At 62.3% G+C, this 166,692-nt stretch carries 167 protein-coding genes and 3 tRNA genes (1 of these 170 cut by a window edge); 116 read left to right on the plus strand and 54 right to left on the minus strand.

Annotated features, from left to right (window positions below):
* Positions 1-307 carry the 5' portion of a bifunctional nicotinamidase/pyrazinamidase gene (gene pncA / locus ACODSK_RS05265; protein ID WP_489014373.1) on the minus strand. Its footprint begins 359 nt before the window's first position, so only the first 307 of its 666 coding nucleotides appear in the window; it begins with the start codon at positions 305-307; its stop codon lies off the left edge, out of view.
* Between the two features lie 212 nt (positions 308-519).
* On the opposite strand from pncA, the gene ACODSK_RS05270 reads away from it, so the two are divergent.
* Positions 520-2,166, plus strand: a complete 1,647-nt coding sequence (locus ACODSK_RS05270) for a Na+/H+ antiporter (protein ID WP_489014375.1) — start codon at positions 520-522, stop codon at positions 2,164-2,166.
* 282 nt (positions 2,167-2,448) lie between these two features.
* On the opposite strand, the gene dapC is transcribed toward ACODSK_RS05270, so the two are convergent.
* The 3 genes from dapC to map are packed head-to-tail and all read right to left on the minus strand — an operon-like array spanning position 2,449 to position 7,171.
* A complete protein-coding gene (dapC, locus tag ACODSK_RS05275) occupies positions 2,449-3,645 on the minus strand; it encodes a succinyldiaminopimelate transaminase (RefSeq protein ID WP_489014377.1) in 1,197 nt (398 codons plus the stop codon).
* 23 nt (positions 3,646-3,668) lie between these two features.
* On the minus strand, positions 3,669-6,371 hold the full coding sequence (locus ACODSK_RS05280) for a [protein-PII] uridylyltransferase (RefSeq protein WP_489014379.1): 2,703 nt from the start codon (positions 6,369-6,371) through the stop codon (positions 3,669-3,671).
* 17 nt (positions 6,372-6,388) lie between these two features.
* Positions 6,389-7,171 carry a type I methionyl aminopeptidase gene (map, locus tag ACODSK_RS05285; protein WP_489014381.1) on the minus strand — a complete coding sequence of 261 codons (783 nt, stop codon included), beginning with the start codon at positions 7,169-7,171 and terminating at the stop codon, positions 6,389-6,391.
* A gap of 345 nt (positions 7,172-7,516) precedes the next feature.
* Between map and rpsB the strand changes: the two genes are divergently transcribed.
* From rpsB to ispD, 23 genes are all read left to right on the plus strand, one after another.
* Positions 7,517-8,248, plus strand: coding sequence for a 30S ribosomal protein S2 (gene rpsB / locus ACODSK_RS05290; protein WP_009395267.1), 732 nt, complete (start codon positions 7,517-7,519; stop codon positions 8,246-8,248).
* A gap of 189 nt (positions 8,249-8,437) precedes the next feature.
* Positions 8,438-9,304 (plus strand): translation elongation factor Ts, encoded by an 867-nt coding sequence (tsf, locus tag ACODSK_RS05295; RefSeq protein WP_489014383.1) that lies wholly within the window; start codon positions 8,438-8,440, stop codon positions 9,302-9,304.
* Positions 9,305-9,499: 195 nt separating this feature from the next.
* Positions 9,500-10,243, plus strand: coding sequence for a UMP kinase (gene pyrH, locus ACODSK_RS05300; protein ID WP_330076239.1), 744 nt, complete (start codon positions 9,500-9,502; stop codon positions 10,241-10,243).
* Entirely contained in the window at positions 10,240-10,797 is a 558-nt protein-coding gene (frr, locus tag ACODSK_RS05305; protein ID WP_489014385.1) for a ribosome recycling factor, read from the plus strand. Before pyrH ends, frr begins: the two co-directional genes overlap by 4 nt.
* A 16-nt stretch (positions 10,798-10,813) precedes the next feature.
* Positions 10,814-11,569 (plus strand): polyprenyl diphosphate synthase, encoded by a 756-nt coding sequence (gene uppS / locus ACODSK_RS05310; RefSeq protein WP_489014386.1) that lies wholly within the window; start codon positions 10,814-10,816, stop codon positions 11,567-11,569.
* A complete protein-coding gene (locus ACODSK_RS05315) occupies positions 11,569-12,384 on the plus strand; it encodes a phosphatidate cytidylyltransferase (protein WP_489014388.1) in 816 nt (271 codons plus the stop codon). The genes uppS and ACODSK_RS05315 overlap by 1 nt, the downstream gene beginning before the upstream one ends.
* Complete coding sequence (ispC, locus tag ACODSK_RS05320) at positions 12,381-13,571, plus strand: 1-deoxy-D-xylulose-5-phosphate reductoisomerase (RefSeq protein WP_489014389.1); 1,191 nt, start codon at positions 12,381-12,383, stop codon at positions 13,569-13,571. Before ACODSK_RS05315 ends, ispC begins: the two co-directional genes overlap by 4 nt.
* A 42-nt stretch (positions 13,572-13,613) precedes the next feature.
* Positions 13,614-14,966 (plus strand): RIP metalloprotease RseP, encoded by a 1,353-nt coding sequence (gene rseP / locus ACODSK_RS05325; RefSeq protein WP_489014390.1) that lies wholly within the window; start codon positions 13,614-13,616, stop codon positions 14,964-14,966.
* A 75-nt stretch (positions 14,967-15,041) separates the two neighbouring features.
* Positions 15,042-17,396, plus strand: a complete 2,355-nt coding sequence (bamA, locus tag ACODSK_RS05330) for an outer membrane protein assembly factor BamA (RefSeq protein WP_489014392.1) — start codon at positions 15,042-15,044, stop codon at positions 17,394-17,396.
* Between the two features lie 45 nt (positions 17,397-17,441).
* A complete protein-coding gene (locus tag ACODSK_RS05335) occupies positions 17,442-17,945 on the plus strand; it encodes an OmpH/Skp family outer membrane protein (RefSeq protein ID WP_489014394.1) in 504 nt (167 codons plus the stop codon).
* 1 nt (position 17,946) lies between these two features.
* Entirely contained in the window at positions 17,947-19,002 is a 1,056-nt protein-coding gene (gene lpxD / locus ACODSK_RS05340; RefSeq protein WP_489014396.1) for a UDP-3-O-(3-hydroxymyristoyl)glucosamine N-acyltransferase, read from the plus strand.
* 111 nt (positions 19,003-19,113) lie between these two features.
* Positions 19,114-19,554, plus strand: a complete 441-nt coding sequence (fabZ, locus tag ACODSK_RS05345) for a 3-hydroxyacyl-ACP dehydratase FabZ (RefSeq protein WP_009395253.1) — start codon at positions 19,114-19,116, stop codon at positions 19,552-19,554.
* The gene (gene lpxA, locus ACODSK_RS05350) at positions 19,551-20,327 is read left to right on the plus strand and encodes an acyl-ACP--UDP-N-acetylglucosamine O-acyltransferase (RefSeq protein WP_489014398.1); all 777 of its coding nucleotides are present in this window, start codon (positions 19,551-19,553) and stop codon (positions 20,325-20,327) included. Before fabZ ends, lpxA begins: the two co-directional genes overlap by 4 nt.
* 1 nt (position 20,328) lies before the next feature.
* Positions 20,329-21,456, plus strand: coding sequence for a lipid-A-disaccharide synthase (gene lpxB, locus ACODSK_RS05355; RefSeq protein ID WP_489014400.1), 1,128 nt, complete (start codon positions 20,329-20,331; stop codon positions 21,454-21,456).
* Entirely contained in the window at positions 21,457-22,086 is a 630-nt protein-coding gene (rnhB, locus tag ACODSK_RS05360; RefSeq protein WP_489014401.1) for a ribonuclease HII, read from the plus strand.
* 105 nt (positions 22,087-22,191) lie between these two features.
* The gene (dnaE, locus tag ACODSK_RS05365) at positions 22,192-25,716 is read left to right on the plus strand and encodes a DNA polymerase III subunit alpha (RefSeq protein WP_489014403.1); all 3,525 of its coding nucleotides are present in this window, start codon (positions 22,192-22,194) and stop codon (positions 25,714-25,716) included.
* 98 nt (positions 25,717-25,814) lie between these two features.
* Complete coding sequence (locus tag ACODSK_RS05370) at positions 25,815-26,762, plus strand: acetyl-CoA carboxylase carboxyltransferase subunit alpha (protein ID WP_489014404.1); 948 nt, start codon at positions 25,815-25,817, stop codon at positions 26,760-26,762.
* Positions 26,763-26,917: 155 nt separating this feature from the next.
* A complete protein-coding gene (tilS, locus tag ACODSK_RS05375; protein WP_489014406.1) occupies positions 26,918-28,216 on the plus strand; it encodes a tRNA lysidine(34) synthetase TilS in 1,299 nt (432 codons plus the stop codon).
* A 272-nt stretch (positions 28,217-28,488) separates the two neighbouring features.
* Positions 28,489-30,117, plus strand: coding sequence for a CTP synthase (gene pyrG, locus ACODSK_RS05380; RefSeq protein WP_489014407.1), 1,629 nt, complete (start codon positions 28,489-28,491; stop codon positions 30,115-30,117).
* Positions 30,118-30,120: 3 nt separating this feature from the next.
* On the plus strand, positions 30,121-30,966 hold the full coding sequence (kdsA, locus tag ACODSK_RS05385; RefSeq protein WP_489014408.1) for a 3-deoxy-8-phosphooctulonate synthase: 846 nt from the start codon (positions 30,121-30,123) through the stop codon (positions 30,964-30,966).
* Positions 30,967-31,116: 150 nt separating this feature from the next.
* On the plus strand, positions 31,117-32,406 hold the full coding sequence (eno, locus tag ACODSK_RS05390) for a phosphopyruvate hydratase (RefSeq protein WP_489014410.1): 1,290 nt from the start codon (positions 31,117-31,119) through the stop codon (positions 32,404-32,406).
* Positions 32,407-32,562: 156 nt separating this feature from the next.
* A complete protein-coding gene (gene ftsB, locus ACODSK_RS05395) occupies positions 32,563-32,841 on the plus strand; it encodes a cell division protein FtsB (protein WP_009395237.1) in 279 nt (92 codons plus the stop codon).
* Complete coding sequence (ispD, locus tag ACODSK_RS05400) at positions 32,838-33,542, plus strand: 2-C-methyl-D-erythritol 4-phosphate cytidylyltransferase (protein WP_489014411.1); 705 nt, start codon at positions 32,838-32,840, stop codon at positions 33,540-33,542. Before ftsB ends, ispD begins: the two co-directional genes overlap by 4 nt.
* Before the next feature lie 4 nt (positions 33,543-33,546).
* Here ispD and ACODSK_RS05405 read toward each other — a convergent pair whose 3' ends face one another.
* Positions 33,547-34,443 carry a LysR substrate-binding domain-containing protein gene (locus tag ACODSK_RS05405; protein ID WP_489014412.1) on the minus strand — a complete coding sequence of 299 codons (897 nt, stop codon included), beginning with the start codon at positions 34,441-34,443 and terminating at the stop codon, positions 33,547-33,549.
* Between the two features lie 106 nt (positions 34,444-34,549).
* On the opposite strand from ACODSK_RS05405, the gene ACODSK_RS05410 reads away from it, so the two are divergent.
* The 8 genes from ACODSK_RS05410 to rpoS all read left to right on the plus strand — a co-directional run bounded on the left by ACODSK_RS05410 (position 34,550) and on the right by rpoS (position 41,701).
* Entirely contained in the window at positions 34,550-35,662 is a 1,113-nt protein-coding gene (locus ACODSK_RS05410) for an S-(hydroxymethyl)glutathione dehydrogenase/class III alcohol dehydrogenase (protein ID WP_489014414.1), read from the plus strand.
* An 8-nt stretch (positions 35,663-35,670) separates the two neighbouring features.
* Positions 35,671-36,525 carry an S-formylglutathione hydrolase gene (gene fghA, locus ACODSK_RS05415; RefSeq protein WP_489014416.1) on the plus strand — a complete coding sequence of 285 codons (855 nt, stop codon included), beginning with the start codon at positions 35,671-35,673 and terminating at the stop codon, positions 36,523-36,525.
* Between the two features lie 71 nt (positions 36,526-36,596).
* The gene (gene ispF / locus ACODSK_RS05420; RefSeq protein ID WP_075806195.1) at positions 36,597-37,070 is read left to right on the plus strand and encodes a 2-C-methyl-D-erythritol 2,4-cyclodiphosphate synthase; all 474 of its coding nucleotides are present in this window, start codon (positions 36,597-36,599) and stop codon (positions 37,068-37,070) included.
* Positions 37,067-38,125 carry a tRNA pseudouridine(13) synthase TruD gene (truD, locus tag ACODSK_RS05425; protein ID WP_489014418.1) on the plus strand — a complete coding sequence of 353 codons (1,059 nt, stop codon included), beginning with the start codon at positions 37,067-37,069 and terminating at the stop codon, positions 38,123-38,125. Before ispF ends, truD begins: the two co-directional genes overlap by 4 nt.
* A complete protein-coding gene (surE, locus tag ACODSK_RS05430; RefSeq protein ID WP_489014419.1) occupies positions 38,113-38,862 on the plus strand; it encodes a 5'/3'-nucleotidase SurE in 750 nt (249 codons plus the stop codon). Before truD ends, surE begins: the two co-directional genes overlap by 13 nt.
* Positions 38,863-38,900: 38 nt before the next feature.
* On the plus strand, positions 38,901-39,539 hold the full coding sequence (locus ACODSK_RS05435) for a protein-L-isoaspartate(D-aspartate) O-methyltransferase (RefSeq protein ID WP_009395221.1): 639 nt from the start codon (positions 38,901-38,903) through the stop codon (positions 39,537-39,539).
* A 188-nt stretch (positions 39,540-39,727) separates the two neighbouring features.
* Complete coding sequence (locus tag ACODSK_RS05440; protein ID WP_489014421.1) at positions 39,728-40,588, plus strand: peptidoglycan DD-metalloendopeptidase family protein; 861 nt, start codon at positions 39,728-39,730, stop codon at positions 40,586-40,588.
* A 105-nt stretch (positions 40,589-40,693) separates the two neighbouring features.
* The gene (gene rpoS, locus ACODSK_RS05445) at positions 40,694-41,701 is read left to right on the plus strand and encodes an RNA polymerase sigma factor RpoS (RefSeq protein WP_489014423.1); all 1,008 of its coding nucleotides are present in this window, start codon (positions 40,694-40,696) and stop codon (positions 41,699-41,701) included.
* Between the two features lie 489 nt (positions 41,702-42,190).
* Here the strand turns inward: rpoS and fdxA are convergent, their stop codons facing one another.
* From fdxA to ACODSK_RS05465, 4 genes are all read right to left on the minus strand, one after another.
* The gene (gene fdxA / locus ACODSK_RS05450) at positions 42,191-42,514 is read right to left on the minus strand and encodes a ferredoxin FdxA (RefSeq protein ID WP_095154054.1); all 324 of its coding nucleotides are present in this window, start codon (positions 42,512-42,514) and stop codon (positions 42,191-42,193) included.
* Between the two features lie 140 nt (positions 42,515-42,654).
* Positions 42,655-45,231: a DNA mismatch repair protein MutS gene (mutS, locus tag ACODSK_RS05455; protein ID WP_489014424.1), complete on the minus strand. Its 2,577-nt coding sequence runs from the start codon at positions 45,229-45,231 to the stop codon at positions 42,655-42,657.
* A 197-nt stretch (positions 45,232-45,428) separates the two neighbouring features.
* The gene (locus tag ACODSK_RS05460) at positions 45,429-46,199 is read right to left on the minus strand and encodes an acyltransferase (RefSeq protein ID WP_489014426.1); all 771 of its coding nucleotides are present in this window, start codon (positions 46,197-46,199) and stop codon (positions 45,429-45,431) included.
* A gap of 41 nt (positions 46,200-46,240) precedes the next feature.
* Complete coding sequence (locus ACODSK_RS05465) at positions 46,241-47,107, minus strand: 3-hydroxyacyl-CoA dehydrogenase family protein (protein WP_489014428.1); 867 nt, start codon at positions 47,105-47,107, stop codon at positions 46,241-46,243.
* 173 nt (positions 47,108-47,280) lie between these two features.
* Here ACODSK_RS05465 and ACODSK_RS05470 point away from each other — a divergent pair, with 173 nt between their 5' ends.
* The 22 genes from ACODSK_RS05470 (at position 47,281) to recX (ending at position 66,386) form a co-directional block, all read left to right on the plus strand.
* On the plus strand, positions 47,281-48,009 hold the full coding sequence (locus ACODSK_RS05470; protein WP_489014632.1) for a LexA family transcriptional regulator: 729 nt from the start codon (positions 47,281-47,283) through the stop codon (positions 48,007-48,009).
* 475 nt (positions 48,010-48,484) lie between these two features.
* Positions 48,485-48,820 carry a phage holin family protein gene (locus tag ACODSK_RS05475; RefSeq protein ID WP_489014429.1) on the plus strand — a complete coding sequence of 112 codons (336 nt, stop codon included), beginning with the start codon at positions 48,485-48,487 and terminating at the stop codon, positions 48,818-48,820.
* Entirely contained in the window at positions 48,817-49,323 is a 507-nt protein-coding gene (locus tag ACODSK_RS05480; protein ID WP_489014430.1) for a hypothetical protein, read from the plus strand. Before ACODSK_RS05475 ends, ACODSK_RS05480 begins: the two co-directional genes overlap by 4 nt.
* Complete coding sequence (locus ACODSK_RS05485; protein WP_489014432.1) at positions 49,320-49,880, plus strand: phage baseplate assembly protein V; 561 nt, start codon at positions 49,320-49,322, stop codon at positions 49,878-49,880. Before ACODSK_RS05480 ends, ACODSK_RS05485 begins: the two co-directional genes overlap by 4 nt.
* Positions 49,881-49,977: 97 nt before the next feature.
* Positions 49,978-50,304 (plus strand): GPW/gp25 family protein, encoded by a 327-nt coding sequence (locus tag ACODSK_RS05490; RefSeq protein ID WP_489014434.1) that lies wholly within the window; start codon positions 49,978-49,980, stop codon positions 50,302-50,304.
* Positions 50,301-51,182, plus strand: coding sequence for a baseplate assembly protein (locus ACODSK_RS05495; protein ID WP_489014435.1), 882 nt, complete (start codon positions 50,301-50,303; stop codon positions 51,180-51,182). The genes ACODSK_RS05490 and ACODSK_RS05495 overlap by 4 nt, the downstream gene beginning before the upstream one ends.
* A 1-nt stretch (position 51,183) precedes the next feature.
* Positions 51,184-51,789, plus strand: coding sequence for a phage tail protein I (locus tag ACODSK_RS05500; protein ID WP_489014436.1), 606 nt, complete (start codon positions 51,184-51,186; stop codon positions 51,787-51,789).
* On the plus strand, positions 51,786-53,987 hold the full coding sequence (locus ACODSK_RS05505; RefSeq protein ID WP_489014438.1) for a phage tail protein: 2,202 nt from the start codon (positions 51,786-51,788) through the stop codon (positions 53,985-53,987). Before ACODSK_RS05500 ends, ACODSK_RS05505 begins: the two co-directional genes overlap by 4 nt.
* The gene (locus ACODSK_RS05510; RefSeq protein ID WP_489014439.1) at positions 53,987-54,451 is read left to right on the plus strand and encodes a tail fiber assembly protein; all 465 of its coding nucleotides are present in this window, start codon (positions 53,987-53,989) and stop codon (positions 54,449-54,451) included. The genes ACODSK_RS05505 and ACODSK_RS05510 overlap by 1 nt, the downstream gene beginning before the upstream one ends.
* An 84-nt stretch (positions 54,452-54,535) precedes the next feature.
* Positions 54,536-56,002, plus strand: a complete 1,467-nt coding sequence (locus tag ACODSK_RS05515) for a hypothetical protein (RefSeq protein ID WP_489014441.1) — start codon at positions 54,536-54,538, stop codon at positions 56,000-56,002.
* A gap of 124 nt (positions 56,003-56,126) precedes the next feature.
* Positions 56,127-57,293 carry a phage tail sheath subtilisin-like domain-containing protein gene (locus ACODSK_RS05520; RefSeq protein WP_489014443.1) on the plus strand — a complete coding sequence of 389 codons (1,167 nt, stop codon included), beginning with the start codon at positions 56,127-56,129 and terminating at the stop codon, positions 57,291-57,293.
* Positions 57,294-57,305: 12 nt separating this feature from the next.
* Positions 57,306-57,815: a phage major tail tube protein gene (locus ACODSK_RS05525; protein WP_489014445.1), complete on the plus strand. Its 510-nt coding sequence runs from the start codon at positions 57,306-57,308 to the stop codon at positions 57,813-57,815.
* A 17-nt stretch (positions 57,816-57,832) separates the two neighbouring features.
* Positions 57,833-58,132: a phage tail assembly protein gene (locus ACODSK_RS05530; protein ID WP_489014447.1), complete on the plus strand. Its 300-nt coding sequence runs from the start codon at positions 57,833-57,835 to the stop codon at positions 58,130-58,132.
* 139 nt (positions 58,133-58,271) lie between these two features.
* A complete protein-coding gene (locus ACODSK_RS05535) occupies positions 58,272-61,028 on the plus strand; it encodes a phage tail tape measure protein (protein WP_489014449.1) in 2,757 nt (918 codons plus the stop codon).
* A gap of 9 nt (positions 61,029-61,037) precedes the next feature.
* Positions 61,038-61,883, plus strand: coding sequence for a phage tail protein (locus ACODSK_RS05540; RefSeq protein WP_489014451.1), 846 nt, complete (start codon positions 61,038-61,040; stop codon positions 61,881-61,883).
* The gene (locus tag ACODSK_RS05545) at positions 61,858-62,064 is read left to right on the plus strand and encodes a tail protein X (RefSeq protein WP_489014453.1); all 207 of its coding nucleotides are present in this window, start codon (positions 61,858-61,860) and stop codon (positions 62,062-62,064) included. The genes ACODSK_RS05540 and ACODSK_RS05545 overlap by 26 nt, the downstream gene beginning before the upstream one ends.
* Before the next feature lie 58 nt (positions 62,065-62,122).
* Entirely contained in the window at positions 62,123-63,178 is a 1,056-nt protein-coding gene (locus tag ACODSK_RS05550) for a phage late control D family protein (RefSeq protein ID WP_489014455.1), read from the plus strand.
* Positions 63,175-63,726: a glycoside hydrolase family 19 protein gene (locus ACODSK_RS05555; protein WP_489014457.1), complete on the plus strand. Its 552-nt coding sequence runs from the start codon at positions 63,175-63,177 to the stop codon at positions 63,724-63,726. Before ACODSK_RS05550 ends, ACODSK_RS05555 begins: the two co-directional genes overlap by 4 nt.
* Positions 63,723-64,220 carry a lysis system i-spanin subunit Rz gene (locus ACODSK_RS05560; protein WP_489014459.1) on the plus strand — a complete coding sequence of 166 codons (498 nt, stop codon included), beginning with the start codon at positions 63,723-63,725 and terminating at the stop codon, positions 64,218-64,220. The genes ACODSK_RS05555 and ACODSK_RS05560 overlap by 4 nt, the downstream gene beginning before the upstream one ends.
* Positions 64,221-64,258: 38 nt before the next feature.
* Positions 64,259-64,741 carry a CinA family protein gene (locus ACODSK_RS05565; protein WP_489014461.1) on the plus strand — a complete coding sequence of 161 codons (483 nt, stop codon included), beginning with the start codon at positions 64,259-64,261 and terminating at the stop codon, positions 64,739-64,741.
* Between the two features lie 104 nt (positions 64,742-64,845).
* A complete protein-coding gene (recA, locus tag ACODSK_RS05570) occupies positions 64,846-65,913 on the plus strand; it encodes a recombinase RecA (protein WP_489014463.1) in 1,068 nt (355 codons plus the stop codon).
* A 5-nt stretch (positions 65,914-65,918) separates the two neighbouring features.
* Entirely contained in the window at positions 65,919-66,386 is a 468-nt protein-coding gene (recX, locus tag ACODSK_RS05575) for a recombination regulator RecX (protein ID WP_489014465.1), read from the plus strand.
* A 6-nt stretch (positions 66,387-66,392) separates the two neighbouring features.
* Here recX and ACODSK_RS05580 read toward each other — a convergent pair whose 3' ends face one another.
* On the minus strand, positions 66,393-67,514 hold the full coding sequence (locus ACODSK_RS05580) for an LOG family protein (protein WP_489014467.1): 1,122 nt from the start codon (positions 67,512-67,514) through the stop codon (positions 66,393-66,395).
* Positions 67,515-67,817: 303 nt separating this feature from the next.
* Between ACODSK_RS05580 and ACODSK_RS05585 the strand changes: the two genes are divergently transcribed.
* On the plus strand, positions 67,818-68,018 hold the full coding sequence (locus ACODSK_RS05585) for a hypothetical protein (protein ID WP_489014470.1): 201 nt from the start codon (positions 67,818-67,820) through the stop codon (positions 68,016-68,018).
* A gap of 9 nt (positions 68,019-68,027) precedes the next feature.
* Here ACODSK_RS05585 and ACODSK_RS05590 read toward each other — a convergent pair whose 3' ends face one another.
* Positions 68,028-68,447 carry a quorum-sensing-regulated virulence factor family protein gene (locus ACODSK_RS05590; protein ID WP_489014472.1) on the minus strand — a complete coding sequence of 140 codons (420 nt, stop codon included), beginning with the start codon at positions 68,445-68,447 and terminating at the stop codon, positions 68,028-68,030.
* Between the two features lie 215 nt (positions 68,448-68,662).
* Between ACODSK_RS05590 and ACODSK_RS05595 the strand changes: the two genes are divergently transcribed.
* The 3 genes from ACODSK_RS05595 (at position 68,663) to ACODSK_RS05605 (ending at position 70,539) form a co-directional block, all read left to right on the plus strand.
* Entirely contained in the window at positions 68,663-69,373 is a 711-nt protein-coding gene (locus tag ACODSK_RS05595) for a tRNA-uridine aminocarboxypropyltransferase (protein ID WP_489014474.1), read from the plus strand.
* A 77-nt stretch (positions 69,374-69,450) separates the two neighbouring features.
* The gene (gene erdR / locus ACODSK_RS05600; RefSeq protein WP_489014475.1) at positions 69,451-70,101 is read left to right on the plus strand and encodes a response regulator transcription factor ErdR; all 651 of its coding nucleotides are present in this window, start codon (positions 69,451-69,453) and stop codon (positions 70,099-70,101) included.
* Between the two features lie 75 nt (positions 70,102-70,176).
* Complete coding sequence (locus tag ACODSK_RS05605) at positions 70,177-70,539, plus strand: diacylglycerol kinase (RefSeq protein ID WP_489014476.1); 363 nt, start codon at positions 70,177-70,179, stop codon at positions 70,537-70,539.
* Here the strand turns inward: ACODSK_RS05605 and ACODSK_RS05610 are convergent.
* Positions 70,536-71,462, minus strand: a complete 927-nt coding sequence (locus ACODSK_RS05610; RefSeq protein WP_489014478.1) for a LysR family transcriptional regulator — start codon at positions 71,460-71,462, stop codon at positions 70,536-70,538. The two genes, ACODSK_RS05605 and ACODSK_RS05610, sit on opposite strands and share 4 nt — an antisense overlap.
* Positions 71,463-71,584: 122 nt before the next feature.
* On the opposite strand from ACODSK_RS05610, the gene fpr reads away from it, so the two are divergent.
* Entirely contained in the window at positions 71,585-72,364 is a 780-nt protein-coding gene (gene fpr, locus ACODSK_RS05615) for a ferredoxin-NADP reductase (protein WP_330076184.1), read from the plus strand.
* Positions 72,365-72,528: 164 nt separating this feature from the next.
* On the opposite strand, the gene tsaA is transcribed toward fpr, so the two are convergent.
* The 4 genes from tsaA to rimO form a co-directional block, all read right to left on the minus strand.
* Positions 72,529-73,227: a tRNA (N6-threonylcarbamoyladenosine(37)-N6)-methyltransferase TrmO gene (gene tsaA, locus ACODSK_RS05620; RefSeq protein ID WP_489014634.1), complete on the minus strand. Its 699-nt coding sequence runs from the start codon at positions 73,225-73,227 to the stop codon at positions 72,529-72,531.
* 7 nt (positions 73,228-73,234) lie between these two features.
* Entirely contained in the window at positions 73,235-73,696 is a 462-nt protein-coding gene (locus ACODSK_RS05625; RefSeq protein WP_489014480.1) for a YehS family protein, read from the minus strand.
* A 41-nt stretch (positions 73,697-73,737) separates the two neighbouring features.
* Complete coding sequence (locus tag ACODSK_RS05630) at positions 73,738-74,448, minus strand: rRNA pseudouridine synthase (protein WP_489014482.1); 711 nt, start codon at positions 74,446-74,448, stop codon at positions 73,738-73,740.
* A 113-nt stretch (positions 74,449-74,561) separates the two neighbouring features.
* The gene (gene rimO / locus ACODSK_RS05635; RefSeq protein WP_489014484.1) at positions 74,562-75,899 is read right to left on the minus strand and encodes a 30S ribosomal protein S12 methylthiotransferase RimO; all 1,338 of its coding nucleotides are present in this window, start codon (positions 75,897-75,899) and stop codon (positions 74,562-74,564) included.
* A 267-nt stretch (positions 75,900-76,166) separates the two neighbouring features.
* Here rimO and ACODSK_RS05640 point away from each other — a divergent pair, with 267 nt between their 5' ends.
* Entirely contained in the window at positions 76,167-78,065 is a 1,899-nt protein-coding gene (locus ACODSK_RS05640; RefSeq protein WP_489014486.1) for a potassium transporter Kup, read from the plus strand.
* Positions 78,066-78,184: 119 nt separating this feature from the next.
* Here the strand turns inward: ACODSK_RS05640 and ACODSK_RS05645 are convergent, their stop codons facing one another.
* The 3 genes from ACODSK_RS05645 to ACODSK_RS05655 all read right to left on the minus strand — a co-directional run bounded on the left by ACODSK_RS05645 (position 78,185) and on the right by ACODSK_RS05655 (position 82,416).
* Complete coding sequence (locus tag ACODSK_RS05645) at positions 78,185-79,480, minus strand: virulence factor family protein (RefSeq protein WP_489014488.1); 1,296 nt, start codon at positions 79,478-79,480, stop codon at positions 78,185-78,187.
* The gene (mprF, locus tag ACODSK_RS05650) at positions 79,480-82,119 is read right to left on the minus strand and encodes a bifunctional lysylphosphatidylglycerol flippase/synthetase MprF (protein WP_489014489.1); all 2,640 of its coding nucleotides are present in this window, start codon (positions 82,117-82,119) and stop codon (positions 79,480-79,482) included. Before mprF ends, ACODSK_RS05645 begins: the two co-directional genes overlap by 1 nt.
* 220 nt (positions 82,120-82,339) lie before the next feature.
* A tRNA-Met gene (locus ACODSK_RS05655) sits at positions 82,340-82,416 on the minus strand.
* 206 nt (positions 82,417-82,622) lie between these two features.
* Between ACODSK_RS05655 and dinB the strand changes: the two genes are divergently transcribed.
* Positions 82,623-83,687: a DNA polymerase IV gene (gene dinB, locus ACODSK_RS05660; protein ID WP_489014491.1), complete on the plus strand. Its 1,065-nt coding sequence runs from the start codon at positions 82,623-82,625 to the stop codon at positions 83,685-83,687.
* A 48-nt stretch (positions 83,688-83,735) separates the two neighbouring features.
* Here dinB and ACODSK_RS05665 read toward each other — a convergent pair whose 3' ends face one another.
* The 3 genes from ACODSK_RS05665 to ACODSK_RS05675 form a co-directional block, all read right to left on the minus strand.
* On the minus strand, positions 83,736-84,689 hold the full coding sequence (locus tag ACODSK_RS05665; protein ID WP_489014492.1) for a hypothetical protein: 954 nt from the start codon (positions 84,687-84,689) through the stop codon (positions 83,736-83,738).
* Between the two features lie 20 nt (positions 84,690-84,709).
* Positions 84,710-86,425, minus strand: coding sequence for a proline--tRNA ligase (locus tag ACODSK_RS05670; RefSeq protein WP_489014494.1), 1,716 nt, complete (start codon positions 86,423-86,425; stop codon positions 84,710-84,712).
* A gap of 166 nt (positions 86,426-86,591) precedes the next feature.
* On the minus strand, positions 86,592-87,893 hold the full coding sequence (locus tag ACODSK_RS05675; protein ID WP_489014496.1) for an OprD family porin: 1,302 nt from the start codon (positions 87,891-87,893) through the stop codon (positions 86,592-86,594).
* Positions 87,894-88,674: 781 nt separating this feature from the next.
* On the opposite strand from ACODSK_RS05675, the gene ACODSK_RS05680 reads away from it, so the two are divergent.
* Positions 88,675-89,100 (plus strand): HIT family protein, encoded by a 426-nt coding sequence (locus ACODSK_RS05680; protein ID WP_489014498.1) that lies wholly within the window; start codon positions 88,675-88,677, stop codon positions 89,098-89,100.
* Positions 89,101-89,103: 3 nt separating this feature from the next.
* Complete coding sequence (locus tag ACODSK_RS05685) at positions 89,104-89,310, plus strand: SlyX family protein (RefSeq protein ID WP_489014500.1); 207 nt, start codon at positions 89,104-89,106, stop codon at positions 89,308-89,310.
* A gap of 63 nt (positions 89,311-89,373) precedes the next feature.
* Here ACODSK_RS05685 and ACODSK_RS05690 read toward each other — a convergent pair whose 3' ends face one another.
* Positions 89,374-89,964: a cold-shock protein gene (locus ACODSK_RS05690; protein WP_489014502.1), complete on the minus strand. Its 591-nt coding sequence runs from the start codon at positions 89,962-89,964 to the stop codon at positions 89,374-89,376.
* A gap of 300 nt (positions 89,965-90,264) precedes the next feature.
* Between ACODSK_RS05690 and ACODSK_RS05695 the strand changes: the two genes are divergently transcribed.
* From ACODSK_RS05695 to ACODSK_RS05780, 18 genes are all read left to right on the plus strand, one after another.
* A complete protein-coding gene (locus ACODSK_RS05695; RefSeq protein WP_489014503.1) occupies positions 90,265-90,738 on the plus strand; it encodes a Dps family protein in 474 nt (157 codons plus the stop codon).
* Positions 90,739-90,998: 260 nt separating this feature from the next.
* Positions 90,999-91,355, plus strand: a complete 357-nt coding sequence (locus tag ACODSK_RS05700) for a ribbon-helix-helix domain-containing protein (protein WP_489014504.1) — start codon at positions 90,999-91,001, stop codon at positions 91,353-91,355.
* A gap of 110 nt (positions 91,356-91,465) precedes the next feature.
* Positions 91,466-91,681 (plus strand): FmdB family zinc ribbon protein, encoded by a 216-nt coding sequence (locus ACODSK_RS05705; RefSeq protein ID WP_330076403.1) that lies wholly within the window; start codon positions 91,466-91,468, stop codon positions 91,679-91,681.
* Between the two features lie 96 nt (positions 91,682-91,777).
* Positions 91,778-93,553: an aspartate--tRNA ligase gene (gene aspS / locus ACODSK_RS05710; RefSeq protein WP_489014636.1), complete on the plus strand. Its 1,776-nt coding sequence runs from the start codon at positions 91,778-91,780 to the stop codon at positions 93,551-93,553.
* Between the two features lie 123 nt (positions 93,554-93,676).
* On the plus strand, positions 93,677-94,423 hold the full coding sequence (locus ACODSK_RS05715; protein ID WP_489014505.1) for a YebC/PmpR family DNA-binding transcriptional regulator: 747 nt from the start codon (positions 93,677-93,679) through the stop codon (positions 94,421-94,423).
* Between the two features lie 100 nt (positions 94,424-94,523).
* On the plus strand, positions 94,524-95,048 hold the full coding sequence (gene ruvC / locus ACODSK_RS05720) for a crossover junction endodeoxyribonuclease RuvC (protein WP_489014507.1): 525 nt from the start codon (positions 94,524-94,526) through the stop codon (positions 95,046-95,048).
* A 68-nt stretch (positions 95,049-95,116) separates the two neighbouring features.
* Positions 95,117-95,725 carry a Holliday junction branch migration protein RuvA gene (gene ruvA, locus ACODSK_RS05725; RefSeq protein ID WP_489014509.1) on the plus strand — a complete coding sequence of 203 codons (609 nt, stop codon included), beginning with the start codon at positions 95,117-95,119 and terminating at the stop codon, positions 95,723-95,725.
* Positions 95,726-96,778, plus strand: a complete 1,053-nt coding sequence (gene ruvB / locus ACODSK_RS05730) for a Holliday junction branch migration DNA helicase RuvB (protein WP_489014511.1) — start codon at positions 95,726-95,728, stop codon at positions 96,776-96,778.
* Between the two features lie 124 nt (positions 96,779-96,902).
* Positions 96,903-97,358 carry a tol-pal system-associated acyl-CoA thioesterase gene (gene ybgC / locus ACODSK_RS05735; protein ID WP_489014513.1) on the plus strand — a complete coding sequence of 152 codons (456 nt, stop codon included), beginning with the start codon at positions 96,903-96,905 and terminating at the stop codon, positions 97,356-97,358.
* 2 nt (positions 97,359-97,360) lie between these two features.
* Positions 97,361-98,056 carry a protein TolQ gene (gene tolQ, locus ACODSK_RS05740; RefSeq protein ID WP_316920789.1) on the plus strand — a complete coding sequence of 232 codons (696 nt, stop codon included), beginning with the start codon at positions 97,361-97,363 and terminating at the stop codon, positions 98,054-98,056.
* A 14-nt stretch (positions 98,057-98,070) separates the two neighbouring features.
* Entirely contained in the window at positions 98,071-98,523 is a 453-nt protein-coding gene (gene tolR, locus ACODSK_RS05745; RefSeq protein WP_489014515.1) for a protein TolR, read from the plus strand.
* A complete protein-coding gene (gene tolA / locus ACODSK_RS05750) occupies positions 98,523-99,611 on the plus strand; it encodes a cell envelope integrity protein TolA (protein WP_489014517.1) in 1,089 nt (362 codons plus the stop codon). The genes tolR and tolA overlap by 1 nt, the downstream gene beginning before the upstream one ends.
* A gap of 47 nt (positions 99,612-99,658) precedes the next feature.
* Positions 99,659-100,909, plus strand: a complete 1,251-nt coding sequence (gene tolB / locus ACODSK_RS05755) for a Tol-Pal system beta propeller repeat protein TolB (RefSeq protein WP_489014518.1) — start codon at positions 99,659-99,661, stop codon at positions 100,907-100,909.
* Between the two features lie 52 nt (positions 100,910-100,961).
* Positions 100,962-101,459: a peptidoglycan-associated lipoprotein Pal gene (gene pal / locus ACODSK_RS05760; RefSeq protein ID WP_042121796.1), complete on the plus strand. Its 498-nt coding sequence runs from the start codon at positions 100,962-100,964 to the stop codon at positions 101,457-101,459.
* Positions 101,460-101,465: 6 nt separating this feature from the next.
* The gene (ybgF, locus tag ACODSK_RS05765) at positions 101,466-102,293 is read left to right on the plus strand and encodes a tol-pal system protein YbgF (RefSeq protein ID WP_489014519.1); all 828 of its coding nucleotides are present in this window, start codon (positions 101,466-101,468) and stop codon (positions 102,291-102,293) included.
* A 157-nt stretch (positions 102,294-102,450) separates the two neighbouring features.
* The gene (gene queE, locus ACODSK_RS05770) at positions 102,451-103,098 is read left to right on the plus strand and encodes a 7-carboxy-7-deazaguanine synthase QueE (RefSeq protein ID WP_489014520.1); all 648 of its coding nucleotides are present in this window, start codon (positions 102,451-102,453) and stop codon (positions 103,096-103,098) included.
* A 14-nt stretch (positions 103,099-103,112) separates the two neighbouring features.
* On the plus strand, positions 103,113-103,787 hold the full coding sequence (gene queC, locus ACODSK_RS05775; RefSeq protein ID WP_489014521.1) for a 7-cyano-7-deazaguanine synthase QueC: 675 nt from the start codon (positions 103,113-103,115) through the stop codon (positions 103,785-103,787).
* A gap of 61 nt (positions 103,788-103,848) precedes the next feature.
* Positions 103,849-103,924 (plus strand) — tRNA-Lys (locus ACODSK_RS05780).
* A 107-nt stretch (positions 103,925-104,031) separates the two neighbouring features.
* Here the strand turns inward: ACODSK_RS05780 and ACODSK_RS05785 are convergent.
* The 5 genes from ACODSK_RS05785 to ACODSK_RS05805 all read right to left on the minus strand — a co-directional run bounded on the left by ACODSK_RS05785 (position 104,032) and on the right by ACODSK_RS05805 (position 109,981).
* Positions 104,032-106,425, minus strand: coding sequence for a TonB-dependent siderophore receptor (locus ACODSK_RS05785; RefSeq protein ID WP_489014522.1), 2,394 nt, complete (start codon positions 106,423-106,425; stop codon positions 104,032-104,034).
* A gap of 85 nt (positions 106,426-106,510) precedes the next feature.
* On the minus strand, positions 106,511-107,434 hold the full coding sequence (locus tag ACODSK_RS05790; protein WP_489014524.1) for a FecR family protein: 924 nt from the start codon (positions 107,432-107,434) through the stop codon (positions 106,511-106,513).
* 5 nt (positions 107,435-107,439) lie between these two features.
* Positions 107,440-107,946: an RNA polymerase sigma factor gene (locus ACODSK_RS05795; RefSeq protein WP_489014525.1), complete on the minus strand. Its 507-nt coding sequence runs from the start codon at positions 107,944-107,946 to the stop codon at positions 107,440-107,442.
* 79 nt (positions 107,947-108,025) lie between these two features.
* Positions 108,026-108,979 carry a GGDEF domain-containing protein gene (locus ACODSK_RS05800; RefSeq protein ID WP_489014527.1) on the minus strand — a complete coding sequence of 318 codons (954 nt, stop codon included), beginning with the start codon at positions 108,977-108,979 and terminating at the stop codon, positions 108,026-108,028.
* 3 nt (positions 108,980-108,982) lie between these two features.
* Positions 108,983-109,981 carry a response regulator gene (locus tag ACODSK_RS05805; protein ID WP_489014528.1) on the minus strand — a complete coding sequence of 333 codons (999 nt, stop codon included), beginning with the start codon at positions 109,979-109,981 and terminating at the stop codon, positions 108,983-108,985.
* A gap of 420 nt (positions 109,982-110,401) precedes the next feature.
* Here ACODSK_RS05805 and ACODSK_RS05810 point away from each other — a divergent pair, with 420 nt between their 5' ends.
* Positions 110,402-111,271 carry an isocitrate lyase/PEP mutase family protein gene (locus ACODSK_RS05810; protein ID WP_489014530.1) on the plus strand — a complete coding sequence of 290 codons (870 nt, stop codon included), beginning with the start codon at positions 110,402-110,404 and terminating at the stop codon, positions 111,269-111,271.
* Positions 111,272-111,280: 9 nt separating this feature from the next.
* Here the strand turns inward: ACODSK_RS05810 and ACODSK_RS05815 are convergent, their stop codons facing one another.
* Positions 111,281-112,636 carry a UDP-glucose dehydrogenase family protein gene (locus ACODSK_RS05815; protein WP_489014532.1) on the minus strand — a complete coding sequence of 452 codons (1,356 nt, stop codon included), beginning with the start codon at positions 112,634-112,636 and terminating at the stop codon, positions 111,281-111,283.
* A gap of 304 nt (positions 112,637-112,940) precedes the next feature.
* Between ACODSK_RS05815 and ACODSK_RS05820 the strand changes: the two genes are divergently transcribed.
* From ACODSK_RS05820 to nadA, 3 genes are all read left to right on the plus strand, one after another.
* Entirely contained in the window at positions 112,941-114,314 is a 1,374-nt protein-coding gene (locus tag ACODSK_RS05820; RefSeq protein ID WP_489014534.1) for a YdgA family protein, read from the plus strand.
* Between the two features lie 115 nt (positions 114,315-114,429).
* A complete protein-coding gene (locus ACODSK_RS05825; protein ID WP_489014535.1) occupies positions 114,430-115,893 on the plus strand; it encodes a YdgA family protein in 1,464 nt (487 codons plus the stop codon).
* Between the two features lie 233 nt (positions 115,894-116,126).
* Positions 116,127-117,185: a quinolinate synthase NadA gene (gene nadA / locus ACODSK_RS05830; protein ID WP_489014537.1), complete on the plus strand. Its 1,059-nt coding sequence runs from the start codon at positions 116,127-116,129 to the stop codon at positions 117,183-117,185.
* Between the two features lie 37 nt (positions 117,186-117,222).
* On the opposite strand, the gene ACODSK_RS05835 is transcribed toward nadA, so the two are convergent.
* Positions 117,223-118,656: a M48 family metalloprotease gene (locus ACODSK_RS05835; RefSeq protein WP_489014539.1), complete on the minus strand. Its 1,434-nt coding sequence runs from the start codon at positions 118,654-118,656 to the stop codon at positions 117,223-117,225.
* Positions 118,657-118,791: 135 nt separating this feature from the next.
* On the opposite strand from ACODSK_RS05835, the gene ACODSK_RS05840 reads away from it, so the two are divergent.
* Positions 118,792-119,031, plus strand: a complete 240-nt coding sequence (locus tag ACODSK_RS05840; RefSeq protein WP_489014540.1) for a sulfurtransferase TusA family protein — start codon at positions 118,792-118,794, stop codon at positions 119,029-119,031.
* Between the two features lie 25 nt (positions 119,032-119,056).
* A complete protein-coding gene (locus ACODSK_RS05845; RefSeq protein WP_489014541.1) occupies positions 119,057-120,127 on the plus strand; it encodes an AI-2E family transporter in 1,071 nt (356 codons plus the stop codon).
* 38 nt (positions 120,128-120,165) lie between these two features.
* Here ACODSK_RS05845 and ACODSK_RS05850 read toward each other — a convergent pair whose 3' ends face one another.
* Both ACODSK_RS05850 and ACODSK_RS05855 read right to left on the minus strand, forming a co-directional pair.
* Positions 120,166-120,639: a peroxiredoxin gene (locus ACODSK_RS05850; RefSeq protein WP_489014542.1), complete on the minus strand. Its 474-nt coding sequence runs from the start codon at positions 120,637-120,639 to the stop codon at positions 120,166-120,168.
* Between the two features lie 16 nt (positions 120,640-120,655).
* Positions 120,656-121,216 (minus strand): glycine cleavage system transcriptional repressor, encoded by a 561-nt coding sequence (locus ACODSK_RS05855; RefSeq protein WP_489014543.1) that lies wholly within the window; start codon positions 121,214-121,216, stop codon positions 120,656-120,658.
* A 256-nt stretch (positions 121,217-121,472) separates the two neighbouring features.
* Here ACODSK_RS05855 and dapA point away from each other — a divergent pair, with 256 nt between their 5' ends.
* The 8 genes from dapA (at position 121,473) to ACODSK_RS05895 (ending at position 129,251) form a co-directional block, all read left to right on the plus strand.
* Positions 121,473-122,351 (plus strand): 4-hydroxy-tetrahydrodipicolinate synthase, encoded by an 879-nt coding sequence (dapA, locus tag ACODSK_RS05860; protein WP_489014544.1) that lies wholly within the window; start codon positions 121,473-121,475, stop codon positions 122,349-122,351.
* A gap of 17 nt (positions 122,352-122,368) precedes the next feature.
* A complete protein-coding gene (gene bamC / locus ACODSK_RS05865; RefSeq protein WP_489014546.1) occupies positions 122,369-123,481 on the plus strand; it encodes an NlpB/DapX family lipoprotein in 1,113 nt (370 codons plus the stop codon).
* Entirely contained in the window at positions 123,482-124,240 is a 759-nt protein-coding gene (locus ACODSK_RS05870) for an MBL fold metallo-hydrolase (protein ID WP_489014547.1), read from the plus strand.
* Positions 124,241-124,269: 29 nt separating this feature from the next.
* Positions 124,270-124,980, plus strand: a complete 711-nt coding sequence (purC, locus tag ACODSK_RS05875) for a phosphoribosylaminoimidazolesuccinocarboxamide synthase (RefSeq protein ID WP_458978575.1) — start codon at positions 124,270-124,272, stop codon at positions 124,978-124,980.
* Positions 124,981-125,073: 93 nt separating this feature from the next.
* Positions 125,074-125,163 (plus strand) — tRNA-Ser (locus tag ACODSK_RS05880).
* Between the two features lie 138 nt (positions 125,164-125,301).
* Positions 125,302-125,808, plus strand: coding sequence for a sigma-70 family RNA polymerase sigma factor (locus tag ACODSK_RS05885; protein WP_489014548.1), 507 nt, complete (start codon positions 125,302-125,304; stop codon positions 125,806-125,808).
* On the plus strand, positions 125,805-126,752 hold the full coding sequence (locus ACODSK_RS05890; RefSeq protein ID WP_489014550.1) for a FecR domain-containing protein: 948 nt from the start codon (positions 125,805-125,807) through the stop codon (positions 126,750-126,752). Before ACODSK_RS05885 ends, ACODSK_RS05890 begins: the two co-directional genes overlap by 4 nt.
* A gap of 96 nt (positions 126,753-126,848) precedes the next feature.
* On the plus strand, positions 126,849-129,251 hold the full coding sequence (locus ACODSK_RS05895; protein ID WP_489014551.1) for a TonB-dependent siderophore receptor: 2,403 nt from the start codon (positions 126,849-126,851) through the stop codon (positions 129,249-129,251).
* Positions 129,252-129,416: 165 nt separating this feature from the next.
* Here the strand turns inward: ACODSK_RS05895 and ACODSK_RS05900 are convergent, their stop codons facing one another.
* The 7 genes from ACODSK_RS05900 to ACODSK_RS05930 all read right to left on the minus strand — a co-directional run bounded on the left by ACODSK_RS05900 (position 129,417) and on the right by ACODSK_RS05930 (position 135,380).
* Positions 129,417-129,887 carry a GNAT family N-acetyltransferase gene (locus ACODSK_RS05900; protein ID WP_489014552.1) on the minus strand — a complete coding sequence of 157 codons (471 nt, stop codon included), beginning with the start codon at positions 129,885-129,887 and terminating at the stop codon, positions 129,417-129,419.
* 101 nt (positions 129,888-129,988) lie between these two features.
* Entirely contained in the window at positions 129,989-131,467 is a 1,479-nt protein-coding gene (gene pdxR / locus ACODSK_RS05905) for a MocR-like pyridoxine biosynthesis transcription factor PdxR (RefSeq protein ID WP_489014554.1), read from the minus strand.
* 66 nt (positions 131,468-131,533) lie between these two features.
* Complete coding sequence (locus tag ACODSK_RS05910; protein ID WP_489014556.1) at positions 131,534-131,869, minus strand: cupin domain-containing protein; 336 nt, start codon at positions 131,867-131,869, stop codon at positions 131,534-131,536.
* Positions 131,870-131,887: 18 nt separating this feature from the next.
* Complete coding sequence (locus ACODSK_RS05915; RefSeq protein WP_489014558.1) at positions 131,888-133,165, minus strand: NAD(P)/FAD-dependent oxidoreductase; 1,278 nt, start codon at positions 133,163-133,165, stop codon at positions 131,888-131,890.
* Positions 133,162-133,905: an amino acid ABC transporter ATP-binding protein gene (locus ACODSK_RS05920; protein WP_489014559.1), complete on the minus strand. Its 744-nt coding sequence runs from the start codon at positions 133,903-133,905 to the stop codon at positions 133,162-133,164. The genes ACODSK_RS05915 and ACODSK_RS05920 overlap by 4 nt, the downstream gene beginning before the upstream one ends.
* Positions 133,902-134,558: an amino acid ABC transporter permease gene (locus ACODSK_RS05925; protein ID WP_489014560.1), complete on the minus strand. Its 657-nt coding sequence runs from the start codon at positions 134,556-134,558 to the stop codon at positions 133,902-133,904. The genes ACODSK_RS05920 and ACODSK_RS05925 overlap by 4 nt, the downstream gene beginning before the upstream one ends.
* A gap of 63 nt (positions 134,559-134,621) precedes the next feature.
* The gene (locus ACODSK_RS05930; protein ID WP_489014562.1) at positions 134,622-135,380 is read right to left on the minus strand and encodes an ABC transporter substrate-binding protein; all 759 of its coding nucleotides are present in this window, start codon (positions 135,378-135,380) and stop codon (positions 134,622-134,624) included.
* Positions 135,381-135,549: 169 nt separating this feature from the next.
* Between ACODSK_RS05930 and ACODSK_RS05935 the strand changes: the two genes are divergently transcribed.
* Positions 135,550-136,326, plus strand: coding sequence for an IclR family transcriptional regulator (locus ACODSK_RS05935; protein WP_489014564.1), 777 nt, complete (start codon positions 135,550-135,552; stop codon positions 136,324-136,326).
* On the opposite strand, the gene ACODSK_RS05940 is transcribed toward ACODSK_RS05935, so the two are convergent.
* Entirely contained in the window at positions 136,313-137,164 is an 852-nt protein-coding gene (locus ACODSK_RS05940; protein WP_489014566.1) for a hypothetical protein, read from the minus strand. The two genes, ACODSK_RS05935 and ACODSK_RS05940, sit on opposite strands and share 14 nt — an antisense overlap.
* Positions 137,161-138,009 carry a phytanoyl-CoA dioxygenase family protein gene (locus ACODSK_RS05945; protein ID WP_489014568.1) on the minus strand — a complete coding sequence of 283 codons (849 nt, stop codon included), beginning with the start codon at positions 138,007-138,009 and terminating at the stop codon, positions 137,161-137,163. Before ACODSK_RS05945 ends, ACODSK_RS05940 begins: the two co-directional genes overlap by 4 nt.
* Before the next feature lie 117 nt (positions 138,010-138,126).
* Between ACODSK_RS05945 and ACODSK_RS05950 the strand changes: the two genes are divergently transcribed.
* Genes ACODSK_RS05950 through ACODSK_RS05970 form a run of 5 tightly spaced genes read left to right on the plus strand, consistent with a single transcriptional unit; the run spans position 138,127 to position 142,005 of the window.
* Positions 138,127-138,783: an acetyltransferase gene (locus ACODSK_RS05950; RefSeq protein ID WP_489014569.1), complete on the plus strand. Its 657-nt coding sequence runs from the start codon at positions 138,127-138,129 to the stop codon at positions 138,781-138,783.
* Between the two features lie 7 nt (positions 138,784-138,790).
* On the plus strand, positions 138,791-139,714 hold the full coding sequence (locus ACODSK_RS05955) for a glycoside hydrolase family protein (protein ID WP_489014571.1): 924 nt from the start codon (positions 138,791-138,793) through the stop codon (positions 139,712-139,714).
* Positions 139,707-140,486 (plus strand): class I SAM-dependent methyltransferase, encoded by a 780-nt coding sequence (locus ACODSK_RS05960; RefSeq protein ID WP_489014573.1) that lies wholly within the window; start codon positions 139,707-139,709, stop codon positions 140,484-140,486. Before ACODSK_RS05955 ends, ACODSK_RS05960 begins: the two co-directional genes overlap by 8 nt.
* 8 nt (positions 140,487-140,494) lie before the next feature.
* Positions 140,495-141,274 carry a phytanoyl-CoA dioxygenase family protein gene (locus tag ACODSK_RS05965; protein WP_489014575.1) on the plus strand — a complete coding sequence of 260 codons (780 nt, stop codon included), beginning with the start codon at positions 140,495-140,497 and terminating at the stop codon, positions 141,272-141,274.
* A 2-nt stretch (positions 141,275-141,276) separates the two neighbouring features.
* A complete protein-coding gene (locus tag ACODSK_RS05970; RefSeq protein ID WP_489014577.1) occupies positions 141,277-142,005 on the plus strand; it encodes a class I SAM-dependent methyltransferase in 729 nt (242 codons plus the stop codon).
* A 3-nt stretch (positions 142,006-142,008) separates the two neighbouring features.
* Here the strand turns inward: ACODSK_RS05970 and ACODSK_RS05975 are convergent, their stop codons facing one another.
* From ACODSK_RS05975 to ACODSK_RS05985, 3 genes are read right to left on the minus strand one after another with little or no spacing between them, the layout of a single operon-like run.
* Positions 142,009-142,710 carry a WbqC family protein gene (locus ACODSK_RS05975; protein ID WP_489014579.1) on the minus strand — a complete coding sequence of 234 codons (702 nt, stop codon included), beginning with the start codon at positions 142,708-142,710 and terminating at the stop codon, positions 142,009-142,011.
* Positions 142,707-143,828, minus strand: coding sequence for a DegT/DnrJ/EryC1/StrS family aminotransferase (locus tag ACODSK_RS05980; RefSeq protein ID WP_489014580.1), 1,122 nt, complete (start codon positions 143,826-143,828; stop codon positions 142,707-142,709). Before ACODSK_RS05980 ends, ACODSK_RS05975 begins: the two co-directional genes overlap by 4 nt.
* A 57-nt stretch (positions 143,829-143,885) precedes the next feature.
* Positions 143,886-145,199, minus strand: coding sequence for a glycosyltransferase (locus ACODSK_RS05985; RefSeq protein WP_489014582.1), 1,314 nt, complete (start codon positions 145,197-145,199; stop codon positions 143,886-143,888).
* 229 nt (positions 145,200-145,428) lie between these two features.
* Between ACODSK_RS05985 and ACODSK_RS05990 the strand changes: the two genes are divergently transcribed.
* On the plus strand, positions 145,429-146,217 hold the full coding sequence (locus tag ACODSK_RS05990) for an aspartyl/asparaginyl beta-hydroxylase domain-containing protein (protein ID WP_489014584.1): 789 nt from the start codon (positions 145,429-145,431) through the stop codon (positions 146,215-146,217).
* Between the two features lie 27 nt (positions 146,218-146,244).
* Here the strand turns inward: ACODSK_RS05990 and ACODSK_RS05995 are convergent, their stop codons facing one another.
* Positions 146,245-146,475, minus strand: a complete 231-nt coding sequence (locus tag ACODSK_RS05995; RefSeq protein WP_489014586.1) for a DUF465 domain-containing protein — start codon at positions 146,473-146,475, stop codon at positions 146,245-146,247.
* 113 nt (positions 146,476-146,588) lie between these two features.
* On the opposite strand from ACODSK_RS05995, the gene ACODSK_RS06000 reads away from it, so the two are divergent.
* From ACODSK_RS06000 to ACODSK_RS06020, 5 genes are all read left to right on the plus strand, one after another.
* Positions 146,589-146,954 carry a 5-carboxymethyl-2-hydroxymuconate Delta-isomerase gene (locus tag ACODSK_RS06000; protein WP_489014588.1) on the plus strand — a complete coding sequence of 122 codons (366 nt, stop codon included), beginning with the start codon at positions 146,589-146,591 and terminating at the stop codon, positions 146,952-146,954.
* Positions 146,955-147,148: 194 nt separating this feature from the next.
* Positions 147,149-148,771, plus strand: coding sequence for a phosphoethanolamine transferase (locus tag ACODSK_RS06005; protein ID WP_489014590.1), 1,623 nt, complete (start codon positions 147,149-147,151; stop codon positions 148,769-148,771).
* 112 nt (positions 148,772-148,883) lie between these two features.
* Positions 148,884-150,017 carry a ribonuclease D gene (gene rnd / locus ACODSK_RS06010; RefSeq protein WP_489014591.1) on the plus strand — a complete coding sequence of 378 codons (1,134 nt, stop codon included), beginning with the start codon at positions 148,884-148,886 and terminating at the stop codon, positions 150,015-150,017.
* A complete protein-coding gene (locus ACODSK_RS06015) occupies positions 150,014-150,307 on the plus strand; it encodes a YcgL domain-containing protein (RefSeq protein ID WP_489014593.1) in 294 nt (97 codons plus the stop codon). The genes rnd and ACODSK_RS06015 overlap by 4 nt, the downstream gene beginning before the upstream one ends.
* Before the next feature lie 62 nt (positions 150,308-150,369).
* Positions 150,370-151,302 (plus strand): D-2-hydroxyacid dehydrogenase, encoded by a 933-nt coding sequence (locus ACODSK_RS06020; protein WP_489014595.1) that lies wholly within the window; start codon positions 150,370-150,372, stop codon positions 151,300-151,302.
* Between the two features lie 94 nt (positions 151,303-151,396).
* On the opposite strand, the gene ACODSK_RS06025 is transcribed toward ACODSK_RS06020, so the two are convergent.
* On the minus strand, positions 151,397-151,990 hold the full coding sequence (locus ACODSK_RS06025) for a nitroreductase family protein (RefSeq protein ID WP_075806099.1): 594 nt from the start codon (positions 151,988-151,990) through the stop codon (positions 151,397-151,399).
* A 156-nt stretch (positions 151,991-152,146) separates the two neighbouring features.
* On the opposite strand from ACODSK_RS06025, the gene ACODSK_RS06030 reads away from it, so the two are divergent.
* Both ACODSK_RS06030 and ACODSK_RS06035 read left to right on the plus strand, forming a co-directional pair.
* Positions 152,147-152,596, plus strand: a complete 450-nt coding sequence (locus tag ACODSK_RS06030) for a YcgN family cysteine cluster protein (RefSeq protein WP_489014597.1) — start codon at positions 152,147-152,149, stop codon at positions 152,594-152,596.
* A gap of 36 nt (positions 152,597-152,632) precedes the next feature.
* Positions 152,633-153,853 (plus strand): hypothetical protein, encoded by a 1,221-nt coding sequence (locus ACODSK_RS06035; protein ID WP_489014599.1) that lies wholly within the window; start codon positions 152,633-152,635, stop codon positions 153,851-153,853.
* Between the two features lie 103 nt (positions 153,854-153,956).
* Here the strand turns inward: ACODSK_RS06035 and ACODSK_RS06040 are convergent, their stop codons facing one another.
* The 3 genes from ACODSK_RS06040 to ACODSK_RS06050 all read right to left on the minus strand — a co-directional run bounded on the left by ACODSK_RS06040 (position 153,957) and on the right by ACODSK_RS06050 (position 155,293).
* A complete protein-coding gene (locus ACODSK_RS06040; RefSeq protein WP_489014601.1) occupies positions 153,957-154,319 on the minus strand; it encodes a YgaP family membrane protein in 363 nt (120 codons plus the stop codon).
* 67 nt (positions 154,320-154,386) lie between these two features.
* The gene (locus ACODSK_RS06045) at positions 154,387-154,857 is read right to left on the minus strand and encodes an RNA methyltransferase (RefSeq protein ID WP_009399572.1); all 471 of its coding nucleotides are present in this window, start codon (positions 154,855-154,857) and stop codon (positions 154,387-154,389) included.
* A 64-nt stretch (positions 154,858-154,921) separates the two neighbouring features.
* Positions 154,922-155,293 carry a YajD family HNH nuclease gene (locus tag ACODSK_RS06050; RefSeq protein WP_489014603.1) on the minus strand — a complete coding sequence of 124 codons (372 nt, stop codon included), beginning with the start codon at positions 155,291-155,293 and terminating at the stop codon, positions 154,922-154,924.
* A gap of 123 nt (positions 155,294-155,416) precedes the next feature.
* On the opposite strand from ACODSK_RS06050, the gene ACODSK_RS06055 reads away from it, so the two are divergent.
* Positions 155,417-155,689 carry a hypothetical protein gene (locus ACODSK_RS06055; protein WP_489014605.1) on the plus strand — a complete coding sequence of 91 codons (273 nt, stop codon included), beginning with the start codon at positions 155,417-155,419 and terminating at the stop codon, positions 155,687-155,689.
* Here the strand turns inward: ACODSK_RS06055 and ACODSK_RS06060 are convergent.
* Together ACODSK_RS06060 and ACODSK_RS06065 are read right to left on the minus strand one after the other, a co-directional pair.
* Positions 155,686-156,159 carry a Crp/Fnr family transcriptional regulator gene (locus ACODSK_RS06060; protein ID WP_489014607.1) on the minus strand — a complete coding sequence of 158 codons (474 nt, stop codon included), beginning with the start codon at positions 156,157-156,159 and terminating at the stop codon, positions 155,686-155,688. The genes ACODSK_RS06055 and ACODSK_RS06060 overlap by 4 nt on opposite strands.
* Positions 156,160-156,245: 86 nt before the next feature.
* Entirely contained in the window at positions 156,246-158,297 is a 2,052-nt protein-coding gene (locus ACODSK_RS06065; RefSeq protein WP_489014608.1) for a S9 family peptidase, read from the minus strand.
* Between the two features lie 82 nt (positions 158,298-158,379).
* Here ACODSK_RS06065 and ACODSK_RS06070 point away from each other — a divergent pair, with 82 nt between their 5' ends.
* Genes ACODSK_RS06070 through ACODSK_RS06085 form a run of 4 tightly spaced genes read left to right on the plus strand, consistent with a single transcriptional unit; the run spans position 158,380 to position 160,968 of the window.
* Complete coding sequence (locus ACODSK_RS06070) at positions 158,380-158,871, plus strand: MFS transporter (RefSeq protein ID WP_489014610.1); 492 nt, start codon at positions 158,380-158,382, stop codon at positions 158,869-158,871.
* Between the two features lie 15 nt (positions 158,872-158,886).
* On the plus strand, positions 158,887-159,666 hold the full coding sequence (locus ACODSK_RS06075; protein ID WP_489014611.1) for a class II glutamine amidotransferase: 780 nt from the start codon (positions 158,887-158,889) through the stop codon (positions 159,664-159,666).
* A gap of 11 nt (positions 159,667-159,677) precedes the next feature.
* Positions 159,678-160,199, plus strand: coding sequence for a DUF2937 family protein (locus ACODSK_RS06080; RefSeq protein WP_489014612.1), 522 nt, complete (start codon positions 159,678-159,680; stop codon positions 160,197-160,199).
* A 19-nt stretch (positions 160,200-160,218) separates the two neighbouring features.
* Positions 160,219-160,968, plus strand: coding sequence for a 5-oxoprolinase subunit PxpA (locus ACODSK_RS06085; RefSeq protein WP_489014614.1), 750 nt, complete (start codon positions 160,219-160,221; stop codon positions 160,966-160,968).
* 106 nt (positions 160,969-161,074) lie between these two features.
* Here the strand turns inward: ACODSK_RS06085 and ACODSK_RS06090 are convergent, their stop codons facing one another.
* The 3 genes from ACODSK_RS06090 to ACODSK_RS06100 all read right to left on the minus strand — a co-directional run bounded on the left by ACODSK_RS06090 (position 161,075) and on the right by ACODSK_RS06100 (position 164,329).
* Positions 161,075-162,253: a vWA domain-containing protein gene (locus tag ACODSK_RS06090; protein WP_489014616.1), complete on the minus strand. Its 1,179-nt coding sequence runs from the start codon at positions 162,251-162,253 to the stop codon at positions 161,075-161,077.
* Between the two features lie 19 nt (positions 162,254-162,272).
* Positions 162,273-163,118, minus strand: coding sequence for an AAA family ATPase (locus ACODSK_RS06095; RefSeq protein ID WP_489014618.1), 846 nt, complete (start codon positions 163,116-163,118; stop codon positions 162,273-162,275).
* Between the two features lie 125 nt (positions 163,119-163,243).
* On the minus strand, positions 163,244-164,329 hold the full coding sequence (locus ACODSK_RS06100; RefSeq protein ID WP_489014620.1) for a DUF748 domain-containing protein: 1,086 nt from the start codon (positions 164,327-164,329) through the stop codon (positions 163,244-163,246).
* A 127-nt stretch (positions 164,330-164,456) separates the two neighbouring features.
* Here ACODSK_RS06100 and cysK point away from each other — a divergent pair, with 127 nt between their 5' ends.
* A complete protein-coding gene (gene cysK, locus ACODSK_RS06105) occupies positions 164,457-165,431 on the plus strand; it encodes a cysteine synthase A (protein ID WP_489014622.1) in 975 nt (324 codons plus the stop codon).
* A 252-nt stretch (positions 165,432-165,683) separates the two neighbouring features.
* Positions 165,684-166,619, plus strand: coding sequence for an aspartyl/asparaginyl beta-hydroxylase domain-containing protein (locus ACODSK_RS06110; protein ID WP_489014624.1), 936 nt, complete (start codon positions 165,684-165,686; stop codon positions 166,617-166,619).
* The last annotated feature ends 73 nt before the right edge of the window (positions 166,620-166,692 follow it).

Genomic DNA, 166,692 nt, shown 5'->3' on the forward strand with positions numbered 1-166,692 from the left:
CGTGGCTGCCCTGGATGCAGTGGTCCGGCCACATTACCTGGGGGCCGTAGGGCAATTCGATGACGTCGAAGGGTTTCTCGCCCGGATGGCTGGAGGCGAAGGAAATATGCCCGGCGGGGTGCCAGTCCTGGGACATGACCACGTTGCCGAAACCCTCGGCGATCCGGTTGACCAGCGGCACGATCGTATCCCCCTGGGGCACGGCCAGGGCGCCGCCGGGGGTGAAGTCGTTCTGGATATCGATCACCAGCAGGGCGCGATCGGGGCTATCGGTCTTTACTGCTTCGTTGCCAGGTACGGTGCTCATCGAAGGGCCTTCCTTGTATTCACGGTGGCGGAGTTATAACAGCGCTTCTTGAATAATCTTCTTGTGTAGCATGGTGTTACATATTGCCCGGCGACCTGCGACTTAGGTGCAGCGGTCTGCCGGGGGGACAGATCGTTACTATATGTATCCAATGACCGGCCTATGTCCATCCGTCCGGTCATGCTTTTGAATCGAACAGGGAAACACGCCGTATGCAATCAGCCTATACCGTCCTCATCCTGCTGATGCTGGTGAGTGTCTCCAAGCTGGTCGGGCGCATGATCCCGCTGCCCCTGCCGCTGGTGCAGATCGCCGCCGGGGCGCTGCTGGCCTGGCCGACCCTTGGTCTGCACGTGGCTCTCGATCCGGAGCTTTTCCTCTTTCTGTTCCTGCCGCCGCTGCTGTTTTCCGATGGCTGGCGCATGCCCAAGCGTGAGCTGTGGCGTTTGCGCGGGCCGATCCTGACCCTGGCCGTGGGGCTGGTGCTGTTCACCGTGGTCGGCGCCGGCTATTTCATCCACTGGATCATTCCGAGCATTCCGTTGCCCGTAGCCTTCGCCTTGGCTGCCGTGCTGTCGCCCACCGATGCGGTGGCGGTCTCGGCCATCACCCAGGACCGCCTGCCGACTCCGCTGATGCATATGCTCCAGGGCGAGGCGCTGATGAACGACGCCTCGGGCCTGGTGACCTTCAAGTTCGCCCTGGCTGCGGCGATCACCGGGGTGTTCTCCCTGACCGAGGCGAGCCTGACCTTCGTCCTCGTGGCCATCGGCGGCCTGGCCATCGGCGTCGCCCTGAGCTGGCTGGTGGGGCGTCTGCGCGCCTGGATGATCGCCCGCGGTTGGGACGATCCGGCTACCCATGTGGTGTTCATGCTGCTGTTGCCGTTCGCCGCCTACGTGCTGGCCGAGCGCCTGGGTGCCTCGGGCATTCTCTCGGCGGTGGCGGCGGGGATGATGCAGAGCTGGCTCGACCTGCTGCCGCGGCAGACCAGCACGCGCCTGCTCAACCGCAGCGTCTGGTCGCTGCTGGAGTTCGCCTTCAACGGCCTGATCTTCCTGCTGCTGGGCCTGCAACTGCCGGACATCATCAAGGCCGTCACCAGCCACGAAGCGTCGCTCTGGCCGACCCTGGCCTGGCGCTGCCTGGATGTGGTGGCGATCTTCGCCGTGCTGGTGATCCTGCGTTTCGTCTGGGTGCAGAGCATCTGGCGCCTGATCGGCCTGTTGCGGCGCTGGCGCGGCAAGTCGGAGCTGGTGTTGCTGCCGGACGCACGCTCCTGCTGGTTGCTGACCATCGGTGGGGTGCGCGGGGCGGTGACCCTGGCGGGTGTGATGTCGGTGCCGCTGCTGATCAGTGCCGGCAAGGGCTTTCCCGAGCGGGACCTGCTGATCTTCATCGCTGCCGGGGTAATCCTGCTGTCGCTGGTCTGCGCTTGCGTCGCCTTGCCGCTGTTGCTGCGCGGGGTGACGAAGAGCCCGGACGACACCTTGCAACAGGAGGCCGACGAAGCCTGGCGGCGCACTGCCGAGGCGGCGATTCATGCTCTGGAAGCGGAGGAAACCGCCGAGCCGGGTGCTGCGCCGGATGCCTCGCAGGCGGCGCTTTCCGCTGAACTCAAGGCGCGCCTGATGGCCGAGTACCGCCAGCAACTCGATGCCTACAACGACAGCGCCGAGGCCCGTGCCCTGGCCGAGCAGATGGACCAGCTCGAACGCCGCCTGCGTCTCCGTGCGCTGCGCGCCCAGCGCCTGGAGCTGTACCGCATGCATCGCCATCATGAAGTCGGCGACGACGTGGTGCGCAAGGTGCTGGGCGAGCTGGACATGAGCGAGGCCAACCTGGGGGCGGTGAAGTGAGACCGTCGCTGCTGCTGATGGCTTCATCGCTGGCAAGCCAGCTCCCACAGAGGGCGCGTCGAGCACCAATACCGTGACTGGCCCAAAACCCTGTGGGAGCGGCCGGGCGGCGATCCGATTGCCGACGATGAGGCCACCTGTCTCGACATTGATCTTGCTGATCTGTGTTGTTCTGGAGGGCCTCATCGCTGGCAATGCCAGCTCCCACAGGGTTCTGCGACAGCCACGAAATTCGTGTTCGACGCGGTCGTTGTGGGGCTGGCTTGCCAGTGATTGGAGGTATCAGCCTTCGATGAACGCCCGAATCCGCTTGGCCGCCTCGACGCACTCGGCCAGCGGTGCGACCAGCGCCATGCGCACACGGCCGGCACCCGGGTTGACGCCATCGACGTCACGGGACAGATACGAGCCTGGCACCACGGTCACATGCTGCTGCTCGAACAGGCCACGGCAGAACGCCGCATCATCGTTGCCCGGCACCTTGGCCCACAGGTAGAAGCCGCCGTCGGGCTTTTGCACGTCCAGCACCGGTGCAAGGATCTCCAGCACCGCGTCGAACTTCTCGCGGTACAGGTCGCGGTTGTCGCGCACATGGGCTTCGTCGTTCCACGCGGCGATGCTCGCCAGTTGGGTTTGCACCGGCATCGCGCAGCCGTGGTAGGTGCGGTACAGCAGGAAGGCCTTGAGGATCTCGGCATCGCCAGCGACGAAACCGGAACGCAGGCCCGGCAGGTTGGAGCGCTTGGACAGGCTGTGGAACACCACGCAGCGCTTGAAATCGCTGCGGCCCAGTTCGGCGCAGGCGCTGAGCAGGCCCGGTGGCGGGCTTTGTTCGTCGAAGTACAGCTCGCTGTAGCACTCGTCGGCGGCGATGACGAAGTCATGCTGGTCGGCAAGGGCGATGAGTTTCTTCAGGGTTTCCAGCGGCACCAGGGCGCCGGTGGGGTTGCCTGGCGAGCACAGGAAGAGGATCTGGCAGCGCTGCCAGACCTCCGCCGGCACCGCATCGAAGTCCGGGTTGAAGCCGTTGCTGTCGAGGCAGGCCAGGTAGTGCGGCTTGGCTCCGGCCAGCAGGGCCGCGCCTTCGTAGATCTGGTAGAAGGGGTTCGGGCTGATGATCAGGCCGTCATCGCTGCGCTCGACCACCGCCTGGGTGAAGGAGAACAGTGCCTCGCGAGTGCCGTTGACCGGCAGCACATGGCGTGCGGCATCCAGCCAGCCGGCCGGTACGCCGAAGCGCCGTTCGCACCAGTGGGCGATGGACTCGCGCAGGGCCGGCAAGCCGAGGGTGGTCGGGTAGACCGCCATCTGGTCGAGGTTGTCGGCCAGGGCCTTGGCCACGAAAGCGGGCGAGGTGTGCTTCGGCTCACCGATCGACAGGGCGATGGCGCGCTTGTCCGCCGCGGGGGTAACGCCGCCCAGCAGGGCGCGGAGTTTCTCGAACGGGTAGGGCTGAAGCTGGTTCAAAGCGGTGTTCATCGGCGCGAGGTCTCGTCAAGGCATTAAATGGTCAGGCGAAAGGATTCGGTTCCGCTGGCCTGGTCGACCCGCAACTGCTCGACGATGGCGTCCTGCAGGCGGCTGCACAGTTGCGGATCGGAAAGTGGCTGGTTGTCGGCGTCGGTGATGAAGAACACGTCTTCCACGCGCTCGCCGAGGGTGGCGATCTTGGCGTTCTGCAGCGACAGGTCGAAATCCAGGAAGATCTTGCCGATCCGCGCCAGCAGGCCGGGGCGGTCGGGGGCGATCAGTTCGAGGATGGTCACCGGGCGCTGGGCGTCGTTGAGGATGGTTACCTGCGGGGCGAAGTTGAAGTGTTTCAACTGTCGCGGTACCCGGCGGTGGATGATGTTCGGGTAGTCGTCCGGGTTGCGCAGGGCGTCGCTGAGTCCGTCACGGATCTGCTTGACCCGCTGCGGATTGTCGCCGATCGAGCCGCCGTCGTTGTCGAGCACGATGTAGGTGTCGAGGGTGAACTGGCTGCTCGATGTGATGATCCGCGCGTCATGGATGTTCAGGTTGAGCTGGTCCATGGCCGCCACGGTCACGGCGAAAAAGTCGTGCTGGTCGGGGGCATAGATGAAGATCTGCGTGCCGCCCTCGAATTCGCGCTGGGTGGTTTCCTTGATCAGCACCAGCGGGCCGCTGTCGGCCGGTTGCTGGAGGATCGCATCGGAGTGCCAGGCCACGTCGGCGGCGGTGTGACGGAGGAAATAGTCGTCGCCCAGTTGCGACCAGAGCTGCTCGACGTCGTCCTGGTCGTTGCCCTCGCGGACCAGGATGTCCAGTGCCGCGCTCTGGGTCTGGCGAATCTGTTCCTCGCGGTCCAGCGGGTTTTCCAGGCCGCGGCGCAGGGCGCGCTTGGTCTCGGTGTAGAGCTGGCGCAGCAGGCTGGCACGCCAGGAGTTCCACAGACTGGGGTTGGTGGCGTTGATGTCGGCCACGGTCAGCACGTAGAGATAGTCCAGGTACACCTGGTTGCCGACATGCTGGGCGAAGTCGTGGATCACCTGCGGGTCGGACAGGTCCTTGCGCTGCGCGGTGGTGGACATCACCAGGTGGTTCTGCACCAGCCAGACGATCAGGCGGCTGTCCCACGCCGGCAACTGGTGCCGTTCGCAGAAGATCTGCGCATCCACCGCACCCAGCTCCGAGTGGTCGCCCTGGCGACCCTTGCCGATGTCGTGGTAGAGCCCGGCCATGTAGATCAGTTCCGGCTTGGGCAGGCGGCCCATGAGCTTGCTGGCCAGCGGGAATTTCTCGGACACCGGCGTGTACTGCAGTTTGCGCAGGTGCTTGATCAGGTTCAGGGTGTGGGCGTCCACGGTGTAGATGTGGAACAGGTCGTGCTGCATCTGCCCGACGATCAGGCCGAACTCCGGCAGGTAGCGGCCGAGGATGCCGTAGCGGTTCATCCGCCGCAGGTTGCGGTGGATGCCGATCTCGCACTTGAACAGTTCGATGAACAGGCTGGTATTGCGGATGTCGTTGCGGAACTTGTCGTCGATCAGGTGGCGGTTTTCCCGCAGCAGGCGGATGGTATCCGCGCGTACGCCCTTGATTTCCGGGTGCTGGGCCATCAGCACGAAGATTTCCAGCATGGCGAACGGGGTGCGTTTGAACACGTTCGGGCGTACTGCCTCGATGTAGCCATCGTGCAACTGGAAGCGCGCGTTCAGCGGCTGGGTGCTGGAACTGGTGTCATCGGCGAGGATGACTTCCTCGAAGTGCTGGATGATCAGGTCGCTGAGCTCGGCGATGCTCATGACCACCCGGTAGTACTGCTGCATGAACTGTTCGATGGCGCGCTTGGGATTGTCATCGACGAAGCCGAGCAGGGCGGCGATGCTGCGCTGGTGGTCGAACAGCAGGCGGTCCTCGGCGCGTCCGGCGAGCATGTGCAGGGCGTAGCGCACTTTCCAGAGGAACTCCTGGGACGCCGCCAGCAGCTTGTTTTCGTCTTCCAGCAGGAAGCCTTCGCCAGCCAGGGCGTGCAGGTTCAGGGTGCCGTACTGGCGGCGGGCGACCCAGAGCACCGTCTGGATATCGCGCAGGCCACCGGGGGAGCCCTTGACGTTGGGTTCGAGGTTGTACTCGGTGTCGTTGTACTTGTGGTGGCGGGCCTTCTGCTCGGCGCGCTTGGCCAGGAAGAACTCCTTGCTCGGCCACATGTGCGCGGTGCTGGTGACGTCGAGCATGCGCTGGCGCAGACGCTCGGGGCCAGCGATGGTGCGGCTTTCCATCAGGTTGGTGATCACCGTCAGGTCGGCGCGGGCCTGTTCGGCGCATTCGTCCACCGAGCGAACGCTCTGGCCCACTTCCAGGCCGATATCCCACAGCAGTGTCAGGAAACGCTCGATCGGATCGCGGAAAATCTCGTGGTCGGCGCTGTCCAGCAGGATCAGCAGGTCGATGTCGGAGTGCGGGTGCAGTTCGCCGCGGCCGTAGCCACCCACCGCGACCAGGGCGATATCGGCTTCGTCGCTCCAGTCGAAGTGATTCCAGGCCTGTTGCAGGACATTGTCGACGAACCAGGCGCGATCCTCGATCAGGCGGCGGATGTCGCGGCCGTCGCGAAAACGCTGGTCAAGCACCTCGCCGGCGCGGCGTATGGCCTTCTTGAACGCCGCGATGGGGCTTGACTTGAGGGCCAGTTCCGCCTGGAACTGGCCACGATCGAACAGCTCGGGATCCACCTGGGGCATCGAATCGTCCTGTCTGGTCAGGCTGAGGTACGGGGAATGGTGTCGTCTTTGCGCAGGGTGAAGATTTCGTAGCCCGTGGCGGTCACCACCAGGGTGTGTTCCCACTGGGCGGACAGCTTGCGGTCCTTGGTGATGGCGGTCCAGCCGTCGCCGAGGACCTTGGTGTCGGCTTTGCCCTGGTTGATCATCGGCTCGATGGTGAAGGTCATGCCTTCCTTGAGTTCCATGCCGGTGCCGGCGCGGCCGTAGTGAAGGATCTGCGGCTCTTCATGGAACACCTTGCCGATGCCGTGGCCGCAGAATTCGCGGACCACCGAGAAACCGTTCTTTTCCGCGTGTTTCTGGATCACTTCGCCGATATCGCCCAGGCGGGTGCCGGGCTTGATGATCTCGATCGCCTTGTACAGGCATTCCTGGGTGACCTTGGACAGGCGCTCGGCCCAGACCGGCACGGTGCCGACGTGGAACATGCGGCTGGTGTCGCCGTGGTAGCCGTCCTTGATCACGGTGACGTCGATGTTCAGGGTATCGCCGGCCTTCAGTGGCTTTTCATTGGGAATGCCGTGGCATACCACATGGTTGATCGAGGTGCAGATCGACTTGGGGAAGCCCTTGTAGTTGAGGGGCGCGGGGATGGCCTGCTGGACGTTGACGATGTAGTCGTGGCAGATGCGGTCCAGTTCCTCGGTGGTCACGCCGGGCTTGACGTGTTCTTCGATCATTTCCAGGACTTCGGCGGCAAGGCGGCCGGCGATGCGCATCTTTTCGATGTCTTCGGCGGTTTTGATGGTGACGGTCATTGCAGGCTCTCTACGGCGCCATGGCGGCGCGGGCGAACAGGAAAGGCGCGATTCTAGCAGAGCGCGGCGTGCTTCAGGACCTCACACAGCGCGTGGTTGCCTTTATATGGATGATGGCATTCTGGCGTGATTGGGGGCCGGGCGCAAAAGGCCGGGGGTGATTGGCAATTCGGGTTTCGTTGGTCATTCGAGTGTGGTATAAAGTGCGCCGCTTTGCGGGGATGGCCCCCAAAGCTCAAACCCACACACGTATCGACACGGTGACCTGGGTGCCCCGATCCACTGGATCTGCGGGTTGGTCATTGGGATGCGTGGAGGCCCAACCCGACTTATCAAGGAACTATCATGTCCCAAGTCAACATGCGCGATATGCTGAAGGCCGGTGTGCACTTCGGCCACCAGACCCGTTACTGGAACCCGAAAATGGGCAAGTTCATTTTCGGCGCGCGCAACAAGATTCACATCATCAACCTGGAAAAAACCCTGCCAATGTTCAACGAAGCTCTGACCTTCGTAGAGCGTCTGGCTCAGGGCAAGAACAAGATCCTGTTCGTCGGCACCAAGCGTTCCGCTGGCAAGATCGTTGCTGAAGAAGCAGCACGTTGCGGCTCGCCGTACGTCGACCACCGCTGGTTGGGCGGCATGCTGACCAACTACAAGACCATCCGTGCTTCGATCAAGCGTCTGCGCGAGCTGGAAACCCAGGCTGAAGACGGTACCTTCGCCAAGCTGACCAAGAAAGAAGCCCTGATGCGCTCCCGTGATCTGGAAAAACTGGATCGCAGCCTGGGCGGTATCAAGGACATGGGCGGCCTGCCGGACGCACTGTTCGTGATCGACGTCGAGCACGAGCGCATTGCTATCACCGAAGCCAACAAGCTGGGCATCCCGGTCATCGGCGTTGTCGATACCAACAGCAGCCCAGAAGGCGTTGACTACGTTATCCCAGGTAACGACGACGCCATCCGCGCTATCCAGCTGTACATGGGTTCGATGGCTGACGCCGTCATCCGTGGTCGCAACAACGTTGCCGGCGGCACCGAAGTTTACGCTGAAGAAGCGCCAGCTGCCGAGTAAGTGACGCTCGCGTCGACTTGGCACGCAAAAAGGGGGCTTGGCCCCCTTTTTGCCACCTTGAAATCCTCCTGTCGCCTAGTGTCCGCATCATCGACGCGCCGCCTATGAGACAGGCTGTTGATTTCCAGAATTGAAGCCCCCGTGAACAGCGGGTGGAATGGTTGAAAACCTATCCAAGAGGATTTTGAAATGGCAGAAATTACTGCAGCGCTGGTAAAAGAACTGCGCGAGCGTACTGGCGAAGGCATGATGGATTGCAAGAAAGCCCTCACCAAGGCTGGCGGCGATATCGAGAAAGCCATTGACGACATGCGCGCTTCCGGCGCCATCAAGGCTGCCAAGAAGGCTGGCAACATTGCCGCCGAAGGCGCCATCGCCATCAAGGATGACGGCAAGTCCGCCACCCTGATCGAAGTCAACTCGCAGACCGACTTCCTGGCTCTGCAGGACGACTTCAAGGCATTCGTCGCTGCCAGCGTCGAAAAAGCCTTCAACGACAAACTGACCGACGTTGCTCCGCTGATCGCCGCTCAGGAAGAAGCTCGTCTGGCCCTGGTTGCCAAGACTGGCGAAAACGTCAACATCCGTCGTCTGGCGCGTGTTGAAGGTGACGTACTGGGTTCCTACCTGCACGGCAACAAGATCGGCGTCGTGGTCTCCCTGAAGGGCGGCACCGTCGAGCTGGCCAAGGACATCGCCATGCACGTGGCTGCCAGCAACCCTGAGTTCCTGCTGCCGTCGGAAGTTTCCGCCGAAGCGATCGAGCGCGAGAAGGGCGTCTTCCTGCAACTGAACGAAGACAAGATGAAAGGCAAGCCAGCTGAAATCGTCGAGAAGATGATCAGCGGCCGTATCACCAAGTTCCTGGCTGAAGCCAGCCTGGTCGAGCAAGCCTTCGTCAAGGACCCGGAAATCACCGTTGGTGCCCTGGCCAAGAAAGGCGGCGCTGAAATCGTTTCCTTCACCCGCTTTGCGGTAGGTGAGGGCATCGAGAAGCCAGTCGACAACTTCGCTGATGAAGTTGCCGCTCAAGTGGCTGCTGCCCAGAAGCAATAAGACGGATTTACCTCTGTCGCCCCAAAGAGGCTGCCCGCTCACGCGCGCAGCCTCTTTGTCAAAGCGCGAACGCTTTTTGTGTCAAAAGCCGAGATTCGTTTGCGCACTGGCACCCTGTGGGTGCCAAGCTACAGTTGGCGCAGGCTGAAAACAGCCCGCCCGGAATTTATACAAACGCCGCAGGAGAGATTCGCAATGGCTCAGCAGGTTAGTGGTCGTCAACCTCGCTATAAACGCATTTTGCTCAAACTTAGCGGCGAGGCCCTGATGGGCTCGGAAGACTTCGGGATCGACCCGAAGGTGCTGGATCGCATGGCCCTGGAAGTGGGCCAACTGGTCGGTATCGGTGTCCAGGTCGGCCTGGTGATCGGTGGCGGCAACCTGTTCCGTGGTGCGGCCCTGAGCGCGGCCGGCATGGACCGCGTCACCGGTGACCACATGGGTATGCTGGCGACCGTGATGAATGCCCTGGCCATGCGCGACGCCCTGGAACGCTCGAACATCCCCGCGATCGTCATGTCGGCCATTTCCATGGTTGGCGTTACCGATCACTATGACCGCCGCAAGGGTATCCGCCATCTCAACTCCGGCGACGTGGTGATTTTCTCCGCAGGTACCGGTAACCCGTTCTTCACTACCGACTCGGCCGCCTGCCTGCGCGCCATTGAAATCGATGCTGACGTTGTATTGAAGGCAACCAAGGTCGACGGCGTGTACACTGCCGATCCATTCAAGGATCCGCATGCCGAGAAATTCGATCGTCTGACGTACGACGAAGTGCTCGACCGCAAGCTCGGCGTGATGGACCTCACCGCAATCTGCCTGTGCCGTGACCACAAGATGCCGTTGCGGGTATTCAACATGAACAAGCCTGGCGCCTTGCTGAACATCGTAGTGGGCGGCGCTGAAGGAACTCTGATCGAGGAAGGCGAAGAATGATCAACGATATCAAGAAAGACGCTCAGGACCGCATGGGCAAGTCCATTGAGGCACTGGGCCGCAACCTGGCGGCGATCCGTACCGGTCGCGCCCACCCGAGCATCCTGGACAGCGTCAAGGTCCCGGCCTGGGGTAGCGAGATGCCGCTGAATCAGGTGGCCGCGGTCAGCGTCGAAGACGCCCGTACCCTGAAAATCGTTGCTCACGACAAAAACCTGAGCGCTGCGATCGAGAAGGCCATCCTGACTTCGGACCTGGGCCTGAACCCGAGCAGCGCCGGCACCACCATTCGCGTACCGATGCCGGCCCTGACCGAAGAGACCCGCAAGGGCTACACCAAGCAGGCTCGTGGCGTCGCCGAAGATGCCAAGGTTGCCGTGCGCAACGTGCGTCGTGATGCCCTGGCCGACCTGAAGAAGCTGGCCAAGGACAAGGAAATCAGCGAAGACGAAGAGCGTCGTGCCTCCGACGAGCTGCAAAAGCTCACCGACAAGTTCGTCGCTGAAGTCGACAAGGCTCTGGAAGCAAAAGAAAAGGACCTGATGGCCGTTTAAGGTCGGGGCTTTTTTAATGGAAAAGAGCAAGCAGGGTGTGCCGTCCTCGGTGCCGCGCCACGTGGCGATCATCATGGACGGAAATAATCGCTGGGCGAAGAAACGCCTGTTGCCCGGCGTCGCCGGGCACAAGGCTGGTGTGGATGCAGTACGGGCCGTTATCGAGGTCTGCGCGGAAGCCAAGGTCGAAGTGCTGACCCTGTTCGCCTTCTCCAGCGAAAACTGGCAGCGCCCGGCCGATGAGGTCGGGGCGTTGATGGAGCTGTTCTTCTCGGCCCTGCGCCGGGAAGCCAAGCGCCTCAACGAAAACAACATCAGCCTGCGCATCATCGGAGACCGCTCGCGGTTCCATCCGGAGCTGCAGGCCGCCATGCGCGAAGCCGAAGCGCTGACCGCTGGCAACAATCGCTTCATCCTGCAGATCGCCGCCAACTACGGCGGTCAGTGGGATATCGCCCAGGCCGCCCAGCGCCTGGCACGCGAGGTCCAGGCCGGTCATCTGCGGCCGGAGGACATCACTCCCGAGCTGTTGCAGACCTGCCTGGCCACTGGTGACCTGCCGTTGCCGGACCTGTGCATCCGCACCGGCGGCGAGCACCGCATCAGCAACTTCCTGTTGTGGCAGCTGGCCTACGCTGAGCTGTACTTCTCCGACCTCTTCTGGCCGGACTTCAAACACGAGGCCATGCGCAATGCGCTGGCCGATTTCGCTTCGCGCCAGCGCCGTTTCGGTAAAACCAGCGAGCAGGTCGAAGCTGGAGCCCGTGCTTAATGCTCAAACAACGCATCATTACCGCGCTGATCCTGTTGCCGATCGCCCTGGGGGGCTTCTTCCTGCTCGACGGCGGGGATTTTGCCCTGTTCATCGGCCTGGTGGTCACCCTTGGGGCCTGGGAGTGGGCCCGGCTCGCCGGCCTGATGGCCCAGGTGCTGCGCGTGGCATACGCCGCGGTTATCGCCGGATTGCTGATGCTGCTTCATCTGATGCCGGACCTCGCGCCCTGGGTGCTTGGAGCGTCGGTGTTGTGGTGGGGCCTGGCGACCTGGCTGGTGATGACCTATCCGCGCAGCAGCGAGCTGTGGGCCAGCGCCGCCTGTCGCCTGCTGATCGGTGCCCTGATCCTGTTGCCGGCCTGGCAGGGGCTGGTGCTGCTGAAGCACTGGGCCATGGGCAACTGGCTGATTCTCGCGGTCATGGTGCTGGTCTGGGGGGCGGACATCGGTGCGTACTTCTCCGGTCGAGCCTTCGGCAAGCGCAAGCTGGCTCCGCAGGTCAGTCCCGGGAAAAGCTGGGAAGGGGTCTACGGTGGCCTGGCGCTGAGCCTGGTCATTACCCTGGGCGTCGGCCTGGTGCGCGGCTGGAGTGTCGGCGAGCTGCTGCTTGGTGTGCTCGGGGCTGCCCTGATCGTCATGGGCTCGGTGGTGGGCGACCTGACCGAGAGCATGTTCAAGCGGCGCTCCGGGATCAAGGACAGCAGCAACCTGCTGCCGGGGCATGGTGGCATTCTTGATCGTATCGACAGCCTGACTGCGGCCATTCCCCTGTTTGCCGTGTTGCTCTGGGCTGCCGATTGGGGCGTGATGTGAGCCGCGTTCAACGTATTACCGTGCTCGGTGCCACCGGCTCCATCGGCCTGAGCACCCTGGATGTCATTGCTCGTCATCCTGATCGCTACGAAACCTTCGCCCTGAGTGGCTATTCGCGCCTGGACGAGCTGCTCGCGCTGTGCCTGAAGCATGCGCCGGTGTTCGCCGTGGTGCCGGACGAGGCGTCCGCCGCGACCTTGCGCGCCGGGCTCAATGCCGCCGGTTCTCGTACCGAGGTGCTGGTGGGTGAGCGGGGGCTGTGCGCCGTGGCTGCCGACCCGCAGGTCGATGCGGTGATGGCGGCGATCGTCGGTGCGGCGGGCCTGCGTCCGACCCTGGCGGCCGTGGAGGCGGGCAAGAAGGTCCTTCTGGCCAACAAGGAAGCGCTGGTGATGTCCGGTGCGTTGTTCATGGATGCCGTGCGGCGCAACAACGCGGTACTGCTGCCCATCGACAGCGAGCACAATGCCATCTTCCAGTGCCTGCCGGTCGACTATGCCCGTGGTCTGGACCAGGTTGGCGTTCGCCGTATCCTGCTGACCGCTTCCGGCGGACCGTTCCGCCAGACTCCATCCGTCGAGCTGGAGCGGGTGACCCCCGAGCAGGCTTGCGCCCATCCAAACTGGTCCATGGGTCGGAAGATCTCGGTCGACTCCGCGAGCATGATGAACAAAGGGCTCGAACTGATCGAGGCCTGCTGGCTGTTCGACGCACCACCGTCCCGGGTCGAGGTGGTGGTGCATCCGCAAAGTGTGATTCACTCCCTCGTCGATTACGTGGACGGATCTGTCCTGGCCCAGTTGGGCAACCCGGACATGCGTACGCCGATCGCCAATGCCCTGGCCTGGCCCGAGCGGATCGATTCTGGTGTACCGGCCCTTGACCTGTTCGCCATCGCCCGTCTCGACTTCGAAGCGCCGGATGAGCAGCGCTTCCCCTGCCTGCGCCTGGCCCGTGAAGCGGCCGAGGCTGGTAACAGTGCCCCGGCGGTGCTCAACGCGGCCAATGAAATCGCCGTGGAAGCCTTTCTTCGGCGGCGCATCCGCTTCCCGGAGATCGCGAGTATGATCGAGCAGGTACTCGAGCGGGAGCCGGTGGTTGCCGTGGACTCGCTCGATGCGGTATTCGCCGCTGACCAGCGTGCCCGGGAACTGGCGGGGGAATGGTTGTCCCGTCACGGGCGTTGAGGTGTCGAGGCCGGCCCGGCTGAACGTTATTCGGAGAAAGACATGAGCGCGTTCTACATGATCATCGGCACCCTGGTTGCCTTGGGTGTACTGGTTACCTTTCACGAATTCGGGCACTTCTGGGTGGCTCGTCGTTGCGGCGTCAAGGTCCTGCGCTTCTCCGTGGGCTTTGGTGCGCCGCTGGTACGCTGGCACGATCGCCATGGCACCGAGTTCGTGATCGCCTGGATCCCCCTGGGCGGCTACGTGAAGATGCTCGACGAGCGCGAGGGCAATGTGCCTCCAGCGTTGCTGGAGCAGTCCTTCATGCGCAAGACCGTTGGTCAGCGTATTGCAATCACCGCCGCGGGGCCGATTGCCAACTTCCTACTTGCCATTCTGTTCTTCTGGATCCTGGCCATGCTCGGCAGCCAGCAGGTGCGCCCGGTCATCGGCAATGTCGAGCCGGGTAGTCTGGCTGCGGTCGCGGGGTTGAGCGCGGGTCAGGAAATCGTTTCGATCGATGGCAAGCCGACCAGCGGTTGGGCTGCAGTCAATCTGCAACTGGTGCGCCGCCTTGGCGAGACCGGTCCGCTGCGGGTCGATGTGCGCAGCGAAGGTGCCAGCGTCGATAGCACGTACACCCTGAATCTCGACAAATGGCTGCAGGGCGCCGAGGAGCCGGATCCGATCAACTCCCTGGGCATTCGCCCCTGGCGTCCGCTGCTGGCGCCGGTGCTGGCGGAGCTGGATCCGAAAGGCCCGGCCCAGGCCGCGGGTCTCAAGCTCGGCGACCGTCTGCTGACTCTGGATGGCCAGGCGCTGAATGACTGGCAGCAGGTTGTCGATAACGTGCGCAGTCGCGCCGGTAGCCGGGTGGTCCTTGGTGTCGAGCGCGATGGCGCCCGTATCGAGCTGCCGGTGACCCTGGCCAGTCGTGGTGAGGGCAAGGCCGCCGCCGGCTATCTCGGCGCTGGTGTGGCGTCGGTGGAATGGCCGCCCCAGATGCTTCGCGAGGTCAGTTACGGACCGCTCGCAGCGGTGGGCGAGGGGCTTTCCCGGACCTGGAACATGAGTGTCCTGACCCTCGATTCGCTGAAGAAAATGCTCTTCGGCGAGCTCTCGGTAAAAAACTTGAGCGGACCGATAACCATTGCTAAAGTGGCGGGCGCTTCAGCCCAGTCCGGCCTCGGGGATTTCCTGAATTTCCTTGCCTATCTGAGCATTAGCCTGGGGGTTCTTAACTTGCTGCCCATTCCCGTTCTGGATGGGGGGCATTTGCTGTTTTACCTGGTCGAGTGGGTGCGTGGTCGTCCATTGTCGGACCGGGTGCAAGGTTGGGGTATCCAGATCGGTATCAGTTTGGTAGTCGGGGTGATGTTGCTCGCCCTGATCAACGATTTGGGTCGACTGTAACGCTTCGCTCAATTGCGAACCTGCCGCGTCCTTGCGGTGGGTCGTTTATTGCCAGTTGGAATAAGAAAGGACTTCATGAAACGTCTGCTGCTAACTGCGGCTCTCGCCGCACTGATGATCGCTGAAGTTCACGCCGAGTCCTTCACCATCTCCGATATTCGTGTCAACGGTCTGCAGCGGGTATCCGCGGGCAGCGTTTTCGGTGCCCTGCCATTGAACGTCGGTGACCAGGCCGACGACGGTCGCCTGGTGGAATCGACCCGTTCCCTGTTCAAGACCGGGTTCTTCCAGGACATCCAGCTCAGCCGCGATGGCAACGTCCTGATCATCAACGTTGTCGAGCGTCCGTCGGTCTCCAGTATCGAGATCGAAGGCAACAAGGCGATCAGCACCGAAGACCTGATGAAGGGCCTGAAACAGTCCGGCCTGGCCGAAGGCGAGATCTTCCAGCGCGCGACCCTCGAAGGCGTGCGCAACGAGCTGCAACGCCAGTATGTCGCCCAGGGCCGCTATTCGGCCGAGGTGGACGCCGAGGTGGTACCGCAGCCGCGCAACCGCGTTGGTCTGAAGATCAAGATCAACGAAGGTACTGTCGCTGCCATCCAGCACATCAACGTCGTGGGCAACACCGTGTTCTCCGACGAAGACCTGCAGGGCCTGTTCGAGCTCAAGACCACCAACTGGCTGTCGTTCTTCAAGAACGACGACAAGTACGCCCGCGAAAAACTCTCCGGTGACCTCGAGCGCCTGCGCTCCTACTACCTGGACCGCGGCTACATCAACATGGACATCGCTTCCACCCAGGTGTCCATCACCCCGGACAAGAAGCACGTCTACATCACCGTCAACATCAACGAAGGCGAGAAATACACCGTTCGTGATGTGAAACTGTCCGGTGACCTGAAGGTGCCGGAAGACCAGGTCAAGGCACTTCTGCTGGCGCAGCCGGGCCAGGTGTTCTCGCGCAAGGTGATGACCACCACCTCCGAACTGATCACCCGTCGCCTGGGTAACGAAGGCTACACCTTCGCCAACGTCAACGGTGTTCCGCAGCCTCACGACGAAGACCACACCGTCGACATCACCTTCGTCGTCGATCCGGGCAAGCGTGCCTACGTCAACCGCATCAACTTCCGTGGCAACACCAAGTCCGAGGACGAAGTGCTGCGCCGCGAAATGCGCCAGATGGAAGGCGGCTGGGCTTCGACCTATCTGATCGACCAGTCCAAGACCCGTCTGGAGCGCCTGGGCTTCTTCAAGGAAGCCAACGTCGAGACCCCGGCCGTTCCGGGTACCGATGACCAGGTGGACGTGAACTACACCGTGGAAGAGCAGGCCTCCGGTTCGATCACCGCCAGCGTCGGTTTCGCCCAGAGCGCGGGTCTGATCCTCGGTGGTTCGATCAGCCAGAACAACTTCCTGGGTACCGGTAACAAGGTCTCCATCGGTCTGACCCGTTCCGAATACCAGAGCCGATACAACTTCGGCTTCGTTGACCCCTACTGGACTGCCGACGGCGTCAGCCTGGGCTACAACGCGTTCTACCGCACCACCAACTACGACGATCTCGACGTCGACGTGGCGAGCTATGCGGTGGACAGCCTGGGTGCCGGTGTCAACGTCGGCTACCCGATCAGCGAGACCTCGCGCCTGACCTTCGGTCTGAGCGTCCAGCAGGACAAGATCAAGACCGGTACCTATACCGTCGACGAGATCTTTGACTTCCTGGAAAAAGAGGGCGATAGCAGCTTCCTGAACTTCAAGGCCTCGGCCGGCTGGTCCGAGTCGACCCTGAACAAGGGGGTGCTGGCAACCCGCGGTCACTCGCAAAGCCTGACCCTCGAAGCAACGACCCCGGGCAGCGACCTGTCGTTCTTCAAGCTCGACTACCGTGGCCAGCTGTTCAAGCCGATCACCAACGACTACACCCTGCGTCTGCACACCGAGCTGGGTTATGGCGACGGTTATGGTTCCACTTCGGGCCTGCCGTTCTATGAAAACTACTATGCTGGTGGCTTCAACTCGGTTCGCGGTTTCAAGGACAGCAGCCTCGGCCCACGCAGTACTCCTAGTCAGGCCAACGCCGATCGTGGTACTGCAACCGACCCGGATCAGGATCCGCTGCCGTTCGGTGGCAACGTCCTCGTGCAGGGCGGTGTGGAGTTGCTGTTCCCGCTGCCGTTCGTCAAGGACCAGCGCTCCCTGCGTACCTCGGTATTCTGGGATGTGGGTAACGTTTTCGACACCAATTGCGGCTCCAAGCCTGATTGCGAGAAGCTCGGCCTCTCTGGCCTGGCCAGCTCCGTCGGCCTGGGCGTTACCTGGATTACCGCACTGGGTCCGTTGAGCTTCAGCCTGGCGATGCCGGTGAAGAAACCGGACGATGCCGATACCCAGGTGTTCCAATTCTCTCTGGGTCAGACCTTCTAAGGGTCTGGTCCACGTAAATGACAACGGATTCTGTAGGAGTGCATCGTGCGTAAGTTGACTCAACTGGCAGTACTGGCCGCGGCCCTGGTCGCGACCCCGGCGTTCGCCGAAATGAAAGTCGCTGTTCTGAACTATCAGATGGCTCTGCTGGAGTCCGACGCTGCCAAGCAGTACGCGGTCGATGCCGAGAAGAAGTTCGGTCCGCAACTGACCAAGCTGAAGAACCTGGAAAGCAGCGCCAAGGGCATCCAGGATCGTCTGGTCAAGGGCGGTGACAAGATGCCTCAGGGCGAGCGCGAGCGTCTGGAGCTTGAATTCAAGCAGAAAGCCCGTGACTTCCAGTTCCAGTCCAAGGAGCTGAACGAAGCCAAGGCCGTGGCAGATCGTGACATGCTCAAGCAGCTCAAGCCGAAACTGGATGGCGCCGTCGAGGAAGTCATCAAGAAAGGCGGTTTCGACCTGGTTCTCGAGCGTGGCGCGGTCATCGATGTCAAACCTCAGTACGACATCACCCGCCAGGTCATCGAGCGCATGAACCAGTCCCGTTGATATGACGGCGACCATGAAACTCGGCCAGTTGGCCGAGTTCCTCGGAGCGACCTTGCAAGGTCCCGCGGAACTCGAAATCACTGGCCTGGCGACCTTGCAGGAAGCTGGCCCCGGCCAATTGAGCTTCCTGGCCAATCCCCAATACCGTAAATACCTGGTTGATACCCAGGCTGCTGCGGTATTGCTGCGTGCTGCCGATGCAGACGGTTTCTCCGGCAATGCCTTGATCGTGCCTGATCCTTACCTGGCTTACGCTCGTATCTCCCATCTGTTCGACCCCAAACCCAAGGCTGTGGCGGGAATTCATCCCAGCGCCGTGGTGGCGGTGGACGCGCAGGTCGATGCCAGCGCCAGTGTCGGTGCGTTCGTGGTCATCGAAAGCGGCGCGGTCATCGGTGCCAATGTCACGCTGGGAGCCCATTGCTTCATTGGTGCCCGCAGTGTGGTCGGCGAAGGCGGCTGGCTGGCCCCGCGGGTGACCCTGTACCACGATGTGCGCATCGGCAAGCGTGTAGTCATCCAGTCCGGCGCAGTGCTGGGCGGTGAAGGATTCGGCTTTGCCAACGAGAAGGGCGTCTGGCAGAAGATTGCCCAGATCGGTGGAGTCAGCATCGGCGACGATGTGGAAATCGGCGTGAATACCGCGATCGACCGCGGTGCCCTGGCCGATACCCGTATCGGTGATGGCGTCAAGCTCGACAACCAGATCCAGATTGCCCACAACGTCCAGGTCGGCGACCACACAGCCATGGCGGCCTGTGTCGGCATCTCCGGCAGCACGAAGATCGGCAAGCATTGCACCATCGCCGGCGGCGTCGGCATGGTGGGACACATCGATGTCTGCGACAACGTATTCGTATCCGGCATGACCATGGTCACCCGCTCGATCACCGAGCCTGGCGGTTATTCTTCCGGCACGGCGATGCAGACTCTGGGCGACTGGCGCAAGAGCGCCGCACGGATTCGCCAGCTGGACGACATGGCCAAACGACTTCAACAGGTAGAAAAGCGCGTCGACGCCGTGACCTCGGGCGGCCAGCCTTCATCTGATGGCTGACACCTTTTTCCTGATCAAGGCTGCGGGGCTGCCCAAGGGCGGTCCCGAATGGCCAAAGGTGCACGGCGCCATGCACGTGTTCCCTATCTTTACTACAGGCTTCCCCCAGAAATGATGGACATCAACGAGATTCGCGAATACCTGCCCCACCGTTATCCTTTCCTGCTCGTGGACCGGGTAGTGGAACTGGATGTCGAGGGTCAGCGCATTCGTGCCTACAAGAATGTCAGCATCAACGAGCCCTTCTTCAACGGTCATTTCCCGGCGCATCCGATCATGCCGGGCGTATTGATCATTGAAGCGATGGCCCAGGCTGCCGGCATCCTCGGCTTCAAGATGCTCGATGCCAAGCCGACGGACGGCACCCTCTACTACTTCGTCGGTTCCGACAAGCTGCGCTTCCGCCAGCCAGTACTGCCGGGCGATCAGTTGATCCTCGAAGCGAAGTTCATCAGCTGCAAGCGCCAGATCTGGAAGTTCGACTGCCAGGCTTCGGTCGACGGCAAGCCTGTCTGCTCCGCCGAGATCATCTGCGCGGAACGTAAACTATGAGTTTGATTGACCCTCGGGCAATCATCGACCCCTCGGCCAGGCTGGCCGATGGTGTCGAGGTCGGTCCTTGGTCGATCATCGGCCCGGATGTCGAGATCGGGGAGGGGACCGTCGTCGGTCCGCACGTGGTGCTCAAGGGGCCGACCCGCATCGGCCGCAACAACCGCATCTACCAGTTCTCCTCGGTCGGCGAAGATACCCCGGACCTCAAGTACAAGGGCGAGCCTACGCGCCTGGTGATCGGTGACAACAACGTCATCCGCGAAGGGGTGACCATTCACCGTGGCACCGTCCAGGACCGTTCGGAAACCACCATCGGCGATCACAACCTGATCATGGCCTATGCCCATATTGGCCACGACAGCGTGATCGGCAACCACTGCATTCTGGTCAACAACACTGCCCTGGCCGGTCATGTGCATGTGGATGACTGGGCCATCCTGTCCGGTTTCACCCTGGTTCATCAGTTCTGCCATATCGGCGCCCACAGTTTTTCCGGCATGGGCACGGCGATCGGCAAGGACGTTCCGGCCTTCGTCACGGTCTTTGGCAACCCCGCCGAAGCGCGCAGCATGAACTTCGAAGGCATGCGCCGGCGTGGTTTCAGTGAAGACGCCATCCATGCGCTGCGTCGTGCCTACAAGGTGGTCTACCGCCAGGGCCTGACTGTCGACCAGGCCATCGTCGAGCTCGATGCATCGGCCAAGCAGTTCCCTGAAGTCGAACTGTTCCGCCAGTCGATCCAGAACTCCGCCCGCGGCATCACCCGCTGATATGTCGGCACTCTGCGTAGCGCTGGTGGCCGGTGAGGCCAGCGGCGATATTCTCGGTTCGGGCCTGATGCGGGCACTCAAGGCCCGTCATCCGGACGTCCGTTTCATCGGCGTCGGCGGTCCGCTCATGGAAGCCGAAGGCCTGAGCTCGTACTTCCCGATGGAGCGCCTCGCGGTGATGGGGCTGGTCGAAGTACTGGGTCGCCTGCCGGAACTGCTCAAGCGCCGCAAGCTGCTGATCCAGACCCTGATCGATGAGAAACCGGATGTTTTCATCGGCATCGACGCCCCGGACTTCACCCTCAATATCGAATTGAAGCTGCGTCAGGCCGGGATCAAGACCGTGCACTATGTCAGTCCGTCGGTCTGGGCCTGGCGGCAGAAGCGCGTGCTGAAGATCCGCGAAGGCTGTGACCTGATGCTGACCCTGTTCCCCTTCGAGGCGAAGTTCTACGAAGAACAGGGTGTGCCGGTACGCTTTGTCGGGCATCCGTTGGCCGACACCATTCCCCTCGAAGCCGATCGTCGGGCCGCGCGCCAGGCGCTGGGTTTGCCTGATGGCCCGCTGGTGGCGCTGATGCCGGGCAGTCGAGGTGGCGAAGTCGGTCGCCTGGGCGCCTTGTTCCTGGATACCGCACAGCGCTTGCGCGAACTGGTTCCTGGTGTGCGCTTCGTTTCGCCCTGCGCCAATGCCGCCCGTCGGGAGCAGCTGGAGCAGATGCTCCAGGGGCGCGATCTGCCGCTGACCCTGCTCGACGGCCAGTCCCATCAGGCCCTGGCGGCCTGTGATGCGGTGCTGATCGCATCGGGTACCGCAACCCTCGAAGCCTTGTTGTTCAAGCGCCCGATGGTCGTGGCCTACCGTCTGGCGCCGCTGAGCTACTGGATTCTCAAACGCCTGGTGAAAAGTCCCTACGTCTCGTTGCCCAACCTGCTGGCCCAGCGCCTGCTGGTGCCGGAACTGCTGCAGGAGGCTGCTACCCGGGAGGCCCTGGCCCAGACCCTGGCTCCGCTGGTCCGCGATGGTGCGCAACAGACCGAAGGCTTCGACCAGATTCACCGCACGCTGCGCCGCGACGCCTCGAACCAGGCCGCCGAAGCTGTGCTCGCTCTGCTGGAAGATCGATAAATGCAAATGGGACTGGACTTCAACCTGGTCGAAGACCTTGTCGCCGGTGTCGACGAGGTCGGTCGTGGCCCGCTGTGTGGTGCGGTGGTGACGGCCGCGGTGATTCTCGATCCGGCCCGGCCGATTCTTGGCCTGAACGATTCGAAGAAACTCACCGAAGCTCGCCGCGAGAAGCTTTTCGACGAGATCTGCGAAAAGGCCCTGAGCTTCTGTATCGCTCGCGCCGAAGTCGAGGAAATCGACGAACTGAACATCCTGCATGCCACCATGCTGGCCATGCAGCGTGCCGTCGAAGGTCTGCACATCACCCCGAAACTGGCGCTGATCGATGGCAACCGTTGTCCGAAGCTCCAGGTTCCGGCCTCTCCGGTGGTCAAGGGTGATAGCCAGGTACCGGCCATCGCCGCCGCCTCGATTCTGGCCAAGGTTACCCGTGACCGTGAAATGGCCGCCTTCGAGCTGATCTATCCGGGTTATGGGATTGGTGGTCACAAAGGCTACCCGACGCCGACCCATCTTGAGGCCCTGGCCCGCCTGGGACCGACGCCGATCCACCGGCGCTCTTTCGCTCCGGTGCGCGCAGCGTACGAAGCGCAATTGCTCGGGAGCGGTCAACCGAGCCTGGTCTGACCCCAGGCTTTCACCTTCAGTCAGGATCGTTTTGCGCTGGCTGATGTTTTGATCGGGGCCCGGTACAATCCGGGCCTTGTCGTTTTGCGCTGCTATAGGATCATCATGTCGGCTTCCTTCGTTCATCTTCGCCTGCATACCGAATTCTCGCTGGTCGACGGCCTGGTGCGGATCAAGCCGCTCGCCAAGGCCTTGGCCGGGATGAACATGCCGGCGGTGGCGGTGACCGATCAGAGCAACATGTGCTCGCTGGTCAAGTTCTACAAGACCGCCATGGGCGCCGGGGTCAAGCCGATCTGTGGTGCCGACTTGTGGCTGGCGGGCGATGATCCGGAAGGCCCGCTGTCGCGTATCTGCTTCCTGGCAATGGATGCCCAGGGCTACCGCAATCTCACCGAACTGATCTCCCGCGGCTGGACCGACGGCCAGCGCAATGGCCTCGTGATCATCGAGCGCGAGTGGATCGCCGAAGCCGCCGAGGGCCTGATCGCCCTGTCCGCGGCCAAGGAAGGTGATATCGGCATGGCCCTGATGAGCGGCAACGAGGCGCAGGCCGAGGAACTGTTGCGGGACTGGATGTCGATGTTCCCGGATCGTTTCTACGTCGAGGTCCAGCGCACCAACCGGGCTGGCGACGAGGAGTACCTGCACGCCGCGGTGGCCCTGGCCGATCGCATGGGGGCGCCGCTGGTGGCGACCAACGATGTGCGTTTCATCAAGCAGTCGGACTTCGATGCCCATGAAACCCGGGTGTGCATCGGTGAGGGCCGGGCCCTCGACGACCCGCGCCGCTCGCGCAACTACAGTGACCAGCAGTACCTGAAGAGCCCGGAGGAAATGGCCGAGCTGTTCAGCGACCTGCCCGAGGCGCTGGAAAACACCGTCGAGATCGCCAAGCGCTGCAATATCACCGTGCAGCTCGGCAAGTACTTCCTGCCGGACTTCCCCACGCCCAACGGCATGGGCATCGACGATTACCTGCGGCATGTTTCCCATGAAGGCCTGGAAGAGCGCTTGAAGGTGCTCTGGCCGAAGGAAACCACGCCGAACTACGAAGAGAAACGCCAGGTCTATCTGGACCGGCTCAAGTTCGAGCTGGATATCATCATCCAGATGGGCTTCCCCGGTTACTTCCTCATCGTTATGGACTTCATCAAGTGGGCCAAGAACAACGATGTGCCGGTCGGTCCAGGGCGGGGCTCGGGTGCCGGGTCGCTGGTGGCCTACGTACTGAAGATCACCGACCTCGACCCGCTGGCCTATGACCTGCTGTTCGAGCGCTTCCTCAACCCCGAACGTATTTCCATGCCCGACTTCGACGTCGACTTCTGCATGGATGGCCGCGACCGGGTAATCGACTACGTGGCCGAGGCCTATGGTCGTAACGCGGTAAGCCAGATCATTACCTTCGGCACCATGGCGGCCAAGGCGGTGGTGCGTGACGTGGCCCGGGTGCAGGGCAAGTCCTACGGCCTGGCGGATCGTCTGTCGAAGATGATTCCGTTTGAAGTCGGCATGACCCTGGAAAAGGCCTACGAGCAGGAAGAGATGCTCCGCGACTTCCTCAAGACCGACGAGGATGCCAAGGAAATCTGGGACATGGCCCTCAAGCTGGAGGGTGTCACCCGGGGTACCGGCAAGCACGCCGGCGGCGTGGTGATCGCGCCGACCAAACTCACCGACTTCTCGCCAATCGCCTGTGACGAAGAGGGCGGCGGCCTGGTGACCCAGTTCGACAAGGATGACGTCGAGGCGGCGGGCCTGGTGAAGTTCGACTTCCTCGGCCTGCGGACCCTGACCATCATCAAGTGGGCGATGGAGATCATCAACCGCGAGCAGGCCAAGCAGAACCTGCCGGATGTGAACATCGACTTCATCCCGCTGGACGACCGCAAGACCTACGAACTGCTGCAACGAGCCGAGACCACTGCGGTGTTCCAGCTTGAATCCCGCGGCATGAAAGAGCTGATCAAGAAGCTCAAGCCCGACTGCCTGGAAGACCTGATCGCACTGGTGGCGTTGTTCCGTCCTGGCCCGCTGCAATCGGGCATGGTGGATGACTTCATCAACCGTAAGCACGGTCGCGCCGAACTGGCCTACCCGCACCCGGATTACCAGTACGAAGGACTACAGCCGGTTCTGGCCCCGACCTACGGCATCATCCTGTACCAGGAACAGGTGATGCAGATTGCTCAGGTCATGGCCGGCTATACCCTCGGTGGCGCGGACATGCTGCGTCGCGCCATGGGTAAGAAGAAGCCCGAGGAAATGGCCAAGCAGCGCGGCGGCTTCATCGAGGGTTGCGCCAACAACGGCATCGATGGCGACCTCGCGGGCAACATCTTCGACCTGGTGGAAAAATTCGCTGGCTACGGCTTCAACAAATCCCACTCCGCAGCCTACGGCCTGGTGTCGTACCAGACTGCGTGGCTGAAGACCCACCACCCGGCAGCCTTCATGGCTGCGGTGCTCTCGGCGGATATGCACAACACCGACAAGGTGGTGATCCTGATCGAGGAAGTGCGCAGCATGAAGCTGCGCCTCGATGCGCCGGACGTGAACTTCTCCGACTTCAAGTTCACCGTGAACAACGACGGGCGCATCGTCTATGGCCTCGGCGCGATCAAGGGCGTGGGTGAGGGGCCGGTGGAAGCGATCATGGAGGCGCGGGCAGAAGGTGGCCCGTTCAAGGACCTGTTCGATTTCTGCGCCCGGGTCGACCTCAAGCGCATCAACAAACGGACCCTCGATGCCCTGGTGCGCAGTGGTGCGCTGGATCGCCTAGGGCCGTTCTTCCATGACGAAATCAAGGCCTACCAGGCCAACGTCGACCAGAACCGCGCGGTATTGCTGTCGGCCATGGAAGAGGCGATCAAATCGGCGGAACAGACTGCCCGCACCCATGACAGCGGTCACTCGGACCTGTTCGGCGGCCTGTTCGACGAGCCGGATGCCGATGTCTACGCCAATCACCGCAAGGCGCGCGAGCTGACCCTGAAGGAACGGTTGCGTGGCGAGAAGGACACCCTTGGCCTGTACCTCACCGGCCACCCGATCGACGAGTACGAAGGCGAGATCCGCCGCTTTGCCCGGCAGCGCATCATCGACCTGAAGCCGGCGCGCGATACCCAGACCGTGGCCGGGATGATCATCGCCCTGCGGGTGATGAAGAACAAAAAGGGCGACAAGATGGGCTTCGTCACTCTCGATGACCGCTCCGGCCGCATCGAGGCTTCGCTGTTCGCCGATGCCTTCATGGCCTCGCAGTCGCTGTTGCAGAACGACGCGATGGTGGTGGTCGAAGGTGAAGTCAGCAACGACGACTTCTCCGGTGGCCTGCGCCTGCGGGTCAAGCGGGTGATGAGCATGGAAGATGCAAGGACCAACCTGGCCGACAGCCTGCGCCTGAAAATCCACGTCGATGCGCTCAAGGGCGACCGCCTGGCCTGGCTTGGCGAGCTGCTCAAGCGCCATCGTGGTGCATGCCCGGTCAGCATGGAATACACCGGCAGCGACGCCAAGGCCCAGTTGCAGTTTGGCGAAGACTGGCGGATCGACCCGGCCGACGGCTTGATTCAGGCCCTGCGTGACCAGTTCGGCCGAGAGAACGTCTTTTTGCACTATCGATGAATTTTTAATCTCGACCTGAATGCGCCTGATCCCTTAAGGTAGGGCGCCAAACGGATCAACCGGCCGGCCGCCTGGCCGTCGACCCAAGACGGATGCCTATGAACCCGAATTTTCTGGATTTCGAACAGCCGATTGCTGACCTGCAAGCCAAGATCGAAGAGCTGCGCCTGGTCGGCAATGACAACTCGTTGAACATCGGCGATGAAATCGGCCGGCTGCAGGACAAAAGCAGCGAGCTGACCAAGAGCATCTTCGGCAATCTGACCAGCTGGCAGATCGCCCGCCTGGCGCGCCACCCGCGCCGGCCATACACCCTGGACTACATCGAGCACATCTTCACCGAGTTCGACGAACTGCACGGCGATCGTCACTTCGCTGATGACGCCGCGATCGTCGGCGGCATTGCCCGCCTGGAAGATCGTCCGGTGATGGTTATCGGTCACCAGAAAGGCCGTGAAGTACGCGAGAAGGTCCGCCGCAACTTCGGCATGCCGCGTCCTGAAGGCTACCGCAAGGCTTGCCGCCTGATGGAAATGGCCGAGCGCTTCAAGATGCCGATCCTGACCTTCATCGACACCCCGGGTGCCTACCCGGGCATCGACGCTGAAGAGCGCAACCAGAGCGAAGCCATCGCCTGGAACCTGCGGGTCATGGCCCGCCTGAAGACCCCGATCATCGCCACCGTTATTGGTGAAGGTGGTTCCGGCGGTGCGCTGGCCATCGGCGTCTGCGACCAGTTGAACATGCTGCAATACTCCACCTACTCGGTGATCTCGCCGGAAGGTTGTGCTTCGATCCTGTGGAAGACCGCCGAGAAGGCTGCCGACGCCGCCGAAGCCATGGGTATCACCGCCGAGCGCCTGAAAGGCCTGGGCATCGTCGACAAGGTCATCTCCGAGCCGCTGGGCGGCGCGCACCGTGATCCGGCGGCGATGTCGGCATCGGTTCGCGGCGAACTGATCCAGCAACTGGACATGCTGAAGAAATTCGACAATGACGCGCTGCTCAAGCGCCGTTATGACCGGTTGATGAGCTACGGTCTCTGAACTGAAGCTGATCGATCATTGAATTGGGGCTGCTTTGCAGCCCTTCGCGAGCAAGCTCGCTCCCACAAGGGTTATGCCAATAATTTGTGGGTGCGGGCTTGCTCGCGAAGGGCCGCAAAGCGGCCCCAGTTGTTTCTATGCCAGGGATGCTGAACATGACTGATCTCGCCTCTCGGGTACATGACAAGCTGGCTCCCTGGTACGCTGCGCCAGGCTGGTGCGTGGCACTGTCGGGCGGACTGGACTCCACGGTCTTGTTGCATCTTCTGGCTGCCTTGGAGGGGCGGCCAGCATTGCGCGCTGTGCATGTGCATCATGGTCTGCAACAGGTCGCGGACACCTGGCCGGAACACTGTCGGCGTCTGTGTGATTCATTGGGTGTCGAGTTGCTGGTGCGGCAGGTGGCGGTGGAGCAGGGCGCCAGTCTCGAACAGGCGGCGCGCAATGCTCGCTATGCAGTGTTCGCTGACGTGCTGCAGCCCGGTGAGCTGCTTGTGACAGGGCAGCACCGTGAGGACCAGGCCGAAACCCTGCTGTTGCGTCTGTTGCGCGGCGCCGGACTTCGAGGATTGGCCGCGATGCCGATGCAGAGGCCCGTGGGAGCCGGGCTGTTGGTCCGACCGTTGCTGGAGATTCCTCGTGACGAATTGCTCGAATACGCGCAAGCGCAGGGCTTGAGCTGGGTCGAGGATCCGTCGAACGACGATACCCGTTTCAACCGCAATTACTTGCGCCACCAGGTGCTGCCGAGGCTGACCTCGCGCTGGCCCCGGGCTAGCCGCAGTCTGGCCCGTGCCGCCGGTCACCTGACCGAGGCCGGCGAGTTGCTGGACGAACTTGCGCAGGAGGACCTGTCGCAGGCGCAGGGCGTCGAGGTTTTTCCGTGGCTCGGGTTGCCGTCCTTGCACCTGCCGGCGCTTGCCCGGCTTTCCCCGGCCCGCCAGCGCAATGCCTTGCAGTTCTGGTTATCACGATTCACCCGCTTGCCGGACACCGATCACTGGGCCGGGTGGAACGACCTGCGCGATGCCCGCGTCGATGCGTCGCCGGTCTGGAAACTCACCGACGGCGAGTTGCATCGGGCGGGTGAGCGCCTCTATTGGCTTTCCGGCGCCTGGTTGGGTGCTGTGGGTACGGAATTGTCCTGGGGCGATCCGCAACGGACGTTGCTGTTGCCAGGCAATGGCAGCGTCACCTTGCGCGGTACGGTCCCGTCGGAGCCTCTGCGAATTGCCTTTCGCCAAGGTGGCGAAAGCATGACCATTTCTGGCCGCGGCCGCCGCGATCTCAAGCGCCTGCTCAACGAACGCCAGGTCCCGGCCTTCGTCCGTGGCCGCCTGCCGCTGCTGTTTGCAGGCGAGCGCCTGATTGCCGTCGGCAACCTGCCGGACCTCGTTGATGGCGATTTGCAACTTGTGTGGAATGTACCGACGAGTGAGCAAGGTTTGAGGTGATGGGCATCTTCGGGTAGACTACGCTCCCTTCTTGATACAGCTTCTGTGAGCTCGATTCGAGCCACGGCAGTTGCCGATTACCAAGCAGTTTTTTGCTGGGCGATTCTCAAAATGTGTAGCGAACTCCTTACCGGAACTACAACTTCCGGTCTGTACGAACGCGGCAGTATTTTCGGATGCACTGTGATTGACGCAGGTGATCGGGGGCTTCGGCCTTCCTTCGCTTTCCCCGGCGGCGCAGACCGCTTTAACGCAGACTTCTAGGGTTTTTCATGACGCGCTACATATTCGTCACGGGCGGTGTTGTTTCTTCATTGGGGAAAGGCATTGCCTCGGCTTCATTGGCGGCCATCCTGGAGGCGCGGGGGCTCAAGGTCACCATGCTCAAGCTGGACCCGTACATCAACGTCGACCCGGGCACCATGAGCCCGTTCCAGCACGGTGAAGTGTTCGTCACCCACGACGGCGCCGAGACCGACCTCGACCTGGGCCACTACGAGCGGTTCATCCGCACCACCATGACCCAGAACAACAACTTCACCACCGGCCGCATCTACGAGCACGTGCTGCGCAAGGAACGCCGTGGTGATTACCTGGGCGCGACCATCCAGGTCATCCCGCACATCACCGACGAGATCAAGCGTCGCATCATCAAGGGCGCCGGCGATGCCGACGTGGCCCTGGTCGAGATCGGCGGCACCGTCGGCGACATCGAGTCGCAACCGTTCCTCGAAGCCATCCGCCAGCTGCGGGTCGAAGTCGGCTCCAAGCGCGCGATGCTGATGCACCTGACCCTGGTCCCGTACATCGCCACCGCTGGCGAGACCAAGACCAAGCCGACCCAGCACTCGGTCAAGGAGCTGCGCTCCATCGGCCTGCAGCCTGACGTGCTGATCTGCCGTTCCGACCACCCGGTCGACGTGTCCTCCCGTCGCAAGATCGCCCTGTTCACCAACGTTGAAGAGCGCGCGGTCATCTCGCTGGAAGACGTCGATACCATCTACAAGATTCCTGCCGTACTGCACGCTCAGGGCCTGGACGACTTCGTTGTCGAGCGCTTCGGCCTGCAATGCAATGGCGCCGACCTGTCCGAGTGGGAAAAGGTCGTCGATGCCAAGCTCAATCCCGAGCATGAAGTCACCATCGCCATGGTCGGCAAGTACATGGAGCTGCTGGACGCGTACAAGTCGCTGATCGAAGCGATGAGCCACGCCGGCATCCAGAACCGCACCAAGGTCAACCTGCGCTACATCGATTCCGAAGACATCGAGAACCAGGGCACCGGCCTGCTCGAGGGCGTCGACGCCATCCTGGTTCCGGGTGGCTTCGGTCTGCGCGGCGTGGAAGGCAAGATCACCGCCGTTCAGTACGCTCGCGAAAACAAGGTCCCGTACCTCGGTATCTGCCTCGGCATGCAGGTAGCGGTCATCGAATTCGCCCGTAACGTCATGGGCTGGAAAGATGCCAACTCCACCGAGTTCGATCGCAACAGCGGCCACCCGGTGGTCGGCCTGATCACCGAGTGGGCCGATGCCACCGGTGCCGTCGAGACCCGTACCGAAGCTTCCGATCTGGGCGGCACCATGCGCCTGGGTGCCCAGGAGTGCCAGCTGGAGAGCGGTTCCAAGGTTCACGATTGCTACGCCAAGGACGTGATCGTCGAGCGTCACCGCCACCGCTACGAAGTGAACAACAACCTGCTGCCGCGGCTGATCGAAGCCGGTCTGAAAGTGTCCGGTCGTTCCGGTGACGGCGCGCTGGTCGAAGTGGTCGAGTCCAAGGATCACCCATGGTTCGTCGCTTGCCAGTTCCACCCAGAGTTCACCTCGACCCCGCGTGACGGCCATCCGCTGTTCAGCGGCTTCGTCAAGGCGGCCCTGGCGCAGAAGAACAAGGCCTGATCCATGACCCAGAAGATCATTCGCGTCGGTAACATCGAGATCGCCAACGACAAGCCGTTCGTCCTGTTCGGCGGCATGAACGTCCTGGAGTCCCGTGATCTGGCCCTGAAGGTCTGCGAGGAATATGTACGGGTTACCGAGAAGCTCGGTATCCCCTACGTGTTCAAGGCCAGCTTCGACAAGGCCAATCGCTCGTCGATCAACTCCTATCGTGGTCCCGGCCTGGAAGAAGGCATGCGGATCTTCGAGGAAGTGAAGAAGACCTTCGGCGTGCCGGTCATCACCGACGTGCACGAGCCGCACCAGGCCCAGCCGGTGGCCGATGTCTGCGACATCATCCAGTTGCCGGCCTTCCTGTCGCGTCAGACCGACCTGGTCGTGGCCATGGCCAGGACCGGCGCAGTGATCAACATCAAGAAGGCCCAGTTCCTCGCGCCCCAGGAAATGAAACACATCCTGACCAAGTGCGAAGAAGCGGGTAACGACCAGTTGATCCTCTGCGAGCGCGGTTCCAGCTTCGGTTACAACAACCTGGTGGTGGACATGCTCGGCTTCGGCATCATGAAGCAGTTCCAGTACCCGGTGTTCTTCGACGTGACCCACGCCCTGCAGATGCCGGGTGGTCGCGCCGATTCCGCCGGCGGTCGCCGTGCCCAGGTCACCGAGCTGGCGCGCGCCGGCCTGAGCCAGGGCCTGGCCGGTCTGTTCCTCGAGGCGCATCCGGATCCGGACAACGCCAAGTGCGACGGTCCGTGTGCACTGCGCCTGGACAAACTGGAACCTTTCCTGGCCCAGCTCAAGCAACTGGATGACCTGGTGAAGAGTTTTCCGACGGTAGAAACCGCATAACCCGCGTTTCTCCGGTAAAGTACCGCCCGTTCCACCCCTGACCTTAGGGTCAGGGGCTTCTCCGCGTCAGGCCTGCCCGTGCCCCGTGCCTGCGAAAGAGCGGATTCTTCAAGCTGCGTTGTTTTCGTCAATTCTGGAGTGCTTACAACAATGGCAAAAATCGTCGACATCAAAGGTCGTGAAGTTCTCGACTCCCGCGGCAACCCGACCGTGGAAGCGGACGTGCTGCTCGACAACGGCATCATCGGCAGCGCCTGCGCGCCGTCGGGTGCTTCCACCGGCTCCCGCGAGGCACTGGAGCTGCGTGATGGCGACAAGAGCCGTTACCTGGGCAAGGGCGTGCTGAAAGCCGTCGCCAACATCAACGGCCCGATCCGCGACCTGCTGCTGGGCAAGGACCCGGTCGACCAGAAAGCCCTGGACCGCGCCATGATCGAGCTGGACGGTACCGAGAACAAGGCCAAGCTGGGCGCCAACGCCATCCTCGCCGTGTCCCTGGCTGCCGCCAAGGCTGCTGCACAGGACCAGGACCTGCCGCTGTACGCGCACATCGCCAACCTGAACGGCACCCCTGGCCAGTACTCCATGCCGGTTCCGATGATGAACATCATCAACGGTGGCGAGCACGCCGATAACAACGTCGACATCCAGGAGTTCATGGTCCAGCCGGTTGGCGCCAAGACCTTCTCCGACGCACTGCGCATGGGCACCGAGATCTTCCATCACCTGAAAGCCGTGCTGAAGGCCCGTGGCCTGAACACCGCCGTCGGTGACGAAGGTGGTTTCGCGCCTAACCTGGCCTCCAACGAAGACGCCCTGGGCGCCATCGCCGAAGCCGTGGCCAACGCCGGCTACAAGCTGGGCACCGACGTGACCCTGGCCCTGGACTGCGCGGCCAGCGAATTCTTCGAAGACGGCAAGTACAACCTGTCCGGCGAAGGCAAGTCGTTCGATGCCGAAGGTTTCGCCGACTACCTGAAAGGCCTGACCGAGCGCTTCCCGATCATCTCGATCGAAGACGGCCTGGACGAGTCCGACTGGGCTGGCTGGAAAGTCCTGACCGACAAGATCGGCGAGAAGGTGCAACTGGTCGGTGACGACCTGTTCGTGACCAACACCAAGATCCTGAAGGAAGGCATCGACAAGAAGATCGCCAACTCCATCCTGATCAAGTTCAACCAGATCGGCTCCCTGACCGAGACCCTGGAAGCCATCCAGATGGCCAAGGCTGCCGGTTACACCGCCGTGATCTCGCACCGTTCGGGCGAAACCGAAGACTCTACCATCGCCGACCTGGCCGTGGGTACCTCGGCTGGCCAGATCAAGACCGGTTCGCTGTGCCGTTCCGACCGCGTTTCCAAGTACAACCAACTGCTGCGCATCGAAGAGCAACTGGGCGCCAAGGCGGTGTACCGTGGTCGCGACGAGTTTCGCGGCTAAGCGATAGATGGTAAAAAGACAGCACCGTGAAACGCAGGGCCTTGCCCATGTGCGTTTCACGTGCGCTGCGAATGCTTGAATCACAAAGCCTGGCTTCGGTCAGGCTTCGTGCCATCAGCCCTTCGCAAACGCGGTCTTTCGCCACTGGATGTCCTGATGCGTAGTCCCTATTGGTTGTTCCTCGTCCTTCTCGCACTGCTCGGTGGCTTGCAGTACCGGCTGTGGGTGGGCAATGGCAGCCTGGCCCAGGTGGCCGAACTCAAGCAGCAGATCGCCGACCAGCACGCCGAGAACGAGCGTCTGCTGGAGCGCAACCGCGTGCTCGATGCCGAGGTTCTGGAATTGAAAAAAGGCATGGAAACCGTTGAAGAACGGGCCCGCCACGAACTGGGAATGGTGAAGGAGGGCGAAACCCTCTACCAACTGGCTCAATGAACAAACCCCTGCCTGCCTTCTGGGCAGTGATCCCCGCCGCCGGCGTGGGTGCGCGCATGGCCGCCGACCGGCCCAAGCAGTACCTGCAACTGGGCGGACGCACGATTCTCGAACACAGCCTCAACTGTTTTCTCGACCATCCCTCGCTGAAAGGGGTGGTAGTCAGCATTGCCGCTGACGATCCTTTCTGGCCCACCCTGCCTTGCGCCAGCGACCCGCGTATCCAGCGTGCCGCCGGTGGTCGCGAGCGTGCCGATTCGGTGCTCAATGCCTTGTTGATGTTGCATGCCCAGGGTGCTGCGGACAGCGACTGGGTACTGGTGCATGATGCGGCGCGGCCCAATCTCTCGCGTGACGACCTCGATCGCCTGCTCGTGGAACTGGCAGACGACCCGGTCGGCGGCTTGCTCGCCGTGCCCGCCCGCGACACGCTGAAACGCGCCGATAGCAATGGCCGGGTCGAGGTCACTGTCGACCGCAGCACCATCTGGCAGGCCTACACCCCGCAGATGTTCCGTCTTGGCGCCCTGCATCGGGCCTTGGCCGATAGTCTGGTGGCGGACGTGGCTATCACCGACGAAGCTTCGGCCATCGAGTGGTCCGGCCAGGCGCCACGGCTGATCGAGGGGCGTAACGACAATATCAAGGTCACCCGCCCGGAAGACCTGGAGTGGCTGCGCCAGCGCTGGTCCCAGCGCTGATTTCTCAGATCCCCTGATATTCCGGTCGTTGCGCCAGGCCTTCGCGCAGATGATCGACCAGCTTGCGCACCTTCGGCGACAGATGCCGTTGCTGCGGATACAGCGCCCATACCGCGGTGTTGGGCGGCTGGTGGGCTTCCAGCAAAGACACCAGCGCGCCGCTGCCCAGGTGTTCCAGCACGTAGTAGTCCGGCAATTGACACAGGCCCATGCCTTTCAGGGCGGCGTCGAGTACCGCCTGCCCGCTGTTGCAGCGCCAGTTACCCTGGACGCGCTGGGCAATTTCCCGTCCGTCCTGCTGCATCGCCCAGATATCTGAACTCCCGACCAGGCAATTGTGTCGCGCCAGCTCCGAAAGGCTGTGCGGTCGGCCGTAACGGTTCAGGTATTCCGGCGATGCACACAGGTACATGCGTCGTGGCGCGAGCCGCGCGGCCACCAGCCGCGACTCCTGCAGGCGACCGAGGCGGATCGCCAGATCCATGCCTTCGTGGAGCAGGTCGAGGGTGTTGTTGGTCAGCTCGATATCCACCCGTAGCTGCGGGTACTGGCTCATGAAATCGGTCACCAGCGGGACGATGAAGCGCTCGCCGTAAGCCACCGCGCAGGTCATGCGCAGCAGGCCCTTGGGTTCGCTGGTCAGGTCGCCCATGGCGCGCAGGGCTTCCTCGCGCCCGTCCTGCAGGCGCTGGCAATGCTGGAGGAAAGTCTGTCCGGCTTCGCTGAGAGTGACCCGGCGGGTGCTGCGGTAGAGCAGGCGGGTTTGCAGGCGTTCTTCGAGGCGCGCCACCTGACGGCTGATATGGGAGGACGACACGCCCAGGCGATCGGCCGCCGCAGTGAACTGACCAGACTCGGCCACGGCGACGAACTCGTCGATCCCTTCCCAGCGACTGCTCATTGATTATCCCTGTATGGCAATAATGTTTTGTCTTGGTCCGGATTATTCATCAAAAGTTGTTGAATTACACTGCGTCCCTGAAATGTCCCTTCATTGGAGAAGATTGATGATCAAGTCCCGTGCCGCCGTAGCCTTCGAGGCCAAGAAACCGCTGGAAATCGTCGAAGTCGACGTGGCCATGCCCAAGGCTGGCGAGGTGCTGCTGCGCGTGGTTGCTTCGGGTGTCTGCCACACCGATGCCTACACCCTGTCCGGCGCCGATCCGGAAGGCATCTTCCCGTCGATCCTCGGTCATGAAGGCGGGGCGATCGTCGAAGCGGTAGGCGAGGGCGTGACCTCGGTGGCCGTGGGCGACCATGTGATCCCGCTGTACACCCCGGAATGTGGTCAGTGCAAATTCTGCCGCTCGGGCAAGACCAACCTCTGCCAGGCCATCCGTGCCACCCAGGGCAAGGGCCTGATGCCGGACGGCACCACCCGTTTCTCCTACAAGGGTCAGCAGCTGTTCCACTACATGGGCACCTCGACCTTCTCCGAATACACCGTGCTGCCTGAAATCTCCGTGGCCAAGATCCAGAAAGAAGCACCACTGGAAAAGGTCTGCCTGCTGGGCTGCGGCGTCACTACCGGCATCGGCGCCGTGCTCAACACCGCCAAGGTAAAACCAGGTGACACCGTGGCCATCTTCGGTCTGGGTGGCATCGGTCTCTCGGCGATCATCGGTGCGGTCAAGGCCAAGGCCTCGCGCATCATTGCTGTGGACATCAACCCGGGCAAGTTCGAGATCGCCCGCCAGCTCGGTGCTACCGACTGCGTCAATCCGAAGGACTACGACCGTCCGATCCAGGAAGTGATCGTCGACCTGACCGACGGTGGCGTGGACTTCTCCTTCGAATGCGTAGGTAACGTCCAGTTGATGCGTGCGGCCCTGGAGTGCTGCCACAAGGGCTGGGGTGAGTCGGTGATCATCGGCGTTGCCGGTGCCGGCCAGGAAATCGCTACCCGTCCGTTCCAGCTGGTCACCGGTCGCGTCTGGCGTGGTTCTGCCTTCGGTGGCGTGCGTGGTCGCAGCGAACTGCCGAGCTATGTCGACATGGCCGAGAAGGGCGAGATCCCGCTGGATACCTTCATCACCCACACCATGGGCCTGGAAGACATCAACAAGGCCTTCGACCTGATGCATGAAGGCAAGAGCATCCGCAGCGTCATCCACTTCTGAGGTTGCTCATGAGCCTGGAAAACATTTCCTGTCAGAAAAGTTTCGGTGGCTGGCACAAGCGTTACCGCCATCGTTCCGAAGTGCTGGGCTGCGACATGGTCTTCGCCGTGTACCTGCCGCCGCAGGCCGAACTCGGTGGCAAGCTGCCGGTGCTGTACTGGTTGAGCGGGCTGACCTGCACCGACGAGAACTTCATGCAGAAGGCCGGCGCACACAAGCTGGCTGCGGAACTGGGCCTGATCATCGTCGCGCCGGACACCAGTCCGCGTGGCGCCCAGGTCCCGGGTGATCCGGACGGTGCCTGGGACTTCGGCCTGGGCGCGGGCTTCTATGTCAACGCCACCCAGCAGCCATGGGCCGCCAACTACCGTATGTACGACTATGTCGTGGACGAGTTGCCGGCGTTGATCGAAGCGCATTTCCCGGCTTCGCAGCGCCGTGCCATCAGCGGGCACTCCATGGGTGGACACGGTGCGCTGGTCTGCGCCCTGCGCAACCCCGGGCGGTATGCGTCGGTATCGGCCTTTGCGCCGATCAGCAATCCGATGGATTGCCCATGGGGTCAGAAGGCGTTCAGCCGCTACCTGGGTGAAGACCGTTCGCGCTGGCGCGAGTGGGATGCCAGTGTGTTGATCGCTCAGGCCAGTGAGCACCTGCCGCTGCTGGTGGACCAGGGCGATCGCGATGATTTCCTGGAAAACCAGCTCAAGCCGCAGGTACTGCAACAGGCCGCGCAAGCTGCCGGTTATTCGTTGCAACTGCGTCTGCAGCCGGGCTACGACCACAGCTATTACTTCATCGCCAGCTTCATCGATGATCACTTGCGGCATCATGCCGCAGCGTTGGCTGCCAACCGCGCTTGAGGCGACAATTCAAGCCCAAGGCCCGGTAAAGCGGGTAGAATCACGCCCTGACTCAATCAGGGCGTTTTTCTATGCGTATTGGCCACGGCTACGATGTGCACCGCTTCGCCGAAGGCGATTTCATCACCTTGGGAGGCGTGCAGATCGCGCACAAATACGGGCTGCTGGCCCATTCCGACGGCGACGTGCTGCTGCACGCCCTGAGCGATGCCTTGCTCGGCGCTGCGGCGCTGGGTGACATCGGTCGCCATTTCCCCGATACCGATCCGCAATTCAAGGGTGCCGACAGCCGTGTGCTGTTGCGCCACGTGGTCGGCATCGTCCAGGCCAAGGGCTGGAAGGTCGGTAATGTCGACGCCACCATCGTTGCCCAGGCGCCGAAGATGGCCCCGCATATCGAGCGCATGCGCGAACTGATTGCCGCCGACCTGCAGGTCGAACTCGACCAGGTCAATGTCAAGGCCACCACTACCGAGAAACTGGGTTTCACCGGACGTGAGGAAGGTATCGCGGTACATGCCGTCGCCTTGCTGCTGCCAGCATGACCGAACTTGAACTTCTGGGTCCGCGCGCCAGCGGGCCGGCACTGGGCAGTGCGGTACTCAAGGCTGTGGCGGAAGACTTCCAGGTCGACGAAGTGCTGGATATCCCGCTGTCGGGGCAGGGCGAGCATCTGTGGTTGTGGGTCGAGAAGCGCGATCTGAATACCGAGGAAGCGGCCCGGCGTCTGGCGCGTGCTGCCGGGGTGCCGCTGAAGACCATCAGCTACGCCGGACTCAAGGATCGCCAGGCGCTGACGCGGCAGTGGTTCAGCCTGCACCTTCCTGGCAAGGCCGATCCGGATTTCGCTGCCGCTGAAAATGAAAGCCTGCGCATCCTCGAACGCACCCGCCATTCGCGCAAGCTGCAACGCGGCGCGCACTCGGCCAACGGCTTCACCCTGCGTCTCACCCAGCTGCAGGCCGATCACGCCGCGCTGGACGTCCGTCTCGAACAACTGCGCGCCCAGGGTGTGCCGAACTACTTCGGTACCCAGCGTTTCGGTCATCAGGGTGGCAACGTCGAGGAAGCCTTGCACTGGGCCGAGCGCAAGGCCCTGCCGGAACAGCGCAACCTGCGTTCGCGGGTGCTGTCCAGCGCACGCAGCTACCTGTTCAACCGCGTGCTGGCCGAGCGTGTCGGCGATGGCAGTTGGCAGCGGGCGCAGGTCGGTGACCTGTTGGCCTTTACCGATAGCCGTAGCTTCTTTCCGGCTGGTGAGTCGGAATGCAGCGATCCGCGCCTGGACATCCTCGACCTGCATCCCACAGGCCCGCTCTGGGGGGAAGGCCTTCCAGCCACCCAAGGCGCCTCCGGGGCACTCGAACAACGTGTCGGCGATGCGCATGCGGCGCTCTGCACTTGGCTCGGCAATGCCGCGCTCAAGCAGGAACGACGCATTCTGCGACTGCCCATTGGCCGGCTGACGTGGCATTATCCCGAGCCTGATATCCTGCAACTGGAATTCGTCCTTCCGGCCGGATGCTTCGCTACCGTGGTGGTGCGCGAACTCCTCGATCTGGTCCCGGCAGGGCAGACGGACAGCCCATGCGTATTCTGATTTCCAATGACGACGGCGTTATCGCGCCAGGACTCGCCGCGCTTCATGCTGCGCTGGCGGACTATGCCGAGTGCGTGGTGATCGCCCCGGACCAGGACAAGAGTGGCGCCAGCAGCTCGCTGACCCTCGACCGTCCCCTGCATCCGCAAACCCTGCCCAACGGCTTCATCAGCATCAACGGCACCCCCACCGATTGCGTGCACCTCGGTCTCAACGGCCTGCTGGAGCAAACGCCGGACATGGTGGTGTCGGGGATCAACCTGGGCGCCAACCTCGGTGATGACGTGCTCTATTCGGGCACCGTGGCCGCAGCGCTGGAAGGGCGTTTCCTGGGCAACACCTCGTTCGCCTTCTCGCTGCTTTCGCGCTTGCCCGACAACCTGCCGACGGCCGCCTACGTCGCGCGCAAGCTGGTCGAAGCGCATACGCGGCTGCAACTGCCACCGCGCACCGTGCTCAACGTCAACATCCCCAACCTGCCGCTGGATCACATTCGCGGTATCCAGCTGACCCGGCTGGGCCACCGCGCGCGGGCGGCCGCACCGATCAAGGACGTCAATCCACGGGGCAAGGAAGGCTACTGGATCGCAGTTGCCGGCGACGTCGAGGACGGCGGGCCGGGCACCGATTTCCATGCGGTCATGCAAGGCTACGTATCGATCACGCCGCTGCAACTGGACCGGACCTTCAACGACGCCTTCGAACACCTGAATGGCTGGCTGGAGGGCGTGCTCTGATGCGCGATCAGGACGATATGATGCGCCGGGGTATCGGTATGACTTCCCAGCGCACCCGCGAGCGGCTGATCCAGCGCCTGTGCGAGGAAGGTGTGTCGAATCCGCGGGTACTGGATGTACTGCGTCGCACCCCGAGGCATTTGTTCGTCGATGAAGCACTGGCCCATCGTGCCTATGAAGATACCGCCTTGCCGATCGGTCATAACCAGACCATCTCGCAGCCGTTCATGGTTGCGCACATGAGCGAAGTGCTGCTCGAGGCCGGGCCGCTGGACAAGGTCATGGAGATCGGTACCGGCTCGGGCTACCAGACCGCCGTGCTGGCGCAACTGGTGGAGCGAGTGTTTTCCGTGGAGCGGATCAAGGTGTTGCAGGACCGCGCCAAGGAGCGACTGACCGAGCTCAACCTGCGCAATGTGGTATTTCGCTGGGGGGATGGCAGCGAGGGTTGGCCGGCACTGGCTCCCTACAACGGCATCATCGTGACCGCGGTTGCGCCGGAAGTGCCCCAGGCACTGCTGGATCAGTTGGCGCCGGGTGGGCGCATGGTGATTCCGGTGGGCAACGTTGGCGAGGTTCAGCAGCTTCTGTTGATCGTCCGTGAAGAGCACGGTTTCTCCCGGCGAGTGCTGGGTACCGTACGCTTTGTACCGCTACTCAATGGCACCCTGTCCTGACCGCGGTTTATTTTCAACGTCGGCGAATTCTTGGCGTGGCATTGGGTCTATCAGGCGGGCGCCCTCTATCTGGCACGGCAGCGGTTCACGTTTTGCGTTGGTTGCGCGCGCGCAATCGACCGGCGCCTGGTTATAATTGCAACGTTATTGCATTTTCAAACTCGATCACCGGATTAAGGGAGCGGCGGGTGAGTCAAACAGTCATTCGGCAGCGTATGGGTCTATCAAGCATCAGACTACTGGTGGTTGCACTTGCCTTCGGCATGTTGGTGACGGGTTGCTCCAGCACATCTTCCTCTTCCAGCAGCGCCCGGGTGGTTGACCGCAACAACGCGGCGCCCAAGCGTCCCACAGTGACGTCAGGTCAATATGTAGTGCGTCCGGGTGACACGCTGTTCTCCATCGCCTTCCGTTATGGCTGGGACTACAAGTCCCTGGCTGCGCGCAATGGTATCGAACAGCCCTATACCATTCGCCCAGGTCAGGCGATTCGCTTCGATGAGCCTTCTTCCGGTTCTTCCCGTGTCGTGACTTCCACTTCGCCATCGAGCAAGACCACCGTTACCCGGCGTCCTGCTGGCACGCCACCGCCGCCGAAAAGTACCAGCACGGCAGTCACCACGCCCGTGGTCACTCCCTCCACGGCCCCCACCCAGGTTCCCGCCGCAGAGCGCTCCAGCGGCGGTTGGGCGTGGCCGGCGAACGGTGTGCTGATTGGAAAATTCGCTTCAAACGGTAGTTTGAATAAAGGCATTGATATCGCCGGGGATTTGGGACAGCCTGTTTTTGCTGCCGCTGATGGTTCGGTGGTGTACGCCGGTAGTGGTTTACGGGGCTACGGTGAACTCGTAATCATCAAGCACAACGAAACCTACGTGAGTGCCTACGGTCATAACCGTAGGCTTTTGGTTCGGGAGGGACAGCAAGTCAAGGTAGGGCAGACAATTGCCGAAATGGGGTCCACGGGCACCGATCGTGTGAAGCTTCACTTTGAAATTCGCCGCCTGGGTAAACCGGTAGACCCATTGCAGTTCCTGCCAAACCGTTGATTGTTGGTTCCGGCCTGTTCCTAAGCGTAATGGGGACAGGCTCTAGCGACGCCATGGACAAGGTGCGCTCGAGTCTGAGTTCGAACTCAGCAAAGGACTATAACAATGGCTCTCAGCAAAGAAGCGCCGGAGTTTGACATCGACGATGAGGTTCTTCTCATGGAGACCGGCATCGTTTTGGAAACGGATGTGGTGTCAGACGAACCTGCTGTAACATCGGTTCGGACCAGGGCCAGACAAGGCTCTTCGCTGAAACAGCACAAGTACATCGATTACACCCGAGCACTTGATGCTACTCAGCTTTATCTCAATGAAATCGGTTTCTCCCCCCTGCTGACGCCCGAAGAGGAAGTTCATTTTGCGCGCCTGTCGCAAAGTGGCGATCCCGCGGGTCGCAAGCGGATGATCGAGAGCAACCTGCGCCTGGTGGTCAAGATTGCCCGCCGCTATGTCAATCGGGGGCTTTCGCTGCTCGACCTGATCGAAGAGGGAAATCTGGGGCTGATCCGTGCGGTCGAGAAATTCGACCCCGAGCGAGGCTTCCGTTTCTCCACTTATGCGACCTGGTGGATCCGGCAGACGATTGAGCGGGCGATCATGAACCAGACCCGCACCATTCGCCTGCCTATCCATGTGGTCAAGGAACTGAACGTCTATTTGCGCGCTGCTCGCGAACTGACGCAGAAGCTCGATCACGAACCGTCCCCCGAAGAAATCGCCAATCTGCTGGAAAAGCCCGTTGCCGAAGTCAAGCGCATGCTCGGCCTCAACGAGCGGGTGTCTTCCGTAGATGTGTCCCTCGGGCCTGATTCGGACAAGACGCTGCTCGATACCCTGACGGATGACCGACCAACCGATCCCTGTGAGCTGCTGCAGGACGATGACCTGTCCCAGAGCATCGATCAATGGCTCAGCGAGCTCACCGACAAGCAACGTGAAGTGGTCATTCGCCGCTTTGGCCTGCGTGGCCATGAGAGCAGCACCCTGGAAGACGTTGGGCTGGAGATTGGCCTGACCCGGGAGCGAGTGCGGCAGATCCAGGTCGAAGGGCTCAAGCGTCTGCGCGAGATCCTGGAGAAGAACGGCTTGTCCAGCGAGTCGCTGTTCCAATAATAAAAACCTTCAGCCTTGCAACTGAAACGCCCCGACAGGTTCGGGGCGTTTTTGTTTCTGTCTTAGGACATAGGCCGCTTCTGTCAGCACTGAGTCTTTTGGTGTAAGTAATCGCTTACGCGGCCTGTAAGTGATTGCAGTAAATACGGGTAAATCTTGCCCGATTTTTCACTGGAAATTTTTATAAGCTATTGAAATTAAATGATTTTATTTTGAGCTTCACGTACCCACGTGTCTTTTTTTGAGAGCCATTGCCAGTTGCGACGAACGTCGTACGCGTTAATATTTGTCCTGTGTCTACGGACTGACACAGGTTGTCAGGATGACGACCAAGGACATCGCAGGATGCGATTCATCAGGATGATGATAGGGAATACAGGGACTACGGAAAAAATGTGGGCGGGTCAAACCGCCCCTTTTTTTTGCCCGGTGAAAATGAAAAAAGGCCCATCAGGGCCTTTTTTTGTGAACTGGGAGCGAGTCCGGGACTCAGCGCTCCAGATCCTTGATCTTGCCTTTGACGCCGTCGAACTCTTCGGCTTCCGCCAGCGCGTCTTTCTTTTCAGTGATGTTCGGCCAGATTTCCGCCAGCTCGGCGTTCAGCTCGATGAATTCCTGCATGTCATCAGGTACTTCATCTTCCGAGAAGATGGCTTGGGCAGGGCATTCAGGCTCGCACAGCGCACAGTCGATGCACTCATCCGGGTGAATGACCAGGAAGTTCGGGCCTTCGTAGAAGCAGTCCACCGGACAGACTTCTACGCAGTCGGTGTACTTGCACTTGATGCAGTTGTCGGTGACGACGAAGGTCATTTCTAATTCTCTCCTCAGGCGACGGCAGCGGTGCCCTTCCAGTCAGGGCCGCTCGGTTCGGTAGGTTCGCGGCGAGCCAGGCTAATAACTCGACGCTCCGCCAAACCGCGCGGGATTCTAACAGCTTGTGAAGCGCCGCGTTATAACAGAGTCTTCAGTTCATAGAGCATTTCGATAGCTTGACGCGGCGTCATGTTGTCGAGATCGAGCTTGCCGATCTTGTCGATGGCGGGATGCGGCAGGCTGGCGAAAAGATCGCTCTGGTGCGGGACTGCCGGCTCGCTGCGACTACGGGTCGCGGCTTTTGGCACCTCGTGGGGCAGGCTGGAGGTCTCCAGGCGACCCAGATGCTCGCGGGCGCGCTGGATCACCGGAGTGGGTACACCCGCCAGTTGCGCCACTGCCAGGCCATAGCTCTGGCTGGCAGGGCCGGGAAGGACATGATGCAGGAACACGATACGTTCGTTGTGCTCCGTGGCGTTCAAGTGCACGTTGGCCACCAGCGGCTCGCTCTCCGGCAGGACCGTCAGCTCGAAGTAGTGGGTGGCGAAAAGGGTGTAGGCGCGCAATTGAGCCAGACGTTCGGCGGCGGCCCAGGCCAGCGACAGGCCGTCGAAGGTACTGGTGCCACGGCCCACTTCGTCCATCAGCACCAGGCTGCGGTCGGTGGCGTTGTGCAGGATATTCGCGGTTTCGCTCATTTCCACCATGAAGGTGGAGCGGCCGCCAGCCAGGTCATCGCTGGAGCCGATACGGGTGAAGATGCGGTCCACCAGCGACAGTTTGCAGGCGGCTGCCGGCACATAGCTGCCGATATGGGCCAGCAGCACGATCAGTGCGGTCTGACGCATGTAGGTAGATTTACCGCCCATGTTCGGGCCGGTGATGATCAGCATGCGGGTGCTGTCATCCAGCGCCAGGTCGTTGGCCACGAACGGGCTGGTCAGGACCTGCTCGACTACCGGATGACGGCCCTGGTCGATCTGCATGCACGGCTCGTCGACGAAGGTCGGGCAGTTCAGGTCGAGGGTCAGGGCGCGCTCGGCCATGTTGCTCAGCACATCCAGTTCGGACAGCGCGGCGGCGGTGTCCTGCAGTGGCGCCAGATGGCTGATCAGGGTTTCCAGCAGTGCGTCGTAGAGCATCTTCTCCCGGGCCAGGGCGCGGCTCTTGGCCGAGAGTGCCTTGTCCTCGAAGGTTTTCAGTTCGGGAGTGATGAAGCGTTCGGCACCCTTTAGTGTCTGGCGGCGGATGTAATCGACCGGGGCCTGTTCGGCCTGCTTGCTCGGCAGCTCGATAAAGTAGCCGTGGACGCGGTTGTAGCCGACCTTGAGGTTGGCCAGGCCGGTACGGGCCTTTTCCCGGGCCTCCAGATCGATCAGGAACTGTCCTGCGTTCTCGCTGATCGACAGCAACTCGTCCAGTTCGGCGTCGTAGCCGGTCTTCAATACGCCGCCATCGCGGATCACCGCTGGCGGGTTGTCGATGATGGCCTTGTCCAGCAGGTCGGCCAGTTCCGGGTAAGTGCCCGCGATGGCGGCCAGGCGCGCCAGATGCGGCGCCTCCAGCTCGGCCATGGCGTTCTGCAGTTCTGGCAGGGCTCCCAGCGCATCACGCAGTCGCGCCAGGTCGCGGGGACGCGCATTGCGCAAGCCGATACGGGCGAGGATCCGCTCGATATCGCCGATGTCCTTCAGTTGCGGCTGAAGCCGCTCGAAACGGTAGTTGTCGAGCAGACAGCGAATCGAGCCCTGACGTGCCTGCAGGACTTTCAGGTCGCGCAGAGGGCGGTTCAGCCAGCGGGTCAGCAAGCGGCTGCCCATGGCGGTCTGGCAGCGATCGATCACCGATTGCAGGGTGTTGTCGCGGCCACCGGCCAGGTTTACGTCCAGTTCAAGGTTGCGGCGGCTGGCGCCATCGAGGATGACCGTATCGTCCAGGCGTTCGTGCTTGAGGCTGCGCAGGTGGGGCAGGGCAGTACGCTGGGTTTCCTTGGCGTAGCCCAGCAGGCAGCCCGCGGCGCCGATGGCCAGGGTCAGCTTGTCGCAGCCGAAGCCCTTAAGGTCCTGGGTCGCGAACTGCTGGCACAGGCTTTTGCGCGCCGAATCGGGATCGAAGTCCCATGGTGCACGACGGCGAGAGCCACGGCGCTTCTCGGCGGGCAGGCCCTGGGGCCAATCATCCGGAATCAGCAGCTCGACCGGATTGGTCCGCTCCAGCTCGGCCAGCAGGTTTTCCCAGCCCTTGAGTTCCTGCACGGTGAAGTTGCCGCTGGTGATATCCAGCACGGCCAGGCCGAACAGGCGCTCGTCGCCGAGTACCGCCGCGATCAGGTTGTCGCGACGCTCGTCCAGCAGCGCCTCGTCACTGATAGTGCCGGGCGTGATGATACGCACCACCTGGCGCTCGACCGGGCCTTTGCTGGTGGCCGGGTCGCCGATCTGTTCGCAGATCACCACCGATTCGCCCAGTTTCACCAGCTTGGCCAGATAGCCTTCAAGCGAGTGGAAGGGGATACCGCACATAGGAATCGACTGGCCCGCCGACTGACCGCGTGCGGTCAGGGTGATATCCAGCAGTTTCGCGGCTTTTTTCGCATCTTCGTAGAAGATTTCGTAGAAGTCGCCCATGCGGTAGAACATCAGCTGGTCCGGATGCTGGTTCTTCAGCTTCCAGTATTGCTGCATCATCGGGGTGTGTGCGGAGAGGTCGGACATTAAAGGCCTGGGAGCGGTGTCTATGGTGGTGTTAAGCGCCTAATACTACAGGGATTTTTTCAGCGCTGCTGAGGTAGGACTGGACAGATGTAAGCGGTGTTTTCCGACGAGGAGAGGATGAAGCGTGCCAGTATTCGATTGCGGCAAGTATCGCAGAGAACAACGGCCTGAAGGTCTCCAGACCGTTGAAGTCGGTATCAACGCTGCTCGGTATCGGATGCCGAGCTTTCGTTGAATTCGGCAATCCAGGAGGCGACCATCGCTTCCGGATAGTTACGATGGAAATGCCTTCTCCAAGGGTAGGCGCTCTGGCCTGAACCATCTTTGAGCTTGATCTTGCTGGTGTCACAAATGAACTTCGCGGGATTTCCCACTACCACAGTGTTGGCGGCAACATCTTTTCCAACTGAGCTGTGAGCACCGACGAGCGCGCCAGATTTGACGGTAACGCCAGGGAGTACGACAGACATTGTTGCAACCACTGCATAGTCCTCAATAGTCGCGCCAAGCATTACATTGCTAGGCGGATGAGGATCATTGGTCAGTACGACGTAAGGGAAAATCCAGACGTAGTTACCAATGGTGGAGTGCTGGCCGATATGCACGTTGCTATGAAATTTGACATGTTCGCCAATTTCGCAGTGCCCCTGAATATCGGATAGCGTTCCAATTTGAAGTCCTTCACCAGCGACAGTTTTTTCTCGGACTGTAACGCGGTGGCCTGTGGACAACTTCTTGCCAAACGTCGAGCCTTCATAAAACACACTGTGTGAACGAATCACCGCTTCCTCGCCAATGACGAGGGGCTTGCCGTTAGCGAGCGCAGATGGAACACCGATTTCGCAGTGCGAGCCGATCTGTGTGTTATCACCGATTACGACGTTGCCATGAACAATGGTGTAGGGGCCGATGCTGACACCCTTGCCGATTTTTGCGTTTTCGTCGATTAAGGCTGTTGAATGAATCATGCCTGCCTTCATTGGTTTATTGGTTACGGGGATAATCGATGTCAGTACTTGTAAAAACCTTGGCCTGTCTTTCGACCAAGCCTGTTCGATCTGACCATCTTTCTCAGCAGCGGATGAGCACGATACTTTGGGTCGCCCGTTTCATTATGGAGGGTTTCCATGATGGAGAGGTTGACATCATTACCGATCAGGTCAGCCAGTGCCAACGGGCCAATGGGATGGTTGGCACCGAACTTCATCGCCTTGTCGATTTCTTCTGCAGAAGCTACGCCCTCCGCAAGTATGCCAATCGCTTCATTGATCATCGGGATCAGCATCCGGTTGACAATGAAACCCGGCGCTTCGTTTACCAGCACAGGCTCCTTGCCGAGCGATTTGGCGAAGTCGAACGCCCAATCAATGGTTTTGCGAGAGGTTGCGAGTCCAGCAATGATTTCGGTCAATCTCATGACCGGTGCAGGATTGAAAAAATGCAATCCAAGCAGGTTTTCCGGATATGGACAGAGCGAGGCGAGTTCAGTAATGGATAGCGACGAAGTATTGGATGCGAGAATCATGTCTTGCGTCGCCACTTCAGCCAGGCCCGAGAAGATTGCTCTTTTGGCCTCCATGTTTTCAGCAATTGCCTCAATCACGAGTTGCGAATCGACAACTTGCTCATAGCGATGGATGATCTGGATTTTTTCGGCGTAATTGCTTGCCAGCGTCGAATCCAGGCGCCCCTTCCTGACCTGCTGGCTCCAGAGGTTGCGTAAAGACGACGCGGCATCCTGAACGTTGAGAGTTTCCCTTCCCATCCAGCGAATGGAGCCCACGTTGTCGGATTGTGCCAGGACCTGGACGATACCTTTGCCCATGACACCTGTACCGATCACTGTGACGCAGACGCGCCCCTCGTTACCATTCACGGTATGCAACTCCCTTTCCGACTTGAAAATGGCTGCATCATAGTCAATAAAGCGACTTTTATACAGGACGCACCTCGGCCGAATCCGACCAAGCGGAGCCTATCTGGGTGCCGAGTAGTGGCTGGTGCACGGTTCAATTGCATTTCTATATCCGCCCCTGCATTATGCATTCCATGCAAAAGCGCAATGTAGCCTCCGTTCTCAAGTCACTGCTGGATCGCCACGGGATCTCCGCCACGGAGCTGCACCGGCGCACCGGCGTCCCTCAATCAACCTTATCGCGGATTCTCGCCGAAAAAATCGTCGATCCGTCGGACAAGCACATTTCGAAGATCGCCCAATATTTCGGTGTGAGCACTGACCAGTTACGTGGCCGTGTCGAGTTGGGCGAGAACCGTGAGATCGATCCTGGTCACGACGAGTTGCGCGATATCAGCCTGTGGGACGATGAAACCCCCGTCGAGGACGACGAGGTGTCCGTTCCTTTTCTTCGTGAGGTCGAGTTGGCAGCAGGATCAGGAAGATTCGTCATCGAGGAAAGCGAGCGCGCCCGCCTGCGTTTCGGCAAGCGCAGCCTGCGCCACAACGGTGTGCAGTTCGACCAGGCCAAGTGCGTGACGGTACGTGGCAACAGCATGTTCCCGGTACTGCGCGACGGCGCCACGGTGGGCGTGAATACGGGCAAGTGCTCGATCGGCGACATCATCGACGGCGACCTCTACGCCATCAACCACAACGGCCAATTGCGCGTGAAACAACTCTATCGCCTGCCTACTGGCATTCGCCTGCGCAGCTTCAATCGCGACGAGCATCCTGACGAGGACTACAGCTTCCAGCAGATGCAGGAAGAACAGATTGCCATCCTTGGTCATGTGTTCTGGTGGGGCATGTTCGCTCGCTGATCGTCACCCCGACACCCATGAAAACCCGCCTCGGCGGGTTTTTTTTTCGCCTCTCCAAAACCGCTCCAGGCCAATGCCGGCAAGGGTTCCATGCGCTCGTGCAAATCCACTGATGCAAATATTTCCAAAAATGCATTGACTGTATATGCATCCATGCATAGAGTTCGTTCCAAGCCGGCCAGACACCGGCGGCGAGAAAGGCAGCGATGAACAGGCCTCGACTGTTCAGAGGGTTGGCAACTGACCCGGGTGTGCAGCGTAAAGCACCAAGAGCAGTTATCCGGCGGGCAGGTGGCCGCGGCCGGAGGAACAATTCGAAGCGGAAGCGTCCAGCGCACCAGTAGTGGCGGGCGTTTCAACGACGCATTACTGAAGGGCCCAGGCAAGTCCCGGGCTTTTTGGAATGCCGAGTGACAACTCGGTCCCATTCCCCGTTCGGCCCGTCGCTGTACGGGAAAACAAAGGAGGCAGGACCGTGACAAGCGAGCAACAGACGTTGCTGGAAATGCCGATCTGGCTGGTGATCGTCCTGGCGTTGCTAGGTGGGGTCTCCGGCGAGATGTGGCGAGCAGACAAGGCCGGCGCCCGGGGTGGCGCCTTGCTCAGGCGGTTGGTATTGCGCTCGGGGGCCTGCATGGTCTGCGGTGTCTCCACCGTGATGCTGCTGTATGCCAGCGGCCTTTCCATGTGGGCGGCCAGTGCCCTGGGCTGCCTGACCGCGGTGGGTGGTGCGGATATCACCATGGGCCTTTACGAGCGCTGGGCGATCAAACGCCTGGGCTTGGGCACTGAAAGCAAGGAGAGATCATGAGCGACCTCAATCAATTGCATCAGGCCATCAGTGCCACCATTGCCGCGGCAATGCCGCAACTGGCAACCGTCGGCAGCCATGCAGTGGTGCAAGAGGGCAGCGTGCTACCGGCGCTCTTTCATTCAATCGTCAGGCTGAAGCCAGGTATCGATCCTGGTGACGGGCATTCGTGCATCGACGCGACATTCGAGGCGCGCATCCATGTCGATGCAAGTCACCCGCAAGCCGCACAGAACGCGTCCACCCTGGCGACACAGTTGGTGGGCCTGCTGCGCAAGCAGTACTGGGAGATCGACTTCGTCGAAGAGGCCCGCGTTACCAAGGCGCGACCGTTGTATGGCACGCCGTCGGCCTGGCGGGTGCGCTGGAAACAGGTGTTGCATCTGGGCGAGGCGCAGTGGCCCTGGCCGAACCAGCCACCGGGGTCGTTGGTATTTGCCTTCGACCCGGACGCGGGGTCTGGTAACGAGGGTAACTACAAGTCCCCGGAGGACTTCGCATGAGCTATGCCAGTGCGATGCATGACCGCATGATCGCCGGTCTGCTGATTCCCTGCCGGGTGGTGGCGGTCGATCTGGCGGCGGCCAGGGTACGGGTTTCCGATGGTGCTGGCTGGACCAGCGCCTGGGTGCGCTGGCACAGCCAGGCTGCCGGCAAGGCCCGACACTGGCGGGTGCCGAGCCTTAACGAGCAGGGCATGCTGATCAGTCCCAGCGGCGAACCCGCCCAAGGCACTTTCGTCCCCGGCCTTTATGGCAATGCCGGCGGCCCGCCGGACAACCGCGAGCATGTCGAAGTCTGGCGTTTCGACGATGGCGGCTCGTTGATCTACGACTGGCAGGCCAGCAGCTACAGCATTGAACTGCCAGGCGGAACCATCAACCTCAAGGTCGGCGCGACCACGCTGACCGCAACCCCCGACGCGATCACCCTGACCTCTGGCAGCCTGACCTTGAATGGCCCGGTGCAGATCAACGGGACCTTGCAGGTGGCGGGGGATATCCACGGCGGCGGCGCGATCATCGATACGGCCGGGAACACGCCCAATCACAAGCACTGAAACCAGCCCGCCGATGCGGGCTTTCTTATGCCAAGGAGAACGCCATGGCATTTACGAAAAACAAGTCCGGGCCCGACGGCGCCGAAGGAGCATCGCCATGATCGGAATGGACCGCCGCTCAGGCCAACCGCTCTCGGGCCTCGCCCACCTGCGCCAGTCCATCGAGGACATCCTCACCACGCCGTTGGGCAGCCGGCGCATGCGCCCGGATTACGGCAGCAAGCTGCGCCGCTTCGTCGACCTGCCGGTCAACGAAGGCTGGAAAAGCGCGGTACAGGCCGAGGTGGCGAGGTCCCTGGTGCGCTGGGAGCCGCGTCTGAAACTGGAACGGGTCCGGGTACTGGCAGTGTTGGACGGGCAGATCAGCCTGCAACTGACCGGGCAATACCTGGGCGACAGCCAGATCCTGGAGGTGACGGCATGAGTATCGTGAGCCTTTCGGCGCTGCCCGCGCCGCAGGTACTGGAAGACCTGGATTTCGAGGAGATCTTCCAGGCGGACCTGGCGACCTTCCGGTCGCATATGGGCGATAGCTGGACTGCACAACTGGAAAGCGATCCGGTGACCAAACTGCTTGAAGTCGGCGCCTATCGCACCCTGCTCAACCGGGCGCGGGTCAACGACGCAGCCAAGGCGCTGCTGCTGGCGTATGCACAAGGCAGCGACCTCGACCAGCTGGCGGCCAATGTGCAACTGCAGCGTTTGGTGGTGCGAGCCGCCGATCCGAGCACGGTGCCGCCGACCGAGGAAGTCCTGGAAGAAGACGATGCCCTGCGTGAGCGGATCGAACTCGTCTACGAAGGGCTGACCACTGCGGGGCCGCGCAACAGCTACATCCTGCATGCCCGCAATGCCTCGGGGCAGGTGGCCGATGCCACGGCGGAAAGTCCGTCGCCAGCGGTGGTGGATGTGACGGTGCTGAGCCTCGCTGACGATGGCATTGCCAGCCCCGAGTTGCTGGCGCAGGTCGCGGCCTATCTCAATGACGACCAAGTACGCCCGGTGGCTGATCGGGTGACGGTACGTAGCGCAGAGATCCTGCCCTATCGCATCGAGGCAATCTTGCATATGGAGAGCAACGGGCCGGAAACCGAAGCGATCCTGGTCGAGTGCCGCCGCCGTCTGCAGAACTGGATCAATCCGCGTCGGCGCTTGGGGGTGGAGATCTCCCGCTCGGCGATAGACGCGCAATTGCATATCAGCGGTGTCGGTCGGGTCGAGCTGATCGACTGGCAGGACCTGCGTCCGAGCAAAGGCCAGGCCGCCTGGTGCCATGAGTTCAGCGTGAGCGCAGGAGACTGATATGGCTAGTCTCTTGCCGCACAGCAGTACTTTGCTGGAACGGGGCATCGAAACCGCATCCGCGAACATGCTCGAGATTCCGTTGCGCACGTTGTACAACCCTGACACCTGTCCCACGCACCTGCTCCATCACCTGGCGCTGGCCTGGTCGGTGGACCGTTGGAACGAGAGCTGGCCGGAAGAGGTTAAGCGCGCGGTGATCCGTAGCTCGTTCGGCGTGCACGCCCGCAAGGGGACCATCAGTGCCCTGCGGCAAGTGGTCGAGCCCTTCGGTTACCTGATCGAGGTCGCTGAGTGGTTCACCACCTCGCCGCAAGGTGTGCCCGGGACCTTCGCGCTGAAGATCGGGATTTCCGACAAAGGTATCAGCGAAGAAACCTACGAGCAGATGACGGCCCTGATCGACGATGCGAAGCCCGTCAGCCGACACCTCACCGGCATTGCCATCACCCTCGACAGCAAGGGTTACCTGCGCACTGTTTTCAGTGTCAGTGAAGGCGACTACATCGACATTCATCCGCCGACCTCACGTGTGATCGAGGTCAGCGGCAACCACGGCTTCATCGGCCGTGACCATCAAATCGAAACCCTGGACGTTTACTCATGACTGACCAGAACAGCCAGTTCTTCGCGATCCTCACTGCGGTGGGGGAGGCCAAGCAGGCCAACGCGAACGCCTTGGGCGTACCCTGGACCTTCGCCCAGATGGGTGTAGGCGACGCGAACAACACCGACCCCGTGCCGGTGAGCACCCAGACCAAACTGATCAACGAGCGCCGTCGTGCCCCGTTGAACCAGATCTCGGTAGACCCGAACAATCCCAGCATCATCGTTGCCGAGCAGGTGATTCCGCCTGACGTCGGCGGCTGGTGGATCCGCGAGATCGGCCTGTATGACGCTGCCGGTGATCTGGTGGCGGTGGCCAACTGTGCGCCTAGCTTCAAGCCGCTGCTCTCCCAGGGCACCGGCAAGACCCAGGTGGTGCGCTTGAACATCATCGTCACCAGTTCGGCGAATGTGCAGTTGAAGATCGACCCCGCCGTGGTCCTGGCCACGCGCGAGTATGCCGACTCCCTGATCCTGAACGTATTGCCGCCGAACAAGGCGGCTGGTACCTACACGCAGGTTCGCATCAACAATCGCGGTGTCGTTCAACAGGGGTACAACCCGACTACCTTGGCTGGCTACGGCATCACCGATGCGATGCCCAAGGAAGCTGGCGGGCTGATGACCGGCGCACCGCTTATCGAAGGCGCGCTCTCGGACCTGCGGAGCACGCAATTCATTGCCGTCACTCCGAATACGCCTGACAAGCCCGCCGCGTTCAACTATGGAGCAGGGTTTCATGTCCACTGGCCTCAGGGCAGTCGTTATGCTTTCGAGATGCTCTCGGCCGTGGTGGGTGAGTGGTACGGCGTGCGCAAGCTTGACGACAACGGGCAGGGAACGTGGCGCAATCTCTGGCACAGCGGCAACTTCACACCCGAGCTGAAAGCCGACCTGGCCAGTCCGACCTTCACCGGTACTGTACGGGTTCCTGATGTTGTGGCCGGCAATGCGAGCAACCAGGCTGCGAATACCAAGTTCGTGAAGGATGCCATTGCGGCGCTGGTGGGCTCATCGCCTGCTGCCCTGGACACACTCAATGAGTTGGCCGCTGCGCTTGGCAACGATCCCAACTTTGCATCGACCATGACCAACGCGTTGGCGGGGAAGGCGGCTAAGGCCACCACTCTCGAGGGATATGGAATCACCAACGGACTTCGTGTCGATCAACCGAGTAGTCAACGTCCATCGCTGTATTCGAACAGCGTGGGGGGAGACGAGAACGCTGGCACAGGCGCAGCCCTGGAAATTCGCGAAGCACAGCTGGTGGGAGCGTCCAATACGAGTTTCGCTTATGCGCCGCGGATTCTGTTCCATTGGGCGGGTGCTGCGTCAGGTTCGCTGGGAATGAATGCCACCGGGCATCCGGCGTGGAATGGCAAGAACATGCTGCTCGCTGGCGATGTGGAAATCACTGGAAAAGCGGACAAGGCGACGACACTCGCCGGGTATGGCATTACCGATGCATATACCCGGGCGCAGACCAATGCCACGATAGACAGCACCATAACGGCGTTGCGTGGAGGGGTCGGCTCAGGCCTGGATACACTGCAGAAACTGGCGCTCGCCATTGGTGGCGATGGCAATTTTGCCTATTCCGTGCAAGGCCGTATCGACGCCAAGGCCACCAAGGCGACTACCCTGGGCGGCTATGGCATCCAGGATGCCTATACCAAGGGCGAGGTAAACGCCGCCATTGCCGAGGTCAACACCAGCGTTTCGACGAAACTCGACAAAAGCGGCGGTACAGTCTCCGGACTGCTGATGATCAGTAATCCCAATCAGACCAATACCCAGTCGGGCTTCATTCTCCATAACCCGGCATCCCCCACGGGTTGGGTCACCGCAGCACTGGGTACTGACACCAGCAACGTGAAGCTCTCCTTCCAGGGTGGGCAGAACACCCTTTACCTGCGCAACCACGCCACCCAGTACGCCGCCCTTGATGCGGGCAACGTGACATCCAATGGGTACTCCTGTCATACGGAAGCAACGTTCCTCAAGCCATCGGCAGAGCGGTGGATATCGATATCTACTCCTAGTGGTGCCACTGTTCTGCCGTCAGGCGGGACCTGGGCCTATTACCTCATGAACTACAACACCTATGGGGCAGCACTTAGTGGCGCCGCAGGCATGGCCGCTGGCGGGGCTACGATAAACAACGGGCAATGCCATGGGTTTGCCTGGAGGGTCCAATGATGAGTGCAGCAATGGAACAAGAAATGGATCCCCAAAAAGCCAATCCGCCACTTGCGCTCATCAAGGATATCCAGCGCAAGGCCGACGGCACCTTTATCGTCGACTGCAACGGTTATCCGTTCCACGCCACGGCTCAAGAGACCCCGGTTATCCATGCCCAGATCCTCGACATGCTCGAGGCCGGGGAGCCGTGTTCGGAATTCGTCGAGCCGACGCTCTCCGAGGCCGACCTGCAAGCTGCAGAGCGCAGTTGGCGCGACGCAGAACTCGAACGCTGGCTCTGGCTGCGCGAACGTCATCGCGACCAGCAGGAAATCCAGCTCGATACGACGCTGAGCAACGAGCATTTCAGCGAACTGCTGACCTACTTCCAGGCTCTGCGCGACTGGCCGCAATCCAGTCTCTTCCCGGCCAGCGAGCAGCGTCCGCAACGGCCTGTCTGGCTCTCCGAACATCTCGCTTGAAACCTCGCATCACGCGTGTGGTGTCGTTTCTCTCCCTGAAGAATCGAATGGTTTCGTAGGCCGAAGCTGTTCGTTGGAGTTTTCATGACTAATACAAATGAAGTGACCACTTACATCGGTGTTTCACCGGACGACTTCGGTGCTGCCGGTGATGCCGTAACCGACGACCTGGACAAGGTTCGCCTGGCGCTCAACGAGGCGATGAGCAAGCGCATTCCGCTGATCCTGAACAAGACCTACGCAATCGATGGCGCCCTGACCATCGAGAACCAGAATGGTTTGGTGATCGAGGGTAGCGGTGGCCTGCGCAGCATCAGTTCCACGGCAACCTGCGTGCTCGAGATCAAGAACTGCACCTCCATCGTGGCCCGGCCCGGCCTGCACGTTGACGGGCAGTCTCGGGAAAACATCCAGTGCGCAATCAAGGTCTGGGCAACTGGCAGTGGTACCTGCTCGCTGCACTCGCTGGGTTTCAACGTGGTCAATGCCGTGGTCGGCTGGCAGTTCGGCGACTTCTCTGCACCGGACAATCTGCTATCGGAAATCGTCGTCCACAACGGCTACACCTACAACGTGCCGCAACCAATCGTGGCGATCGGTGCGCAGACGGTAATCGAGGTTGCCAGCTATCAGCTGGTCAGCGCCGGGGTTGGGGCACTGGCAGAAAAAGCCCATGTGCTCGCGACGGTTCATGGTGCGACGCTGGTCATCAACTCCGGGGAGTGCCCCATGCCCGCCATCAGCTCGGGGTTTGGATTCCTGTGTTGTCCGATTGCCGCGACCAGTACCTACAACCTCTACGGCGACATCGTGCTTCAGGGAGTCTCCGTAGAGAATGCCAGTGTCATGTTCCTTGCCTACAACCCGCGCTCGGTTCCATCGGTAAAACCGGGCACTGGTGGCCTGAGGATGTCTGGCTGCCGGGGCTACCACACCTACCCCGGTATCTCTTTCCAGGGCGCGGCGGACTTCAGCGGCCGGGTGGTGGTCGATGCCACGAACAACTTCTATCGGGGCAACGTGACCAACGCGAAGCTGGCGTCCTGGCAGGGGCCGGTGGAGTACTGGATCGATCCGCTGGCCTTCGACAGCAACTGGACGCGAGGGCTGGCAGGCTTTTCGGGTGGGATTGCGATCTTCCCTTACCAGCAGATCTTCGAAGCGAGCTACCTGGCCGGGGCCACCTTCCAGCCCGGCGTATCGGACCTGGTTTTCAACAGCGTGCCGGCAAGACCGGAGAACGCGCATTTCTATTCCTGCTACGACCTTTCGACTGGCGTTTTCACGGTGCCGGTGGGGGGACTCAAAGGCGTGGTCGCCACGCTCTCGTTCAACTGTGGCCAGCCGTCGCCGGCCTCGTCGCTCGAGGTTTACATCAATGGCGCGCTTTTCGACCAGGCAGGAGCCAACACCCATTACTGCAACGGCAACTTCGTGCTTGGCGATCTCTCTGCCGGAGATACCGTCTCGTTCAAGTTTGCCAATGCTGGCGCAGCATTCGCCGCAACGGGGGGCGGCAAGGACCGCATCACCCTGTCTGCCCGGCGTTGAACAGCGCAGTGCAATTACTGCTGTTCTGAACACCCGCCTCATCCTGGCGGACCCATCCCGATAACCATGATCACTCTCGAAGGCCCCGCAACGACGGGGCCTTCTCACATCTGGAGAAATACCAATGAGTGGATTCTTCCACGGCGTTACCGTCACCAACGTCGACACCGGTGCTCGCAGCATCGCGTTGCCGTCTTCGTCCATCATCGGCCTGGTCGATACCTTCACCGAAGGCCCGACCGCCACGGCCAAGGCCAACGACCTGGTGCTGATCACCAGCGAGCGTGAAGCCATCGCCGCATTCGGCGCCGATGCCGCCATCACCAAGGCCTGCCAGGCCATCTATGCCCGGGCCAAGGCGGTCATCGTCGCTTGCGGCGTGGCCAAGCTCACCGACGCCGCCGAGCAGACCTCGGCGATCATCGGTGGCGTCGAAGCCGACGGCAAGCGTACCGGCCTGCAGGCGCTGCTCGACGGCAAGAGCCGTTTCAACGCCCAGCCGCGCCTGCTGGTGACCCCGAAACACAGCGCCACCCAGGCGGTGGGCACCGCCCTGGTCGCCCTGGCCGACAAGCTGCGCGGCCTGGCCATCATCGACGGTCCGGGCACCACCGACGAGGCCGCCCTGGCCTACGCGGAAAACTTCGGTGCCAAGCGCGCGTTCATGGTCGACCCGGGCGTGAAGTACTGGGACACCAGTGCCGACGCCACCGTCGATGCGCCGGCTTCGGCCTGGGTCGCCGGTCTGTTCGCCTGGACCGACAACGAGTACGGCTTCTGGGCCTCGCCGTCGAACAAGGAGTTCGTCGGCATCACCGGCACCACCCGTGCCGTGGAGTTCCTCGATGGCGACGAGACCTGCCGCGCCAACCTGCTGAACAACGCCAACATCACCACCATCATCCGTGATGACGGCTTCCGCCTGTGGGGCAACCGCACCCTGTCCAGCGATGCGAAGTGGGCTTTCGTCACCCGCGTGCGGACCATGGACATCGTCATGGACGCGATCCTCTACGGGCACAAGTGGGCGGTGGACCGCTCGATCACCGCGACCTACGTCAAGGACGTGACCGAAGGCCTGGAAGCCTTCATGCGCGACCTGAAGGCCCAGGGCGCGATCATCAACTTCGAGGTCTATGCCGACCCGGAGCTCAACACCGCCAGCCAGCTGGAGCAGGGCAAGGTGTACTGGAACATCCGCTTCACCGACGTCCCACCTGCAGAAAACCCCAACTTCCGCGTCGAGGTCACCAACCAGTGGTTGACCGAAGTCCTCGACCAAGCCGCTTAAGGAGCAATACACATGGCAATGATTCCGCAAACCCTGGCCAACCTGAACCTGTTCGTCGATGGCGTCAGCTTCCAGGGCAATGTCAGTAGCCTGACCCTGCCCAAACTGTCGCTGAAACTCGCCGAGCAACGCTTCGGTGGCATGGACACTCCGGTCGATATCGACCAGGGCATGGAAAAGCTCTCCGCCGAGTTCGCCACTGCCGGTGTTCGCCCGGAGTCGCTGAAGTTCTTCGGCCTGGCCGACAACTCGGCGTTCAACGGCACCTTCCGCGGTGCATTCAAGGGCCTGAAAGGCGCGATCACCCCGGTCGTCGTCACCCTGCGCGGGGCACTGACCGTCGTCGAAATGGGCGAATGGAAGACCCCGAGTGAAAGCTCGGTCAAGCACACCGTTTCCCTGACCTACTACAAGCTCGAGATCGATGGCCGGCTGATGTACGAAATCGACCCGCTGGGCATGAAACGGGTCATCAACGGTGTTGACCAGCTCGCTGCCCAACGTACCGCCCTCGGTCTCTGAAACAAGGACAAGCTCGTATGACGCAAGCAACGAAAGTACCCGCCTGGTTGACCGTCAGTGCCGACCGTGTTGTGGTCAGGCTCAGCCGTGCCACCGAGGCCAACGGCGTGCAGGTCGACAGCCTGTCGCTACGCGCGCCGACCGTGCGCGACCTGCGTGCCGCGCAATCGGGTGGCGCCGACGACGAGATCCGGGAGATGAACCTGTTCGCCTCCCTCGCCGAAGTCGGTGTCAAGGATCTTGAGGGCCTCACCCTGAAGGACTATAGCCGCCTGCAGACGGGCTATTTTCGTCTGGTGCAAGACGACGAGCTTTGATCCCTCAAGGCAAAAGGCGGCAGCGAAGCGGCTCGCGAAAGAGCTGAACTTCTCTGCCGCCGAGATCATGACCATGTCGTACTGCGACATGGTCTGGTGGCTCACAGAGTGAGCCGGGTTTGCGCGCAGGGAGGACGATATGGCGAGCGAACTGGGAGGGACGGCAACAGTTGTAGTCGGCAGTGCAGTGGTCAGTACGGTGGGCACTGCCTTTGGCACGATTCTCAACACGATCGAGAACCGCCTCAAGCAATTGGAGCAGCAAGGTAATCGAACCACGGTGCTGCGCACCACCATCAAGGAGGCCACGGACCTCGAACAGCAACTCGGGGCGGTGGGGGACAAGGGCTCCGACGCCGCTGCCGATCTGCAGATACGGTTGGACAAGGTCAGGAAGAATCTCCGCGACCAGCAGGTGGATGTCTCGCGTCTGACCGAGACCTATGAATCCCTCGGTCGAGTGATCGAAGGCATCGAGCAGCAAAGGAAGGGCCTGCAATCGATTGCCGAGGGCAAGCAACTGCTCGGTAAATCCAGGACCGTGATCACCAGCATGATGAAACCGGTGCAAACGGCAGCCACGTTCGACAACAAGGTCGGAGAGGTCGTCGGCAACGCCGGTGTTCGTGGGTTGGAGGAGAGGGCTGCGGCGAAGGCGCTGGTCTCTGGCAAAGCCAGCGAGATTTCGCGCGACACGGGAATGGATGCCGCTGGCGCAGTAGGTCTGATTGGTCAGTTGGTTCAACAGGGGCTCAAGCTGGACAAGGCCCTGGAACTGGCGCCGTCGGTGGCGAAGTTCTCGGTCAGTCAGGGGGTGGATCAGAAGGAGGCGGTGCAACTGGCCGTAGCCTTGTCAAAGTCGGATGTCGACTCGGGCGCCAAGATGGAGTCGGTGCTCGGTGGCTATGCCGCGCAAGCAGCTGCGGGTGAACTGCGGATCGCCGAGATGACCCGGTCGGTCACCAAGTTGTTGCCGGAGATGACTGCAAAGGGGCTGAAAGGCGGTTATGCCGCCCAGCAGCTCGGCGCGATGACCCAGGCCCAAGCGGCCGGGGGGATCGATGCGGCAGCGGGCGTGGAGAACATCAAAGGTGCCCTTGCCACACTGAAACCAGGCACTGTGGTCGAAAACGCCAGTCAGTTTGAAAAGGCAATGGGCTCGGAACAGGCCCGCAAAGGTTATGCCACCGCCATGGAGGCCTCGGCACAGGGCAGTGGTGCGCTCGACAGCCAGATGGATCAGCGTCGAGCGGACCCTGGCTATCAGTTGCAGGCCGCTTCCAACTCCCTGGAGGAATTGAAGCGCAGCTATGGCGCGATTCTGCTGCCTTACGTTGGAAAGGCAGCAGAAGGTTTCACCACCGTCACCCAGGCAGTGACGGATCTGATGAACAAGTGCCAGCCAGTAGTGTTGGTGCTTTCCGGTCTTGCGGCGGGTGTAGCGGCGTTGGGAGCAGCCGCTGGTGCCTACAGGATCGGCAAGGGCGTCCTGGATGTAGGGCGCGGCATGTACAAGCAGTCCTCCGGGAGTGCCGGCGGGCAAGGTCGAGGTTCTGTCGCTGCTTCGCTGACCAGGGTTGCGCTCGACGCCCTTGGGCTCGGAGGTTCAAGTAATGATGGGCCCGCCGCGGCGAGCAATGCGGGTGGCAGCCTGGCCGCTCGCAGCCAGCCGGTAGACGTGCGTGTGGTGAACATGGGCGATCTGCGCTGGCGGCCTGTCGGCAATGCGGGCGATGGCTACGGCGGTAGAAAAAACACGACGGGATCCGGGGTGGAGACGAATGCAGTCCGGCCCCCTGAAAAGGCAACCGTGTCGGGCAATCAGCAGCAAGGTCGGAAAGAGAAGGCAAAGAAAAAGAAAGGCCAGCAGAACATATTTGGCAATGACATTCATGAGATCAGCGTAGGGCCGCGGGATTTTGCCTACAACTCCGGAGTTCCAGGTGATTCGCCGGCCATGGGTTTTGCGGGCTCCTCGGGCAATAAAAAACGAGCCCAGGGGAAAGTGAAAAACCGAGGCCGGCGAGGCGGGGCAGGCGACGACTCCGAAAACATGCGCTTTTCGCAGCATGACGATATCTACGGTTCTGGGGTTCTCGGCGATTTTTTAGGCTCGAGTTTCTCGGGGGGCCGCCGAGCGGTCAGTTCGCCGGGTTTCGGTTCCTCTTTATCCATGGGCGCCATGAAGGGCGCGCTAAAGCGTTTGCCGGGCGCGAGCCTGGTCGATGGCGCCATGATGGCTCTGGACGTGGTTCGCAATGCGACCACGCCCGAAGAGCGAGCCGAGGGGCTTGGAACAGCGGCGGGAACGGCGGGTGGCTCGATGGCCGGTGGTGCCATCGGCGCAGCCATAGGACAGGTTCTTATCCCCATACCTGGTGTGGGGGCAGCCATTGGCGGCATGGTCGGTGCCTCGCTTGGTGCTGACGCGGGGGCGGACTTCGGTGCCTGGCTGGGAAGACTCTGGAGCGGCAGTGGCGACAAGGAGAAACCATCCACTTCACCGCAGACGCAGATCGCGGCGACGAGCAACTCGAGTTCACCGGTCGATCGGCATGTCGGTGAAGTTTCCCGCTCGTGGCGCGAGGGGCAAGCGGCGGACATGCCAGGGTTGGAGCGGGTATCGGTTGTCCACCCACTCGATGCCGTGTCGGCCGGTGCGTCGCCGCCGCTTCCGGGCAACAGTTCGTTGCCCACGACGGCTTCCGGTCCGGTCCAGCAGAACATTGTCCTTTCCCCCAGCATCCCGATCACGGTACAGGGCAACATCACCGACCCCAACGACCTGGTGCGCATGCTGGCACCCGCTATCCAGCAAATGTTCAGTGATCTTGCCGCAAAGGCAAACCAGGGCAGTTCGCTCTGGGATAACCCGGCGACCACCTACATCGCTTGAGGAGACGGCATGGCCTACATGGAATCAATGCAATCCAGCCTGCGCTCGCTGGTAGCGGCGGGCGAAGCCGGGCGGCGCAGTGCCGATGAAATGCTGGGGCCCTTGAATGGCGCCGTCAGCGATATCACCGGTGCAGCCACCGAGCTGGAAAACCTGCCCTTCGTGGGCGAGGCAATTGGCAAAAAACTGCAACGCACCATGCGCGCCATCGAGGTGGCGCAGTCGACGGTGGGGATGGTTGCGGTAAAGTACAACCAGGCGGTCAGCGTGATCGCTGAGGTCGAGAGCCGTCTGGAAAGCTTTTCGGAACAGGCGGGCAAGGCCGCTGCCGCGATCAACCGGGTTGCGGGCAAGATCAGTCCCTCGTTAGGGACGATCCTGCCGACCGGGTCGTTCGCACCCCAGACCACCCCGGCGGAGGATGCGGTCAAACCGTTCCCGCATCTGTTGATTCTCCAGCCGCTGACTAACGGGGCAGAGGCCTTTTACTTCAACCTCGATACCGCAGCCTTCAACCAGTTCAAGCGGACCAAGGCCTTCAACTGGGCCGGCCAGGATCGTCTATCGCGCAGCAAGGCGCAGCAGGCGATCGCGATGGGCGAGGACAAGATCACCCTCGAAGGGGCTATCTTCCCCACGTTCAGGGGCGGGCTCGGTCAGTTGCAACGCCTGCGCAGCATCGGTCAGCAGTTGCAACCGCTGAGCCTCAGCACCGGCTACGGGGAGATTCTCGGTAACTGGTGCCTGGTCAGCGTCAGCGAAACCCAGGACAACCTCATGGCTGGCGGCATCCCGGGCCAGCAAGCCTTCACATTGGAGTTCGTGAGCTATGGCGACGATATGCAGAACGTCTGAGGGGGATCTGCTCGATACCTTGTGCCAGCACTACTACGGGCATCTGCGCGGATGTGTCGAAGCGGTTCTGGATGCCAACCAGGGGCTGGCCGATGAGGCCCAACCGTTTCGCGCCGGTGTCCTGATCAGGCTGCCGCAGTTGTCCGCCGCGACCGATGCCACGGTCATGCTGTGGGATTGAGTCATTCGCAGCATCAGACCCCGCCTTGTGCGGGGTTTGTTTTTTCTGGAGCCTGAACATGCAGCCTGTATTTCGCGTCATTGCCGATGGCAAGGACATCACTGCGCTGATCAACGACCGTGTGCTGTTGTTGCGTACCACCGACAAGGCGGGGATGGAGTCCGATGATTTCGAACTCAGCCTCGATGATCGCGACAGTGCATTGGCCTTGCCTGCGCGTGGTGCGCAACTGGAAGTCTATCTGGGTTATGCAGGTCAGGAGCTGACACGGCTGGGACGCTACACAGTGGACCAGATCGACCTGTCCGGCCCGCCCTCGACCATGGCGATCCGTGGCAAGTCGGCGGACATGCGCGGTACTGGAAAGACCATTCGCAGTGGAAGCTGGGAAAGCATCGCTCTGCAACAGGTCGTTCGCGATATCGCCGCGCGCAACGGCTGGCAGCCGCAGTGTCCGGTCACCACGGTCATTCCTCGGGTCGATCAGCTCAATGAATCGGATTTCAACTTTGTTACTCGCATCGCCGTGCAGTATGGCTGTACCGCCAAGATTGCCGACGGAGCGCTGCTGGTGCTGCCGCGGCAGGCCGGCAAGAGCGCCAGTGGCAAGGACCTTGGGGTGGTAAGCGTAGGGATGCACGACGTCCGGCGCTGGAAGTTTCACCTCCAGGACAGGGGCACGGTCAAGGCGGTGCAGACCCGCCATCAGGATCAGGCGACGGGACAGCAGAATACTGCAGAGGCGTCCAATGAAAACGCTCCGGAGGATATCGAGGCGGTGTTCGTCGATCGTCACATCTATCCGAACAGATCAGCCGCCGAGCAAGCAGCCAAGGCACGTCTGGAGGCTTTCAAGCGCAGCACCGCCACGGTCTACCTGGAGATGGCCGGGCGTACCGACCTGTTCGCCGAACGCATGCTGCGGGTGCAAGGTTTCAAGGATGGTCTCGATGGCGATTACCTGATCGATACCGTGACCCAGACGTTCACTGCTTCTGGCTGGGATACCACCGTGCAATGCAACGGCACTAACCAGGGCAAGTCCACGGCGAAAAGCCGGAAAACCACACAAACCAAACCGCTCAAGGCCGAGCAGAGCGAGGGGCCTAAATGAATCTGACCGAAGCCGATCTCTTCCGTATCTACCCCAACGCCCGCTCTTCAGCGGGCGTTTTCGTTCCGGCCCTGAATGCCGCCATGGCGCACTGGGGCATCGACAATCCGCGGCGGATGGCCGCCTTTCTCGCCCAGATCGGTCATGAGTCGGGGCAGCTGCGCTATGTGAAGGAGTTGGGTGGCGAGCAATACCTGGCTCGCTACGACACCGGCAACCTGGCCCTGCGTCTGGGCAATACGCCGGAGGCCGATGGCGATGGCCAGCTGTATTGCGGCCGTGGCCTGATCCAGATCACCGGGCGCAACAACTATCGCGCCTGCAGCGTTGCCCTGTTCCAGGACGAACGCCTGCTGGCCCGGCCACAGATGCTCGAAGAACCCCAGTGGGCCACCGAATCGGCGGCCTGGTTCTGGCATTCTCGCGGGTTGAATCAGCTTGCTGATCGCGGCGAGTTCAACCGCATCACCCGGCATATCAATGGCGGCCTCAACGGCCTGGAGGACCGTCTCAAGCTCTGGGCCCGGGCGCGGGAGGTGCTGTGTTGAGCCGTGTGAATGCGGTCGCCGTTGTATTGGCGGTACTGGCGGCCTGTGCGCTGACCTGGCAGGTCCAGGCGTGGCGCCATGGGCGGGAAATGGCCCTGCGCGAAAGTGAATATGACCGCGAACGCCTGCAACTGGCGCAGGGCGCTGCTGCGCAGTTGCAGGAAGAACAGCAGCGGCGCCTGGCCCTGGAGCAGCGCGTGCAGTCCGCCGACCAACTTCATTCTCGGGAGCTTAGCGATGCCCAACAGACTCAGGCTCGTCTGCGCGACCGGCTGGCTACTGCTGATCTGCGGTTGTCAGTCCTCCTCGCCAGCGACGCCGACAGCACCACTGTGCCTGCCGCCGCCGGCGCCGGCGGCGTGGTTCATGATCCCCCGCGAGCCCGACTTGACCCGGCGCATGCTCGACGAATTGTCGCCATCACCGGCGACGGTGACGAAGGACTGATCGCATTGCGCGCCTGCCAGGCCTACGTGCGCGCACTGGCGTTCTGAGTGGTGTAGGGTAGGGCAGTTTTTCCAAGGAGCCTGCCATGGACCCGATCACCGTTCTTTCCACCCGGCTGGGGGAACATCTGCGCCGTTTCAATGCCCAAGTGACCACCGCCGAGTCCTGCACCGGTGGCGGCATCGCCGAAGCGATCACGCGTATCCCCGGCAGTTCGGCCTGGTTCGAGGCCGGCTACGTTACTTATTCCAATGCGCAGAAGACCCGCCAGTTGCAGGTGCCGGAGGCATTGTTCGGCCAGGTCGGTGCGGTCAGCCAGGAGGTGGTCGAGGCCATGGTCCGTGGTGCCCGGGCTGCCAGCGGAGCGCGCTTTGCCGTGGCGGTCAGTGGCGTTGCCGGGCCGGACGGTGGTTCGCCGGCCAAGCCGGTAGGTACCGTATGGCTGGCCTGGGCCGACGGCGAGCACGTCACCAGCGAGCGCCGACACTTCGACGGTGACCGCGATGCGGTGCGCCGACAAACGGTAATCGCCGCGCTAGACGGCTTGTTACAGCTTGGTGCGGAGTAATTCACGAATCGGGGGTAGGCGGAAATAATTCCCTGTGGAATAATACTGGCTACTTATACAGTTGTTTCTGGCCGTCAGGCCCTATCGATTACGTGAGGACTTCAATGGACGACAACAAGAAGCGTGCCTTGGCTGCGGCCCTGGGTCAGATCGAACGTCAATTCGGTAAAGGCGCGGTCATGCGCATGGGCGACCACGAGCGCCAGGCGATCCCGGCCATCTCCACCGGTTCCCTGGGCCTGGACATCGCCCTCGGCATCGGCGGCCTGCCAAAAGGCCGTATCGTCGAAATCTACGGTCCTGAGTCGTCCGGTAAAACCACCATGACCCTGTCGGTGATCGCCCAGGCCCAGAAAGCCGGCGCTACCTGCGCCTTCGTCGACGCCGAGCACGCCCTGGATCCCGAGTACGCCGGCAAGCTGGGCGTGAACGTCGACGACCTGCTGGTCTCGCAGCCGGACACCGGTGAACAGGCCCTGGAAATCACTGACATGCTGGTGCGCTCCAACGCCGTCGACGTGATCATCGTCGACTCCGTAGCCGCCCTGGTACCGAAGGCCGAGATCGAAGGCGAAATGGGCGACATGCACGTGGGCCTGCAAGCCCGCCTGATGTCCCAGGCCCTGCGCAAGATCACCGGCAATATCAAGAACGCCAACTGCCTGGTCATCTTCATCAACCAGATCCGCATGAAGATCGGCGTGATGTTCGGCAGCCCGGAAACCACCACTGGTGGTAACGCCCTGAAGTTCTACGCTTCGGTTCGCCTGGACATCCGCCGTACCGGCGCGGTGAAGGAAGGCGACGAGGTGGTCGGTAGCGAAACCCGCGTCAAGATCGTCAAGAACAAGGTCGCTCCTCCGTTCCGTCAGGCCGAGTTCCAGATCCTCTACGGCAAGGGTATCTACCGCAACGGCGAGATCATCGACCTGGGCGTGCTGCATGGCCTGCTGGAAAAATCCGGCGCCTGGTACAGCTACCAGGGCAGCAAGATCGGTCAGGGCAAGGCCAACTCGGCCAAGTTCCTCGCCGAGAACCCGGAAATCGCCGAAACCCTCGAGAAGCAGATTCGCGAAAAACTGCTGAATCCAAGTGCCGTCGACGCTGCTGGCAAAGCTGCTGCCGAGAGCGAGTCTGCGGAAGACCTGGCCGACGCTGACGCCGACTTCTGACCCTCATGTCCGTTGTACTCGACACACCCGTCGCCGTAAGGCGGACAGCCATGGACCTGCTCGCACGCCGCGAGCACGGTCGAGCCGAGCTGACGCGCAAGTTGCGTCAGCGCGGCGCCTCTCCTGAAATGATCGAGCACGAACTCGACCGCCTGGCGGACGAGGGGCTGCTGAGCGAGTCCCGTTATCTGGAAAGCTACATCAGCTCCCGTGCACGCTCGGGCTATGGCCCGTCGCGTATTCGCGAAGAGTTGACCCAGCGTGGCTTGCCGCGTGCTGATGTTGAGCAGGCGCTCCGAGAGGCCGATATCGACTGGCAGGCGCAGTTGGCGGATGTCTGGCAGCGCAAGTTTTCCGGACAACTGCCAGGCGACCCGCGCGAGCGGGCCAAGCAGACCCGCTTCCTGGTCTACCGTGGTTTTTCCATGGAGAGAGTCGGCCGCTTGTTGAGCGGCCGAAGCCTGGACGATTGACGGCTCTCAAGTGACCTTGAGGGGCTGCCGAGTGCGTTGCGCTGCTGCTGGGAGTGGTTGCGCCGTTTCGCGATTTTCCGGCAGGTTGATGAAGTCCACCAGCTCCCGCAGGCGGCCCTGGTCGCGGCCATTGAAGGCAAAGACCAGACGATGCAGATGGCTGAAGCGGACCTCGTCCTGTTCCGGTCCTGAGTAGGCGTGCTGGCTGAAGTCTCCGCTCAGGCGCAGGTCGGCGAAGGATTCCTGCATATCCAGCAGCGCCGCTTCACTCAAGGGGTGTTGCATGCGGATCACGAACTGATTCTTCAGCCAGCGGCTGGAGTGGTAGTTGGCATAGAACTGGTTGATCTCCGCCACGGCCTCGTCGGCACTGTGGACCAGGCGCAGCAGCTTCAGGTCGCTGGGCAGAATGTAGCGGTTCTCTTCCAGTTGTCGCTTGATGAACGCCAGTGCGTCCTGCCAGAAGCTGCCACCCGGCGCATCCAGCAGTACCACGGGGACCAGCGGGCTCTTGCCGGTCTGGATCAGGGTCAGTACTTCGAGAGCCTCATCCAGCGTGCCGAACCCGCCAGGGCAGAGCACCAGGGCATCGGCTTCCTTGACGAAGAACAGCTTGCGGATAAAGAAAAAGTGGAACGGCAGCAGCTTGTCGGTGCCGTCCACCGTGGCGTTGGCGTGTTGTTCGAAGGGCAGGGTGATGTTGAAGCCCAGGCTGTTGTCGACCCCGGCGCCTTCGTGGGCGGCGGCCATGATGCCGCCGCCGGCACCGGTGATTACCATCAGCCCGGATTGGGCAAGGGTAGCGCCCAGTTCCCGGGCAAGGGCGTACATGGGGTGCTCGACCGGCGTACGCGCCGAGCCGAATACCGTGACTTTGCGTCGCCCCTTGTACTGCTCCATCACCCGGAAGGCGTGATCGAGTTCGCGCAGTGCCTGCAAGGTGATCTTGGCGTTCCAGCGGTTGCTGTCGTCATGGGCCATGCGCAACACGGTGAGGATCATGTCCCGGTACAGGGGCAGGTTGGGGCTGTTGGCGGCGACCAGGCTCAGTTGCCGGTCAATGTGATCGAGGTCGATTCCCTGGTTCTTGAAATGGCTGGCAAGCAGCTCGTTGGAAAGATAAGGCATTCAAACGTCTCCTTTTTACAGCAAAACCTGATCCCTTCGTTTTGTCGTTCTCGGGATGTTGTAGCGGCATGGATTGGTCGCGGACAGCCTCCTTTGTCTGTCCGGAAGATGAAAGGTATTTGTAATCAATCTAGACCCTGCCGTGCGTTTGCGCTTCGTTGGACATAGGCGCATACGGTCATGACAAATGGTCGCTTTATTCGCTTTCGGACGCTCTGGCGCGCCGCTCGTCAGATCGGATCCAATTTCCCCGATGCTCTGTTTAACTGATCCTTAACGGTACGTTGCACAGGGAGGTTGCATATGCAACTCGTCAGTCTTGAGGTCGATAGCCAGTTGTTCCGACTTCTGCAAAATGCGGCTCGGGCCAATAACCTGAGTATTGAAGAGGAATGCTTGCGTCGGCTGGAGGGCGGTGAGCGACGCTCGCGCTATCTGCAGGCGCTGGTCGCTGAGTTGCGCGCCGATGAGGAGCAACGGCGCGAAAGCAGTCAGATGATGTAGAACTCCGGGTTATTTCTTCTTGCCGTTGATCCCGCAGCTCTGGGCGTTGAAGTTTTCTACGGCGACCGGGCGGTTGGTCTTGTACTCGGTGAACTGGTAGGTCATCACTGCGCCGCGTGCCATCAACTGGCGATAGCCATTGTTGCTGCAAACGCTGGCACCCAGTTGGTCACGCACCTTGTCCGGGTTGGCGCGCATCTGCTGGGCGTGGCTGGCGCGAACGCTGAGGTGGTTGATCAGTTGAGGGCCCTTGACGGTGTAGCCCTGGTCAAGGATGTCTTCGTTGATCGCACGCGGGGTGCCGACGCTGCTGTCCCGGGCAACTTTCTCCAGCATCTGGGTCAGTTCGTATTCCTGTTTGGACGCGGCATTGGCGGCGAGCGGCAGGACCAGCAGCAGGCTCAGGGTAGGGGCGATGAAACGCAGCATTTACTTCTCCAGATTCGGTAACTGGCGCTTTGACCCGCATCCGCACGCCGTGTTCCGTCACGAGCGCAGTCAGTCGCAACCATCAATAAGTCCGCGATTATAGTGGAGTAGGAGATTTCCCTGCACGGTAAAGCGTTGTGCCGTAAACTGCCGCCGACTTCGCCCCGCTGAGTGTCCGCAGTGCCTTTCGTTACCCTTTCTCGCCGAATGTCTTCATGAGCCATGCTGTCTCGCGCCTGCGCGCCGAACGCCTGGCCCGTAGCGTCAAACCCTTTGTCGCCCGTGGTTCACGCGCCCCGCGTTGCCCTGACTGCCGGGTGATCTTCGACTATTGCCTATGCGCCTGGCGTCCGCGGGTGCCCGCTGAATCCGCAGTGTGCCTGTTGATGCACGATACCGAGCCGCTCAAGCCGACCAATACTGGCTGGTTGATCGCCGATATCATCGACGACACCAGTGCCTTCGGCTGGCAACGCACGGTAGTGGACGAACAACTGCTGGCCTTGCTCGATCAACCTCAGTGGCAGCCTTACATCGTATTCCCCGGCGAGTTCGTCGAGCCTTCGCGGGTCGTCACCGAGGTGCGTCCGCAGTCGGGCAAGCGTCCGCTGTTCATCCTGCTGGATGCGACCTGGACCGAAGCGCGCAAGATGTTCCGCAAGAGTCCGTATCTGGACCGCTTCCCGGTGTTGAGCCTGGAGCCCGAGCAGATTTCCCGCTACCGCTTGCGCCGCTCCAAGCGCGACGACCACTTCTGCACTGCGGAAGTGGCGGCGATGTGCCTGGAGCTGGCCGGTGACCAGAGCGCGGCACAGGCGCTGGATGCCTACCTCGATGTCTTCAGCACCCACTACCTGGGGGCCAAGTTCCAGTTGCCACTGGATATCGATGACGCCGTCCATCAGCGCCTCAAGCCCTTCCTATAGTCCAAGGGGCAAGTGTTGCACTTTGCTTCATAATGATGAAACTTCCGGATCCAGCACAGAACAGGATCATTAGATCGATGGCCACCTACGAAATCCTGATTGCCGATGACCACCCGCTGTTTCGCAGCGCCCTGCGCCAGGCCGTGACCCTGGGGCTGGGGACCGATGTGCGTCTGGTGGAAGTCGCCAGCATCGCCGAACTGGAAACCCGCCTCGCCGAGAAATCCGACTGGGACCTGGTCCTGCTCGACCTGAACATGCCGGGGGCCTACGGTTTTTCCGGCCTGGTGCTGCTGCGCGGGCAATATCCACAGATCCCGGTGGTGATGGTGTCGGCCCAGGAAGAAGCTTCCATCGTCGTCAAGTCCCGGGAATTCGGCGCCAGTGGCTTCATTCCCAAATCCAGCCCGCTGGAAGACATCCAGGATGCGGTGCGCAAGGTGCTCGACGGTGAAGTCTGGTGGCCGCCGCAGGCCTTCGAGAAGGTCGATGTCTCAGCTGAGGCCAAGGCCGCCAGCGAAGGCCTGGCCAGTCTGACGCCGCAGCAGTTCCGCGTACTGACCATGGTGTGCGAAGGCCTGCTGAACAAGCAGATCGCCTACGAGCTGAATGTCTCCGAGGCGACCATCAAGGCCCACGTGACCGCGATCTTCCGCAAGCTGGGCGTCCGTACCCGGACCCAGGCCGCCTTGCTGCTGCAACAGCTGGAATCCGTTTCCTCCAGCTGATCTGCCGACCTTCACGGTTTTTTGACCCGCGGTGCACTAGTCTGCACCGCTTTCCACAGTGGGAAGTGGTTCTCTATGTCGCCCTTCAAAGGCCAGACCGGTTTCAAACGTGTTTTCAATGCCGCAGGTTATTCCCTCGACGGGCTGCGTGCGGCGTTCTCGGGTGAGGCGGCGTTCCGCCAACTGGTGCTGCTCAACGTGATCCTGGTGCCGCTGGCATTCTGGCTGGATGTCAGCCGCGCCGAGCGGGCCATCCTGATCGCGGTGTGTCTGCTCGGCTTGATCGTCGAATTGCTCAACTCTGCGGTGGAGGCGGCGATCGACCGTATTTCCCTGGATCGCCATCCCTTGTCGAAAAACGCCAAGGACATGGGTAGCGCCGCGCAGTTCGTGGCGCTGACCATGGTGGCGCTGGTGTGGGCTGTCATTCTGCTCTAGGCGATGCTTGGCAGGACGATCTCGTCGCTACGCCGTACACCGGCAGTGAAGCTCCTGCACAGTTCGAGGAATTCCCGCATCGCCGATGTCTGGTACTTCTGCTTGTGCCAGATAAAGAAGAACTGCCGCGCCAGGTCCAGGTCCGGTGTCTCCACCGGTACCAGGCTGCCGCGGCGGAACGCATCGCGCAGGGCCAGGCGGGAAATGCAACCGATGCCCAGGCCGGACTCCACGGCGCGCTTGATCGCTTCGGTATGTTCCAGCTCCAGGCGGATGTTCAGCACCGAGCGGTGATGGCGCATGGCCTGGTCGAAGGTCAGTCGCGTACCGGAGCCTTCCTCGCGGAGGATCCAGGCCTCGCGGGTCAGCTCCTCGAGGCTGGCGCTGCCGCGTTGCGCCAACGGGTGCTGCGGCGCGCAGAACACCACCAGTTCATCCTCGACCCAGGGCTGCACCTCCAGGTCCGGATGGTTGCAGTCGCCCTCGATTAGACCCAGATCAATTTCGTAGTGAGCCACCTGTTGCACGATATGCGCAGTGTTCTGCACATGCAGCTTGACCTGGCTTTCCGGGTGCACCTGCATGAAGCTGCCGATCAGCAGGGTGGCGAGGTAGTTGCCGATGGTGAGCGTAGCGCCCACCGCCAGCGAGCCGAAACCGGATTTGCCGTTGAGCAGATCCTCGATTTCCTTGGCCTGGTCGAGCAGCGCCACGGCCTGGGGCAGCAACTGATGGCCCAGGGCATTGAGGCTCAGGCGCTTGCCCGCACGATCGAACAGTTGGCAACTGGATTGCCGCTCCAGTTCGGTGATGGAGGTACTGGCCGCCGACTGCGACAACGCCAGCACGCTGGCGGCACGTGACACGCTCTGATGCTGGGCGACGGCAACGAAGACCTGAAGCTGACGAAGTGTAAATCGCATATCTATATAACCGATAAGACATATCTTGATAATTCATTTAACAGATATTTTCCTCCGCATTAAACTACCGCGCAATCGCGCTCTCGGTTTTAGCGCTGCGTTTTTCTCAGGAGCCTCCTTACATGAGCAACATGAACCACGAACGTGTCCTCAGTGTGCACCACTGGAACGACACCCTGTTCAGCTTCAAGTGCACCCGTGACCCGGGCCTGCGCTTCGAGAACGGTCAGTTCGTGATGATCGGCCTGCAACAGCCCAACGGCCGCCCGCTCATGCGTGCTTACTCCATCGCCAGCCCGAACTGGGAAGAGCATCTGGAGTTCTTCAGCATCAAGGTGCCGGATGGTCCGCTGACCTCCCAGCTGCAGCACCTGAAGGAAGGCGACGAAGTCATCATCAGCAAGAAGCCTACCGGTACCCTGGTCCTCGACGACCTGAACCCTGGCAAGCACCTGTACCTGCTGAGCACCGGCACCGGCCTGGCGCCGTTCATGAGCGTCATCCAGGACCCGGAAACCTACGAGCGTTTCGAGAAGGTGATCCTGGTTCACGGCGTGCGCTACGTGAACGAAGTCGCCTACCGCGAGTTCATCACCGAGCACCTGCCGCAGAACGAATTCTTCGGCGAAGCGCTGCGTGAAAAACTGATCTACTACCCGACCGTTACCCGCGAACCGTTCGAGAACCAGGGCCGTCTCACCGACCTGATGCGCAGCGGCAAGCTGTTCAGCGACATCGGCCTGCCGCCGATCAACCCGCAGGACGACCGCGCCATGATCTGCGGTAGCCCGAGCATGCTCGACGAAACCAGCGAAGTGCTGGACAGCTTCGGCCTGAAGATCTCGCCGCGCATGCGCGAGCCGGGCGACTACCTGATCGAGCGTGCTTTCGTAGAGAAGTAAGCTGGTTAGGTGGATATAAAAAGCGCAGGCCTTGGCCTGCGCTTTTTTTGTCTGAGATTTGTGTGTTGTGCTTTCGGGCCTCATCGCGGGTGAACCCGCTCCCACAAAGTACGCGAAACCTGTGGGAGCGGGTTTACCCGCGATAGGGCCATCAGCTTCCCTTCTCAATCAGGATCAAACACCACTTCCAACACCCGGATCCTGTCCAGTCGCGGATAGTGCCATCTCACCTGCACATCCCAGAACTTCACCCCATACACCCGCTCCGGCGGCGGCACTTGATAGGCCGGGCGCGGATCCTGGGCCAGGCACTGCTCGATAAGCTCCACCAGGGGCTCCGCCAGTCGCTGCATATGGCCTTGGGCTTGCACCAGCGCTTCATCGCTCCACTCCACCGCGATGGCCGCAGGCGGGGCGCTGGCCATGCTGTTGCTCGCCCCGGCAATGCTGTCGGCATAGGGCACATACGGCTTGATATCGAGCACCGGCGTACCGTCCAGCAGATCGATGCCTGACAGCAGCAAGCGCCCCGGTTCGACCTTTTCCAGCCGGACCACCGATTGCCCTATACCGTTCGGACGATGCGTTGCCCGGGTCGCGAACACGCCCATGGAGGTGTTGCCACCGAGGCGCGGCGGGCGCACCTTCAGGCGTGGCTTGTCTTCCAGCGCCTGGTGAAACAGGAACAACAGCCAGACATGGCTGCACTGCTCCAGACCCGCCACTGCCTCGCCCGTGTCGAACGGCGGCACCAGCTCCAGCACACCCCTCGCCGCCGGCGCCAGTTGTGGCTGGCGCGGAATCGCGAACTTCTCCTTGAAGCACGAGCGGACGAAGCCGACCGGCGAGACCTTGTAGTCCATCGGCGATTCAGCCACGGATCCGCTGGCTCAGGCCCTTGAGAAAATTGCGCAGCAACTGGTCGCCGCAGGGGCGGAAGTTGTCGTGTCCGACCTTGCGGAACAGGGCGCTCAGCTCGGTTTTCGACACCGGGAAATTGACTGCCTTGAGCAGCGCAAGGATATCGTCGTCCTTAAGCTCGAAGGCCACCCGCAGCTTCTTCAGAATGGTGTTGTTGCTGACCGGCAGCTCGATCGGTGGCAGCGGACGGCTTTCGTCACGGCCGCGGCGGAAGATCACCAGTCCGTCGAGAAAGTGCGCCATGGCCTCGTCCGGGCAGTGGGCGAAGTCCTTGTCGTCGTCTTTCTTCAGGTAGTTGGCCATGTCCGCGTCGTTCAGCTTGAAGCCGTTGCTGCGGGCGATCTGGGCCATTTTTGTGTCGGAAATATCCAGCATGTAGCGCAGGCTGCGCAGTACGTCGTTGTGAATCATGTACGGAGTCCTGTTCGGGAGCCTCGCCAGTGTGGCGCGGCTCAGAATTTTTCCTGGCTTGCCAGGTAGCGCCATTGCCCGGCCGGCAACTTGCTCATGGCCACGCCGCCGAGGCGGATGCGGCGCATGCCGACCACCTGCAGGCCGACGCTGCGACAGAGCAGTTCGATCAGGCCTGGGGCCGGGTTCTTCAGCACCAGGCGCAGGCGTGTCTCGTTCTGCCAGCTGGCCTTGACCGGTGGCAGTTCATGGCCTTTCCAGTTGAAACCGCGGTTCAGGCGTTCCAGCCCGTGATTGATGATCTCGCCGCTGACTTCCACCAAGTACTCCTGCTCCAGCTTGCGCAGGTCGGAGGTGATCTTGCGCTCGGTGCGCCAGTCCTGGGTGTACACCTGCAGGCCGCTGGCGCCGGCTTGCAGCTCGGCCAGGCAGTTGAGGCGGGCGAAATGATTGCGCAGCACCCGGCGGCCTTCGCCGTGGGCCGGGGACAGGCTGGCGGCGGTCATGCTCAGGCGGCCGCTGTCGGCATCCTGTCCGGCTTCCTGATGCAGCAGCAGAGTGACCGGTTCCTGGGCTTCGGCCTTGGCTCCAGGAAGCAGGGCGACCACCTGCTGGTCGACCTGGAACTGCGGCTCGTCGACGACCTGGCCGTCCACGGTGACCCAGCCGCCACCGATATAGAGTTCGGCCTCGCGACGGGAACAGCCCAACTGGGTGATAAGGCGTTTGGAGAGACGGGTGGTTTCAGACATGAGCGAGGCCGTGGTGCGAGGGAATGGAAAGCATTGTAACCGGCCGTGAAAGGATACGGTCGGCCAGAAAAAACAAAGCCCCGGGAAGGGGCTTTGTCGTTTGCGCGCGAACCTTAGACAGGCTCGGCCCAGAGATCGTACTCGTCGGCATCGACCACTCGGCAGCGCACCTTGTCGCCCGGCTTGAAGCCATGGTCGCCGTCGATGAACACGTTGCCGTCGATTTCCGGCGCATCGAAGAAGCTGCGGCCTACCGAGCCTTGCTCTTCGACTTCGTCGATCAGCACTTCGATCTCGCGGCCGATGCGCAGTTGCAGACGGGCGCTGCTGATGGCCTGCTGGTGGGCCATGAAGCGGTCCCAGCGGTCCTGCTTGATCTCGTCCGGGACTTCGTCCAGGCCCAGGTCATTGGCCGGCGCGCCTTCCACCGGCGAGTACTGGAAGCAGCCCACGCGGTCGAGCTGGGCTTCGGTGAGCCAGTCCAGCAGGTACTGGAAGTCTTCTTCGGTCTCTCCGGGGAAGCCGACGATGAAGGTGGAGCGGATGATCAGATCCGGGCACTGCTCGCGCCATTTCTTGATTCGCGCCAGTGTGCGGTCCTCGAAGGCCGGGCGCTTCATCGACTTCAGGACTTTCGGGCTGGCGTGCTGGAACGGGATATCCAGGTACGGCAGGATCTTGCCGGCGGCCATCAGCGGGATCACGTCGTCGACGTTCGGGTACGGGTAGACGTAGTGCAGGCGCACCCAGGCGCCGAGGCTGCTGAGGGCTTCGCACAGCTCGAGCATGCGGGTCTTGACCGGGCGACCGTTCCAGAAGTCGGTCTTGTACTTGACGTCGACGCCATAGGCGCTGGTGTCCTGGGAGATCACCAGGATCTCCTTGACCCCGGCCTTGACCAGGCGCTCGGCCTCGCTCAGCACTTCACCGACCGGGCGACTGACCAGCTTGCCGCGCATCGACGGGATGATGCAGAAGCTGCAGCTATGGTTGCAGCCTTCGGAAATCTTCAGGTAGGCGTAGTGGCGCGGGGTCAGCTTGACGCCTTGCGGCGGCACCAGGTCGATCAGCGGGTTGTGATCCTGGCGTGGCGGGACCACTTCATGCACGGCGCTGACCACTTGCTCGTACTGCTGCGGACCGGTCACAGCCAACACGCTCGGGTGCACGTCGCGGATATTGCCTTCCTCGACGCCCATGCAGCCGGTAACGATGACCTTGCCGTTTTCCTTGATCGCTTCGCCGATCACTTCCAGGGACTCGGCCTTGGCCGAGTCGATGAAGCCGCAGGTGTTGACCACCACCACGTCAGCGTCCTGATAGGTGGGCACGACTTCATAACCCTCCATGCGCAGCTGGGTGAGGATGCGTTCGGAGTCAACCAGAGCCTTCGGGCATCCGAGCGAGACGAATCCTACCTTTGGCGTGGTGGGGGTTGCGGTGGTGGACATGGCTAACCTCGGTGTAGAGGGGCTGCCGCGTACATGACGAAAGGCAGCCCTGCTGGGCGCTTCCAGGCGCCTCTGATCAAAAAGTGCGCAATTCTAGCGAGCGTTCGCCTGCTTGACCAGCAGAAAAACGACGAACGCTGCGCTATGCTTCGCCGCGTTGCGCCCTTGTCATTTTCCGACAGGGGCGACGAGGTTCGGCCGACGACAAAAATCATAGCGTCTGGCACGAGATTCACCGGTTTCCGGTTCTTATTGCGGGAGTGGTTGATGGGTCAGGCAAGCAGTGAAGCCGCTGCGGGGCATGGGGCGACCAAGTCGTTGGGCCTGCTGGTGGCAGCTGTCGGGGTGGTCTACGGCGATATCGGGACCAGCCCCTTGTATACCCTCAAGGAAGTCTTTACCGGCGGTTATGGGGTGCCGGTCAACCATGATGGTGTGTTGGGCATTCTTTCCCTGATCGCCTGGTCGCTGATCTGGGTGGTGTCGATCAAGTATGTGACCTTCATCCTGCGCGCCGACAACCAGGGCGAGGGTGGGATCATGGCACTGACGGCCCTGGCGACGCGGGCTTCGGCTTCGCGGCCGAAGCTCAGGGCGATGATGGTGGTCTGTGGCCTGATCGGTGCCGCGCTGTTCTACGGCGACAGCATGATCACCCCGGCGGTTTCGGTGCTGTCGGCGGTGGAGGGGATGGAGCTGGCCTTCGACGGTATCGATCACTGGGTGGTACCCATCGCCCTGGTCGTGCTGGTGGCGCTGTTCCTGGTGCAGAAGCACGGGACGGCGAAGATCGGCATCCTGTTCGGCCCGGTCATGGTCGCCTGGTTCGTGGTGCTCGGGCTGCTGGGGCTGCATGGCATTTCCCAATCGCCGGAAGTCTTGCATGCGTTCAATCCGGTGTGGGCGGTGCGTTTCTTTATCGTCCATCCGGGCATGGGCGTGGCGATCCTCGGCGCAGTGGTGCTGGCGCTGACCGGTGCCGAAGCGCTGTACGCCGACATGGGCCACTTCGGGCGCAAGCCCATTGCCCGCGCCTGGTTCGCCCTGGTGCTGCCGGCGCTGGTGCTCAACTACTTCGGTCAGGGCGCCTTGCTGCTGCAGAACCCTGATGCCGCGCGCAACCCGTTCTACCTGCTGGCGCCGAGCTGGGCGCTGCTGCCGCTGATCGGCCTGGCCACCCTGGCCACAGTGATCGCTTCCCAGGCGGTGATTTCCGGGGCCTTCTCCCTGACCCGCCAGGCCATCCAGCTCGGTTACATCCCGCGCATGCAGATCCAGCACACCTCCAGCGATGAGCAAGGGCAGATCTATATCGGCGCGGTGAACTGGTCGCTGATGGTGGCGGTGGTGCTGCTGGTGATCGGTTTCGAGTCTTCCAGTGCCCTGGCTGCGGCCTACGGCGTGGCGGTGACCGGCACCATGCTGATGACCACCCTGCTGGTCTCCACGGTCATGCTGCTGTTGTGGAAATGGCCGCCGGTACTGGCGGTGCCGATCCTCATTGGTTTCCTGCTGGTGGACGGCCTGTTCTTCGCCGCCAACCTGCCCAAGGTGGTTCAGGGCGGTGCCTTCCCGGTGCTGGCGGGGGCAGTGTTGTTGCTGCTGATGAGTACCTGGAAACGCGGCAAGCAGATCCTTGTCGAGCGCATCGACGAAGGCGCGCTGCCGCTGCCGGTGTTTATTGGCAGTATCCGCGTGCAGCCGCCGCACCGGGTCGAAGGCACTGCGGTGTTCCTCACCGCGCGTGCGGATGCCGTGCCCCATGCGCTGTTGCACAACCTGCTGCATAACCAGGTCCTGCATAGTCAGGTGGTGCTGTTGACGGTGGTCAGCGAAGACCGTCCGCGGGTGCCGGAGCATGAGCGCTTCGAGGTCGAGGCCTATGGCGACGGATTCTTCCGGGTGCTGTTGCACTTCGGCTTCATGGACGAGCCAGACGTGCCGGCGGCGCTGAAGCTGTGTCATCTGGACGATCTGGACTTCAGTCCGATGCGCACCACCTATTTCCTCAGCCGAGAGACGGTGATTGCATCGAGGCTGGAGGGGATGGCGCGGTGGCGGGGCAACCTGTTCGCGTTCCTGCTGAAGAATGCCAACGGCAATCTGCGCTTCTTCAACCTGCCGCTGAACCGGGTGATCGAGCTGGGGACCCAGGTCGAGATCTGAGGTGCTTTCGGGGCCTGCCTTGCAGGCCTTTCGCCGGCAATGCCGGCTCCCACAAGGTCCGCGTACACCGCAAAAACTGTGGGAGCTGGCGTTGCCAGCGATGGGGCTTCAGCCGGACATCAATTCTGCTCAGCCACGCTGGTCTTTCCCTGGCGGCTTTCGATCTCGCCAATCAGCTTGCGTGCCAGCGCCGGGTAGTTCTCGTCGAAGTGGTGACCGCCCGGCAGCTTGAGCTTCTCACCCACCGCGGTGTTCTCGGTGCAGCCGCTTTCATCGGTCTCTTCCACGCCATATACGCAGAGCACCTTGGCCGCCGGCATCCTGGCCATTTCCGGACCGGTCGGGGCCTCCTTGCCTTCCTGGCCGAGCCAGCCTTCCACTTCGATCTCGAAACTGCCGCTGCGGGCGAAGGCCAGCAGGATCACTGCGTCGATACGCTTCTGGTCCTCTTCCGGCAGGCGGTTGTAGATCGCCGGCAGGACGTCTGCGCCGAAGGAGTAGCCGGTCAGCACGAAGCGTTTGGTGCCCCATTTCTGCCGGTAGTGCTGCATCAGCTCGGACAGGTCGACGGCGCTCTGTTCCGGGGTCTTGTGCTGCCAGTAGTAGCGCAAGGTGTCGATGCCCACCACCGGGTAGCCGAGCTTGGCCATTTCCCCGGCGACATCGCGGTCGAGGTCACGCCAGCCGCCGTCTCCGGAGAGGAACAGGGTCACGGTGTCGGTGGTTTGCCCGGCCGGAACTTCCACCACCGGAATGCTCATGGCATTGCCGTCTTCGCCGACCAGGGCGTGGGTGAGTTGGGCCTTGAGCACCTGTGGCAGGTGCACGTCGTAGTCGGAGATGCTGGTTTCGGCGTTGGCCTGGTCGCGGACGAAAGCGGCGCTGGCGTCATCCGGGTTGTCGTTCCAGGCGACGTTCCAGTGCCCATGGGGTGCCGACTTGGCGACCGGAATGGTGCAGCCCGGACGTTCCAGGTTGAAGTCCACGGAAATCGCCAGGGCCTTGTCGTCCTTCTGCCCGGCCAGCCAGTCCCAGGCCAGGTTGGCGCCCGGGCCGATACCGGCGACCAGGGTCGGTGCACCCTTGAGCTGCTGGGTGGCCAGTTGCACGGCTTGCTGCTGACGGTTGCAGTCGCCGATCGGCAGGGTGACCTGGACCAGTTGCGCTTCACCGCTCTGGCTCAGGTCAAGCAGTTGCTTGTCGCTGAGCAGTTGGTCGGGCAGCGAGGCGATCAGCACCCGGGCCTTGGCGTCGGTGCCGGGGGTAGCGCGTGTCAGGCTGCTGCCATCGCTGAGGGTGATCTGCTCCAGATGGGCCTCGGGGGCGGGACGGGTCCACCACCAGAAGCTTGCCGCTGCTGCCAGCAGCGCCGCGATCAGCGCGCCGAGCAGGTAATACCAGTAACGTCGAATCATCAGCGTTTCACCAATCCTGTAAGACCGCCCGCGATCAGGGCGGCGGTATCGGCCAGTGCGACCAGCGGATCGAGTCCGGCGGGGACGGCCATGTAACGGGGTTCCCAGTCTGGCTGGAACTTGTCTTTGAAGCGGCGCAGGCCCTGGAAGTTGTAGAGCTGTTCGCCGCGCTGGAACACCATCGAACCCAGGCGCTGGGTCAGTGGCGCGCCGCGCCGCGGCTGCAGGCCCGACAGGGGCACCATGCCAAGGCTGAAGCGGGCATATCCATGCTGTTTATAGTGTTGGATCAGGCCGATCATCATGAATTCCATGGTCAGCTTCGGCGCCTCCGGATGGGCGCGCATCAAGTCGAGACTGGCCAGTTCGCGACTGTGGGTTTCCAGCAGGTTGGCAAAGGCCACCGGTTGGCCCTGGAAGCGGATCAGGGCGATGCGGAAGTGTTGCAGGTAGTCCTCGCTGAAGCGACCGAGGGAGAAGCCCTTCTCGCGGACGTTCTTGCCGGTGAGCCAGGCGTCGGAAATGACCTTCAGCTCTTCCAGCGGTGCCTGACCGGGTTCGTGGATCTCCAGGCTCAGGCCGTCGCGTCCGCCACGGTTCCAGGTGTAGCGCAGGTCCTTCATCTCCTTGCCCTTGGCTTCCAGGTCGAAGCGCAGCAGGTTGACCCGCGCCTCTTCCCCCAGCTTGATCGCGGTCAGGCCGATGTCCATGTAGAACGGCAGGTTCTCGGCGCGCACCTGGTAGAACACCGGGCGGGCATGATGGACGTCGCAGAGGTCGCGGAACTGCCAGATCATCTCGGCGCGGCGCTGGGCCGGGCCGATCGGGTCGTACAGCGCCACCAGGCTGCGGCCGCGACGCGCGTACATCAGGAAGGCATCGTCATTGGGGTGGAACAGCAGCGCCTTGTCGCCGGTCAGGGCCAGGCCGCCGTCCGGTTGGTCCGAGGCCAGCAGGATGCGGTTGGCGCGCTGCAGTTCCTCGGCAGTCGGCAGATGAATGATCGGGCGGGCGGTGCGCAGCAGCCAGGTCAGGGCCAGCACCACCAGCAGCACCGCGCTGCCCAAGGCCGAGCGCAGGCCGCGCGGGGCGTCGGCGTCGAGGGTGAACTGCCACCAGAGCTGATGGCTGTAGGGCACGTCCTGGTAGGCGAACAGCAACAGCCAGATCGACGCGCCGACCACGCAGGCGCTGGCCACCAGGTAAACCGGCGAGAACGGCAGTTCCAGCAGGCGGCTTGGGCGGTAGAAGGATCGGCGGAACAGGGCCAGCAAGCTCGCCGTGAAGATCATGATGCTGGCTTCTTCCCAGTCGAAGCCTTTGAGCAGGGAGAGCAGGGCGCCGACCAGCAGCAATATGGTGGTCAGCATCCAGGCGGCCGACAGGCGCCGGCGCAGGCCCTGGGCCAGCAGCAGGCAGAGTACGCCGATCAGGCTGGCGCCGAAGTGCGAGGCATCGATCAGGCGGTGCGGGATGAGGAAGCCAAGATGCTTGAGGCGGGTGTCGATTTCCGGAGTGGCGCCGGAAAACAGCAGGACCACACCGGAAAGAAACACCAGCACGGCCAGTACCGGGGCGGCCAGGCCGGAAGCGACCTTGATCGCCTGCTGGGCGAACAGGAAGCGCCGGGCTTCGCTGGCCAGCAGGATCACGCAGGCCACCAGCATCGGCAGCACTACATAGATGAGGCGATACAGCAGCAGGGCGGCGGCCAGCGGGGCAGCGCCCAACTGGTTGGCGAAGGCGGCCAGCAGGATCGCTTCGAACACGCCCACACCACCCGGCACATGGCTGAGTACGCCGGCCGCCAGGGCCAGCAGGTAGACCAGCAGGAAGGCGCCGAAGGGCGGGGCTTCGGGCAGCAGCAGGTAGAGCACGGTCGCGGCAGCCGCCACGTCCAGGGCAGTGATGGCCAATTGCAGCAGGGTCAGCCTGGCGCCAGGCAGGCGCAGGGTGCGGCGGCCGACCCGGGTGAGCAGGGCGTGGGCGAACGGTTGTTCGGGCAGGCGCCGGCGGTAAAGGCCGTAGGCCAGGGCGGCACTGAGCAGCAGCACGGCGATGGCGGTGCTGGCGAGCACGCTTTCCGGCAGGCGCAGCGCCACTGCGGCGGCTGGCAGGTTGCTCAGGGTTGCCAGGGCAGCTAGTGGCGGCAATGCGCAACCTAGCGAGAGGCTGGCGAACAGGGTCATGCGTGCGACTTCGGCGGCGCCGACGCCCTGGCGCGCATACAGGCGATAACGCACCGAGCCGCCGGACAACAACGACAGGCCAATTGCGTTGCCGATGGCAAAGGCACAGAAACCGCCCATCACCAGGCTGCCGGCCGGCAACTGAACGTCCGCGTAGCGACTGGCCGACCACTCGTAGCCGAGCAGGATCACAAAACCGACGATGGTCGCCAGCAAGGCCCCGCCCAGTGCGGGCAGGGGGATGCTCAAGATCTGATCATGCAGGGCGTAGATATCCAGCTCGCTGAGCAGGTGTCGGCAAGCGATCAGGGCTATCCCGAACAGCACCAGGGTCACGGCCAGGCCGATGGGTTGACGGTACTTGCTCAGCAGATCGAGCCAGCGCAGGCGGCCAGGCGCGATAGGGTGGGCGGCGGTAACGGGAATTTCGGTTTCAGCGGTTGGGCGCATCAATCACCTCGGGGACTGTGCGCGACAGGATGGGAGTATCCAGTCAATTTACCAATCCCTATGGAATAATAATGTCTGAATATTACTAGCGTTCAGGCGGATCCGTGCCGGTCATGATAGTTAAAGAATATTCACATTGCCCTTGGGGAAGAGGGCGGCGGGCGAGGTTTTTTGAGCGCAAACGAAAAAGGCCAATCTTTCGATTGGCCTTTTTCTGATCTGGTTGCGGGAGCCGGATTTGAACCGACGACCTTCGGGTTATGAGCCCGACGAGCTACCAGGCTGCTCCATCCCGCGCCTGTGGGATCGAATTCTACAGGGACAGCTTTCCCTGTCAAGCCAAAACTCAAAAAAATCCTTTTTTCTTCAAATGGTTAGCATTCTCCCGCCTGGCGTAGGCGAGCTGGATGCCGCGGGCTTCAGGGGTTGCGCAGAGGTTTGATGCAGGCGCTGGAGCCGAGTGAGATACTGCGCGTACGACTTTTCTGCTTTTACGGTCATCCATGGGTCAGCGCAAAATCATTCATATCGACTGCGATTGCTTCTACGCGGCTATCGAGATGCGTGACGACCCGCGTCTGGCCGGGCGACCGTTGGCGGTGGGCGGCTCGGCGGAACGGCGTGGGGTGATTGCCACCTGCAACTACGAAGCCCGCGCCTTCGGCGTGCGTTCGGCGATGTCGTCGCGGCATGCTTTGGGGTTATGTCCCGACCTGTTGATCGTCAAGCCGCGGATGGATGCCTATAAAGAAGCATCGCGGGAAATCCACAACGTGTTCCGTGAATACACCGACCTGATCGAGCCGTTGTCGCTGGACGAGGCCTATCTGGATGTCACCGACAGCCAGCGTTGTTCCGGAAGCGGCACGCTGATCGCCCAGGATATCCGTCGCAAGATCTCCCAGCGCTTGCACATCACCGTGTCCGCCGGTGTCGCGCCCAACAAGTTTCTCGCCAAGATTGCCAGTGACTGGCGCAAGCCCAATGGCTGTTTCGTGATCACCCCGGCGGAGGTCGAGGATTTTGTCGCCGAGTTGCCGGTAAGCAAGCTGCATGGGGTGGGCAAGGTGACGGCAGACAAGCTGCATCGCCTGGGGATAGTGACCTGCCTCGATCTGCGGCACTGGGAGCGGCTGGCGCTGGTGCGGGAGTTCGGCGGCTTTGGCGAGCGTCTGTTCAACCTGGCCCGTGGCATCGATGAGCGTCCGGTGCAGAACGATAGCCGCCGTCAGTCCATCAGCGTGGAAAATACCTACGATCAGGATCTGCCGGACCTGGCCAGTTGCCTGGAAAAGCTCCCGGAGTTGCTCGAATCCCTCAACGGTCGCATGGAGCGCATCGACAGCAGCTACCGCCCTGGCAAGCCTTTCGTGAAGGTCAAATTCCACGATTTCAGCCAGACCACCCTGGAGCAGGCGGGGGCCGGGCGCGACCTGCACAGTTATCAGCAGCTGCTCAGCCAGGCGTTCGCCCGCGGTGGTCGCCCCGTGCGCTTGCTTGGTATCGGCGTGCGCTTGCACGATCTTCGCGGCGCTCATGAGCAATTGGAGCTGTTTCCTGCCTCCTGAAATGCAAAAAGCACCGGCGAACGGTGCTTTTCACGAGAAGAGGATGGCTTAGTGAGCCGCAGGATCGGCAACCAGGCGGTTGGCGTCTTTCCTCAGTGACTGCAGGAATTCCTGTTGCAGCTCCGGATCGTTGCGGGTCAGCTCGATCAGGCTCTGCTCCAGTTCGCTGGCTTCTTCTTCCAGGCCCAGGTCCGACAGGCGCTTGACCCGGTGTACCCACTGGTTGACGTCGTCGTCCTCAAGGTCGTCGAAAATCAGGTCGTGGGCTTCCACCAGCTTGCTACGCAGGGTACCGCTGACCAGCAGGCTGGCGTCGGCGCGTACCGAACTGTCTTCATCCGCCACCGACAGGTGCAGGGTGCCGATATGGGTCAGGTTCTGCTCGCTGAACGGACTGTCCAGCAGGTTCAGGCGCAGTACGCCGTTACGGTCGGTGGTCAGCTCGTTTACTGTCTTGCCGGCCTTGACCTCCACCGGGCGCTCGCTCCAGGGAACACTGCTGTATTCCTGGCGCTTGTCCTTCTGCACTTCCTCGATACCGGCCAGGTTCTGCTGGGCGCGGCCGTTGGACTGCGTATTCATGAACGGGTTGAGGCCGGCGAAGCCGTAACTGAGCCAGTCATGGGTCACGCTATCGGGCAAGGTGCCGAAGGCGAAGACATTCACCACGTTGGCACCGAGACCAGCGACCACCGCCACCGCGCCCAGCGGAATTTCGTAGATTTCCCGCCAGGGTTGGTAGGGCGTGTAGCGATCGTAGCGTCGGGTCACCTCGAATTCGGTGACTTCGAAGTGCTTCTGCTCATGGATGCGCACGCGGCGTTGCGGCAGCTCGAGTACCTTTGGCTCTCCGACATCGATCTGCAGGCTGTGCTCGAGCAGCTTTCGCTCGATGCGTTCCTCGTGCTCGCTGCGCTGGGACATCTGGTTGGCGCAGCCGCTGAGGAGCAGGGCACCGCACAAGGCGGTGCCCCCGAAGGTAAAGGTACTTCGCTTGAACATGGCTACTCTTGCGTTGGCTATCAGCGACGAATACGGGCTTGCAGGAAGGATACGACGTCCGCCACGGGCAGGGCCTGGGCCTCGCTTTCGGTGCGGTGCTTGTATTCCAGTTTGCCTTCGGCCAGGCCGCGATCGCTGACGACGATGCGGTGTGGAATGCCGATCAGCTCCATGTCGGCGAACTTGATGCCGGGGCTGGTCTTCTTGTCACGGTCATCCAGCAGCACGTCGAAGCCGGCAGCGGTCAGTTCGGCGTACAGCTTGTCGGTGGCCGCACGGACTTCCTCGGTTTCGTAGCGCAGCGGTACCAGGGCGATATGGAATGGCGCCAGTGCGTCGCTCCAGATGATGCCCTTGTCGTCGTAGTTCTGCTCGATGGCAGCGGCGACCACGCGGGACACGCCAATGCCATAGCAGCCCATGGCCAGGGTGACCGGCTTGCCGTTCTCGCCCAGAACCTGGCACTTCAGCGCTTCGCTGTACTTGGTGCCGAGCTGGAAGATATGGCCGACTTCGATACCGCGCTTGATCTGCAGGGTGCCCTGGCCGTCCGGGCTAGGGTCGCCTTCGACCACGTTGCGCAGGTCGGCGACTTCCGGAACCGGCAGGTCGCGCTCCCAGTTCACGCCGAAGTAGTGCTTGTCGTCGATGTTGGCGCCGATGGCGAAGTCGCTCATCAGGGCTACCGAGCGGTCGATGATGCAGGTCAGCGGCAGGTTCAGCGGGCCAAGGGAGCCGGCGCCGGCACCGATGGCGGCACGCAGTTCTTCTTCGTTGGCCATGACCAGCGGCTCGGCGACCTGGGGCAGCTTGATCGCCTTGATTTCGTTGAGCTCGTGGTCACCGCGGACCACCAGCGCCACCAGCTTGCCTTTTTCGGCGCCGTGGACGATCAGGGTCTTGATGGTGCGCTCGATCGGCAGGTCGAAGCCTTCGACCAGGGCAGCAATGGTCTTGGTGTTCGGGGTGTCGACCAGGCGCAGGGATTCGGTCGGCGCAGGGCGCACGGTTTCCCGTGGGATCGCCTCGGCTTTCTCGATGTTGGCGGCGTAATCGGAGCTGTCGCTGAAGATCACATCGTCTTCACCGGACTCGGCCAGTACATGGAATTCGTGGGAGTAGCTGCCGCCGATGGAGCCGGTATCGGCCTGTACGGGGCGGAAGTTCAGGCCCAGGCGGGTGAACACGTTGCAGTACGCCTGGTGCATGCGGTCGTAGGTTTCCTGCAGGGAAGCCTGGTCGGCATGGAAGGAATAGGCGTCCTTCATGATGAATTCGCGACCGCGCATCAGGCCGAAGCGTGGGCGGATCTCGTCACGGAACTTGGTCTGGATCTGGTACATGTTCAGCGGCAGCTGCTTGTAGCTGCTCAGCTCGTTGCGGGCCAGATCGGTGATCACTTCCTCGTGGGTCGGGCCGACGCAGAATTCGCGCCCGTGACGGTCTTTCAGGCGCAGCAGCTCGGGGCCGTATTGCTCCCAGCGGCCGGATTCCTGCCACAGCTCTGCGGGCTGGATCGCCGGCATCAGCACTTCAAGGGCACCGGCGGCGTTCATTTCCTCGCGAACCACGGCTTCGACCTTGCGCATCACGCGCAGGCCCATCGGCAGCCAGGTGTACAGGCCGGAGGCGAGCTTGCGGATCATGCCGGCACGCAGCATGAGCTGGTGACTGATGACGACCGCGTCGGAAGGGGTTTCTTTTTGTGTGGCGAGCAAATATTGACTGGTGCGCATGATAGGCCGTTGTCGGTTGCTTAACTGAAATGACCCCGCATTGTACGGGGGGGAATCGGTGACGTATAGGACGCAGGAAACCTAATCCGTTGTAAGTGGATGACGCAAATAAAAAAGCCCGGCGAGGCCGGGCTTTTTCGTACTGAAGGTCCGTAGGCCGGTGGGCTTACAGGATGCTCAGTGGGTACTCGACGATCAGGCGCAGGTCGTTGTTGTCCGGGGCGTAGATATTTTCATAAGCATCGTTGGCGCGGTAGACGGCGTAGCGAACGCGCAGGGACAGGTCTTTGGCCGGGCCCTCCTGCAGAACGTACTTGGTCTCGAAGTTCCACTCGTGCTCTTTACCTTCGCCAGCGGTGGTTTCGATGTTGTCACCGTATACATAGCGAGTCATGAAGCTCAGGCCTGGCACGCCGTAGGAAGCCATGTTCAGGTCGTAACGAGCCTGCCAGGATTTCTCTTCCTGACCCACGAAGTCGGAGATCTGGATGGAGTTCGCCAGGAAGACGGTGCCGTTACCGTCTACACCGTAGTTGTAACCGGTGTCGCCACTGGAGCGCTGGTAGGCGAGGGTGAACTTGTGACCTTCCAGGCTGTAGGCGGCTGCGAGGCTCCAGATCTTGTTGTCCTGCTCGCCGTAGAGCGCCTGGCCCTGGTCTTTGGTGCGGTAGGCGTTGAAGTCGAGGTTCAGTGCCTGCTTGTCGTCGAACGGAACGGTCAGGTTCAGGTTGACGTATTGCTTCTTGAAGTAGTCGTCAACGTCCGACGCGGCGATAGTGCCGGTGAAGTTGTCGGTGAACGCGTAGGTAGCGCCAGCGATGTTGGCAGAGGTCAGACCCTTGGTGTTACGTCCGTTGATGCTGTCGCGACCCATGCCGGTCTGTGAGCTCAGGGCGGTGAAACGACCGAGGTCCAGTTGCAGGCCTTTGATCTCTTTGCTGGTGATCAGAGTGCCGGTGGCGACTTCTGGCAGCAGGCGGCTGTCATCGGTTGCGAACACCGGGCTTGTCGTGAACTGCTGGCCGTATTTCAGGACAGTGTCGGAGATGCGGAACTTGACCGCTCCACCGATCTTGCCCTGTGCTTTTTCCGGGTTGCCTTCGCTGTCGTTGCGGAACAGGCCGTTGCCCGAAGCGCCGCTGGTGCGACCCGAGCCGCCATCCAGTCGAACCGAGCCCATCGCCATGGCATCCACGCCTACGCCGACGGTGCCTTGGGTGAAGCCGGATTCGTAGGTGACCAGTTCGGAAACACCGGCGTCTTCGCGGTAGCCCTTGATGTCGCCTTTAACGTTCACGTTCGATGCACCGTGCTTGAAGTCACGGTTCATGTACATGGCACGGGTTTTCGCGGTCAAAGTACTATCTTCTACGAAGCCTTTGGACTCGTCCTGCGAGGACGCTACAGCCATTTGCGAGGTCCCGGCGGCTACGGCCAGGGCGATCATGCTCCACTTCATCACGCGCATCGTGATTTGCTCCTTTGGTTTTTAGGAAGATTACTGCTGCCCCACTGGTTTTTTTATTGGGGCTGCTCTTTCTTGTTTGAGTCGGCGGAAATGTATATCACGCTGACTGTCATTGGCGATACTTGCGATTTGAACCTTTCGGTAACTTTACGGTCGTGTCGCAAATAGTTATATCCATGTCGCAAATTACGGTCCGCGTAAGACGGATCGTACAACTCCAGCGCTGTTTCGGTCGGACCAGGGACTGCGGTTCACAACCTTAAGTCCTTGATGCCCAAACTCCTTGGTCGCCCGTGCAGCTGTTGTTATTTGTCACTCGTCACTTGCTTATGCAGGCGGCGTGCCGACCATGACAGGGAGCAATGCAACAAGCGTGCTCAAAGCAGGGGAGTGTTGACGAAATTTTCACTTTTTCCAGTCCTGAGCCGGAAAAGGTCCGGAAAACCGGGGGTGAAAGAACGCTCGGCTCTTTTGTCGATATTTTTCTGGAATAAGCAAAAATCCGACTTCAAAGTCAGGACGTTACCGCCGGAAGGCTCTGAGTGAGTAGTTTGCGGATACCTGGCGCTCTTTGCCGGGTCGTCGAGCGCCATTTTGGTGCGGAAAGTAGCATTTTGTTACCGAGGCCCGAAAACACGGGGTGAAACGCTTCGGCATGAGCAGCTTCAAGGCTGCTTTTGGGTGCTTCGCCGGTCCGTTCGTGCCCGATCCGGGTAACAGGAGTATCCTTCGTCGATGCGCCGCGCAGGCGGATTGCACTGAACGTTGAGGAGATTGCCCCGTGTTTGCTTTGGATTCGCGCCTTGAACAAGACACTTTCGCATTGGGAGACTTTCCTCTTTGCCGTCTATTACTTAGTAAGGATGCTAACTATCCATGGTTTATTCTGGTGCCGCGCCGTGCAGGCATCAGTGAAATATTTCAATTGGATGACAGCGACCGGCAGCAACTTTGGCAAGAAACCGATTTCCTGAGTAAAACGCTCAAGGATTGTTTTGCGGCCGACAAGATGAATGTCGCGGCACTGGGTAACGTGGTTAGCCAACTACATATGCATGTGATTGTCCGCCGGCATAACGATGCCGCATGGCCGGCGCCTGTGTGGGGGAATAAACCTGCAATCGAATACTCCGCTGATCAACTGAGTGAAGTGCGTCAGCGTATTGCCTCGGTAATGGGCGCTGATTTCCAGTTCGCGGAGGCTTGAATCATGACCCTCGAAGAACGAGTGATGGAGTTGGAAAGTCGCCTGGCTTTTCAGGATGACACGCTCCTCGCCCTGAATGATGTTATCGTCGAGCAGCAGCGGGTGGTCGAGCGCCTGCAATTGCAGATGGCGGCCTTGCTCAAGCGCTATGAAGAAGTGATGGGGCAATACGAGGCAAGCGAAGAAGAAGCGCCGCCGCCACATTACTGAAATTTCGCACATAAAAAAGCCGCGATAGCCCACAGGGCTTCGCGGCTTTTTTGTATTTCGCGATCAGCGGCGAGGCGCGGCGATCACGTCTTCGGCCTGCAGGCCCTTGTCACGGTTCATTACCGAGAACTCCACGCGCTGGCCTTCGACCAGTACCCGGTGGCCCTCGCCGCGAATGGCGCGGAAGTGCACGAAGATATCGTCGCCAGAGTCGCGGGAAATGAAGCCGAAGCCCTTGGAGGTGTTGAACCACTTGACCGTGCCGGTATCACGCTTGCCCATGTCGTAATGGGTGTTGCTGCTGGGGCGGGCCTTGGTCGGGGTCATGAAGCCGGCGCCAAGGTGCAGCACTGCGGCGAACAGCGCGGCTAGCAATGCGCCAAGGCTGCCCAGGTCGGGCAGTGCCAGCAGGGTCAGTGCCTGCAGGATCACTGCGAGCACCAGCAATACGCTGGCAGCGATCTGCAGGTACTGGCGGGCGCCTTTGTAGTACTGCGGAACGAGGGGGGCGAGGATCAGGTTGGCCAGGCCGAGGAGCGCCAGGTAGATGGCATCGGGTTGTTGCAGATAGGGCGTGGTATCGGCCTTGAGGCTGGGAATGAAGGACAGCAGCAAGGCAGCTGCGCCCGTCAGGAGGTGGACGATCTTGAACATGGTGGTTTGGCTCGCATCTTATTAGGCGGATCACAGGAAGAGCTGGGGTCACGGTGCACGGTGCAAGATAAAAGTGCAAAAGCGTGGCATTTCCAGCCTATGCGCCATGGCGCTGACGATCAGCCATGGCGGCACGGCGTCTATTTAACAGCAAAGCCCGGGGCTACTCAAATCAGTGGGCCGCCCGGTGCGCGAGGCCTGCAGCACTGTGTCGCGGGGGTGAGGCTGCATGTGGGGAAAACTCTTGATACAGTGAGGCCCGCACTTGTTGAGTCGAAAATCAGAGGAAGGAATTTTTACATGGCAATCGATATCGGAATCAGCCAAGAAGATCGCAAGTCCATTGCCGACGGCCTCTCCCGCCTGCTTGCGGACACCTATGTGCTCTACCTGAAGACGCACAACTTCCATTGGAACGTGACCGGTCCCAGCTTCCGTACCCTGCACCTGATGTTCGAAGAGCAGTACAACGAGCTGGCGCTGGCAGTGGACTCCATCGCCGAGCGCATCCGTGCGCTGGGCTTCCCGGCGCCTGGCACCTATGCCGAATACTCCCGCCTGGCTTCCATCAAGGAAACCGAGGGTGTGCCGAGCTCGGACGACATGATCAAATTCCTGGTCGAAGGTCAGGAAGCCGTGGTGCGCACCGCGCGCAGCCTGTTCCCATTGACCGACAAGGTCAGCGACGAGCCGACCGCCGACCTGCTGACCCAGCGTATGCAGGTTCACGAGAAAACCGCGTGGATGCTGCGCGTTCTCCTGGAAAACAAATGATGCGGCGCTGATCCGCCAGGATCAGCTGCAAGGCCCGGCTTCCAGCCCAGGAAGCCGGGCCTTTTTGTGTCTGCAATGCAGGTAATGCAGCCTCTGGAAGGGTTTTCACGGGTTATTCGGTAGGTCTCGTTTTGCTGATCGTTCCTACACCAAGAGTGCAGGCGTCCGCTGGTGCCGAAAGACTCATCGGCGCTTCATGACGGGGCATGCGCAGCGGCTTTGGCTGCGTTCCTTCCCCTGTCCTGATGTGTGGTGTTGCCATGTCCCGATTCCTGAATCAGAGCCAGCGCAGGCCTGGCGAGCAGCGCAGCATCGAAGTTGACCCGTTCGAGTCGGATTTCAACATGCAGCTTGCCCAGCCGCTGTCGCGCTCGGTGCGCCTGAATGGCTTCGCTACCTGCCTGCGCCTGGAAAACATCTATTGGGCGGTACTGGAGCGGATTGCCCAGGCCAATGGTTGTACGGTCAATTCGGTGCTGTCCCATGTCGATCGTGAAGTGCATCTGCGTCACGGTGGTGTAAAGAACTTCAGTGGCCTGGTGCGCGTTATCTGCGTGGTCTTCCTGCTGAACTCGGCTGGCGAGGCAGGCGACGGGGAGGGCGGTCCCGCTTGTTGACCGTTCGCGACAGAGGCCTTGCCGTGGGCTGCACAGCCCCGGCTAACCATATATAATCCCGCCTTTTACTGTGCGGTGCGGTCCGCGCAGGGCTCACCGAGATACGCCTCATGCCTCTGTACGACTATCAATGCGGTTCCTGCAGCCACCAGATGGAAGTCCTCCAGAAAATCAGCGCCGCGCCGCTGACCGACTGCCCGGCCTGCCAGCAGCCCGAACTGAAGAAGGTCCTGTCCGCCCCGGGCTTTCGCCTGAGCGGCAAAGGCTGGTACGAAACCGATTTCAAGACCGGTGCGAAAAAGAATCTGGCTGGCAGCGGCGACTGAGTTGAACTGTACTGCCCGGGTCTTGCACTATTGACCCTTTGCGGCCGACAAGGCCGTTTACCGAATTCACGAATGACGAGAAGCGAAACCACCATCATGATGCGCAGCCACTATTGCGGCCAACTGAACGAGAGCCTGGACGGTCAGGAAATCACCCTTTGCGGCTGGGTCCATCGTCGTCGCGACCACGGCGGGGTGATCTTCCTCGACATCCGTGACCGCGAAGGCATGGCCCAGGTCGTGTTCGACCCGGATCGCGCGGACAGCTTCGCCGCCGCTGATCGTGTGCGCAGCGAGTACGTGGTGAAGATCACCGGTCGCGTGCGCCTGCGTCCTGCCGGCGCGGTCAACCCAAACATGGCCTCCGGTGCCATCGAAGTCCTGGGTTACGAGCTGGAAGTGCTCAACGAAGCCGAAACCCCGCCGTTCCCGCTGAACGAATACTCCGACGTCGGCGAGGAAACCCGCCTGCGCTATCGCTTCATCGACCTGCGTCGCCCGGAAATGGCCGACAAGCTGCGCCTGCGTTCGCGCATCACCTCGAGCATCCGTCGCTTCCTCGACGAAAACGGCTTCCTCGACGTCGAAACCCCGATCCTGACCCGTGCCACTCCGGAAGGTGCCCGCGACTACCTGGTGCCAAGCCGTACCCACGCGGGCAGCTTCTTCGCCCTGCCGCAGTCGCCGCAGCTGTTCAAGCAGTTGCTGATGGTCGCCGGCTTCGACCGCTACTACCAGATCGCCAAATGCTTCCGCGATGAAGACCTGCGTGCCGATCGCCAGCCGGAATTCACCCAGATCGACATCGAGACCAGTTTCCTCGATGAATCCGAGATCATGGGCCTGACCGAAAGCATGATCCGCAAGCTGTTCAAGGAAGTCCTGGACCTGGAATTCGGCGAATTCCCGCACATGACCTTCGAAGAAGCCCAGCGTCGCTATGGTTCGGACAAGCCGGACCTGCGTATCCCGCTGGAACTGGTCGACGTCGCCGACCAACTGAAGGATGTCGATTTCAAGGTCTTCGCCGGCCCGGCCAACGATCCGAAGTGCCGCGTCACCGCCCTGCGCCTGCCAGGCGGCGCGAGCATGCCGCGCAGCAAGATCGACGAGTACACCAAGTTCGTCGGCATCTACGGTGCCAAGGGCCTGGCCTACATCAAGGTCAACGAGCGCGCCAAGGGTGTCGAAGGCCTGCAGTCGCCGATCGTCAAGAACATCCCTGAAGGCAACCTGAACGTGATCCTCGATCGCGTTGGTGCCGTCGATGGCGACATCGTCTTCTTCGGTGCCGACAAGGCCAAGATCGTCAGCGAAGCCCTGGGCGCGCTGCGTATCAAGCTGGGTGCCGACTTCAACCTGTACACCTGCGAGTGGGCGCCGATGTGGGTCGTCGACTTCCCAATGTTCGAGGAAAACGAAGACGGCAGCTTCACCGCACTGCACCACCCGTTCACCGCGCCGAAGTGCACTCCGGAAGAGCTGGAGGCCAACCCGGCCACTGCCCTGTCCCGCGCTTACGACATGGTCCTGAACGGCACCGAGCTGGGTGGCGGTTCGATCCGTATCCACCGCAAGGAAATGCAACAGGCGGTATTCCGCCTGCTGGGTATCGAGGCGGCGGAACAGGAAGAGAAGTTCGGCTTCCTGCTCGACGCCCTGAAGTTCGGCGCTCCGCCACACGGTGGCCTGGCCTTCGGTCTGGATCGCCTGGTCATGCTGATGACCGGCGCCCAGTCGATCCGTGAAGTGATCGCCTTCCCGAAAACCCAGAGCGCCGCGTGCGTCATGACCCAGGCTCCTGGCCTGGTCGATGCCAAGGCCCTGCGCGAGCTGCACATCCGTCTGCGCGAACAGCAGAAAGCTGAGTAAGCGGACCTGAAAGACGCATCCTCCGGGATGCGTCTTTGCTTTAAGGCACCCGATTTAGTTGTGCTTTCCCGCATCGAGCCGGGAAGGCGCGTGATTTTGTTTCAAGGATTTTTGGAGTCAGTTATGGCGGGCCATTCCAAGTGGGCGAACATCAAGCACCGCAAAGAGCGCCAGGATGCCAAGAGAGGCAAGATCTTCACCAAGTGGATTCGTGAGCTGACCGTCGCCGCCAAGCAGGGTGGCGGTGACCCGGCGTCCAACCCGCGGCTGCGTCTGGCGCTGGACAAGGCGCTGGGGGCGAACATGAGCCGCGACATCATCGACCGTGCCGTCGCCCGCGGTGCCGGCACCGCCGAAGCGGACAACGTCGAGGAGCTGAGCTACGAAGGTTACGGCCCGGGCGGCGTGGCGATCATGGTCGAGGCCATGACCGACAACCGCAACCGTACCGCCGCAGCCGTGCGTCACGCCTTCAGCAAGTGCGGTGGCAACCTTGGTACCGACGGTTCGGTGGCCTATCTGTTCGAGCGCAAGGGACAGATCAGCTTCGCCGAAGGCGTCGACGAAGACGCACTGATGGAAGCGGCCATGGAAGCCGACGCCGATGACGTGGTCAGCAATGACGACGGCTCCTTCGACGTGTTCACCTCCTTCGCCAGCTTCTATGCCGTGCGCAGCGCCCTGGAGGCCGCAGGCTTCAAGGCCGCCGACGCGGAAATCGTCATGCAGCCGACCACCAGCGCAGAGCTGGACCTGGATGGCGCGCAGAAGGTGCTGAAGCTGATCGACATGCTGGAAGACCTGGACGACGTGCAAAACGTCTATTCCAATGCTGAAATTCCTGACGAGGTCATGGAAAAGCTCGGTTGAGATCTTTCCGCGTTATCCGAGGCCGGTCCCGTCTTCAGGCGGGACCGGCTTTTCTCTTTGCAACACGGCGCGCTAGCGCGCCCTTTGTCGCGCAGGCGTTATGACTCTGATTCTTGGTATCGACCCAGGCTCGCGGATTACCGGTTACGGTGTGGTTCGCCACAACGGGCGCGGTTGCGAGTACGTGGCGTCGGGATGCATTCGTACCGGCAGCGGCGAGCTGCATGAGCGCTTGCAGATCGTTTTTCGTGGTGTCAGCGAGATCATCAGCCAGTACGGCCCCGTGACCATGGGTATCGAGCGGGTCTTCATGGCCCGCAACGCCGACTCGGCGCTCAAGCTCGGCCAGGCCCGCGGTGCGGCCATTGTCGCGGCGGCCGAGGCGGGGCTGGAAATCGCCGAGTACACGGCCAGCCAGGTCAAGCAGGCGGTGGCCGGCAGTGGTGGGGCCAACAAGGAGGCGGTGCAGATGATGGTGATGCACCTGCTCAAGCTGACCCAGAAGCCGCAGATCGACGCCTCCGACGCCCTGGCCATCGCCCTCTGTCATGCCCATACCCGCTCCAGCCTGGTGCCTCACGGCCTGGGCGTCGCGCGTAGTCGCAACGGGCGCCTGCGTCTCTGATAGCATCGCTGCTTTATATAGATGTGCCGGCCAGTCTCCAGCCGGTGCTCATGAGAAAGGACCTGAACGTGATTGGACGTTTGCGCGGCAACCTGGCTGAAAAGCAGCCGCCGCACCTGATTATCGACGTCAATGGGCTCGGCTACGAGCTGGAAGTGCCCATGACCACGCTGTACCGGTTGCCGAAGGTCGGGGAGACGGTCACCTTGCACACCCATCTGGTGGTGCGCGAGGATGCCCACCTGCTCTACGGTTTCTATGAAAAGCGCGAGCGCGAGCTGTTTCGTGAGTTGATCCGGCTCAATGGCGTCGGCCCCAAGCTGGCGCTGGCGCTGATGTCCGGGCTGGATGTCGACGAACTGGTACGTTGCGTCCAGGCGCAGGACACCTCGGCACTGGTCAAGGTACCCGGGGTCGGCAAGAAGACTGCCGAGCGTCTGCTGGTCGAATTGAAGGATCGTTTCAAGGCCTGGGAAACCGTGCCGAGCATGTTCCAGCTGGTACCGAATGGTCCTTCGCCGTTGCCGACGGTGTCCACTGCCGAGGCCGATGCGGTCAGTGCCCTGATTTCCCTGGGCTACAAACCGCAGGAGGCCAGTCGCGCGGTGGCCGCCGTCGATGCCAAGGGCCTGAGCAGCGAAGAGCTGATCCGGCGCAGCCTGAAAGGGATGATTTAAGTGATCGAAGCCGACCGTTTGATAACCGCTACCGGGCGCGACCGGGAGGAAGTCCAGGATCGCGCCATCCGTCCTCTGCGCTTGGCCGAGTACATTGGCCAGCCTGTCGTGCGCGAACAGATGGCCCTGTTCATCCAGGCGGCTCGTGGTCGTGGCGAGTCCCTTGACCACACTCTGATCTTCGGCCCGCCGGGGCTGGGCAAGACCACCCTGGCCAATATCATCGCCCAGGAAATGGGCGTGTCGATCAAGAGCACCTCGGGCCCGATCCTGGAGCGTCCCGGTGACCTGGCGGCGCTGCTGACCAATCTCGAACCTCATGACGTGTTGTTCATCGACGAGATCCATCGGCTCTCGCCGGTGGTCGAGGAGGTGCTGTACCCGGCCATGGAAGACTTCCAGCTCGACATCATGATCGGCGAAGGGCCGGCTGCGCGTTCGATCAAGCTTGATCTGCCACCCTTCACCCTGGTTGGGGCTACCACCCGGGCCGGCATGCTGACCAACCCGTTGCGTGACCGCTTCGGTATCGTCCAGCGTCTGGAGTTCTACAGCAACGCGGATCTGGCCACCATCGTCAGTCGTTCCGCCGGGATTCTTGGCCTGCCCATCGAAGATGAGGGGGCCTTCGAGATCGCCCGGCGCGCGCGCGGTACGCCGCGGATCGCCAACCGCTTGCTGCGGCGGGTGCGGGATTACGCCGAAGTACGCGGCAAGGGCGAGATCACCAAGGCTGTGGCGGACATGGCGTTGAACCTGCTGGATGTCGATGAACGTGGCTTCGACCACCAGGACCGGCGTCTGCTGCTGACCATGATCGAGAAGTTCGATGGCGGTCCGGTCGGCGTCGACAGCCTGGCTGCGGCGATCAGCGAGGAGCGGCATACCATCGAGGATGTGCTGGAGCCGTATCTGATCCAGCAGGGCTACATCATGCGTACGCCCCGTGGTCGAGTGGTGACCCGGCATGCCTACCTGCATTTCGGTCTGAACATTCCCAAACAGATGAATGAAGCATCTGGTAGCGATTTTTCCGATTCAAGCGATGAGTGACAGATTTATCTTGCGCTTTTGTGGTCCTAATCGCGGACCAAAGTCGACAGCGCTGGCAATACGACATAATCCGCAAAAACAGTTGGTTGCGCGGATTGGCAAGCTGAGGAGTTAGCACTAGAGTATGCGCGCGCAAAATGGGGTCGAGCCGTTCGCACATCGCTGTCGCGTCTATTACGAGGACACCGATGCGGGTGGCGTGGTGTATTACGTCAATTATCTGAAATTCATGGAGCGCGCCCGTACCGAGCGGCTGCGTGACCTGGGCTTCGCCCAGTCGGCGCTGGCGCAGCAGAACACCTTATTCGTGGTCCACTCCAGCGAAGCGCGCTACCACGCGCCGGCCCGCCTGGACGACGAATTGCGGGTGACCGCACAAGTGCTTGAATTGAATCGTGCCAGCCTGCGTTTCGTGCAGCAGGTCTGGCGCGAAAGTGATGCAACGCTGCTCTGCGAGGGGCAGTTCCTGGTGGCCTGTGTGCGCGCCGATACTTTCAAACCCCGGGCTATTCCCCCCGAGCTGCGAGCGGCCTTCATAGAGGCGGGCAGCCCGGGCATTCATACAAACGCAGGAGATTAAGCGTGGAAGCTAACGTCGTCGACCATACCTCCATGTGGAGCCTGGTCAGCAATGCCAGCATCGTGGTGCAGCTGGTAATGCTGGCACTGGTTGCCGCATCGGTGACTTCGTGGATCATGATTTTTCAGCGCAGCACCATGCTGCGCGCCGGTCGTCGTGCCCTGGACAGCTTCGAAGAGCGTTTCTGGTCGGGTATCGACCTGTCCAAGCTGTATCGCCAGGCGGGCAGCAACCCGGATCCGGACTCCGGTGTCGAGCAGGTGTTCCGTGCCGGTTTCAAGGAGTTCTCCCGTCTGCGTCAGCAACCGGGCGTCGATCCTGATGCGGTGATGGAAGGCGTCGGTCGCGCCATGCGCGTGGCCATCTCCCGCGAAGAAGAGAAGCTCGAGCAAAGCCTGCCGTTCCTCGCCACCGTCGGCTCCACCAGCCCGTACATCGGCCTGTTCGGTACCGTCTGGGGGATCATGAACTCCTTCCGTGGCCTGGCCACCGCGCAACAGGCCACCCTGGCCACCGTTGCCCCGGGTATCGCCGAGGCCCTGATCGCCACCGCGATCGGTCTGTTCGCCGCGATTCCGGCGGTCATCGCCTACAACCGTTTCTCTGCCCGCAGTGAAGTGCTGATCGGCCGTTACTACACGTTCGCCGACGAGTTCCAGGCCATCCTGCACCGCAAAGTGCACACCAGCGAAGAGTGATCAGGTAGAAACCCATGGCCCGAGTTCGCCAGAAACGCAAGCCGGTCGCCGAGATGAACGTGGTGCCCTACATCGACGTGATGTTGGTACTGCTGGTCATCTTCATGGTAACCGCACCGATGCTCAACCAGGGCGTGAAGGTCGACCTGCCGAAGGTTTCCAGCGAGGCCTTGCCGCAGGACAACAACGTCCAGATCCTTACCATTTCGATCAAGGCCGACAAGACCTACTACTGGAATCTTGGCAGCGAGGTCGACACCGACAAGCAGATGGACAAGGCCATGACCTTGCCGCAAATGACCGACGCGGTGACCAAGATCATCGCCGCCGGGCGTGACCAGGGCAAACAGACCCAGGTCTTCATCCGTGGCGACAAGGCCGTCGACTACGGCGCGGTCATGGGCGCCATGGGCGGGTTGCAGAAGGCTGGTGTCGGAAACGTTGGCCTGATTACCGAGGCGCCCTGATGCAACAGCGAGAGCCATCCGCCTCGGAAAGCTACTTCTGGCCCAGTGTCTGGGCCATTGCGCTGCACGTGCTGGTGTTCGGCATGCTGTTCGTCAGCTTTGCCTTCACACCTGAACTGCCGCCGGCCAAGCCCATTGTCCAGGCAACCCTGTACCAGCTGAAATCCAAGAGTCAGGCCACCACCCAGACCAATCAGAAGATTGCCGGGGAAGCGAAGAAGACCGCTTCGCGCCAGACCGAAGAAGAGCAGATGGAGCAGAAGAAGGTCGAGCAGCAGAAGCAGGAAGCCGTGAAGGCTGCGGAACAAAAGAAAGAAGAGGCTGCTCAAAAGGCCGAAGAAGCACGTGAGGCTGCGGAAGCGAAGAAAGCCGAGCAGGCCAAGGCTGCGGAAGAAGCCAAGAAAGCCGAAGCGGCGAAGAAAGCCGAAGAAGCGAAAAAGGCTGAAGAGAAGCAGCTCGCCGATATCGCCAAGAAGAAGGCCGAGGAGGAAGCCAAGAAAAAGGCTGAGGAAGAGGCCAAGAAGCAGGCGGCTGAAGAGGCGAAGAAACAAGCGGCCGAGGACGCCAAGAAGAAGGCTGCCGAGGACGCGAAGAAAAAAGCTGCCGCCGCCGAAGAGGCGAAGAAAAAGGCAGCTGAAGAAGCGAAGAAGAAAGCAGCAGCCGACGCAGCCAAGAAAAAGGCCACCGAAGCAGCACGCAAGGCGGCGGAAGACAAGAAGGCACAGGCCCTGGCCGAGCTGTTGTCCGACACCACCGAGCGCCAGCAGGCATTGGCGGACGAGCAGGGCGACCAGGTCGCCGGCGACTTCGACGACCTGATTCGTGCCCGTGCGGCCGAAGGCTGGGCGCGACCACCTTCAGCGCGCAAGAACATGACAGTGGTCCTGCAGATCAACATGTTGCCCGATGGCACCATCACCAACGTCAGCGTGGCACGCTCCAGTGGTGACGGTCCGTTCGACAGCTCCGCCGTGGCGGCAGTCAAGAACATCGGCCGGCTGATCGAAATGCAGGGTTTGAAACCGAGCGAATTCAATCCGTATCGTTCATTCAAGATGACATTCACACCTGAGGACCTAGCCTTGTGATTAACCTTCTTAGAGGACTGCTGGTCGTTCTCTGCTGTGCAGCAGGGATGGCCAACGCAGAAGAAAAGAACATCCTGGTGACCAGCGGCAGCGACCGGGCCACCCCGATCGCCGTGGTGCCGTTCGGTCTGCAGGGCGGTAGCGTCCTGCCCGAGGACATGGCCGATATCATCGGCAATGACCTGCGCAACTCGGGCTACTACTCGCCGATTCCGCGCCAGAACATGATCAGCCAGCCGAGCCAGGCCAGCGAAGTGATCTTCCGTGACTGGAAGGCGCTGGGTGCCCAGTACGTGATGGTCGGCAGCATCGTGCCATCCGGCGGTCGCCTGCAGGTGCAGTACGCACTCTTCAACGTCGCCACCGAGCAGCAGGTGCTGACCGGCAGCGTCTCGGGCAGCGTCGACCAGTTGCGCGACATGTCCCACTACATTGCCGACCAGTCGTTCGAGAAGCTCACCGGCATCAAGGGCGCGTTCTCCACCCGCATGCTCTACGTGACGGCCGAACGTTTCTCCGCCAACAGCACTCGTTACACTTTGCAACGTTCCGACTATGACGGTGCTCGTGCAGTGACCCTGCTGCAATCCCGCGAGCCTATCCTGTCGCCACGCTTCGCTCCGGACGGCAAGCGCATTGCCTACGTGTCCTTCGAGCAGCGTCGCCCGCGTATCTTCGTCCAGCACATCGATACTGGTCGCCGTGAGCAGATCACCAACTTCGAAGGCCTCAACGGTGCTCCAGCCTGGTCGCCGGATGGCAATCGCCTGGCGTTCGTGCTGTCGCGCGATGGCAACCCGGAGATCTACGTGATGGACATGGGCTCGCGCCAGATGACCCGCGTGACCAACAGCCCGGCCATCGATACCGAGCCGTTCTTCGGCAAGGACGGTTCGACCCTGTACTTCACCTCGGACCGTGGCGGCAAGCCGCAGATCTACAAGACCAGCATCGGCAGCGGCGGCGCCGAGCGCGTGACTTTCGTCGGCAACTACAACGCCAACCCGAAACTGTCCGCGGATGAAAAGACCCTGGTGATGATTCACCGCCAGGAAGGTTTCACCAACTTCAAAGTGGCTGCACAAGATCTGCAACGTGGCAGTGTAAAGATTCTCTCCGATACCAACCTCGATGAGTCTCCCACTGTTGCGCCAAACGGCACCATGCTAATCTACGCCACCCGCCAGCAGGGCCGGGGAGTCTTGATGCTCGTCTCTCTCAACGGACGCGTGAGGCTCCCGCTTCCTACCGCTCAAGGCGAAGTCAGAGAACCGTCCTGGTCCCCTTACCTGAACTGATGCGGCGATACACGTTTTACTTAACACACTGGGGTTCATTAGGAGTTTCACGATGGAAATGCTGAAGTTTGGTAAGTTTGCTGCGCTGGCTCTGGCCATGGCTGTAGCTGTAGGTTGCTCCTCGAAAGGCGGTGACAACGCTGGCGAAGGCGCTGTTGATCCAAACGCTGGCTACGGCGCAAACACCGGTGCCGTTGACGGCAGCCTGAGCGAAGAAGCTGCTCTGCGCGCAATCACCACCTTCTACTTCGAATACGACAGCTCGGACCTGAAGCCAGAAGCCATGCGCGCTCTGGACGTTCACGCCAAGGACCTGAAAGGCAACGGCGCTCGCGTCGTTCTGGAAGGCAACACCGACGAGCGCGGTACTCGCGAATACAACATGGCTCTGGGCGAGCGTCGTGCCAAGGCCGTTCAGCGCTACCTGGTGCTGCAAGGCGTTTCCCCAGCTCAGCTGGAACTGGTTTCCTACGGCGAAGAGCGTCCAGTTGCCACCGGCAACGACGAGCAGTCCTGGGCTCAGAACCGTCGCGTCGAACTGCGTAAGTAATTCGATATGCGAACGTGCCGTCGTGCTGTAACCGTCCTGGCTCTCGCCCTGCCTCTCATGGCAGCGGCCGAGGTTCCTGTTGTCGATGACAATGCTGGTGGATATAACGGCGCAAGCAGTTATCCGCCGGCAGGTTACGGTACGAACGGCGCCTACGCCGGGGGAGGGGTTTCGACCCCTGCCTCGGCGCAGGGCCAGCTTTTCATGCAGTTGCAACAGATGCAGGAACAGATCGATCGGCAGCAGAACACCATCGAGATCCTGCAGAACGAAGTATCGCGCCTGAAACAGGAAGGCCTGGAGCGTTACCAGGACCTGGATCGGCGAATCTCCAGCGGCGCTGCCCCTGCACCGTCCGCAACTCCCGAGAATTCCGCTGACGGTGGCGCCCTCGCGCCTGCCGCCGGCAATACCGCAGCACCGGCCAATCAGCCAGCTGCGAGTGCAGAACCGGGCGATCCGGCGAAGGAAAAGCTGTACTACGACGCAGCTTTCGACCTGATCAAGGCCAAGGATTTCGACAAGGCCGCCCAGGCGTTCAACGCATTCCTGCGCAAGTACCCGAACAGCCAGTACGCCGGCAACGCCCAGTACTGGCTGGGTGAAGTGAACCTGGCCAAAGGCGACCTGCAAGGTGCCGGCCAGGCCTTCGCCAAGGTCAGCCAGCTGTATCCGAAGCACAACAAGGTGCCGGATTCGCTGTACAAGCTGGCTGATGTGGAGCGCCGTCTCGGTCATACCGACCGGGTCAAGGGCATCCTCCAGCAAGTGGTGACCCAGTACCCAGGCACTTCGGCCGCCCAGCTCGCCCAGCGCGATCTGCAGAAGCTCTGAATTGCACCGTTTGAAAGAAACCCGCGCTTGTCGCGGGTTTTTTCGTTAGAATCTGCGCCCTTTTATTGAAACGCTGCTGCGAATAACGCTATGTCGAGTTCGCGGCGGTGCCTGACGGAGGCGGACAGCCTGTTCAGCTGTCCTGCCCGTGGCGACTATGCAAGACACATTACGCATCACCGAAGTCTTTTACTCTTTGCAGGGTGAAACGCGCACCGCTGGGCTGCCCACGGTTTTCGTGCGTCTCACCGGCTGCCCTCTGCGCTGCCAGTACTGCGACAGCGCCTACGCCTTCAGTGGCGGCACCGTCCGTACCCTCGACTCGATCCTCGAACAGGTTGCCAGCTACCGCCCGCGCTACGTGTGCGTTACCGGTGGCGAGCCGCTGGCCCAGCCGAATGCAATCCCCTTGCTGAAACAGCTCTGTGATGCTGGCTACGAGGTGTCCCTGGAGACCAGTGGCTCGATCGATATCTCGGCCGTCGACCAGCGCGTCAGTCGCGTGGTGGACCTGAAAACCCCGGGTTCCGCCGAGGTCCATCGCAACCGCTACGAAAACATCGAGCTGCTGACGCCGAACGACCAGGTCAAGTTTGTCCTGTGCTCGCGCGAGGACTACGACTGGGCGGTGTCCAAGCTGATCCAGTACGGTCTCGACAAGCGCGCAGGCGAAGTGCTGTTTTCGCCGAGCCACCACCAATTGAGCGCCACCGATCTGGCTGACTGGATCGTCGCCGACAACCTGCCGGTTCGTTTGCAGATGCAGTTGCACAAGCTGCTCTGGAATGACGAACCGGGACGCTGAGAGGAGCTTCTGCAATGACTGAGAAACGCGCGGTAATTCTGCTGTCCGGCGGCCTGGACTCGGCCACCGTAGTCGCCATGGCCAAGGCCGAGGGCTACCAGTGCTACACCATGAGCTTCGATTACGGCCAGCGTCATCGTGCCGAACTCGATGCTGCCGCTCGGGTCGCTCGTGATCTGGGTGTGGTGGAGCACAAGGTCATCGGCCTGAATCTCAACGGCATCGGCGGTTCGGCCCTGACCGACAGCAGTATCGACGTACCTGAAGCGCCCAGCGAGGGCATTCCGGTGACCTACGTGCCGGCACGCAACACCGTGTTCCTGTCGCTGGCGCTGGGCTGGGCAGAAGTACTGGAGGCGCGGGATATCTTTATCGGCGTGAACGCGGTCGACTATTCCGGCTACCCGGATTGCCGTCCGGAGTTCGTCGAGGCCTTCGAGCGCATGGCCAACCTGGCGACCAAGGCCGGTGTGGAGGGGCAGGGCTTCCGTATCCAGGCACCGTTGCAGAACCTCAGCAAGGCGCAGATCGTCCAGGCCGGCATGGCCCGGGGCGTGGACTACAGCCTCACCGTTTCCTGCTACCAGGCCGACGATGATGGCCGCGCCTGCGGCAAATGTGACAGCTGCCGCCTGCGTGCCGAAGGCTTCGCTGCGGCCGGTGTTCAGGACCCGACGCGATATTTTTGAGTTTTTTTGCGATGGGGTGTTGATTTCCTGTTAGAAAACAGTAATATACGCGCCATCCAACGGGTCGTTAGCTCAGTTGGTAGAGCAGTTGGCTTTTAACCAATTGGTCGTAGGTTCGAATCCTACACGACCCACCATACGTAGTACGAAGAAGCCCGCCACCTTTCGAGGTCGGCGGGCTTTTTCGTTTCCGGCTTTCCGCAAGTGCCACAGGCCGGGCCGTGAGGCCCGACCTGTCGGGTCCTTAGAACTTCGCCCGCAGCGCCACGTTGAAGTTGCGCGGCTCGCCATAGAAGTTCCAGTAGTTGTCGTTGCCGACGGTCTGGATGTATTTCCGGTCGAAGACGTTGTCCAGGTTGTATTGCAGTTCCAGGTGCTCGTCGAGCTCGTAGATTGCGTGCAGGTTGGTGACGGCATAGCCGCCCTGGCGGATCTTGTAGCCTTCATCGCGGTTGCTGATTTCGCTCTGCACATTGACGCTGCCGCCCACCCGCGCCTTGTTCAGTACACCCGGCAGGCGGTAGTCGGTGGTGACCTTGAGCAGATGGCGCGGCGCATTCGAGGCAAACGCCTCACCTTTCTGGCTGCCGCCGATGTATTTGGACTGCGTGTAGGTGTAACCCGCCGACAGGTTCCACTCCGGCGTCAGTTCGCCGTTGAGTTCCAATTCGATGCCACGGTTGCGCACCTTGTCGGACGCTTCGTAGCAGTCGCAGGGAATCAGGTACTCCGCGCGTCCGCTCTGGTCGGCCTGGAACAGCGCCACGCTGGCGTTCAGGCGTTGCTCAAGAAACTCGCCCTTGAGTCCCAGTTCGTAGTTGCTGCCGGTCATGGGTTCGAGGATGGAGCCGTTGATATCGCGGTTGCTCTGCGGCTTGAAGATCTCGGTGTAGCTGGCATAGGCGCTCAGGTTGTCGCCCAGCTCCTGCACCAGGCCGGCATAGGGAGTGATTTCCTGGTTTTTCGCATACTCGCTGTGGCGTGGCGTACCGGTGGTGTTGGTCATGTTCTCGGTCTTGAACCAGCTCAGGCGGCTGCCAAGAATGAACTTCGTACTGTCGGTCAGGCTGAAGCGTGCGGCGCTATACAGGCCGGATTGTTGCTGGGTGATGTTGTATTTCCATTGGTTCGAATTGAGCGCGGTCGGCTTTGGTGGGTTGAAGCCTGACAGGTCGTTCATATCCAGTTGGTAGTTGTAGGTCGCGTCGCGGCCGCCGTGGTAGTCGAAGTCGTCCTGGCGGATATTGGCGCCCAGCACCAGTTCATGCCGCCGGCCGAACAACTGGAACGGGCCGGTCGCATAGCCGTCGAGACTGGTCTGCGTGTCATCGTAGAAAAAGTGCCGGGGATTGAGGCTGAAGCGATCACCGCTGACCCGCCAGGTGTAGTTGCCGAGAAATTCCGATTTGGCCCAGATCTGGTTGGCCGCCACCACCAGTTTCCAGTCGTTGTCGAAGCTGTGCTGGATATCGGCGAAGACCGTGGTGTTGCGCTTGTCGAGCTTGTTCCACTTGCCGGTGAGATTGGTAGAGCGTGACAGTGGATAGAACGAGCCGTCTTCGCGTGTAGGCAGGGCGGACCAGTCATACCCGGAGTTGCGATCCTTCTGCCAGGAGAAACCGAGGGTGGCCAGGGTGTTCGGCGTCAGGTCCATCTCGACGATGCCGTAGAACAGCTGGTTTTCCTTCTTCACGTTATCCATGTAGCTGTTGGCGTCGTTGTAGCTGACCACGGTGCGGCCGCGCAGCGTACCTTCCGGATTGAGTGCCGAGGACAGGTCCAGCATCGCCCGGTAATCGTCCCAGGAGCCCACGGAGGTCTCGACCAGCGCCTGTGGCTCTGCCGTCGGGCGCTTGCGTACCAGGTTGATCGCCGCCGATGGCGTTCCGGCGCCTTCGGTGAGGCCGGTGGCACCGCGCACCACTTCGACACGGTCGTAGATGTCGGTGGCCGGCTTGGAGATCGCATCCATCGAGTAAGCGTTGCTGATGTTGGTCGGCACGCCGTCGATCTGCAGGCTTTCCACCAGTTGCCCGCGGGCCTGGTACATGGAGCGCTCGCCGCCGTTCTTCATCACCACGATGCCGGTGGTGTTCTCCAGCACATCATCGAGGTCCTTCATGTTCTGGTCGTCCATGCGCTGGCGAGTGACCACGGTGACCGATTGTGGAGTTTCCCGCAGGCTCATGCCGAGGCGGGTGGCGGTGCTGCTCGGGCCCGACGGGGTGTAACGCTTGCTGCCTTCGCTCACACCGCTGCCGACCAGGCTGCCATTGATCGCGGTGGCGCCCAGTTGCAGCGTGCCATCTTGTGGCGCGGGCTTTTCCAGCATGACGCTGCCCTGGCCGGTGCTGTGCCAGATCAGTCCGCTGCCTTGCAGCAGGCGTTGCAGGGCGGCTTCCGGTTCCTGGTTGCCCTGTACCGCCGGGCTGCGCAGGCCCTGCACCAGCTCACCGTTGTAGATGACTTGCAGGCCGCTTTGCTCGGCCAGTTGATTGAGTGCGCCGGCCAGCGATTGGGCTGGAATATCGAAGGCGACCGGTTGCGCCCAGGCCATGACCGGCAGCAGCCCCATCAGCAGCGTGGCGCGGCGAAGGGCGAGGACGATGGGGCGGTGAGCGGTGGACAGTGGGTACATCTGGTTCTCCCTGGCAAATGCAAGCAATTATCTTTTTCGCGAGGGAAGACGGGTGAGGTGCACGAACCCGTAAAAATAATTGCGTTCAGCGTGCGCGCAGGACCAGCAGGTAATCGGTGTAGCGCTGGATCCTCAGGGGAAATGCCTGCTCCAGCGTAGCCAGGGCGTCGTCCAGGCGATCGAGACGGAAGGTGCCGCTGACCTTGAGCGTGCGCAGGCTGTCATCACCAATCAGCAGATAGCCGGGGCGGTAGCGTTGCAGCTCGGCGAGCACATCCGCCAGCGGAGCCATTTCGAACACCAGGCGACCGTGTTGCCAGGCCAGGGCCTTGCCGGTGTCGATCTTGTGCTTGTCCTGGAATCTCCCTGCCAGCCAGTCGACCTGTTCCCCGGCGCCGAGGGTGAGTGTGTCGCGCTCCGCGTTCACGGCGACCCGGCCCCGGGCAACGGTGACTTGCACGCCATCGCCCTGCTTGCGCACCGCGTAGACGGTGCCAAGGGCGGTGGCGCTCAGGTCGCCGGCCTGGACCTGGAACGGCCGCTGCGGATCATGGGCTACCTCGAACAGCGCCTCGCCCTTGCGCAAAGTGATCGCCCGGCGGTTGTCGTGGAGGCTGACATCCACCGCAGAGTCCGAGTCCAGCAGGATATGGGAACCATCGGCCAGTTCGATGCGCTGCTGCTCGCCGTGGGCGGTGCGGTAGTCCGCATCCCAGGCCTGTTGTCGGACCAGTCCGAGACCTAGGGCGATGAGCAGCACGGCCGCGGCTGCGGCAGTGGCTGTCGATGGCCATGCCTGGCGCCGACGGACCGGCGGAGCCTGCAGATGCCCACTCAACTGCCACAGACGCCGGGCCTCGACGAAGGCTTGCTGGTGCGCAGGGCTTTCCGCACACCAGGCGCGGGCAGCAGCGATATCGGCGGGGTCGACATCTCCGGACGTAAGAAGCACGACCCAGTGCTGGGCCGTGGCGTGAAGGTCGGTGGAATCGGGCTTGGCGTCAGGCATGGCGGTCAACGCTGAAGGCTGCGGCGTAAAAAGTCCAGCGCACTGGCGAGATGTTTCTCCACCGAACTGAGCGACATGCCCAGTTCGCGTGCCACTTCCTTGTGCGGGATGCCCTGCAGTCGGCACTTGAGAAAAATGCTCTGTTCCGGTTCGCCCATGCGTTGCAGTGTGGCATTGAGCACTTCCAGCTCCTGGCTGGCGGCAACGCTGTCGATCAGTTCGGGGCTTTCACCGGTCACTTCGTAGAGGTAGGCCAGGCCTTCATCATGGCGTTCGCGGGAGATGCGGCTGCGCAGATGGTCGATGGCCAGGTTGCGGCCGATGCGGAAGATGAAGGCGCGCAGGTTGGCCACCGGCGTGCTCGGTCGCTGGCGCAGCATCCGCAGCCAGGTTTCCTGGGTCAGGTCGGCGGCGGTTTCGGTACTTTGCAGTTGTCGATAGAGGAACACTCGCAGCTCACGGGAGTGGGCCTTGAATGCCCGCTCCAGTTCTTCCGTGCTCATGCTCGACATGGCGGCCATATCCCGGGAGGGCGAGGGCGCCGACTTTAACGAGAATGATTTTCAGATGCAAGGCGATGATGGCGCCTTGTCACTGATAGACCGAAACCTGGTTGCGCCCGCCCTTCTTCGACGCATACAGCGCCTGGTCGGCCCAGGCGATCAGGTCGGCATGGCTATCCGAAGGCTTGCCGAGATCGGCGACACCCAGGCTGATGGTGAAGCGGATGCTGTGTCCGTCATGCCGGACTTCCATGGCTTCCACCGCCTTGCGCAGGCGTTCGGCGAAGACCGCCGCGCCTTGGGCGTCGGTATCCGACATCACCACGCCAAACTCCTCGCCGCCGTAGCGTCCGGCCACGTCACTGTCGCGCACATACTGGCGCAGCGTTGCCGCGACCTGTTCGATGACCTTGTCGCCGGCCTGGTGGCCGTAGGTGTCGTTGATGCGCTTGAAGTGATCGATATCGAACATCACCAGGGCGGTGTCGCTGCCATGCCGCTGATGACGGGCGTAGGCGGTCTTCAGTGCATCTTCCCAATGACCGCGGTTGTACAGCCCGGTCAGGCGGTCGGTGCTGGAGAGCTTCTGCAATTGAGCGTTGGCCGACTGCAGCATGTGCCGGTTGGTGGCGACATCGGTCACGTCGTAGATCACCAGGCAGAAGTGGCTGATGCTGCTGTCAGTGGAGCGCAGCGGAAACAGCGTGGTGTTCTGGTACATGAAGTCTTCCTGCCCGGTAATCGGCTGGTAGTTCTTGAACCGCACCAGATAGGGGCGTTGCTCCCATACCGTGAACGCTGCCGTACCCAGGGTGCCCACGCTGTCGAGCTTGCGCCGGAACCAGTCCTCGTTGACTTCGGGAAACAGCGTGAAGAACGAATGGCTGATGGCGTCCTTGGGCGGCACGCCCGAACGGTTCTCCATGAAGGTGTTCCAGACCTGTACGCAGTAGTCGCGATCGAGCACCACCACGCCGACGTCGATGCTCTGCACGATCGCCAGCAGCCAGTGGAATTCGGTCAGATCAAGAGGTTTGTTCATGGCTCAGTTCATCAGGTACGCGAGTTTATGGGTCAGTCGTTCGATGGAGTCCTCGGTGAACAGCAGCAACAGATCGAAGCTGATGTCATGACCTTCCAGTCGATAGCTGATTTCCACGGCGAGGGTCTTCTTCCAGCGGCGCTGGTTGACCCGGATGAGTTCCTCGATGTTCGCGTGTTGCCCGAGGATCTGCGGGTGGCACTGGGAAAACACCACGTCGACCTGTTCGGCGATGCTGCTCAGGCAGGCGCCGATGAGGATGCTCGACAGGTCCAGGAGCATTTCCAGGTCGGAGGAGTGACTGCTCTGGTGCTTCATCAGCCGCGCCATGTCGGCGATTTCCGAGTCGTGGAACATCAACAGCGCCTCGCCGGCGATACCGCCGCCGATAAAACCCTGGCACACCGCAGTGAGTTGCTTGCAGCGCCCGGCATCGGCCAGGGCCATGTGCAATTCGCCGACTTCAAGGACATTGACGTTCGGTACCGGCAACTGCACGAACACCCCGAGCACCTTGGCGATCAGCGCTGCAGCGCGGCCCATGGCGACGTTGACGGTTTCCCGGAACACCTCGTTGAAGCTGACATGGGCGCTGGTTTGCGGACGATGGCTGTGCGCCGCCTGTCCCGCCAGTTGCAGCAGGCCCAGGCGATCGAGGGTCTCGCGCAACTGCTCCTGCTCGAAAGGCTTCTTCAGGAAGGCGAGGGCGCCCAGTTCCTGCACGCGACGCAGGGCTTCCTGCTGCACGTCCCCGGAAATGACGATGACGTTGGCCGCCAGGCCTTCGTCGCGCAGTGCATGCAGCACCTGATAGCCGTCCATCTCCGGCATGTTCAGGTCGAGCACGACTACCTGGCCCAGGCCTTTGCGCACGGCATCCATGCATTGATGGCCGTTGGCGGCCTCGGTGATCGACACCGGCCAATCGTTTGGCAAGGCCCTCAGGACCTGCTTGCGGGCAACGGTGGAGTCGTCACAGACGGTTAGGGTAGTTACTGACACAAGTCACGGCTCGTTAGCTTGAGTTGCAGGATGATTCCATTATGCCATAGGCGCACAAAAGCTACGCTTAATAACTAAGGGAATCACTGAGCGAGCAAACGGATCCAATCCGGTATTCCCTGATAGTCCCCTCAGGTTTGGCCTGAATCCGTGCCAATGCACAATGGCATGCACAGTTCATACTCATTTCGCGATTTTTTGATGAAATCCGCAAAATTTTCCGTGGGCCGAGCGACATTTTTCCTTGGACGGCCCAACGGCACGCAGTCATCGGGAAATCCCCTAGTCGCCACAGTCCTTCAACGCCGGGAGATGAAACGTTTCGTCAATTTGTCGGAACGAGACCTTTGCTGCTGTCAGAGCGACATCAAGCAGTGGTATGTTGCCGGGCAGAATGAAGTCGAAATAAGTGGATTGATCATGCCTAAAGCGTCCCACCAAGAACTGCGCCGTGCGTTTCGTAAACTCCTTGCTTCCCCTCGCTGTTACCACACCGCCTCGGTGTTCGATCCGATGTCCGCGCGTATCGCCGCCGACCTCGGTTTCGAGGTGGGTATCCTCGGAGGCTCGGTGGCGTCGCTACAGGTACTTGCAGCACCGGATTTTGCCCTGATCACCCTGAGCGAGTTCGCCGAACAGGCCACCCGCATCGGTCGTGTCGCCCAACTGCCGTTCATTGCCGATGCCGACCATGGCTACGGCAATGCCCTGAACGTGATGCGCACGGTGATCGAACTGGAGCGCGCCGGGGTGTCTGCCCTAACCATCGAAGACACCCTGCTGCCCGCCCAGTTCGGGCGCAAGTCCACCGACCTGATCAGCATCGCCGAAGGCGTCGGCAAGGTTCGCGCCGCCCTGGAAGCCCGGGTCGACCCGGAGCTGGTGATCATTGCCCGGACCAATGCCGCAGCCATTCCTACCGAGGAAGTCATTGCCCGCGCCGTGGCTTATCAGAATGCCGGTGCCGATGGCGTGTGCATGGTCGGCGTGCGCGACTTCGAGCATCTGGAAGAAATCGCCCGTCACCTGACCGTGCCGCTGATGCTGGTCACCTACGGCAATCCGCAACTGCACGATGACGTGCGTCTGGCCGAACTGGGCGTGCGTATCGCCGTTGATGGTCATGGCGCCTACTTCGCCGCGATCAAGGCCACCTACGATTGCCTGCGCGAGCAGCGCCGGATCACCAGTTCCGCCTCGGACCTGAGCGCGACGGAGCTGACCCATACCTACACCCAGCCCAATGACTACATCGTCTGGGCCCGTGAGTTCATGGACGTCAACGAGTAAGGCGTTTCCTTACCCCTGCATTGCCGACGCGCCCAAGCGCGTTCCGGCATCGGGGCGGCCGATGCTGTAATAGGCCAGTCCCGCCTCGGCCATTTGCGCCGGCTCGAACAGATTGCGACCATCGAACACTGCGCCATCGAGCAGGCGCTGGCTGACCAGCTCGCTGTCCAGCACCCTGAAGTCCTGCCATTCGGTGACGATCACCAGGGCATGGGCGCCCGCCAGTGTGTCTTCCTTCCTGTCCATCAATTGCAGGTCGTCGCGTTCGCCGAACAGACGGCGTGCTTCGGCGCGGGCCTGGGGATCGAATGCCTGGACCTTCGCCCCGGCCTGCCACAACGAGCGCAGCAACACCAGGCTCGACGCTTCGCGCATGTCATCGGTATTGGGCTTGAACGCCAGGCCCCAGAGGGCGAAGGTCTTGCCCGCCAGGTCGCCGTCGTAGTGGTCGAGGATCTTTTCGAACAGGCGATGCTTCTGCCGTTGGTTGACCGCGTCCACCGCCTGGAGCAGGCGTGGCTGGTAGTCGTGTTGCTCGGCAATGCGCTGCAGGGCTGAGAGATCCTTGGGGAAGCATGAGCCGCCGAAGCCGCAGCCGGCATAGATGAAGTCATAGCCGATGCGCGGGTCGGAGCCGATGCCGCGGCGTACCGCCTCGATATCCGCACCGGTGTGTTCGGCCAGGTTGGCCATTTCGTTCATGAACGAGATCTTGGTCGCCAGCATGCAGTTGGCCGCGTACTTGGCCAGTTCGGCGCTGCGCGCGTCCATGCTGATGAATTTGTCGTGGTTGCGGCTGAAGGGCGCGAACAGCTCGCGCAGTGTGGCCAGGCTCGACGGGCTGGCGCCGCCGATCAGGATGCGGTCGGGGCGCATGCAGTCGAGCACCGCCGAGCCTTCCTTGAGGAACTCCGGGTTGCTCACCACGTCCAGGCGGCTGGCGTTGCTGGCATCGTGCCGGGCCAGGCGGGCCTTGATCGCATCGACGGTACCCACTGGCGAGGTGGACTTGTTGACCACGATCTTCTCGCCCTTGGCGTGGCGAGCGATGCTGTCGGTCACGGCGAAGACCTGGCTGAGGTCGGCGCTACCGTCCGCCAGCGAAGGGGTGCCAACGGCGATGAAAATCACTGCTGCCGCATCGATGGCCTTGGCGGCATCGATGGTGAACATCAGGCGCGTGCTGGCCAGGCCGTTTTTCAGCAGCAGCGGCAGGCCGGGCTCGAAGATCGGGCACTGGCCCTGGGACAGGTTCGCCACGCGATGGGCGTCGACATCGACGCAACACACCGAATGACCGACCTCGGCCAGGCAAGCGGCGAGGGTCAGGCCAACGTAACCGGTACCGAACACTGCAACTTTCATAGGGTGCTCCCTTTTCAGCTGGATGCCGTTCCTTCCGCCGCGCAGGGCGGGGCGATGGGCAGAACATGGCAGCGTCGGATGACAGTTGTATGAGTGTCCGATAGGCGTTCGGGCGTGGCTCCTTCAGTTCCGAGGTTGCGCATCGCCCCGGGTCTCGGAAACAGGCTACAAAATCCGTCAACTTTTCCCCTGTGTTACAGCGCAGATGGCTGGTCGTTTTGCCTGAAGTCACGCTGCTAACCTCGCGCTCCGAAATGCCCGGTACGCAAGGTCCGGGTGGTGTTTCATCCTTCTGGACCACTCCATGAAAAAGAAATTGATTGCCCTTGGCGGCGTATTCGCGCTCGGCGTTGCAGCCTGTACTTCGATCGCCTGGTATACCGGAACCCTGTTGCCCGGGCGTGTGGATGACCTGCTGGTACATGCCAACGAGCAATTGCGCGTAGCTCTGGGGCATAACGGCGACGCCAGGATCGAGTTGCTGTCGCTTGATGCGCGAACCTTTGGCAGTGATGCCCGGTATCGGGTGACCTATACGGCGGCAGGCAAGGAACCGGTGCAATTGGAGTTCGCTGATCGCATCGAGTACGGGCCTTTGCCGTGGTCGAGAGTCAAGCGCTTGAACTTGTTACCGGTCATGGCGGCGAGCAATATCTCGCTGGTTGAAACCGAAGCATCTGTCGCCTGGCTTGCCGCCATGAAAATCGAGGGCGCTTTGCAAGCCCAGGTCAGTGTGGGTTACGACGGATCGATAAGCAGCAGCGTCGAATTGGAGTCGTTCGGGTTGGAGGAGGGTGGACTATCCGTCTCCTTCAGTGGGGTGAGACTGTATCTGGACTCGACCAAGGAGGAGGAAACCGCGCGTATCTTCGGCGTATTGGATCTGATCAGGGCTCACAAGAAGGAAACAGGCGTCACTTTCGATCTGAAGGGCATCACGGTGAACGCCCTGTTGGGGGCCGGTGCCGATGGCCTGCGGACAGGCTGGGTAGAGACGAGTGCCAGCGGTGCCGAGGCCAGGATGGCTGGTCGGGTAATGTCACTTGGCAGGGTGACGCAAGAGGATACCTACCAGGTTGCGGAGGACGGCTATTCGGTACGGCAGGTGTTTAGTGCTTCGGATGTCAGGGCCGCAGGCAGTTCGATCGGCAGTGCCCGATTGGCGTGGCGTGCAGAGGGTCTGGATCCGCTTGCGTGGAAGGATTTCTTGCAACGGCCGATCGGAGATGACTTCGATGCTGTTGTATTGCGCCTGCTGGAGAGCAATCCGAGAGTGGCGCTTGAGGAGTTGTCTCTGAAATCTCTACGGGGTGAAGCTCGGGCTGACCTGGTTGCCCAATTGCAATCCCCGGGTGTCGAGAAGATTTCATACGATGACCTGATTGGACAGGCGGTTGAATCGGTACAGGCCAATTTCAAGGTTTCCAAAGCGCTCATCGATCATCTGGGGCACTACTTCGAAACGCCCCGCATGCAGGTTATGGCCTGGCATGGCCAACGCACGACCCTATGGGAAGAGCTTTCGGCGGCTGCCCGAAGCAACCCTTTCCTGGCGGTGACCGATGATGGGGTGCTTATGAACCTGCGACTCGCTAAACCGGATGATGTCGAGCTTAATGGCAAAAAGTTGACCATGAACGAGTTTGCCGAAATGTTCGGGCAAGGCTCGGACCAGTAGGTTGCTGCGCGAATTGCACTGAATCCAGCGCCACTAACTGCTACTCTCGCCCCCCTGAAGGCCCGGCCCCCTGTGTCCGGGCCTTCTCTTTCAAGGAACGCATCCGGATCACTTCATGAAGAAAACATTGGTAGTTATTGGCGGGCTGGTCGTAGTTGGCGCAGCCTGTACTTCGATCGCCTGGTACACCGGCAAGCAGTTGCCCGAAGTACTCGAGACGTCGTTGGCACAGTCCAACCAGCAACTGGCGGCGGCGCTGAGCGGAAGTGGCAGCGGCAAGATCGAGTTGCTGTCCCTGGAGTCCGGAGTGTTCAGCAGCGAGGCGCGCTACCGCCTGACCCTCGACGGTGCCGAGGGCGAGCATGTCCAGCTGGACTTCCAGGATCACCTGGAGCACGGGCCATTCCCATGGTCTCGGGTCAAGCGCCTGCAATTGGCACCGGTGATGGCTGCCAGCAACTACGTGCTGGAGAAAACCGACGACACCGCGCCCTGGTTTGCCGTGACCGGCGAGCAGGTACCGTTGCAGGGCAGCATGAGCATCGGCTATGGCGGGGCCATTCGCAGTGAGCTGCAACTGGCGCCCTTCGAAGCCAGTGGCGAAGACGATTTCTCTTTCTCCTTTTCCGGCCTGACCCTGCATATGGATTCGGCGCTGGAAGGCGGCGGCCTGCGCCTGCAAGGCGAGCTGGGCCGGGTGGCGCTGATGACGGGCGGTGAGTCGCCGGTGAGTGCCACGATCAAGGGCATTGCCCTGTCCACCGACTTGACCATGAGCAGCTACGGCTACTTCGTCGGCTCGATGAACCTGGATGTGGCGGAAAGCAACCTGTCGTTCGGCGCCAACCAGTCGCTGCACTTTGGCAAGTTCGAGCAGCGGGATGTCTACCGCATCGAGGACACCGGCCTGTCGTTGAAACAGGCGGCCAACCTGGCGGATATCAGTTTCTCCGGCAATCCCATTGGCAGCCTGCGCTTCGCCTGGGGTGTCGAGCGGCTGAGCCCGGAGGCGGTGGGTAGCCTGGTGAAATGGTACGAGCAGAACCTGCCGCAGCTGCAAAGCATGGCCCTGGGCCTGACCCCCGACACTGGCGCCATGCTGCTTGACGATCCGCAAGTGCAGGCGCCGCTGCGGCAACTGCTGGCGGGCGGTCCGCGTATCACCTTGCAGGAACTGGCGTTCAAGACGGCCAATGGTGAAAGCCGTTTCGACCTCGATCTCGATCTTTCCGGCAAGGGGCTGGAAGGCGTCGCGCTGGAGCAGGCTTTCGCCCAGTCGGTGAAGTCGTTGCAGACCAACCTGAAGATCTCCAAGCCGATGATCGGTGACCTGGCCGCGCTGCGCGCCAAGCTCGAAGGTCTGGACGCCGAGCAGGTGCGCCAGGCGTCGGCTTCCGGCGAGATGGTCGGGATGATCGCTGCGCAGAGCCAGATGGCGCAGGTCAAGGGCGATGACATTGTGCTGCAACTCGGCTATGCCGATGGCCAGGTGGATTTCAACGGCCAGAAGATGAGCGTCGAGCAGTTCGCGGCGCTGGTGCAGCAGCGTACCGCCGGTTTCAGCGGCGCAGCGCAGTAAGCGTGTGGCAATAACGTAGTGCTGACGGGCGGCGTGTCGAGCGTCGCCCGCCAGTTTGAAGGGGTAAAAAACTCTTTAGAATTCATTCGATTGTCTGTAGCCTTCGGCCACTCATAAAACCGAGGTCGCAGCGGACTTTTGCCGCCCGTGCAATGGCCGAGCTGTTACCCGATTTGTCCGTGCCCGATGATACTCTCGACTTACGCGCATCAGCGCCTGCAGGTCTTGCGAACATGACGCAGATTTCCGAACGCCTTCTGGTCCAGGCCCACCTGGACGCCAAGCAGCCCAAGCCCCTGACCCCTGAACAAGAGGCCGAATACCGCGCCGCCATCGCCGCCGAGCTCAAGGCGCAGGATGCGGTGCTGGTTGCCCACTACTATTGCGACCCGGTGATCCAGGCCCTGGCCGAGGAAACCGGCGGTTGCGTGGCCGACTCCCTGGAGATGGCCCGCTTCGGCAAGAACCACCCGGCCAAGACCGTGCTGGTGGCGGGGGTACGCTTCATGGGCGAGACCGCGAAGATCCTCACCCCGGAAAAGCGCGTGCTGATGCCGACCCTCGACGCCACCTGCTCCCTCGACCTGGGTTGCCCGGTGGACGAGTTCTCGGCCTTCTGCGACCAGCATCCCGAGCGCACCGTGGTGGTCTACGCCAACACCTCGGCGGCGGTGAAAGCCCGTGCCGACTGGGTGGTGACCTCGAGCTGCGCACTGGAAATCGTCGAAAGCCTGATGGACAACGGCGAGACCATCATCTGGGGGCCGGACCAGCACCTGGGTCGCTACATCCAGAAGCAGACCGGTGCCGACATGCTGATGTGGGACGGTGCCTGCATCGTTCACGAAGAGTTCAAGTCGCGGCAACTGGCTGATATCAAGGCGCTGTACCCGGATGCCGCGATCCTGGTGCACCCGGAATCGCCGGAGGCGGTGATCGAACTGGCCGACGCGGTAGGTTCCACCAGCCAGTTGATCGCAGCAGCGCAGCGCATGCCGAACAAGCGCTTCGTGGTCGCCACCGACCGCGGCATCTTCTACAAGATGCAGCAGCTGTGCCCGGACAAGGAATTCATCGAAGCCCCGACCGCCGGCAATGGCGCCACCTGCCGCAGCTGCGCGCATTGTCCGTGGATGGCGATGAATACTCTGGAGCGCACCCTGCAGTGCCTGCGTGAGGGGACCAACGAGATCTTCGTCGAGCCGGCCCTGGTGCCGCAGGCGATCAAGCCGTTGCAGCGCATGCTGGACTTCACCGCGGCAGCGCGCTTGAAGTTGTCGGGTAACGCCTGAAACGAAGAAGGGGCCGTCAAACGGCCCCTTCTTCGTTTCAGCGCATCATGTCCTTGACCATCCGCTGCTGCTCCAGCATGTCCCGCTGGCGTGCGTCGATCCGCGAGGCGAGCTGGAAGTTGTTGCCGGCCCGCCGCTTGGCGTAATCCAGCTGCTGCAGGCCCTGGTCGAAGTCGCCGGTCAGGGCGAAGAACTCGGCGCGGGCCTGGTGCAGGCCGATGGTATTGCCGGACAGCCCGCGCGCTTCGGCCAGGTCGTACCAGACATCCGGATCGTCGCTGCGCTCCTTGACCAGCGCTTCCAGCGCCTTCTCCGCTTCGGCCGGTTTGTTCTGCTTGAGCAGCAGGTCGGCGGCCACCTGTTTCAACGGATAGTTGCCGGGATAGAGCTGGCGCATGCGGTCGACCCGTTGCTGGGCATCGGCCAGGCGGTTGTTGGTGATGTCCAGGTCGATCTGGGTCAGGTTGTAGGTGATGTCGTTGGGCGCCTTGGCCAGCAGTGGCTTGAGGTTTTCCCGGGCTTCATTGAGCTGGCCGCCCTTGATCTGGGCCAGGGCCAGGCCGTAGCGTGCAGCGTCGAGCTTCGGGTTTTCGTCCAGTTGCGCGCGGAAACGCTTGGCCGCCAGGCCCGGCGTGCCTTCATAGAAGAGCTGCACCCGGGCGCGCATCAGTTGATAGCGCGCACTGTCCTCGATACCTCCCGCCGGCGCCTGTTCCGCGCGGTTGCGGGTGTCGGCGATACGGTTTTCGGTAACCGGGTGGGTCAGCAGGAATTCCGGCGGCTTGGCGTCGAAACGGTACTGGCGCATCAGGCGCTCGAACATGGTCGGCATGTTGCGTGGGTCGTAGCCGGCCTTTTCCAGGTTGAGGATGCCGATGCGGTCGGCTTCCTGCTCGTTCTGCCGGGAGAAGCGCCGCTGCTCCTGAATGGCCGCAGCCTGGGTCCCGGCGATGGCGGCGATGCCGGCGTCACCGGCACCCGAAGCGGCGACCACGATACCGGCCAGCAGCGCCGCCATCATCGGTAGTTGCATGCGTTGCTGGGCTTCGACGCCGCGGGCGAAGTGGCGTTGCGACAAGTGCGCCAGTTCGTGGGCCAGGACCGAGGCGTATTCGCCTTCGGTCTGGGCATTGAGGAACAGACCACCGTTGACCCCGACGATCCCGCCGGGGGCAGCGAAGGCGTTGAGTTCAGGGCTGTTGATCAAGATGAATTCGAGGCGACGGTCTTGCAGCTGGCTGGTTTCGGCAAGCTTGTAGACGCTGGTTTCGACGTAATCCTTGAGCTGTGGGTCGGACAACTGGCTGACGTTGCCGCGCAGCAGGCTCAGCCAGGCGCGGCCGAGCTGGTGTTCCTGTTGCGGGGAAACGATGGCCGAGCTGGCGTCGCCGAGTGACGGCAGGTCGTCGGCATGGCTCGGAAGCGCCAGCAGGCAGGCCAGTGTCAGCAGGGTAGGGCGCAGAAAAGTCATGCACGGAGCTCTGGTCGACAAAAAGCCTTACTGTAGCCGCCTGGCACGGTTGCGACCAGTGGCGCAATTCTGCGAGGCTTGCCGGCTCGCCCGGCTTGTTTCGATCAAGCCGTCCGCTTTGTCTGGAGTGTTGCAATGACCGCTATCCCCAACCCCGATGCCGAACTGGATGCCAGCGGCCTGAACTGCCCGCTGCCGTTGCTCAAGGCCAAGATGGAGCTGAATCGCCTGGATTCCGGGGCGGTGCTCAAGGTCATCGCCACCGACGCTGGCTCGCAGCGCGACTTCCGCACTTTCGCCAAGCTTGCCGGTCATACGCTGCTGCACGAAACCGCCGAAGGCGGAACCTACACCTATTGGCTGAAAAAGGCCTGAGCTCTTTCCTTTCCGGGTACCCCTGATGTTCAAAGTCCTTCGCAGCTGGCTGCACCGCTATTTCTCCGATGAGGAAGCCGTGGTGCTGGCGGTGCTGCTGTTTCTCGGTTTCACCGCGGTCCTCACCCTGGGCGGCATGCTCGCGCCGGTGCTGGCGGGGATGGTCCTGGCGTTCCTGATGCAGGGCCTGGTCAATGCCCTCGAGCGTTTCAAGGTACCGAGCAAGGTCGCGGTGGGGCTGGTCTTCACCCTGTTCATGGGGGCGCTGGGGGTGTTCCTGCTGGTGCTGATGCCGCTGCTCTGGCACCAGTTGATCACCCTGTTCAACGAACTGCCGGGAATGCTCGGCAAATGGCAGTCGTTGCTGCTGCTGTTGCCGGAGCGCTATCCGCACCTGGTGTCCGATGACCAGGTGCTGCAGGCGATCGAAGCGATGCGTGGCGAGATCGGCAAGTTCGGTCAATGGGCGCTGACTTTCTCCCTGTCCAGCCTGCCGCTTCTGGTCAACATCATGATCTACCTGGTGCTGGTGCCGATCCTGGTGTTCTTCTTCCTCAAGGACCGCGAGACCATCGCCCGCTGGGTCAGCGGCTATCTGCCGCAGGAGCGCGCGTTGATGACCCGGGTCGCCGAGGAAATGAACCGGCAGATTGCCAACTACATCCGTGGCAAGGGCATCGAGATCCTGATCTGCGGCGTGGCCACCTACATCGCCTTCGTCGCCCTGGGCCTGAACTACGCGGCCTTGCTGGCGCTGCTGGTCGGGCTGTCGGTGGTGGTGCCCTACGTGGGCGCGGTGGTGGTGACGGTGCCGGTGACCCTGATTGCGCTGTTCCAGTGGGGCTGGGGCGATCAGTTCATCTACCTGATGGCGGTCTACGCGATCATCCAGGCACTGGATGGCAACGTGCTGGTGCCGCTGCTGTTTTCGGAGGCGGTAAGCCTGCACCCGGTGGCGATCATCTGCGCGGTGCTGCTGTTCGGCGGACTGTGGGGGTTCTGGGGGATCTTCTTCGCCATTCCGCTGGCGACGCTGTTCAAGGCGGTGCTGGACGCTTGGCCGAGGCGGGAGCCGGCGGTGGCGCCGCTACTCTGAAATGAAAACGGGGCATGTCGATCATGCCCCGTTTCCGTTTATGCCTTGTTCAGCTCTTGGGCTGCGGCCAGTACCGCGTCCACATGGCCCGGGACCTTCACCCCGCGCCATTCCTTGCGCAGCACGCCGTCCTTGTCGATCAGGAAGGTGCTGCGATCGACGCCCAGGTATTCCTTGCCGTACAGCTTCTTCAGCTTGATCACGTCGAACAGCTGGCAAAGGCTTTCGTCCTTGTCGCTGATCAGTTCGAAGGGGAAGCCCTGCTTGGCCTTGAAATTCTCGTGGGACTTGATGCCATCACGGGATACACCGAACACCTCGGTGCCGGCGGCCTGGAAGGCGGCGTACTGGTCGCGGAAATCGCCGCCTTCGGTGGTGCAGCCCGGGGTGCTGTCTTTCGGATAGAAATACAGCACGACCTGGCGGCCCTTGAGGTCGGCGAGGCTGACCTGCTGGCCGCTGGTGGCCTGGACATGGAAGTCAGCGACGGGTTTATCGAGTTCGACGGCCATGAAGAGCGCTCCTTACTTACATCGGGTTCTGTGGACGCCACGGCTCGATCAGGGCGTCCAGGTTGAGCGCGTCGGCGAAGTCCAGGAACTGGTCGCGCAACCAGCTGATCTGGGTGCCGGCGGGCAGCGTGACGGTAAAGGTGGCGTTGAGCATGGTGCCGCCGGTCTGCGGTGCCTGGTAGGTGTCGCAGGTCAGGTTCTCCAGCTCGACGCGGTGGTCGATGAAGAACTGGCACAGCTCGTTGATGATGTCCGGACGGTAGGCCGCGCTGACGTAGGCGACATAAGGCAGCGACAGCGGGCGCACTTCCAGCTCGCTGCTGCGCACCACGTTGACGATGAAGCCGTGTTTCTTGGCCAGGCTCGGCAGGGCACCTTCGAAGCGTGCCAGGGCATCCCAGTTGCCGCTGATCTGCAGGATCAGGGCGCTGCATTCGCCGTGGCGGGTCAGGCGGGAGGTCACCACCGCGCAACGGCTGTCGTTGCTGGCGCGGCAGAGGATGTTGGTCAGTTCCATCGGGCTCGGGCCCAAGGCGCTGACGACAAGGAATTGTTCGCGGACGGTGGGGGTGGACATAGCATTCCTAAAGCGATGAGCGGTCGGTACCTGACGCGGTGAAAGGCGGGTTCGCGTGCTCCAGGGGCGCTGGATCGAGGGGCGGACACTGCCGGAACGCACGGTTGGCAGCCCGGCGGGCCGCTGTGTACCGATCAAAGGACGAAGGGTAGCGAAAATGGCCGCGAAGGGGAATGCTCCAAGCGCCCGCGTCGCTTGTGCAAGGCCGATGGCGCCAGTACCATTACCGCTCTCTTTTTCCGGCAGGAGCAGCTTCATGATTGCGGGCAGTATGGTGGCATTGGTCACACCCATGGATGCACAAGGGCGTCTGGACTGGGACAGCCTCAGCAAACTCGTGGACTTCCACCTGCAGAACGGTACCCATGCCATCGTCGCCGTCGGCACCACCGGCGAGTCGGCAACCCTCGATGTCGAAGAGCACATCCAGGTCATCGAGTTCGTGGTCAAGCAGGTCGCGGGCCGTATCCCGGTCATCGCCGGCACTGGCGCCAACTCCACCAGCGAAGCCGTTCACCTGACCCAGAATGCCAAGAAGGCCGGTGCCGATGCCTGCCTGCTGGTCGTGCCGTACTACAACAAGCCAACCCAGGAAGGCCTGTACCAGCACTTCAAGCACATCGCCGAGGCGGTGGACATCCCGCAGATCCTCTACAACGTGCCGGGCCGCACCTCCTGCGACATGCTCGCCGAGACCGTGATCCGCCTGTCCACCGTGCCGAACATCATCGGCATCAAGGAAGCCACCGGCGACCTGGCCCGCGCCAAGGCCATCCTCGACGGCGTGAGCGATGACTTCATCGTCATGTCCGGCGACGATCCGACCGCAGTCGAGCTGATCCTGCTCGGCGGCAAGGGCAACATCTCCGTCACCGCCAACGTCGCCCCGCGCGAAATGGCCGACCTGTGCGAGGCCGCCCTGCGTGGCGATGCCGAAACCGCCCGGGCCATCAACGAAAAACTCATGCCGCTGCACAAGAACCTGTTCATCGAGGCCAACCCGATTCCGGTGAAGTGGGCCCTGAATGAAATGGGTCTGATGGATAACGGCATTCGCCTGCCGCTGACCTGGCTGAGCCCATCCTGTCATGACACGCTGCGCCAGGCCATGCGCCAGTGCGGCGTACTGGTTTAATTGAGGACGTACTCCGCATGAAGCGATTGGCTGGTCTTTCCGCTCTCGCCCTGATCATTTCCAGCACCAGCGGTTGCGCCTGGTTGTGGGGCGAAGACGGGTATTTCCGTGACCGTGGCAGCGACTACCTGGAGGCGACCCAGAAGCCTCCGATGCAGCTGCCGCCCGATGCGAGCAACGTCAAGCGTCTCGACCCGCTGTTGCCGATCCCGCGCAATGTCGCGGACGACAACGTCAAGGGCGAGTTCGAGGTTCCCCGTCCGCTGCCCCTGGCGGCTACCGCCGATGTCAGCGATTTCAGCCTGCAGAAGAGCGGCGCTGCCCGTTGGGTCCTGGCCCAGCGTTCGCCGGCCGAAGTCTGGCCAGTGGCCCGGCAGTTCTTCGAGGACAACGGTTTCCGCATCGCCGAAGAGCGCCCGCAAACTGGTGAATTCAACACCACCTGGCAGCGTTTCGACGAGCTTTCCGCGTCCATGGCCGAGCGCCTCGGCGGCGCGGCCAGCAGCCGCGACAGCGAGATCCGTGCCCGCGTACGCATCGAGCCTGGCGTGCAGCGCAACACCAGCGAGGTCTACGTAGTGACCGTCGAGCGTGCTGCCGGCAGCACTGCCGAGCAGGACTTCCCGGCCCGTTCCAGCAACACTGGCGTCGATGCCGTGCTGGTCGACGAAATGCTCGCCAGCATGACCCGCAGCGCCGAGAAGGGCGGTTCGGTGTCCCTGCTCGCGGCCCGCGATTTCGACGCACCGAGCCGGGTCAGCCTGAGCGAGGACGGCAGCGGTAACCCGGTGCTGAACCTCGGTGCCGATCTCGATCGTGCCTGGTCCAGCGTCGGTCGTGCCCTGGAGCACGGCGAATGGCGCGTTGAAGACATCAACCGCAGCCTAGGCCTGTACTACATCAACCTGGCCGAGAAAGCCGAGCCGAAGAGCGAGCCTGGATTCTTCAGCCGCATGTTCGGCAGCGAGCCGAGCAAGGAAGAGATCGAAGCCCGTGCCGAGCGCTATCAGGTTCGCCTGAGCAAGGTGGGTGACAGCGTCCAGGTCACCGTCGAGAAGAACATCAATACCGTGGCCCCGGCTGACGTGGCCCGTCGCGTGCTGAGCGTCATCCAGGACAACCTGGGTTAAGTGCGCTTCGCGGTTCTCGGAAGCGGCAGCCAGGGAAATGGCACGCTGATCAGCAGTGGCGATACGCGAGTGCTGGTCGATTGTGGCTTTTCCCTGCGCGAAACCGAGCGGCGCCTGGCGCGGCTCGGCGTCACGGCAGATACCCTGAGCGCCGTGCTGGTGACCCACGAACATGCCGACCACGTGCATGGGGTGGGCTTGCTGGCACGGCGCTACAATGTTCCGGTGTACCTGAGTCGAGGCACCTTGCGCGGTCTGCGCAAGCCGCTGGAGGCGAGCGGTTTTCTCGCGGCGAACGATACCTTCGTGGTGGGTGACCTGAGCATCCGCGCGGTGGGAGTGACCCACGATGCGCTGGAGCCCTTGCAGTACGTGTTCAGCGACGGCCGTCGACGCCTCGGTGTACTGACCGACCTGGGCTGCTACGACTCGACGCTGCTGGAGCACTACCGGGGCCTGGACGCCCTGATGATCGAAGCCAACCACTGCCGCGATATGCTGGGGCGCGGGCATTACCCGATGTTTCTCAAGCAGCGGGTAGGCGGCGATTACGGACATTTGAACAACCACCAGGCCGCGAGCCTGGTGGCGGAGCTGGGATGGGAACAGTTGCAGCACCTGGTGCTGGCCCATCTCAGCAGCAAGAACAACCTGCCACAGCTGGCCCGGCAATGTTTTGTCGATACCCTCGGGTGCGACCCGGACTGGCTGCAAGTGGCCAACCAGGATTGTGGGCTCGACTGGCGCGAAATCGTCTAGCCCCTCTCATTTAGCAAGCGGAGCCCATCATGGAAAAACGTGAAGAACTCTACCGCGGCAAAGCCAAGTCGGTTTACAAGACCGACGACGCCGACCGTTTGATCCTGCTGTTCCGTAACGACACCTCGGCCTTCGACGGCAAGCGTATCGAACAGCTCGACCGCAAGGGCATGGTGAACAACAAGTTCAACGCCTTCATCATGCAGAAACTGGAAGAAGCCGGTATTCCGACCCAGTTCGACAAGCTGCTGGGCGACAACGAATGCCTGGTCAAGAAGCTCGACATGATTCCGGTCGAATGCGTGGTGCGCAACTACGCCGCCGGTAGCCTGGTCAAGCGCCTGGGCGTCGAGGAAGGCATCAAGCTGGAGCCATCGACCTTCGAACTGTTTCTGAAGAACGACGAGAAGGGCGATCCGTTCATCAATGAATCCCACGTGGTTGCCTTCGGCTGGGGTACCGCCGAGCAACTGGTCAAGATGAAAGCGCTGTCGCTGAAGGTCAACGAAGTACTGACCAAGCTGTTCGACGACGCTGGCCTGCTGCTGGTCGACTTCAAGCTGGAGTTCGGCGTATTCCACGGCGAAATCGTCCTCGGTGACGAGTTCAGCCCGGACGGTTGCCGCCTGTGGGACAAGGAAACCCGCAAGAAGATGGACAAGGACCGCTTCCGCCAGGGCCTCGGTGATGTCATCGAAGCCTACGAAGAAGTCGCCAAACGCCTGGGCGTGCCGCTGTAATCCGGCACGTTCGCGCAAGCATCTGAAAGCACGCGATTTTTTTCATCAAAAGGCTTCGCCTTTGGGAAAAGTGCTGGTATGATGCGCGCCACTGGAGAGATGCCGGAGTGGCCGAACGGGACGGATTCGAAATCCGTTGTACCTTCGCGGGTACCTAGGGTTCAAATCCCTATCTCTCCGCCATACAAGCCAAAGCCCCTGAAATTGCAAAGTTTCAGGGGCTTTGTCGTTTCAGGGACTTTATAAGCCTGAGCATTGCAGGAGTCGCCATCACCTCTATAAGATTGCGACTCTTTCTCATTTGCTTCAGGTCCCTTTCCCGTGCCTGCCTCCAACACCAATAAACTGGGCTTCTTCTTCAGCGACCATCACCGTTGGCTGTTGCAGCATGTACGGCGACACCTGAGCAATCGCGCGGATGCGGAAGACACCGCAGCGGAAACCTTCTGCCAGCTCCTGAGCGCTCGCGTCGATCCAGAGAGCATCGAACAACCGCGCGCCTACCTTTCCACCATCGCCCGTCGCCTGATCTTCGATCGCCATCGTCGTCGCCGCCTGGAACAGGCCTATCTGGAGCGCCTGATGCTGCTGCCGGAAGAGCTGGCACCCTCGCCGGAAGACACTCACCTGCTGCTGGAAGCCCTGCATGCCATCGACCGAACCTTGTCCGGGTTGCCGCTGATCGTGAAAAAGGCCTTTTTGATGAGCCAGCTTGATGGCCTCAGCTATGCGGAAATCGGCCGTCGTCTGAATGTCTGCCAGCGCACCGTCGGTCGCTACATGACCCAGGCCCTGCGCGAGTGCTACCTGAGCGGAGCGCAGCCATGAGCCGTCGTGCGCTGGATCCGGTTGCGGAGGAGGCGATCGCCTGGATGGTGCGTTTGCGCTCGGGGCATGACGACGCCAAACAGCAGGCGCATTTTCAGACGTGGCTGAGCCAGAGCCCGGCCAATGCCGCCGCCTGGGAGCAGTTGCAGCGCGGGCTCGGCAGGCACTACGAGGTTGCCCGTCGTGCACCTGGCGTGCTGCGTGACACCCTGCTGCAACCGGAAGCCGGCCGCCGCGATGTGCTGCGGGGCATGGTCGGTCTGGGTTTGCTCGGTGGCGGGCTATGGTTGGGCGGGCGCAGCGAGAGCGGCCGCACGCTCCTGGCCGACCTGCGCACCGGTACCGGCGAGCGCCGCAACCTGTCGTTGCGTGATGGCAGCCGCCTGATGCTGAATGCCGACAGCGCGGTGGATTGCGACTTCTCCGCCGAACGTCGGCTGCTACGTCTGTACCGCGGCGCGCTGGTGGTCCAGGTGGCTGCAGACCCGGGGCGGCCGTTTATCGTGCGCAGTGATCAGGGCGATATTCGTGCCCTGGGCACGCGTTTCCTGGTCGAGCAACTGGCGGGCAGCACCCGGGTGGTCGTGCTGGAACACGCCGTACGCACCTCGTTGCCCACCGGTGAAACCAGGGACCTGACCGAGGGCCAGGCGGTGATGCTGTACCCGCAACGCATCGAGCCGCTGCCATCCGGCCAGGCCTATCGCGCCGATTGGATCGACGGCCGCCTGAGCATCATCGACGAATCCCTGGCGACCCTGATCGACGCTTTGCGTCCCTACCGCTCCGGGTTTATCCGGGTCAGCCCGCAGGTCCGCGACTTGCGTGTGCAGGGCGTATTCCCGCTGGACGACAGCGACCGCACCCTGGCCGCCCTGGCGGAAACCCTGCCGATCCGGGTCAAGCACTACGGGCCCTGGCTGACCCTGATCGAAGCGCCTTGAAAATGATGCAAGAAAAAATCTTTCTCATTCGTGTCCGGTTTTTTCCGCTCGTTGCACCTCTCTCCTGACAACGCCAACACAATCAGGAGAATCCCCGTGTTCAAACCTTGGCCCCTCGCCCTTGCCATCGCCCTGGCCGCCTTGCCCACGGCCTTCGCCCGGGCCGAAGGCTCCCAGCAGCAACAGCTGCTGCGCTTCGACCTGCCGGCCGCGAGCCTGGCGCACACCCTGAACGCCATTGCCCGGCAGAGCGGGCAGGTGATTTCCCTGGATCCCGCGCTGGTCGCCGGCAAGCAGGCGCGGGCGATCCGTGGCGAAATGAGTGTGTTGCAGGCGTTGCAGCAGGCGCTGGCGGGTAATCGCCTGCAAGTGATCGTCACCGGCAGCGGCAGTTTCAGCGTGATGCCGGCGATCGAGACCAGCGGCGTGATGGAGCTGGGGCCGACCAGCATCAACGGCACCGGCCTGAGCGAGACCACCGAAGGCAGCGGCTCCTACACCACCGGCGCCGTGACCATCGGCAAGACCCCGCAGACCCTGCGCAATACTCCGCAGTCGGTCACCGTGGTCACCCGCAAGCTGATGGATGACAAGAACCTGGTGTCCCTCGACCAGGTGATGGCCCAGACCCCCGGCATCACCCGCGCCAACCGTGGCTATGGCAACAACCACTTCAGCTCCCGTGGCTTCGACCTGACCGATGACAGCTACATGGTCGATGGCGTGGCCGGCCAGGCCTTCGCCTACACCGGCTGGATGATTCCGGACATGGCGGTGTTCGATCGCGTCGAAGTCCTGCGTGGTGCCGCCGGCTTGCTGGTGGGCGCGGGCGGTCCAGGCGGTGCGGTGAACCTTGTACGCAAGCGCCCGACCGTCGAACCACGCTTTTCCGTCACTACCCGCGCCGGTTCCTGGGACAACTACCGTCTCGATCTCGATGCCAGTGGCAAGCTGAACAGTGAAGGCACCCTGCGCGGGCGCATGGTCGCGTCCTACGAGGACAAGCACTCGTTCATCGATGTCACCGAGAGCAAACGCCCGCTGCTGTACGGCATCGTCGAAGGCGACCTGAGCGACGCCACCACCGTTGCCGTAGGACTGCGCCGTCAGACTTCGCGTATCGATGGCTACAGCGTTCTTGGCCTGCCGAACAACCCCGATGGCAGCAATCCTCACCTCAAGCGCTCGACCTTCCTTGGCCAGGACTGGGCCAAGCTGCAGACGCACACCGACGAAGTCTTTGCCGACCTCAGCCATCGCTTCAATGAAAACTGGAGCAGCAAGGTCGCGGTATCCCATTCCGAAAGTGGCTTCAACCGCAGCGCCATCGAGTGGGGCGCGGACGACACCCTCGAATATGGCAGCCCGACCGGGCCGATGATCTCCGGTACCAGCTTCCACAAGTTCGATGTCACCGCCAACGCCATCGATGGTCACCTGGACGGCGACTTCGAAGCCTTCGGCCTGAACCACCAGATCTCGCTGGGTGCCAACTGGTCGAAGCGCAAGATGAACGACAAGGATGCAACGGCGCGCCTGGACACCCCATTGCCGCTCAACGTCTACGATCCCGACCATCACCTCTTCCCCGAGCCGGCCCGACCTGCCTGGGATGCCAAGGACGACACCATCGACACCCGCTACGGCACCTACCTGAACGCCCGCCTGCACATGACCGAGGATCTGAGCCTGGTGCTCGGCGCGCGCCTGAGCTGGTACAAGACCGAGGCCTGGAACGGCGATCTGGTCACGACCAACCAGCAGAAGCACGAGTTCACCCCCTTCGTCGGTGCCATTTACGACCTCGATCAGAACTGGTCGTGGTACGCCAGCTACGCCGACATCTTCATGCCCCAGGCCAGCTACCGTACCGCTGCGGGCGGCATGCTCGACCCGGCGATCGGCTCGAACTATGAAACCGGGATCAAGGGCGAGTTGCTCGACAAGCGCCTGAATGTGTCCTTCGCGGTGTTCTACATCGAGCAGGAAGATGTTGCCGCGCGGGACTACGAGAACACCGGAAAATGCCCGCAGGATGTCGCCGGTCGCTGCTGGCTGAACAGCGATGGCATCAACCGCAGCAAGGGCTTCGAGGCCGAGGCCAGCGGCGAGCTGCTGCCGGGGTTGCAGGTGGCAGCCGGCTATACCTTCAACACCACCAGCTCCCAGGATGGCGGGCCGATCTCCGCGCAAACGCCGAAGCACATGCTGCGCGCGAACACCAACTACACCCTGCCGGGTGAATGGAGCCGCTTCAGTGTCGGTGGCGGCGTTTCGGCGCAGAACTCCTACTACGACGCCTACAACGGTGTGAGCAACAGCGGCCGCGCGCTGTTCGACGCCCGCGCGGCATACAAGATCGACCAGAACTGGACAGTGGGCGTGGATATCGAAAACCTGCTGGACCGCAAGTACTTCGACTCGACCGGGTACTGGACCCGCGGGACTACCTACGGCACGCCGCGCAGCTACATGGTGTCGTTGCGCGGGGATTTCTGATTTCAGGCCACGAAATCTCATGCGCTACTGCTGACCTCATCGCCGGCAAGCCGGCTCCCACAGGATTTCTGGACCAGCCACAGGGGCGGTGCACGGCACTGACCTTGTGGGAGCTGGCTTGCCAGCGATAAGGCCGGGGCTGCCAATGAATCATCAGGCTTCGGGTTACTTCTCCGGAGCCAACTCCATCCGATACTCGATCACCCCCGGCTTTTTCGCGATCCAGTCATACAGCCGCTGCGCCGTGCGATTGCTTTCCTGGGTATGCCAGTACAGCCGGTCGCAGGCCTGTTCCCGTGCCTGGCCCTGGACGTACTCGATCAACTGCTTGCCGATCATCCGCCCGCGCACGCTCGGGCAGACGTACAGGTCCTCAAGGTAGCAGAAGTCGTTCCGGCCCCAGGTGGAGCGATGAAACAGGTAATGCACGAAACCGTAGATCCGCTTGGCGTCGGCGGCCACCGCACAATGCACCGGCTCCGCAGGATCGAAGAAGCGCTCCCAGGTGAGTTCGGTGATTTCCATGCCCAGGTCGACCTTGTAGAAGGTCTGGTAAGCGCTCCAGTATTCGCACCACTGCTCAACGTCGCCCCGCGCCAGGGGACGCACCGCTATCGATTGTTGTACTGCTGCCATGGGTAAGACTCCTGTTCGCGTCGCTCGAAATGAGCGACTGTCTGGCAGCAATTTATAGAGTGCGAATGGCCTGATTTGACCGGCCAATTTTCAATGACAAATCAGGCCATTTTGCGCAGGACGTGCTTCAGTCTTTTCACGGCGTCCGCCAACTCCGCTGGTGTGTGTGCCGCAAACCCCATCAGCAAACCCGCGTCGTTGCGCGGTTGGGCGTGCAGGCTGCCCATCCCCAGCAGATCCACGTCCACCGCCCTGGCCGCTTTCACCAGTGCCTGTTCGTCCATCGGTCGGGTGAAGAAGCAGGGCATCTGCATGCCGCCTGCGGGCAGGCGCGGGGCGAGAAAGTCGGACAGGTGCCTGTCCAGCAATTCGCCGAGAATGTCCCGGCGTGCTGCATAGAGCGAGCGCATGGTGCGTACGTGGGCACCGAGATGACCGCCTTCGATAAAACGCGCCAGGGTCAGTTGCGAAAGGGAAGGCGGGTGACCGTCCTGCAGGGTGCGCGCCGCCGTCATCGGGCCGACCAGTTGCGGGGGCAGGACCATGTAGCCAATGCGCAAGCCGGGAAACATGGATTTGGTGAAGGTGCCGATGTAGAGCGTCCGCTCATGGGGATCGAGTCCCTGCACGCAGGCGGTGGGGCGGCCCTCATAGTGGAACTCGCTGTCGTAATCGTCCTCGATGATCCAGGCCCTCTGTCGGCGAGCCCATTCGATCACGGCCAGGCGCCGGTCCAGGGACAGGGTGGTGCCGCTGGGAAACTGATGGGATGGGGTGAGGAACACCGCCCGGGCATCGCCTGCCCGCTCCAGCATCAACTCCACCTGCATACCATCCCGATCTACGGGAATGGCGACGCATTCCAGTCCGGCGGCGTCGATGGCTTTTCTTGCGCCGTGGTACATCGGGTCTTCCACCAGCACCCGTTCGCCGGCATCCATCAACACGTTGGCGGACAGTCCGAGCGCTTGCTGCGAGCTGGTCAGGATCAGCACGCGATCAGCGCTGGCGCGGGCGCCACGTTCGAGATTGAGGTAGTCGGCGATCGCGCTGCGCAGGACCTCCATGCCTTGCGGCGCGCTGTGCAGCAGGGCTCGGCTGCCATGTTCCTTGATCACCTGGCGCTGCAGCCGCTCCCAGATTGCCAGGGGAAAGTTGCGCGTCTCGGCGACGCCCGGGGCAAAGGGCCGTGGGTACTGGAAGTTGTGCACGCCACCGTCGCGGTATATGGCCGCACCTCGGCGACTCAGCTCGGGCTGTGTAGCGCTGGCCCTGGAGGGCGATGGCTTGCGCGCCGGCAGATGGCGGATGCGCTCCGAGACGAAACTGCCGCTGCCGACCTGACGCTCGATGAATCCCTCGGCATGCAACTGCCCGTAGGCCGCTTCCACCGTATCCCGTGATACACCGAGGGACCTGGCCAGCGGTCGCGTGGCCGGGAGCGGCTTGCCCACCGTCAGCGCGCCATCGAGGATCAACTGGCGAATGGCGCGCTGGATACGCACATGCAGGGACTGGGCGGCATGGGCCGGATCGCTGATCCAGGCCTTTACCGATTCCAGTTGGGCGGTCTTGAACATAGGGCTGCTGTCGTCCGTGAGCGGGCAGGAAATTGCCCGCCATTCTACGGTGCACAGCGGACGGCTTCAGCCGAAGATCACATAGCTCTTGCGCACGGTCTGGCGGATCGTCCAGGTGCCCTGGCTATCCGGCGGGAAGCACAGGCTGTCACCGGCGCGGAATTCCAGGGGCTCGCCGCCATCCGGGGTGAAGCTGCCCTCGCCACTGATGATGTAGCTGTATTCCGCTTCCTTGACGCCGCGGCGGAAACTGCCGGGCGTGCATTCCCAGATACCGGTTTCGGCGTTGGCGCCTGGCAGGCTGTGCTGGCCGGCGCTGCGGCTGTGGGCGCCGGAATCACCGAGTGGGGTCGGCGAACTGAACTGCTCTTCGCTGATGGCGGGTATGACGATCGGGGTCATCGAAAGCGCTCCTTGGTATCAGAAAACGGCATCGAGCAGCCGGTACCAGGCGATGCCGACGCCCAGGTAGAGGCGCTGCAGGCCGTGGAAGGGAATGGGCCGGATCGGCGAGACGGGGAACGGGAAGTCCTGTTCCTTGCCCAGCAGGCGTTGCGCCAGGTGCCGCCCGAGGGTACTGGTCATGGCGATGCCGCGACCGTTGTAGCCGAGCAGGATGCTCAGGTTCGGCGCCGGTTCGTGCAGGCGTGGCATGAAGTCCTGGGTGAGGGCGACGCGACCGGCCCACTGGTATTCGAACTCGACTCCGGCCAACTGCGGGAACAGTCCGAGCATCGAGCGCTTGAGATGATTCCAGTCCGCCGCCGAGCGTGGTTCGGCAAAGGGGCCGCGCCCGCCGAGGAGCAGGCGGCCACTGGCATCTTGCTTGAAGTACAGGAGCAGGCGCCGGGCATCGGAACACACCTCGCCCCCCGGCAACACACTGCGGCGCAGTTCACCCGGCAGCGGCCGGGTGGCGACGATGAAGCTGTTGGCCGCCAGCACGGTCTGGCGCAGGCTGGGCCACAGGTTGTCGGTGTAGCCGTTGGTGGCGAGCACCACGTGTTCGGCGCGCACGCTCTGTTGCCGGTCGGTGGTCAGCAGCCAGCGGCCATCTTCCCGGCGCAGATCGTTGACGCGGTTATGGCCGTGGATCTGCACGCCCTCGGTGATCGCCGCATGGGCCAGGCCGCGGGCATAGCTCAGCGGCTGCACGCTGCCAGCGCGCGGATCGACCCAGGCGCCCAGGTAATCGCTGCTGCCGATGCGTCGGGTGACGCTGGCCTGGTCGAGCATTTCCACCGGCACGCCCTGTTGTCGCCATTGCCCGGCGCGGCGCTCGATGGCGCGCATGGCGGCGGGGGAGGCGGCGGGCTGGATCCAGCCGTGGCGGGTGGCTTCGCAGTCGATGTTGTAGCGCTCGATCAGTTCGAAGACGTTGTCCGCGGCATGCCCGACCACATCGATCAGGCGCTCGGCGCGCTCGCCGCCGAACATCCGGCGCAGGTCATCGGGGTCGTGCTTGAGGCCGGGAATCACCTGGCCGCCGTTGCGCCCGGAAGCGCCCCAGCCCGGCTCGCCGGCATCCAGCACGCAGACCCGGGCGCCGCCACGGGCCAGGTGCAGGGCGGTGACCAGTCCGGTGTAGCCGGCGCCGACCACGGCCACATCGACCCGCAGGTTGTCCTGCAATGGCGGGGTCGCCGGCGCCGCGATGGCGGTGGCGGCCCACAGCGAAGGAGGCAGTGCCAGGCTCATGCCGCGCCCCCTTCGGTATTCAGCAGGCGCCGGAGGAATTCCTGGGTGCGCGGTTGCTGCGGTGCGCCGAGCACATCCCGCGCTGCGCCTTCCTCGACTATGCGTCCGCCATACAGGAAGCACACCTTGTCGGCCACTTCACGGGCAAAGCCCATCTCGTGGGTGACCACCACCATGGTCATGCCTTCGGCGGCCAGGGTGCGCATCACCGTCAGCACCTCGCCGACCAGTTCGGGATCGAGGGCCGAGGTCGGTTCGTCGAACAGGATCGCCTTGGGCCGCATGGCCAGGGCGCGGGCGATCGCCACCCGTTGCTGCTGGCCGCCGGACAGCTCGTCCGGGTAGGCGTCCATGCGGTGGCTCAGGCCGACTTTTTCCAGCAGCGCGCGGGCATGCTCGCGGGCGGCATCCGGGTGTTCCTTCTTCACATAGACCGGGCCTTCCATCACGTTCTGCAAGGCAGTGCGATGGGGGAACAGGTTGAAGCGCTGGAACACCATGGCCACCTGGGTGCGGATCTCGTGGATGGTCTTCGCATGACGGTCGACCCGCTCGCTGCCCACCAGGATGTCGCCACCCTCGTAGGTTTCCAGGCCGTTGATGCAGCGCAGCAGGGTCGATTTGCCCGAGCCGGACGGCCCGATGAGGCACACCACCTGGCCGCTTTCCACGCTCAGGTCGATGCCTTCCAGCACCCGGGTGCTGCCGTAGCTCTTGTGCAGGGACTTGATGCTGATCATGCGGTTTTCCTCGTGGCGATCCGCGCTTCGAGGCGGCGCAGGGCATACGACAGCGGCAGGCTCAGGGCCAGGTAGAGCAGGGCCACCAGGGTGTAGACGGTCATGTTCTCGAAGGTCGAGGAGGCGATCAGCTGGCCGGCACGGGTCATTTCCGCGACGGTGATGGTCGACACCAGCGAGGAATCCTTGAGCATCATCACCAGGGTGTTGCCGTAGGGCGGCAGGGCGATGCGGAAGGCCTGGGGCAGGACCACCCGGCGCATGATCATCGGTCCGCGCATGCCGATGGACTCGGCGGCCTCGATCTGGCCCTGCTGGATGGCCTGGATGCCGGCGCGGAAGTTCTCCGCCTGGTACGCCGAGTAGGCGATGCCCAGGCCGATGATGCCGGCCTGCAGGGCGCTGAGCTGCACGCCGAATTCCGGCAGGACGAAGTAGATGTAGAACAGCTGCACGATGATCGGCAGGCCGCGGATGATGTTGACCACGGTGATGCCGAACAGGGCGACGGCGCGCACCTTCGACACCATCATCAGGGCGAAGGCCAGGCCGATGAGCGAGCTGAGCAGGAACGAGGCGATCGTGACCTGCACGGTGACCACCGCGCCACTCAAAAGAATGGGCAGGAAGTCCAGAGCGTTCTGGAGAAACATGGGAAATGTCCGTGATGTTCAATCAGGAAAGCGCGCCCGCACGGGGCGCGTGAGAGTCGACCGTCAGTCGAGGTGCCACTTGTCGATGATCGCCGCCAGGGTACCGTCGGCCTTGATGCTGGCGATGCCCTGGTTGACCCGGCTGAGCATCTGCGTATCGCCCTGGCGCATGATGATGCACACCTCGCCCTTGATCTGCGGCTGGTAGCTGTCCACCAGGCGCACCTTCTTCAGGGTGCCCTTGGACATCTGGTAGGCGAGGATCGGGTGATCGCCGAAGCCGGCCTTGATCCGGCCCAGGGCCAGGTCGCGGGTCAGGTCGGCGAGGGAGTCGTAGCCGCGCACTTCCTTGAAGATGCCGCGCTGGTTGAGCTTGTCGATGAAGATGGTGCCGACCTGGGCGCCAACCACTTCGCCCTTGAAGTCATCCATGCTGGTGTAGGCCTGGGTGTCGTCGTCGCGGACGATCAGGCCCTCGCCGTATTCGAACACCGGGTCGGAATACTGCACGACCTTCTCGCGCTCCGGGGTGCGCAGCATGGCGGCGGAGATCAGGTCGATCTTGCGTGCGGTCAGCGAGGGGATCAGGGCGGCGAAGGTGGTCTGGGCGATCTCCACCTCGAAGCCGGCGGCCTTGGCCACGGCCTGGGCCGAGTCGACCATCATGCCCTGGATGCTGTTGCTCTTGACGTCGAGGAAGGTGAAGGGAATGCCGGTGGCGGTGGCACCGACCTTGTAGGTGTCGGCGTGGGCGACCAGCGAGGTTGCGCAACTGGCAACCAGGGCGAGGGCGCAGGTAAACACACGAAGGCGAGGATGCATGGCGAATACTCCCATTTGACGCGGTTTTTTATAGTTGTGCGTTATGGATGGCCTCATGGAGCGGCAGGAGGCAGTGATTCGACTATAAATCTGATTTACACGAATCGTAAAGAGATTTATAAATATCGCTTATCGATATTCAAAGCCTGATTTTTACCAAGGACGTGCCATGAGCGATAACGACAACAGCCTGTTCAACCAGTCCCTGGAGAAAGGCCTGGCGGTGCTGCGCGCCTTCAATGCGCGCAACCGCACCATGAACCTGGCGGAGGTGGCGGCGGCGGCCGGCATCAACAAAAGCTCCGCGCAACGCATGATCCACACCCTCGAAGCCCTGGGTTACGTGAGCAAGCACCCGGTGACCAAGCGCTTCCAGCTGACCCCCCACGTGATGGAGATCGGCTACAACTACCTCGCCGCCGACACCCTGGTGGATGTGGCCAACCCCTTCCTCGCCGAGCTGGCGCAGACCACTGGCGAGACCACCAACCTCACCGAGCCGGTGCGCAGCGACATGCTCTACGTGGCGCGTTTCGTCGGCCCCAAGTTCATCCCCATCCATTTGCCGATCGGCAGCCGCATCCCCATGTACTGCACCGCTTCCGGGCGCGCCTACCTGGCCGCGCTGGAGGATGACGAGGTCATGGCGTTGCTGGAGCAGAGTGATATCGCCAGCCACACCCAGTTCACCCGTACCTCGCTGGACGACATCCTTGGCGAGATCGCCGAGATCCGCCGCAAGGGCTATGCGATCAACAGCGAGGAACTGTTCCTGGGCGACATGGCGGTGGCGGCCGTGGTGCGCAACAGTCAGGGGCGGCCGGTGGCTTCGGTGCATGTGGTGGCGCCGACCAGCCGCTGGACCCGCGAGGAGGCCGAGCGGCGCCTGGCGCCCGCAGCGCTGGAGTGCGCGCGGGCCATCAGTACCTCGATCAGGACGCTGTAACGGGCCTTGCCAGGGCCTGGGCGACCCGTTGCGAGAGCAGCATCGCCCCTTCGCCTTGCGGGTGCAGGTGGTCGAAGTCACCGAAGTGCTCGGGGAGGAATGCCGCATCGGCGTAGAGATCGAGAATCTCCATGGCGAAGCCGGGGGCGAGGGTGCCCAGCAGTTGCTGGAGCTCGAAGGCGCCACGGAACAGGAAGGCGCTGTCGGTACCAGCCACGGCGCGGTATTCCTCGTGCATCGGCGGGATCACCACCAGCACCCGGTGCTTGAGTTCGGCGGCCAACAGCAGCAGTTGCGCCAGATACTGGTTGCCCTCTTCGCGGGCGTTCAGGCGCATATGGTCGGCGACCCGCTGCGCTGCGCCATGGCCTGCGGGCATGAAGCCTTTCTCTACCTCGGGCAGGAAGCCGGCCACGCCGCCGAGCGTGCTGCCCACCGTCGCCAGGCGGCCTTGCAACTGCGTGGCGATCTGCGTCAGCAGCGGATCCGCGTAGCTCAGCCCCAGCTGGAAAATCTCGTTCATCAGTGGCGCCAGGGTCTTCTCGCTGGGGGACTGCTCCAGCAGATTGCCCGGGGAAAACAGCGAGTAGAACACGATCACCGTATCCAGGTTCGGCACCTGGCTCACGGCGTACTGATACAGCGCCAGGGCGTGGCGAAAGTCCTGGGAGCGGCCGCACAGGTTGAAGGCGCCCGGGCAGTAGCGCGGATCGAAGGCGAAGTCGCCGTGGGACGAACCGAGGGCGACGCTGGTCAGTCCGTGGCGGTCCTGTTGCAGCATGGTGCGTTTGGCGGTGAAGTATTCGATCAGCGCCGGGAATGGATTGGAGTCGTTCATCCTTGGTCTCCTGCAGCGTAAGTTCGGCGTACTTGCTCCACGCTGGGGAAGTTCTCGCTGATGAAGCCGCGCTGCATCGATTTGTGTTGGGTAAAGGGGTATTCGCGCTCGATGAAGGTCGGCTCGCTGGCGTTCTCGTAGCGGCCGCTGATCGACAGGCGGATCCGCTCGTCGCCCTCGCGGGAAGAGCGATGAATGGTGAAATTGGACATCAAGCAAACGCCACCCTTGCCGACACAGACAGGTATGAAGTCGGCGTCGTTGTAATGCCGCTGGTCGACCCGCAGCACATGTTGCTCCTGGGTGCCGTCGAGCAGTCCGAGCAGATGGCTCTTGGGGATGACTTCCATGGTGAACAGTTGCGGATCGATGTCCATGAACGGAATCCAGGTGGTGATGGTGTCCAGGCTGCCCTGCACCGAGGTCCAGTCCTGGTGCACGTCGAAGCCCTGGTAGCCACCGGGAATCACCAGGCGCCGGGACATCAGGTGCAGCACCGGCGTGGTCTGGAACAGTGGCGTGGTGATGCCCAGATCGGCAGTGGCCTGACGCAGGCGTTCCTCGGTCATCAGGCGATACACCCCATGGAGCTTGGAGCACATGCGCAGGGTCGCGAGGTAGAGCGGCACGCTGGCACCGAGCAGGGCGGCCATGTTGTCGTGCAGGGCGTCGAGGAGCGGGCCTTCGGCCACGGGCAGATTCAGGCGCTCCAGTTGCTGGGCGAAGGACAGGTTGAAATGTGCGAGGGTTTCATCGAGGTGCTGCGGATCGAAGATGTCCTCCACCACCAGGTATCCGTTGTCCTGGTAAAAGCGGATCTGATTTCGCTCAAGAATCTTGCCCATCGGCCCGGTGCCCTTTTTCGTTGTGCCAGCGAGGGTGCTATCGTGGCCGGCAGTATACACAGCGCATCTTTCACGTCGGTTTGACCTGACTCACTTTTGTACGCCTGGGAAGTCACGATGCAGAAAGTTGTCATTTTCGGAATTCTGGATACTGCGCAGCTGGCGCATTACTACCTGAAGAAAGACCCGACGGTCGAAGTGGTCGCCTTTACCGTGCATGAGCGCTACATCCCCGAGTCGAAGCTGTTCGAAGGCTTGCCGGTGGTGCCGTTCGAATCGCTCAACGATTATTTCCCGAACAACCAGTACAAGCTGTTCGCGCCCATGACCGGGCGCAAGATGAATCGCTTGCGTGAGTCGGTCTACCTCCAGGGCAAGGACAAGGGCTATGAGTTCATTTCCTACGTCAGCCCGAAGGCCACGGTAAATGACAACGTCATCGGCGAGAACTGCTTCATTCTCGAAGACAACACCCTGCAACCCTTCACCACCATCGGCAACAACGTGGTGCTGTGGAGTGGCAACCATATCGGCCATCACGGCGAAATCCGCGACCACGTGTTCTTCACCTCCCACGTGGTGCTGTCCGGGCATTGCCTGGTGGAGCCCTACGCCTGGCTGGGGGTCAACTCGACCATCACCAACAACTGCACCATCGCCGAAGGCACCTGCGTGGCGATGGGCGCACTGATTTCGAAAAACACTCAACCCTGGCAGCTCTATATCGGCGCACCGGCCCGTGCGGTGAAGAGCAGTCAGGAACTGGATTTTTAGGTAGAACATGGCCTGGAAAAAACTCGGCAGAACCTTCGACCCGGATATCGACTGGGTTGGCTCCCACGCCCAGGTGCCCACCAGCCTGGTGCTCGATGACGTAATCCGGGTCTTCATCTCGACCCGCAACGCGGCCGGCAAGGCCCTGTGCTATGCGGTCGACCTGGACAAGCACGACCCGCGCAAGGTGGTCGCCCGCCACCGCGAGCCGTGCCTCGGTTTCGGCGCCCCCGGCACCTTCGACGACGAGGGCGTGATGCCCAGCTACGCGGTGAAGAAGGACGGTCGCACCTATCTCTACTACAGCGGCTGGAACCAGCGTGTCACGGTGCCATACCACAACGCCATGGGCGTGGCGGTCTCGGACGACGACGGCCTGCATTTCGAGAAGCTGTTCGAAGGCCCGATCATGGACCGCACCGCGACCGAGCCATACCTGGCGGTGACGCCCACGGTGCTGTTCGACGATGGCCTGTGGAAGATGTGGTACGTCTCCGGCACCCGCTGGCTGGAGGTCAACGGCAAGTACGAGCCGCTCTATGTGATCAAGTACGCCGAATCGACGGATGGCTACAACTTCACCCGTTTCCCCGAGCAGTGCCTGGAGTCGCGCTTCCCCACCGAAGCCTTCTCGCGCCCTTGCGTGATCAAGCAGGACGGTCTGTTCAAGATGTGGTACTGCTCCCGCGCCTCGGAGGATTTCCGCAATGGCGCCGGCTCCTATCGCATCCGCTACGCCGAGTCGGTCGATGGCCGCACCTGGACCCGCTTCGACGACGAAGGCATTGCGCCGTCCGCCGAGGGCTGGGACTCGCTGATGACCTGCTACCCGTTCATCTTCGAGAGCAACGGCAACCAATACATGCTGTACAACGGCAACCGATTCGGGACCAGCGGCTTCGGCCTGGCCCAGTGGAGTGATGATGAGTAACGACAAGATCCAGGACGATGTCTACAAGCTGGAATCCGCTGCCTCGGACCTGCAATACGCCTTCCGCGACAAGCTGCGCGACCTGTACCTGAACAGCCCGCTGTCGACCGATGACCTGCTGTTCAATATCGGCCTGTATACGCGTAGCTCGGTGATGGTGAAATTCATCGTCCTCAGCGACCTGTACAAGCGCTTCAAGCACATCCCCGGGATCATCTGCGAGTTCGGCACCTGGTACGGCCACAACCTGGTCATGCTGGAGAACCTGCGGGCGATGTACGAGCCGTTCAACAAGCAGCGGCGGATCGTCGGCTTCGACACCTTCGAGGGCTACTCCGCGCCGGGCGAGAAGGATCGCAAGGAGAGCGGCGTATGGGTGGAAAACTCCTATTCGACCCAGGCCAGCTACAAGGACTACCTGGCCGAACTGCTGGAAGTGCACGAGGGTAATAACGTGCTGGGCCACGTCCGCGGCATTCACCAACTGGTGGCCGGCGATGTGCGCGAGACCGCGCCGGAGTACTTCAAGAGCAATGCCTCGGCGATCGTCGCCTTCGCCTATTTCGACATGGGCCTGTACGAGCCGACCCTGGCCGCGCTGAAGGCGGTCAAGCCGCATCTGGTCAGCGGCAGCGTGCTGCTCATGGACGAACTGACCTGGGCCGAAGCGCCGGGCGAGGCCCTGGCCTTCAAGGAAGTCTTCCAGCCTCACGAATACAGCCTGGAGAAGTGCGAGCTGTACCCCTCCAAGTGCATCGTCACCATCAGGTAGGGCCGGACATGCTTTCCATCGAAGCGTTCGACGCCGGCATGGCCGAACGCGGCTGGGTCATCTTCGAACGGGCCATCCCCCTCGGCATCGTCGAGCGGATGCGCGAGGACATCCACAAGGCCTACGCCATCTGCCGCGACTACCAGGTCAAGAACGGCATCGACCAGGACACCAGCCTCACCGTGCACCACCTGATCGGTCAGTTCGACAGCTTTCTCGATTGCCTGGAGGCCTACCCGATCTACCCGTTCATCGAGCGCTATTTCGGCGGCCAGTTCATCCTCAACTCCTACGGCGGGGCGATCAACACGCGGCACAGCCAGTCCTACGCGCAGCGGGTGCACCGGGATATCCGTTCCTACTCCGGGGCGATGCCGCTGCTGCTCAATACCCTGGTGATGCTCGACGATTTCACCGCCGACAACGGCGCGACCTGGATGCTGTCCGGGTCGCACAAGGCCGATGCCAAGCCGGACGACGAGTATTTCAAGGCCCATGCCGAACAGGCCATCGCCCCGGCCGGCAGCATCCTGATGTTCAACTCCAATGTCTGGCATGCCGGCGGCAGCAATACCACCGAGCACCTGCGCCGCTCGGTGACGCCGATGTTCTCCAGGCCATTCATGAAGCAGCAATTCGACTACCCGCGGGCGCTTGGCTATGACCGCGGACCGGCGTTCAGCGAGCAACTGCGCCAGGTCATCGGCTACAACGCGCGGGTTCCCGCCACGCTGGACGAGTGGTATCAACCGCCGGCCAAGCGCATGTATCACTCCAACCAGGGCTAGCCATGTCACGCGACCTCAACACCGAGTACCAGGACACGGAAGACCGCCTGTACGCCTACGACTTCGACTACATCCACCGCGACTACATGCTGCGCGCACTGGCCGGGCAGTTCCGCCCGGGCAATGCCCTGGAGATGGGTTGCTACCACGGCGAGTTCACCAAGAAGCTGTTGCAGGTCTTTGACGACGTGACGGTACTGGAAGGGGCCTCCGACCTGATCGAGATCGCCCGCAAGAACGTCGGTGACCCGCGAGTGAAGTTCGTCCTCGGGCAGTTCGAGGACACCGAACTGCAGCAGCGCTTCGATAATATCTTCCTGATCCATACCCTTGAGCACCTCAGCGAGCCGCAGCCGGTACTGAAGAAAATCCGCGACTGGCTGAGCCCGGGCGGGCGCCTGTTCATCGTGGTGCCCAACGCCAACGCGGCCTCGCGGCAGATCGCCGTGGGCATGGGCCTGATCGACTTCAATGCGGCGGTTACCGAGGGCGAGCGCCGGCATGGCCATCGCTGCACCTACAGCCTCGATACCCTTGAGCACGAGGCCTTGCAGGCAGGTTTCAGGGTAGAGCAGCGTGGCGGCATCCTGTTCAAGCCGCTGGCCAACTTCCAGTTCGATGCCGCGTTCCGTGCCGGGATCGTCGATCAGGCGTTCTTCGAGGGTTGCTACAAACTGGGCATGAAGTACCCGGATCTCACCGCCAGTGTCTACGTGGTCTGTGAGGCCTGAAGCTCACTCCAGGTCGAAGGCTTCAAGATGGGCGCCGATCCCCTCGGCGCCGCTTTCCATCAACGCATCGATGATCGACAGGTACGGCGTGAAGCCCTCGCCGCGCTGGCGATAGGGCAGGGCGCGCATGGCGATGAAGCGCAGCTCGATGCCCCGCTCGGCGAATGCCTGCGGTTCATACAGGGAGCGCCCGCCCTGGGCATTGATGTAGCGGGTTGCGCCTTCCTGGCGGCAGATATCCAGGATCCGTTCCTGCGCCGCCAGATGCGTGTTCTGGTAGATCCTGCTGCTGGTCACGATCTGCGTCTGCAGGCCCATGAAGCGCGCCAGCACCTGCAACTGATGGGTCAGGAAGCCCGCCAGGTTGCGATCTTCATGGCGCAATATGCCTTCCAGCAGCGGAAACACCTCATCGAAACAGGGCGCCTTGCGGTAGGCCATTTCCAGGCTGCGCAACAGGCGTCGCTGCCACTGGGCAGCGGGGGCGATCTCGATCTCGTCGATCTTGCGGTTCTGCGAGGCCTGCAACAGCGGCAGGGTGATCAACCCCGGTGCGCCATTGACCAGAATGCGGTTGCGATTGATCCAGCCACGATTGATGTAGTTGACGTCGTCGTAGACCACGAAGCGCTCGCTGGCCTTGAGCAGTTGCCAGTAGCCGATGTAGGGGAACAGGTACGGCTGCATGATCGCCAGTGCGGTCATGCGGCCGCTCCGGCGATCAGCTCGATGATGAAGTCGACGTTGTCGTGCTCCAGGTTGGGATAGATCGGCAGGCAGATCACCTGGTCCACCACCCGGTGCGCCACCGGCAGGTTGGCGGCACTGGACGAGGGTTGCTCGCAGTACATCGGCAGGCTGCTGATCAGCGGCTGGAAGTAGCGGCGACCATGGATGCCATGGGCCGCCAGATGCTCGAACAGCTGGTCGCGTTGCAGCGGGTAGTCCGGGCCGACCAGGATCGGGAAGTAGGCCTGGTTGCCGAGGGCTTCACCGACCCCGTCGATGCAGCGGATCCCGGCGACCCCGGCCAGGCCCTGGCGATAGCGCTGGTCGATCTGCCGGCGCTTGTCCAGGGCCTGGTCCAGGTGCTGCAGCTGCAACAGGCCGAAGGCCGCATGCACTTCGCTCAGTTTGCCGTTGCTGCCGGTGAACTCGACGGTACTGCCGTCGCGGGACAGGCCGAAGTTCTTCAACTGGTCGATATGGCGTTTGGTCGCTTCGTCGCGGCAGACGATCGCGCCGCCTTCGAAGGTGCTGAACACCTTGGTCGCATGGAAGCTCAGCACCGCCATGTCACCGTGGCGCAGCAGGCTCCCCGCCTGGTCGCGCACGCCGAAGGCGTGGGCTGCGTCGTAGATCACCTTGAGTCCGTGGCGCCGGGCGATAGCGTCGATGGCCTGGACGTCGCAGGGATGGCCGTAGCAATGCACCGGCATGATCGCCGTGGTCTTGTCGGTGATCGCCGCTTCGATGCGCGCAGGGTCGAGATTGAGGGTCTGTGGATCGATATCGACGAACACCGGGCGCAGGTTGTTCCACAGCAGTGAATGCGCCGTGGCGACGAACGAGTAGGGCGTGGTGATGACCTCGCCGCTCAGCCCGGCGGCCTGTACGGCCGTGATCAGCGCCTGGGTACCGTTGCAGAACAGCGAGATATGCTCGACGCCCAGGTACTCGCACAGCGCCGCTTCCAGGCGCTGGTGCAGGCTGCCGCCGTTGGTGAGGATGCGGCTGTCCCAGATTTCCCGCAGGTAGGGAATGAAGTCCTCCAGTTCGGGCAGGGCCGGTTGGGTGACGTAGATCGGTTCGCGCTGCTTCATTGCGAGTCCACCGCTTCGTTCGTCCTGTTCATCGGATCCCTGCCAGCATCGGGATGTTCACAAGGATTTGTCGAATTCATGGCGTGCCCAGAAGTCCTTCATGATCCCCCAGCAGCGTCGCGACTCTTCCTGCGCGGCAGCGCCGTAGAGGACCTGGGTCTGCTCGCCATGGATGCGGAAACTGCTCAGCGGCTGGATCAGGTACACCGTATTGCCGCGCATGGCCAGGTTGAGGAAGATCGCCACGTCCGAGGCCCAGGCTATCGGCTGTTCGTCCACCGACATGAAGTCCGGGGTCACCTCGATCATGTCGTCGCGACGGAACATCACCGTGCTCGGCTCGCCGACGAAGTTGATCTGCGACAGCATCAGCGCGGTGCCCAGGGACAGGCCTTCGATCATCGAATCGGCGGCCACCGGTGCCTGGGTCGCGGGGATATCGGCCAGCGGCGCGCCATGCTGGTCGATGCGCTGGCGCTTGGACGTGACCAGACTGATGTCCGGGTAATCGGCGAACGCCTTGAGCATGCGCTCGACGCACTCGACATCGAGCAGGTCGTCATCGTTGAGGAACTTGATGTACTCGCCGCGAGCTTCCTTGAGGCACAGGACATGGTTGAGGCGACCGATATCCTTGCCGGCGTCCGGGTTGCGCACATAGCGCAGTCGCGAGTCGAAACGGCTGTACTCGCTGACGATGGCTTCAATGGCGTCGGTGGGGCAGTCGTCGCAGACCAGGATTTCCAGGTTGCGGTAGGTCTGGTTCAGCGCGCTTTCCAGGGCCTGGTGCAGGTGCTCGGTGCGGTAGGTCGGCATGACGATGCTGACCAGGGGCTCGGCGTCCGCTGCGAGCTGCCGTTGCGGCTTGCGGAACTCCAGCACCAGTTGTCCTCGCGCGTCGGCGTCCAGGCCATCGAGTTTGGCATCGCTGCTGCTGCCGGGGCCGATGCCGACCACCGGCTCCAGGCCAACCATCTTGCAGACCCGGGTCAGTTCTTCGCTATCCCAGCTCCAGGCTTGCTGGCGCAGGGCGCGGTTGAGCCGTTCGCCACGGCCGATACCCGGTGCTTCAGGGTGGGCGCGGTGCTCCAGGTAGTCGTCGAGCAGCGCTTGCAGGTCGCTGGTCACCAGGCGCAGCACGCCCCCTGGCTGCAGTACCCGGCGGCACTCGTGGAGCAGACGGACGCCCTGGTTGCGGTCCAGGCGCTCGAGCAGATGGGCGCTGTAGATCCCGGGAACCGTGCCGCGGTCCCAGGGCAGGGCGGCACCGGGCTCAAGCTGGAGATCGGCATAGGTGGACTCCAGGTCGATGTTGAAGAAGCCCTGGCGTGGGTGATCGGCGCAACCGAGGTTCAGATAGATGGACTGCATGGAGATCGCTTCGAAAGGTGCATGACCGCTGTATCGGCCGTTGGCCGGTAAACATGATCCTTGCGAGGGAATCGCGCAACTGGCAGGGTGATGGCTTTTTGCCTCGGCGCAAACATTCAACATCCTTGCGCGGACTCTGTGGGAGCTGGCTTGCCAGCGATGAGGCCCATCGCTGGCAAGCCAGCTCCCACAGGGTGCGTTGTCAGGCTCAGGAACTGGAGTCTTGCCCATGCATTCACTGCCCCGCAGCCGTCCCGCCTTCTCCCGGCTGCCCCTGAGCATCGATGTGGCGCCCTTGCTGGCGGCCCTTGCCGATCTCGACGCGTCGCTCTGGCAAGCGCATTTCAATCGCGACTACTACCAGGGCGACTGGAGTGGGGTCGCCTTGATTTCCACCGATTCCCAGGTCGCCCTGGTGCATGGCGACGGCCCGGCGATCAAGCGCCAGCCGTGGTTGCAGGACCGGCGCTGGGAGCAGGGCCTGCGCGGGCTCGACGTGGAGATTCGCAGCGCCCGCCTGCTGCGCCTCGGTCCGCATAGCCATATTCGCGAGCACCGCGACTACGACCTCGGTGGCCACGATGCCGATATGCGCCTGCACGTGCCATTGCTGGCCCCCGAAGACGTGGACTTCATGCTCGATGACCAGCGCATGCCGATGCGCGCAGGCGAGTGCTGGTTTCTGGATCTGTATCGTCCCCACAGCGTCAACAACCATGGCGACAGTCCGCGCATTCATCTGGTCATCGACTGCCGTCCCGGGGCCTGGCTGGATGCGGCGATCGAGGGCGGCCTGGGGCAGACGCCAGCGCCGGGTGCCGGGCGTTTCAACGAAGCCTATGCCAGGTTTGAGCACTGGTTGACCGGCCAGCCGCAGGTCGTGGCGCAATTGGAAGGGGTGTTGGAGCGCGATGCGTTCATCCACAAAAGCATCGAGCTGGGACGGGAGCAGGGCTGGGTGTTCTGCCCGGACCAGGTGCGGGCCGCATTGCGTCGGCGCCGCCAGCAGGTGCGCTGACGCCTTGGCGCCAGCGCAGTGGAGGGGTCAGGCGGTTTTCACCTGGCTGGCGATCTTGTCCTTGATCTCCAGGCGTTCCTTGCGCAGACGGGTGACCAGGTCATCCTCGCTGGCGCTCTGTTCGGCGTCGACGACTTCCTTGTCCTTTTGCAGGTAGCGGGTTTCCAGCTCCCCCAGGTGGGGAACCTTTTTCTTCAGCGCCTCGAATTGTTCCGCGGTCACTCCCAGGTCGGCGTACAGGTTGTGCTTGACCGGCATAGCTTCAACTCCTCAGTCAGGTCGGGGCATGAACCTTCAGGATAGATGCCTTTGCCGGGTTGGGTAGCCGGGGGTTAGTCTGTCGGACCTTTTCCTGCAACGGGTAGTCCCCCATGCCTCAGCTTCATCTGGAATACAGCGCCAACCTGCGCGACCTCGACACCGACAAGGCCCTGCTGCGCCTGAACAGTGCCCTGGTTGCCAGCGGCCAGTTCGGCGACGAAGTCGACATCAAGAGCCGCGCCGTGACCCACCAAACCTTCCGTATCGGCATTGCTCCGGCCGAGCGGGCCTTCGTCCATGTGAAGCTGGCCCTGCTCAGCGGCCGTTCGCCGGAGATCAAGCGACAGTTGTCCGCCAGCCTGCTGGAGGCGTTGAAGGATGTGCTGACGGTGCCGGCCGGTATCGATACCCAGGTGTGTGTGGAAATTCTCGATATCGATCGTGATTCTTATTCGAAAGTGCGTTTTCCCGGGTGAGATGCAATGGCAAGCCGCTGTTTCCTGAGCAGCGGCTGAACCTCAGGTCCGCATTAATAAAAGTTCATTTACGACCATCGTTTGTTGGCGTTTTTTTCACGGAAAATTGATGAGCGGCTGCTTAAAGTCCACCCCGCAAACAAGCTGATATCGCAAAGACATCAGCGGGTGGAATTCTTTATAAGCGAATCGTCATGCCGAAGATCAAGTCGTTGCGTCCCGAATGGGTGACGCTGCTCGCCAGTGCCTATCTGCTGATCGGCTTCAACTCGGTGCTGTGGGGGCACCTCGCCACGGTGCTCCAGGGCGACGGCAAGACGCTGCTGTTGCGCGTCGCCTTCGGCGTGCTGTTGCTGTGCGCGTTCAATATCGTGCTGACCTTGCTGGCGTTTCGCAAAACCCTCAAGCCGCTGTTGGCAACGCTGTTCATCATCAGTGCCGGCGTTGCCTATTTCATGAGTCAGTACGGCGTCCTGATCGATATCGGCATGTTGCGCAATACCGTGGAAACCAATGTCACGGAAGTGCGTGACCTGCTCTCGGTGAAGTTGTTCGTTTATATCTTCCTGCTAGGAGTAATACCGGCCTTCATCCTGTTCAGGACGCCGATAAAGTTTCGCAGCCTGCCCCGCGAGTTGTTGCAGAAACTGTGGGTGGCACTGGCCAGCGCCGCGGTGTTGGCGGCCGTGGCGATGGTCAATTACCAGGGATTGTCGTCGCTGTTTCGCAATCACCATGAATTGCGCCTGATGATTGTCCCGAGCAATTACATCGGGGCATCGGTGAACTATGCCCGGGAAAAGGTCGGCGTGGCCTCGCAGCCGTTCCGCAAGATCGGCGAGGACGCCACGCTCGCTCCGTCCTGGGCGGCTCATCCGCGCAAATCCCTGACCGTGCTGGTGGTAGGCGAGAGTGCCCGGGCGGAAAACTTCGGCCTGCTCGGCTACAGCCGCGACACCACGCCGCAACTGAGCAAGGAACAGGGCTTGCTGAGCTTCAGCAATGTCACCTCCTGCGGCACCGAAACCGCCGTGTCGGTGCCCTGCATGTTCTCCGGCATGACCCGCAAGGACTACGACGCGGCCAGGGCGAAGAACCAGGAAGGTCTGCTGGACATGCTGCAGCGCGCCGGCCTGGTGGTGGAATGGCGCGACAACCAGTCGGGCTGCAAGGGCACCTGCGACCGCGTGCACTTCGAGGATGTCAGCAACCTGAAGGACCCCGGCCTGTGCGCCGACAACGAATGCCACGACGAAATCCTGCTCAAGGACCTCGCCGCGCGCATCGATGACCTGAAGGAAGATACCGTGCTGGTCCTGCACCAGATGGGCAGCCATGGCCCGGACTACTTCAAGCGCTACCCGGCGGCCTTCGAGCGCTTTACCCCGGTGTGCCACAGCAACGCCCTGAACCAGTGCGACCGCCAGAGCATCGTCAACGGCTACGACAACACCCTGCTGTACACCGACCATGTGCTGGCCTCGCTGATCGATGTGCTGCGCAGCAAGCAGGACAAGGTCGATACCGCGATGATCTACCTCTCCGACCACGGCGAATCCCTGGGCGAGTACAACCTGTTCCTGCATGGCACGCCCTACATGCTGGCGCCGGAGCAGCAGAAGCATGTGCCGATGCTGGCCTGGTTCTCGGACAACTACCGCAGCAGCTTCGGCGTCGATGTCGACTGCCTGCAGCAGGGCCGCGAACGGCCGCTGAGCCAGGACAACCTGTTCCATTCCATGCTCGGTCTGCTACAGGTCAAGACCTCGCTGTACAACCCGCAGCTGGATTTGTTCGCCGGCTGCCGGAAACCCTGACAAATCGCGGCACCGCTTCACCGCATCTACTCTGGAAAGGCTACCGTCGAGCGGTTTCCCGGCGGTGGCCTGTGCCGTATATACTGCGCGCCATTGTATGTGGGAGAGCCTTGTGGCCATCGAAATTCACTGGATTACCGACGACAGCGCCCTGGCGGAACATTGCTGGCTCTGGCGTCAACTGCCCTTCGTGGCCCTCGACACCGAGTTCATGCGGGTCGACACCTTCTATCCCAAAGCCGGTTTGATCCAGGTCGGCGATGGTCAACGGGCCTTCCTGATCGATCCGCTGCTGATCAGCGACTGGCAACCGCTGGCCGGGCTCCTCGAAGACCTGGCGGTGACCAAGGTCCTGCATGCCTGCAGCGAAGACCTCGAAGTCCTCGCCCGCCTGACCGGCAGCCTGCCGGCGCCGCTGTTCGACACGCAACTGGCGGCCGGCTATCTCAACCTCGGCTTCTCCATGGGTTACTCGCGGCTGGTCCAGGAAGTCCTTGGCATCGAGCTGCCCAAGGGCGAGACGCGCTCGGACTGGCTGCAACGCCCGCTCTCCGAGACCCAGGTCAGCTACGCCGCCGAAGACGCCGTGCACCTGGCCGAGCTGTACGAGCGCCTGCGTCCGCAACTGAGCGACGACAAGAACGCCTGGGTGCTGGAAGACGGCGCCGAGCTGGTGCTGCAACTGCGTCGCGAGATCGATCCCTACGAGCTGTACCGCGAGGCCAAGCTGGCCTGGAAGCTGTCCCGTGCCCAGCTCGCCGTGCTGCGCGAGCTCTGTGCCTGGCGCGAGCTGGAAGCCCGTGAGCGCGATGTACCGCGCAACCGCATCCTGCGCGAGCATGCCATGTGGCCGATCGCCCGGACCCAGCCGGACAACCTGGTGACCCTGGCCCGCATCGAAGACATGCACCCGCGCACCATCCGCCAGGATGGCGAGTTCCTCCTCGACCTGATCAAGCGCACCGGCAGCCTGCCGCCCGCCGAGTGGCCGCCGGCAGTGCCGGAGCCACTGCCGATCGAAGCCTCGGCGCTGCTGAAGAAACTGCGCGCCATTGGCCAGGCCGAAGCCGAGCGCCTGAACATCGCCCCCGAGCTGATGCTGCGCAAGAAAACCCTCGAGGCGCTGCTCAAGAGCGGCTACCCCGACGGACCGTACCAATTGCCCGACTCGCTGCGCGGCTGGCGTCGCGAGCGGATGGGCCAGGCCCTGCTGGACTGCCTGGCCGATGCCGGAGAACCCTCTTGAAACGTATCTGTTCGATCTACCGTAGCCCGCGCAAGAACGAGATGTACCTGTACCTGCTCAAGGCCGATGGCCTGAGCAAGGTGCCGGAAGCCCTGCTGCCGTTCTTCGGCACGCCGCAACATGCCTTCGACGTGGTACTCAGCCCCGAGCGCACCCTGGCCCGCGAGGATATCGCCAAGGTCCTGGAGAACCTCGACAGCCAGGGCTATCACCTGCAGATGCCGCCGGCCGAAGAGGAATACATCGAGCACCTGCCGGAAGAGTTGCTGCGTCGTAACGACCCGGTCTGATCCCGCCTTAACGGGGCCGGCTTGTGCCGGCCCTCCCGCCGTTCTGCAAGGTTGTAATCGATATGCGCGTTCTGATCGCCGAACAGGATCACGCCCTCTACGCCCGCCTGTTGCGCGAGGCTTTGCCCGAACTCGACGTATTGACCAGTGGTGACTCCGCCGAACTGTCGCGCCACGCCGCGCAGTGCCCGGTGTGGCTGGGCCAGCCGGACCTGCTGGCGAGCCTGCTGCGCCAGGGCCATCGCCCGCAGTGGCTGCAGTCGACCTGGGCCGGGATCACCCCGCTGCTGGCCGAGGGCCTGCCGCGCGAGTACCGCCTGACCCGGGCCGTGGGCATCTTCGGCCAGGTCATGGCCGAATACGTGCTGACCTACATGCTCGGTCACGAGCGCGAGGTGCTGACCCGGCTGATGAGCCAGGTCGAGCGCAAATGGGATGGCCGTCCCGGCCGCAGCCTCGACGGGCGCCGGGTGCTGATCGTCGGGACCGGTGATATCGGTTGCGAGGTCGCGCGGTTCCTCGTGCCGTTCGGCTGCAAGCTGTACGGCGTCGCCAGTTCGCCGCGCGAGCTCGAACCCTTCATCGAAGTGGCCGGGCTTGACCAGCTCGGGCGCCTGGTCGGCCAGGTGGACTATGTGGTCAACCTGCTGCCGGATACCCCGGCGACTCACGACGTCTATGACGCCGCGCTGTTCGAGCGTTTCAACCCGGATGCACTGTTCATCAACGCCGGGCGCGGTGTGGCCGTGGTCGATGGCGACCTGGTTACGGCGCTGACCAAGGGCCATCTGGCCGGGGCGGTGATCGATGTGTGCCGGCAGGAGCCGTTGCCGCGCAATCATCCGTTCTGGACCGCCTTGGGGCTGCTGCTGACCGGGCACAGTTCGGCACCGACCTCGCCGGTGGCGATGGTGCGGTTGTTCGTCGAGAACCTGGGGGCTTATCAGCGGGGCGATGAGTTGCGCGGGGAAGTCGATTTTTCGCGGGGCTATTGAGACCGTAATCGCCGGCAACGCCGGCTCCCACAAGGTCCGCTTTGCACACTGAACCTTGTGGGAGCTGGCTTGCCAGCGATGAGGCCCTGAAGGCTTACAGGGTGAAATCACCCTCGGCCGCCAGTTCGTTCAGCGGCCGACGCGGGCTCGGCACTTCGCGGGCCTGCAGGTATTCGGCCAGGGTCGCCTTGTCACCCAGCTTGCCGATCGCCACGACCGCGTGCAGGTCGTAGCCCTCGGGAATCTTCAGCTCCTTGCGGGTCAGTTCCTGGTCGAAGCCGGCCATGCCGTGGGTGTGCCAGCCGCTGATGCTGGCCTGCAGGGCCAGGTGGCCCCAGGCCGAGCCGGTGTCGAAGGTGTGCCACAGGGCCGGGGTTTCTTCGCTGGCGCCGGGGGCGGTGAAGGTGGTCTTGGAGATGACGATCACCAGCGCCGAGGCATGCTGCGCCCAGCTGCGGTTGAACTCGTTGAGCAGGCCCAGGTAGCGCTCCCAGCTCGGCGTATCACGGCGCGCGTAGAGGAAGCGCCATGGCTGCGAGTTGTACGCCGAAGGTGCCCAGCGCGCGGCTTCGAGGAAGCTCAGCAGGGTTTCCTCGGAGATCGCCTCGCCGGTGAAGGCGCGCGGCGACCAGCGCTGGATGAACTGTTCATGGATGGCGTAGTCAGCGATACGGGGATTGGCGCTCATGGGAATTCCTGGACAGGGGGATGAGAACTGAAATGATTTGCAAAACTACAACTGTCACCCACACCCTGACAAGCGGTCTGGCAAAGGCATTGCGCAGGTCCTAGACTGGCGCCGCCCGCTCTGGGCTGAAGAATTTTGAAACAGGATCACCGCAAGATGCAGGCAAGCCCCGCGCCGTTCTGGACCCGCAAGACCCTCGACCAGCTCGATTCCGTCGAATGGGAGTCGCTGTGCGACGGCTGTGGCTTGTGCTGCCTGCAAAAGCTCGAGGACGAAGACGACAACAGCGTCTACTACACGCGTATCGCCTGCAAACTGCTGGATTTGAAGACCTGCCAGTGCAGCGATTACCCGCACCGCTTCGAGCATGTGCCGGATTGCATCCAGCTCACCCCGGGCAAGGCCGACCAGTTCAAATGGCTGCCGCCCACCTGCGGTTACCGCCTGGTCAGCGAGGGCAAGGACCTGCCGGCCTGGCACCACCTGGTCTGCGGTGACCGCGAGCAGGTGCACAAGCAGCGCATCTCGCAGTCCGGGCGCATGCTCAGCGAGAACAGCGTTGCCGAAGATGATTGGGAAGACTATCTGATATTCCGCGCCAGCTGAGCTGGCGCGTTTCGCGTTTGTGCAAGGAGTCGGGCAATGCCTGTGCGTCACCCTCTGGCGTGGGTCGTGTTGCTGTTGGCCAGCAATGCGGCCTGGGCGAAGAAAGTCGATCTGGATTACCACGTGCGCCTGCTGCCGCAGAGCGGGCAGGCCGAAGTGCGCCTGACCCTCGCCGATGGTGCCCAGGTGCGCAGCCTGGATTTCGACCTGGGCAAGGACGGCCTGTACAGCGATTTCAAGGCCGACGGTCCGTGGCAGCAGGCGGCGGACAGCCCGCGCGGGGTCTGGCAGCCGGCACCGGGCAAGGCCAGCCTGAGCTACAAGGTGCGCCTCGACCACAAACTGAAGAATGGCAGCTACGACAGCCGTATCGCGGCGAACTGGGCGTTGTTCCGAGGTGACGACCTGGTACCGCCGGCGCGTCTCGACCAGCAGGACGGCACGGAGCTGGTGGCGCGCCTGAGCGTCGACCTGCCCAGTGGCTGGGGCAGTATCGAGACGGCCTGGCCGCGAATCGGCAAGCAGCGTTTTCGCATCGACAACGTCTCGCGCCTGTTCGACCGGCCCACCGGCTGGATGCTGGCCGGCACCATCGGCGCGCGGCGCGCCCGTCTCGGCGAGACCGACGTCAGCGTGGCCGGGCCGGTGGGGCAGGGGCAGCGGCGGATGGATGCCCTGACCCTGCTGACCTTCGTCTGGCCGCAATACCAGGCGGTGTTCCCGCGCAATCCGCCGAAGCTGCTGTTGGTGGGGGCTCGCGAGCACCTGTGGCGCGGCGCGCGGGCGGCGAACAACTCGATCTACCTCAACAGTGGCAGTCCGCTGGTCAGCGAAAATGGCAGCAGTCCGCTGTTGCGCGAGCTGGTGCGGGTGTTTGCACGGATCCATGATCGTGACCGCAGCGACTGGATCGGCGAGGGGCTGGCGGAGTACTACTCCACTGAGCTGCTGCGCCGCGCCGGCGGCATCAGCGACGATCGCTACCAGGCGTTGCAGACGCGCCTGGGCAAGGAAGGCAAGGGCGTGACCAGCCTGCGCGGCGAACAGGTCAGTGCGGCGACCATCGCCCGGGCAGTGTTGCTGTTGCAGGCGCTGGACCGGGAGATCCGCATTCATACCCACAACAAGCAGTCGCTGGATGATCTGGTGCGGGCGTTGATGCGCTTGAACGGTGTGTCGACCGAGGAGTTCGTGCAACTGGCGGATGGCGTGCTGGGGCGGGAGTCGGAGGTTCTGCGCAGTCCATTGCTTCAGTGACTGGCCTTCAGGGTCTCATCGCTGGCAAGCCAGCTCCCACAGGTCCGGCGGCGCACTCGGTCATTGTGGGAGCTGGCTTGCCAGCGATAGGGCCCTCGAATTCTCAGGGCTTGGGACTGGCCAGCGAATCATCCCCGGTCACCGTCGCCGTTTTGGTCGCCGCCTCGGCCGCATCCTTCAACGACTTCAGCTCGCTCCCCGTCCGCTCGATCCTGGCGCGGATCCCGTCCAGGTCCTGGCGCCCCTTCTCCAGCAGGCTCTTGGCCGAACAATGCCCGGTCACCCCGCGAGCCAGCACCGCACCGCCAATGGCGATCTGGATCAGGCCGAACAGGCCGCCGCGGCGCAGCCCCTTGCCGACCATCACCACCCCGGTGGCCACGGAGCCGGCGCGCTCCCAGCCCTGGACGTTGTGCTCGGGCTTGCTCTGAAAGGGCGTTGCCGGGATCTCTGGCTTCTGGCGCATGGGCGCTTCTCCTCTTGAGTGATGTGATAGTCAGCAGACCGCCTGGCGGCGGCCGATGTTCCATCGCTTACTTGAAGCGTGGTCCGGAACGGGTGTTCAGACCCTTGGCCATACGGTCGTAGAGCACCACGTTGACCGTGGCGGCCAGGTTCATGCAGCCGTTGGTCGGGATGTAGATGGTCTCTTCGCACCAGGCGCGGACATCGTCGTCGAGGCTGCCGTCCTCGGGGCCGAAGATGTAGATGGCACGGTCCGGGTGGGTGTATTCCGGCAGCGGGCGGGCGCCCTCGACCAGTTCCACGGCCACCGGGGTGCAGCCCAGGGGAATGATCTTCTGCAGGTCGTCGATGCCGATCAGCGGGATGTCGTAGTGCACCCGCTTGGTGTCGGTGACGAAGTCGCGGGCGCGCTCGTAGCGCTTGCCGGTGTAGAACACCGAGTTGACGCCATAGCAGCCGGCCGCACGCATCACCGAGCCGACGTTTTCAGGGGATTTGGGGTTGTACAGGCCGATGCAGCTGTACCTTTTGTTCGCCACGTGCCGGGCCCTTCGCAAAAAAGAGCCGATTATACGGATTCCCCGGCACGGGCGGGCAGCGGCCTCAGTCCTTCTTCAGCATCCCGGCGAGGGCGGCGAAGGGATTGTGGGTGGCCTTGGCGATCGACGGCGTGCTCAGCGAGCCTTCGCTGAAGTACTGCTGGTCGGTGTAGCGCGAGTGCTCGTTGTCGTGGCAGTACAGGCACAGCAGCTCCCAGTTGGAGCCGTCCTGGGGGTTGTTGTCGTGGTTGTGGTCGCGATGGTGCACGGTCAGCTCGCTCAGACGCTTGCCGGAGAACTCCCGGGCACAGCGGCCACACACGTGCGGGTACATGCGCAGGGCTTTCTGCCGGTAGCCCCGTTCGTCGTCGCGCTTGGCGTCGGCGAGGATGCGGTCGAGCCGCGCGGTGGCGGCGGCGGAGGAGGATTGGGTCATTGTTTTACCTACTGGGCATTTCACGGTTTTGACGCCAGTCTAGCGCCGTTCCCGGCGACTGGGCAGGCAATCCGCTACACGGCGGAGTAGTCTGTACGACATGACCTCGACCAGGAGCCCTACATGCGTCTGACGAGCATCCTGCTGTATTGCGCCGCCAGCCTGGCCACTGCCCAGGCCGATGACCTGCAACCGCGGGTCATCGCCCCCGTCCCCGGTGCGCCCGGCACGGCGACGCCGACGCCCTATCCACAGCTATCGCCACCGGTGATTCCGCGGGCCGCCGATGGCACGCCTGGCGCGCCCTTGCTGCCTCCCATGCCGCTGCCCACGCCGCCCAAGGACCAGCCCTTGCCGGGCCTGACGCCACCCGCGGAAAAGGACAAGGCCGACTAGACCTGCTGGGCCAGCAACTGCCCGTCGACCATGCGCAGGCGTCGCGACAGGGCCACCGCCAGCGCGCGGATGACCTTGGCGGCGATCTTCGGTGCGTCGTTGAGCATCCGGTCCAGCGCGTCCTTGCCCAGGCTGAGCAACTGGCAGTCGCTGGCGGCGACGCAGGAGGCCGATCGACGTTCGCCGTCGAGCACCGCCATCTCGCCGAAGGCGCGGCCCTTGCGCAGCACGGCGATATCCACTTCGCGGCCGTCGGCATCGGTCTTGCGCACCGCCACCTGGCCGGCAACGATCAAACACATGAAGGTGCCGGCGTCGCCCTCGCGGAAGATCACCTCGCCGGCGGCCATGCTGCTCAGGGCGAAGTAGCCGGCGGCGGCAGAGAAATCGCCGGGCTGGAGCTGGTCGAACAGGCCGCAATCCATCAGCAGGTCGCGGATTTCGTTGTTGAGGAAACTGGCTTCGGGCATTGCTTTGGTTCTTTTGTTGTCTGTCCGGGAAGAGATCGCACCGCGACTCTCATCGCGGTGCAAGCTCAGACAACGAAAAACGCGATTTACACCACATCCAGCTCATTCAGGACGAAGGCATATTCCAGGGCCACATCGCGCAGGCCCTGGTAGCGCCCGCTCATGCCACCATGGCCGGCGCCCAGTTCGGTCTTGAGCAGCAGTGGATTGCTGTCGGTCTTGGTCACCCGCAGCTTGGCCACCCACTTCGCCGCTTCCCAGTACTGCACGCGGCTGTCGTTGTAGCCGGCGATCACCAGCAAGGCCGGGTAGGCCTGGGCGCTGAGGTTCTCGTAGGGCGCGTAGGCCTTGATCCGGGCATGCACCTCCGGTTCCTCGGGGTTGCCCCATTCGTCGTACTCGGTGACGGTCAGCGGCAGGTCCGGATCGAGCATGGTGTTGAGCACGTCGACGAAAGGCACTTCGGCGATCGCCACCTTGAACAGTTCCGGGCGTTGGTTGAGCACCGCGCCGATCAGCAGGCCGCCGGCGCTGCCACCGCTGATCGCCAGTTGCCCGGCCGTGGTGATGCCGGCGGCGATCAGGTGCTCGGCGCAAGCGATGAAGTCGCCGAAGGTGTTGTGCTTGTGCTCCTGCTTGCCGGCGCGGTACCAGGCTTCGCCCAGTTCGCCGCCGCCACGCACGTGGGCGATGGCGAAGGCCACGCCGCGATCCAGCAGGCTCAGGCGGGCGTGGGAGAACCACGGATCGAGGCTCTCGCCGTAGGCGCCGTAACCGTAAAGGTACAGCGGCACCGGCTGGCCGAGATCGACACGGCGCTGGACCAGGCTGATCGGTACCAGGGTGCCGTCCGCTGCACGCGCCCAGAGACGCTGGCTGACATAGGCGTCGGCATCGAACTCGCCGAGCACCGGTGTCTGCTTGAGCACCAGTTGCTCGCCAGTGGCGAGGTCCAGTTGGCGCACCTGGGCCGGACGGTTCAGCGCCTCGTAGCGCAGGCGGATGCGTGAGCTGGCGAATTCCAGGCTGTCCTGCACGTACAGGCTGTAGGCGGCGTCCGGCAGTTGCACGCGGTAGGCCGGAAGGCCGGTCGGGCGCACTTCGATGATCGGCAGGCCGCCCTCGCGCAGGCTCAGGGTCAGGGCTTGGGCATTCAGGGTCAGGCCCTCGATCATCACCGTGTCGCTGTGCGGCACCAGCACCTGCCACAGGTCGCGGGTCGGCACGCGGTCGCCGGGGGCGTGGAACAGGGCGAAGTTGATGCCGTCCTGGTTGCTGCGCACGAACCAGCGCCATTCGCCGTCGAGCTTGCCGTGGTCGGCGTCGTATTCATGGCCTTCGACCCGCGGTGCCAGGCAGGCGAACTCGCCTTGCGGGGTATCGGCGTCCAGTGCCCAGGCTTCGCTGGTGGTCTTGCTGTTGAGTATCAGCACCAGTTGGCGCTCGGAGCTGGAGCGGTAGCAGTGCAGGAAGAAGCGCCCGTCGGCTTCCTCGAAGACCGTCTGGGCCTCGGCGCTGCCCAGGCGATGGCGGTGCAGGCGGAAGGGCCGGTGGGTGTCGTCCAGGGTGGTGAAGAACAGGGTCTGGCTGTCGTTGGCCCAGGTCATGCTGCCGTCGCAGTCGTCGAACGGCAGTTCACTGATCACGCCGCTGGCCAGCTCTTTGACGTACAGGGTGTAGATCTCGTCGCCGCTGGTGTCCAGGCTGTAGGCCAGGCGCTGGTGGTCGGGGCTGACGTTGAAGGCGCCCAGGCTGAGGAAGCCACCGGCGGCCAGCTGGTTGGGGTCGAGCAGCAGTTCTTCGCGGCTTTCGTCCACCTGGTTGGAATCGTCGGCCGGGCGCGGGCAACGGTAATGCCGCGGGTATTCGTCGCCGGCGGTGGTGCGGGTGTAGTAGAGATACGGGCCCCAGGGCGAGGGCAGGGACAGGTCGGTCTCGAGGATGCGGCCCTTGATTTCCTCGAACAGGGTCTCGCGCAGATCGGCCTGGTCGGCCAGCTGCGCCTGCTGGAAGGCGTTCTCCGCTTCCAGGTAGGCCATCACCTCGGGAGCGTCGCGCTCCTGCAGCCAGGCATAGGGATCCGCGCCGTCGCCCCGGCGGGCGATCGGGGGGCAAAGGGCTTGAGCGGAAGAGGGCATGTGCGGTTCCTTGGCTGGGGGGCGCCTGCGCGCGGAAAAATCGTTATCATAAGCGCCTGTTTGCCTACCTTCCACGGACGCCATGACCGAAAACGACTATCTGTTCGCCTGGGGCCTGTATGCCCTGGCTGCCCTGGGTTGCCTATGGGTGGGCTTCCGTATCACCGGCTGGATGTGGCGCTGGCTGCGCGAACCGCTGCGGGTGCTGCTGGCGGTGCTGCTGTTGACCCCGACCATCATCGATGCGGCCAAGGACATCTACGCCCCGGCCATCGCCATCACCGCCCTGGACCTTGCCTTCAAGGTCGGCAACAACGTCTGGCGCGCCGCTTCCGATCTGGCCATGTACGGCATGATCGCCTTCGCCCTGTACCTGATCTTCGTGGCCATCCGCCTGCCGCTGGAAGCCCGTGCCCGGGCCCGTCGCGAGCGTGCCGAAGCCGCCGCCAAGCGCCAGGCCGAGGAGGACGAACAAGTGGCCATGGCGCCGCCGGGCAGCCGCGAGCGCTATCGCAACGAGCCGCCGGAGGCCCCGCAGGGTGGCCCGCGCCAGCGTCTCGAACCGCGTCTGTAAGGGGAGCGAGCGACCATGTGCGAACTGCTGGGCATGAGTGCCAACGTCCCCACCGACATCGTTTTCAGCTTCACCGGCCTGATGCAGCGCGGCGGCCGCACCGGCCCGCACCGTGATGGCTGGGGCATCGGCTTCTACGAGGGCCGCGGCCTGCGGGTGTTTCAGGACCCGGCGGCGAGTTGCGAATCGGAAGTCGCCAACCTGGTGCAGCGCTATCCGATCAAGAGCGAAGTGGTGATCGGCCATATCCGCCAGGCCAACGTCGGCAAGGTCTGCCTTTCCAACACCCACCCGTTCGTCCGCGAGCTGTGGGGACGCAACTGGTGTTTCGCCCATAACGGCCAGCTCGCCGACCTCAACGGCCTGACCAGCTTCTACCGGCCGATCGGCGACACCGACAGCGAAGCGGCCTTCTGCGACCTGCTCAACCGCATCCGCGAGGCCTTCCCCGAACCGGTGGAGGTCGAGCAACTGCTGCCGGTGCTGGAGCAGGCCTGCGCCGAATACCGCGGCAAGGGCGTGTTCAATTGCCTGCTCAGTGATGGCGACTGGCTGTTCTGCTTCTGTTCGACCAAGCTGGTGCACATCACCCGGCGCGCGCCGTTCGGCCCGGCCCGGCTCAAGGACGTCGACATGATCGTCGACTTCCAGGCCGAGACCACCACCAACGACGTAGTCACCGTGATCGCCACCGAAGCGCTCACCGAAAACGAAACCTGGCAACGCTACGAGCCCGGCCAGTGGGGCCTGTGGCGCAAGGGCGAATGCATCGCCAAGGGTCAGACCCCAGCCTGAGGAAGAGGCGCATGTTCAGAAGCTACCTGCGATTGATCCTGTTCACCTGCGGCCTGCTGCTGGGCGTGCAGGTGCCTGGTCTGATCAATGACTACAGCCAGCGGGTGCAGGCGCACCTGCTGGAGTCCCGCGAAGGCCTCAAGGGCTTCCAGCAGACCGCCCAGCGCTTCTTCAATGGCGATCTCGATGCGCTGGTGCGGCACTACCGTTCCAGCGACGATCCGGTGTTCAACAGCGATGCCAACAGCATCGAAAGCCTGCAGATCCGCAATCGCCTGCTGGAAAACGAATGGCAGGCCCTGCAGGGCGGCTGGCTGAGCCGCACCTTGCATGTGCTGACCCGCCCGGACCCGGCGATCCGCGAAGAGACCGTCAAAGGCTACAGCTATCAGATCCTGCTCACCCCCGAGGCCGCAAGCTGGGGCCTGGGTTGTGCGCTGCTGTTCGCCCTGGTGGTGGAAAGCCTGTTGCTGCTGGTCGGCTGGGTGATCATGGGCGGTCGGCGCAAAGCCGTACAACCGAGCTGGCGTTGAACCTGATCCGGAGGCCTGCGTGAGCCGTCTGCTGCTGAACTGCGATATGGGCGAAAGCTTCGGCAACTGGACCATGGGTCTGGATGCCGAGGTGATGCCCTACATCGATTGCGCCAACATCGCCTGCGGTTTCCACGCCGGCGACCCCGGCATCATGCGCCACACCGTAGCCCTGGCCGTAGAGCACAAGGTGCTGGTCGGCGCCCATCCGGCCTATCCCGACCTGCAAGGCTTCGGCCGCCGCTCGATGGCCTGCAGCAACGAGGAAATCCGCGACCTGCTGCACTACCAGATCGGCGCGCTGGATGGCATCTGCCGGACCCAGGGTACCCGGGTGGCCTACGTCAAACCCCATGGCGCGATGTACAACGACATGATGGCCGACCACGGCAAGCTGCGCGCCGTGCTCGAAGCCGTGGCCGCCTATGACCGCACCCTGCCGCTGATGCTCATGGCCACCGCCGACGACAGCGCTGCCCGGGCGCTGGGTGCCGAACTGGGCATTACCCTGTGGTTCGAAGCCTTCGCCGACCGAGCCTACGATGGCGCCGGGCGCCTGGTATCACGACGCCTGCCGGGGGCGGTGCACCACGACCCGGCGCTGGTGCTGGAGCAGGCCCTGCGCCTGGCCCGTGGCGAGACCCTGACCGCCAGCGACGGCAGCCCGGTGCAACTGCGCGCCCAGACCCTGTGCGTCCATGGCGACAACGACAGCTCGGTGGCGGCGGTGCGGCAGATCCGCGAGGCGCTGGATGCCCTGCCGTCGTGACTGACAGGGCCCCATCGCTGGCAAGCCAGCTCCCACAAGGATTGTGGTGTGCACAAAACCCTGTGGGAGCTGGCTTGCCAGCGATGAGGCCCTGGAGAGCCCCAGCTTACTTGGACAAAAACCGCATCCCTTCTTCCAGCCCGCGCAAGGTCAGCGGGTACATGCGGTCCTCCACCAGCTCGCGAACGATATTGGTCGACGCCGTGTAGTTCCAGGTGTCCTTCGGATACGGATTGATCCAGATAAGCTTCTTGAATTTCTCCATGAAGCGCTGCATCCACACATACCCGGCTTCTTCGTTCCAGTGCTCGACGCTGCCACCCGGCTGGGTGATCTCGTAGGGCGCCATTGCGGCATCGCCGACGAACACCACCTTGTAGTCCGCGCCGTACTTGTGCAGCAGGTCGAGGGTGGAGGTGCGCTCCGAAGTGCGGCGCAGGTTGTTCTTCCACACTGACTCGTACACGAAGTTGTGGAAGTAGTAGTACTCCAGGTGCTTGAACTCGGTCTTGCAGGCCGAGAACAGTTCCTCGCAGATCTTCACGTGGGCATCCATCGAGCCGCCGATATCGAACAGCAACAGCAGCTTGACGCTGTTGCGCCGTTCCGGGCGCATCTGGATGTTGAGCAGGCCGGCGTCGCGGGCGGTGTGGTCGATGGTGCCGTCGATGTCCAGCTCGTCCGCCGCACCCTGGCGGGCGAACTTGCGCAGGCGACGCAGGGCCAGCTTGATATTGCGCGTGCCCAGCTCGACCTGGTCGTCGAGGTTCTTGTATTCGCGCTGGTCCCAGACCTTGACCGCCTTGCCCTGGCGCTTGCCGGCATCGCCGACACGGATGCCTTCCGGGTTGAAACCGCCCGAGCCGAACGGGCTGGTGCCGCCGGTGCCGATCCACTTGTTGCCGCCGGCATGACGGCCTTTCTGCTCTTCCAGGCGCTTCTTGAATTCCTCGATCAGCTTGTCCAGGCCGCCGAGGGACTGGATCTGCGCCCGTTCTTCGTCGGTCAGCTGGCGCTCGAACTCCTTGCGCAGCCAGTCTTCCGGAATCAGTGCTTCCAGATGCCGGTCGAGGTTTTCCAGGCCCTTGAAGTAGGCGGAAAAGGCCCGGTCGAACTTGTCGAAATGACGCTCGTCCTTGACCAGGATGGCCCGCGACAAATAGTAGAACTCGTCCATGTCGGCGAAGGTGACCCGCGACTTCAGGGCATTGAGCAGGTCGAGCAGCTCGCGCACCGACACCGGCACCTTGGCCGCGCGCATTTCATTGAACAGATTGAGCAGCATGGCGATTGCCCCCGTGGCCTCAGCGGTTGCCGCGGCGGCTCATGAAGGCCAGGCGCTCGAGCAGTTGCACGTCCTGTTCGTTCTTCACCAGGGCGCCGGCCAGTGGCGGGATGGCCTTGGTCGGATCGCGCTCGCGCAGCACCGCCTCGCCGATGTTGTCGGCCATCAGCAGCTTCAGCCAGTCGACCAGTTCGGAGGTGGAGGGCTTCTTCTTCAGGCCCGGCACCTTGCGCACGTCGAAGAACACGTCCAGCGCTTCGCTGACCAGGTCCTTCTTGATGTTCGGGTAGTGCACGTCGACGATCTGCTGCAGGGTGTCGCGGTCGGGGAAGGCGATGTAGTGGAAGAAGCAGCGGCGCAGGAAGGCGTCCGGCAGCTCCTTTTCGTTGTTCGAGGTGATGATGATGATCGGCCGTTGCTTGGCCTTGATGGTCTCGTCGGTCTCGTAAACGTAGAACTCCATCTTGTCCAGTTCCTGCAACAGGTCGTTGGGGAACTCGATGTCGGCCTTGTCGATTTCGTCGATCAGCAGGATCACCCGCTCGTCCGACTCGAAGGCCTCCCACAACTTGCCCTTCTTCAGGTAGTTGCGCACGTCGTGGACCTTGTCCACGCCCAGTTGCGAGTCGCGCAGGCGGCTGACCGCATCGTATTCGTAGAGGCCCTGGTGAGCCTTGGTGGTGGACTTGATGTGCCAGGTGATCAGCTTGGCACCGAAGGAGGCGGCCAGTTGCTCGGCGAGCATGGTCTTGCCGGTGCCCGGCTCGCCCTTGACCAGCAGTGGCCGCTCCAGGGTGATCGCCGCGTTGACCGCCAGTTTCAGGTCGTCTGTGGCGACGTATGCGCTGGTGCCTTCGAACTTCATCTGTCCATCCTCATGAATACGGATGCCGGGCAGTACCCATCCGGCAGAAAAATGTCATACGCGACTATACCCGCCGTCCTACACACTGGGAACGCAGACGGCCCATTCAGTCTCTGAATGGGCCGTCACTCGGTGACCCGGTCAGACTGGGGCGCGGAACGCTCATAACGTGCGTTGAACGCCTGGATAAAGCCGTTGCGCAGGATCTGCAGGAAGGCCTCGAAGGCGCTGATATCGCTGTGATGGACGCTGCCGGACAGCTCGACGCGGGTGGCGAACTGGTTTTTCGGCTGGTTCTTCAGCACCGTCTCGGTGGCGCCGACCAGCGCCTCCCAGACCGAGCGGAAGATGTTCTTGTCCTTGTTCTCCACGTCCTGCTGCCAGTCGAACACTTCGACATCGCGCAGCAGCGGCTTGATATAGCCGGTCAGCCGGCCTTTCTCGGCCTCGGCCTCGATCACCAGGTCGCCATGCCCGGCCTTGAAGTCGAACTTGCCGTAGGCGCTGGCGAAGTCGTTGAGGCGGCGCAATTGCAGGTCGGTGGCGCGCAGGCGGAACTTGAAGTCCTCGAAGTTGCTCAGGGGATCGAAGGTGGCGCTGCTTTCCACCGGGGCATCGCCGAGCAGCAGGGCCTTGCCGTCGAAACTGGCGTCGCGCCGGCCTTGCTGGTCGACCACGTTGGTCAGGTTATGGATGCTGGCATCGAGCTGGGTGGCCTTGAGGTCCACGGCGGGTTTGGAGTTGTAGTTGCGGAAGGTCAGGGTGCCATCCTGGATCAGCACTTCGTTGAGGGTGATGGGCAGCAGTTTTTCCAGCTGTTGCCGCCAGTTGGTGCCCTGGCCGGTCTGTGAGGCCTGCTTGTTGCCGCCGTCGACGAAGTTGAGTTCGGGGCGCAGGAAAATCACTTCACCCACCACGGCATGCTCGGACCACAGCGACTGCCAGCTCACCGACAGATCTATGACCGGGGCATTCAGCAGCGGGACCGGCACCTTGCCGCTGGTCTTGACGATGGTCAGGCCGTTGATCTTGTAGGCACCGCGCCACCAGGCGAGGTCAACATCGGCGATCTGGCCGCGATAATCGCCCATGTCGGCGAGCTTGCCATTCAGGTAGTCGCGCACCAGCCACGGAAGCGACAGGTGCAGGGCGAGCAGCAGCACCAGCAGGCCGGCCAGGCCCGCCAGCGGCCAGCGATAGCGGCGTTTCATCGGCATCTCCAGAGCGCGGATGAAAGGTTGACCGCGGTCAGTTGCACGGAGTTCTACCGGGGTAGACGCACCCCCATGGCAGGCTTACCCTTGAGGTTTTCGCTCGGTGCCAAAAGGACCCCCTGCCATGAGCCGTATCTTCGCTGACAACGCCCATTCCATCGGCAACACGCCGCTGGTGCAGATCAACCGCATCGCCCCGCGCGGGGTGACCATCCTGGCCAAGATCGAAGGGCGCAACCCGGGTTATTCGGTCAAATGCCGGATCGGCGCGAACATGGTCTGGGACGCCGAAAGCAGCGGCAAGCTCAAGCCGGGCATGACCATCGTCGAGCCGACCTCGGGCAACACCGGCATCGGCCTGGCCTTCGTCGCCGCTGCCCGCGGCTACAAGCTGCTGCTGACCATGCCGGCATCGATGAGCATCGAGCGGCGCAAGGTGCTCAAGGCGCTGGGCGCCGAACTGGTGCTGACCGAGCCGGCCAAGGGCATGAAGGGCGCCATCGAGAAGGCCAACGAGATCCTCGCCAGCGACCCGGCCAAGTACTTCATGCCGGCGCAGTTCGACAACCCGGCCAACCCGGCCATCCATGAAAAGACCACCGGCCCGGAAATCTGGAACGACACCGATGGCGCGGTGGACGTGCTGGTCGCCGGCGTCGGTACCGGCGGCACCATCAGCGGTGTGTCGCGCTACATCAAGCACACCCAGGGCAAGGCGATCCTGTCGGTGGCGGTCGAGCCGATCAGCTCGCCGGTGATCAGCCAGGCCCTGGCCGGTGAAGAGATCAAGCCGAGCCCGCACAAGATCCAGGGCATCGGTGCCGGTTTCGTGCCGAAGAACCTCGACCTGTCGATCGTCGACCAGGTGGAAAAGGTCAGCGACGACGAATCCAAGGCCATGGCCCTGCGCCTGATGCAGGAAGAGGGGATTCTCTGCGGCATTTCCTGTGGCGCCGCCATGGCCGCCGCCGTGCGCCTGGCCGAGAAGCCGGAGATGCAGGGCAAGACCATCGTGGTGATCCTGCCGGACTCGGGTGAGCGGTACCTGTCGAGCATGCTGTTCAGCGACCTGTTCACCGAGCAGGAAAACCAGCAGTAACAACACTGCACAACCTTGTGGGAGCGGGTTTACCCGCGATGACGCCGGTGGGCTCACTGTCGCCATCGCGGGTAAACCCGCTCCCACAAGGTCCGCATCGTGCTTTTGATCCTCGGCAATGCCCTGCTGCCGGGTTTGTTGCAAAATTTCCAACACTGTCTATCAGGCCCCGCGTGTTCTTACCGGGGCCTGTTCGGTTTATCATGGACGATTTCCGGCCTAGGGCCTGAACGAGATTTCCAGGAGCATTGAATGACTTTTTCCTTTGTCGCCAAGGCAGGCGTGCTGCTGCTGTTCTTCGGCAGCGTCCTGTTCGTGCACCTGCGCGGCAAGGCCCGGTTGCCGGTGCTGCGCCAGTTCGTCAACCATTCCGCACTGTTCGCCCCCTACAACTCGCTGATGTACCTGTTCTCCGGGGTGCCGTCCAAGCCGTACCTGGACCGTGAGCGCTTCCCCGAGCTGGACGTGCTGAAGAACAACTGGGAAACCATCCGCGAAGAGGCCATGCACCTGTTCGACGAGGGTTACATCCGCGCCGCCGAGAAGGACAACGACGCCGGTTTCGGTTCGTTCTTCAAGAAGGGCTGGAAGCGCTTCTACCTGAAGTGGTACGACAAGGCCCTGCCATCCGCCGAGCTGCTGTGCCCGAAGACCGTCGAGCTGGTCAACAGCATTCCCAACGTCAAGGGCGCGATGTTCGCCCTGTTGCCGGGTGGCAGCCACCTCAACCCGCACCGTGATCCCTTTGCCGGTTCGCTGCGCTATCACCTCGGCCTGACCACGCCGAACTCGGACAACTGCCGCATCTACGTCGATGGCCAGCCTTATGCCTGGCGTGACGGCGAGGATGTGATGTTCGACGAGACCTATGTGCACTGGGTCAAGAACGAGACCGATGTCACCCGGGTGATCCTGTTCTGCGACGTCGAGCGTCCGCTGAGCAGCCCGTTGATGACCAAGATCAATCGCAAGGTCAGCGCCTTCCTCGGCCGCGCCACCGCGCCGCAGAACACCGATGACGAGCGGGTCGGCGGGATCAACCAGGCGTATGCCTGGAGCAAGAAGTTCAGCAATGTCATCAGTGCCCGGGTGAAGACCTTCAAGCGGGCCAATCCGAAGGCTTACCGGGTGCTGCGGCCGGTATTGGCCGTGGTGGTTGCCTATCTGCTGTATCGCTGGTTGTTCTGATTCGTTCTCTAGGGCCCTATCGCCGGCAACGCCGGCTCCCACAGGTTTCGGCGGCGCACGCGGTACCTGTGGG

The organism is Pseudomonas sp. FG98 (assembly GCF_057808595.1).

Coding starts and splice junctions, on each gene's coding strand:
- recA (WP_489014463.1), top strand. CDS start 64,846: ATGGACGACAACAAGAAGCGTGCCTTGGCTGCGGCCCTGGGTCAGATC.
- ACODSK_RS05930 (WP_489014562.1), bottom strand. CDS start 135,380: ATGCATCCTCGCCTTCGTGTGTTTACCTGCGCCCTCGCCCTGGTTGCC.
- ACODSK_RS05540 (WP_489014451.1), top strand. CDS start 61,038: ATGGCCTACATGGAATCAATGCAATCCAGCCTGCGCTCGCTGGTAGCG.
- ACODSK_RS05845 (WP_489014541.1), top strand. CDS start 119,057: ATGTTCAAAGTCCTTCGCAGCTGGCTGCACCGCTATTTCTCCGATGAG.
- ACODSK_RS05470 (WP_489014632.1), top strand. CDS start 47,281: ATGCAAAAGCGCAATGTAGCCTCCGTTCTCAAGTCACTGCTGGATCGC.
- ACODSK_RS05505 (WP_489014438.1), top strand. CDS start 51,786: ATGACTGACCAGAACAGCCAGTTCTTCGCGATCCTCACTGCGGTGGGG.
- ACODSK_RS06030 (WP_489014597.1), top strand. CDS start 152,147: ATGCAGGCAAGCCCCGCGCCGTTCTGGACCCGCAAGACCCTCGACCAG.
- ACODSK_RS05705 (WP_330076403.1), top strand. CDS start 91,466: ATGCCTCTGTACGACTATCAATGCGGTTCCTGCAGCCACCAGATGGAA.
- ACODSK_RS05590 (WP_489014472.1), bottom strand. CDS start 68,447: ATGCTGCGTTTCATCGCCCCTACCCTGAGCCTGCTGCTGGTCCTGCCG.
- ACODSK_RS06035 (WP_489014599.1), top strand. CDS start 152,633: ATGCCTGTGCGTCACCCTCTGGCGTGGGTCGTGTTGCTGTTGGCCAGC.
- tolR (WP_489014515.1), top strand. CDS start 98,071: ATGGCCCGAGTTCGCCAGAAACGCAAGCCGGTCGCCGAGATGAACGTG.
- ACODSK_RS05535 (WP_489014449.1), top strand. CDS start 58,272: ATGGCGAGCGAACTGGGAGGGACGGCAACAGTTGTAGTCGGCAGTGCA.
- ACODSK_RS05920 (WP_489014559.1), bottom strand. CDS start 133,905: ATGATCAGCATCAAGTCCCTGCACAAGAGCTACGGCAGCACCCGGGTG.
- ACODSK_RS05435 (WP_009395221.1), top strand. CDS start 38,901: ATGACTTCCCAGCGCACCCGCGAGCGGCTGATCCAGCGCCTGTGCGAG.
- ACODSK_RS05280 (WP_489014379.1), bottom strand. CDS start 6,371: ATGCCCCAGGTGGATCCCGAGCTGTTCGATCGTGGCCAGTTCCAGGCG.
- pyrH (WP_330076239.1), top strand. CDS start 9,500: ATGGCTCAGCAGGTTAGTGGTCGTCAACCTCGCTATAAACGCATTTTG.
- kdsA (WP_489014408.1), top strand. CDS start 30,121: ATGACCCAGAAGATCATTCGCGTCGGTAACATCGAGATCGCCAACGAC.
- ACODSK_RS05995 (WP_489014586.1), bottom strand. CDS start 146,475: ATGCCGGTCAAGCACAACCTGTACGCCGACCTGGGAGTGACCGCGGAA.
- ACODSK_RS05545 (WP_489014453.1), top strand. CDS start 61,858: ATGGCGACGATATGCAGAACGTCTGAGGGGGATCTGCTCGATACCTTG.
- ACODSK_RS05665 (WP_489014492.1), bottom strand. CDS start 84,689: ATGTTCAAGCGAAGTACCTTTACCTTCGGGGGCACCGCCTTGTGCGGT.
- ACODSK_RS05480 (WP_489014430.1), top strand. CDS start 48,817: ATGAGCGACCTCAATCAATTGCATCAGGCCATCAGTGCCACCATTGCC.
- ACODSK_RS05800 (WP_489014527.1), bottom strand. CDS start 108,979: ATGAACAAACCTCTTGATCTGACCGAATTCCACTGGCTGCTGGCGATC.
- erdR (WP_489014475.1), top strand. CDS start 69,451: ATGGCCACCTACGAAATCCTGATTGCCGATGACCACCCGCTGTTTCGC.
- tsaA (WP_489014634.1), bottom strand. CDS start 73,227: ATGGACTACAAGGTCTCGCCGGTCGGCTTCGTCCGCTCGTGCTTCAAG.
- ACODSK_RS06080 (WP_489014612.1), top strand. CDS start 159,678: ATGTTCAGAAGCTACCTGCGATTGATCCTGTTCACCTGCGGCCTGCTG.
- ACODSK_RS05925 (WP_489014560.1), bottom strand. CDS start 134,558: ATGTTTCTCCAGAACGCTCTGGACTTCCTGCCCATTCTTTTGAGTGGC.
- bamA (WP_489014392.1), top strand. CDS start 15,042: ATGAAACGTCTGCTGCTAACTGCGGCTCTCGCCGCACTGATGATCGCT.
- ACODSK_RS05595 (WP_489014474.1), top strand. CDS start 68,663: ATGAGCCATGCTGTCTCGCGCCTGCGCGCCGAACGCCTGGCCCGTAGC.
- map (WP_489014381.1), bottom strand. CDS start 7,171: ATGACCGTCACCATCAAAACCGCCGAAGACATCGAAAAGATGCGCATC.
- ACODSK_RS05645 (WP_489014488.1), bottom strand. CDS start 79,480: ATGATTCGACGTTACTGGTATTACCTGCTCGGCGCGCTGATCGCGGCG.
- ACODSK_RS05835 (WP_489014539.1), bottom strand. CDS start 118,656: ATGACTTTTCTGCGCCCTACCCTGCTGACACTGGCCTGCCTGCTGGCG.
- ACODSK_RS05985 (WP_489014582.1), bottom strand. CDS start 145,199: ATGCAGTCCATCTATCTGAACCTCGGTTGCGCCGATCACCCACGCCAG.
- ACODSK_RS05460 (WP_489014426.1), bottom strand. CDS start 46,199: ATGATTCATTCAACAGCCTTAATCGACGAAAACGCAAAAATCGGCAAG.
- ACODSK_RS06050 (WP_489014603.1), bottom strand. CDS start 155,293: ATGACCCAATCCTCCTCCGCCGCCGCCACCGCGCGGCTCGACCGCATC.
- ACODSK_RS05605 (WP_489014476.1), top strand. CDS start 70,177: ATGTCGCCCTTCAAAGGCCAGACCGGTTTCAAACGTGTTTTCAATGCC.
- mprF (WP_489014489.1), bottom strand. CDS start 82,119: ATGCGCCCAACCGCTGAAACCGAAATTCCCGTTACCGCCGCCCACCCT.
- ACODSK_RS05790 (WP_489014524.1), bottom strand. CDS start 107,434: ATGCCTGACGCCAAGCCCGATTCCACCGACCTTCACGCCACGGCCCAG.
- ACODSK_RS06100 (WP_489014620.1), bottom strand. CDS start 164,329: ATGAAACGCCGCTATCGCTGGCCGCTGGCGGGCCTGGCCGGCCTGCTG.
- ACODSK_RS05795 (WP_489014525.1), bottom strand. CDS start 107,946: ATGTCGAGCATGAGCACGGAAGAACTGGAGCGGGCATTCAAGGCCCAC.
- ACODSK_RS05525 (WP_489014445.1), top strand. CDS start 57,306: ATGGCAATGATTCCGCAAACCCTGGCCAACCTGAACCTGTTCGTCGAT.
- ACODSK_RS05550 (WP_489014455.1), top strand. CDS start 62,123: ATGCAGCCTGTATTTCGCGTCATTGCCGATGGCAAGGACATCACTGCG.
- rimO (WP_489014484.1), bottom strand. CDS start 75,899: ATGTCCACCACCGCAACCCCCACCACGCCAAAGGTAGGATTCGTCTCG.
- ACODSK_RS05610 (WP_489014478.1), bottom strand. CDS start 71,462: ATGCGATTTACACTTCGTCAGCTTCAGGTCTTCGTTGCCGTCGCCCAG.
- nadA (WP_489014537.1), top strand. CDS start 116,127: ATGACGCAGATTTCCGAACGCCTTCTGGTCCAGGCCCACCTGGACGCC.
- ybgF (WP_489014519.1), top strand. CDS start 101,466: ATGCGAACGTGCCGTCGTGCTGTAACCGTCCTGGCTCTCGCCCTGCCT.
- truD (WP_489014418.1), top strand. CDS start 37,067: ATGACCGAACTTGAACTTCTGGGTCCGCGCGCCAGCGGGCCGGCACTG.
- fdxA (WP_095154054.1), bottom strand. CDS start 42,514: ATGACCTTCGTCGTCACCGACAACTGCATCAAGTGCAAGTACACCGAC.
- ACODSK_RS06110 (WP_489014624.1), top strand. CDS start 165,684: ATGACTTTTTCCTTTGTCGCCAAGGCAGGCGTGCTGCTGCTGTTCTTC.
- ACODSK_RS05955 (WP_489014571.1), top strand. CDS start 138,791: ATGGCCTGGAAAAAACTCGGCAGAACCTTCGACCCGGATATCGACTGG.
- ACODSK_RS05970 (WP_489014577.1), top strand. CDS start 141,277: ATGTCACGCGACCTCAACACCGAGTACCAGGACACGGAAGACCGCCTG.
- ACODSK_RS05640 (WP_489014486.1), top strand. CDS start 76,167: ATGGGTCAGGCAAGCAGTGAAGCCGCTGCGGGGCATGGGGCGACCAAG.
- ACODSK_RS05585 (WP_489014470.1), top strand. CDS start 67,818: ATGCAACTCGTCAGTCTTGAGGTCGATAGCCAGTTGTTCCGACTTCTG.
- ACODSK_RS06055 (WP_489014605.1), top strand. CDS start 155,417: ATGCGTCTGACGAGCATCCTGCTGTATTGCGCCGCCAGCCTGGCCACT.
- ACODSK_RS05940 (WP_489014566.1), bottom strand. CDS start 137,164: ATGAACGACTCCAATCCATTCCCGGCGCTGATCGAATACTTCACCGCC.
- ACODSK_RS06095 (WP_489014618.1), bottom strand. CDS start 163,118: ATGAAGTTCGAAGGCACCAGCGCATACGTCGCCACAGACGACCTGAAA.
- ACODSK_RS05960 (WP_489014573.1), top strand. CDS start 139,707: ATGAGTAACGACAAGATCCAGGACGATGTCTACAAGCTGGAATCCGCT.
- queE (WP_489014520.1), top strand. CDS start 102,451: ATGCAAGACACATTACGCATCACCGAAGTCTTTTACTCTTTGCAGGGT.
- ACODSK_RS06065 (WP_489014608.1), bottom strand. CDS start 158,297: ATGCCCTCTTCCGCTCAAGCCCTTTGCCCCCCGATCGCCCGCCGGGGC.
- recX (WP_489014465.1), top strand. CDS start 65,919: ATGTCCGTTGTACTCGACACACCCGTCGCCGTAAGGCGGACAGCCATG.
- ACODSK_RS05495 (WP_489014435.1), top strand. CDS start 50,301: ATGAGTATCGTGAGCCTTTCGGCGCTGCCCGCGCCGCAGGTACTGGAA.
- ACODSK_RS05820 (WP_489014534.1), top strand. CDS start 112,941: ATGAAAAAGAAATTGATTGCCCTTGGCGGCGTATTCGCGCTCGGCGTT.
- ACODSK_RS05670 (WP_489014494.1), bottom strand. CDS start 86,425: ATGCGCACCAGTCAATATTTGCTCGCCACACAAAAAGAAACCCCTTCC.
- ACODSK_RS05935 (WP_489014564.1), top strand. CDS start 135,550: ATGAGCGATAACGACAACAGCCTGTTCAACCAGTCCCTGGAGAAAGGC.
- cysK (WP_489014622.1), top strand. CDS start 164,457: ATGAGCCGTATCTTCGCTGACAACGCCCATTCCATCGGCAACACGCCG.
- ACODSK_RS05675 (WP_489014496.1), bottom strand. CDS start 87,893: ATGCGCGTGATGAAGTGGAGCATGATCGCCCTGGCCGTAGCCGCCGGG.
- mutS (WP_489014424.1), bottom strand. CDS start 45,231: ATGTCCGACCTCTCCGCACACACCCCGATGATGCAGCAATACTGGAAG.
- ACODSK_RS05945 (WP_489014568.1), bottom strand. CDS start 138,009: ATGGGCAAGATTCTTGAGCGAAATCAGATCCGCTTTTACCAGGACAAC.
- ispD (WP_489014411.1), top strand. CDS start 32,838: ATGAACAAACCCCTGCCTGCCTTCTGGGCAGTGATCCCCGCCGCCGGC.
- ACODSK_RS05855 (WP_489014543.1), bottom strand. CDS start 121,216: ATGTCCACCCCCACCGTCCGCGAACAATTCCTTGTCGTCAGCGCCTTG.
- ACODSK_RS06070 (WP_489014610.1), top strand. CDS start 158,380: ATGACCGAAAACGACTATCTGTTCGCCTGGGGCCTGTATGCCCTGGCT.
- ACODSK_RS05900 (WP_489014552.1), bottom strand. CDS start 129,887: ATGGCAGCAGTACAACAATCGATAGCGGTGCGTCCCCTGGCGCGGGGC.
- ACODSK_RS05715 (WP_489014505.1), top strand. CDS start 93,677: ATGGCGGGCCATTCCAAGTGGGCGAACATCAAGCACCGCAAAGAGCGC.
- ACODSK_RS05315 (WP_489014388.1), top strand. CDS start 11,569: ATGCTCAAACAACGCATCATTACCGCGCTGATCCTGTTGCCGATCGCC.
- ACODSK_RS06020 (WP_489014595.1), top strand. CDS start 150,370: ATGCGCGTTCTGATCGCCGAACAGGATCACGCCCTCTACGCCCGCCTG.
- aspS (WP_489014636.1), top strand. CDS start 91,778: ATGATGCGCAGCCACTATTGCGGCCAACTGAACGAGAGCCTGGACGGT.
- pyrG (WP_489014407.1), top strand. CDS start 28,489: ATGACGCGCTACATATTCGTCACGGGCGGTGTTGTTTCTTCATTGGGG.
- ACODSK_RS05500 (WP_489014436.1), top strand. CDS start 51,184: ATGGCTAGTCTCTTGCCGCACAGCAGTACTTTGCTGGAACGGGGCATC.
- ACODSK_RS05825 (WP_489014535.1), top strand. CDS start 114,430: ATGAAGAAAACATTGGTAGTTATTGGCGGGCTGGTCGTAGTTGGCGCA.
- frr (WP_489014385.1), top strand. CDS start 10,240: ATGATCAACGATATCAAGAAAGACGCTCAGGACCGCATGGGCAAGTCC.
- ACODSK_RS05510 (WP_489014439.1), top strand. CDS start 53,987: ATGAGTGCAGCAATGGAACAAGAAATGGATCCCCAAAAAGCCAATCCG.
- ftsB (WP_009395237.1), top strand. CDS start 32,563: ATGCGTAGTCCCTATTGGTTGTTCCTCGTCCTTCTCGCACTGCTCGGT.
- ACODSK_RS05975 (WP_489014579.1), bottom strand. CDS start 142,710: ATGACCGCACTGGCGATCATGCAGCCGTACCTGTTCCCCTACATCGGC.
- ACODSK_RS05850 (WP_489014542.1), bottom strand. CDS start 120,639: ATGGCCGTCGAACTCGATAAACCCGTCGCTGACTTCCATGTCCAGGCC.
- rpoS (WP_489014423.1), top strand. CDS start 40,694: ATGGCTCTCAGCAAAGAAGCGCCGGAGTTTGACATCGACGATGAGGTT.
- pal (WP_042121796.1), top strand. CDS start 100,962: ATGGAAATGCTGAAGTTTGGTAAGTTTGCTGCGCTGGCTCTGGCCATG.
- ACODSK_RS05580 (WP_489014467.1), bottom strand. CDS start 67,514: ATGCCTTATCTTTCCAACGAGCTGCTTGCCAGCCATTTCAAGAACCAG.
- ACODSK_RS05690 (WP_489014502.1), bottom strand. CDS start 89,964: ATGTTCAAGATCGTCCACCTCCTGACGGGCGCAGCTGCCTTGCTGCTG.
- ACODSK_RS05965 (WP_489014575.1), top strand. CDS start 140,495: ATGCTTTCCATCGAAGCGTTCGACGCCGGCATGGCCGAACGCGGCTGG.
- rnhB (WP_489014401.1), top strand. CDS start 21,457: ATGCAAATGGGACTGGACTTCAACCTGGTCGAAGACCTTGTCGCCGGT.
- purC (WP_458978575.1), top strand. CDS start 124,270: ATGGAAAAACGTGAAGAACTCTACCGCGGCAAAGCCAAGTCGGTTTAC.
- lpxA (WP_489014398.1), top strand. CDS start 19,551: ATGAGTTTGATTGACCCTCGGGCAATCATCGACCCCTCGGCCAGGCTG.
- fghA (WP_489014416.1), top strand. CDS start 35,671: ATGAGCCTGGAAAACATTTCCTGTCAGAAAAGTTTCGGTGGCTGGCAC.
- ruvC (WP_489014507.1), top strand. CDS start 94,524: ATGACTCTGATTCTTGGTATCGACCCAGGCTCGCGGATTACCGGTTAC.
- ACODSK_RS05520 (WP_489014443.1), top strand. CDS start 56,127: ATGAGTGGATTCTTCCACGGCGTTACCGTCACCAACGTCGACACCGGT.
- ACODSK_RS05370 (WP_489014404.1), top strand. CDS start 25,815: ATGAACCCGAATTTTCTGGATTTCGAACAGCCGATTGCTGACCTGCAA.
- ACODSK_RS05840 (WP_489014540.1), top strand. CDS start 118,792: ATGACCGCTATCCCCAACCCCGATGCCGAACTGGATGCCAGCGGCCTG.
- ACODSK_RS05700 (WP_489014504.1), top strand. CDS start 90,999: ATGTCCCGATTCCTGAATCAGAGCCAGCGCAGGCCTGGCGAGCAGCGC.
- ACODSK_RS05980 (WP_489014580.1), bottom strand. CDS start 143,828: ATGAAGCAGCGCGAACCGATCTACGTCACCCAACCGGCCCTGCCCGAA.
- ACODSK_RS06005 (WP_489014590.1), top strand. CDS start 147,149: ATGCCGAAGATCAAGTCGTTGCGTCCCGAATGGGTGACGCTGCTCGCC.
- ACODSK_RS06025 (WP_075806099.1), bottom strand. CDS start 151,990: ATGAGCGCCAATCCCCGTATCGCTGACTACGCCATCCATGAACAGTTC.
- ACODSK_RS06000 (WP_489014588.1), top strand. CDS start 146,589: ATGCCTCAGCTTCATCTGGAATACAGCGCCAACCTGCGCGACCTCGAC.
- surE (WP_489014419.1), top strand. CDS start 38,113: ATGCGTATTCTGATTTCCAATGACGACGGCGTTATCGCGCCAGGACTC.
- tilS (WP_489014406.1), top strand. CDS start 26,918: ATGACTGATCTCGCCTCTCGGGTACATGACAAGCTGGCTCCCTGGTAC.
- ACODSK_RS06040 (WP_489014601.1), bottom strand. CDS start 154,319: ATGCGCCAGAAGCCAGAGATCCCGGCAACGCCCTTTCAGAGCAAGCCC.
- bamC (WP_489014546.1), top strand. CDS start 122,369: ATGAAGCGATTGGCTGGTCTTTCCGCTCTCGCCCTGATCATTTCCAGC.
- ACODSK_RS05695 (WP_489014503.1), top strand. CDS start 90,265: ATGGCAATCGATATCGGAATCAGCCAAGAAGATCGCAAGTCCATTGCC.
- uppS (WP_489014386.1), top strand. CDS start 10,814: ATGGAAAAGAGCAAGCAGGGTGTGCCGTCCTCGGTGCCGCGCCACGTG.
- ispF (WP_075806195.1), top strand. CDS start 36,597: ATGCGTATTGGCCACGGCTACGATGTGCACCGCTTCGCCGAAGGCGAT.
- ACODSK_RS05410 (WP_489014414.1), top strand. CDS start 34,550: ATGATCAAGTCCCGTGCCGCCGTAGCCTTCGAGGCCAAGAAACCGCTG.
- ACODSK_RS05990 (WP_489014584.1), top strand. CDS start 145,429: ATGCATTCACTGCCCCGCAGCCGTCCCGCCTTCTCCCGGCTGCCCCTG.
- fabZ (WP_009395253.1), top strand. CDS start 19,114: ATGATGGACATCAACGAGATTCGCGAATACCTGCCCCACCGTTATCCT.
- ACODSK_RS05630 (WP_489014482.1), bottom strand. CDS start 74,448: ATGTCTGAAACCACCCGTCTCTCCAAACGCCTTATCACCCAGTTGGGC.
- lpxB (WP_489014400.1), top strand. CDS start 20,329: ATGTCGGCACTCTGCGTAGCGCTGGTGGCCGGTGAGGCCAGCGGCGAT.
- ACODSK_RS05890 (WP_489014550.1), top strand. CDS start 125,805: ATGAGCCGTCGTGCGCTGGATCCGGTTGCGGAGGAGGCGATCGCCTGG.
- tolB (WP_489014518.1), top strand. CDS start 99,659: ATGGCCAACGCAGAAGAAAAGAACATCCTGGTGACCAGCGGCAGCGAC.
- ACODSK_RS05910 (WP_489014556.1), bottom strand. CDS start 131,869: ATGACCCCGATCGTCATACCCGCCATCAGCGAAGAGCAGTTCAGTTCG.
- ACODSK_RS06075 (WP_489014611.1), top strand. CDS start 158,887: ATGTGCGAACTGCTGGGCATGAGTGCCAACGTCCCCACCGACATCGTT.
- tolA (WP_489014517.1), top strand. CDS start 98,523: ATGCAACAGCGAGAGCCATCCGCCTCGGAAAGCTACTTCTGGCCCAGT.
- ACODSK_RS05530 (WP_489014447.1), top strand. CDS start 57,833: ATGACGCAAGCAACGAAAGTACCCGCCTGGTTGACCGTCAGTGCCGAC.
- ACODSK_RS05950 (WP_489014569.1), top strand. CDS start 138,127: ATGCAGAAAGTTGTCATTTTCGGAATTCTGGATACTGCGCAGCTGGCG.
- tsf (WP_489014383.1), top strand. CDS start 8,438: ATGGCAGAAATTACTGCAGCGCTGGTAAAAGAACTGCGCGAGCGTACT.
- pdxR (WP_489014554.1), bottom strand. CDS start 131,467: ATGTTCAAGACCGCCCAACTGGAATCGGTAAAGGCCTGGATCAGCGAT.
- ACODSK_RS05810 (WP_489014530.1), top strand. CDS start 110,402: ATGCCTAAAGCGTCCCACCAAGAACTGCGCCGTGCGTTTCGTAAACTC.
- ACODSK_RS05625 (WP_489014480.1), bottom strand. CDS start 73,696: ATGATTCACAACGACGTACTGCGCAGCCTGCGCTACATGCTGGATATT.
- rpsB (WP_009395267.1), top strand. CDS start 7,517: ATGTCCCAAGTCAACATGCGCGATATGCTGAAGGCCGGTGTGCACTTC.
- dinB (WP_489014491.1), top strand. CDS start 82,623: ATGGGTCAGCGCAAAATCATTCATATCGACTGCGATTGCTTCTACGCG.
- ACODSK_RS05915 (WP_489014558.1), bottom strand. CDS start 133,165: ATGAGCCTGGCACTGCCTCCTTCGCTGTGGGCCGCCACCGCCATCGCG.
- ACODSK_RS05270 (WP_489014375.1), top strand. CDS start 520: ATGCAATCAGCCTATACCGTCCTCATCCTGCTGATGCTGGTGAGTGTC.
- ACODSK_RS05555 (WP_489014457.1), top strand. CDS start 63,175: ATGAATCTGACCGAAGCCGATCTCTTCCGTATCTACCCCAACGCCCGC.
- ACODSK_RS06060 (WP_489014607.1), bottom strand. CDS start 156,159: ATGCCCGAAGCCAGTTTCCTCAACAACGAAATCCGCGACCTGCTGATG.
- lpxD (WP_489014396.1), top strand. CDS start 17,947: ATGACGGCGACCATGAAACTCGGCCAGTTGGCCGAGTTCCTCGGAGCG.
- queC (WP_489014521.1), top strand. CDS start 103,113: ATGACTGAGAAACGCGCGGTAATTCTGCTGTCCGGCGGCCTGGACTCG.
- dnaE (WP_489014403.1), top strand. CDS start 22,192: ATGTCGGCTTCCTTCGTTCATCTTCGCCTGCATACCGAATTCTCGCTG.
- ACODSK_RS05490 (WP_489014434.1), top strand. CDS start 49,978: ATGATCGGAATGGACCGCCGCTCAGGCCAACCGCTCTCGGGCCTCGCC.
- ACODSK_RS05785 (WP_489014522.1), bottom strand. CDS start 106,425: ATGTACCCACTGTCCACCGCTCACCGCCCCATCGTCCTCGCCCTTCGC.
- ACODSK_RS05685 (WP_489014500.1), top strand. CDS start 89,104: ATGACCCTCGAAGAACGAGTGATGGAGTTGGAAAGTCGCCTGGCTTTT.
- ACODSK_RS06090 (WP_489014616.1), bottom strand. CDS start 162,253: ATGCTGCTCAATCTGTTCAATGAAATGCGCGCGGCCAAGGTGCCGGTG.
- ACODSK_RS05815 (WP_489014532.1), bottom strand. CDS start 112,636: ATGAAAGTTGCAGTGTTCGGTACCGGTTACGTTGGCCTGACCCTCGCC.
- ACODSK_RS05485 (WP_489014432.1), top strand. CDS start 49,320: ATGAGCTATGCCAGTGCGATGCATGACCGCATGATCGCCGGTCTGCTG.
- dapA (WP_489014544.1), top strand. CDS start 121,473: ATGATTGCGGGCAGTATGGTGGCATTGGTCACACCCATGGATGCACAA.
- dapC (WP_489014377.1), bottom strand. CDS start 3,645: ATGAACACCGCTTTGAACCAGCTTCAGCCCTACCCGTTCGAGAAACTC.
- fpr (WP_330076184.1), top strand. CDS start 71,585: ATGAGCAACATGAACCACGAACGTGTCCTCAGTGTGCACCACTGGAAC.
- ybgC (WP_489014513.1), top strand. CDS start 96,903: ATGCGCGCGCAAAATGGGGTCGAGCCGTTCGCACATCGCTGTCGCGTC.
- rseP (WP_489014390.1), top strand. CDS start 13,614: ATGAGCGCGTTCTACATGATCATCGGCACCCTGGTTGCCTTGGGTGTA.
- ACODSK_RS05515 (WP_489014441.1), top strand. CDS start 54,536: ATGACTAATACAAATGAAGTGACCACTTACATCGGTGTTTCACCGGAC.
- ACODSK_RS05405 (WP_489014412.1), bottom strand. CDS start 34,443: ATGAGCAGTCGCTGGGAAGGGATCGACGAGTTCGTCGCCGTGGCCGAG.
- ACODSK_RS05565 (WP_489014461.1), top strand. CDS start 64,259: ATGGACCCGATCACCGTTCTTTCCACCCGGCTGGGGGAACATCTGCGC.
- eno (WP_489014410.1), top strand. CDS start 31,117: ATGGCAAAAATCGTCGACATCAAAGGTCGTGAAGTTCTCGACTCCCGC.